The organism is Erythrobacter sp. JB1-4, from assembly GCF_057365025.1.
On the sequence record NZ_CP200292.1, the window covers coordinates 1,173,358 to 1,401,698 of the forward strand.

Below are 228,341 nucleotides of genomic sequence, written 5' to 3' on the forward strand. Positions count from 1 at the left end.
CGGTTTGGCTTTGCTGATCGCGAACAGCCCGCTGGCAGATGCGTATTTTGGAACGCTTTCAACCAAGCTCAATGTGTCCTTTGGCGATTTTGCGATCAACAAATCGCTGCTGCTTTGGATCAACGATGGCCTTATGGCGATTTTCTTCTTCCTCATTGGATTGGAAGTGAAGCGTGAGATCATAAGCGGTCAATTGTCGAGCTGGGACAAAGCGTCCTTGCCTCTTGCAGCGGCGATTGGCGGCATGGCGATCCCGGCGCTCATTTACGTTGGCATCAACCTAAATTCACCCGATAGCATCAGCGGATGGGCTATTCCCGCCGCCACCGATATCGCCTTTGCCCTTGGTATCCTATCGCTTTTGGGACCGCGCGTGCCGGTGGCAATGAAGGCATTGCTGCTCGCGATTGCGGTGATTGACGATATCGGCGCGATCACGGTCATTGCGCTTTTCTATACCAAGGAAATTGATGTCACGATGCTGGCGGCAGGCGGCGCAATGCTGGCGCTGTTGTTCGTTGTGGGACGGCTGAAAATAGCCTCTACCATTCCTTACGTTTTGCTCACCGTCATCATGTGGGTGTTTGTTTTGAAGTCAGGCGTCCACGCGACGCTGGCAGGGGTCACGGCGGCCATGATGGTGCCAATGGTGGCGCGCGATGGCTCGCACATGCTGGAGCATATGGAGCATGGCTTGCACAAATGGGTCGCCTTTGTGATCATCCCCATTTTCGGCTTTGCCAATGCAGGGGTAAGCCTGTTTGGACTGTCTCCTGCTGACCTTCTTGAACCGTTGCCTTTGGGCATCGCTTTGGGTCTGTTGATCGGTAAGCAAGTGGGCATTGTCGGCTTTGCCTGGGTCGCGGTGAAAGCAGGGATTGCAAAGCTTCCCGATGGAGTGGGTTGGCGCAAGATCCACGGGCTGTCGCTGCTCGCTGCGATTGGCTTTACGATGAGCCTGTTTATCGGAAACCTCGCCTTTGCCGATCCGGCGCTCATTGATGCAGTGAAACTGGGTGTGCTTTCCGGCTCACTGGTGGCCGCCTTTGCAGGGTTCTTCATCCTCAAATCGGCGCTTCCCCAAGAGGATCAAAACGGGCAAGACGCCTGACGATATGCCCGAGACCAAAGAACCTATCTTGCACCGCTTCGAGGCGGGCGAGACCACCCTTGCTTATCACGAATGGCCCGCTGGACCGGGCGCGCCCACCCTTCTGATCGCCCATGCAACGGGCTTTCATGGGCGGTGCTATGATGCGATTGCGGCGCAATTTCCTGGCGCCCGCGTGATTGCGGTGGATATGCATGGCCATGGTCAATCCAGCGGCGGGCCACTCGATGAATGGCAGATCATCGTTGATGAGCTTATTGTTCTGATCGATCATCTGGAGCTTACAGATGCGGTTGGTATGGGCCATTCTATGGGCGCGCATGTGACATTGCGCGTTGCTGCAGAGCGGCCGCACGCTTTTCGCTCTCTCGTCTTATTCGACCCGGTTATCCTTGATCCGCGGTTTTATGACAGTGGCCGCTCGTTAACCCCCGAAGGGCAGATGCACCCTGCTGCCAAGCGCAAGCGCGATTTTGCGTCGCCTGAAGAAATGATAGCGCGTTTTCAGGAGCGCGAGCCCTACAGCCTTTTCCGCCGCGATGTGTTTGAAAGCTACTGCCACCATGGCCTCACACCGCTGGCGACAGGTGGCTATGAGCTCGCCTGCGCTCCGGAAGTGGAGGCGAGCCTCTATATGTCGAGCATGTCAGGCGCACCCGCCTTGGAAGCGGCTAAAGCCGTCGAGGTGCCCACCACCATCGTGCGCGCCATGCAAAGCGATATTCGCGACTTTAAGGGCTCTCCCACATGGCCGGGCCTTGCCGCCACCATGCCCAAGGGCATTGATATGGATCGGCCCGATATGACCCATTTCCACCCATTCCAAGACCCCGATGACGCCGCTCGCATTATCCGCGAGGCGATGGAGGCAAGCGGGGCCTAGACCGAGCGCGCAGCTTGGAGGATATCGTTCAAATCATCGCGCGTCCGGGCCAGCTCTAATAGCGAGGCCCGCGTCAGATTGCGGGCGATGGTCGTTGCAACGCCGCCGTAAAACTGGGTGAGAGGGGCGCTCAGCGGATTGTCCGGGGCAACGCTTCTCGCCAGCCAAATCGCAATGCCATGCGCACGTGAAAGCGCCTCGCGCGGGACCTGACCTGGCCTGTGTTCAATCGCAGCCACCGCCTGGCCAAGCGAGGCCACCGCTTCTTCAAGGCATATCCGCGTCAAATCCTCGCCCGAAGACGCCTCGATACGCGCATCAAGATCGACCCGGCGATAGGCGTTGGCGGCGCTTTTCGAAAAGGGCATCATCGGCTCACCCCCTCATCAATTCTGCGAGTTGAAGGCGTCAATCTGCTGCTGAAGGAAGCTCAGCGTGGATTGCGATTGGGTCACATTGCTTTGCGCTGCGATAAAGCTGCGGGTGAGCCGATTGCGCAAAGATTCCTGATTGTCAGCAACGCGTGCAAGGCGCTCGTCATTGCGCTCAATCTGCGCCTCATAGCGCACCACCGACCCCCCAAGCGAGCCCGGATCGGAGAGCAAAGTGTTATCCCTTGCAAGACCATCGATTGTGGCAAAGACACCAAACGCACCCGCCGTAAACATTGCCGCTGCGCCGTCAGGCGAATTGGCGAGCGTTGCATTGAGGCGCTGTGTATCGAGCTGGAACGAGCCATCACGCGTGATCGAAAGCCCCAAATCGCCCAGCGTTGAAGGCTCACCCTCCTCTGCACTGGGCATCACGACTTGGCTTGCAAGCGATGACAAATCTGCTCGAAGCCCGCGCGCACCCGAATCGTTGCCAAGCGTACTGCCCACCCCTGAGGCTTCTTGGTTGAGCAAGCCCACAATATCATTCAAGGCGGCCACGAAATCGGTCATCACCGCGCTGATTGCACCATCATTGGTCTTAAAGCTCAGCGTAGTTGGCTCGCCCGCATTGGTGGCGTTAAGCGTCAGCCCGATCCCCTCTGGAAGGCCGGTCACGGTGTTGCTGGAACTGGTGAGCTCTACTGTATCGAGGCTGAAGATTGCATCCTGCGAGGCCTGGCGCAATTCGCCTGAATTTGTCGCGGGGCTCCATGCAAGGTAGCTCAGATCACCGGGCGTTGCAGTTGGCAACAGGGCAGAACTTGCAGGCTCCAGAACAAAGCCATTTTGCGCGCCATCCTCGCCTTTGATCACCAATTGCGCGCCGTTTGATCCTTCAGCCACATAGGCAAACAGCTTGCCCTCGCTGCCGGTGGAAATTTTCGCAGCTAAGCTTTCAAGCGTATCATCAGCGGTCACATCAATGGCAAGGGCCGATTGCTCGGTATCCTCGGTAAAGCTGGCCCCGCTCACCGTGCCAAAACGAATGTTAAGAGTGCCCTCACCCACCAGATCATCGCCCGAGGAATAGCTTTGAGAGGCCAGCGTTTGGCTCTGGGCAAGCTGTGTCACCTCAAGCGAATAGCTGCCTTGCGGGGTGATCCCGGGAGTGGTCGAGACATCGGCGATGGCCGAATTGCCAAGGCTTGGTTGAGGCGACAAATCGCCATTGCGAACCCGGTCGCCCAAAGCGCTGGCAAGGTCATTGAGCGAGGAACGGATCAATGCTGCTGCCGATATCTGCGCCTCAAGCGCGGCGTTGCGCGATTCAAGGTTTGCGCGCCGAGGCTCAAACGAGGCCTGCGACAAATCATTGGCGAGCTGGATGAAGTCGATACCGCTCCCAGCGCCAAGCGCGGTGATGATCGATGAGCCTTGGTTTTCCATGCCTCCAAGGACGGGCATTTGCCAGATTGCTTAAGCGGTTTTTTCCCTGTTTCCATCTGTATCAAAGCGAAGGTCATCGGGCACGTCGACTTCGGGGGGACGGACCCGCTCACCGCGCTTCAATGAAAGGACGAATGCAACCAATGCGGCAATGGCAACATAGAGCTCTTCGCGCACCATTTGGTTGGCCCTTGTGGTGAAGTAAACCGCGCGCGCAAGTTGCGGATATTCGAGCACGGGTAGCCCCATTTCCCCTGCCATCTCGCGCATGGCAAGCGCCGTTTCCCCGCGCCCTTTGGCAAGCACAACGGGGGCAGGGGCGAGCTCTGGATCGTACGTCATGGCAACAGCAAAATGCATCGGGTTCACCACCACAAACTGCGCCTCTTTCATCGCCTTGGCGACAGAGCCACGCGACAAATCGCGCTGACGCTGACGACGCGCAGCTTTCATCTCGGGCGAGCCTTCTGCCTGTTTGGTCTCGTTTTTGAGGTCCTCAAAGCTCATTTTTAGGCGCTTGTTGCGCTGGAAGGCCTGGATGGGATAATCGATCATCGCGATGATCACGAGACCAGCGGTGAGGAGGAGGATGAGCAGCCCTCCCGCCTCCCAAGCAAACGCGAGCTGCGCCTGTAAAGACCCGCGCCCAAGGCCAAGCAGGCTCTGCATCGTGGTCGAAATCCAATAGGCTGCAATGCTGCCAAGCAGAATGAGCTTCAAGATTGACTTGCCAAGCTCGATCAACCCTTGCGTGCCGAACATGCGCTTAAGGCCGTTCATCGGATTGATCCGATTGCCCTTGGGCTTCAAATTTTGCGGGACAAAACGGCCCTCACCCAGCAGCAGTTGGACCGCCACAGTGATGATCATAACGACGATCCCAATGACGAGAATGGGTGGGAGGACAGCGCTTCCTGCATTAATGGCCAATATGCCGGGGTCGAAATCGGCATTCTTGTCGAGCTCGAACTGAAAACTGGCAAGGGCAACGCCGCGCACGCCTTCAAAAAGCCACGGGCCAAGCGCTGCGAGCATGGAAATGCCGGTAAGCATCGCAACCGCAGTGGCCACCTCCTTGGAGCGCAGGACATCGCCGTTCTTGGCGGCATCTGCTTTGCGCTTGGGAGTGGGATCGAACCGCTTTTCGCCCGGTGTTTCCTCAGCCATCGCTTAGCCCCCCACACCTTCAAGACCGGGCGTAAATATGGCGGCCGATTGTTCGAGCGCGGCTTGAAGCAGGTCGGTGAACTGCTCGATGAATATAGGCATGGCGACAATCATGGCAGCGATCCCCGCAAGAGTGCCAGCGGGAAGGCCAAGCGCAAAAAGGTTCAATGCAGGCGCAGCGCGTGAGATGGTGCCGGTGATGACTTGGACGCAAAGGAGCACAAGGATCACAGGCAAAGCAATCGCCGCAGCGGTCGCGATGCAATAGCCAGCGAACAAAACGATACTCTGCGCCTCGATAGCACCAAAGCCGCCCGAGCCTGCAGGAAGCAATCGGTAGCTCTCCATAATCAGGCGAAACCACAAGAGGTGCCCGCCGATAACGTAGAATAGGAGGGTTAGGATGAGGCCAAAAAAGCTCCCCAATGCGCCCGATTGCTGACCGCTGGCAGGGTCAATTGACGTCGCAATGGCAAGGCCCATAGTGCCTGCAATTTGTTCAGCGGCAATAAGGGGCACGGCAAAGGCGATTTGCAGCACAAAGCCAAGCGCTGCCCCGATGACAACTTCCTGCAAGACCGCAAGGATCGCTGCAAAGCTGAGCATATCGGGGAGCTGCGGCACCGGTATCCACACACCCACGAATATCGCGATAACGAAAGCGGCCATCACCCGCGCGGTTGCAGGCATGACCATGCCGCCCACCATGGGCGCGGCTATCATCGCCGCGCCGCAGCGGATGGACAAAAACATAAGCTGCCACAATTGCTCAAGCAGAGTGTCAAAGCCGAGATCAAGAAAGGTCACCTTGCGCCCCCCTTTATCCGGCAATGCCAGCGACCTGCGCAAAGATCTCTATGGTGAAGTCCCCCAAAAGCGCCATCATCGTGCCGCCAAGGACCACAAACACCACCGCGGTCACCGCAAGTTTTGGCACAAAGGTCAGCGTTTGCTCATTCACCGAGGTTGCCGCCTGGATGATGCCGACCAAAAGGCCCACCGCTAGCGCTGCAAAAAGCACCGGACCCACGATAAGCGCGGTCACCCACAAGGTTTGATCGGCCAATGCCAAAAGCTGTGCGTCTTCTTGCATCGCTTGGCGTCCCCCTATCCAAAGCTCATGGCAAGGCTACCCATCAAAAGCGACCAGCCGTCAACAAGGACGAAAAGAAGCAGCTTAAAGGGTAGAGAGATGATCGTGGGTGAAAGCATCATCATGCCCAAACTCATCAGGACGCTCGCCACAACAAGGTCAATCACAAGGAAGGGCAGGAACAGCATAAAACCGATCTGAAACGCGGTTTCCAATTCGCTGGTGACGAAGGAAGGGAGCAGGATCGAGAAGGGAATATCCTTACCGTTCTCGAACTGACCAACGCCTGCGATATCGGCAAACATGATAAGGTTCGCCTCACGCGTTTGGCGCAGCATAAACTCGTGAAATGCCTCGCCTGCCGCCGCAATGGCGGCATCGGCTTCAAGGGCACCGCTGGCATAAGGTTCAATCGCCACCGTGTTCACCATGTCGAGCGTGGGCGCCATGATGAAGAGCGACAAGAAGAGCGAGAGGCCTACGAGCACCTGAGTTGGCGGAGACCCCTGAAGGCCCAATGCTTGGCGCAGGATCGAGAGGACAATCAGAATGCGAAGGAAGCTCGTCATCATCAGCACGATCGATGGGAGGATCGTGAGAAGGCTCATCAGCAAGAGCAACTGGATTGAGAAGCTTAGCGGCGTGTCCTCGCCTGCCCCTTCCGCGCTCAAGGCTCGCTCAATCGCGCTGCCAATCCCGGCAGCGTCTGGTTCTGCAATGGGGACCGCTGCATGGGCTGCTGTGCCAAGCGAAAACATGGTTAACGCAAGTAAACACAAAAGCCAGCCGAGGCGTTTGAAACCGCTCATGCCTAAAGCTCAGATTTCGTAAGTGTTGCAGGCGCGCGGGCGGCATTGGGCGCGCGTTCGGAAGTCTCCGCCTCGCCAAGACGCACGATCCCAGCACGCGAACAACCCAGCAGGATTTCGCGGCCATGAAAGCGCACAACGGCGAGTTTCAATCCGGGGGCAAGAAGGCTCGTCTCGACAAGCTCAAGCGATCCCGAAGTGGATTGCATCCCGACAAGGCGCGTTTGCAAATAGCGGGTGAGTTTAAGACTGCCCCAGATCATGAGACCCAAGAGCGGCAGCAAAAGCGCCAGCCTTAAGAGATATTCAGCCATCATATCGCGTCATCCGCGCCCGGCGCTTCATCACCGTCCTTGGCAGGTGCATCGGTCAGCTCATCCAAAGCATCGAGCAATGCATCCACCTCTGGTTCTGCGGGCGGTGCCTCCTCATTTGAGGTCTCTTGTGTCGGAGCTTCGCGTGCGGCCTCTTCGCTGACGTTGGGCATCGGTTCCTGCTTGGCCGCTGACGCAGGATCATGGGTGGGTTCAACCGGTGGCTGAGGTCTGGGAGCTTCAGGCCCAGAAACAGATGGAGCGGCAGGCGCCGCGACCGGTGCATCAGGTCGCGGCGCTGGCCTTGGTGGCCGGCTGCTTGGCGTTTCACCGCCTGCAAGGCTCACAATACGAAGCGCAAATCGCCCCTCTTGTGCAATCACTTCGCCATGCGCGATGACTTCCCCATTGGCGGTGATATCAAGCAACTCATCGGTTAGTCTATCGAGCGACACAACGCTCCCTTCCGCCAGAGCGAGCACATCCTTGAGCGCCATATTGGTCGTGCCAAGCTCAACCGAGAGGCGAACTGAAACCGCACCAAGGCGTTGAAGCGCGGGGCTAAGAGTACCACCCAAAGCGTTCATTGACCTGCCTCCCAATGTGCGCGCGCCATGTCGGCGTTTTGGTGAGGCACTTTTGTCAGGCGCAGTGCCATGTGGTTTTCAATCGTCCCTGCAGTGCCATGGGCGAACACATCGCCGCCGATGCGCAAAGGAAGCTCGCGCGGGATCGTGAGCGCAATCTCATCTCCAGGCGCAAGCGCCTCCAGCTTTCCAAGCGACATTTCAAATTCAGTGAGCACCGCCTCCAGCTTGAGCGGCACCCCTTCATAAGGGTCGCGAGATTTCGAAGGCTTCGCATCGCTGGAGGCCTTGCCCCGATTTGAACCTGACTTGGGAAGCAGTTCACCCAACCTGTCTGATGGAAGGGCAATCAACATCTGCCATTCAACAAACGCGCCTTGGGCAAGGGTGACATCAAGAACCGCGATTTGCGCGTCTGCATTAAAGGGTTTGAGGCGCACAACGCTCTCACTGCGCACCAAAACATCGCCGCAAGGAGGTTCGCCTGTTCCCCTCGACATAGCGATCACTTGCGCAATTGAGCTGGCGAATTTCTCAACCAAAAGCCCGGCTGAACGAGGCAGTTGAGAAGGGACGGTTTCAGGCACGGTGCCCTCCCCGCCAAAAGAGCAGTCGGTAAGCGCAATCGCCGTTGCATAATCGAGGCTGAGCAAGACAGTCTGATCGCCTGTGCCAATGCGCAGAAGCGTGTTCACAGCGGTTTCCCCGATCTTGGCAAACACCTGTGTGCCGCTCATCATTTTGGGCTCGCTGATGGTGACTTCCAACTTGTCGCCTTGTAGGATCTGACCAAGTTCATTGGAAAGCTCGCGGGCCAAATCGCGGCGCCATTCGGCAATAACACCGGCGCGTTCATCGGGACGAGGGCCCCGCCAGGTAAGCTCTGAGCAATGCCGCGCAACAGGGCGAGCGCCAGCAAAATCAGATGCAAAGGTGCCAGACATATTCATTGGACGAGCAACCCTTTGAAGTGCACGTTTTCAACCCCGCCAAAGCCCTCATTTTCTTCGAGCACTTCATTGATCGCCTTGGTCAGGCGAGTAGCAAGAGCCTCTTTGCCCTCAATCGAGTAGAGGTCTTGTTCAGGTGTCGCGGCAAGCTGGACGAGGATCGCTGAACGGATCGCGAGCTGGTGGTTGTGGATCCACTGGAGCACGCGCCCGTCACGCTGTGTTGAAGCGGCAAGCTCCACCTGGATTAGGCCGCTGGACTCGGCGAGGTTCGAGGTAAAGCTGTCTTCGAATGTATAATAAGCGGTGCGAAACTCACTGCCACCTTCCCCATAAACGACAGGTCCCTCGTCCTTTCCTCCGCCAGGGATGGGGTAAGGGTCAGAATCGCCTTTGCGCACCAATTCAGGGTGATCGGGACCGCTGCTGCCGTCGTCACCGATTAATCCAGCGGCAAAAGCTCCATAAGCACCGCCCGCGCCCACGCCGAGTGCGACGACGATCCCGATGATCATCTTCATCCCGCCTCCACCTTTTTTGGCGTCGCCGTCTTCTTCCGCTTTTGCATCAGACATCGAAGGTTACTTCCCTGCTTTTGGTGCCACCAGGTTCAGGCGAAGCGTTCGCCATCTCCCGCTGATCCACCGCGCTGACCCGCCGGATTGGCCCGGTCTGAAGCGGTGTCTTCATCTTGAGAGCCGGTTTGCCCTGCGTATGGTTGAGACGTTCCTTGACCTCCCCCTGTGGAAGACCCGTAGTGGGCACCAAATTGCATGCCCTGGCCCTGGCCCTGAGCGCCTGAGTGCGAGCCAGCAGAGGAACCGGATTGAGAATTGGTCTGAGAGTTTGATTGCGAGCCTGATTGATCATTGCCGCGCTGCGTATTGCTGCCGGTGGCCTCGTTGCTCGCCGCAACACTTCTTTCAGCAAGCGCCGTTTGAATGGCGGGCACAAAGCCCGGATCGCGGGCCGAAAGCGTTGTACGAAGGTCATTGCCGCTCGCATCAAGCCGCATGGTGATCGCACCAAAGTCCTGGTGGCGCACGGTCATCTCAGGCTTGTTTGCCTGCGCATCGCTTCGGGTCTGGGTGAGCTGCTCAATGGTGCTTTCAAGCTGTGCGGAGGGCCGGAAAGCTGCTCCTGCATCAGCTAGCGGTGTGGGAGCGGCAGCCTGAGGTGCGATGGGTGCGGCAGCTGCGGTCTGCGGCGCGGCTGATGATGGTTGAGACGATGCTGTATCCAGCGGCGTTTGCGGGGTTGATGGCTGAGATGAGGCGGGCGCCGCTGATGTCGGCAGGCTGGAGGGCAAGGGCCCGCGCGGCGCATCGGGATCGGCCTGTGGGTCGGCCGGTATCGATAGGGCCGATAGGATCGGAGCCATGGCCGACGCATTGGCGTTCGCCTGTCTGCCGGTCGCATTCCTTGCATCATCGCTTGCGGCATCTTTTTCAGGCGGCGTGCCGGCTTTAGTGGTCTCAACTTTTGTCACCCGTCCAAGGCCAAGGGAAGACGTGAGGGTCTGGACCACAGGTTGGGAAACCAGCGCGCTTTGGGTGCCGGTTGATTGTGCTCTCGTTTGCTCGCTTGGGGGCGATATCGTTACCGCGGTGTTGGCAGGGTCAATTGGCGGCGAGCTTTTCAATGCTCTTGACGGATCGGCGGCGGCGGTCGGCTCGCTCAGGGCGCGAAGCGGTTGCTTGGTATCGCTCGGTTCTTGATCGGAAGACGCTGCGATTGCACTCGGGGTTATGTCCGTGGGCTTGGCGGGTGGTGCAGGAGGTTTATCAAGCGGTCTAAGGGAAGGGTCGGCGGGTGTTCGCACGGCGGGCTGCGCCTGCCCATTTGCCACCGGGGCCCGTTCGCTTGGAGTCTGCGCGACTGGAGTCTGCGCGACTGGGCTCTGTGCTACTCGCTCATTGAGCTGGGCTCTCGTCGCAGGGGCCATCACATTAGCCTCGACGACCAAAGCCGGGCGAAGAGGTTCACCGTTCGCATCGGCGCGCTCAGGCGCTGGGCTCTGTGTTTCAAAGGTCTCGCCGGTTTCAGTCAACGCGCGCTGGGGGAAAGGCCCGGCTCACCTTGCAAAGTTGCAAGGGTTAGGTCTTCGGGCGCAGTCTGAGCAGTAATCGCGCGCGCGCCCTCATCACCGCTTTGGGCTGATGGATCGGTTGGCCTTTGCGCTGGCAGATGCACGATAATGGGCTCTGCTGATAGCTGAGTGATTGGGGGGAGGTTGGCTCCAACAGCTCAGGGCTTGTCGGCAAGAGCGTGCCGCTTGGGAGTTGAACGCTGCCGGTTTTTGCCGCTGGGCTTTGGCCTTGAAGAGGCGACGCGCCGAAGGTCTTCGCTGGCGCCAGGCGAGCTGTTGCCTCGACCTCAAATTCGCGCCGCTCACCACCCTGCGCCTTAGGCCCATCAATGGGGGGATTGTCTAATTCCCCCGGCTGTTTTGTCGCAGCCTGAAGACCGCCAAGCAAAGCAGGAAAGGTCGCCTTTCCAATGATTTCCGGCGGCGCAATCGCGGACTTTGGGGCTGTTGGTGCGGCGGTCAGGTCTTGCAGAGAAGGGATCAAGGCTCGTCTTCCATTAGCTCTCACGTGGTCTTCGCGTGAGATGCGCAAAGAGAACGCTTAGGGTTGCGTGGACCCGGTTTTGTAAGCGCCCTTAAACGCGCCCCTGTCACCGGTGTGCTCCTGATTTTGCAACTTGCGTGCCATGCCGGATTTGCCGGTCAGCTGGTCCATCAATTCGCGCTGTTCGCGCTTTTGAAGAAGGGTGCGTTTTTCCTCGCTCACCCGGCTTTCCTGTGCGTCCAAACGGGTCTCGGCCTTGGCCAATGCTTGCACCTGCCATGCCGTCTGATCGCCTGCATCCTTGTGTGCGAGAGCTGCATCTTGAGCCATGGATTGAAGCGAGCGCACAAAGGCAAGATTGCTTTGCAACGTATGGCTTTGCGCGCCTTGGTTCATCGCATGTGCGCGTTTTTCATATTCGCAAAGAAGCGCGCGGGCGCGGTCGTGGATTTGTCCGCTGCGCTCTTCCTCGCCAATCGCATTCGCAAGCGCAAAACGCGCCTCGCGCCGGGCAATCTGCGCCATCATCAATTGCCGCTTAGCGATTTTCAGGCGGCGCTTTTCACTCATTGACCGAGGCGCTGACACTTTGGGTTTGCCGGGTCAGAGCGAGCAAGTGCTCCAAGCTTTCTGGCAAGCCAATGGCGCTGTTCCTGCCTTGCGTCAAAAAGGTGTCAATTGCACCGCTGTGTTGCAGCGCGCGGTCAAGCGATGGGTCAGAGCCAGCGCGGTATGCGCCCATCATCACAAGGTCGCGGTTTTCTTCGCGCGCTGAGATAAGCGAGCGTAGGACGCGCGCTGCCTCCACGATCTCAGGGCTGACGACGCCATCCATGACCCGGCTAAGCGATGATGGCACATCAATCGCAGGATAGTGCCCGCGCTGCGCCAAGTCGCGCGAGAGGAGGATATGCCCGTCAAGGATCGCGCGCGCTGTGTCGACCACGGGATCGTTCATATCATCCCCATCGGCAAGCACGGTGTAGACCCCTGTAATAGACCCGCCCGATGTGGCTGAATTCCCCGCCCGCTCAACCAATCGCGTGATCGCTGCCAATGCGCTTGGCGGATATCCACGCGCTGCTCCCGGTTCGCCCAGAACAAGCGCCAATTCACGCGCTGCATGGGCCACGCGTGTAAGGCTGTCGAGGACCAGAAGCACGCTCTTGCCTTGGGCCCTGAAATACTCAGCGATTGCGCTTGCATATTGCGCGGCGCGAAGGCGCAAGTTGGGTGCGTGGTCCGCTGGCACTGCGACCACAACCATCCGCCCCCGCGTAACATCAGTCATATGGCGCGCGACAAAATCGGAGACTTCCCGCGCGCGCTCTCCGATCATCGCAACCACGGTTATATCGGCCTGTGCCTGCCCGGCAATCGTATCGAGCAGCACCGATTTTCCCACGCCGGAACCTGCCATAACGCCCACCCTTTGGCCCCGGCCCATAGTCGCAAGCGCGTTGATCGCGCGCACTCCGCAGTCGAATGGCTTTGTCACAGGCGCGCGCTCCAACGCGCCTTCGCGTTTGCCGCCAAGGGGCCAAGGGTTCGCAAGATCAAGCGGCGGCCCGCCGTCAATCGGCTCCCCCAAGCCATCAACCGCGCGGCCGAGCAAAGCCTCGCCCACACGCACCATCCCCGGACTGCCGATGGCGCGCACGCGCGATTGAGGGCGAAGCAATTGCGTGTCGCCAAGCAGCATCATCAGCGAATGCCCACCGCGAAAACCAATGACTTCGGCGAGAGCTTCTTCGGACGTTTGATCACCTTCGATGGCCCCAAGTGATCCGATGGGAAGGGCAAGTCCCGACACCTCGATCAATCCCCCATCGCACGACACAACTTTGCCAAAAACAACGGGCCCCGCCTCGACGCGTGCGGCGCGGTGGCGCGCAAGTTCAATCTGGAGTTCGGCAAGCATGGCTGGTTCAGCCTTTGATCGCAGCGGCGATGGCGCGGCGCCAATCTGCGGGACGGTCACTAACCGAGCCATCCGCGGTCTCAAAGCGAAGTCCGCCGCGCTCTGCTGCTGGATCGCCCACAATGCGCCACCCCTCAAGGCCCTCTTGATCGAGCAGCGCCAGATCGTCGGGATGAAGGTAAAGCGTCATAGCGCCCGCGCCCGCGCCCAGCCTTTGTGCAGCTGTAAGACAGCGCTTCTTTAAGGCTTCTGGTGCGGGGATGAAATCGGCCAAAGTCTGAGAGCATAGGGCAATCACGGTCTCAGCCAGATCACTGGCAAGCGCATCCATCGCAGCTTGATCAAGCGCTCGAAACGTCTGTCTCAAACGCGTCTTCTGGTCGCAAAGCGCCTGACCCTCTTCCATGGCCGCCTGCCTTCCTGCCTCCTCTCCCCGAGCAAACGCTTCGGCGATGGGATCGGGTTCGGGGGCGGCCTCTGGAGGTGGTTCAACGGGCTCCACAGAAGGGGTTTCGAGCGCCTCCACAGCGTCTCGATCTATAAGCGCTTTTCGAAGAATATCTTCAAGCGCATCGCTCGCCTCCGCCTCAGGCAGTTCAACTGGTTGCGCCGGAGTTTGGGGTTTAGGTTCAGATACAAACCGCTCAAACGGCAGGCTCTCGACAAAGCTTTCCTCAGACTTCCCAAAATCAGGCAACCAGCTCAGCGGCGATGGACCACCCTCATCCTCCTCTGGACGGTCAAGCAGGGCTGTGATCCAATCAGATGAATTCGCCATCGTCGGCTCCAAGGTTGATTTCGCCTTGTTCGGCCAATTGACGCGCGAGTTGGACGATTTTGCGCTGTGCGTCTTCGACGTCCTTCTTGCTCAGACGCTGACGCATTTCGATCTCGTCCTTGATGCCATCGGCGGCGCGCGAGGACATGCAGCGGAAGAAGACATCGCGCGCCTCTTCCTCGATGCCTTTGAGCGCATCGATAAGCGCATCGTTGTCCACATCGCGCAGGATCCGGCCCATGGTTTTCGCATCGAGATCGAGCAGCATTTCGAAGGTGAATAGCTCCTCTTCGATCTGTTCGGCCAAAGGCGCATTGCGCTGTGCGATGGCGGGCAACACCGTGCCTTTGAGATCGCCTGCGCCTGCATTGATAAGCGCGGCAGCATCCTTCGCCCCACCGATTGCAAGGGCAGCTGGACCAAAGGTCGAACCGATACGCTGCGACAAAAGCTTATCGATCATATCGATAGCGGTTTGGCTCACGGGGCCCATGGTGGCGACCTTCTCGACCACAATGGATTGGATGTTGCCGGGAAGGTTGGAAAGCACTTCGGCGGCAGGCTCTGGCTCAAGCATTAGAAGGAGCGCGGCGATCACCTGTGGGTGTTCATCCTCGACCAATTTAAGCAGCACGGAAGGGGCAAGCCAGCGCGCCATCTCAAGACTGCGCGGACCAGGCTCTGGATCAAGTTTGAGCATCATGCTTTCGGCCTTGGTAGGGCCAAGCGAGCGTTCCATCATCGCGCGCACCTGTGCGTTGCGATCAGGCACGGGCATACGGTCGCTCTCGCTTTCCGAGACGAAATCCTCAAGCGCCTCGTTCATCATCTCGCGCTTGATTTCGCCCACCTCGAGCATGGTCGCTCCGATCAGCTGAAGCTCATCGGGCTCCATGCGAGACATAAGGGCAGCCGCCTCTTCATCTTCAAGAAGCATGAGGAAGATCGCAACGCGCTGTACGCGGGTGAGGATAGGCCTTTGCGCCGCGCTATCCATCGCGCCCTGTGCGCCTTCAAGAAGAGTGTCGTCTTCCATCAAGCCTCCTCCTCGATTTCCTCAAAAACCTCTTCGGGCTCATCGATCATGCGCTTGAGCACTTCGACGGCGCGGTCAGGTTGAGCCAGAGCCAATTGGCGTGCGGTTTCGATACGCTGGCTGAAGATTGCCTCAGGTGTCAGCTGAGCTTCATCATCATCCTCGATGATTTCACCTGCGACGGCTTCGATTTTACCGCCATCCGCGTCTTCGCCGTCAGAAGCAGCGTTGTGTTGCAGCTCATCTTCTCGAAGGCCATCATCATCGTCTGCGCTCTCATCACCATCATCCGACTTGTCCTCAAGCGCCGCAGGATCATCTTTCGCGCTCTTTTCATCCTCGGGCCCTTTGACCGCTTTGATGAGCGGGCGGACCGCCAAGAGTAGGACCAAGAGCACTGCAATAAGCGCTGCAACAATGCGCAAGACCTGGGCAAACCAAGACTGCTCGTAAAAGGCAGGGGGGCGACTTCGGTGTCGTCAAACGCGCCCACCACAACTTGCACCTGATCCCCGCGCGCCTCATCTGCGCCAACTGCAGCACTCACCAGCGTTTGCAATTGCTCAGCGGTCATTGGTGCTGCGGCTTCAAGTGCGGATTGGCTCACCGCAATCGCGACAGAGAGTTTGGTGAGGCCGCCGGGGCGCGCAGACTTTACCTCGACCTCGCGGCCAAGTTCATAATTGCGGCTGACCGCGCTTTCTGTATCGCGCGGTGCTGTCTGGGCTGCTCTTGCGGCGGCTTCGGGATCAGGCGGTCCCTCAACGAGCTCTGGGTCATCAGGAGGCGTATTGGTTTCGGCGCCCGGAATGCCTCCGGGGCCTGCTTGCGCAATACGGCTCGAATTGCGCTCACTCTCAGAGCGGACCGCACCTTCTTGATCATAGGTCTCGCGCGCAGAGGTCACTTCCTCTCGCACCAATTCTGCCTGCACCTGGCTTGAAAAATTCCCTTCGCCAAGCAGCGGGGTGAGGAGGCTTGAGACCTGTTCCTGGAGCTTGGCTTCAAATTCGCGCTGCAACAGCAGAGGTTCAAGCGTGTCTTCCTTGGGTGAGGAAAGAAGCCTGCCGTTTTGATCGACCACACGCACCATGTCCGGCGTCATTCCCGGTACAGAACCTGAGACGAGATTGACGATGGCCTCAACCTGACTTTGGCTAAGCGAACGCCCACTGGTCAGGCGCAGCATAACACTGGCGGTGGGCGGATTGTTCTCGCGCACAAAGACAGAGCGTTCCGGCGTCGCCAAATGGACACGCACATTTTCAACCCCGTCAATCTCGCGGATGGTGAGCATAAGCTCGCGCTCGCGCGCCAACCGCAACCGCTCACCTTCAAGCGTACGACTAGAGCCCAGCGGGATCGCATCGAGCATTTCGCTTGCCCCAAGGGGCGCAGCGATACCGCCCTCGCCTGCCACGAGCATACGCGCGGCTTGAATATCGGTTTCTGCGACCGAGACGATGCCTGTGCCGGGGTCAATGTTGTAGCTGATCCCCCCGCCTTCGAGCATCTGCACAACCTGCGCGCGCTCGCTATCGCTAAGCCCGGAATAAAGGATGCGCTGCGGGGGCGTTGATATCGCCATGTACACGGCCGCAATCGCAGCCACCGCGCCAAGGCCGATAAGGCCGGGAATGGCGCGCCTGAAGGCAGGCTGGCTGGTAAAGGCACTCAATTGCGCCTGCCAGCCGCTGCCATTGGGCGCGCGCGCAGATGCGCCCATGGCGCCGCCGCCAACGGGTATCGCGCCTTGCGACGGGACAGGCATGCCCCCAGGGACGGTCATCTCAGCCACTTAGCTCAGCTCCCCATCCGCAAAATGTCTTGGTAGGCCGAGAGCAATTTGTTGCGCACCTGAATGGTGGCTTCAAACGCAACCCCTGCCTCTTGACGTGCCAGCATGACCTTGGCGACATCGGTGACCTCGCCGCGTTCATAAGCGGCCTGCATATCGGCGGAGCGTTTTTGCACCGCGCTCACATCCTGCATCGCGTTTTGCAGCGTGTCGGCAAAGCCTGCGACTTGGCCGGTCGCGCTGGCTTGGGGCGTCTTAGCCTCATTGCCTGCCTCAACCCCGCCTGCGCGAACCTCTTGTAAGGCTTGGCTGCGCTTCAGGATTTCCTGCCGCAGAGCCATGACATCATGGATGCCGCCTGATGAGCCCCCGATCTTCATGCCTCAGCTCCCGTTTGCAAAAGCCCGTTTTCGCGCATCGAGGCAAGGCGATAGCGCAGTGTGCGCTCTGATATGCCAAGGCTTGCGGCGGTTTTTGCGCGGTGGCCGCCGTGCTGATCGAGCGCGCGCAGGATCGCTTGCGCCTCGGATTGGAAGGCGACGTCGGAAAGTGAAGCGGTGGCAGATGAGGATGGGACAGATGGCAGCGGGGCTGATGGAAGGGGGGCCGATGGAAGGGGGGCCGATGGAAGGGGAGATGGCGCAATAGCGGTCGCCTCCGCGCCCGGTGCGCTTGCCACAAGCGGGCGCGGTGCCTGATCAAAAACGACATGCGCCGCCTCAATCACCGCCCCGTCACCGGCCAAAAGGATTGCGCGGCGAATAACATTTTCAAGCTCGCGCACATTGCCGGGCCAATGATGCGCCTCAAGCGTCTCGATTGCGCCTGCCGAAATCCAGCTGGGCAAAGCGCGCTGTGCACCGTGGCGCAGGACCATGCCAAAGGCGAGAGGCGCAATATCGCGCACCCTTTCCCTTAAAGCGGGCAGGATCAGGGGAAAAACATTGAGCCTGTAATAGAGGTCTTCGCGAAAACGCCCCTGTGTCACCTCATGAGAGAGCGTGCGATTGGTCGCCGCCACAATGCGCACATCGACCTTTACCGGCTTGGTCGCGCCCAGTGGCAGCACCTCGCCTTCCTGAAGGGTGCGCAAAAGCTTTGCCTGTAGCGCCAGTGGCAATTCGCCAATCTCATCAAGCAAAAGCGTGCCCCCATCAGCTGCCCGAAACAGCCCCTCGCGCGCCTCACCTGCACCAGTAAATGCGCCCTTGCGGTGCCCGAAGAGCAACCCTTCAAGCATCGCCTCGGGCATGGCCGCGCAATTTACCGCAACAAACGGCCCTTTGCCGCGAGCGCTCATCCGGTGGACGAAGTTTGCAAACACCTCTTTGCCGGTGCCCGTAGGCCCTTCGAGGAGAACGGGTATCTCGCTTGCCGCAATACGTTCGCTCAAGGTGAGCAGCGCCAGACTTTGCGTATCACGCGCAATCGGCCAACCACCATGCGATGCGCTCGCGATCAGCGCAGCGCGCGCCTCTGGCAGGCTTGCCGCTGAATAATGCAGTGCAATTTTGCCATCGCTGATCCGGGTGAGAGATGGTTGGCGGGCCGAACTTTTGTCGCTTGCGTAAAGATCAATGACGATCCTATCGGCCCGCGCATTAGCACTTCGCGCAGCGGTTTTCTCGAAATTGCCATTGTCACCCAAGACTAAGCGATCCTGTAGCCAGCTTTGCGCAAGCAGGGGAACAGTGGGCTCAATTAGGGCTGAGTGCGCCGCGAGCGAGGCAAAGCGCGCCGCAGGAGCTGCGCTTGCATGCGATGCACCTGCGTTTTGCGAAATGTCAGCAGTAGATGTGTCTGACTGGCTTTGCATTATTCCACCTGCTTAATTTTGCCCCCTAGAAGGCCGGTGGAAAGGATTTGCCGGGTGGGCGGACAAGATAAAGGAAATTTAAGCACCCGTAGCTGCCCTAAGGAATTGCCCGAGTTTTGCCCCTAAACCTCTGAAATTAAACAGCTTGGCCGTTATCAACAAAAGCCGTCAATCTTTACCAATACCGGCAAGACCCGCACGCAGAGGCGGCAATTCCTCTCAGGGGTGCCCTAATATGGACTAGCGCGCGTGTATGAGGATGGATGGGTGAAGCAGCGCAGATCCCTGCGATTATTGGGCTCTCCCACATTCTTGAATATTTTGACTTAAACATTTTCGCCCCCGTCCGGTCTAGGTCTCAACAGCTGCGGCACCAGGCTGCTCTGTTCCAACCACTTGCACTTGGAAAACGGGAGTAACCCCATGTCCGTAATTAACACCAATATCTCAGCCCTGCGCGCATCGAACGCCAGCATGGAAGCCAACGAAATGCTCGGCAAATCCATGGAGCGTCTGTCGACTGGCAACCGTATCAACTCAGCAGCAGACGATGCCGCTGGCCTTTCAATCGCGACCGGCTTCACCAGCGACATCCGCGCACTTAACCAGGGTGTGCGCAACGCAAATGATGGCATCGCGCTTGCTCAAACCGCTGAAGGCGCATTGGAAGAAGTGTCCAACATGCTCCAGCGTGTTCGCGAACTTGCCATTCAGTCACAAAACGGCACGCTTGATGACACCGACCGCGGCTTCCTCGATACCGAGGTCACTGAACTTGCAGCGCAGATCGATGACATTTTGACCAATACCGAATTTAACGGCGTGTCCGTATTCGGCACCGGCTCAGGCTCAGGCAGCGACGTATCTGTTAACATTCAGATTGACGCAGGCCGCTCGATCACTCTCACCAGCACCGCAATCGACAACTCGAACCTTGATGCAGCGGGCCTCGATGTCAGCAGCGCAACAAACGCTGCAACCGCAGTCACCAACGTTGATAATGGCCTTCAGGCTGTAAACACGACGCGTTCATCGCTGGGTGCGGGGCAAAACCGACTTGAGAGCGCGATCAACAATTTGACGACGACCTCGACCAACTTGGCCGATGCACGATCGCGAATACAGGATACCGACTTTAGCCAAGAGACGACCGCTCTCGCCAAGGCTCAGATCCTTGGACAGGCCTCAACCGCGATGCTGGCTCAGGCGAACCAGTCACAGCAGAACGTCCTATCGCTCCTGCGATAAGGCGAGACTGACTAAAGAGCTCCCCACCGGGGTGGCAAGGAAACCCGGAGTTCCAAACAGGAGCTCCGGGTTTTACTTTGGATAAGTGATGTGATGGCTGCGCCGAACCAACCGCCGCAATACGTTAAGACGCGGCGCGGTCCTGCCAATCGACCACTTCGAGCCAATTGCGCAGGCGGTTTTCCTCCAGCCGCGCAATCAAAGGATTGGCGTGGAAAGGCAGAAGAAACTCTGCCACGGCGCCCGACCATTCAGCACTCGCATCAAATATGATGCCAAGGCCAAGCACTGCAGGAACGTGGACATAAAACAAGGGCCGCTTTTCTGTATCGGCTTCTTTGAGGAAATCTTCGACCGCGGTCAGCACACCGTTGCGCTCACCACCCGCTTGCAGAGCAACCGCAAAGGAACCCATTCCGCGAAGGCCTCTGCCTGATAATACTCCATCTTCGCCAAGGCGCACGCCGTGGTCGAAGCTGTGCGGGTGACGCCAGCCCGGTGGCACACGATCCGGCGCGTAATAAAAATCGCGCCGCGCACAGGGCCATGACACATCGTGCATGAAGGCGAGCAGCGGGCGACCTGCTGCACGTTGGATCCGGTCAATCGCGGTGAGTTCATGGTAGACGGTGTAATAGTTGTGATCGCCGTCCACGAACCAGGCATCGACGGCTTCAGCATCCCTCTCCAACGCATCGAGCGAAGGTTTTGCGATGTGGTTCACATTGCCCTGCCGCTGTGCCCAGGGGGCAAAGCCATCGGCAGGCTCAGGGTCAATACAGGTGAGCGAACCACCATTTTCGCCCGAATGCTGTGCGAGCAATTTGGACATGCCCCCAAACTCACTCCCGATCTCAGCGATGTTTTTCACCTTGGCATGATCAAGGCATGGCAAAATCAAGCTGGAAAACTCGGACATGGAATGGATCAAAAGCTCACTCATGCAGCTTTCTCCTTTTGGTGCGGCTGGGTAGCCGGAATGCTGGGTGTTTCAGACGCCGCCTCTGTTTCCTTGCGCCTGATCAAAGGACGCAGGACAAATTCGATGATTTCAGGATTGCTCTCATCAAAGCTTCGCGGCGGTTTGACCAATAGAAATGCCGCCGATCCGGTACATTCGTGGATGCCGGGAGCGTGCATTTTGAGGCCATCGAACTTTGCGCCGATCTCTTCCAGTCGGTCTTTCAGAGTAAATCCGCCTTTCAGCGTTTCGACACTGGTGACAGAGATTGTCGCGAGTTCGAACCATTCAAACACCGCGCCTACGCAAAGCGCGATGTTCTCGATGCCCTTGGGCACCGGCACGCGGGCGCTGTAAAATCCATCATGAGTGGGCTGCGCTTGGATTGTGGTCTGTGCGCTGTCGGTTGCGCCCATAAAGAATGCTGGAATGGCAATCGGTGGCTGGCTGTTATCGCGGTAGGTGAGGCCGAGGCCAAAGCGTTTTTGCACCATCAGGGAGAGGCGCGTGTTGATGTCCTCTGGCTCTAACTCGGCCGGCAGGAACATGCGATCAGACCCTTGCATATAGAATAGGCCCCGGCGGCGGATACCTTCCTTTGCGTGCGCCTGATCGAAGAGTTTGACCATGCGTTCAGAGCCCATGTTGACGTCGTGCTCAAAGTCTTTGAGCACCGCGACTTCCTCTGCATGGGGGAGGAACATGAACCGCGATAAAGCGCCCACCGCCCCTTCGCGCAATGCCCGGGGCTCGTCCACGTTTTCACGCCTGACCGCTGCTCCTTCCTGCGCGGCCTTTACATAGCGAATGACCCCCGCCTGGACGCGGTTTCGCACCTCGCTTTGCGCGCCTTTGACGGTCGCCTCTTCGCGAATGGGTTCACCTTCCGGTGTGAAGTCACGCACGGAGCCCAGCTCACAGGTCGCCAATTGTTCGATCACTGCGACATTGCCGCAAAGCGCTGCGACCATTTCAAAGTCATAGTGCCGCTCATCGATCATGCCCTTCTTGTCGAGCCCGGTTTCAACAAGCTCGCGAAAGATCATGTATCGCCCCGCCACATGGCAATCGAAGGCCTCTGACAGCAGCGCATCGACATAGGTCTGCGCCGAGCCGTTGTAGCCCAGATCCACCAACATCAATGTATCACCCGGCGCTGGGTTGGCTCTGGCGCGCATATGTTCGATCAAGCGCTCGGCTCGTTCGCGCGCGCGTCTGCGCACGGTTTTCTGCCGTTTGCCCGTCATCAGTTCATCGGCAAGCTTATAGCTGCCCTCGACCATTTGCTGCTCGGTGCGGTCATCGCCGATGACGTGGGTAATCTCGTCCTCGGTAAACAGCATTTGGCGGGCGAGAGTGGAGGGTTTGCGGCCAAATTCGGTTGAGAAGAAATTGGTGTAGGCCTCGCGCGAGGTGAGCGAGGCGATGATTGCGACAAAGCGGCTGATCTCAACCTCAGCGCTGTGCGTCGCATCACCAGCGGCCTGATGCACGAGATGCGGCAAATGCCCATCGCGCAGCATAAACAGCCAGTGCACTTTGCCACCGCGTGCCTTTTGCAAGGCGTCGGCCTCCGAACGCAGCCATTGGTCAAAGGCATGGAAGGCGGGGCCTAGCACGCTGAAGCCCAATTTCTCAGCCGGGTCTGCAATTTGCGGTTCATCGCGGGCGATCAAGGGCCGCTGCGGCATCAGTGCACGCACTTTGCCGCGTGCATCCCCAACAAGCTTTTGGCAGGCGCGCTCATACCGCAGGCGCTGAGCCGCCGCCTCGCTAAACTGTACAAGATGCAGAGCAGGCACACCCAGCGCGCGCGACGCTGTGAAATCGGCACCTTTGTTATCGCCAATATGCAGCACCTCGTGAGGCGCCAGTTTCATGGATTTCATGACATTGTGGAGCAGCCCTTGCGACTTCGACAATCCGCCTTCAGCCGATGCAAACACTTTGTCGATGAGCCCAGCAACCTCGTCGCCAGCCGCCTCGGCAATCAGTCGGCGCAATTGCTTGGCGCTGAAATAGGTGTCTGAAACGATGATGATCTTGAGCCCGCGCTCCTTCGCGCGGCGCATCAATTCAACGGTGGGTTCAAAGGCATAGCAATGCTGCGCCTCGGTAGCGATTTCCTCATCCACCGCCTGCGCGCGCTCTTTCGCGTTCGCATTGGGCATGGCTTGGCGGTAGATCGCCTCTATGCTGACCTCGGTGCGCTGGCGAAGGCTTGTTTCCGCTTTGCGCGCCGCTTGCTCCCCTGACATGCGCTGGCCCAGATTGAGCTGCGCAAGGCCCGGAAAGACGTCAGAGGGCGCATAGCAATCGCGCCACAAAAGCGTGTCAAAGCAATCGAGCGAGAGGACCTTTATCCCCTCACCGGCCCGCGACAATGCGCCCGGCAATTCATGCGGAAGGATCGCGCCGGTTTGGGTCGCAGGCTCGGGGTTTGGCATCTCTCATATCTCCGGTTGAGGCGGCAGATATGAGAGGTAAATCCACATGGTTTACGGGGTTGGAGGATTAACCCCCGTGGCTTCACTTAAAGCGCTCTCACTTAAGGAGTTCTGCGTGGCCCCAGATGTGGCCTGCGCAATCGCTTGGGGCCCGCGAGCACCTCTTCGTCGATTGCCCCGTTCTTGTTCGAGTAAAAGCAGCGAAATACGGCGGTTGCGCGGGTCAGCAGGGTTGTCCGCGATTAGCGGCTCGGTTTCTGCAACGCCCTCGATCCTGGCAAAGCGCCCTTCGGGAATTCCGCTGCGGATCAACTGCTGGCGCGTTGCCTCGGCGCGCCCCGCGGACAGCGACCAATTGTTCGCCTGCACCCCATCGCGCCATGGTAAAGAGTCGGTGTGTCCACGAAGGATGAGAGGCTGAGTTTCGGTGGCTACGATTGTGCCGATCACCTCAATGATCCGGCGCGCCTCTGGCGTGAGAATGGTCGTGCCAAGCGCAAACATGGAGAAATCAGCATCATCAACAAGGTCTATGCGAATGCCATCATCAGCGCGCTTTACCTTCACCTGATTTGCATATTTTGAGAGCGTATCGCTGTCCTTGAGCCGCTCAAGGATCTCCTCTTTCAGCTCCTCGATTGTCTTTCCCGCCACATTGTTTGCATCCAGCTGCCCCTCATCGCCGCCCTCTTTGGGGCCACCTCTAGCGGAACGCGGAACGGTGATAGTGCGCGTACCGGTCTGGCCCATGGAGTTGGGATAATTGTCCACGTCCGTCAGCGAGCTGCCGCCCAGCATGCCATTCGAAGAACCGGCAGATTGCTGGCGGGTCTTCACCAGAGTGGGCGAGAAATAGTCCGCAATGCCTTTGCGTTGGTTTTCCTCCGTAGCGCCCAAAAGCCAAAGCAAAAGGAAGAACGCCATCATCGCCGTCACAAAGTCAGCGTATGCGACCTTCCAGGCGCCACCATGATGACCGCCTTCTTCGATCGTGATTTTCTTGACGATGATCGGGGCAAGAGCCTCGCCGCCACCTCCAGCTTCTTCAGCCATGGTTCCACGCCCCCTTACTTACCGCGCATCATATCGAGAAGGTCGGTGAGTTTCGGGCGGTGTGCAGGCGGAAGGCCTGAGCGCGCCGCTTCAAGCACGAGCGGCTGTGGGTGGCCGTGGAGGCTCGCGACGATCACCTGTTTGATCGAGTGATAGATTTGCATGTCATGGGTGATGACTTGCTTGACCCGGCTCGCCATCGGGCCTGCGAGACCATAGGCGAGGAAAATCCCAAGGAACGTCCCGACCAGTGCGCCGCCGATCATTCCGCCCAAAACTTCGGGCGGTTCGTTGATCGAACCCATGGTCTTAATCACACCCAAAACCGCCGCAACAATGCCGAGCGCCGGGAATGCATCAGCAAGGCCTTGAATGGCGTGCTGTGGCTCCTCCAGTTCATGGGCCTGCGTTTTGATGGCGTTGTCGATAATGTCTTCGACCGCATTGGTATCGAGCGTGCCCGAAGAGACCACCATGAGAGTGAGCGGATCGCAAATCAGATTGGCGATTACGGGGTCGTTTTGCAGTTTGGGATATTCGCTGAAAATGCTCGACGTGGAAGGATCGGTCACATGCGCCTCAAGCGCAACCGCCCCTTCCGAACGGAGCAATTTCATCAGCTTTGAGGTTAAGGCGATAACGTCAATATGGTCCTGATCGGAATATTGCGGGCCTTTGAATACCTTAGCAAAACCGCCGCCCAAAAGCTTTAATTCGTGCATCGAATTGCCGATCAAAGTCGCGCCAATCGCTGCACCGCCAATCATCATCATCTCAAGCGGAAGCGCGGCCAGGATCACGCCCATAGAGCCGCCAGCCAGCGTGTAGCCGCCAAACACCATGATCATGAGGACAACAATGCCGATGGCTGCAAACACGTGGGTGGTTTCCTTGCTTAGATTCTGCGTCGCCGCTCAGGACGACCGGTTCAGATCACGTTGAAGAGCGTGAGATTACTGACGCGCGTGAAAGTGCTTTGGCTGGCTTCCAACGCGGTCAGAGTGTTCTGCAGACGGATGATCACATCGGCGATGTTGGTGTCGCCAATATCAGAGCGCTTTTCTGCGATATCGAGAAAGCGAATGGCCTGATCATCTTCAATTGCTTCCACCCAAGCGGCTCTTGTGCCCACAATTGTTTGCCCCCGATTAGCGGCGTTCAAAGCCTCGTCGAGGCCTGCAAGCGCCGTTTGTGCAGCGGCTTGAGGATCGGGCGAGGCACCCCGCAAATCTGCGGCGAGCTGACTGAAGACTTCAAAGCTGCTGGTGGGAGTACCATTCACGTCAAATTCGAATAGGGAAGCGCCAGTGATGCCGCGCTCAATATCAGTTCCGGGAGCCACTGGGACAGTGCCCACTTGCCCGTTGCCTGCATAGGTTACTGTGCCATCAGGGGCCCGCGTGAACGCAGGTGCCCCTGCCGTGCCTGCAAAAAGCGGCGCGCCGGTGATGGAAATCGCATTGGAACGAGTGAAAAGCTCATCGCTCAGTTGCTCAAGCTCATCGGCAATCGCGGCGCGGCCCGTTTCGCCTTGGGTGTCGTTGGCCGCCTGAACCGCCAGTTCGCGGGCCCTCTGAATAAGGTCAACGACCCCGGTGATCTGGTTGGAGGTCTCCTCCAAATCCTGACGCAGGCGCGCTGCATTTTCCTCTTCGGTTTCCCCGCGTACCTCAAGCCGGGTGAGCGAGCGAAGGCGCGAGGCGGCGACCGGGTCATCGGACCCGCGCTGAATACGAACGCCCGTTGCGATCTGGGTTTGAAAGCTCTCTGCGTCTTCTCGCAAAGTCGCCAATTGGCCCAAGGACCGTTCAAAGAACGCGCCGGTGGAGTTGCTGACAAAGCTCATCAACGTAGCCCCAGAATTGTGTCAAAGATATCGTTTGCGACCTGAATTATACGGCTGTTGGCTTCGAACGCCTGTTGCAACCGAATGAGGCTCGCTGCTTCCTGATCAAGGTCAACGCCCGTTTCGGTCAGCAACTCCGCCGCCGCGCTGCCTGCTATGATCGAAAGACCTTCGCGCGTGGTCTCAAGGGATGAGATGCGGCTTGAAAGCGAAAGGAGCATCCGGTCTGTCTCGGCAATCGGCCCGTCGTCTGCGCCTATCGATGCAACGAGATTGGCAAGATTGGTGGTATCCCGGCTGCCCGCAGGCGATCCCAGCGGGGCAAGCGCCAATTGGTCGCCATCGGTAAGCGCGAGTTCGATATCACTGGCATTGGTGCCTGAGAACAAAGGCTGTCCCGGGGTGCCATCAAGCGCTGCCCCATTGGCCTGCGCATTGTTGGCGCGGGTGATGGTGGAAAGGGCGATGGCGTCCAGATTGTCTGCCTGATCACGAAGATTGGCGAGCGCAGAAACCCGGCCCGCCTGTGCACCGCTAACAGGTGTGAAGGTGAGACCATCAAGCGCAAAAGACGCTGTGCCATCTGCGGCAATGTTTGACGTAATGGTATTGGCCGAAGGTCCATCGACAAGCACCGGGCCGACTTCGCCAGCGGGTGCAGGCGTTGTCACCAGGCGCACTGTCGCAGCGCCGATCTCGTTAAATTCAACTTCGAGGTTAAACTCCTCGGAGATATCGCGAAGCGCGGCATCACGCGCGTCAAATAGATTGGCCTGCGAGGCCGTACCGGGACGCACATTGACAAGCTCGCGGTTGATCCGCGCAAGCTCAGTGGCTGCCGCATTGGCCTGCTCTGTGCCCACACCAACCGCGCTTTGCGCAAGCGCACTGGCATCGCTCAGGCCGGTTTGTGCCGATTGAAAGGTCACCGCCAATTGGCGCGCTCTTTCAACAGCGCCTGTGCGAAGCGCTGGATCAGTCGGGTCGCTTTCAAGCAGGGTTAGCGAGGCTTCGAATTCGACTAGCCCGCGAAACAGCCCCGATTGCTCCAGCGCCAGTTCCGCATCGCGAAGCGCGGCGATATCGGTATCGGCACGCTGCACATCAGAGGCGCTGTCTCTTGCCCGTGACTGGAGCAATTGATTGTCCGGGCGAACGATCCCGCCAATCCGCACGCCTGAAAGCGAATCGCTTGTCGAGAAGTCGATGACCGCACTGTCTGCTGCCTCCGTAAGGCTCAGCGTGCGCCGGACGTAATCCGGGTTCGACGCATTGGCGATATTTTGCGCGGTCACCTCTATGCTGGCGCGCGCGGCTGTGGCCCCTGATTGGCCAATCGAGATGAGGTCTATAGGCATTATTCATTGGGTGTAGCGGAGACGAATTGAGCAAGCTGTTCCTCGATACTACGCGCAAACCCTAGGGCGCCTGATTGCGATGCGATTTCGGCGAAATGTTCATCGCGCATGGTCTTAAACTGTTTCATGCCGCCGCCGGTAAGGGGCGCATCCTCGGTGAAAGGCGTCTCGCGCGCGGCCTCAAGGAATTTGCGGATCATGATCGCCTCAAACCCTTGCGCTGCCTCGCGCAGTTCCTGAAGTTCAGGGGAAACCGCCTCCGGCTTTGCAGCGCTCGCAGGTCCAACAGAGCCGATCACAAGATCACCATTTCGGCTTGCAAAGCGCCCGCTTGCTTCATGCTTTCCAGGATCACGACAAGGTCGCTTGCAGCAACGCCAAGCAAATTCAGCGCATCGACAATTTCGTTGAGATTGGCTGCACCGGGGAAAAGCGCGACGCGGCTGTCGGCTTCTTGAATTGTGATCTCGCTGTTTTCCTCTATCGCGGTCTCACCATTGGCGAAGGGTTCGGGTTGGACCACCGTGGGGCTTTCATCAATCCTGATCACCAGCTTGCCGTGGCTGATCGCAGCAGGGGCAAGTTTCACCGCCTCGTTGATCACAACGGTTCCGGTTCGCGAATTGATGATGACCTTGGCAGCCACTGGCGCCGCTCTCACGGGCAGCATTTCAATCGCTGCAAGCGCTTGTGAGCGTTCGTCATTTCCAAAGGGAAGCGTCAATTGCACGCTCACCCCGTCTTCGACTTTGGCCATGCCGGGATACATCGAGTTCACCGCATCGCGCACTCTTGCAGCGGTGAGAAAGTCGGCTTGGTGGAGGTTGAAGCGCAAAGTGCCTTCGCGGTCGAAACCGGTGGCAACGCCTTTCTCGACCGTCGCCCCGTCGGCAATCCGTCCCACGGTTGAGACATTGACCGAAACCTGTGACCCATCGCGCCCGGAAACGCCTAAGCCGCCAACGGCGACGTTGCCCTGTGCCATCGCATAAATCTGCCCATCGGCTCCATAAAGCGGGGCCAGCACAAGCGCGCCCCCCGAAGGGAGCGCGCCTGGCCCAGGGTAGACACAGTGATGTCAATGCGCTGCCCCGGCTTTGAGAAAGCGGGCAATTCAGCGGTGATAATAACAGCAGCAGCGTTGCGCAGGTTCGGGCTTACCCCCGGGGGCAATTGCAGACCCAAGCGGCCCGAAACCCCGCGCATGGCTTCGCGCACATATTCAAGGTTGTCATCGCCTGTCCCCTGAAGGCCAACGACAATGCCATATCCTGTCAATTGGTTGGCACGCAGCCCCTCAAACTGGCCCAGATCGCGGATACGATCGGCCCGCGCATCGGCAGGCATAATCGCCACAAGAGCGGCCAAAAGGGTGAGGCAGATACGGGTGATAAGCATGGTCAAATGGCCTCAATTAGAAGGGGGAATGAAAGGGGGAATTAGAAGGGGGAGATTGTGCTGAAAAAGCGTTGGAGCCAGCCGGGGCGGCTCGCTTGCTGGACGGCGCCCTTGCCGGTGTAGATGATCCGCGCATTGGCAACGCGCGAGGAGGGAAGCGTGTTGTCGCTATCGATATCGACGAGGCGAATGCGCCCTGCAAACTGCACCCATTCATCGCCTTGGCTCAATGCCATCTGTTTCTCGCCCACGACCTCGGCGGTCCCATTGGGATAGATTGCTGCGATGGTGACAGTGACGATACCGTTCATCTGACTTTGCTGCCCCGCGCTGCCATTGCCCGCAAAAGAGCTTTGCCCGTTGCTGGCGATGGAGTTGGGGTTGAGGAAAGCGAGCGGTCCTGAGACCGGCGGGAACAAAGCAATGCTGCCATCGCGGTCGGTTGCGCTGTTGGTGCTTTTGGAGGTGCTGGTGCTCTCCAACAAAGTGATCGTCACCATATCGCCAAGCGTGCGCGCACGGGTGCCAACGACAAGCGGGGAATAGCCTTGCGAGGCCTGATAAATCGCGCCCTTTGTGCCCATATCGCTGCCCGCGACTTGGACCGGTGCCATGGGAGGGGGAGGCGGCGCGTAGAAGCCAGCCTCGCGCTTGGACCCGGCGGTCATGCAAGCGGAAAGAGACAAAGCGCAAGCGCCGACAATAAGAACCCTGGAAACCTGCATGGTAAATGCCATGGTAAATACACCTTTGAGTTAGAGCGTTTGGTTAGCGTTGCGCAGCATCTCGTCGACGGCGCTCACCATGCGGGAATTGATTTCATAGGCGCGTTGGGCCTCGATCATTTCGACAAGCTCCTCGACGACGTTCACGTTCGAGGTCTCCAGCATCCCTTGGCGGATGTTCCCGCGCCCAAATGTGCCAGCAAGGCCCACATCGGCAGGACCGCTGGCCGCCGTCTCAATCAGGAAGTTGTCGCCGATCTTTTGAAGGCCTGCGGGATTGATGAAATTGGCAACTTGCAACTGGCCCAATTGGATGGGCGCTGCCTGCCCGTCTTGGGTTGCGCTGACCGTGCCATCGGGCCCGATCTGAATGCTGCGCGCGCCCTGGGGCACCTGAATGGGCGGGGAGAGCTGAAACCCTTGCGCGGTCACCAAAGTGCCTTGTGCATTGAGGCTGAAATTGCCTGCTCGGGTGAAGCCGATCTGACCGTTTGGCGGGATCTCCACTTGAAAGAAACCCGGCCCATCCATCGCCACATCGAGCGTGTTTCCCGTCTGGTTCAAGGTGCCCTGGCTTTGGATCTTGGAAGTGCCCTGAACTTGCACGCCGGTGCCAAGGTTAAGCCCCACCGCAAAGGCGGTTTGGTTGGTCGATTGCTGACCGGCGACACGCTTTTCCTGATAGGCAAGCGTCGCAAAATCCACACGGTCGCGTTTGAAGCCTGAGGTGCCGATGTTTGCAAGGTTGTTCGCAATCACCCGCATGCGCGCATCTTGCGCTTCGAGCCCGGTTTTGGCGACGTGGAGGGCGGAGGATGGCATGGTCTAATAGTCCTTAAATTCAGCGCATACTAAGCAGGCCGGAGCTTGCTTCATCGAGTTCGCCAGCGGTTTGGATAATGCGCGCGCGCTGTTCAAAAGCGCGCTGGGCATCGATCATGTCGACAAGGGCAGAAGCTGTATTGACGTTGGATTGCTCAAGCGCGCCCGGCGTCACGCCAGCGGTCGGATCAGCAGGAAGCGCGCCGCCATTTGGCACTTTTAGGAAGCTGTCGATCCCCTTGACCAATGGGCTTCCTTCAGCAGACACAAGCTTGATCTTATCAAAGGCTGCAGCAGGTGCGCCGGGCGCGGCAGGGTCAGTGCCAAGCACCGAACCATCCCCAGCAATCCGGATTTGGAAGCCGGCTGGCACAGTGATCGGGACCCCGCTTTCGCCCAGCACGGGGAGCCCTTCGCCATTTTCCAACACGCCAGAGGCCGCGACGCGCATGTCGCCGCGCCGGGAGTAAACTTCGCCGCCATCGGGCCCTTGAAAAGCGATCAGGCCATCGCCTTTGACCGCAATATCCAATGGCTGCCCGGTGGGGTTGACGCTGCCAACGCTCATATCGGCGCTGCGCACAAAGCCGCGCGCCATCGCACGCGCCTCGAGCCCAAGCACTTGGTCGCGCGACTGGTCTTTGACCGTTGCAGGCGTGACTGAAAACAGCTCCTGGCGAAAACCGGGCGTGTTGGCGTTGGCCAAATTGTTGGCGGTCATACGCTGGCGGTTCATCGCTGCGTCCATGCCGGTAAGGGCGGTGTAGATCAGACGGTCCATGGCTTAGCTCCGCGGCGTGTCAATTAGCTCTGAAGGTTGAGGACAACCTGCGAGATGGCAGTGGCGGTATCGAGTGCCCGCGCGTTGGCCTGAAAGTTCCTTTGAGCGGTCAGGAGCGACACGGTTTCCTCAGCCAGATCGACATTCGAGCGCTCAATCGTACCGTTGCGAATTTGACCAAAACTGCCCTCGCCCGGATTGCCATATTGGACCGGCCCAGAATTGGCGGTGGCTTCCCATTTGGTCTGACCGATCGAGCGAAGGCCGCTGGTCGCGGGGAAAGAGGCAAGGGCGATCTGCGCAACCGGCTCGCTTGTCCCGTCTGAATAAGACGCGCTCACCACGCCTTGTGTGTTGATTGATACGTTCGAAAGTCCCGAGCCAGCGCCATTGGCGGTCGGGATGGTAATTGCAGCTGGAACCGCCGATGTGGGTGTGCCGGTCGCATCGACAGGAAAGCCTTGGACCAAGTCGCCGCTTGAATCGACTAGGCCACCTGATGCGATGACTTCAAGCGCACCATTGCGGGTGAAGGTCAGGTCGCCTGTGTTCGGGTTGGAGGTGGTAAGAAAGCCGTCTCCGCTAATAGCCACATCAAGGCCACGGCCGGTTTGAACCAACGAGCCCAGTGCGAAATCCTGAGTGATGCTTTGGACCGAGGAACCGATGCCGGGGGTCAGCCGCGGGTCAGTGCTGCCGCCGGTTGCAACGATATCGGCAAAGGCGGTGTTGCTCTTTTTAAAGCCATTGGTCTCAGCATTGGCGATATTGTGCGAGATGACGGCAAGGTCAGTCTGTGCGTTTTTCATGCCGCTAAGCGAGGTGAAGAAGGACATGGGGGAATTTCCTTTGTCTGTAGGGGAATGGGTTTAGATGAGGGACTGGCCGCCTGCGGGGTTAAGCGCGGCATTGCCGGCCGCCTCCGCCGCCGCTTGCGCCGCCTCAGCAGCCTGTGTTGCCGCCTCGGCAGCGGCCGTTTGCGCGTCGATCAAAGAGTCCAATTTGGCCGCGATGTCATCGAGGGTCGCATTGCCTTCAATGTTCGATTCAAGCGAAGAAAACTGCGCCAATTGCGCGAGCATCTGTTCATTGCTTTGCGGCTCCAGTGGGTCCTGATTGGCCAATTGCGCTGTCATGAGGCGGAGGAAATCGGAAGAGTTAAGCTGCGAGGCGGCGCTTTGCTGAACGATTGAACCGGGCGCATTCAGCCGGTCGAGCGTCTCATTCACGCCTGCTGGTAAGGTGCTGGAAAGACTAGTCATGATCAGTTGCTCCTCAGGGTGTCCATCATCAATTGTTTGGCGGTTTGGAGCGCTTGCACCATGTTCTGGTACTGTCGCGCGCTCTCCATAATCTCGAGCATTTCAGCGCTCTCATCGACGGGCGCATCGTAGACAAAGCCCTCTGCATTCGCCTTGGCATGGGACGGATCGTAGCGTTCCACTGGCGCTGAATTGGTGCGCACAAGCTGGGTCGAGGTGACGGTCGCGATACCGGACACCCGGTCGAGCTCGGTTGCGAACACTGCGCGGATCGGGCGGTAGGCTTCGGCCTCGCTGCTTGCCACGGCATTTGCATTGGCAAGGTTTGAGGTTGCCGCGTTCATCCGCACAAGCTGCGCGGACATTGCGCCTTCTGCGAGATTGAAAAGGGTCGGGGGACGGCTGTCAGACATGGATTACTCCCCCTTCAGTGCTCTGGTGATGGTGTTGACCTTGCCCTGCACGAATTCGAGGGTCGCCGAATACGCCAGCGCGTTTTCAGCAAAGGCGATCTGTTCGCGGCCAAGCTCGACCGTGTTGCCATCAAGCGAAGGCATCGCGGTCTGGCGGTAAAGCAAATCCGGCTCGCGAGAAGATGGCCCTGATCCCATGGGCGCACCTGTCCTCTGGGCAAGTTTGGCCTTTAGCCCTGCGTCAAAATCAACGTCACGCGCCTTGTATCCAGGGGTTGCAGCGTTCGCGATGTTCGAGGCGATCACCCGCATACGCTGCGATCGCACTTCGAGCGCGGCGCCGTGTATTCCGAAGATTGTCTCGCTCATGATTGAGGCCCTTGGATCGAGTTGAAACCTGTGTGAGCCTTAGGTTGCAGCAAGCGTGCCAAACCTTGGATTTGTGCCCCTTTGCCGGGTTTTGATTGGATCTGTCGGGGGAGACGGCAAACGCTTGCAGGCTTTCGGCAAAGCCCTGCCCAAATGCACTGCCCAAAAGAGCTGCCTAAGCTTGCCTGACGGCTTAAAATTCAACCCGCTCACCCGTTCTAGGCTCTGCCACCTTTTCAACCGGGCGCGGGGTCTTGCCGTGTCCTCAAGATCACAATTCTCGAAACCACCCATTCTTGAAACAACGAGGCGGGAGACACGCAAAAGCCATGACCGAGGCAACCAGCCTTTTGGACCCGCTCGCGCTGGCGATTGTGCTGTTTGGAACCATCCTCGCAACCTTTGCGCGCGAGGGTTGGCAAGATGTGGCAAATGCAATCACCGCAGCGATGAAGCTGGGGCGTAAGGGGTTTGACGCGGACGCTGCACGTTCAGCGCTCGCCCGCACGATTGCCGAAATCAACCGGCGCGGCCATCTGGGCGCACAGCCGGTCGATCCGCCAGATGAGGCCACGACTAAGCTGCTCAACACCTACATCCGCAGCGGCTCTATCGATGCGATGATGAAACTTGCGCGCACACAGCGATTGGAGCGCGATATTCGAAGTGTTGCCGCAACCCGCGTTTATGAAACCGCTGGTGAGCTCGCGCCAGTGTTCGGCCTTGTTGGAACTCTCTTTTCCATCACACAGCTGATGCCCGATATGGAAACAAGTTCTGCGGACATTGTCATGGCGAGCGTTGCTGGCGCGGTCTTGTCCTCGCTTTACGGTGTGCTGAGCGCCAACCTTTTGTTTTATCCTCTTGCGCGCGCAATTGAACGGCGCGGCGATAAAGAAGAGGTGGAGCGCAGCCTTCTGCTTGAGTGGTTTGAAGGCGAGCTGAGCGATAGCCGGACACCGCCTGTCCGACGAAACGCAGCGATTGGACCGGGGATCGAACCGGGGATCGAACCGGGGATCGAACCGGGGATTGAAAGCCTCAGAGGTGCTGCGTGATCACGCGCGCTGGTCATCCGCGCGCCGGCCTTGGGGGAGGCAATGGGTGGCAATTGGTGCTCGCCGATTTGGCGCTGATCCTATTCCTTGTGACGCTCACCGCATTGGTGAACTCCAACAGCGAGGACAAAAACGCATCCAGCCCCAGCCCCAACCTGAGCCCCAACCTGAGCCCCAACCTGAGCCCCTTCGTGGCTCCTGCACAGGCGCTCTTTCGTCCGACAGATCGCGGCCCAAGCCTTGCTCAGTGGCTGGCAGAACAGCCCGCTGACCCGCGCCTGACACTAACCATCATCGCCCAGCATAGCGGCGAGGACCAAGAAGCTGTGTGGCAAGAGGTGCAGAATTTGGCAGCCAGTGTCGCAAAGTCTCCCATTGCGCTGCGTGTGATCATCTCACAGGCTGAGGAAAGCGATATCTACGCAAGCCTTGCCTATGATGAGCCGGCGGACAACCAATAAGGCTCACTACACAACATAAAAGGGGCAGAACCTTTTCAAGCCCCACCCCATAAATACCCAAGTTTTAAAGAATTTGCGCGTCGCCGATCAGCCGATAAGAACGCGGTCCCTGCCGCCTTCCTTTGCCTCATAAAGTGCAGCATCAGCGCGGGTGAGCGCCCCGCGCCTGTCATCAAAATTCTGCACCGCGCTAACCCCTGCTGAAAAGGTAACCCGGCCAAAGGATTGCCCGTTGTCGCGGTTCACCATTTGGCGCGAGGAAAGATCGATGCGAATGTCATCGAGCCTGTCGGCTGCATCCTGAGCGGTAAGGCCGGGGAACATCACGACGAATTCCTCTCCGCCGTGGCGTGCTGCGAACAGATGCTTGCCCGCGTGCTTCTTAAGCGTATTGGCAATCGCGATAAGGACCCGGTCCCCTGCATCATGGCCATGCGTATCATTGATCGATTTGAAATGATCGACGTCGCAAAAACCAAGCGACAAGCGCTCGCCCTTTTCCTCTGCACGTTTGGCCGCAAGCTCAAGCTGGCGTTCGAACGCGCGGCGATTGGGAAGGCGGGTCAGGTGATCAACATCAGCCTGCGCGCGCGCCTCGGCAAGGCTCTCTTTGAGCTCGGCAGTCTCAGACTGGCTTTTCTTCATCGCCTCTTCGACCTGGACAATTCGTTCAAGCATGACGCGCGACAGATCCACCAATCGCTCAACCCCATTGCCAGGGCCAACCTCTTCAGCGCTTTTGGCAAGTTCAGAGATTTGTGCATCCAATGCACCGCGATGCTCGCTTGTCTCCGATTGAGCGCTTTGCGTGGTCTGAGCAAACTTGGAAAGCGATGTCTCAACCCGGTCAAGCAACCCTTCAAGCGCATTGGCTCGGTCATCCTCGCGGGTGTGCATCTTGCGAACCTCGTCGAGCCAGTTTTGGGAGATAGGCTCACGCGAAATCTCGCGCGTTGCAAAAATGCGTGCAAGACCTGCATCCGACCCGGAAAGCCCGGCCACAATAGTCGACAAGTTCGCACCCGTCAGAGCCACATCGTGTTTGAGTACGAATTCGCTAACCCGCTCCATCAACTCGCTGCGCCCCTCCCTTGCCCGATCGCGTTTGGGAGCCTCCTTCGCTGATGACGATTGATCAGATGCAACGGAGGAATGCTTCTTCATTGGGGATGCCGCGCTCATTCGGTCTTTCCTTTTAGGCTTAAGGAGTGGCGTTGCATCCGAAATAGCCAAGCGAGCTTAAGGCTGACCTGAAAGCTGCACTGCGACTTCCCCTTAGTGAGGATTTGGCCGGATTGATGGCAAAGAGTGGCGCATCGACCCTTGCAAAAATCAAACACACAATTTGGCACGAGGTTTGCTCGGCAGGTGGTGCTGAGCCGCTGCGTCAAATGGCTTGGTCCGGTGGTTTGGCCCAGTGGTTTCGCCCAGTGGTTTGGCCCGGTGGTTTGGCAGCAATTGCCGACAGGAAGGAAATACGATGAAAACGAAAACCTCCCCCAGCGCTTAGAAGTGCGGCTGATTATGACCGCAATAACGGTTACCAGCCTGCCACTTTTTGCCGCCCTGGCCTCGGCACAAGATCGCACCCAAAGCGCCTATACCGACCCGGCCCAGATCGACGCCGCCGTCGAGGCCTTTACCGGCGCTGGCATTGGCGAGGTCGGCGGTGCCCGGCTTCCTGCTGATCGCCGATTGAAACTTGCCGCGTGTGAGGAGCCGCTCAAAGTGAAATGGCACGGGCGCGCCCAGACCATTGTCCGGGTGGATTGCACAGGCCCCAATTCCTGGCGCATTTTTATGGCCACAAGCTCGGTCAAACCTGCCCCTGACATCCCCAAAGTTGTCGCGCGCGGCGACCCGATCACCGTGCTTGTGAGGGGGCGCGGCTTTAGCGTTCAACAAAGCGCAGAGGCCATGGAAGCTGGCGCTATCGGAGACTGGATCGCGGTGCGCACACAGCGGCGTGCAGATGCCATTCGCGCTCGTATAGAACGCCCCGGCCTTGCGGTTATCCCTGTAGGCTAAAACGCGATCCCATGAAATTTTTGGCACCCCCTCTTAATATGCGGACACACAGCCCGTCTTAAGCCTCGTAGGAGCACCGGGAGAAGCATCATGCCCTCTTTCGAAATGAACAGATTGCAGTCGATAACGGGCGTTAGTCCGACCTCTTCTGCTGACCACGCCAAAGCGAAGCTCGCTGCCGATGGGAGCGTGTCTGGCTCTGGTGCTGGAACAGCGAATGCGCCGTCCTCTGATGGGATCGCAGTGGAGGTGAACGCGCCTGTACAAAGCGGCCCGCCAGTGGACGCAGACCGCGTGGCCGAAATCCGCAGCGCCTTGCGCGACGGAACCTATCCGCTTGTGCCTGCAAAAATCGCAGACGCTATGATCGCGGCGCAATTGAAGTTTGAGATCGAACAATGACCGTGAAGCCAGGCGATGATAGCATTACCGATCTTGCCGGCAAACTGCGGCAAATGATTGCCGTCCTGCAAGAAGAGCGGCAAGCGCTTGCCACGTTGCAACCGGCCGCTTTGATCGAAGTCACATCGGTCAAAGAAGGGCTGTGCCAGGCCTTGGCCGATTATGGCGCTGGGTCGATCGATCCAGAGTCGCGCGCTTTGTTAGAGACAGCAAAGTCACTAAACGACGTCAATCGCCGGGTGCGCAACCTTCTGGCAGCCAATGTAGCAGGCCGCCTAGAGGCGCTGGGAGCAGATCAGCACAAACAACACGCCTATACCGCGAAGGTCGCTGGCTAGCCGCCAACCTGTAAGGGTTCACACTGAAATTACGGGCCGAGCAAATTGGCCGAGAAACTTGGCCGAGAAAATTGGCACGGTGCTTGCTCATCTTTCTGGACGTTAACCATACCAGAAAGTTCAAAAGCGAGCGGCACCTGTGTCACAACCCCCTCTCTTTCCGCCCAATGCGCGCCCCGCGTTTGAGACTGCTCAAAGAACGTTTCAAACGCGCGCGTTTGAGCAGGCGAACATAGATCAAGAGCGCCTCAGGAACGGGGCCTCTCGCCAGATCCCTCAAGCCGCTGCCGCTTCGAGTTCTCGTGCCAACGGCCCCATCACGGTTGAGCGCGCCATTGCCAATGCGTCTCAGCAAACGGGGATCGATTTCGACTATCTCATCGCGCAGGCGCAAGTTGAAAGCGCAATGGACCCCGCCGCGCGGGCCCGCACTTCCTCGGCAACCGGGCTTTATCAGTTTATCGAGAGCACTTGGCTTGAAACCATGCAGCGCCACGGAGACCGCTTTGGTCTTGGCAATGTTTCATCGCAGATACGCAAGGGCGCAAGCGGCGCTGCTTATGTCCCGGATGCTGGAACGCGCCAAGCCATCCTTGACCTTCGCAATGACCCGCAAATTGCCTCCTTGATGGCAGCGGGTCTGGCCGAAGATAACCGCGCGCATTTGGCCCCCATCCTTGGCCGTCAGCCCGATCATTCAGAATTGTATCTGGCGCATTTCCTTGGTGCAGGCGGAGCAGGACGGTTCTTGTCAGCGCTTGATCAGAACCCTGACGCAAACGCATCGGCCCTTTTCCGCCGCCCGGCTGCTGCCAACAAGCCAGTTTTCTATGAACCCAATGGGAGCCCTCGCTCCTTGCAAGGGGTGATGGATTATTTGAGCGGCAAGCTTGAACGCGCGCGCGCCAATTCCGGGGTATCGCCGCAAGACGCATACGCCATTGCTGCTTTAAGCCCGCCCAGTGTTGGGACAGCTCAAGGGTTCGGGCCTACACAAACCGTGCCTAACCAAACAGCCGAGCGCCCGCCCTATCTCATCGCCGATGAGCGCGTCTTCGCACCGCAATCCCCGCCTGTGATCACCGGGCAAGGCCGCCCCACAATAGCGGCGAGCGCGCCCCTGCCGCTGGCACAGCCCGGCTCACGCCAACCGGTTTCCACCATGCTGCGATCCACCTTTGAAGAGGCAGGCGGCGGGGCTTCCAGCAAGGCCACCCAGGACCAGATCGCCCGGGCTTATGAGCAATTGAAAGCGCTTGGATTTTGATTTTAGAACCCATGTCCCGCGTCTCCTGGATGGAGCGCCTTCGTGAAGCGCCTGCTGCTATGGCTTTGCCGGTTGGCATATTCGGCCTGTTTGTGCTGCTCGTGCTGCCGATCCCGCCGCTGCTTCTCGATATGTTTTTCGTGCTCAACATCGCGGTCGCAGTCGCGGTTTTGATGGTGGCCTTGAATGCGCGCGCGCCGCTCGATTTCTCGTCCTTTCCCACCGTTCTGCTTTTCGCAACGCTCCTGAGGCTGGCGTTAAACGTCGCCTCCACACGGATCGTGCTGGTCAATGGGCATGAAGGGGGCGCGGCGGCTGGCGAGATTATTGAGAGCTTTGGGCAGTTTCTTGTCGCGGGCAATTTTGCCGTGGGTCTGTTTGTCTTCATCATCCTTTTGATCATCAATATGATCGTGATCACCAAGGGCGCAGGCCGCGTGTCAGAAGTCTCCGCCCGCTTCGTCCTCGACGCCTTGCCAGGCAAACAAATGGCGATCGACGCCGATATTGCCGCGGGCCTTATCACCGCTGACGAGGCAAGAGACCGCCGCCGCGAAGTTACGATTGAGGCCGATTTCTACGGCTCAATGGATGGTGCCTCCAAGTTTGTGAAAGGCGATGCGATTGCAGCGCTCCTTATCCTTGGCGTGAATATCATCGCAGGTTTCGCGCTTGGTATGATCAGCCACGGACTTTCTGCGGCGCAAGCGGGTGAGCTCTATATCACTTTGGCGGTCGGTGACGCTTTGGTCGCGCAAGTGCCAGCGCTCCTCCTTTCCATCGCTGCTGCGGCCATCGTCACACGGGTTGCCGATAAACGCGACCTTTCAGGCCAAATTGGCGGGCAGTTCGCAGACCCACGAGGGTGGCTTCCGGTTGCCGCCATCCTTGCAGCCATTGGCACAGTGCCCGCCATGCCCCAGCTCATCTTCCTCCCCGCCGCAGCGATTGCCGCAGCGATATGGTGGGCCCTTTATAAGAAGGCCAACGCGCCCATCGTGGAGGAGGAGGAACCCAAAGAAGAACCCTCCCCCGACAAAATCGACATCACCGAAGTCTCTGATCAGACCTTGGTCACACTGGAGCTTGGCTATGGCATTGTCAGTCTGGTCGATGAGAAGAAGGGCGCGCCGCTTCTCACTCGGATCACCGGCATCAGAAAGCAACTCTCACGCGAGCTGGGCTTTGTCCTGCCCCAGTTCCGCATTCGCGACAGTTTAGAGGCGGGCGCAAACGATTACGCAGTGCTGCTTGGCGGGTTGGCGATTGCGCGCGGCACAGTGAAGCCGGGCAAATTGCTCGCCATTGACACAGGCGATGTGCAGGCAAGCCCCCTATCGCGGTCTTGGCATCAGCGGCGAATACACACGCGATCCCAGCTTTGATTGCCCGGCATTGTGGATCGATCCGTCGCAGCGCGACCTTGCCACCGCCGAAGGGTTCATGTGCGTGGACGCCAGCACGGTTGTGGCAACCCACGCCAATCAGGAACTCCTGACCCAAAGCTATCAGCTCCTTGGCCCAAGCGAAGTCAGCGCCATCATCGAAGACCTCAAAACCCGCGCGCCTGCTCTGATCGACGCGGTCCACCCGGAGCCTCTGACTTTGGCCGCGCTTACCCGGATACTGCGCGCGCTTATTGCCGATGGGATCGGGCTCAATCACCCGCAGCCCCTCTTCACCTCGCTCGCCCTTGCTTTGCAAACAACACAGGACTTTGACGCCGTCATAGACAAAGTGCGCGCGGACCTTGGCGCGCGATTGGTGGCACGCGTGGCTCTGCCGCAGGAACGCCTTAAAGTCGTAACCCTTGAAGCAGGGTTGGAAAGCGCGATCCTTGGCGGGATGATCGACCCTTCAACCGGGCAACCGTTGATAGAGCCCGACTTGGCCTCGCTCATCGTTGCGCGGGTCAATGCCGCCATCAAAGAGGCTGGTGGACCTGTTGCCATGATTGTCCAACCGCCCGCCCGACGTGCTGTGGCAAACCTCCTAAAACAACGCGCCGCGCGCGCGCTCGTGCTCTCCATTAACGAGCTTCCCCCGACCCAGCCGGTCGAAGTGGTGAGCGTGATTGGACAGGAAGCGCCTCCCGCTACGGGTCTTCCCGCACCCGGCTCTGAAACCGATGATAGTGCCGCCGTGCCACAAGGCGTATCAGCATGAAGCACGATGTGTCTGGATTTGGCGCTAAAGCCTATGGCGAGGTCGCCTACGCAGCTGTCGCCCGCGAAGAGGTGGAGGACCGCGTGCGCCGGTTTCTGCCCCTCGTCCACCGTGCAGCGTGGCATATCTATGGCTCAGGGCGCGATGGGATGGAGGTCGAGGATCTCGTTCAATCCGGAATTGTCGCGCTCACCGAATGCGCGCGGCGTCACGATGGCCCTACCGAAGATGGCTTTGCCGCTTATGCCAAAATTCGCGTGCGCGGCGCGATGTTCGATCTTATCCGCAAACAGATGCACGACACGCGAACGGCGCGAAAGAAACGCGCCCGCGTTGTGCAGGTGATTGAGGAATACAAAACGCTCACCGGCGAAGAGCCCAGCCGCGATCAGATTGCCAAAGCTTTGAGCATCAGCGATGCAGAGCTCCTTGAGATCGAGGCCTCGGCGGTCACGCTTACCTCAATCAATGACGCTTATGATGAAAGCAATTCTGCTTTCGCGAGCGAAGAGCCCGACCCCTTCGACATCCTATCAGGCCAAGAAGACCGCGAGCGTTTAGTCGCAGCCATGAGCAAGCTGCCCGAGCGGCTTATGCTGGTGTTGCAATTGTTCTTTGTCGAGGAATTGAACCTCACCGAGATCGCGCAGGTGTTGGAGGTTAGCGTTCCAAGGGTGCACCAATTGCGGGCCAAGGCGCTGAAAGATTTGCGCAAGATTCTCGAAGCAGGCTGACGGCCCGCTCGAATGTCGATAGAGGCCTTGCGATAGGGAGGCCCAATTGCTCGCAAAACTCACCAACAACTTTGCCTTGCTCACGGTTTTGGGCGTGGCGCTGGCTTGGGTTTATCCGCCTTCGATGACGTGGATGACCAATGGGAGCATCACTGTCGCGGGCCAGCCGCTTTTGTCGGTGGCGCTTGGGCTGATCATGCTCGCGATGGGGCTGACGCTGAGCTTTGATGACTATCGGCGGCTGACCGAGCTTCCCAAGGCTTTGGTCGCCGGGGTCGCGCTGCAATTTGCGGTGATGCCGCTGGCTGGTTTTGGGATCGCTTGGGGTCTGGGGCTGGAAGAGGGGCTGGCTGTAGGCCTTATCCTTGTTGCTTGTTGTCCGGGCGGGACGGCCTCGAACATTGTGGCGTATCTTGCGCGCGGCAATGTCGCGCTTTCGGTGGCGATGACCATGGTGTCGACCTTTGCAGCCATTGCCCTGACGCCGCTTCTCACTGGAGAGCTTGCGGGCACCTATGTCGAGATCGATCGGTGGAATTTGCTGAGGAACATGGTCGCGATTGTCTTGGTCCCAGTGCTTTTGGGGAGCCTTTTGAACCGGCTTTTCCCAAGCTTTGCTGAACGGGTGAGCACGTTTCTCCCACTGGTGGCGGTGGTCCTGGTGATCTTGATTGTGGGCGGCATTGTTGGCGGGGCCAAGGCGCAGATCGCCGAACATGCGGGCGTGCTTTTGCTGGCGACTTTGCTGCTTCATGCGATTGGATTTGCGTTGGGATATGGCCTTGCGCGCATGCTTGGGCTCGGCGTGCAAGAGGCGCGCACGATCTCTATCGAGGTGGGAATGCAGAATTCGGGGCTTGGGTCAGGGCTGGCCAAAACCCCTGCGTTCCAAGCGCAATTTGCAAGCGCCACTCAGGCCGCCCTTGCGCCAGTGCCCGCCGCAATTTCGGCTGTTTGGCATGTGCTCATCGGGAGTATTCTGGCGAGCTGGTGGCGGCGCAAGGGTGACTAGCTAAACCTATCGAGGCGGCCGGCCGAGTGGTTACAACGCGCCCGCCCCAAAGAGTTATTTGGGGCCGAACGGGCGCGGGCTCATCGCCTTTGACGGTAAGCCGGGTTATATCTGAAGTTCGCGCACATCAGCTTGGTCTATTCCAGTCCACTTTCTTCGCGCCACGGCGAGTGCGGGGTACTTCGGGACATCGGTGCCGAGTTTGTCGAGTGCATCTTGGCGCAGTCCTTTTAAGACTTCGGGGGTAGCCAAAGACGTCTCGCCTCTCAGAAAAGAAGCAGCCTGAGCAGGGTTCTCGTAATGATGGGTGGGCTCAAGCTCGCGAGCAATCATCCCCAATGCATTGCGAGCCACAGCAAGTTGGAACTTGTCATGTCCTGAAACCTGATCCTTTAGGGTAGCGAGCCATTCGGAAACCGCTGCAGCGATTTCTCCACGATCTGCCTCACCTTTGCGCGCACCCATCTTCCAAACCGGGTCCAACGGTCGCGCCCGCTCCTCTTCGGGCGCATCCTCTTCCAGCAGCATCAGAAGGTCCAATTCCTGCTCGCTCGTGCGCCGCGAAATCACCACGCGTTCTAGCATGCGGTCTTCGCCCGAACGCCAGATGCGCGCCATGTTGAGACAGCCCAGCGCCCACCAAACCGTGCGGTGGATCAGCCAATAGCGGAAGCGTTTGCGGTCCACTTGGCGGCCGCTTTCCGCCTCATAAGCGGCGAAGTAGTCCTCCAATGCCCCAAGTCCCAAAGCTGGCCGGTCGTATCGGTGGAAACGCCACACTGCCATGCAGCCGAAGGCCAAATCCTCGTGGCGGTCGCCAAAATGGGCAAGCTCCCAATCGAGCACGCCCGTGAGCTTACCCGGCTCGCACAGCAGATTGCCCATGCGATAATCGCCATGGTTGAGCACCGGCTCAGTCGCCTGTGGCGGACAATTGTCCTCCATCCATTTAAGGCCCAGCGCGATAATCGGGCGATCCCCGCCAGCCTCTTCGAACTGTTCACGCAGCCGTGCAATTTCCGCGCGGTAGTCCATTACCGGCACATCAGCGGGTACGTCATCGCGCCCGAGCGAGTGAATGCGCGCCAGGTCCCTTGCGGCCTGTTTCAAAATCTCGCCCCGGCCTTCAAACTCCAAAATCTCCTTGGGGTTCGGGGTGCCGGGAAGCGCTTGCATGACAAAGCCAGAACCGATGCCATCGGCGGGTTCCAGCTCAGCGACGACGACCGGTGCCGTCACCCCGGCCGCCTTGGCTGCTCGGATTACCGCAGCTTCGGTGTCATGGCCAAAGGGGCGGCCCTCCATAAACTCAAGGCTGGGCGCGCGGCGAAGGACAAAGCCTGCGCCGCCACTCAAGAAATGCCAGCTTTCCATGGTCGCGCCGCCCGTGAGCCGGGCAAGGCCCGTGGGCGCACCAAGTCCTGCGCGGGCACACACCCGCGCAATCCCCTCCAATAGCTGATCTTGCGATGCGTCCCCCACGCCTGGCTAACCCTCCCTAGTCGATTTTCTTGCGAAGACGTTTGGCGCGCGCTTTGGGGCTTGGGTGGGTCGCGGTCCAAGCGGCAATGCCGCCCCCGCCGCTGCCGCCGTTCATCGCCTCCAGCTTCTCAAGCGCGGTCACACACGCCTGAACGTCGTATCCATTGTCCTGCATGAACGCGAGCGCGTAATCGTCGGCCTGCTTTTCGTGCTTCTGGCTGTGCTGAGCGCTGATGACGTTACCAAAGAATTTGCCAATCTCAGAATTTGCAATCGATCCAATCCGACCATCAGCGGTGCCCGCCACACTCAAAGCGGCTTCTTGTTGCAGAGCGCCTTGCATGCGTTTTTTCGTATGCTCGCGCTGAACATGGCCGATTTCGTGACCGATGACATAGCGCACTTCATCATCGGTGAACTCATCCATCAACCCTGCAAAGATGCGGATTGTGCCGTTCGCCATGGCAAATGCGTTCACATCGCTCACAAGGTAGGCTTTGATATCAAGGTCGAGCCCATCGTAATTCTCAAGACCGCGCGAGAGCGCAGCCAAACGCTGACCATAGGGATCATCAGGTCCGGCAACCGGATTTTTGGAGTCCATATCCTCGCTCATCTGATCGAAGAAAACCTTCATCTCCGCATCAGAATAGCTTGCGGCTTCGGCGATCTTTTTCGCGGACCCCATGATGTCGCCAAAGCTCTGCGCGCTGACTGGACCAGCAAGACTGACCCCGCCAAGCAATGCGGCCATCGCCGTGAAATCTCTACGTGACATCGAAGTGTTGGAACGACCCATTATCTCTCTTCCCAAGCAAAAAATTCAAATAAGAATCAAAAGAGACGAGACCTATGTCGCGCTAGGTCCCGTCTCCGGAATTACTCTATACCCTATTTCGGGGTATTACTTAAGCGACGACGTTATCCTTCTTAATCGTAATCACTTGCGGATAGGTGAATTCCTTCATTCCATCGAGCCCATATTCTGCACCAAAGCCCGATTGCTTGTGACCGCCAAAGGGCGCAAACGGCGACAGGTGCATGAACTCATTGACCCAAACGGTGCCCGTTTCGAGCTTCTCAGCAATCTCAACGCCTTTGTCTGTGTCCGCTGTCCAAACAGCGCCCGCAAGGCCGTATTCTGAGTTGTTAGCGCGCTCGATCACCTCGTCCTCGGTTGAGAACTTCATCAAAGGCATGACAGGGCCGAACTGTTCTTCGGCAACAATGCGCGCGTCTTCTGGTGGGTTATCGAGGATGGTGATCGGCACATAATAGCCTGTGCCCGATGGGTCCTTGTCCCCGCCGGTCAGGAATTTGTAGCCGTTGTCCTTAGCATCTTCGATCAGCTCAAGGACGCGGTCATACTGCTTCTTGTTCTGGATCGGGCCGACGCCGGTGCCTTGCTCTGACCCATCGCCCACTTTCACATTGGCAGCATATTCAGCGATAGCAGCGGAGAGCTCATCATAGATGTCTTCGTGGATATAGACACGCTTGGCCGCAATGCAGACCTGGCCTGCGTTCTGGAAAGATGACCAGAAGAGCTGCTCAGCAACCTTCTTAGGATCAGCATCTGGCAGCACGATAGAGGCGTCATTTCCGCCAAGCTCAAGCGTGATGCGCTTAAGATCGGCCGATGCGCCTTCCATAATGCGTTTGCCGGTTTCGGTTGAGCCGGTGAAGGTGATCTTGTCGATGTCCGGGTGACCCGTGATCATCGGGCCAAGCATGTCTTCGCCGGTGATGATGTTGACGGTGCCAGCAGGCACCTTGTCCGCGATCAGCTCTGCCACGCGAAGGGTGGTGAGAGGCGTGAAGGGCGAAGGTTTCAGAACAATCGTACAGCCGCTCATAAGCGCTGGCACAATCTTCTGGATCGCCATCATCAGCGGGAAGTTCCAGGGCACAATGCCGCCCACAACGCCCACGGGCACGCGGCGGGTGCGCGAGAGGCGCTGGTCGCTATCTTCGCTGATCACATCTTCAAGTTTCAGCGTTGATTGCGCTTTGGAAATGCCAGCTGCGCCAAAAATCTCGCCCTGAGCTTGCGCGTGGGGTTTGCCCTGCTCGCTCGTCAGAAGGCGGAAAAGTTCGTCTGAATTGTCTTTGATAGCCGCAGAAATCGCCATGCAGGCCGCTTGGCGCTCCTCATGCGAAGTGTTCTTCCACGTCTTGAAGGCCGCGCGCGCCGCGGCAACCGCGCGGTCGAGTTCGTCTGCGCCGCATGCGGGGACCTGACCGATCACCTCTTCATTGGCAGGATTTACAACATCCAGCCATTCGCCGTTTTCGACCATCTCACCATTGATGAGGTTTTTGTATTGGGTGACCATTTCTCTCTCCGTCAAAAGACTCAAACTTTGCTTTGAAACCACGTTGGACCTTTGAGAGCAAAAATCAATTGCCAATTGCAACGGGTGGAGGCTGAGGGGCGATGAAAAGTGATAGGGCGGCGTTGCGCCCAAACGATGCGCCTCTATTTGTAGCGCACACGCAAGGAGACCAAATCAATGACTGACGCCGCAAACGATCTCGTGATCTATGGCAGCCCCGTTTCGCCTTTTGCGCGCAAAGCCATGGGCGTGTGCATTGAAAAAGGCGTCGCATTTGACTTTGAAGCGGTGAGCATCATGCCGATGCCCGATTGGTTCAAAGACATCTCCCCCATGCGGCGAATTCCGGTCCTGCGCGACCGCTCTGTGTCAGAGGAAGGCGAGGCGGGCACCATCGCCGACAGCTCCGCCATCTGTGCCTATATCGAGCGCAAGCATCCCGAACCTTCGCTGTACGGCACAACCGCTTATGGCCACGGCCGCGCTTTGATGATGGAGGAATATGCCGACACGACCCTCGCCATGGCGGGCGGTCTTGGCATCTTCCGTCCGATCTTCTTCAACCTTGTGCAGGGCAAGGAGCCCGACGTTGAGAAGGCGCGCGAAACATGGGCCAATGAATTTCCGCCGATCCTTGGCTATTTGAACGGCCAGATCGAGGGACAGGAGTTCTTCGTCGATGACACGCTTTCAATCGCCGATATCGCCGTCACAGCGTGCCTTATGCAGCTTGCGATGGTCGCTGAAATGGAGCTTGGCGATTATCCAGCACTTGCCGCGCATTATGAGCACATGACAGCGCGGCACTCTATCGCTGGGCCTTTTGCCAAGGCAGACGGCTTTATTCGCAAGGCCTTGCCCGAGCGTATCCAACTGACCTAAAGGTCACGCTGAAAACGCAAAAAGGGACGCGCCCAAACAACATGGCCAAAAACTGGTGCATCGGGATCATCGGAGGCTCTGGCCTATACGATATTGAGGGGATCGAGGAGGAGCAGTGGCTTCACCTCGACACGCCTTGGGGCGATCCGTCCGATGAAATCCTGTTTGGCCGGATCGGCGATGTGCAAGTGCGGTTCCTACCACGCCATGGAAGGGGTCATCCGACCTCCCCGAGCGAGCTCAATTCACGCGCCAATATCGACGCTCTAAAGCGCGCAGGGTGCACCGATATCCTCGCGATCAGCGCGGTAGGCTCGCTTCGCGAAGAGATTGAACCGGGCCGCTTTGCGATTGCTGAGCAGTTCATCGACAACACCAAAGCGCGCGCCTCAAGTTTCTTCACCAGCGGATGCGTGGCCCACGTTTCAATGGCGGACCCGGTGTGCCCGCGCCTTTCCGAAATGGCGGCCAAAGCGGTCTCTGCGGCCAAAGGCAAAGTCGCCGTGGGCGCGACCTATCTAGCGATGGAAGGCCCGCAATTTTCGACCCGCGCGGAAAGCCACATGTACAGAGCATGGGGCGCAGATATCATCGGCATGACCGCCATGCCCGAGGCGAAATTGGCGCGCGAGGCGGAGCTTCCATACGCGCTGATGGGAATGGCGACCGACTATGATTGCTGGCGTGAGGGCGAAGAGGCGGTCGATGTTGCCAGCGTCATGGAAGTGATGAAGGCTAATGGTGAGCTTGCCAAAAAGACGGTGCTGAATTTTATCGCTGGCTTGCCCAAAACGCGCGAAGCTTCGCCCATCGACACCTGCCTTGATACAGCGATTGTGACGTCGCCGGATGAGCGCGATCCGGCACTTTTGGCAAAGCTTGATGCTGTGGCAGGACGGGCGCTTAAAACCAAATAGGAAGGGGCCACCCATGGCAACTCGGCGAGATGTATTGAAGGCAAGCGCGATTGGCGCTGCGGGCGGCGCTATGGGCATGGCTGCGCCTGCGCTGGCGAGCCCCGGCATTACCATCCCACCACCCATCTCCAATGAGGAACGTGCCATTCGCATTGAGGCTGCACAAAGCCTGATGCAAGCCCAAGGCTTTGGCGGGATCGTCATCGAAGCGGGCACCTCAATGCTCTATTTCTCCGGCCTCACATGGCGACAATCGAGCCGCCTAACAGCGCTGGTGATCCCTGCCGAGGGCGCGCCCGTCGTGATCACTCCGGCCTTTGAAGCAAGCAAACTCGCTGAGCTTATGATCATGCCGATGGAAGTGCGCACGTGGGAGGAGCATGAGAGCCCTACCGCGCTTATTGCCAGCGTGCTCGATGATCGCGGCGCGAAAGGTCCGATCGGATTGGAGCGCACCACGCGGTATTTCGTCGCAGAGGGCCTGCGCAAAGACGCACCTTCTCGCAAAGTGGTATCAGCAACGCCTGTTGTCGCCGCGCTGCGCCAGATAAAATCCCCGCGCGAAATTGGCCTGATGCAGGCGGCATCCGATATCACCATGCAGGCCTACCGCGATATCTATCCGCAAGTCACCAAAGGCATGACGGGCCGCGATATCAGCACTCTAATGACGCAAGCGACACGCAATTACGGCGCAAGGCCAACCTTTGCATTGGCGCTGGTAAGCGAAGCAAGCGCATACCCCCACGGCTCCAAAAAGGTGCACGAGGTCGCGGATGGCGAAGTTATCCTGATGGACTGCGGCTGCGATGTGCATGGGTACAAATCCGATATCTCGCGCACATGGGTCCACGGCGGCGCAAACGCAGAGCAAACCCGCGTCTGGAAAACGGTTCGCAAGGGTCAGGATATCGTGATGGAAATGGCGCAGATCGGCGGCACCTTTGGCGCGGTCGATGATGCGGTGAGGGACTATTACGAGGCGCAAGGTTTTGGCCCGGACTACAAAACCCCCGGCCTCTCCCACCGCACCGGCCACGGCATCGGCATGGATGTGCACGAAAACCAATTCGTCGTGCGCGGCAATGAAACACCAATCGCGGCCGGCATGTGCTTCTCGAATGAGCCGGGCATTTACCTGCCGGGCAAGTTCGGCGTTCGCTCCGAAGACTGTATTTACATGACGCAGGAAGGCCCGCGCCTCTTCACTTCGCGCGCGCCCAGCGTGGACAACCCAATGGGCTAAAGCGCCCTAACGATCCTTCCAGCGGCCCTTCACAGGCTCAAACTTGTCCACCCGTATCGACTGCCACACACCGCCGGTCACGTAAGGGTCATCGTTGACCATCGCGCGCGCAGAGGCCTCGTCATCAGCCTCGATAATCAAGAGCGAGCCCACAAACTCTCCCGCCTTGTTCGTCAGCGGCCCGGCGGCAAGATAGTTTTTTGAGTGCTCTTTCATATGCTTGCGCTGCTCTTTGAGGTGCAACTCGCGCAAGGTTTCACTGTCCTCTCCATCGCGGCAATAAAAACAGAACAGGGCCATGGGTCTCTCCGAAGGGGAATCAGCGTGAGGGTGTTATATAGGCCATATTCGTCCGCAGACAGGCCTTCAAGCAGGGCAAATTTCCACCGGCTGTTTACAGCACTTTAGCGACTTGGCTTGATTGCTAGGCCGTGCCGGTTCACTTGGTGACAAACACGCGACTCAAATAGGGGAGAATTTGACGCTCGTGACAACCAATCTAGTGCCAAAGTCCGCAGCACAAACGCTCGACCTCAAAACTCTTGATCGAGGCGAGCTTCGCCGTGCCTATCGTCAGGAAGAAGAGGCGTGCATCGAAGAACGCCTAAAACAGGCGTCCCCTGCGCGCAAAGTCACGCAGGAAGCCGCTGATCTGTCGGTCAAACTGATTGAGGGCGCACGCGAGCGAAAGGCATCGGGGATCGATGCATTCCTTCAGCAATATGGGCTCGACACCGAAGAAGGCATCGCGCTTATGTGCCTTGCTGAAGCGCTCCTTCGGGTGCCGGACAATGCGACCGCCGATGCTCTTATCCGAGACAAAATCGGTGAGATCGATTGGGGCGAGCATCTGGGCGAAAGCTCCTCAACCTTTGTGAATGCGGCGACGTTTTCACTGATGCTGACAGGTGAGGTTCTGGAACAGCCGGAGGTGCAACAGCGCGGCATGGGATCGACGCTGAAACGCACGATGAACCGCCTTGGCGAACCCGTCATTCGCACTGCCACTTTGCAAGCCATGCGCATTCTTGGTGGGCAGTTTGTGTTCGGCCGCGATATGGATGAGGCGCTGAAACGCGCAGCGCCAGAACGCGCCAAAGGGATTACGCATAGCTTTGATATGCTGGGCGAGGCGGCGATGACCTATGCCGATGCGGAAGCATATCGTGCGTCCTACGAACGCGCGATTGAACGGCTGTCGAAGGAGGCTTCGGGCAGTATCGGCACATCACCGGGCATTTCGGTCAAGCTGTCCGCGCTCCACCCCAAATACACCCATTTCCACAGCGATCAGGCGCGCGCCGATATTGTGCCGATTGTCCGCGATTTGGCGGTCAAAGCGCGCGATGCCAACATCCATTTCACCATCGATGCAGAGGAAGCCGAGCGCCTTGAGCTCAGCCTTGACATCATCGAGGAACTGGTGGGTGATGATACGCTATTCCGCCAAGAGGATGGCAGCAGCTGGGAAGGTTTCGGCCTTGCTATCCAAGCCTATCAGAAGCGCGGCGTGCCTCTATGCGATTGGATTGCGAAATTAGCGCGCCGTCATGGACGAAAGCTGTTCGTGCGCCTTGTCAAAGGGGCCTATTGGGACGCTGAGATTAAGCTCTCTCAGGTTGGCGGATACAGCGATTATCCCGTCTTCACCCGCAAGGTTGCAACCGATGTGTCCTACTTGGCATGTGCGGCGAGGCTCTTTGAGCATGAGGACGTGATTTACCCAGCCTTTGCCACCCACAACGCAAACTCAGTCGCAGTGATCAAGGAACTCTCCAAGGGGCGCGAATTTGAGTTTCAGCGGCTCCACGGGATGGGCGAAGAACTTTATGCAGCCCTCGCCAAGCTGGAGGGCAATTCGCCAACGCCGGTGCGGATCTATGCGCCCGTTGGCGGGCATAAGGAACTGCTCGCATATCTCGTGCGGCGGCTTTTGGAGAACGGTGCAAACACCAGCTTTGTGAACCGCATGGGCGATGCTGAATTTGCCGCTGAGGACCTTGTGCGCGATCCCATTGGCGAGCTTGAACAAAGGACGCCGCGCCGCAATCCCGCCATCCCGCTGCCTGAGGATATTTTGGGCGCAAGGCTCAACAGTGCGGGCGTTGATCTTTCCGATCCGCTGGTACTCGCGCCTTTGCAAACCAAGCTTGAGGAGTTGAGCGCGCTTAACTGGCACGCAGAGCCCACTTTCCCAGCCGAAGAACCCGGAGAAATCGCACCCATCACCATGCCGCATGACCTCTTAGCCGAAGTCGGCACAAGGCGCGATGCGACACAAGAAGAGGTCGATGCCGCCTTTGCAAGAGCGGTGGACATTCAACCCGGATGGGACGCGCTAGGCGGCGACAAACGCGCGCTGCTGCTTGAAGAAGCCGCTGACCTGTTTGAGGCGCACACGCCGGAATTCCTATCGCTGTGTCAGCGCGAGGCGGGCAAGACGCTGCTCGATGGCGTGGCGGAACTGCGCGAGGCGGTGGACTTCCTGCGCTATTACGCAGCCGAAGCGCGGCGGCAGTTTGAGGTACCCGTGCAGCTTCCCGGACCCACCGGCGAGGACAATACCCTGCGCCTCCACGGGCGAGGCGTTTTCGCAACGATTAGCCCATGGAATTTCCCGCTTGCGATCTTCACCGGCATGGCGTCTGCCGCTCTTGCGGCTGGCAATGCGGTTATCGCCAAGCCTGCTGAACAAACGCCGCTTATCGCAGCTCTTGCGGTGAGGCTGTGTCATGAAGCGGGCATTCCGCCAGAGGCTTTGCAACTGCTTCCCGGAGCAGGCGACGTGGGCCAGATGATCACCAGCGATCCGCGCCTTGCAGGCGTTGCGTTCACAGGCTCGACCGAAACCGCCCAAGCGATCAACCGAACGCTCGCTGCTCGCGAGGGGCCGATTGCGACGCTTATCGCCGAAACCGGCGGTCAGAACGCGATGATCGTCGACAGTTCCGCTTTACCAGAACAAGTGGTTCGCGATGTGCTCGCCTCCTCTTTCCAGAGCGCGGGGCAGAGGTGTTCAGCCTTGCGCGTCCTCTACCTTCAAGACGATATCGCCAATGGCATGATCGAGATGATCCGGGGCGGATTTGAGGCGCTCAACATTGGCGATCCTGCTGATATTGCCACCGATGTGGGTCCGGTTATTGATCCTGATGCACAGGCCGCGCTTGAACGCCATATCGCACGCCGGGCGGCTTCTGGGCTCACCGTATGGCGGCGCGAACTGGGCGAGTTTGAAAGCAAGGGATGTTTTGTCGCACCAACGATTATGGAGATCAGCTCCATCCTAGATCTGAAGCGCGAGAACTTTGGCCCCGTGCTTCATATCGTGCGCTACAAGGCGAAGGATTTGGGCCAAGTCATCGCCGATATCAACGCGACCGGTTATGGCCTCACGCTTGGCCTCCACAGCCGGATTGAGGCGACGCATCGCTTTGTGGCGGCCCATGCGCGGGTCGGCAATTTCTATATCAACCGCAATCAAATCGGCGCGATTGTTGAAAGCCAACCGTTTGGCGGCGAGGGCCTTTCGGGCACCGGGCCAAAGGCGGGCGGACCGCATTATCTGGCGCGCTTTGCAACCGAGCGGGTGACCTGCGTGGACACAACGGCGGCGGGCGGTAACGCAAGTTTACTTGCTAGCCTGTGATAGCATATTGCCAGGGTTAAGCATTGGGGCGATAGAAAGCGTCCTATGACGCGTTCACTCTTTCGCCTGCTTTCCCCGATCCTTGCCCTGTTCGCGCTTCTCTCAAGCGGGGCAGCGATGGCGGCTGTGGAGATCCATTTCCACTCGTTCAACGGCTCTGTATTCGGGCGCTATCCGCACACATTTATCGTCCTTGACGGAACGCTTGAGGCTGATGGGCGTGTGATCAAGGAAAACTATGGCTTCTCGGCCAAAAGCTCGACCGCTGCGATTTTAAGCGGTTGGACCGCGCATGAAATCTATATCGAGAAGGATAAGTACATCCGCAAAACCAATCGCCATTTCTCAATCACGCTGACCGATGAACAGTACCATCGGATCATCGCGCAAAAAGAGGCATGGCGCACGGAACCCGGCAAGCGCTACAGTTTGGGCGAGCGCAATTGCATCCATTTCGTGGGCGAGATGGCGAAGATTTTGGGGCTGAAAGTCGAATATCCCAGCAATATGCTGAGGCGTCCGAAAAAGTGGCTCAATCACATTTCCGCGCTGAACCCTGAGCTTGGGGCGAAGGCCGTCAAATAGGCCTGAGCCTAAGCCGCCTTCCAACCCCGCAGCTTTAAGCTGCCTTCCACCCCCGCAGCTTTACGCTGCCTTCCACCCCCGCAGCTTTAAGCTGCCTTCCAGCCCCACGTGAGGTTGTTGGGCGGCATGTTGGCCCACGTCACCTGAGTATCCACGCGGTCAAACACTTCCTGCGTCAAACGGCGCGCGATCAGACGATATTGATAGGTGAGGAACGCCCCGCCCGGTTTCATAACGCGGTAGCTTGCCTCGACAATCGACTTGGCGAGCGGCGCGGGCAGGCTTGAAAACGGAAGTCCGGAGATCACCACATCCGCCTCCCCAAAACCGGCCGCCTTTACAATCGCCTCAACGTCGGCTGCCGAACCCAAAACCGCCTCAAACCGCGGGTCAATGATCGTCTCTTTGAGATGATCGATAAAGTGCGCATTGGTGTCAATCGCGATCAGCTTTGCATCAGCAGGCAAAAGCGCAAGGATAGGCTTCGTGAAGGTGCCGACGCCCGGCCCATATTCAACGACAACTTTGCAAGAGGCCCAATCAACGCGCTTGAGCATCCCTTTGACCGTGGCTTGGGAGGATGGAAAGAGCGCGCCGACCATGCCGGGGTTTTCAATTGCGCCTTGAACAAACACGCCCAAAGGCCCCAACAGTTTACCGCTAAGCCGCGCCGTCCCGCGACGAGCCCCATTGAGGGTCGATTTCGCGCTGATATTTCCAGTCATCTACGTTGTGTCTTTCTTTTTGCCTGAAGGGGGAGCGCCTCGCACAAGAAGAAACGCCCTAACCCTTAGGATCTTTTCATGGACCCGCTTGGCGACGGTGTGAAGAGGGCATCACTCGGATTGTCGCAGCCAATGCACTTATCAGACAATGCACCGATCAGACTCATCGGGATAAGTTTGCCGCTTGTCTTGCCCAGCCCGCTGCCTTCCGGAATCACTCACAGATGGCAATTTTATCAGACAAATGGATTCGCAATGCCGCTCAAACGCAAGGGATGATCGAGCCCTTCGTCGAAGCCCAGCGCCGTGAGGGCGTCATCTCCTATGGCCTATCCTCGTTTGGATATGATGCCCGCGTGGCGCCCGAGTTTAAAATCTTCACCAATGTGAACTCGGCAACAGTCGATCCCAAAAACTTTGACGCTGAAAGCCTTGTCGACCGGGAAACCGATGTTTGCATCATCCCGCCCAACTCTTTTGCGCTGGCAAGGACGGTCGAATATTTCCGCATCCCCGAAGACGTGCTGGTCATCTGCCTTGGCAAAAGCACCTATGCGCGCTGTGGTATCATCGTGAACGTCACCCCGCTTGAGCCGGGATGGGAGGGGCATGTGACGCTCGAATTTTCGAACACCACGCCGCTGCCTGCAAAAATTTACGCCAACGAAGGCGCATGCCAATTCCTGTTCTTGCAGGGCAATGAACGGCCCGAGGTGACATATGCCGATAGGGCAGGCAAATATATGGGCCAGCGCGGCGTGACGCTGCCCCGGCTTTAGCGCCGCTGGTTGAGAGGGGAATTATGTCAGTGACCTCGTTTCCCTTTTGGCGCGTTGTGCCTGCGCAAAGTGGCCGGGAAGGCGCATACACTCTTCCCGTGATGCTGCCCGCGACCGTCGGGCCCGAAGGGGCACCTCACATTATGGGCGGGGTCGCATTGGCAGCGGCAATCGATGCGATGGAGCTTTCCAGCGGCCAGCCGATTTTATCGGCCCATGTGCAATTCTTGAGCCCGACCCAGCACGCCGAGGAGCTCCATATCCAGTGCGAGCAATGCGGCGGCGGGCAATCCATCGGGCAATGGATGGCCGATGCGCATGTGAACGGGCGGCCCACGCACCGCTTCAGCGCATCGCTTGGCGCGCGTGAACCCAGCGAAACCGAAATGCTGATGCCGATGCCCGATCTTCCCGCGCCTGATCAGTGCGAGCCGACCAATGATCCGCGCTGGGGCGTTGTGGGCTCTTTGTTCGATCAGATGGAAGGGCGCACCGCGCATGTCGACTATGACAAAGGGTACAGCGCGCTTTGGATACGCAACACCGCAGGGCTGCCTGTTGATAGCGGGTGGTTGGCGATTATTTCCGACCTCTTCCTTGGCGCGAACCCGCGCAGCGCGGCGGGATCGAGCCTGGATGCGTCTTTGCGCTTTATCGAAGCCGCGCCGCCGGGATGGGTTTTGTGTGTGACCCAAATGGGAGCGGTTGATCGCGGCGTGATTCACGGTCAGGCACGGCATTTTAGCGAAGAGGGAAGGCTGCTTGCGCTTTCAAGCCAAACGGGTGTCGTGCCGCGTATGCCCAGAATCTGACGAGACCGCACATGCCCGTTTCCTACATCGAGGCAAGCCGTTAGCGCTGCCTGAGGCGCTCTATCTGAAACCGTGTAAAGCAGGTTCTCATTAGCAAAGTGTCACTTTATTGGTGAGGTGATTATCGCTTTATATCAATATCTTGCGCCGTTTTGATGTAGGAATAAGGTGACACATGTGTCACTTTATCGAATTCGGGCTGTGCAAGGGAGCAACTTTAAAAAAAGCAAAAGGAAAGCTGGCAAGTCGCCGCCAATGGCTTAGATGGGAGGTCAGTTGATGACAGGTCAGCTTCAAGGAGAAAATTGGCATGAGCGACACCGAATTTGACATCATCGTCTATGGCGCAACCGGATACACAGGCCGCCTGGTCGCTGAGTATCTGGATCAGCATTACGGTGCGCGCGATGATGCGCCCACTTGGGCGATGGCGGGCCGTTCGCAGGAGAAACTCGAAGCGGTGCGCGATGAAATTGGTGCGCCTGCCGATACACCATTGGTTGTTGCCAATGCTGATGACCCCGCTGATCTGGAGGCGATGTGTGCGCGCACCAAGGTTGTCCTGACCACGGTGGGCCCCTATCAGCTTTACGGCGACAAGCTTGTCGCAGCCTGCGTCAAAACGGGCACAGATTATGCCGACCTTTGCGGCGAGCCTGCGTGGATGGCGGAAAAGATCGCTGAACATAATGAAGCGGCCAAGGCATCAGGCGCGCGCATTTGTTTCTCAAGCGGGTTCGATTCCATCCCCTTCGACCTTGGCGTATTGATGACGCAGAAAGCTGCACAAGAAAGGTTTGGAAAAGCCTCTCCCAAGATCCGTGGCCGCGTTCGCGCAATGGCAGGCACGTTTTCAGGCGGCACCGCAGCAAGCCTTGGCGCAACCATGAAAGCCGCCGCCAAAAACCCCAATGTGATCAACGTGCTGCGCAATCCTTTTGCTCTGGCCGAGGGTTTTGAAGGCGCAAGCCAGCCCACCGGCATGGTGCCTTTGTATGAGGCCGATCTCGACAAATGGGCGGCACCCTTTGTGATGGCTCCGATCAACACCAAGAACGTGCACCGCACCAACTTCCTGCTTGGCCACCCTTATGGCGAAGACTTCCAATATGATGAGATGATGCTCACAAGCCCGGGCGAAGCGGGCAAGAAAATGGCCGAGGCTGCCGTTGAAATGGCCAAGAACCCGTTTGGCGCAAAACCACCCAAGCCCGGCGAAGGGCCTAGCAAGGAAGAGCGCGAGAACGGCTTTTACGACGTGTTGTTTGTGGCAGATGGCCCTGACGGCGAGAGCCTGCATCTTGGCGTCAAAGGCAAGTATGATCCGGGCTATGGTTCAACCAGCCGCATGCTGACCGAGACCGGTATTGCGCTGTTGCACAGCGATGCAGCCGGCGGGATCGGGACACCGGGCGCGTTTCTGGGCGAAGCGCTGGTTGAGCGCCTTCAAGAACACGCAGAAATACAGTTCGCCGTCGAAAACTGATCGCACAACGAACAAAAAAAGGGGCCCGCTGATACCTTCAGCGGGCCCCTTTTTTGGTTTTCCTACTCTGGGCTTAGAAGCTAAGCCGCGCACTCACCCGGATGTTGCGACCGGGAAGCGCGACAAAGTCCTTGGTAAAGCTTGAATGGCGACGGCCCGTTGTATCGAACAGGTTTTCGCCTGCAAGTTGCAGCAAAACCTTCGGATTGTTCGCAAGTGGGCGCCAGGAAAGATAGGCGTTCACGAAAGTGAAGCTTTCGGTTTGCGTTTCGTTGACGGCGACCTCGCTCTGACCGCCGAAATGCTGAACTTCGCCGCGAAGGTTGAACGCATCTATGTCAGCATCAAGCGCTGCAAGAACGCTCAACGGCGGGATACGCGGAACAGCGGTCCCGTCACCAAGCTCGGCATCGACATAGGAGACACGAAGATCACCCTTTAAGCTAAAGCTATCGTTTTCGACCAATGGGAAAACGGCGTCCGCTTCAAAGCCGAAGAAGTCTGCGTCTTGTTGGAGGAAATTGAAGACCGGCAGATCGTCTTCCTCAAGCCCTGTGTCGTTCAAATAGATGAAGTTGTCGAAGGCCTGAAAATAGACCGATGCGCCAAATTGCACGTTGCCAATATCGCCGCGCACAAAGCCTTCAAGGCCCAAGGCGCTTTCGGTGTCGAGATCAGGATCGCCAATTTCGAAAATCTGTGTGGCGATATGCGGCCCGTCGGCGAACAATTCTTCGCCAGCAGGAGCGCGCTCAGAACGCGACACGGTTGCACCAACGCGTACACCCTCGCCCGCCTCAAAAGCTCCGGACAGCGCGCCGGAGAAGAGGCTGAAGGTGCGCTCTAGATTGAGAGGATCGGATTCAACTTCAACGCGCTCGGCGCGCGCTGCAGCTTCGATTTGGAAGCCGCCAAGATCAAATTCTTGCACAGTAAAGACCGCGGTTTGCGTGGTCTGATTGGGTGCAACGAACGCCTCTTCGCCGACAGCGGCAAAATCGCGCGAGGTGAATTGAACGCCGATAATGCCGCTCGACTGGATGAGCTCGGCGCGCGCTTCGAAGGTCTCGGTTTCAAAGACGGTGCCAACTTCGGTGCCTTCAAATTCGGTGTGGGTGTAATCAGAAAAGCCAGCCCGAACCTTCAACCGCTCAGCCAATCCACCACCGCCAAGGGCGATGTCACCGCGAAAGTCAAAGCGCCATTGTTCAAGACCGATGGAGACAGTTTCTTCTTCCTCCTCGCCCTCTTCTTCACCTTCTTCGCCTTCCTCACCGTGGTGATGGCCGCCCTCAGGATTGCCGACCAGACCATAGAAAGTGTCGAAATACCCAACCGATGCGCCAAAATTGGATTCGCCAAGGATCACGCCAAAGCCGCCATTGACCGAATATGTTTCGGTCGAACTGTTAGGCAAGAAACCCTCTTGCGCGGCCGCTTCGCGAAGCTCTTCGGCTTCTTCCAGCTCGCCCTCCTCCTCTTCTTCGGCAGCATCCGCGAGAAGATCAGCGCGCAGATCATCCGTCAGCTGAAAACCGGGTATCTCAAGGTCATCGGTCTCGCGGTAAGACCCATCAAGGTGGAACACGAGGTTCTCACTCAGCCCCAGATCAACCGAAGCGCCGCCGCTTACAAGATTGCTTACGGTGTCAAATGCCGTGAGCGCATCTACGCGAATACCATTTTCAGGCGTCTCGGTTGGGATACGGCGGTCAATCACGTTAACAACCCCGCCAATGGCCTGGCTGCCGAACAAAAGCGCGGTGGGGCCACGAAGGACCTCGATGCGGGTGACCGTCAGCGGATCAATCGAGGTCGCATGATCAGCCGAAGTGTTAGCAACGTCAGCTGTGCCAAGGCCATCGATAAGGACCCGAACACGCTCACCATCCTGGCCACGCAAGATCGGACGCGAGGCACCGGGAGAAAAGCTGGTGGCGGAAACACCGGGCACTTTGGCAAGCACTTCGCCGATTTGGCCTGCAAGATTTTCCTGAATGTCCTCTTCTTCAAGCACATCCTGACCAGTGATAAAGTCGAGCTCTTCAAGGCCTTGCGTAGTTACGATGATCTGATTGGCCGCAACAACACTGCCCGTATTGGAGCTGGTATTCGAGCTGGAGCTGGAGCCAGAGCTGTTCGTGCTGCTCTCATTTTCGTTTTCAGCAAGCACAGGATTTGCAGCAAGTGCAAAGCTAAGCGCGGTTGCAACAGCAAGGTGAGAGGTGAATTTATTCATGGAGCGCAAGCCCTTCGCCATTGATGTTATACCATATCATTCACCGCTCAAATGGGACATTCATCAACTCACGTCTAGGGCTAATCGACGCAATTGATCGAAAACCAAGAGCGGTTCGTATTCTGCTGCAAAATTGACACGCAGGCCGCCCACTTGGCTCAACAGCGCATCGTGCGGCCCCGCGCCAACTTCTTCATTGAAGTCGATCGCAGAGCCATCACGAATGCCGCCAAAAGGAGAAAAGAGATACACGCCATTGCCACGATGACTGCGCCGCGCGACGATTCTGCCGTGGGGAAATGAGGTGAGAGGCAGCTAAGACGTGGGATCAGATCACACCGCTCTTGGTGCTTTTTCGGTGCTGCTACGGTCTTCAAAAGAGAACGCTGAACCCGGCCTTGGTTCAGCCTTGGCCTTCTCGCCTTCCATCAACCGCTCACATGCACCGGCAAAAAGATCACCATAAGGCAGGTGGAGCGCAGAGATCGGCGGTCTTTCAAGGCCAAGCGCTTGTGCATCCTCAAGGGCTATGATGGAAAGTTCGCTTGGAACCGACAGTCTGAGTTCGCGGGCGACCTGCATAAAGCCCAAGGCGGCTTGCGCGGTTTCCGTTATGACAGCGGTCGGGCGAATTGTCGGCGTCAGCCAAATCCGCGCCTGCTCTGCAGCAGAGCTGGTCTCATGTGCGGGCTTTGACACGAAGTGGCGCTGAGCCCGGCTACCGGCCTGTGCCAATGTGCGCCTGTACCCTTCGATCCGCCGTGCTGAGCGTGCAGGATTAGTGCCACCTGGCACAAACCCGACCTGACGGTGACCAAGGTCGATCAGCTTGCGGGTCGCCTCTTCTGCAAAAGCGCCATCATCAAGCCCCGGCACGATCCGACCAAATTCCTCGCGCTGGGCAAGGCAAGCAGCGGGGATGTTTCGCTTTTTGAGCGCGCCTAAAAGCGGGGCGCAGTGGTCAAGCGGAGGCATGACGACGATGCCATCAGGTTGGACCGAGCTGATGGTTGGCATGAGGGCTTGCGAAATGGACTTTTGCGCCTCTTCAAATTGGGTGGCGGGTCGAGGTGTGTCGATCTGCTCGAACATGATGTGAAAGCCGCGCGGCGAACACGCATCAAGGCCGGCGGCCAGCATTTCGCCCAAGGGCAAATTCTCAGCGCCGCCCCGCTCAATCAGCACCAGCAGCACAAATGAGCGCGAGCCGCCCATCCGCCGAGCCGCCAGATTGGGGACATATCCCAAATCCTCAATTGCCTTTGTCACCTTTTCGCGGGCACCCGCGCTGACGTTGTGCGCATGGTTGATCACGCGCGAGACCGTCTGGCGAGATACCTCAGCAGCTTTTGCCACATCTTCGATAGTCACACTCTGGTAGGTCATGACAAAAGGCACTCCTTCAAGCAGGCAACCTCGAACAGGCAGTGCACCAAGCGCACGGTCTGTTCGAGCGCAAAGCACTGACAATTCAAAGGCGTATTTCCTTATCGAACGACTCGGTTGGTGAGCGTTCACAGCCAAAGGTTTATCTCATTAACCATACATCGGAAACTCGTGCCCAACCCTAAGGAGCACAGCGGCAAGAGTGGTTAACACTCTATTCGGGTTTGGGGGGTCGCGTTTCGGGTTGGAGGGGGCCGCAGCTCGGGGCACAATGGCCACATCACGCAGAGTTACAAAAGCATGACAGTGTTGCAACAAACTGAATATGACGGTGGTATTATGCCCGTGGGATACCTATAGCATCGACATGGCCTCGCGTATTTTTCAGTTTGCCGCGCTTCCGCAAGAAGCCGCATCAGCCCATGAAAGGGTTGAACCTGGATCTGTGCGCCGCCCGGGCGAAGCACCGCGCGTTGGCGTCATTTACAACCCGCGCAGCCACGGCAACAAAGGCGCAGACTTTGATTGCGGCATGTCTCCGCAAGTCTTCATCGCCAAGCCGGGTGAACGCTCGCAATTGCCCGACGCTCTGGCTGAATTTGCAGCGCAAGGCATTGACCTTCTTGTGATCAATGGCGGCGATGGCACTGTTCGCGATGTGCTGACTAGCGGCGCTGCGATCTTTGGCGAGAAATGGCCTGCTATTGCTGTGCTCCCCAAGGGCAAGACCAATGCGCTTACCCTTGACCTTGGCGTTCCTAAAGGATGGTCACTGCAAGAGGCGATTGACGCCCTTTACGCAGGCACCCGTGTACGCCGTCGCCCGATAGAGATTACGCCCATTGGCGGCAGCCCGACTGCGCGATCACTTGGGTTTTTTCTGGGCGCAGGCGCCTTCACAACTGCGACCACGGCTGGCCAAAGCGCGCACAAGATCGGAGCATTCAATTCAATGGCAGTTGCTGTGGCGACGGCCATGGGTGTCTCGCAATGGCTCTTTGCCTCACGTGAAAATCCTTGGCGCAAAGGTTCCAAGATGGCCATTGGTCTTGGCGTTAAGGATGCTCCGATGGAACATTCCGGTATTGGTGATCCGGAGTGGCGCCAATTGGTCCTTGCCTCAACGCTTGAGACGATGCCTGCGGGGCTAAAACCGTTTGGCAAAATTCGCGAAGGCCTAAAACTCGCCGTTACCGATCAGATTTCGCGCAAATCCGCTTTTACGCTTCTCAAAATGGTACGTGGCCAAACACCCAAGGGCATTCGAGAGAAAGGCTTCCATCAGATCAGCACAACCCAATTCTCGCTGCGGATTGAGGATTCATTCATCCTTGACGGTGAAGCGTTTCCCTCCGGCGAATACCGCATCGGACAGGGGCCTGAACTCGAATTCGTTGCCCCTTGATGCAAGAGCCAGCAATGGCAGACCGTCCTCCTACTCTTTCTGACCGTATCTCAGCGCGCCTTGATGCGAGCGTGGACCCTGCGGTTGCGGGCTTTGCATCGGCCTTAGCAAAAGAGGCAGGCGCGGTAGCCGTTCTGTTCTATGGGTCCAACCTTCGCACTGGCTCACTCGACGGAGTGCTAGACTTCTACATCCTACTGCCTGGAGAACAGCGTGAGCGGATTTGGCCTCGGGTGAGTTATCAGGAGCGACCCGGACCCGATGGCACTGTCCTTCGCGCGAAAATCGCCACCATGGCGCTCTCCACATTTGCAAAAGCTGCATCGGGTGAGCTTCTCGATACCACCATATGGGCGCGTTTTGTGCAGCCCTCAGCACTTGTCTGGCACAAAGATGATGCAGCACGGGCCGAGGTTATCGACGCCATAGGGCAGGCCGCGCAGACAGCATCGCGGCTGGCGGTTACTTTGGGCCCACCCTCGGGGACGGCTGATGATTATTGGCGCGCGCTTTTCCGCGCGACCTACAGGGCCGAGTTTCGTGTCGAGAAAGCGGGCCGTGAGAATGATATTCTCAGCGTCAATGAAGAGCATTTTTCAGGTCTTTTGCCGCTCGCGCTTAAAGCAGCCGGGATATCCCACAAAGTAACTGGTGATCGGATAAAACCCAGCCTAACCGCCCGCGAACGCACAAGCACGCTCGGCTGGTGGAAACGGCGTCAGCGTATGGGAAAACCGCTGAATTTCACGCGGCTTATCAAGGCCAGCACCACCTTCGAGGGCGCTGCGCGCTACGCGGCTTGGAAGATCGAGCGGCACACCGGCATGCCCGTGGAGGTCACGCCGATGCGCGAGAAATACCCGTTATTGGCAGCGCCTAGCGTGCTGTGGGCGCTGCGAAAGCACCGCAAAAACGCTAAACCTTAAGCGAAGTATTTCATTGTGATAGCGATGGATTTGACACCGCGCCCCACGTTGAAACGGGTCTTATCGATCCCGGGCTTGCCAAGATTGAAGATGTTGATTGAAGGATTGTTCGACATCGCTCCGCCGTCTGTGCGAATGTCGGTTTCATTGTTGCCATTGATATCGTGGCGCACAGCAACAGCGTAATTCCCGGACTTTGGCACAGGCATGCACAGCGTCATCCGGCCCCGCCGCGCAGGCACTTCGATCCGGTTAAGCCATTTGCCCTTCTCCAGCCAATCCGCGCTCGTACCATTGTAAACTTGCGCGCGGATTTTGCCGCTTGAGGCTTTGATCCCGCTAATTGTTACACGAACGGCAGGACCACCGCCGGGCGCACATGAGCGCATATTGTTCGAAATTGTGTTGCGATAATCGCTCGCGCTGGAGCTTTGCGCAAAGGCGGGAGCAGATGGGGCAGCCGTGCCCAATCCGGCCAGCAATGCGGCGCCTGCGACAGCAACAATGCCACGAAATTTAAGCATAAAATCATACCCTTCATCTCAGCAATTAGCCGAGGGTTTAGCCCGTGCAGGCCAACCAAATGCCCGCTCAATGTAACACCTCTTTGGCATGGGCGTGCTGAATTGTCGCTGAATTGGCGGTTTTGCCCGGGTTCCAAAGCGTGACGGGGCTTAGAAAAGGGCGGGGAAAAGCCCGATTACCGGTGTTGCTGCCCGATTCGCGCGCAGAGTAAGGCAAGGATTAACCAGTTTTCCGCGCCCGAGCCATTCAACAGCGTGAACTCAGAAAGCGTTACATATGCCAACGCCGCTTATCTCGCCCAGTATTCTCTCCGCAGACTTTGCTCAATTGGGTGAAGAAGTGCGGCGCATTGATGCAGCGGGCGCAGATTGGGTGCACATCGATGTGATGGACGGGCATTACGTCCCCAATATTACAATCGGCCCTGATGTGGTGAAGGCGCTTCGGCCGCACACAAACAAAGTCTTCGATGTGCATCTGATGATTTCGCCGGTCGATCCTTACATTGAAGCATTTGCGAACGCTGGCGCGGATATCATCACGGTTCACCCTGAGGCAGGCCCTCACGTACACCGCACCCTTCAGGCCATTCGCGGTCTTGGCAAGAAAGCGGGCGTTGTGCTCAATCCGGGCACGCCTGTTGAGGTGCTCGACAATCTCATGGACCTTGTCGACCTCGTGCTTGTGATGAGCGTCAACCCCGGCTTTGGCGGGCAGAGCTTTATCCATTCCCAGCTTGAGAAGATTGCCCGCATCCGTGCGATGATCGAGGCAACCGGGCGCGATATTCATTTGGAAGTTGATGGCGGTGTGAACGCGGACACTGCCAAACTTTGCGTTGAGGCGGGCGCTGATGTGCTGGTCGCAGGGTCCGCCACCTTCAGGGGCGGGCCTGACCAATACGCGGCCAATATCGCAGGCCTTAAGGGGGGTAATTGATGGACACGCTGTTTGGCGAACCAAAGCAGCCAAGCCTTGCGGATTTTGATGTATCAGACGGGCGCACCTCGGACGATACGCCCGCGCTCAAACTTGGCAAAGGCGATGAGCCCCACCGAGAGGATATCCCCGAGGCCCTAACTGAGCCGCTGACTGAACCACTTACCGGGTCGCTTGAGGGTGAAGCTTCCGCTTTTCCCGCAGAGCCCATCGACACCTCGCGCGCGCTTGCCTTGTCCGATGTAATCATGCCGCGCACAAAGCCGGGCGAGGCGCTTATCCGCTTGGCTTACCGCATGGGCGTGCCGGGCCACACTATCGCTGCACCTTTACGCAAAGCGCCCGCAAAACGGCTTTTGGCGACAGTCGAAAGCCCGCTTACCGGAAGCCGCGCGTCAGGCATTGCTCTTCGCGCAGGGCACTTCCAGGTTCACGGCGTCAAACAGCCCATCGGCACGCTAGATTTCACCGCGGGCACACGGCTTGCCCCCGGGCTTGAACGCGCGGTGCATTCCTTCTCGTGGTTGGCAGACCTTGCAGCCTGCACTCCGCGAACGGACGGTGCGAGTGTGGCCGAACGGATCACCAAGGGCTGGCTTGATGCACATGAAGCACGCTCAAAAGCGTCTGCAAAAAGTGCCGCGTGGGATGTTGAGAATGCAGGGCTGAGGCTTCTTGCATGGCTGACCCATGCGCCATTGCTGATGAATGGGGAGCTGAGGCTGCGGCTTCTCGATGCGATTGAGGGCACCGCGCATTGGCTTGACCGCAAGGCGCTTCGCTCTGGCGCAGGACTTGGGCAGGTTGCGGGCTGGGCCGGTGTGGTGGCAGCGGGCCTGCTCTTGCCTGAAGGCCGTCCGCGCAGATTGTATGGCGAGGCGGGGCTTATCAAGGCGCTGGGTGAATTGGTCGCAGAAGATGGCGGCGGGCTTGGCCGCTGTCCCCGCGCACAAATGGACGCAATCCGGACTCTCACTGATCTCATCGCGTGTTACGAGGCTGTGCACCGTGATCCGCCAGAGGCATTGGTGGTGATGCGCGAGCTGCTCGTGCCGCCGCTCCTTGCGCTGCGCCATGGCGACGGCGCGCTTGGCAATTGGCAGGGTCAAGGCGCAATTTCAGCTGATGAGGTCTCCTCTCTTATCAGTGCAAGCGGTTTGCGCACTCGCCCTTTAAACGAACCAAAACATTGGGGCTATCAACGCATCAGAGCGGCACAAACGACCGTGCAATTTGACGCAGGGCCCCCGCCGCGCGCGCGACACACACGGTGCGGCTGCGCCTCCACGCTGGCGTTCGAAATGTCAGACGGCCCAGCGCGCATAATCGTTAACTGCGGCGGCGCTGCGCTTGCTGGTGGTTTGGTGCCGGCCCATATCGGCCAAGGCCTTCGCGCAACCGCCGCCCATTCGACCATGGTGTTGGACGATGCAAACTCAACCGCGGTTCTCTTACATGGAAAGCTTGGGCGCGGCGCGGAAACGGTGGAAATCGAGCGCCGCACGATAGGCCGGGGTGTGGGCTCACAACGGCGCGAGGCAACCCGGGTTGAAGCAAGCCACGACGGCTATGCCGCGCGCTTTGGCCTTATCCATGAACGCATTTTGACGATTGCCAATGACGGCAATGAAATCGCAGGCGAGGACATCCTTGTCCCCGCCAGCCGCAAGGGCAAGCGCGGCAAGGTTGGCTTTGCGATCCGTTTCCACCTTGGCAAAGGGGTCGAGGCGCATCTGACCGAGGATGGCATGGGCGCAAGTCTGCTGACGCCAGATGGGAAACTGTGGCAGCTGCGCCTTCGCAGCGAGGCGCACTCGGGGTTGAGCGGCGGCGAAGAGGTCAAACTCACCCGCGATGACAGCCTGTGGGTGGATGGTGACGGACGCCCTCACCCGGCCGAACAATTGGTGATAGAGGGGCTCGCCTCCAGAAGCGGGGCGCAATTCTCCTGGCTCCTTAAGAAAATGGGATAGACCAAAAATGGCATCAACTGTGATCAAACGGGCGCTCCTTTCGGTGTCCGACAAAAGTGGCTTGGCTGAACTGGGCCAGGCCTTGGCTGCGCGCGGGGTGGAACTGGTGAGCACGGGCGGCACTGCGCGCACGTTGCGCGAGGCGGGGCTTGAGGTGAAGGACGTATCGGACCTCACCGGCTTTCCGGAAATGATGGATGGGCGGGTCAAAACCCTCCATCCAACCGTGCATGGGGGGCTGCTTGCGCTGCGTGACAATGATGATCACGTCGCCTCGATGAAAGAGCACGATATCGGCGCGATCGACCTTATGGTGGTCAATCTCTACCCGTTTGAGGCGACCGTGGCCAAAGGGGCTGAGCGCGCGGAGATCATTGAGAATATCGACATTGGTGGGCCGTCGATGGTGCGCTCTGCGGCGAAGAACCACGGCTTTGTGACGATCATGACCGATGCGGCGGATTACGCAGAGCTGCTTGAGGAGCTGGACGCCAATGATGGCGCGACCTCGGACGCTTTCCGCATTCGCATGGCAGGCAAGGCTTATGCCCGCACCGCCGCCTATGATGCAGCGATTGCGAACTGGTTTGCGTTTGGCGATGCCTTTACCAATCCGCTTGGGGCCGAGGCTCTTAAAGCAACGCCATTTACCGATACGATGCCATTGGCCTTCAAGCGTTCGGACACGCTGCGCTATGGCGAAAACCCGCACCAGTCTGCGGCAATCTATGTTCCGCAGGTGGCCGGCACCAATGGCGTCCCTCAAGCCGAGCAATTGCAAGGCAAGGCGCTCTCCTACAACAATTTAAACGATGCCGATGCAGCGCTTGAGCTTGCAGCAGAGTTCGATGGTGGTGACCCCGCGGTGGTCATCGTCAAGCACGCCAACCCTTGCGGCGTGGCGCAATCGAGCACGCTGATTGATGCGTGGAACGGCGCTCTTGAATGCGACAGTGTTTCCGCCTTTGGCGGGATTGTCGCGGTGAATACCGAGCTGGATGGCGCAACCGCTGAAGCCATCGCCAGCATCTTTACCGAAGTCGTCATCGCACCCAAAGTAAGCGCTGAGGCGCGCGAAATCTTCGCTAAGAAGAAGAACCTGCGCCTGCTTGAATGCGGCACGATGCCAGACCCGCGCCGGGGCGGCTTCTTTATGAAGACGATTGCAGGCGGCATGCTGATCCAAGGCCGCGATAATGGCGCGGTTGCGATGGATGACTTGCAGGTCGTCACCAAGCGAGAGCCGACGAGCCAGGAACTCAAAGACTGCCTGTTCGCATGGACCGTTGCGCGTCATGTGAAGTCTAACGCTATTGTTTATGCCAAAGACGGGATCACCGCTGGCATTGGCGCAGGCCAGATGAACCGGCGCGATTCAGCAAGGATTGCTGCGAGCAAAGCGGCAGAGGCGGCGCAGACCTATGACTGGGGAACACCGCGCACAAACGGCAGCGCCGTTGCATCCGATGCCTTCTTCCCATTTGCCGATGGCCTGATTTCAGCGGCCGAGGCAGGCGCGAGCGCGGTCATCCAACCAGGCGGTTCGATCCGCGACGACGAGGTCATCGCCGCAGCGGATGAGGCAGGCCTAGCGATGGTCTTCACCGGAATGCGGCATTTCAGGCATTGATGAGTCTTTGTTTTTCGAGGACGCATCCGCGCCCTCGTCCTCGGCGCTGTTCCCTCCGCTACGCTGCGGGGCACCTGCGGGCGCACGGTCGTGCTTGCGGTTTCTGACGAAACCGTGCTCAGCGTTTCCATCGCAAGATTAAGGCCCAACGACGCCTCGTGCGTCGCAAGGGCGAGCGCCCGCCCGCAGCGGGTCCGGACCCCGGACTTGATCCGGGGGGAGGACGTCTAGCGAGGACGAAAGCGCGGATGCGCTTTCGCAAGACAAATATGTAACCAAATCCTTCCCCGCTGCGTAGATATATACTGAGCGGCCCGTTCATTTCGGTGCAAGCGGATCCGCCTTATGGGAGCAATCCCTTAAGCACTTTTACTTGGGCCAATGCCCCCACGAGACGAGAATGAACCTGTTTACACCTGACCTCTTCCGCAATTTTGCCATCGGTTTTATCGTCGGCGGCGCGATCATCAGTGTGTCGGCATTCGATCTTGTGGGACATACGCTTGATGCACCGGCCAACGCGGCTCAACCATTGCAGGCTGAGCAGCCTAGCGATGAGTTTGTGATCGCGCCGTTGGAGAATTGAGGAATGAAGCGTTTCGATCTTCTTGCCGTGACAGCCGTTGTAGCAAGCGCACTCTATATCACCGTACCCACATCACCCGCTCTCGCGCTTGAAGAGCCGGTCAATGCGCCCGCAGCCAAGCGTATTGCGCGTGAGGGTGCAGGTCTCAAAACCGCGATCTTTGCAGGCGGCTGTTTCTGGGGCGTCGAAGGCGTCTTTAGCCACGTCAAAGGTGTGAAAACGGCTGTCGTTGGTTATCACGGCGGTTCAGCGGCAACAGCCAAATACAACCGCATCATCGCAGGCGGCACAGCCCACGCAGAAGCGGTGAAGATCACCTATGACCCCTATGTCGTGCGCTATGATGAACTGCTGCGCATATTCTTCTCTGTTGTCGCCGACCCAACCTTGAAGAACCGCCAGGGACCAGACGTTGGCTCCCACTACCGTTCTGCCCTTGTCCCAACCAGCGCCGAACAGCGCGCGGTTGCACAGGCCTATTTGCAGCAGATGAGCAATTCAGGCGTCTGGAACAGGCCCATCGTGACCAAAGTGGAGCGTGAGCGGACTTTCTACCGCGCGGAAACCTATCATCAGGACTTTATGGCAAAGAACCCGGGTCATGGTTACATCGTTCGCTGGGACAAACCCAAAGTGGATGCACTCAAGCAAATGTTCCCTAGCGATTTCAAACGAAGCTTCCTGCGCGACAATTGATCACATCTGGCATAGCGCTCGATAAGCGCCTATGTGGTTGGGTATGGGACATGCTCATCATGCCGACTGCTCCAATCCCGCCGGGTTGAGAGAAAAAGCCAAGCAGGCGTTTATTGCAAGCGGGGAACAATGGACCCCTATGCGTGAGGCTGTGTTCTTGCAGTTGGCGCAGCATGAAGGCCCCACCTCAGCGTATCAAATCGCCGATGACCTTTCACAAGCTCGCGGTAAACGCGTGGCGCCAAACAGCATCTATCGGATCTTGGATGTGTTTGTGGAATGCGGCCTTGCGGTGAAAATCGAAAGCGCCAATGCGTTCTTGGCCAATGCCCATCCTGGCGAGCACAATGACTGCGTGTTTCTGGTGTGCAATTCATGCGGCGGGGCATCTCATGTCGACAGTGAGGCGATAGGCGAAAGCTTGCGCTCCATCGCCGCCTCTCAAGAATTTCACTCCGAGCGGCCCGTGCTTGAAATTCGCGGGACTTGCCGCGAATGTCAGGCATAACAGGCAATTGAGCCCGAAAACCCGAGCGATACGGCGCATTCACTGACTTTTTCATGTGACACACCGTGCTGTAATGAAAATTTGTCATCGCAAATCATGAAACACCTGTCGCGACACAAGCTTCACATCGACACAGTTGATTTTACAGTGTAGCGTGAACCCCATGAATCAGCCATTGCAAACACCGCTGCTCGATACAGTTCCAACACCTGACGAGCTTCGCCAACTCAAGCCTGAGCAATTGCGCCAACTCTCTGATGAGCTGCGCGCTGAGATGATCGATGCCGTCAGCGTGTCTGGCGGGCATTTGGGGTCTGGGCTCGGCGTGGTCGAACTGACCGTTGCGATCCATTATGTGTTCAACACCCCTGATGACCGGCTCATCTGGGATGTGGGGCACCAATGCTATCCGCACAAAATCCTAACCGGCAGGCGCGAGCGTATCCGCACCATTCGCCAAGGCGGCGGGCTTTCGGGTTTCACTAAGCGTGCGGAAAGCGAATACGATCCGTTTGGCGCGGCGCACTCATCGACCTCAATATCGGCAGCGCTTGGCTTTGCGGTGGCGAATAAGCTCAACGATAAGCCGGGCCGCGGGATTGCCGTGATTGGCGATGGCGCGATGAGCGCTGGCATGGCCTATGAGGCGATGAACAATGCAGCGCAGGCCGGTAATCGCCTGGTCGTGATCCTGAATGACAACGATATGTCGATTGCGCCACCGGTTGGCGGGCTTTCGGCTTACCTTGCGCGCATGGTGTCCTCGAGTGAGTATCTGGGCCTTCGCAGCCTTGCCTCGCGCGCGGTCAAGAAAATGAGCCGCCGCATGCACGAAGGGCTTCGCAAGGCCGAAGAATATTCGCGCGGTATGGTGACGGGCGGGACCCTGTTTGAAGAGCTTGGCTTTTACTATGTCGGCCCGATTGATGGGCACAATCTCGATCACCTTGTGCCGGTGCTGGAAAATGTGCGCGACACCTCCGAAGGCCCGGTGCTGATCCATGTGGTGACTGAGAAGGGCAAAGGCTACAAACCAGCCGAAGAAAGCGCCGACAAGTATCACGGCGTGCCCAAATTCGACGTTATCACGGGCGAGAAGAAAAAAGGTCCCGCAGGCCCGCCTAACTATCAAAACGTCTTTGGCGATACGCTGGCTGACCTTGCGGACAAAGACAATCGCATTTGCGCAATCACAGCCGCGATGCCGTCTGGTACGGGCGTTGACCGGTTCTCACAACGGCACCCTGATCGCAGCTTTGATGTTGGCATTGCCGAACAACACGGCGTAACCTTTGCAGCAGGGTTAGCTGCCCAAGGCATGCGTCCGTTTGCGGCGATTTACTCAACCTTCCTGCAACGCGCTTATGACCAAGTGGTCCATGACGTTGCGATCCAGAACCTGCCCGTTCGTTTCGCGATTGACCGGGCGGGACTTGTGGGCGCGGATGGTTGCACGCACGCAGGCTCGTTTGACATTACATATCTCGCAACATTGCCCAACATGGTGGTGATGGCAGCGGCCGATGAGGCTGAACTTGCCCATATGACTTACACCGCCGCCGAGTATGACGATGGTCCCATTGCCTTTCGTTATCCGCGTGGAAGCGGCACAGGTGTGCCTATTCCTGAAACGCCGGAAAAGCTTGAAATCGGCAAAGGCCGGGTGGTTCGCGAAGGAACGAAAGTCGCCATCCTTTCGCTGGGTGCACGCCTTGAAGAGGCCAAGAAGGCCGCTGACCAACTGGAGGCCAAAGGGCTCTCCACCACGGTTGCAGATATGCGTTTTGCCAAGCCTTTGGATGAGGACTTGATTGCACGCATGGTGCGCGAGCATGAGGTGGTGATTACGCTTGAAGAAGGCGCGATCGGCGGGCTCGGTGCGCATGTGCTGACCTATGCATCCGATGCTGGCTTTACGGATAACGGTCTCAAAATCCGCACGATGCGTCTGCCCGATGTGTATCAAGATCAGGACTCGCCCGATAAGCAGTACGACGAGGCAGGCCTCAACGCCCCGCATATTGTCGATACGGTTTTAAAGGCGCTGAAGCACAATTCGGCAAACGTTGAGGAAGAAGCCCGCGCTTAATGCTTTTTGCAGCAAGCCTTTTGGCGATGCTTCAGCTTGGGTCCCATTCTGACAATCAGTCTGAGGTCCAATCTCCCTCTGAGCTGTTCGATTCCAATGCCTATTACGAAACTTGGTCGCGCAAAGAGACCCGTGAGAAGGTAAAGGAATGCGGCTTTGAGAAAGTCAAAGTCTACAAGAACAAAGCCAAGGAAACCGTGGTCCAGGTGAAGGACACCAGCGCAAGCGACGACGCATTGCTCTGCGCGGCACAGCGGATCGATAAGACATTTTATGGCCATGAGTTCTCGCCAGAGCTGGCCGAGCGTTTTGAAAGTGTCATCGCTGAAGTCGCTCTTCCAAGGCAGATCGGTCAGGCCAAGGCTCGGTTTGCACGGGAACCGGAAAGGGGGCCTGCGCCCGAACGGCTTGTCCATGAAAGCGACATGCAGCTTGCGGCCCGTATTGAGAATTATTGCGGCCCCATCGCTCAAGGCGCGATGACAGATGAGTTTGGCGGTATTGCGATTTCTCCGACTTGGGCACGAGAGTATACCACGTCGGCTGAGGGTCTTGCGGACCATGGAACGGCCTATAGTTGCATTTTGCAGGCCGCTTTGCTGGCAGGATTAACCACGCGATTGGTCGAGGATGACGCGCAGCATCGGTTGCTAGACCATATTGGAAGCCTCTACGGTCTTTGACCGCGATGCAGGGCCTGTAAGCGGTGACTGGCTAGTCGGGGCTGGCGGGGAGTGCCGGGCTAAGCGGTTTTTCTCAAAACCCAATGTTTTTTTTAAGCCCGCCTGGAAGTTGAGCATTCGCCCGCTTCGGGCTAGGCTTGGCCGTTGACAGCCTGTGGGGGGTAGCGTGGAAGTCTTTTTGCAAAACTGGGTGCTGAGCGTCTGCGTTATCGCATTTACCGCGTGCGTAGGAGGCGGGCTAGCCATCGTTTTTGAGCTTTGGACACCCAAGAATCCCAACACCGTCAAGATTTTAGTGGGCGGCGTACTCGTATCCGCCCTCGGCGCTGTCACACCGCAAGCAGGGGACTTGTTTGGGGTGATGTCGGACATAGAGGAACCCGTGCCCGATCCCACTGAGACGCCAACGGATACACCCACCGATGCACCCGGGCCTACACCGCCTACTTCAACGCCGCCTACTTCAACGCCGCCCCCGGTAGAACCTACGCCCACTGGCACGCCAACCGAGACGGGCACTCCCACACCGGTGCCAACGGACACCGCGACCGCAACTCCTACGCCAACGCCAACGCCAACGCCAACGCCAACGCCAACGCCAGAACCACCCGAACCCGAAGCCTCGGTGACATGCCTCCTCCCCCACCCCAGCGCGATACGGGACAGAGCAGACCGCGTCCTTGGTGAGCGCCCGGATCTTAGCTGCTATAAGAAGAAAACCTATCCCACTTGCGTTGCGGATTTACAGAGCCGTCCCGCCGCCGAAGTCTCTAAGCTGGATGCGCGTGATTGTTCGTTACAGGTCGAGGAATGGCGCAAAATCTATGTCACCCCCGCCGAAGTGGCGCGGGTGAAGTATTTGCCAAGATTGAGCAGCGCTGTGCGCAAGTCAGCAGGAGAGAGCTCTGACTGGCTCGATCACATCAACACTGAAATCAATCGGATGAACGGCACAACTTGGGAAGAGTATAACGCGGTCGTCAAAAGCTCTGAAACCGATATGGACCGCTGTTGGTACAACAAATGCACACCGGAAAATAGCGCTGCACCTTAAGAGCATTACTCCCGGCGCAAGCGAGAGCTATTGTGCACGGCGCGCAGTGATTGCGATTTGTTCAGCGTCAATCGCGCTATCAATCACAGCCTCGCCCATGATTTTTGGCGCATCGCTTGGTTCAATATCAGGCTCGGATTGAGGCGCCTCGCCCGGTTGCAGACCCTCACCCTCCAGCTCTTCTTCCTCATCAAAGTCATCAAGGTCGAGCTCCCCATCCACCTCGCGAACGATTTCGGGTTTGGGTGGGACAGGCTCCCCGCGAAGCAGCGCAATGTCGCGCTCTCTGGTCCACAAATAGCTATCACGGCGCGCGGCGTATGGGTCGATCATGCCATCAATCCGCTCAAGCTCTGCATCCACCTCAAGGCGTGCATCAAGCGAGCTGATGATGAAGAAAGGGATCGTGTATTCAGGCGTATTGAAGGGCTTGCCGACAAGGACGGGGAGCGGGAGTTGGTTAAACCCATTGCCCACAAGATCGCGCAAAGTCGTTGCGCCCGTCACCGGCAGATAGAGATAGGGCCCCGGTTTAATCCCATAAAACCCAAGCGTATTTGCAAAACCATTTCGCCTGTACGGCAGGCCAATTCCAGGTTTTCCTGCGATATCAATCAAGCCGCCAAGACCAAGGGTGGAGTTGATCGCAAACCGGCCAAGGGTCTCAAACGCCTTGCCGACTTTGAATTGGAGCAGATAATTGATGAAATTGGTCGGCTCGCTCAAATTGCGCACCACATTGCCCAAGCCATCGCGCAAAGGACCAGGCAGGCCATCGCGATAGGCATAAGCAACCGGCTCTAGGAATACCTCATCAAGGTCTTGTGTGATGCGATAGCTTGTCTCGTTAAAGACCGCGACAGGGTCACGTTCACGCGGGCCATAATCGCCTTGAACGATGATTGTGTTGGGGTCGCTTTCCTCATCGCCTTCCCCAGTATCAGAGGCATCAGAGGCGTCAGAGGCGTCCTCGCCATCGCGCTCTCCCGGAGGGTTGGCGTTTTCTTGGGCAGGGGCAAGCGTCCAGTTGATCGCGAGCATTTCGGGAGCGTTGGTTTCTAACGCAAGGAGCCTTTCTTGGGATTGAGCAATCTCAATCGGCGCAGCGGCCGCAACTTCAAGAGCTGCACTTACGGGCGCTGGGCCAACCATAAGTGGGCTGGTCAACATTAGAATTGAAGCGCTTGGCAATCCGATACCTCCCATTGCTTGCATGTTATGCTAGCACAGTTAGAGCCAATTCCCATGGCTGCTGTGAACCTGATGTGATTTAGGCAGTCTGCGTTAAAGAAAAAGAGGCAAAGCCAAACTCATGTCCTTATTACAAATTACGCGCGATGGCGCGGTGACGATCCTCACAATTGACCGGGCTGACACGATGAACCCGCTGGGCGCGCCGGGCGATGGGGATGAGTTTCAGGGCGTTTGCAATGAGATAAACCGCGATATGGGCGTGTCTTGCGTCGTGCTGACAGGCGCTGGACGTGCGTTTTCGGCAGGCGGTGATGTGAAAGCCATGCGCGACAGGACAGGCACATTTGGGGGCAGCACCCCTGCCATCTCAGACGGCTATCGCAACAACATCCACATGATGCTGCGCGCGCTGCATTCGATCCGGGTGCCCGTTATCGCTGCGGTCAATGGCCCCGCAATCGGTCTTGGCTGCGATGTGGCGTGCCTTGCTGACATTCGTATCGCAAGCGAAAAGGCGAAATTTGGCGTCACCTTCCTAAAGCTTGGCATTATTCCGGGTGATGGCGGCACATGGATTTTGCCGCGCGTTATCGGGATGAGCCGGGCAGCGGATCTGTTCTACACAGGCGATGTAATCGATGCACCCACGGCCAAGGATTGGGGCCTTGTAAGCGATGTGACGCCGCACGATGGCCTTATGGATGCAGCGATGGCAAAGGCGCAAAAAATTGCGAGCATGCCTCCGCACTCCTTGCGCCAATCGAAGATGCTGCTGCGGCAAGGCCAGCAGGTGAATTATGACACCGCGCTTGAGATGGCAGCGAACACGCAGGCAATGATGCACACAACCGATGATCACGCAGAAGGGGTGGCGGCTCTGATTGAAAAGCGGGCGGCGCAGTTCAAGGGGCAATAAAGCTTCGGGTTCGCGCCCAGGTCGCTAGAGCGAGAACCCCTAGAGAGAAAACCAGCGCCAAATTCCCGCCGGTATGCCGCCGATTGGCAAATGCAGCCAGGTGAAGAAGACAAAGAAAATCAATCCCACCGCCCAAGGCAGCGCGCCCGCTTTGGCGAAACCTGCGATGCGCGGCCAAAAGCTGGTCTTGGCTTCCCATTCGGCCCAAGCCTCGCCCATAAGCGCCTGTTTCTTCCTGTCTTGAAGGTGTGATCCCACTAGCGCAAGAATTCCGACTCCCACCGCTGTAATCGTCGTGCGCCAGCTCCAATGCAGGACGATATGCGACAGCGCCCAGAGTGCAAATCCCCACATCATTGGGTGACGAGTGACCTTGAAAACCCCCGTAGGCTCGGCCCGCGCGCTAGCCTCAGAATTGGGCAGACCTAAGGCGGGATTGGAGGGCGTGATCGAACCTGCAAAGAGCACCATTGCTGGCACGCTCAGTATCGTTGCGATGACCCAGCCCACCTGACCCGTACCGGGAAGGTCTGCAAGCGGCGCTTCAACAAATGCGAAGTACACCCATGCCAAGGTCGCAAAACTGACGAGGGAATAAACCACTTGGAAGAGCATCTCTCCCATCACAGCAACCATAGGCGCGCGCAAAGGGTGCGACATAGCGAAGTGGGTGCCAACAAATGCGATATTCGCAATGATCAATGTAAGGAGCGCTGTGTCCATGGGCGCTGAGGCTAACACCTCCGGGCGAATTTACCTAGGGGCACAGCTTTTGGGATAGAGCGTTAGGGCTGCTGGGATATGCCGGTGGGAATAATGGTCGCTTGGGCCACCGCCACGTGGACGCGCTCTTCCCCTTGTGTTTCAGCAAACACGTCCGCGCGTACGATGGCTTGGCGTTTTCCCGATTTGATGACTTCACCATTTGCCCGCAAGCGCTCTCCCTTTGCAGGGCGCAGGAAGTTGATGGTATAGCCGCCCGTGACCACATCCCCCAACACCGATGCACCCGCCCAAGCGCAGGCATTGTCCGCCATGAGGCCCACAATGCCGCCATGGGCAAAGCCGTGATGCTGCGTCATTTCGGGGCGCAATTCGAGGGTGAGTTCGCTCTTCCCCTGCCACACGATGACAGGCTCAACACAAAGCCAATTGGAAAAGCCAGACTTCGCAACAGCGACCCGCTTCATATATTCGATTGAGGCCTCGGGGCTGTCGAAACGCGATTGGGGCATAGGCTTGGATCCTTTTAGTCTGGAATGCAGACTTTATGCCTCTTGCCATCTGATAGCGCAAGTCTGCTATATAGACCTAAATGAAATCCTATCAGCCCTCCCGTTCCCCGTGTCCCATTGGCCGTGCCTCGCGTGTGCTTGGCGATCGGTGGGTCCTGTTGATTTTGCGTGAGATTTATCTGGGGGCGCAGCGTTTTGAGGACTTCATCGAACCTTTGGGCATTAACCGCGCGGCTCTCACATCAAGGCTCAAAATGATGCAAGAAGCCGGGCTTCTCACGCGCGATCCACCAGACAGTAAGCGCGCGCGGTACGTCATGACGGATAAAGCCAAGGCCTTACTACCGGTCTACCGCGAAATGGCGACCTGGGGCGCGGAGCATTTGTTTGAAGAGGGCGAACCTCGCGGGGAATGGCCCTAAGGGTTGAAAGCTTAAGCTGCCCGATCAGAGGCGAAAAAAGCGTTTTCCTACATGAGGCATGCGCGTCACGATGGCTGCGGCTCTTTCACAACCAAATCCTGTTCTGAAACCTGTGCGAAAAGTGTCACTTTATCGCTCTTCACAACGCGTTGAAATCGCTCGACTTGTAGGGGAATTGTGTTGGAATAAGGTGACACATGTGTCACCTTGCGTTTTTTGCAAGCCCCATTCTGAGGCGCCGTTCTGAGGCCCCGCGAAGACCGCAAGCAAAAGGGCTCAGCGCCCCTCAATACCAAGCAGTTCGACCTTGAAAACCAGCGTTGCGCCCCCCGGAATGGGACCGCGCCCGCGAGGTCCATAAGCAAGAGAGGCAGGCGCAGCGAGCTCAATCGTCTCACCCACACGCATTTGCGGGATGGCCATGCTCCACGCTTTGATCAAACCGGTCAGCGGAAAAGTGGCCGGAGTGCCGCGCTCGTAAGAACTATCAAAACCCGTCCCATCGATGAAAGTGCCTGCGTAATGCACGGTCACAGTATCAGTGGGCTCCGGGCTCGCACCAGTTCCGCGATACTCAATGTAGCGCCAGCGAAGCCCGCCCTCCATCGTATACCAACCATCCTTGGCTTGCAGGCTGGAGAGATAGGCCCCTTGAGCATTGTGATAGGCGCGCTCATCAAGCTCCGCCTTGTTAGAGGGGCCTGTGACAGACGCCTCTTGGGCAAGAGCTGATGATGGCAACACCATCCCAAAAGCGGCAATTCCTAAGCTTACAGCAAAGCCCGGCTTCCAATTGACAAGTTTCATACGGTCTTTCGTTCTTTGCTTGTGGGGCAGGACCAACGTTTGGCCCTGCCCCCGATAGACTTAGCTGAACTCTTTGGCCGGCGTGTCTTCATCATCGGTCAGAGTATCAAGGTGCATAAGCTTCTTGATCAGCGGGCTGATTACACAAACAGCGATACCGATGCCAACGGCATAAAGGCCAACGGTGTTGTAAACATCGATCACGACCTGACGTCCGGCTTCATCGGTCAGGCCGTCTCCGCCCGTGGCTTCGGCGATCTTGCCTGCGGCAAAGTTGCCAAGAGCCGAGGCAAAGAACCAAACGCCCATGATAAGCGAGGCCATATGCGCAGGCGCCAACCGGTTCATGGCCGAAAGACCAACCGGTGAAAGGCAAAGCTCACCTGTGGTGTGCAAAAGATAGATCAAGAAGATAAAGGCGACCGGCACCGCCAATTCCGGTCCAACAGCATTTGAACCCCAAACAAGGACCAAAAAGCCCAATCCCACCTGAATGACGCCCAGGCCAAATTTAAGCGGCGCTGATGGCTCAAGCCCGCGTTGACCAAGCAATTGCCAGACAATCGCAAACACTGGCGCAAGCAGGATGATGTAAATCGCGTTGATCGATTGGAAGACCGAGGCAGGAACGCCGCCACGATCGACGTGCCGATCAGTGAAGAGGTTCAAGCTTGATCCAGCTTGCTCAAACAAAGCCCAGAAAACGATGGACGTGAGGATCAAGAACATGGCTGCGAAGATGCGGTCCCGCTCTTCCGGCTTCAATTTCACGACCGCCGTGAACAGCACGTAAAGCACAAGCGCCCCGCCAAATCCGCCAAGCACATAGCCCACAACGTCCTGATACTGGATAGCAAGCCAGCTGACACCGACCATGCCAAAACCTGCTGCATACATCGACCATTCGGTTGATTTGGCGAGCGGCTTTGGTGGTTCGCCCCGGCCAAGAAGAAGCGGCGTGCCCCAGATAAACACGATCAGTCCTGCAAGCATACCAATCCCAGCGAGGCCAAACCCGTAAGCCCAACCATAGGTCTCACCGATGTAACCACAAAGGAGCGAGCCAGCAGCGGCACCGATGTTAATGCCCATGTAGAAGATCGTGTAGGCGGGATCACGGCGAATATCGGTGCGCGGATACAACTGACCCACAATCACAGAGATGTTCGCTTTGAGGAAGCCTGAACCCACAATGATAAGCGCAAGCGCCAACCAGAAGACATACAGCATCGGGTTGTCATCATGACCAAACGCGGGCTCACCCTCAAACGCCATGAAGAAGTGCCCAAGGGTCAACAACACCGCTCCAAAGAGCACAGCCTTTCGCTGCCCGATGTATTTGTCAGCCAGATAACCACCGATCACCGGCATAATGTAAACGAGCGCGGTGTACGCTCCATAGATTACGCCGGACTCGCCATCAGAAAACAGCCAGTGCTTGGTCAGATAAAAAATCAGAAGGGCGCGCATCCCGTAATAGGAAAAACGCTCCCACATTTCGGCAAAGAAAAGAACAAACAGGCCCTTTGGATGCCCAAGGAACGTGCCCGCACTGTCGCCATGCGGCAAAGCTTGTGATGTCATAGAAGTTTAAATCCCTCTTGTGCGGCCCTGCCAACGCTGGGCTGTCCCCGGCCGCTCTATGAGCGCTACCCTAACGAGCAAATTTGATGTGTGAAGCTTTTGTTTCGGCTCAGTCGCATATTGTTGCGCCGCCTTTTGGAAGGGCCATTCGAGGGCCGACTGATCTTGACGCGCATGGGTGTATTATGGCAGTGGTACGCCTAAGGGGTTAGAACGAGACGAGAGGCAACATAAAAGCGCAATGACCCAATCAAGGCCCGTATATCTCAAACTGCGCGATCAAATCGCTGCGGGGATTATCCAGGGCGACTATCCCGAAGGTGCGATGCTCCCTTCTGTGAGAACTCTTGCCGCTGACGAGGGTGCCAATCCGCTGACGGTTGCCAAGGCCTATCAGCAGTTTCAAAATGATGGCCTCGTCGAAGTGCGGCGCGGGGTTGGCATGTATGTGGTCAAAGGAGCTGCCAAAGCGCTTCGCAGCCGCCAGCGTGAACAGTTTCTTGCCGAGGAATGGCCTGAAATCCGCCAACGCATGGCCCGGCTTGGCATAACGCCCGAGGAATTGGTCGAACACAGCTAAATGCGCTTTGGGGATTTGGATCACAGGTTAGGTCCAATCTGGGCCGTTTTTTTCAGGAGCGCGTTGTCGGCAATCCTTGCAGTCTTCACGTTGATCTGGCATTGTTTCAAGGATATCAAAGCTCTCCGGGTCGGGACAGCGTTCTGGGCTGCGATAGGAACACAAGCTTTAAAAAAGCTTTGCACCAAACCATTGTCGATAAAGCGCTTGTAAAGCTGAGGCGGGGTAGGTGTTAAATGAAATTGCTCGGAGGAAATGATGATACGGTCCGAACTTCTCACTGAACTTCACAAAGACAACCCTGACCTGCGCGCTGACGAAATCGAACAGGTGGTTGACGTATTCTTCGATGAGATCACACAGCGCCTTGCTGAAGGTGGCCGGGTTGAACTGCGCGGCTTTGGGGCGTTCTCCACGCGTGAACGCGAAGCACGCACAGGACGCAATCCCCGCACTGGCGATTCAGTCAGCGTACCAGCCAAACGCGTACCCTATTTCAAAGCTGGAAAAGAAATCAAACAGCGCCTTAACGAGGGTTGAGTTTTAACTCTTGAGACATTGCCCTTGGCCCAATGTCTGCTATCGCGCGCGCTGATGTATGAAGAGCCAAGCTTGCTGCGCTCCTCACACTGACATTAGCGGGTGTGGCGGAATGGTAGACGCCGGGGACTTAAAATCCCCTGATCCTATAGATCGTGTGGGTTCGAGTCCCACCACCCGCACCACAGACCTGTTTGACCGCGTTCAATGCGGACTGCCAAGCCTCACAGATCCCTGCATTCTCCCCGAATACCTGATTAACTTGGGCTAATGCCGTTCAGCCAAAGCCAACCCAATGTGGGGGCATAATTTGGGGGCATCTTGAAATGACCTTCTGAAGTGCCCCCAAAATTGGGGCACTTTGACTGTTTGCCGAGGGAGAAACCAACACTTGGCCCTAACCGATATCCTTATTCGAAAAGCGAAAGCTGGCCCTAAGAACCGCAAGATGTCCGATAGTGGGGGCCTGCATCTGCTCATCACTCCCGCCGGCGGGAAGCTGTGGCGGCTCAAATATCGATTCGCCGGCAAAGAAAAGCAGCTCGCCATTGGGCCTTATCCCGACGTTTCATTGGGCGATGCACGCAAGCGACGCGATGCTGCAAAATCACTTTTGGCGGCTGGTAAGAACCCGTCTCCAGAGAAGCAGAAGGACAAGCTCAGATTGCTTGCCGATAGCGAAATGAGCTTTTCAGTCATCTCTCAGGAGTATTGCGACAAACGTAAGCGCGATGGGAACAATGCTTGGGCCCCATCGACCGCCAAGCGATGCGAGAGGCTACTGCGCGAACTGAGTAAGTCCATTGGCTCGCTTGCCATCAATGAAATTGAGCCAGCCGACGTGCTTGCGGCCCTTCGCAAGATTGAGGTGAAGGGCAATCACGAAAGTGCCCGGCGTACACTTCAATTGGCAAACGCCGTGTTCCGCTATGCCGTTGCCACTGCTCGTCTTAGATCTGATCCTACAAGAGACCTTCGAGATGCCCTAACTTCGCCCACAGTAAAGCACTTAGGGGCGATCACCGATGCGACCAAGGCGGGAGAACTCTTGCGAGCCATAGAAGGCTATAAGGGCCAAGGATTGACCAAGTTGGCCATGCAGTTAGCTCCGCATGTATTTGTGCGTCCAGGCGAACTTAGGCAGGCCAGATGGGAGGAAATCGACTTCGAAGCCAAGGTGTGGACCGTACCAGCTGAAAAGACGAAAATGAGAAAGCCACATTCGGTCCCGCTTTCTCAGCAGTCTTTGGGCATTTTTGAGCTGCTGCACACGGCCACCGGCCCAGAAGGTTATGTCTTTCCTTCCATCCGAACCAGTCGCCGCCCGATGAGTGAGAACACGATCAATGCAGGCCTGAGGCGACTGGGTTATTCTGGCGATGAAATGACCGCCCACGGCTTTAGAGCGATGGCCTCAACCCTTCTCAATGAAAGCGGGAAGTGGAACGCCGATGCGATTGAAAGAGCCCTTGCACACGGCGAAACCGACAAAGTGCGCAAAGCCTATCACCGTGGCGAGCATTGGGATGAGAGGGTCAAGATGGCGCAATGGTGAAGCGACTATCTGGATCAACTTCGGGCGGGTGGCGAGGTGGTGCCATTTCAAAAAGAGGCCATCGGAGTGGCTGATCGGCATTCGATCTATTATTGAATTCGCGAGGAGATAGGCCGGCCAGCCGATAAGCATGCTTCCCACGTGCTTGCCCGCTCTAATCTGGGAACCGCACGGGAGGCGGCATGGATCCTTATGCACAAAGGGATCATTTTGATCCCAAACACTTCATTCCAATGTCAGCGGCAATGGATGTGGTAAAACTGAAGAAACCAAAAGCCAGTGGGATCACTGTGCGAAAGTTTCTCGTCGGAGCCGCGATTCACTGTCCTGACAGTGGTCTCGAAACTTATGCAGAACGGTTTGATGAGTGCTACGAGCGCATCGACGACAAGCGGCTTCCCAATTACCGAAGTCGTCCAGAGACCTTTTCGCCTTTGGATGCCAACTTCTGGCGCATCGGCATGGCCATTGCGCCAGATGCAGAATTACAATTTCAAGATGGAAACATCAGTTGCACCGCGGCTCTGCCCATAAGTGAATTGCCCTACCGGTTGCGCAAGCATGCAGCGACTGAGTTGCAAAACGAGCGGATTCGGCTCACGCAGTCAGCCTGGGAATCCACTTCCCGACTGATAGACTACTTGCGCTCACAGCAGACAAAGAATGGATGAAATGGGGGGAGATCGGTAGGGCCGTCTCTGACAGAGGACTTCGAGGAAGGCCGCCTCGCTGGAAATGGGATGAGGCTAAGGTCGAGTTGACCCTAGAAGCTTCTAGGAACCCGGAAATTTTGCAAAAAGGCTCAGGGCCCATCGTTCAATTTCTGACGGATTACCTCGCGCACTTACACTATGGCGATGCGCCTGATGAGGCGGACATTCGCCGATATGCTCTTCTATTTCAGGGTCGTTTCCTCGACGAAGGCCCTGCGCCAGATTGAGCCCAAGCTGGGAAGTAAGTGCGCTTTTGAGAACTCGGGTCTTTTCCCATGGTCTGAACGCCAAGTACCAAACATGATTGTGCCAGTTCAACCTTTGAAGGAACAAGCACATGCACGGAACGAAACTTTCCTATAGTATTCGGGAGGCCTGCGAAGCGACCTCGCTGGGTCGTACGACGATCTTTAATCACATCCGATCGGGAGTTTTGAGATCAGTTCGCGTGGGCGGGCGAACGCTGATCCCATCCGAGAGCTTGCATGCTCTGATCAATGGGGAGGGGTGAACTATGGCCAAGAAAAGCAAAACCCCGGCGGCAACCGGGACTTTGAGTGAAGGCTTGTGCGGCTCTTCTCTCAGCACTCCTAATCCAAAGCACCGGAAGCGCAAGTATGGGCCGTACTGTACAAAGGGAAGGCGCATCACACCGACAGGCGGGCGGGGACGGTTGCTCGACCTTCTGATTGACGCAGGCCCGAAAGGTGTAAGCCGAAAGGACTGTGTTGATTGGTGCGCGCATCTCTCAGATACTTCGGGAAAATTGCGAAAGGTTTATGGTCTCGATATCGGAACGGTAATTGGGAAGCCAACGCACTATGTGCTTCGATCTCCTGTTTCCCGCGATAGGCGGGAGGTATGACCGTGCACACTAGAACCCTCTCCGGCGGCAGTGTTTATCTCATCGATGCAGCGTCGATTGCTGCCAATCGTGACAGCTGAGAGACGGGTTGGGCAGGCTCCAAGCTTGCCCAATTCCGTTCAATCCAGTTCAGCAATGAAACTTGCGACCAATCACCACGCCGCCGAAGAAGAATTCGCGTCCTATGATGCTGATTTCTATTACTTATCGGCTAAATCCCCGCCGTGCACCGAGGTGCTCTCATATATAGAGAGTACGGGAGATATCTTGTCTGGCCCTTTCAACACAAGGGGAGGAAGCAGATTAAAGGCATCGCGGCAAAGCGAGTATCTTGGCTTTGAAGCGGCTCAGACGTTCCTGAATGCCGCTGCGCTCACTCAGAGCTTAGGTAGACCCTTCACTCGCTTTGTGACCATCAATTGGAGCCTGGCGGGCCTGCACGACCACGAAGCAACAAAGGCGACTGGCCGGTTCATCAAGCTTTTGACCGAGTGGGGGCGCAAAAGAGGGGGGCAGGTATTGTGGGCTTGGGTAAGGGAAAATGGGCCTTCCGAAGGCTCACACGTTCACATTCTAATTGCTTGCCCAGCCGAGCTTCGCATTGCCCGTATGTGGCGGCGATGGATCAAAGGGATAACCGGCAGACCATATGTTGCAGGTACGGTTCTGACTCGAACTATCGGCAGAAACCTACGCGCTCCTATCACATGCCCAACTTCATTCCGGCAGAACCTATTCAGAACAGCCGCGTATTGCTGCAAAGGACTGCATCCAAATCACCAGTTTCTGCTTGGGGGTCAGTCGATCAAATATGGCGGCTGGATAACCGGCAAACGCAGTGCAGTATGTCAGCGGCTTTTGAAAGAACTCACAAAAGATGCACGCGAAATTGCGGGTCCTTTGTAAGGGACTTGTTCGGGCAAAGAGCTATTGGACCGCCGTCTTCGAGAGTTGCCCGCCGAGGCTGGTTGGTTCCCGGTTCACCTTCCCAATGGTTCAACTGGCTAAGGGTCGCGAATGGGCCGATCGCAGTATGCCGGCTTTCCACCCTAATTTCTGCCTCAAGATGGTGGCTCAAAAGGGCCGCTTGCAGACCGTCTGGTTTCAGCCGAGCCAAACTGCAAAGCGGCCGTTCTGCAAACGACCCAAGTGCGGACATAGCTGAACTCGCAGATTTGGCCTCGAGCTCCTCTTGAGATGCAACACCGGCATGGCTCAGGCATGTATTGTTTCACAGCATTTAAGTGAGAAGCTTGTCGCATTAACCTGTTTTGGCTAGCGTTTCCCAGAGCAAAAAGTTGGAAAGCAATCGAGGGCCGTTTGGCAGTCACCGCCATCATTGCAGACGACCATACCTTCATGCGCAAAGCTATTGCAGACATGTTGGAGGACATGCGTGATGTACATGTCGTGGCTGTCGCTAAGGACGGGCTGGAAGCCATTGCTTGTACGCGGCGTCACAAACCTGATTTGTTGATCCTAGATGCAGCGATGCCGATGGCAAACGGGGTCGAAGTGTTCGCCGATATCCGTCGATGGTGCCCTGACACCAGAATTGTGACGTGCACCGGTTTCACCTCGCACACATTGTTAGCGGAGTGGATTGACCTAGAGGTTGATGGGCTGCTTCTGAAGACCAGCGAGGCAGATGAATTTAGTCGTTGCGTAGAAACCGTGTTAGCGGGCTATCGGTTCGTCGCGGAAGACGTCCGGGACATCTTAAAAGCAGCAAGCGCCGTGCCCAGCCTAACGCATCGAGAGCGCGAGGTGCTTTCGCTGATTGCCCTTGGCAACACCAGTCAGGCAATTGCCGACCGATTGCACATTTCGATCAAGACGGTGGAAAAGCACCGCGGCAGCCTGATGGCCAAGCTGGATGTGGGGTCAGTGGCAGAATTGCTGGCCTATGCGCTCAAAGAGGGCTTTCTTGACTCGCACCGCCAGCTTTGAAGAAGTCGCAAAATGGGGACCAGACCCCATCGACTATCGCAAACTGGCGGCGCAAAACGCGTCCATGGCATGGAAACCGATCAGGCTCTGGACAGCGTTGATATGCCTGATAGGCGCCATTGTGCTGGCCGCACCAACAGCTGCCCAGAGCCGGCCACTGCTCCTGCTTAAAGACGATCCGTCTTCCTATCAATCTATCAACCCCCATGTCACCGCCTGGCACGATAAATCGGCACAGCTCAGCGCAAGCGAGATCCTGCAACAACTTGACCAATTCACGCCGTTGACCACGCGCTACCTCGCCTTTGGCCTTACACGGGACCGGGTCTGGCTTCATTGGGAAGCCCGCAACGACAGCGCCAGCCGCCAGACATGGCGGATCGATATGAAACGCCAGTATATGGAGGAGATTGACCTCTACCAGATCGTCGATGGCCAACCGATCCTGTTGTTTTCGCATCGTCAAGGCGATCCGTTTTCCGAACGTGAGATACCGAGCCGGTTCCTTCAGAAAGACGTTATTATAGCGCCGGGTGAGACAGGCGAGTTCTTGTTGGGATACCGCTCCACGACCTCTACCTTCCTTAAGGTCGCGATGGGCACCTCAGATGCAGTGCGCGAGGTGCACTCGGCGGAACGATCAATCGACTTCGCTATGAACGGCGCGCTCGCGGCCATGATCTTCTTCGCATTATTGATGATCCCGGTGATTGGTTGGAAAATTGGCCTATCCTTCGCGCTCTACATTCTTTCAGGCATTTTCTATGTCGCGGTCGCTGATAGCTATGCTTTGCGCTATTTGTGGCCTGATGCGCCCTGGCTGAGTGAGCCAATGAACTTGGCGACAGTGTTGCTGATGGCGATGACAGGTGTGCACTTTCCGCGCGTATTGTTTGGCTTGGAGCGTTCTGCACCGAAACTCTATCGGTTTTTAGGTATCTACGCAGGGCTTGCAGGATTGTGCGCTGTGCTTACGCCGTTCCTTTACACGGATCGTGTTTTCATGGTGGCGGCCTATCTTATCCCACCCATCGCAACACTGGTGATTGTCGGCACAGGCATTTTCGCAATCCAGCGGAAATTGGTGGGCGCGCGCATCTACATTTTTGGCGCAGTGCTGGTGTTCACCTCCTTTGCCTATGCCTTTGTCGCGCATGTCTGGCCCGGCCACTTCGATTTGGACAACACGCTGGATTACGGCCATTTTACGCTCTTCACTGAATGCATCGCCTTTGCGACCGTCATATTGCTGAGGTTGATGGCGCTGCGTGATGAACGTGATGACGCGATGCAGGCAGAGCTGGCGGCTACCCGAGAGAAGCTGGCGCTGAATGACCGTTTGCTCAGCGCGCAACGCGAATATTCTGAGGCGCGGGACTTGGCCGATTTGCGTGGGCAGCGCCTGTCGGAACTGGGCCACGACATCCGCCAGCCTCTGGGCGCGCTTCGCACCGCGATGTTCAAGCTGCGCGGCCTCGACGATCAGCAATCGGGCGAAATCGATGCAGCGCTCGATTACCTCGCGAGTGTTGCAAGCGATCGGCCGCATCCCGCGCAGGCTGCCGGCGAAGGCGCGCGCGAGGACTTTGTGGCGAATGTGGTGCTGCGCAATGTCCACCATGTATTTTCGGAGGAAGCGCGCAAGGCCGGTGTGGAGCTGCGCTTAAGGCCGAGTGATTTGAAAGTGGAGGCAGATCCGGTCGTGCTGATGCGGGCGGTGTCCAATCTCGTCGCGAATGCATTGAAACACGGGCGCAGCGAAGCGCGCGAACCGCGCGTGCTCATTGCGGCGCGATGGCGGGCTGACGGTACGCGGATTGAAGTGCGCGATAACGGCCCTGGAATGAGCACAGCAGAGCTAGAGCGCGCCATGCAACGCGGCGGCAAGGGCAGCGACTCTCAAGGCGAAGGGCTCGGCCTTACGATTGTCCAGGACATCTGTGCCAAATCAGGCTTTCACTTTGCCATCGAGTCCGCCTCCGGCCGGGGATGCAAGGCCTCCATTCATATCCCTGACAGGAAATAGCTCGCGAAATGGGGACAATCCCCACTATCGCGCCGCTCCCGAACTGCCATTCTTGCCATTGCTAATCAGGCCAGACGGCCGAGAAGGGGGCAGGGAATGAACGGACGGCGCAGGGTTCTTGGCGGATTGCTGATCAGCACCATGTGTGTTGCACCCATCGCGCCATCCGCCATTGCCCAGCAAACTGTGCGAGGGTCGATGCCGCAACTGTCTTCTGATCAGCTGTTCCAAGGGTCTGCCCCCCGAACAGGGCGTCCGATCGAAGCATTCAAAGGGTGCAGAGCGCCCGAGCGTTTGCCAGTCAATAACCCCAGCAGCGTCGAACGCGTGCAATCGCGCAATGCAGGGACGCAAGACCCCACCGCCGCACGTGTCTTTGCCTCTTTCGCATTGCCCGAAGGCCCCGCCAGTGATGCAGACCTGGCTGAAGACTGTCGTTACAGGCTGGATGGCATCTGGGTGCAGGACACGGAATTGGGCCTTGATCCAAGCAAAGCGCCAATGGACCTGTTTGCCGGGCTTGGGGGTCAGCAACTCAATGACCGGCTGACGCATTCTAACTTTACAACACCCGACTTGATGTATGTCAGCATGGAGAATGACGGCAGCCGCATCACGATCCGGCCGGCCACACAAGGCCGGGAACCGATTGTCCTGATTGCCGCCGACGACACCCCCATGCGCCAGGTGATGAGGCCATCGGGTGCGAGCAAGAGCTATGTCTATCGCGAGGGGACGGGCCGCTGGCAAAATGCAACGCTGACCGTCTCTGTCTCTCGCACAGGCAAGCCGGAGCTGCGCTGGAACGGATACAGCTACAACAGGCCCGAACCGACCGTTTCGCGAGCGCAGGACATTGATGTCACTGATGTTTTCCTGATTGGCAACAATCTCGACAATTACCGCGCTTCGCTGCGCGGCTATGATGTGATCGGGCAGGACCCATTCGAGCTGAACCGGAACTCAAAAGCCGACATCTTCGCGACCGCTGACCCGCGCGAATTCGCGATTGTCGAAAAGCGTACAGTGCCACTGGGCCTCAAATACATTCCTGATGGCGTGCAGGGCAGCGTTACAGCCAGGGAAATGATCTCCCGGCAGTTTGATTTTCAGCGCACTGCGGCCAGTTCGTTCGGGTTCAATATCGGCTTTACCAAAAAGGACAGGCAGACTGGCGAGAGCAAAGGCTCGCTTGGGGCGGGCGCTGATTTTGCGAAGTCCAGCACGTTGGGCCGCCAATTTGGCATGCAGCGCGCCGTGTCGATGGGCTTTGCGCGCCACAGACTCTACACGCTTGTGCTCGACCGGCCCTTTGCCAAGCTCAGCGACGACTTCATTGATGCGGTCGATTTTGCCTATCGCATGGGCCGCTATGACGACTTGATCGACAAATTTGGCACGCACTATCCCTATGCGGTCACTTACGGCTCGCAGGCGCGGATGTGGGCAAGTTTCGACCAGCAGACGATGCAGGAATGGCAGAGCCAGAGCAAAAACATTAATGCGCAAGCCGGCCTTGCAATTGGCGGCTTCCAGATCGGTGCAAGCGGATCGCGCTTTGTCGAAGAGTCCCGCAATTCTTCCGAGCTGGCCGAAAGCTCTGAGTCTGGTTTTGACGCAGTCGGTGGCACCGGCAGCTTCGATCAGAACGGCTTTTCGACCGGAACTCCGGTGCCGATCCTCGCTGATCTGCGCCCGATCTCTGACCTGCTCAATCCGCTGTATTTTCCCAACGAGCCTGAAATCTGGAACAAGGTCCGTCCGCGTCTTGAGGCTCTCATCGAACAGCGCCTGGAAGAGGCTGCAATTCGAGATGGGTTCGGGTCTGTCATTCCCGAGCGCGCGCCGCCGGGGCTGGTCACTAATATCCCGGTCGTCACCTATCGCGGTGTGCGGGAAAATGTTCGCGTCGCCTACGGACGCGACACGTTCAGACCCGGCTTTGTGCGGGTTTGCCTGAAAAGCCGCATCGAGGGATCGCGCCACATGACCGTTTCCGTGAGCGGTGTCGGCACCCTTACGACCTACGGCTCGAACAAACGGCAAAGCTGCGCAACCATCCCGTCGAACGCGAGGCTCCGGCTTGGCTTCCAAGCCTCTGGCAACCCATCGCGGGTGCTGGGCACGACCACGATTGATCTGGCTGCGTTCGACAACGGCTATCTCGATTTCCTCTACGGAGTTGGACCATGAAGCTTCTGATACACACGGCTGTCCTTCTATGGATCGCGTTGATCGCAGCGCCAGTCAGCGCCCAATACACACCTGACGTGATGGAGTTTGATGGGGCAACCACACTCGGATTCCCCGCCGATGAAAGCCTCGACTTATCAGGAGGCGCAACGATCGAATTCTGGGTCCAACCTGATTGGCAAACCGCTCCAAGCTTTGATCCAGTGGTTCTGTCCTATGCCGGTTCGGAAGGCGCAAGTTATCTCGTTGCCTTGCTGCGTGACCGCGATGGCATTGGGATAATGTCGGGCGACACCTTCATGGTTGCCCCGTTCGACTTTACCGACGGGAAAATGCACTTCGTCGCCATCATCGATTATGGCGACCGCATGGAAGTGATGGTCGACAACACGCTGATTGCCGTGCTCGAAATGACCATCCAGTCGCTACCGGCTGATGGATTGTTCATCGGTTCAGCGGATGGGAACAATGACCCGTTTCTGGGTGCGGTTGCGGCGGTTCGACTGTGGGGGGTACCCCTCTCTCAGGACACTGTGCTCAGTTACGCGATGCGTGACCTGCTTGATGAAGAACAAGCAGAACATCCAGATCTCCGGTTTTTGATCGGCCACAGCGCTTTTGCCAGCGAGGACTTTCTGTTGGCGGACATTGCGCTTCAAGCAACTGAAAAAGGACAGTGATATGATGAAATCAGATCTTGGAAGAGGCATGATTGCCGCTGTTTTTCTTGCATCCAGCAGCGGCCTTGCAATGACAGGCACGGCGGCCCAGGCGGAGAACGGGACCATGTCGGCGGCTGCGAGCAGCTCGGCCACGGCAGCGAATGGTCAAAGAGCGCAAAGGACACGCGACCGTTCGACCAGAGGCAGCGCGACTGCGGACCGGACGCGGCCCAACACGTACCGCAAACGGGCCGGTTACATCTTGAACTCGCGTAAGGTCACTTTCAGGTTGCCCACAAAACAGGAACGCACCGCAGCCAGTGCCCTGCGCCGCGATGGCAGAGGCAATCAGATTACACGGATCGGCAGCGCTACGCGCGATAATCGCTCTGCGGGCCAAAGCCGCGCTCTGGCGGACAAGCAGGCGGAGCGCGGGACACCTCGCATCAATCCAGCCTCTACCGCAGAATTGCGCCGTGCAGCGGCAAACGGGTTTCCCCAAACGGCCGCATCGCGCGGCGCCACGCGGGCGGGGGCAGCGCCCATTGGTAGCGGACAAGTGCAAGATCCAAGCCGCCAATGGAGCACGCTCGCCGCCCAGACCGCTCAGCGAAACGGTCAACAACAAGAACGACCGGGCCTAGTCAGGCGCGTGATTAATTTCTTGGGAAAGCCGTTTAATCCGCTTTTTAGACGCTAGGAGACCTTGAAAAAGACTTGACCAGAAAACTCCGCCGACCGTTTTCATAGCGAGGCGTGCCTATGCCCGCTTTCACCCCCAGAAGCAGCCATCCACATAAGGCGCAAACTGGGCCGATAGCTGACCGTCCGCTTATAGTCAGAGGATACTCGCAAGCGGACCTGCGGCTAAGGCCCAATTCCGGACCAAGCGAAAGCAAAAGCGCAAACGCATCCATTCGCTCTGACACTTGGCGGAGTTACCTTCCTCAAATCAACTCCGCATCTGCCATGACTTCCACGATTGCGGGTCCTTCAACAGACAAAGCTTTGCTCATCGCCTCGGACAAATCTTCGCTCTTGGTTACTTTCTGTCCATGCCCCCCGCATAGCTTGGCGAAAGCGGCAAATGACGGATTGTGAAGCCCGGTTTCCCAGACTGTGAATTCACCTGACTTTTGCTCTTTGGTAATTTTGCCAAGCTCCTTGTTGTGGAGCAGGATGTGCGTGATCTCCATCGAGTGCTTCACTGCTGTGGTAAAGTCCATTGGGTATTGTCCAAAACCGCCATCGCCGGACACAGAAATGATTTTGCGGCCCTTAAACTCGTCAAAGTCCTGTGTTGCAGCCCAGGCGCCCATAGCAGCGGGAAAGCCGAATCCAATCGAGCCCAGATAGCCCGACATCAACACCCGTTGGTTGTGCTTCGTCACAAAATAACGCCCAAAGCTGTAAGTGTTGTTGCCAACATCCACGCATATTATTGCATCATCCGGAGCGACCTCGCTGAGGGCTGCAAAAATAGCTGCGCTGTGCACACCGGTGTCGCCTTCCTCTGTAAGGCGACGAGCTTTCTCTGCGCGCCAGGTATCCCATCGCGAAGCCAGTTCGCCAACCTGCTCTGCCGCATCTGGGTGGCGCTCAGCAGCCTGGCCAATCTCGTTGCAGAATGTGCCAATTTCTGACCAAATCGGCAGAGTAACAGAATGAAACTTGCCCAATTGGGTGCGGTCATAGTCAACCTGAATAATGGGCTTGCTACGATCGATTCCGGTATGGTTGGCAAATGAAGTGCCAAGCGCGAGGATAAGGTCGCATTCGTTCATGAACCAGCTTGCGATAGGGGTGCCCGATCGGCCCAAGACGCCCGCGGCATTGGGGTGGTCATCGCCGATAAGCCCCTTCGCCTTGAAGGTGGTGAGCACAGGAGCGCCAAGCGTTTCAGCAATAGCGATGATCTCATCGCGTGAACCTTGCGCTCCGTGCCCCACAATGATGATCGGTCTCTTCGCGCCGTTCAAGAGCTTGATGGCTTTCGTCTTGGCCTCGACTGAAGGGCGGATGTGTTCTTCGCCAAGCCTGCCTGCGCTGGATTTGGCAGGCTTATCACTCGGTAGGGTCTGAACATCATCAGGGAAGATAAGGTGCGACACATGGCTGGAATCGATGGCTTTCTTGCAGGCCAATGCCATCAGCTCGCCGTGGTCGGATGTCGAAAGCACGGTTTGTGAAAATGGGGCCACCGCATCAAATGCCGCGGCGAGATCGATATCTTGGAATGTGCCAGGGCCAAACACCTGCGTTTGCACTTGACCAGTCAAGGCAAGCACTGGGGCCCGGTCCACATGTGCATCCCACAGACCAGTAAGAAGGTTTGTTGCCCCCGGCCCTGCGATAGTCAAAAGAGCAGCCGGGCGACCAGTCAATTTGCCGTAGGCCGAGGCAGCAAAAGCGCCTGCCCCTTCATGGCGGATGCCAATGTAATCAAGCTCGCCATCCAGCGTGCGTCTGCGCAAGGCATCGGCGAGGCCAAGATTGCTGTGCCCAACCATGCCAAAGACGCGCTTTACACCCCAATTGACCATGGTTTCAGCCATGACATCCATCGTCGTGCGTACATGGGCGGGCTCTGGTTCCAAACCGACAAAGACCTCGCCATTTTCGATTTTGGTTGGATATATCTGCTGCCCGCTATCTTCATGCCCACCTGGCGAAATACCGGTGAGCGGGTCAAAGTCCCAACCATGCCAAGGACAACGGATCCAGCATTTCTCGTCTGTTCCTTCTTCGATAGATCCTTCTCCCAGCGGCCCACCTTGGTGCGGGCAGTGGTTGTCCATCGCAGCAAATTTGCCGTCGAAATGCGAAAGACACAAAGAGACAGTTCTGGCAGTGACGGTCTTCACCCTGCCTTCGGGCAGTTCATCGGCACTGCCGACCTTGATCCATTCAAGTTCGTCTGATCCTGGCATCAGGCAACCCCTCCGAATGATACGCCGGAAAGCTCAGCCATCTCCTTTTTCCAAGTGGTGAGGTCGTCCACAGTAAATTTCGACAGATCATCATGCCCGCAAGCGCGTGCCATAACCTCCATCAGTTCTACGGTCGCGCCAAAATAGCGCGCGAGCTTCTCTGCGCCGTTCTGGATATCGAGCCGCGCCCGCAGTTCTGGCTTTTGCGTTGCGACGCCAACCGGGCAATTGTTCGAATTGCACATCCGCGCAGCGATACAACCAACCGCCTGCATCGCAGAATTAGAGACCGCAATCGCATCGGCACCGAGCGCCAACGCTTTCACAAAGTCCTCTGCCACCCGAAGCCCGCCTGTGATCACCAATGTCACTTCACCGCCGGTTTTGGCGTCAAGATGCTTGCGCGCTCGCGCAAGCGCAGGGATGGTGGGGACGGAGATGTTGTTGCGGAAAATTAGGGGCGCCGCCCCAGTGCCGCCGCCGCGTCCATCAAGGATTATATAGTCCGCGCTTGCCTCAAGCGCGAAGTCGATATCCGCCTCAATATGATTAGCGGAGAGCTTGAATCCGATCGGGATGCCACCCGAACGTTCTCTCACTTCGTCAGCGATCTTCTTGAAGTCTGCTGATGTATGAAGGTCTGGAAAAGTTGCAGGTGAGATCGCCGTTTCGCCTACCTCTAGTCCGCGAACCTCGGCAATTTTTTCGTCGACTTTGGCGCCAGGCAGATGTCCGCCGGTCCCAGTCTTAGCGCCTTGGCCACCCTTGAAGTGGAAAGCTTGAACGTCTTCGACGTTGGCAATGTCCCAGCCAAATTTCGCCGACGCCATCTCATAGAAGTAACGCGAATTTTCTGCGTGTTCCTCAGCCAGCATTCCGCCTTCGCCCGAGCAAATTCCCGTGCCTGCTAATTCGGCTCCACGCGCAAGCGCCACCTTTGCTTCATAGGAGAGCGCGCCAAAACTCATATCAGAGACGAACAGCGGGATCCCCAGCTGCAGCGGCTTCGCCGCGCGCGGACCAATCGTCGTCGCGGTGCCCACTTTGACATCATCAAGCAGCGGCTTGCGCGCCATTTGGGCAGCCAGGATCTGGATGTCGTCCCAGTGCGGCAAGTCCTTTCGAGGAACACCCATCGCGCCCATTTCACCATGATGGCCTAGCTTTGATAGGCCATCGCGGGCAAGCTCATGGATGTGCGCAACGGTTGGTTCCTCAGGAGTAGCCTTGGCGGTTGGAACCTCGCTCTTGATCTCTGGCGCTTCCTCGCCCACGCCAACTTCACTCAAGGTTGCATGTGTGCCATCGCAGAAGGGTTTATTGCCGCTCGCTTTGCACTGACAAAGCGCCGCCTTGCCGGTTTCAGATGCTTTGAAAGGAACTGGATTGATGCCCGTTCCTGCGTGCGAACCGTCGCAAAAGGGCTGGTTTTTGGACCGCCCACATGCGCACCAATAATACTCTTTTCCTTGCTCTAGATCGACCATAGCTGGCGATTTTGCGGCGATAATTGGTTTGTTCTTCAAGGTTATTCCCTTCCCCATTCCAGACACGTCACTTTCGTGCCCATTATTTCGGTTTCGAATGCGACCTTTGCTGGTGTCTGCGAGCTGGCGCTCATCCCGAAACACACGTGTAGCGGAATCAGATGTTCCTCGCGCGGATGACAGAAGCGTGCCGCTGGCGCTTCCTCCCAAGCCGCGAGCGCGGCCGATCGTTGTTCAAACGGCACATCAGGGCTAACCAGTATAGTATCAAGCCAGTCGTGGAACTGCCGGTTTAATTCCTGCGCTCCCGCTGGAGGGGAGGCAATCGCTCGAGGGTTGTGGAAAGACATACCCGAGCCAATCACCATAAGGTTTGGCCAGTCCAAGCTAGCGATCGCCTTGCCCATTTCGATATGCAAACCGGGGTCAAGACCGCGCACGAGTGACAGCTCAACGATCGGGATATTCGCATCTGGATACATCAAAACAAGTGGGACAAACACGCCGTGGTCGAGGCCGCGACTATACTCAAGATGAGGGTCTAGACCGACTTCGGAAAGCTTTTCAAAAATCCGCGATGCGAGATCAGGTTCACCGGGGGCAGGATAGTGAAAATCATAGGCCCGTTGCGGAAAACCGGAGTAATCAAACAGCAGCTCATGCGAGCTCTTTATGTTGATCGTTGGGCGAGATGCTTCCCAATGCGCGCTGATAACCAGAATGGCCGAGGGTGTTTCGTGCGCCTGTGCAAGCTCGCGCAGGCCGCCAACCATGCCATCGTGAGCGGGGTCGCCGAGCAACGGCATTGGCCCGCCACCATGGGGAATATAGATGATCGAACCATTGTTCATTGCCGGCCCCTACGGATTGAACCCCGGTCAGAGCCAACGGGGCGCGCGCTGGCCCGCCCCGTTGGCCTGATTATGAGCCGTGATATGCTTTGGAAACGGCGAAGCTGTCTTCGAACCAATTCCAGCTTTTGACCTTACCGCCCTCAACATGGACGCGCACCGCCCAAGAGAAGACACCGGTCTCGTTATCTGATGGATTGGCTGTCGCGCTCATGGTGCCCATGAAGACTACATCATCGCCGTTGACGAAGGTGTAATCGGTTGACCAGCTGGTCGTGGTCAAGCCAGCGCCGAAAGCAGGCAGGAAGGTGCCAAGAACGGTTTCCTTACCTTCCCAATTCCCGATCCAGGGCAGGGTCCGGTCACCCTCATTGTGCCACACAAAATCATCGGCCATCAGGTTGGAGAGGGTATCCATGTCGCCGCTTCCCGCAGCCTCAAGAAATTGCGTTGCTATTTGCTGAGCTTCTGACACCTCAGCGCTGGCAGCAGGCGCTGCAGCATTTCCATCTGACGCACCAGCATCGTTGCATGCTGACACGGCCAGCAAAAGGGCCGAGGCGGCTGCTGCGTGAATAAGATTCATTCTTCTTCTCTCCATAGTAATATCATGTGCGCACACTACAATCGTGCGCACGTTCGTCCGGTGTTCTTGTCTAAAATTTGCCTGAGTTACCCCAGCTCTCTCGAGGGCCAATTTCTTCTTCATTCATCCAATGCTCGACGATTTTACCACCTGAAACACGATATATGTCGAAGACCGCCACGTCCTTTCCACGCACGTGCCGCTTGCCATAGGTCATGGCAAAATCACCCTGACCAATGAGATTGAAAAGAAACTCGTAAGAGCCGAAATCATCAGAGCCAATCCAATCCGCAAGGCCTGCACGGCCAGCGCCAATCGCAGCGCCGCGTTCAATAAGATCAGCGGCGACAAAGTGATCGAGCTTGGTCACGTCGCCTTCTTGCAAAACCTGTTTGGTGTATTCGAGGACCAGCGCCTTTGTCGTCGCTGTATCAGCGGTTTCATCGACCGTGCTAGGACCGCCAACCATGTCATTACCTGACTTGGTGTCGGTGACCTCGACATAAGCGGCGATCGTATCCCAATGCTCAAGGATCAGTCCGTCGCTTCCGCAATAAAACATGTCGGTTGTAACCCATTTGGCATCGCCACCATTCAGCGATTGATAGGCGCTGCAAAACACCCACGGACCATCTTCGAACAATCGTACGACGCTGATTTCGCGTTCTGGGTTGCGCTCAAGGAAAGGTTCAAAGAACGCCAGAAACCCTTCAGCGCCATCTGGAACGCCAGTGGAATGTTGCGTGTACCGGTGGCCCGTATACTGCTCCACCGCCCGCCGCGCATCACCGCCAGCAATACCTTCAAGATAGATTTTTCGAACGTTTTCGAGACCTTGTCCCATTCGTCTCCCTCCAATTCAAGGGGCCTAAGTAGACGAGTCGGATTGGATCGATAAGGCGTGATTCGTGTAAGAGACTATTACTCGATCCGGAATGCGCCGGGTCTAGGTCTGCCTTGTGCTTAGATGGTCTGCCAAGAAACTGACGAAGATCTGCACCAAACTCTGTCGCCGGGAATTATCATTCCAAATGGCTGAATATCTCACCTGCGGGAGGGTCCATTCCTCGAACAACCGTACCAGTTTTCCTTCTCGAACGCCTCGTTCGACAAGCGCCAATGGCATGACGGCCACTCCTGCGCCGATGCATGCGAAGCTGTACAAGGCCTCTATGTTGTCGACTTGAAGTCGGGCTTGGTCTTCGATCAACAACCTTGTGGTTTTACCCGATCGCGATGTTAACTCGTAAGAGCGTTTGCGGTGGCGGTAATTGATCCAATCGCAGCCGGTCAGGTCTTGCGGATGTGCTAGAGGCGGGTGCTCATCAAGATAGCCTTTGCCAACGCAAATCGCGCGCTCAAACACACCAAGCTCTTGGGACTTGACTTTGCGTTTGTCGAAGTGGCCGGCGCGCACGCACATGTCATAGCCATCTTCGATCGGATCAAAGTGTCGATCGCTCAAATGAGCTTCGATATGGACCTGCGGATTGACCACAACAAACCGGCCTATCGCCTGAGTAATTGGCGTGGATGACAAGTAAGTCGGCAAGGCAATTCGCAGAGATCCTTGCGCCTGTAACTCTGTTCCTTGCAGTGCCTTAATACTGTGCTCTGCCCCATCCATGAGCTCTGCCGTATCGTCATAGAGACGGCGCCCTTCGCTGGTGAGAGCAATCGTGCGCGTGGTGCGATTGATAAGCGTCAAACCGATATGGCTTTCCAGCTTGGCAACCGACTCGCTGACCCTAGAAGGGGCGATACCGAGGCTCTTAGCCGCCTTGGTGAACGAGCCGTGCTCAGCGACTCTTGAGAAGACCGCGATGTGGCGAAGGTAGTCCAGAATTGTTCCGAAATCCGTATAATAGAGATACATTTTTAGCATCTTTCTCGGATAATAGCAGGGTGTTAGCAGCTAAGAAAGGAGCAAAATTGTCCAGCTGATAATTGCGAAATGAGCAGACCGGCCTTGGGCTGGATGTGAGAGGAGCCAATGATGGAAAATGTCGCAGCACCCAGCAAAGACACAATCCCGATATGGATAATCTGGTTTGGGATAATCCTTATGATCGGGGCGCCGTTAGGGAACGCGGTGATGACCCTGGTAGGTCCTGACCTTGGATCGGTTACGCTTGCAGACGGAACCGAAACTGAAACAGGGTTGTTCAAATATGCCGTGCGCAACATCGCCGCCGCTGTGATAACCGCCTTCGCGCTTTATCGGCGTTCGGCTGCGATGCTGGTGGTTGTGCTGATCATGCGGTTCATCACTGAGGCGGGCGATTTGCTCGACGCAATACTGTTTGCGCAAATGGATTCGACCGGGATCACTGGATACACAGCTGCGATGATCTTTCTTGCATTCATTCCTTACACCATCGCCATTCGCCAGCTTTGGCCAATGGCTCGGTAGCACTGCCTGAAGGACTCTGGCTCGGCTTCGCAGTCATGTGAAGCCAAAGAAGCGGCTGAACTCACAAACAAATATAGCCCACATCCGCTTTCACCCCCAGGAGCGGACGCCAGCCTGCTCGAAGCTGGCGCCCAACATCAGTCAGATTTCCGTCTTTTCTGCGAGTGTGAGAGCGTCTTCAATGTCGACGCCTAGATAACGAACCGTGTTCTCGATCTTGGAATGACCAAGCAATATCTGGATTGCCCGGATATTGCCTGTGGCTTTGTAGATGATCGAAGCTTTGGTTCGGCGCAGTGAGTGGGTGCCGTACTCCTCTGGTCGCAGGCCGATGGCCCTAACCCACTCATCGACCAGCCTAGCGTATTGCCGCGTGCTGAGATGCCGTGAATGATCCACTCGGCTAGGAAACACAAAATCCTCGGTTGAGCCACCGCGAAGCTCGAGCCATACGAGCAGGCTAGACCGAGCGTCCGCCGCAATCTCGAACTGAACGGGACGACCAGTCTTCCGTTGTGTAATAGTCGCTCGCGTTCTGATTTCCGGACCACTAACCAAATCGCCGATCTTCAACTCGACGAGATCACAACCTCGCAACTTGCTATCAATCGCCAAGTCGAACAGCGCCCGGTCTCTGATGCGCTCTTCGCGATCAAGAAAGAACCGGATCGCCCAGATCTGCTTTTGATTGAATGGACGCTTGGGACCGATCTTAGCGCCGAAGTTCCAAGGCACTCTGTTTTGAGCAGCAGGATCGAAGTGTGAGTAAGTCATTGTCATTCTCCTTGGCCGGAATGGCCACGAGGAATGTCCGCTTTCAGGATCTAAGATCTCGGGTCGGTACGTCTTGGGTTGGTGCGCAAAGCTGAATCCGGATGGAACTCCGCGTTCAAAGATCAGGAGCAAGCGGTTTTTTTCGCCCGCGTTCTTGCTGTTCGCGGAAGTACATCCGTATGCAACGTTCTACAGTGTGGCCTGAAACAATCTTCCTCGTTGCCTTTCGATTGGTTCCCAGCAGTTCCTTGCGAAGTTCTAGGCGAACGATCTTTGGGGGCAGAATTGGTGGCATCAACATGTGCCTAAAGCATGGTAGCCTTTAAAGAATAATGGTTTATGGGGGCTTTTCGAGTCCTACCACCGCACCATTGGGTTTGTCGGCTTGCCTCTGCATGATTCGGGGTCTGGGCGTCGGGGCACAAATGCCCGATCATTAAAGCGTCGACACCGGGTCTAAGTACCATCGCGTTGATGCAGTTCTTGGCTCCTTAACCCTGCGACGATAGCCCCGAAATGCAAATTCGGGCGCGCTTGATAAAGCGTACAAGACCACTCCTCTCAGGGTCGGCCCAGCAGGCGGCGGGATTATGGATTACGCAGCAAAACACCAGTTTGGAGCACACAGGCATAGCGAAGTTGCCGACACTCCAGTTGCGCCCGCGCCAAGCGTATCCACCACGCCAGCACAATCAATGCCACACAACAGCGGGGCTGACGCTCAATACAATCGTGCGACCCGCTACACGCTGTTCATTCGAGCCGCCAGACTGGTAAGTTCCCAAGGTGAGTTCGTTTGCGTGGTCCGCGATGTGTCTGAAACAGGCGTAAGACTGCGGCTATTTCATGCACCTCCCACAGGAGAGCCGTTCGAACTTCGAATGTCGAACGGCCAGTCATACATCATTCGCCAAGTCTGGCACAAAGGCAATGAGGCAGGTTTTGCGTTCACGCAAAAAATCGACATTGATCAATTCGTTGCAGAGGACACCGCTTTTCCCAAGCGCGGCATCAGGCTTGACCTAATCTTCCCAGTCAAAGTGACGTCACTGGATGGCCAATATGAAGCTATCGTGGAGAATATCTCTCAACAAGGCGCGCGTTTCTCATGCGAGGGGGTCTATGCCATTGATCAAGGTCTGCGCGTTGAATGCCCTGAGGAAGACATCCAGTTTGGCGAGGTTGGTGCAAAGGTGCGTTGGCGGCGCGATGATGCCTATGGGGTCGTGTTTGAGAACACCCTTTCGCTTGAAGAATTTGCCAAGCTTGCCGCGCGACTGCAGTGTCCGAGCCTTTTGACCGAGCCGTGAGGGTGCACAGTGACCTTGTCGGCCGCAAAGGAAAACGGTCAAATTTTACCGGTTTTCGCAAGGATGTTTACTCCTCGCTAACCAATTTCCTTCACTTCCCTGTGTGAGCTGATCGCAAAGGTGCAGATCAGACGCTCAAACGGGGACCAAACATGGCGCAGCGCCGCGTTGATAATTCGGGAACTTTAGACTGCGATGTAGCGATCATCGGCGCGGGGCCAGCGGGGCTTACCGCCGGATATCTGCTCACCAAACAGGGCAAATCGGTCGTCATCATCGAGAAAGATGAGACTTACGTCGGCGGGATAAGCCGCACGGTTGAACACGAGGGTTATCGCTTTGACATTGGCGGGCACCGGTTCTTTTCCAAGAGCCAAGAGGTGGTCGACCTTTGGAATGAGATCCTGCCCGACGACTTTATCCAGCGCCCCCGGATGAGCCGCATTTATTACGAGGGTGTGTTTTACTCCTACCCTCTTCGCGCATTCGAAGCACTTTGGAACCTTGGGATTTTCCGCTCGACGCTGTGCATGGCGAGCTATCTCAAATATAAGCTTTTCCCGATCAAGGATGTCAAAAGCTTTGAGGATTGGACCACCAATCAATTCGGCAAAAAGCTCTATTCGATCTTCTTCAAGACCTACACTGAGAAGGTGTGGGGGATGCCCTGCGATGAGATGAGCGCCGATTGGGCGGCTCAGCGGATCAAGGGCCTATCGCTTTGGGGCGCTGTTACCGATGGGCTTAAGCGCTCACTTGGCCTCAACAAGAAGCCCAACGATGGGCAGGAGGTGAAGACCCTGCTTGAAACCTTCCGTTATCCTCGGCTGGGTCCGGGTATGATGTGGGATGCGGCGCGTGATCACATTCTGGCGACCGGCAAAGGCGAAGTTCTGATGGGACACGGCCTTGATCGGCTTGCCAAAATCGGTCCCAATGATGAGGGCTATGAGTGGTCGATGAGCGCCAAGGGCGCGAATGGCTCGGCCACAATCCGCGCGAAGAACGTGATCAGCTCAGCGCCGATGCGCGAGCTTTCCAAGCGTATTCACCCGCTGCCGCAATCCACGCTCAAAGCGGACAAACTGCGTTACCGCGACTTTTTGACCGTGGCTCTGATGGTGAAGAGCGAGGACCTCTTCCCTGACAATTGGATCTACATCCATGACGAGCGGGTCCAGGTGGGCCGTGTACAGAACTTCCGTTCGTGGTCGCCTGAAATGATCCCGGATGAGAGCATGGCTTGTGTTGGCCTTGAGTACTTCTGCTTTGAAGGCGATGGGCTGTGGTCATCCTCCGATGAAGATTTGATCGCTCAAGCCACCCGCGAGATGGAAATTCTGGGCCTTTGTGATCCGGCGAAGGTCGTCTCTGGCGCGGTTGTGCGTCAGGAGAAGGCGTATCCCGTGTATGACGATGACTATGAAGCCAATGTCGATGCGATGCGCCTCGAATTGGAAGAAAAGCATCCAAGTCTGCACCTTGTGGGTCGCAATGGGATGCACCGCTATAACAACCAAGACCACGCGATGATGACTGCGATGCTCACGGTCGAGAACATCATCGCAGGCAAGCGCGTATACGATACGTGGTGCGTCAACGAAGACGCTGAATATCACGAGGCGGGCGATGAGGGCGCTGAGAAGGCGCTTCCTGCCAGCGAAGAGACCAAGCCTCTCAGCGAAGACCAAGTCGCAGCGCTCACCTCGCTTCGCGGTGTGCCAGAGCGGATTGTCGCGGACGAGCTTTCTCAAGAGACTCGGAAACGCGCTTAATGCGTTATCGCCGCCCCCTCATCTTCAAGATCAGCGATGTCCGCTTTGTGCGGTATCTGATCGCAAGCGTTGGCGCGCTTGCGGTGGATTTTGGGAGCTTCCTTGCGTTCATGGCGCTGGGAGTGATGGCAGCACCTGCTTCGGCTCTTGGCTATTCGCTTGGCATTCTGGCGCATTGGCTTATGTCCAGCCGCGCGGTGTTTCAGGACCGGGTTGCGACGAGCGGCAATGAGCGTTCCAAGCAAAAAGCTCTATTCGTGTTCTCGGCGATTGTGGGCTTGGGACTTACTACCGCGATTGTGGGCGCAGCAGACTGGAGCGGGTTTGACCCGCGCGCAGCGAAACTTGTCGCTATTGCCGTGAGCTTTATTGCCACCTGGGTGATCCGCGCGAAAATCGTGTTCCGCGAGGACAACTCGCCGGTCAAAAGCGCCTAGTGCCATGCTCGAAGAGCGCCGCAGAGCCGCCTTTCCGCTAAGCTTTCTTGCCAAGGCAGGCCTTGGCTGGGTGCTGGTAAGCGCCTTCCTCATCGCGGTGAATTGGAGCGCGATCACAGGTCTCCATTTCTCCGATCCTGACGATGTTTTGCGCCTAATCCAAGTGCGCGATCTTCTGGGCGGTCAGAGCTGGTTTGATGTCAGCCAATACCGCGTGGATAGCGCAAACGGCGGCGTAGCCATGCATTGGTCGCGGCTTGTCGATATCCCGCTCGCGCTCGTCATTATGGCGCTCACCCCGCTTGTCGGCAGTGCCGCCGCTGAAAGTGCCGCGATCGTTATCGTCCCGCTTATCACGCTCGCTTGCGTCATGCTTCTTGCCTCGCGGATTGCGTGGAGGCTTTGGGGCGATGAGGAAGCGATCTTTACGGCGCTGGTAATCGTGATTTCGATCCCCGTCCTATTCCAATTGTCGCCCATGCGGATTGACCACCACGGCTGGCAAATGGTCTGCGCTCTAGCGGCATTGAACGGCTTACTCGCACGATCGCCGCGTATGGGAGGCTGGGTAATTGGAGCGGGCTTTGCCGCTTGGCTTTCGATCTCAATCGAAGGGCTTCCACTCGCAGCCATCGCCTTTGCGGTGCTAGGCCTTCGCTGGCTGCGCGACCCTTCGACAAAGGCCTGGCTGACGAGCGCCATCCAATCCCTCGCGGCAGTAAGCATCGCCCTCTTCGCGCTCACCCGAGGCTTCAATGATCTGGCAAACTACTGCGACGCAGTAGGCCCGGTTCATTTGGCAATGTTCGCATGGGGAGCCGTGATCTTGAGCCTGCTCGCTAAAGCAGCAAGACCAACCCTCGCCATCACTCTGACAGGTTTCGCGGTCGCAGGCGGAGGCGCGCTAATCATGATGCTCAGCGCCGCACCGCAATGCGCGACCGGCGGAGGCTTTTCTCAGGTCGATCCGCTGGTCGCCGAAATCTGGCTCTCCAACGTGCTCGAAGGCCGGCCTTTGTGGGAGCAAGTGCTCGCCATTGCGCTCCAATATCTCGCAGCGCCGCTGATCGGGATCTATGCCGCAATCCAACTCGCACAGCGCTCGCACGATGGCCTTCGCCCGTTTTGGACCGACTATGCGCTGATACTTGGCGGTGCTCTTGCAATTTCCATCTGCGTCGCGCGCACCGGCGCTGTGGCCTGCGTTCTCGCCAGCCCGCTAGTCGCATGGCAAATGCGGCGTTGGCTCAAAGCCATCCGATTGATGGAAAACCCGCTTCCCCGCATGGCCGCCATGGTCGGTGTTGCCTGCGCACTTCTGCCTGCGATCCCTGCGCTTCTCTTGACCAGCGCCATGCCAGTGCGGGCCTCTGTTGGCGGTGCTGAAGATGTGCCTATCCGTGTGGCCGATTGCCGGGTTCAAGACGCGCGCGCCGTTCTCGCAAGGCTTCCCCAAGGCGAAATCTACGCGCTTCTCGATATCGCGCCAGAGCTGCTTCTGGTCAGCAACCACAGCGTTATCGCCACCGGCCACCACCGTGGGCACCACGCGATGAAAGTGCTCATCGAAACCGCGATTGGCACACCCGATGAGGCGCGCAAAACGCTCACGACACGCGGTTCAAGCTATGTGGCCATGTGCCCCGCGCTATACGAGGCGCAGACTTACGCCAGCATCGCAAAGGATGGCTTCGTTCCGCAATTGGCCAGAGGCGACGTGCCCGAATGGCTGGAGCCAATCGAAGTTCCTGACGACAACGGGCTAAAGCTTTGGCGGATTAAGCAGGAATAAAAACCCCTGCGGCCTATGCCGCAATGAAGTCCATCGCCACGCCATTGATGCAGTGACGCTTGCCTGTTGGCTTGGGCCCATCACCAAAGATATGCCCCAAATGCCCGCCGCAATCCGCGCAGTGCACTTCGGTGCGGGCATAGCCGATTTTATAGTCGGTCGATGTGCCCACCGCGCCCTTGTCGATTGGCTGCCAGAAGCTGGGCCAACCGGTGCCGCTGTCATATTTATGGGCGCTTGAATAAAGCCTGTTGCCGCAGCCTGCGCATACGAAAGCGCCGCGACGCTTTTCCTTGTCCAAGGGCGAGGAATAGGCACGCTCGGTGCCTGCCTCGCGCAGCACGTAATACTCATTGCGCGTGAGTTTACGCCGCCATTGTGCTTCGGTTTTCTTGATCCGAAAGTTGCCACTTGCCGTGCGCGCTTTCACCTCAGAACCGCAGGCGCTTAGGAATGGCAGCACCGCGACAATACCGGTAGTCGCAAGAAACGAGCGGCGGTTGGCGGTTGCATTGGGCATATCTGTATCGGTCATATCAGAAGGTCTCATAAACACTGGTTTCACCCAGTGAATACGTACCAATTAGCGAAAAGGTTACACCACAATCTAGAATTCGGTGATTTCGACCTCAAGCTTGCGGAAGCCGTGCACGAAGTTTGCGCGCACCCGCTCCACATCGCCCGCCACATGCACCCGCATCCGGCGCGCATGCATTTCTTCGAGGAGAATGCGCAATTGCAGCTCTGCCAAACGCGCGCCGACACAGCGGTGAATGCCATAACCAAAGGCGATGTGCCGCTTGGCGTTGTCGCGGTTGAGGTTGAGTGTGTGCGGGTCCTCGAACACCTCTTCCTCGTGGTTCGCGGCCAAATACCACAGCACGACTTTTTCGCCCGCTTTGATCGTCTTGCCAAACACCTCAGTGTCCTCGGTGCAGGTCCGGCGCATGTGAGCAAGCGGCGTTTGCATCCGCAGCATCTCCTGAACCGCGTTCGGGATAACGCTGGGGTCTTGTTCGAAGATCTTGCGCTGATCGGGGAATTTGTCGAGCGCATGGACAAAGCCGCTCATCGAATTGCGCGTCGTATCATTGCCGCCAACGATCAGCAGGATGAGATTGCCCATAAACTCCTCAGGGCGCATCTGGTTCATCGCTTCGGAGTGGATCATCATCGAGATGAGATCATCACCCGGCTCTTTATCCTGCGTGCGCTCAATCCAGAGAGATTGGAAATAAGCTGCCATCTCATGCAGAAAACTCCAGCGCATTTCATCAAGCTCGCGGATGGAGGCAAGCTCAGTATCGCCAGACCAGTCCGACCAGAAGGTGAGCAGGCGGCGGTCGTCCCATGGGAAACCAAAAAGGATTGCGAGCATACCAGTGGTAAGCTCAATCGAGACCTTATCGACCCAATCAAACACTTCACCGCGCGGCAGGGAATCAAGGAGCTCGCCGGTGCGCTTGCGAATTTCCGGCTCCATCGCGGTCATGCCAGACGGGGTGAATTTAGGCGCGACAGTGCGGCGTTGGCCCGTATGCTGTGGACGGTCCATTGCGATAAACATCGGCAATTCGCGGCGCTCGGTGCCTGCCTCGGCCAGTTCCTCATCGCTTGGCGCATCGAGGATGGTGATCCCCCCATGCTCCCAGCTTGAAGAGAACGTTTCGGGCAAGGCTTCGATATGCTGGATTGCCTTGTGGCCGACAACCGCCCAATGCGGGCCATAGGGGCTGTCATCAATCCAATGCAGCGGACCTGCCTTTTGCATCTCGGCAACGATGGGCTGCCACTTATCTTCGTAATAGATATCCGAGCGGCTCAAATCCCACTTATGCGGGTGCTCCAAGCGCTTTTCAGGGTGCTCAGCAAGATGCTGCGTGATCGCTTCATAAGCGGTGGGCGAAGTGCGCACTTCTGGTCGCGCCATAGGGCTTTGGGGTGCTACGGTTGCCATGTCTCTCTCCTGTAGGAGGCACGACTTCTTCCACCCGCACTCTCCCCTCAGCTAACATCCTGCCCTAACTGACAGTAATGTCAATATGAGTTGTGATCCGCCACCTATTCAGCTGGCTCCATTTCGGTGCGTTTGCGGGCGAAGAAGGAGCGGCGCTTTTTGGTGCCCGCCCCGCCCGACTTCATGACCTTCTTCCGGAAGAGCATCGAGCCACCTTTGACGAGCAGCACCACCCACATCGCCTGCCATGCAAGCGCTGCGGCGTGGGTCCAAAGCGTCTCATCCAGAGCCGCGCGGGCGAGCATCGCGATGGGTGAGGACAGCGGGAAAGCGACCGCGAGAAGCTCAAGACCCGAACCTGCATCGCCCAAGGTCGCGGCGGCGAGGAAGAAGACCATCAGTTGTAGCATGGTGACAGGCATGGAGAGCGTCTGCACCTCGCGCACCGTGCTCGCCATGGCGCCAATGGTGAGGAAGAGCGAGCCGAGCAGAAGATACGCCATCGAGAAGTAGAAAACGCCGAGAGTGATGAACAACGGCCAGCCCACAGCAGGTCCCGGCAAATTGCGGAAATCGGTCTGGGTGACAGTGGTGATCGCGCCTTCGGCAACCGCCCAAAACGCCCAGCCAACGCTGCCCCACACGGCGATCCCCACAAAGGAGACGCCAAGCATTGCAAACAGCTTGCCCATGAAGACAGCATCCATCGGGATAGCAGCGGCGAGGATTTCGATAACCTTATTGCCCTTTTCCTCCGCGAGGTTCGACAGGACCATCCCGGCAAGCAGCATGGTCAAGAGGAACAGCACCAATTGTGCAGCGGTCGCGGTTTGAATGCGGGTGGAGCGGTCAGAGGCAGCGCTTGAGGCGACCACTTGGGAGGATGACGACGGGATTGTTGTGCGCCCTGCTTGTGTGGCCTCGGCAGCGATGAGTTCAACCGGTCCTTTCCAGCGCTGGATTTGACCTTCGGTGCCGACCAGCTCTGGCTCAGCAGGCGTGCCTGTCACGATCGCTGCGTAGTTGCCACGACGTTCCTCCATGTAGGTGCTGGGATCGAAATTGGGGTCCTCATTCGCCTCGCTAACCTGAGCAAAGACTGGCGCAGCGCGACCCAATTGCGGCACCAAATGATCGCGCGCGGCGATCATGGCGGCATTGTCCTCAGCGCTCATCGCAAGGCCCACTTCGACGGCGGCGGCTTGCTGGGAGTTCTGGCTGCCGATGCTGCCTGCTAGCCCTCCGACGAGGACGGGGAAGAGCGGTCCGATAAGGAAGAAGAGGAAGGCGCGGCTGAAGAGCACAGCGACAAAATCGCGCCGGGCAATGACCCAAGCGGCTTCGAGGCGGGAGAGACGCGGGCTGGTGCCGCTCGATGCGTCGTAGGCGCTCATTTGCCATCCCCCTGTGCATCGGCCTCAAGCTGACGGGCAGCGGCCTCGCCAGCAATCGAGACGAAGGCATCGTGAAGCCCTGCGCGCTCAATGGAGAGTGAAAGAATGCCCGCATCCCCTTCGATGAGCGTTTTCAACAAGGGTTCAATCCCGCTCTCAGGAAGCGGGAAGTAGAAAAAATCGCCTTCGCGCCGTGTCTCTTCGGGAAGCGCTGCGGTCCATCCGCCTTCCCTCGCGCGTGTTTCCAGGCGGACCTGCGCCGGGATACGGTCGCGAGCAGTTTCAACACTGCCCGCATAAGGCACTTTGCCCCCTGCAATGATGGCGACGCCCTCGCACAGACGCTCGGCATGGTGGATGACGTGGGTAGAGAAAATCACCGTCACGCCGTCTTCGGCAAGGCCCCGGATCATGCCCTCAAGCTTGCCCTGGTTGATCGCATCGAGGCCAGAGAATGGCTCGTCGAGAACCACAAGGCGCGGGCGGTGCACCAAGGTGCCGAGCAATTGGACGGTCTGCGCCATACCCTTGGAGAGCTGGCGAATGGTACGGTTCGCTGCATAGCCCAAATCGTGGCGCTCAAGCAGTTCCATGCCCCGCTTGCGGCCCTCTTTCAGGGAAAGCCCGCGAAGCGCGCCCATAAAGGCAATCGCCTCAATCGACTTCATAGCAGGGTAAAGCCCGCGCTCTTCGGGCAGGTAACCGATCAGGCGACCAATATCATGCGGGCGGTCATGACCAAAGATCATGCGCACGCCGTCATCAGGATCAATAATGCCGAGCAGCATACGCAAGGTCGTGGTCTTGCCTGCGCCATTGGGGCCAAGCACGCCATAGATCGCGCCTTCGGGCACTGACAGATCGACGCCATCGACAGCTCTGGTGCCGTCAAAGCTTTTGACAAGGCCGCGCGCTTCGATGGCTAGGGGGCGATCATCAGCTTGAACCGTGGTGAAAAGAGGCGAGCCATTGTCTGGCGTCATGTGATCATTTACCTGCATATGCATGAAAACGGCAGTTAACGCGCGAAACTGAACGGGAGCAACCCCAAGCATGGTTAACGAGGCCGCAACACTTACCTTAAATCAGCGGATCGAGGCGCAGGCTCGAAAGCTCGGGTTTTCCAGTGTTGGCTTCACGACTGCTGAGGAAGATTCACTTCGATCACAACGGCTTGAGGAGTGGCTTGACGAGGGACGTCACGGCACCATGGAGTGGATGGAAACCCGCCTTCACCACCGCCGTTCCCCGCAAGGACTTTGGCCCGAGGCACGCTCAGTCATCGCGCTTGGCATGAGCTATGCGCCAGCGCTTGATCCAATGGCGTTGGACGCAATCGGTGAACGCGCGCGCATCTCCGTCTATGCGCAAGGCAAGGATTATCATGACGTCGTAAAGAAGCGACTTAAGGCGCTTGCACGCTGGCTTGTTGAGGCGGTGCCCGAAACTGAGCTTAAGGTCTTTGTCGATACAGCGCCTGTGATGGAAAAACCTCTGGGTGAGGCGTCAGGGATTGGTTGGCAGGGCAAGCACACCAATCTGGTAAGCCCTGAGCATGGTTCGTGGCTGTTCCTCGGCGCGATTTACACGACGCTTCAGCTTGAGCCCTCGGCTCCCCATCGCGACCAATGTGGCTCGTGCCGTGCATGTCTGGACAGCTGCCCAACCGACGCTTTTCCGACCGCCTACACCCTTGATGCAAGGCGCTGCATTTCTTACCTCACCATCGAACACAAAGGCCCGATTGCTGAGGAATTTCGAGAGGCCCTGGGCAACCGCATCTATGGCTGCGATGATTGCCTCGCCGTGTGCCCCTGGAACAAATTTGCAAGCGAAGCCTATGCGGCAGGGGAATTTCTGCCCCGTGCCGAGCTGACCGCGCCGCGCCTCGCCGAATTGCTCGCCCTCGACGATGCCGGATTTCGCAAGCTTTTCTCCGGCTCAGCCATCAAGCGCATCGGACGCGACCGGTTTGTTAGGAATTGCCTCTATGCAGCGGGCAATAGCGGGGACCTTGCACTGCTCACCCAAATCGAGCCTCTGACCAAAGACCCCGATCCCGTAGTCGCCGACGCCGCAAAGTGGGCCAAGGCGCAGCTTACCTAATCCTCGTTATGCTCTCCAAGACTCGGCGCATGGCCCAGCTCGCCCTGCTGCCAATCGCTAAACCGATTGGGATCGCGCATTTGATAGAGTGCGCCTTCGCTGGGGTGCACAGACTTCTCGAAAAACCCTGTCTCATGCAAATGCGGGTCTTTGATCACCTCGTCCAGGTCCACAGCTGGCATGCAAGGAATGTTCGCGCCGCGTAGGATTTCCACGCATTCAGCCGTAGTCTTCATGGCCGAAAGCTCGCCAATCCGGGTGTAAGTCTCCGCCGCGCCGCGCACCAATTGAGCAGGCTCCTTCCAGCGCTCTTGAGCGGCAAAGTCCGCATCCCCCAAAAGCTTCACCACCAGCGGGAAGTGCGGGAGAATATAGGGCACGATGCTCACCCAGCCGTCTTTTGTCGGGAAAGGCTGACGATTGGGATCAACCTGACGGCCATAGCCCGCGTCATTGTTGGGCGGGTCGAAGGTGTGGCCGTCCAAATGCTCTTTCATCATGAAGCTCGCAAAAGCTTCAAACATGGGCACCTCGACAAACTGCCCTCGCCCTGTGCGCATCCGGTGGGTGATCGCGGCCAGTGTCGCATAGGCGGCATGAAGTCCCGCCACTTTATCAGCGATGAGCGAGGGGATGTATCGAGGCCGCTTATCCCCATCGACGCGCGGCAAGAGTGACGTCGTGCCGGTGGCTGCCTGAATGACGTCATCATAGGCCTGCAGCCCCGCATAAGGCCCGCCCGAACCAAAGCCAACACAGTGTACGTAGATGATATTCGAGTTCAGTTTCTTGACGTCATCATAGCCGAAACCCAGCCGCCCTATCGCCTCTTCGCGCACATTGTGAATGAACACGTCTGCATCGCTGAGGAGGCCGCGCAAACGCTCAACATCGGCGTCTTGCTTGAGGTCGAGCAGAAGGGACTTCTTGCCGCGATTAAGCGCGATAAACCCAGGTCCCATGCCTTGGGTCTTCGCTGGCTTTGCTCCGTAGCGATAGACGTCGCCCCCCGGTGCCTCAATCTTGGTGACTTCGGCTCCGTAATCGGCGAGAATTTGGGTGGCATAAGGGCCAAAGACGACGCTGGTAAGGTCGACCACCTTGAGCCCTTCAAGCATGGGCTTACCGTCCTGCGGGGCTATGCTCATGTCATCTCTTTGATCTGAATATCAGTGTCCGCAAGCACGGAAGGATCAATCTTCGCAGACCCGCTCTCGAGAAGTTTGCGCCCTTGCACATAATCCTTCATCGTCCCCACGCAGTCAAAGGCTATGGGCTGGCCTTCTTTCATATAGACCACCGTGAACTTGCGCGTCTCAGGATCGCCGCGAAGCACCGTGTCATCATATCCGATATTAAGCCCAGCGGTCTGGAGCTTGAGATCATATTGATTGGACCAGAACCACGGGAGCGCATGGTAGGGCTGTTTTTCGCCCATAATCGCCTTTGCCACCGTGTTCGCCATATCGTTGGCGTTCTGGACCGATTCGAGGCGGATAACGGCGTTATCGGCGTATGGATTGGCATGGGACGCGCAGTCTCCAATCGCATAAGTATCATCAAGCGTGGTGCGACAGAATACGTCCACATCGACCCCGTTTGAGCCCGCTGCCCCTGCCGCAATCAGAGGCGCGACAGCGGGGACAATTCCAATGCCAACGATGACCATATCGCAAGGGAGCGTCTCGCCATCGTCGAGGAGGACGCCGGAGACCTGACCATCTTCGCCAAGCACTTCGGAAACGGCTTCCTCGAGGCGGATATCAACCCCTTGGCGTGTGTGCTCATCGGCAAAAAATTGAGAAATCGCCTTGCCAGCAACGCGGGCGAGCAGGCGGTCCTGCATTTCGACCACGGTAACATCACATTTGAGTTTTCGCAGGACGGCTGCCGCCTCAAGCCCGATATAGCCCCCGCCGATCACCACGGCACGTTTGGCTCCTGCTTCAAGCGCGGCCATCATTCCATCAGCGTCGCGCTTATCGCGCACGTAAAATATGCCTTTAAGGTTAGCTCCCGGAATGCCGAGCCGCCGGGGGTCCGCACCGCCTGACCAGATGAGCTTGCGGTAGCCGATTTCTGAGCCATCGGAGAGGGTCAGCAAATGGCGTATCCAATCGATGCTGGCGACCCCGCTGCCAAGGCGAAGCTCCACATTTTTGTCCGCCCAGAATTTCTCAGGCCGGATCATTATCCGCTCAAAGGTCTTGTCGCCTGCGAGATATTCCTTGGACAAAGGGGGCGCTCATAAGGCGGGTTCGCCTCACGCCCGATCATCAGAATCGAGCCTTCATGCCCCTGTTGGCGAAGGGCAATCGCGGCTTGCGCCCCGCCATGGCCCGTGCCGACGATAACGACGTCAGCCGACGTCGAAGAATGTCCCGTGTCACTCATGCGAAGCGGCTTCACCCAAAATCGGTCTTCGCGTCAAGCCAGAAGCGACCAGCTTACCGCTCCAACAGATTGCGCGCTTGGGCAGCGATCTGTGCAAGCGCGGCAGGCGCAACGGGGGTGAGCTTTGCGCGCGGGCAATCATCGAGCGGAATTGTGCAATGGCTGGCGCGTTAGTGTCCGCCCATTTGGCGATTGCGCCTGCGGGATCATCCTTGCCCACTTTGCGGCGGGTAAGACGGCGCAGGAACTCGATCCGCATGTGCTGGAAATCGCGCGCAAGGCCATCGACCAGCAAGCGCTCCCACACATCGGACGGCGACATATGCGCAGCTGTCCCTTGCGCCCAATCGATGCCGATGCACTGACCGATTTCGCCAAAGGCTTGGGTGAGCGTTGCAGGTGCAATACCGGTGCTGAGCGCGAGACTTGCAAGGCCCACAGACCCGTCAAAATCAAACAAATCAGCCACACGGCCCGCCAATGCAGCGGGCGCACCAAGGGCTACAAATTCGCTGCGAAGTGCCTCGGAACGCGCTAGCGCCTCAGCCGATAAGAGCGCCTCGCGCTGTTCGCGAAGAATGGTCACACCGTCCGAAAGCTCTGCGACCATCGCGCTCACTTCAACCCTGCCACCGGTGGTCCGCAAGACGTCGGACATAAGGTTGCCCACTGCCGCCGCGAGCCGATCAAGCAGCGCAATGCGCGCAGGCTCTGGCATTTTGGCCCCGTCAATATCGGCCCACAGCGCTTTCAGGTTGAACAGACGCTCTACCACCACGAAGGCCGCGGCCACATCGCTCAAGCTCACGCCCTCTTCCTCGGGCAATTCGAACGCGTGGATCAGGCCAAGCCGGTTGACGATGCGGTTGGCAAGGTCGGTCGCGACAAGCTCACGGCGCAATTGGTGGCTTTGGATTTGGGGCAGGAATTTCGTCTGCATCGGCTCCGGGAACATCGCGATAAGGTTGCTCTCCAGCTCCGCATCATCGGGCAGCCCGCTCGCCTCAATCGCGTCCTGCAACGCGAGTTTCGTAGAAGAAAGGATCACCGCAAGCTCTGGCCGGCTGAGGCCTTTGCCCTCAGCCGCGCGGCGCATATAGGTCTCGCTATCGGCGAGGCCCTCAGTGCGCCGATCAAGCGCGCCCATCCCTTCCAATTGCTCGATCAGGCGGATGTAAGACGCGTTGGCAGAAGCCCCGCCCGCTTCGGCAATCGACAATGCGAGCGCTTGCAGCCGGTTATCCTCCAGCACGATCTCGCCCACCTCATCGGTCATCTTGGCAAGCAGATTGTTGCGCTTGGTCTCGGTGAGCGAGCCATCGCGGGTGGCGGAGGCCAGTGCGATCTTGATGTTCACCTCATTGTCCGAGCAATCAACGCCTGCCGAGTTGTCGATAAAGTCTGTGTTGCAGCGTCCCCCGGCAAGCGAAAAGGCGATGCGGCCAGCTTGCGTGATGCCAAGGTTTGCGCCCTCACCGATGACTTGTGCGCCAACTTCGCGGGCATCCACCCGCAGCGCGTCATTGGAAGGATCGCCCACTTCGATGTGGTTCTCGCTTTCCGCCTTGATGTAAGTCCCGATGCCGCCGAACCAAAGGAGATCAACCTCGGCCTTCAAGATCGCAGAGATCAGTTCATCAGGCCCGATTTCTGCTGCCTCAAGGCCAAGCATATCGCGCGCTTTTTTGGAAAGCTTGATGCTCTTGGCAGACCGCGAATAGACGCCGCCGCCTTTGGAAATAAGAGCGGGGTCATAATCCTCCCAGCTCGAGCGCGGAAGCTCAAACATGCGCTTTCGCTCTTTCCAGCTGCTCGCGGGATCGGGATCAGGATCGATAAAGATGTGGCGGTGATCAAAGGCTGCAACCAGCTTGATCGCCTTCGACAAGAGCATCCCATTGCCAAACACATCGCCCGACATATCGCCGCAGCCCGCGACGCGCACGGGCTCTTTTTGCACGTCGACGCCCATCTCAGCGAAGTGCCGCTGAACGCTCACCCAGGCCCCTCTGGCCGTGATGCCCATCGCTTTGTGGTCATATCCATTGGAGCCGCCGCTTGCGAACGCATCGTCGAGCCAGAAGCCTGCCTTTTCAGCAATGCCATTGGCGACGTCCGAGAAGGTCGCTGTGCCTTTGTCCGCCGCGACCACGAAATAGGGATCCTCCCCATCATGGACGCGCACAGCATCGGGGTGCACCACTTTGCCATCGACGATATTGTCGGTGACCGACAGAAGCGTGCGGATGAACACCTCATAGCTCGCACGGCCTTCCGCCGCCCACGCATCGCGGTCCACGGCTGGCGAAGGAAGCTGTTTGGGGTAAAACCCGCCCTTTGCGCCCGACGGCACAATCACCGCGTTTTTGACCTTTTGCGCTTTCATCAGGCCCAGCACTTCGGTGCGGAAATCATCGCGCCTGTCAGACCAGCGAAGCCCGCCGCGAGCCACGCTGCCTGAGCGCAAGTGAATGCCCTCAACGCGCCGTGAATAGACAAAAATCTCGCGCCACGGCACTGGCTTTGGAAGGCCGGGGACTTGAGCAGAATCGATCTTGAACGCAAGCGCCTCATCGGCAGCAGACGCAAAGGCATTGGTGCGCAAAATTGCATCGATCACAGCGCGGTAAAGCCGCAAGAGCCGGTCGTCATTGATCGCGCTCACTTTGGCGAGGCCCTTGGCAAAAGCGCTCACCGCCGCCTCGACAGCCGCCTTGCTGTTGCCCTTGAATTCCGGGTCATGGAGCGCAGTAAACAAGTCGATCATAGCCGCCGTTACATCGCGCGCCCGTTCCAGCGCATCGACCACGGGATAAATCGTGAAATTGGCCCCTGTCTGGCGCAGATAGCGATAGATTGCGCGCAGCCACACGGTCTCTTGCGCTGCCAGTCCATTAGAGACGACCAGCCGGTTAAACGGATCGTTTTCCGCCCCGCCATTGAGCACTTCGGCAATCGCGGTCTCGATCTGGCCCGAACGCTCCAGAAGCGCGTCAGCCTTGGTGCCTGCTGGCAAGACGAGCGTGTATTCATGGACAGTGCCAAGGGCGCCTTCATCAAGCCGCGTTGGAATTTCGGACAAGACCCGAAATCCGAAATTCTCAAGTACGGGCACCGCGTCAGAAAGCGCGACGCGCCCGGTCACGTGGTAGATTTTCAGGCGCAGATCACCGCGCGTATCATTGTCGAGCTTATACAGGCGGCAGGCGCGCGCTTCAGGGGCATCGCCGCTCGCAAGCGCATGGATTTGCGCAATATCGAGTGCGGCTTCGGCAGGACCGTAGCGTAGGCGATATCCGGGCGGGAAACTCTCGGCATAACGCTGCGCAATCGCGGGCACACGGGTGCTCTCGTCAATCTTGGCAAGCTGCGTTTCCACCGCCTCGGGCCAGCCTTTGAGAAGGTCGACAAGCTGCTCTTCAATCGCGCTCGCATCGGGCATTTTGGCAATCGTGCGCGAGTCCAACAGGAACTGAAGCATGGCAAGCGAGCCACCATCGACTTCCAAATTCCAGCTGAGCAAATCGAGCCCGGTTGCCTCTGTCAACAGCGCTTGCACCTGATGCCTGATCTGGGTTGAAAGGTTGTCGCGCGGCAACCAGACGAAGGCAAACACATGGCGACCAAGTGGCGATTGCACGAGGATGATGCGCGGGCGCGGACGGTCCACCAGACCCATCATCGCCATCGCGAGCGAGGCGATATCATCCTGCTCAAAGGTGAGCAGATTGTCGCTCGGAAGCACGCTAAACGCGTGAGCCAGCGCTTTGCCGGCATGGCTCTTTGCATCGAACCCAAGGCTGTCCGTCATCGCCCTCAAAGCCTCGCGGATTACCGGCACCTGAGCTGGTGGAGCGAGCAATCCGGCGCTCGTCCAAACGCCCGCATGCACGTTCAGCGCTGTGACCTTTTTGCCCTCTCTCACCGGCACAAGGAACACGTCGAGCGGCACACGGCGGTGCACATTGGAAAGCTGATTGGCTTTGACGGCGAGCATCTGGGTATCCGCCCCGCCATTTTCGCCGCCTTTCTCAAACCACGCAAAAGCGCGCTCGTAAGAGGCATCGGCAAGGATCGCCTTTGCGCTCTTGCGGCAAATGCCCAGCGCTGCGCTCACTTCCCCGCTACGGGCACGCGTGAGCGACCCCAATTGGGTCAGCATTCCGCTATTGAGCCATTGCAAAAGCTTGGCGCTTTCGGTCTCGCCCCCGCCGTGCTCAGCCAATGCTTGCGCATCGCGCGCCATGGTAGCTTGAATACGCGGCCAATCGCTGACTGCGGCGCGCACATCGCCCAAGGTTTCGCGCAAGGCAGTAAGAAGCTCGCGCCGCTGTTTGGCATCGACACGCGGCGTTTCGATATAGATGAAGGATTCGCGCGCACCCGTCGATTTTGCGCCGCCAATCGCGGTGAGAGCGTTCTGGTCATCACGCTCGACGGGGACAATCGGGTGGAGAAGCTGCTCAATACTGAGGCCTGCTGCTGTAATAGTGTTTGCAACCGAATCGACCAGAAACGGCATATCATCATTAATGATCGCAATGCGCAGCCGCCGCTCGCTCGTATCCGACTCGTGCGCAATCGCGCTTCGGGAGGGCAAGCGCTTGGCTCCGGCTTCCAAGAGGAAAGCCGCCGCGCTTTCGATAGCGGATTTTTCCAAAGGCGTTTCGCCGGGAAGAATGGAGGCTGAAAGGTGCTTTACCAGCGCCTTCAAAAGGGACTTGTCGTTAGCACTCATCGCGTGAGAGCTCCTCTCCTGAAACACGAACCCCGGCGCATTGCTATGTAATTATATTATGCCGGTGTGTTCTTATCGTACCCGTTAATACAGGCCCTTGGGGGGCAGTTGCAAGCGCGATTAGTGCCTATTTCGGCAGTTCACGCTGGAACGGTTTCGCAGGCTTCGAGCGTGAGTTGGAGCGAGCGCAGGCGCGCAGCCGGATCATAAGTCGCGCCGCATAGGATGATTTCATCGGCGCGCGTGCGTTTGACGAAGCGCTCGATATCGTCGCGCACCTTGGCGGGCGTGCCGACGGCGGCGGCCTGACCGAGATGGTCGAGCATGGCTCGAGCCGGTGTGGGCAGGGTCGAGGTGTAGTCGGCGATAGGCGGGGGAGCTTGCCCGGAGTGCCGGAACGCAGGGCGACGAAGCTTTGTTGCTGGCTTGAGGCGAGGAGCTGGGCTTCCTGGTCAGTGTCCGCTGCAAAGACGTTCATCGCGACCATGACGTAGGGCTTTTCGAAGGCCTCGGAAGGCTGGAAATCGCGGCGGTAGACCTCAAGCGCGCTATCGAGATGATCGGGCGCAAAGTGCGCGGCAAAGGCGTAGGGCATGCCGAGTTTCGCGGCGAGCTGCGCGCCGAAGAGGCTGGAGCCGAGCATCCAAAACTCGACATTGGAGCCCAGGCCGGGGGTGGCTTTGATCGGCAAGTCGACATCGCCTGTCATAAGCGCGCGCAGTTCGAGCACGTCTTGCGGGAAGTATTCCGACGCTTTGTGAAGGTCCTTGCGAAGCGCGCGTTGCAGCTCCGGCCCTGCTCCGGGCGCGCGGCCCAGCCCCAGGTCGATCCTGCCGGGGAACAGCGCGTCCAGCGTCCCGAATTGTTCGGCGATTTGAAACGGGGTGTGGTTGGGCAGCATTATGCCGCCAGAGCCAATGCGGATGGTGCTGGTCGCATTGCCGATATGGGCGAGGACAACCGAGGTCGCGCCGCCTGCGATCCCGTCCATGGTGTGGTGTTCCGCGACCCAGAAGCGCTTGCACCCGATCAGCTCTGCATGGGCGGCAAGCTCGGCTGCGGTGTTCAGCGCCTCGGCGACGGTCCCACCTAGGCGCACTGGCACCAGATCTAGGACGGAAAATTCGGTCATGAGGCTCTCCCTTAAGAGCCAAGCTGCCCAATATAGCCTTGCGCCGTCAAGGCCTCAGGGCTTTCGGGCGCTGTATCGATGACCGATTGCCAGCTTGTACGAGCCGCATCCTCGCGCCCTGAAAGCACAGCGATTACGCCAGCCTCAAGGCCGATGGGCGCATTTGTTGGGGCGAGCTCGCTGGCGCTCTCAATAGCGAACTGAGCCTCAGCCAACCGGTCAAGACGGCGCAGCAAAGTTGCTTTCAAAAGCCAAGTGTTCGCCTCTTCGGGAAGCAGCTGGGTGGACTGTTCCAATTCTGCCAAGGCCTCTTCAGGCCGCTCCAGCGCTACATAAACCCGCGCAAGATCGCTCGCGATAATCGCTTGCATGGGCGCGGATGCCGAGGTTGTCGCATCCTCTTTGGCGCGCTTCAGGATGGTCTGCGAACGCTCCAAATCCTGCGCTGCAAAAGCGGCATTGCCTGCCATAGCGCCAAACCGCGCTTTGGCCCGCGCCTCATCTGCCGGGGTCTCATCACGCGCAGCGGTAAAGGCGGTGATCGCGTCCTCCCATAGGCCAAGCTCGGTCGCCGCCAGCCCGAGGCAATGGTTGGCGAGAATGCGCTCATCGCCCGACGTTTCATTACGGCGCACTTGCGACAATGTGTGCGCCCTTGCCGCTTGGTCCGGCAGCATCCCAAGGCACTCTGCAAGCCACTGCGCCTTTGGGTCTTGCGGGGCGGCGAGTTCCTGCTCAGTGCGCGGTGGGCGGTCGCGCAGGGCATTGGGATCGCCGATTGTGTTGCCCACAGTGGGGTTGGGGCCAACTTGAAGGGCGATAACGAGGAGAGGCGTGATAAAGTCCAAGGGGCGGGTTTCCGGTCAGTAAAAGCTATCCACCAGCCCCAAAAGCTGCGCGATATCGGCATCGCGCGAAAGGCGGTGGTCGCCGTCCTTTATCAGTGTCACCTGTACATCATCCGAACGAAGCGCGGCGGCGAGCTTGATTGAGATCGCCCAAGGCACATCCTCATCGCGCTGCCCATGGATCAGGCGGATGGGGCAATTGAGCGCAATTTCATCGATCAAGCGCAAGTGATCCTGCGCATCGGCGAAAAAGCTCGGGTGCGTGGGGGTAGGCTCTGGGCCATAGGGGTTTTCTTCGAGCACCACCTCGCCTGCGATAAGTTTCTCGCGCTTGGTCGCACTAAAACCCCAAACGGTGAAATCGGGCGCAGAGGCGATGCCGATGATGCCTGCAAGGCGCTTGCCCAAAGCCTCCCCCACAAGCAGCATCAGCCAGCCACCCATCGAAGACCCTGTGACCAGCACTGGCCCTTCGACATAGGTGTCGATCAGAGCCATCACCTCCTCGCACCAGCGCGACAAAGTGCCATCGGCAAAATCGCCCGAACTCTCCCCGCAGCCGGTGTAATCGAGAAGCAGGCAGCCGCGCCCCTTGGCCACCGCTTCGTCAAAGATAGCGGTCGCCTTGCCGCCCGTCATATCGGACATGTAGCCAGGCAAGAAAACGAGGGTGGGGCCCGTGCCAGCCGTATGCTTAAAGGCAACGCGGCGGCCGTCCGGCATTTCGTGAAATCGTGTATCGGTCATTCGCATTCCATGGCCCTAGGCCCTGTTGATAAAGCCTTTGCGGACCATGGTTTGGAGCAAAATTCGCATCTCACAAGGCGGGAGCGCGCAGGAAGTGCGGCGCACTTTCAAGCGATCGCAACGCGGTGAGGGCGAATTTTGGCCAAATCCCCCAAAAACTAGGGAGGGGACGATGCACAAAAAGGCCAGTTCAGCGTCGCTCATCCTTGAATATGCTTTGCATGTCCATCGTCTTCGCTTCTTGATCTGGCCTTTTTGTGCATCGCCATGGCCTCAAAGGCTTTATCAACAGGGCCTCACCACGCATTTGGTGCAAGAGGTGTCATCAAGCTGACAGGTAAGATCAGCTAAGGGAGGCACCCATGACAAAGACACCCACAAAATCAGTCACCGCCAAAGTCACCCGCCGCGGCGTCTTTGCCCTCGCGGGGGCCTCCGCCGCCGTTGCCGCGACGCCCTCAGCGGCGCATTCCCATGGAAAAGGCTTTACGCACAGCGTCGCAAGCGGCGAACCGCAATCCCAAAGCGTGCTTTTGTGGACGCGCTTTGTCGCTGGCGAGGCAACCACCCTCAAATGGCAGGTAAGCGAGACCCAGGACTTTGCCGAAGTGGTAAGCGAAGGCGACGTCACCGCATCGCCCTCTCGCGATTATTGCGCTAAAGCAACCGCCACCGGTCTTTCTCCAGACCGCTGGTATTTCTACCGCTTTATCGCTCCCTCAGGGACCGCCTCACCCATAGGCCGCACCCGCACTTTGCCAAAAGGCCCCACGTCCCATTTCCGCATGGCGGTCTTCTCCTGCGCGAATTTCGGCTTTGGCTATTTCAACGCCTATGCGCACGCAGCCGAGGTCAATGACGTCGATCTCGCGGTGCACCTTGGCGACTATATTTACGAATATGGCGGCGACACTTACCCATCCGAAGACCAGCGCCACCCTGACCGCAGTGTCGCTCCGGGAAGCGAGATCGTGGCGCTTGCCGATTACCGCCAGCGCTATGCCTCCTACCGCGCCGACCAAGACCTTCAGCGCCTCCATCAAGTCCTCCCCATGATCGCCGTATGGGACGACCATGAAAGCACCAACGATTCGTGGAAAGATGGCGCACAGAACCACCAGAGCGACACCGAAGGCGATTGGGAAACCCGCAAGGAAATCGCCAAGCGCGTCTACCGCGAATGGATGCCCGTCTCAGATGAGCCCTATGCCGCCTATGATGTCGGTGATTTGGCGACACTCTTCCGGCTCGACACACGGCTTGAGGGGCGCGAGGAGCAATTTGATCTCGTCGGTATGATCCGCGATGCGGAAAGCCCCAAGGAAATCCGTCAGATCTACACAGCGCTTCGCGATGGCGCTTGGTCAGATCAAAAACGCCAACTCTTGGGTGAGCGTCAGGAGAAATGGCTGATTGACGGGCTCGCAAGCTCAAAGGCGCGCGGCGCCACCTGGCAAGTGCTTGTGCAGCAAGTGCTGATCGGCAAACTGTCCTCGCCCAAAGGTGTCAGCCGGCTTCTTGGTAACAATGTGCCCGAATTTGCCCGTGCCCGCCTAACCGCGGCCAGCCTAGCTGCTGAGGTGGGCTTGCCGCTTAATATGGATGCATGGGACGGCTATCCCGCCGCGCGCGACCGCGTGTTCAAGGGTGCAAGAGAAGCCAATGCCAACCTCGTTGTGCTTGCTGGCGACACCCACAATGCATGGTCTTTTGAGCTCAAACACAAAGGCGAGCCTGTGGGCGTCGAATTTGCGACCTCTTCTGTCAGTTCGCCCGGTTTTGAAAGCTATCTCTCAGCGCTCCCCCCAGCCGTGCTCGCAGGCGCATTGGTGAACGCCAATGAAGAACTCAAATGGGCCGACACCGCGAACCGGGGCTATATGGTGGTCGAGTTGGCTCCGGAATCGGCGACCAGCGAATGGCGTTTCACCGCAAGCACGAAGACGCGTTCAACGCAGATTGTGGACACTCATTTGGAGATCACACAACCTCGGCCTGATATCGCTATTTAGCCGGGTCTTCTAGCGCCGTGCGCAAGGCTGCTGAAAAAGCCTCGGGCTGGTCGAACATGATGAAGTGATAGCTGTCTTCGACAATCTCTATCTGCACGCCTTCGAGACCTTGATAGGCTCTCTCATAAAGGGCTTTCATACGGGCACGCGGCGCATAGGGATTGGCAGCTACGATCACTGTTGTTGGCGTGTCGATGCCTTCCAATGATCCGCGCAAATCCGTGGTCATCAAGGCATAGATTGCACTCGCGAAAGTGGCACGGTCGCTTGCCGTAGACCAGCTGACCACCTTGTCATGAAACTCGGTGTTCTTAATCAGAGAGCGCACGCCCATTTTCTGGCCCGCTTCAAACGCAGCATCGTCTTGCGCCAATATCTGAGCGCGAAAGCCATCCGCCTGTGGGCGCGCGGCTTCCGCTGTCGCGGCGGGGTTAAAGATCAGAGAATAGAATGGCAGCGCATCTACCACCACAAGCCGCGAAATACGGGCCGGATGCTCGCTTGCCAGTTTGAGACCGAGAAACCCGCCCATCGAGTGTCCGGCATAAAGCGCATTATCAACGCTGTTGCAGTCCAAATGAGCAATCACTTCATCCGCAGCGCGCTGGGCGATAGTGTCAGGATCACCTGCCGCCTCCCGGCCTGCAAATCCGGCGACATGGACCCGGTGAATACGGTAATCGCTGCTCAGCTCTTTCACCGTTTCATCCCAGACTTCCGGGGCTGACCCAAGACCAGGGACCAGCACAAGGTCAGGCCCTTCGCCAACCACCTCATAGGGTGAACATGCGCCGGGAGTATCGCTGGTGGGCATGTCTTGCGCGCTCGCGGGTTCTGGGGCTGCGAAGGCCAAGAGGGTGAGGATGGCAAATGGTAAGGAGGCGGAGAATTTCATCACGCGTCTTTCTGGAAAATATCCTCGATCGCGAGTTCGAAAACTTCCGCGATAGAGAAGGCAAGGGGTAAGGAAGGGTCGTAGCGGCCCTTCTCAATCGCGTTGACGCTCTGGCGGCTGACGCCCAGCCGGTCGGCGAGGTCTTGCTGTGACCAATCACGCATCGCGCGCAGCACTTTGAGGCGGTTGTTCACCCTACAAATCCTCGCAAACGAAACCAGCCATAGCCAAAGGCCCATGACATCATGAGAATCCCGGCCATGTTCACGCTGGTAAGCTGGGGCAGGTCCAAAACATCGCCCAAAAAGACCCAGATCAGATGCAGAAAGACTGTGCTCGAAACTGCAATCAGCGCCGAGTTTGTCATAGTTGCAAAGATAAACTCATCGTGGGTTCTGCGATCCAGTTTTGCAAGGAACGCAAGCACCACCACGACAGCAAGCGCACTCCCGAAGACGATAAGCCATTTCTCAATGGGTTCGCCCACATAAGCGACGCCGGGCGCAGGGTCAGTATCACCGGTCATCAAGGCGGCGGCGACAAAGATGAAGATCATAAGAGCATCAAGGCTCACAGTGTTTCGAAACATTTGAATAAATCCCAGAAAGATGGATGCTAAAGGGTCTGACGGCGCGGATATGCCGGCTTCACGCAGCACCCCAAGTGCCATAAGTGATCCGGTTGACGACAGAGCCCACAGCAAGCCCCGCGAACCAGATTATAGCATACCAATAGGCATCGACATGCGGGACCAGGTCGGCACTCTCCAGCATGCCCCAGACAGAGGCTGCACTCATCGCAAGGGCCGAGGCGACAAGCGTCTGGCGAATGGTGAGCATGCGGATGAATTCATCGGTTTCTTCGACAATCAGACGCCCGATTGCCCAGAAAAACCCGGTGATCGCAAGGCCCGGCAAGATGCCGAGGCCGATGCGCACTGGATCAGGCAAATCGCCAAGCTTGTCGATAAAGGTGAGCACAGCAAAAGACGCCAGATAGAGTGATGTGAAGACCGCCACTCGTTTGATGTAGTCGCGCTGCGCCTGACCTTTCGTGACACAATCGCCGCGCCCGGCCTCATTCTTGTTGAGCATCGCCTTGAAAGCGAAAAACATCGGAATGATGGGCGTGACCATAAGGGTTAGGATTACACCCTTGCTTTCAATCGCTTTGGTCAAAGCAAGGGCGACAATTACAACGGTGCTGACGAAAGTCATGCCGATCCAGAACAGCGGGCCTCGTCCGAGAAAGCCAGCGGCCTTTGCGGTTGGAGTATTCATCAGCCGCACACCTTTGCACAGCGGCCACTCTTGCCTTGGATCGACCCGTAAGCCGCGCCAACCATTCCCATGGTGATTCCGAAACTCGCGCCTGAACTAAGGTCCAGATAATTGGTGTAGAAGGCAGTTCCAATAATGATGCCTGCCCAGATGAGAGATTTTTGAACTGTTGTCATTGGTAAAGTGTCCTTTCAACTATGGAAAGCATACTTGTCATTGATTCGTCGGTTTGTCAAGTGTGCTTTCCATAGTGGAAAACAGATTTGCCTTCTGCGGCCGTGTCTCATCAACTAAAGGGGTGACTTCTTAACCAAGGGCTCTTATCTGGAGCGCATGGCAAAACTGCTGACCACAACAACGACCACAACACCCACGGATTGCCGGGGGCGGTTGCTGTTGGTCTGAGCCAACGACACCGCCGCCCGGTTTGGGGCGGCGCGGTGTCCTCCTCAAAACGGTTAAACACTCAAACACCGCTCTTTGCGCGTGCGACTTCATGTCCTAAAGCGCGCCAAACGATACGGATTGAACAATGACCGAACTGCTTAAGATCAGCCTTCCCGATGGCTCTGTGCGCGAAATGGAACCAGGCTCTACGCCCTACGATGTTGCAGCCGCGATTGGCCCGGGCTTGGCGAAGGCTGCGCTCGCTGCGCGGGTTAACGGCGAAGTGCGCGATATTGGCCGTCCCTTTGAGGGCGATAGCGAGCTTGCGCTGATCACGTCCAAGGATGAGGCAGACGCGCTGGAACTGGTGCGCCATGACTTTGCGCATATCCTCGCTGAAGCCGTTCAGGCCCTGTGGCCCGGCACGCAGATCACCTTTGGCCCTGCGACCGATGATGGCTTCTACTATGACGTGATGGCCCCGGCGAGCCGCGAGCCCTTCGGTCTTGAAGACCTGCCCGCGATCGAAGAGAAAATGCGCGAGATCATCAAGGCCGACAAACCGCTGCGCCGCGAAGTGTGGTCGCGCAATGATCTGATCGCCAAGTGGGAAGCCGAGGGCGAAGCGTTTAAGGCTGAGTGGGCGAAAGAACTGCCTGAAGGCGAGGATTTGACGGTCTATTGGTCGGGTGATGACTGGCTTGATATGTGCCGTGGGCCGCACCTGGCTTCGACCGGCAAGCTTGACCCGCAAGCCTTCAAGCTGATGCGGACCGCCGGCGCATACTGGCGCGGCGATCAGCGTAATGCGCAGCTGACGCGCATCTACGGCACCGCTTGGCTCAATAAGAAGCAGCTCAAACAGCACCTTCACAACCTCGAAGAAGCAGGCAAACGCGATCACCGTAAACTGGGCCGCGAGATGGACCTGTTCCACTTGCAAGAAGAGGCGCACGGCAGCGTGTTCTGGCACCCCAAAGGCTACCGCATTTGGCGCGAGCTTGAAGCCTATATGCGCCGCAAGATGGACGGCGCTGGCTATCGTGAGATCAAGACCCCGCAGGTGATGGACGCGCGCCAATGGGAGCAATCGGGCCACTGGGGCAAATACCGCGAGAACATGTTCGTGATCCCCGACGAGGTGCCAAACACTGAGGATGAGGGCGACATCATCTCCAAGGACGCGGATTGGATGGCGCTAAAGCCAATGAACTGCCCCGCGCACGTCATGGTCTTTAAGCAAGGCATCACCTCCTACCGCGACCTGCCGATCCGCCTGGGTGAGATGGGGTGTTGCCATCGCAACGAGCCGCACGGCGCGCTCCACGGTCTCATGCGCGTGCGCCAATTCACTCAGGACGATGCGCATATCTTCTGCACCGAAGAGCAGGTTGTGGAGGAGGTCCAAGCCTTCATCACGCTTGCCGATGAAGTCTACCGCGACTTTGGATTCGAGTATAAGATCAAGCTCGCTCTACGGCCTGAGCAACGCTTTGGCTCGGACGCGGATTGGGACAAGGCGGAGCAGGAACTGCGCGATGCTCTCACCGCCAATGGCCTCGAATGGGAAGAGCTTCCCGGCGAGGGCGCGTTCTATGCGCCCAAGCTTGAATGGCACCTCACCGATGCGATTGGGCGCACGTGGCAGGTGGGCACGATCCAATCGGACCGCGTGCTGCCGGATCGCTTGGATGCGACTTATATTGGCGAGGATGGTGACAAGCACCGCCCCGTCATGCTCCACCGTGCGATCTTTGGGTCTTACGAGCGCTTTATCGGCATTCTGATCGAACACTTTGCGGGCCGCCTGCCGGTGTGGCTTGCGCCGATGCAGGCGGTGGTTGCGCCGATTGTTTCGGACGTCGATGGTTATGCGAGCAGCGTGCTGGCGAAACTGGAAGCGGCTGGCATTCGCGCCTCGAGCGACCTTCGCAATGAGAAGATCAACTATAAGATCCGCGAGCACAGCCTTGCCAAAGTTCCGCATCTTCTGATCGTAGGCAAGCGCGAGGAAGAGGAAGGCACGGTTGCGATCCGAACCCTGGGCGAGAAGGATCAGAAGGTCCTTCCGCTGGACGAGGCGATTGCGATGCTAACCGGGGCTGCGACAGCTCCAGATTTGGCGGCTTAAGGCCATCGCAACCGTGAAGCTGATGATCCTTTTGTCGCTGGCGCTAAACGTCGTGGTCTTGGTCCCTGTGACATATGGTATCTACACGTCGGCCCCGTGGGCGAGCGATGCATACGGCTTCGACAGCCCAGCACGAGGTATCTTGCTGGCGGTCTATCTGGCAATCCTAATCGCTTCGGTCGGGCTAGCCTTCAAACCCGTCCCGGCCATGGTGGCGACACTTCTAGCCGTGCAGATCGTCTACAAGCTCGTAACGCCCTTCACCCTGGGAACACTCGAAAACCCTGTGGTGATGAGCAATATTGCAATTGCTGCATTTCACTGTGTGACCTTGTGGTTCATCTACGATCAGGCTGGCAAATAAGTGGAATTCGCCCTTACGGAATTCCTGGCCGGGTTCAATGCGGTCCAAATCGCGGTCGCGATTGCGGCCACTTTGGGCGCGGCGTTTATCCGGGGGCTGACTGGCTTTGGCTTTGGCATCCTGCTTGTGCCTATCCTCGCGTTGGCGCTGACCCCGGTTGAGGCGGTGCTCGCGATCAACATTATGGCAGGGCTTTTGGCTCTCACTGAGATCCGGATGATCCTGCGGGAGGCGGAGAAGAGCGCTTTCGTAATCGGCGCGCTGGTGGTTTTGGCAACCGCACCAGGCTTGATGCTGCTCAATGCAACTCCGCAAGGCTTGGCACGGCTACTGATAGCTCTAGTCGCACTATCGGCTTTCTTCGCGATCCTTTTGCCAAAGCGCAGTTCAGCGCAACCAGGCACCCTCACCACTGGGGCCGTAGGCCTATCGGCAGGCGTCCTTACAGGCTTCGCGGCGATGCCGGGGCCGCCTGTGGTGCCTTATTATGTTGGCCGCGATATCCCACGCACCACAGCCAAAGCGTCGATGATCGGCATCTTTGGTATTGCTGCGATGGCAGGTGTTGGATCAGGTGCAGCAATCGGCGTGCTAGAATGGCGCATCGTGGCGCTGGGGGTAGCCCTCTTCCCTTTGGTATTGATGGGAAACTGGCTCGGCAGCTTGGCATTTGGCAAGGTCAGTGACCCTGTTTGGCGGGCTTGCGTTGGCGTCGTCCTTTTTGCCGCTGCTATCGCTGCTCTTGTAAAGCTACTCTAGGACCTTACCGCGTGCTCGGCTTTGCTCCAGAAGCGATTGCAATCGCTGTTCTCACTGCTCTTGCAGCGGGGTTTGTCCGCGGGCTTGCAGGATTTGGGTTATCAGTGGTCTTAGTGCCCGTGCTCCAACTCGCAATACCGCCAACCGCAGCCGTTCTTGTGGGGATTGTCTCGCTCTTCTTAATCGGCCTCACCGACATTGGAAGGATAAAGCGCGATGCTGACAGGTCCGCTGTCCCGCTCATTATGATTGCGCTTGCATCTATGCCGTTGGGGCTTTGGTGCCTCACCACGCTGCCAGCAGACTGGGCGCGCGTTTTGATCGCGAGCGTATCGCTGTGTGCCTTTGTGCTGGTCGTTGTGCCTTTGGGCAAATCCCGCATACCGCAAAAGCCCGCGATGGCATTCTCAGGCTTTGCAACAGGGTTCTTTGGTGGCTTTTCAGGCATGCCCGGTCCTGGAATGGCGCCTTTCTACCTTAGAGGCGCTTTCACCCCAGATGCAGCGCGGGCCTCAATGATGGCGATATTCCTCGTGGTGACACCGCTATCCGCGGTCTTCTTCATCGTTTTGGGAGTGGGTTCATGGTGTGAGGCAGTTTTGGCCGCAGCCCTCTTTCCCTTTGTTCTTATCGGCGATTGGTTTGGCCACCGCGCCTATGGGCGGGTCACCGATGTGCAATGGCAAATCAGCACGGGGCTCGTGCTTGGCGCGGCCGCTTTCGCGGCTTTGGCCAAGCTGCTCTAGTTGCGATTCTCATCAAGCCACCTTGCGGCCAGCACTCGGCCCGCACCGGTTTCGCGAAGAACAAGAGCATAGCGATCCGCACCAGCGATAGTGAGCGCATCCGGCCGCACGACGTGGCTCGCTTCGCCACCTTGCCAAAGTGCGATCCGCCGTTCGCCCTTCAAGACGTTGGTGTAAGCGATCCGGCGTCCGCGGTTTTCGCCCCGCCCAATATCAACTTCCGCTTTGCGGTCCACACCCATAAGCACAAGTTCAGCCGGGAGGTCGGTCTTCCCGGCGATCCCAATACCAAAGCCCTTATTTGCATTACCGCGCACTCGAATAGCAGCCTTCGAATTCGCCGCAGCGCGCGAAACCATGCGGCGCACAGCTGGCTCACGCGAGCCCACTTCGCCAAGCGCACCTGCGACAACAGACTGCGGCGTATAAACCCCATTGTAACCCAGAAGACCGCGCCGTGCGTAATCACGCTGAAGTTTGGTGTTGGCCTCCTGCGCCAAGTTGTCTTTCCAACCCAGATAATCCCAGTAAGTCACAGGCCTCGAGATCACCACGAGCCCCTCTTCTTGATCAAGGCGCTGCGCCAATCGGTCAGCAGGAGGACAAGAAGAACACCCCTGGCTCGTAAAAAGTTCAATCAGCACTGGTTCTGAAGGGGAGCTGGACACCTGCGCATCGCCGCGCTCCGGCAACAGCGCGATGCTGGCTAAAAAAACTGCGCCGATGATGAGTGTGGCATGGACATAAGAACGCACGATCAAATTCCCTTTCGGCTTTGGCCAAGGGGCTATTCGTTCCAATTGCGTTTAAAGTTACAGGCTTTTCGACAAAGCTTTCAGGGCAGTAGCGTTCTTAAAACGCCAATGTCTTCAGAGCGGAAGGGGTTGGCCGGCAAAAATCAAAGCCGCCGCGCTGAAAAGCACAATTACACTGCTTAGCACTTCGGTCTGGCGCGCGTGCGCTGCTTGAATGGTGCTGCGGGATATGGCGATGGCTCGGCTCATGACGGGCCTTTTCGTCGCAAACTCCTAATGATGCGTTAACAAGGCGCGGCCTCGGCAGGCATTTGTTGGCTAGCGCAATGAAACCCGCCTCCACCAGCAAGAACGGCAGTTGCAGGAAGGCCAATGGTGGCGCGATCAGGGAATTGAGCTGCGATAGCTTCAACCCCTGCCTCATCATGATGCGATCCAAAGGTCGGGACAACCACGAGATGTGTGGTGATCGCAAAGTTCACATAACTGGCAGGCTCAACTGCGCCCGAGCGCATAATAAGACCCGGAGAAGGAATGGTGACCACTTCAACCCCGAATTCCTCAGCCCGCGACTTTGCGTCCGAATAGATTTGCGCGTTGGGATCATCTGTCCCTGTCGCCTCTGGCACAACAAGCCTACCCGGTCCGATAAAGCGCGCTAGATTGTCGACATGGCCGTCCGTATGATCGTTGATTAGCCCATCACCAAGCCACAACAGCCGGTCAAATCCAAGCATTTTTGAAAGCTCAGCCTCAATGTCAGCTCTGCTCATATCCGGATTTCGGTTTGGGTTTAGCAAGCACTGCTTGGTGGTAACGGCAAGACCGGTTCCATCACCATCAACCGCGCCGCCCTCAAGGATCATAGGTGATTGTTCGACCCCAAGAGTAGCATCACGCGCCAGCGCCTCGCCGATCGTCTGATCGCCTTCCATCAGATATTTTCCGCCCCAGCCATTAAAGCCAAAGCGAGCAGAGCTGCGGCCTTTAGACCCGGTGACAACCAAAGGCCCCGTATCGCGCAGCCAGATATCGCCGTAAATGCGCCGTTCTAATGTCACCGCCTCGCTCACCAGCGAGCGCGCGCGGGCCTCATTGGCTTCATCGCGCACCAGTAAGCGCACTTCCTGCCCGCTATCAGCCACCGCATTGGCAAACGCTGCAATCTGCTCTTGCGCTGCGCCCAAGAACCCCGGCCACTCGTGCGCCAAGTGCGGAAATCCGATCCAAAGCCAGTCTTGCGGCGCCCATTCTGGTGGCATCAAGGCCTTGTTCTTTGCGCCGCTCATCACCTGTTTCCATAGTATTGTGCGCCAATTCTCTTGCAGATGGTCTTGCGGGGAGCAAGCAGCTTAGCCAAGTGTTGCGCTATGGCAGTGAGCGGCGAGCATGACTGGAAGGGAGCCTTAGAGCGCGCAAGGGCGTATGCACCGTTTTTGGCGCGCGCGCTTGACAGGCAGCCGGAGCTTGCGGATTTATTGTCTTCAGGTGACGGCGATGCCGCGGTTGAATGGACCTTGGTTCGCGGAAACCATGAAGACGCTGGGATTGCTCTGCGCCGCCATCGTTTGGCCCTCGCAACCACGCTTGCCATCGGTGACTTGGCGCGGGCGTATTCGCTTGGAAACGTAATGCGCGAGCTTAGCAGCTTTGCCGATTTCGCATTAGACACGGCAATCCGCACCGCTATGCGCGAACGCACAGATTCGCACGTTTGCGATGGCATGATAGGCTTGGCCCTTGGCAAACAAGGGGCAAGCGAGCTTAACTATTCGTCGGATATCGACCCGATCCTGCTATTCAATCCAGAGACGTTACCCCGCCGCGCCAAGGATGAACCCGGCGAGGCAGCTCAGCGCTATGCTCGTCGCATCGTCAGCCTCCTGTCAGAGAACACTGGCGAGGGCTATGTTGTACGCGTCGACCTGCGCCTGCGCCCAGCAAGCGAGATTAGCCCGCCAGCGGTGCCCCTTTCCTCGGCCATTACCCATTATCAAGGCCATGCATTGGCATGGGAGCGCGCGGCCTTTGTGCGTGCAAGGTCAGCTGCTGGAGATATTGAGGCGGGCGAGGCGTTCTTGTCCGAAATTGCGCCTTTCATTTGGCGCCAGAAACTCGACTTTGGGGCCGTGGAAGAAATCCGCACGCTGACCCAGCGCATTCGCGAGAGCAATGAGGGGCCTGATGCACCCGGCCCCGGATTTGATGTGAAGAAAGGGCGCGGCGGCATTCGCGAGATCGAATTCTTTGCCCAAACCCATCAACTGATTCACGGCGGCCGCGATCCTTCGTTGCGGGTTCGAGGCACTCGTGAAGCGTTGGACGCACTCGCAAAGGCGGGCCGGATCGACACAGACCATGCGCGAATTCTGGGAGAGGGCTATGACCGCCTGCGCATTGTCGAGCACCGGCTTCAAATGGTCGAAGACCGCCAGACGCATACCCTGCCCGGAGGCGACGCATTGGACCGTGTCGCTTGGCTTGATGGATTGGCCGATGGGGCGGCCTTGGTGAAAGAACTGAGCGAGCTCACCCAGGCAACCGGAGCTATCTATGACGAGCTTATCGGACAGGAAGCGCCCGCACCCTATCCTCAACCAAAGCCCGAAAGCCGTGCACGAACGCTGGACGAGATGGGCTTCGCAGATGCCGACGCTCTTGCGGCCCGGATCGATGGTTGGCGTGATGGGCGATATGCGTCAATCCGAAGCCCGCAAGCGCTTGAGGCCTTCGATAGACTTTTACCGCTCCTGCTAGAAGCGATGGTGAAAAGCGATGATCCCCATCACGCGATCATCCGTTTCCAATCGATCATCGAGCACACACAAAGCGCCATTCAACTATTCCGCCTGCTGACCGCGCAGCCTCATTTGATTGAGCGTTTGGTGAACGCCCTTACCCTTTCCCCTAGGATTGCGGGCACGCTGGCGAGGCGACCTGAGACGCTCGATGTGCTGCTTGAGCGCGAACCAATTGACTTTGATCATACCTATACGCGCATTCTTCAACAGCTTCGGGAGGGACCAGAGCGCGACGATTATGAAGCAAAGCTCGATTGCATCCGGCAGGTCATAAGCGAAGCACGCTTTACGCTCGGGATCAGCTTACTCGAAGCAGAGCACAAGCCATCGCGTATCGCAGCGGCGCTCTCTGATGTGGCCGAAGCAGCTATCACGGCGGCGATTGAAGCGGCACAAGATGAGTTTGCGATGACCCATGGCCGGATAAAGAACAGCGAATTGCTAGTACTAGGTCTCGGAAGGCTTGGCGGCGGCGCTTTGTCACCCGCCTCGGATCTCGACATGGTCTATCTGTTCAAAGGTGACTTCGAGGCAGAATCGGACGGCGAACGCCCTCTCAGCGCGACACTCTATTACAACCGCTTGGCCACCCGCGTGAACGCAGCGCTCAGCGTCCCCACCGCTCAAGGAGCGCTTTACGAGGTGGACACAAGGCTGCGGCCTCAGGGCAACCAAGGGCCCTTGGCGGTTTCGATTGAGGCGTTTGCAAAGTATCAAAAGACTGGCGCGTGGACTTGGGAACATATGGCGCTCAACCGGGCTCGGGTGCTGGCGGGCTCAGACAGGGCTCGGGCGCAAGTGGAAAAGGTTATAGCGCAAACGCAGTGCCAGACGCGCGACGAGCCTAGCCTGCGCGCCGATGTGCTTCAGATGCGCAGCGATATGGCACAGCATAAGCACCCCAAAGGCGAGCTGGATGTAAAGCTTCTTCGCGGAGGACTTATTGATGTGGAGTTTCTCGTGCACTTCATTCAGCTGCGCGATGCTTCAAGAGTTGCGCGCACAGATCCTCGGATACTGTTGCCCGATTTTGCAAAGGCTATCCCTGCGCTGATTGATTTGGGCCTATTTCAACGGGAACTTTGGCCCGCTTACGATCTTATGACCGATGTGCTGGTCGCAAGCCGGCTGCTTGCGCCTGATCGTCAAGAGCCACCGCCTGCCGCTGCTAAAGCGCTTGCACGCAGCTGCGGGCGCGCTAGCTACGCTGAGCTTCATGACGACGTGGTTGGAGCGCGCAAATGTGTAGCCCGCCAATGGGCAAAGACTTTTGAAGAGACTTTGGAGATTTGAACAGATGACCGATTTACCTGCCGTTGGTGACACACTCCCCGATATCGCCATGGAAACACCCGATGGTGGCAGCGTTAAGCCGTCCGATTTTGCTGGCAAGAAATTGGTGCTGTTCTTTTATCCCAAGGACAACACACCCGGCTGCACGACAGAGGCAAAGGATTTCACCGCTTTGAAGGATGAGTTTGAGGCAGCAGGCACACAGCTCCTGGGCATTTCTAAAGACAGCGCCAAGAAGCACCAGAACTTCATCGCCAAGCATGATCTCACAACACCGCTTGCAACCGATGCGGAAGAGGGCGGGCTCTCCGATGCGCTGGGCATTTGGACCGAGAAGAAGATGTACGGCAAAACCTTTATGGGCATGGTTCGCACCACATATCTTGTGGGCACCGATGGAAAAATCGCGCAAGTGTGGAACAAGGTGAAGGTCAAGGGCCACGCAGAAGAAGTGCTTGCAGCAGCCAAAGCGCTCTAGCTCAATGCAGTCTGTCGCCTCAGCCATTCGCGACGCGCTCCTTACAGGTGACCCGCGCGCCAAGTGTTTTGCCACGCGCGATGTCGCCCGGCGTTGGCGCAAGGGGGAGTTGGCGTTCGAGTTCGATGAGGCGATGCCCGATCAACCCGCTTGGCCCGAGAAACCAGAATTGCTCGCGCCCAACAAGATGCCCAAACGCGGTAAATTTGGATCAGAGCGCGGGCGGATCGCCTTGTGGCATTCTCTTGCCCACATTGAGTTCGTCGCAATTGATCTAGCGCTTGATATGGCGGGGCGCTTTGGCGAGGAGATGGGCGAAGCATTTGTCTCCGACTTTCTTTATGTCGCGGCAGATGAAGCGATGCACCACGCGCTGCTTTCCCGCAAATTGGAGAGCTTGGGGAGCCATTACGGCGCACTTCCAGCGCATGCAGGACTGTGGGAAGCTGCTCACGACACCCGCAATGATGTAGCGGCGCGCCTGGCAGTGGTCCCGATGGTGCTTGAGGCGCGCGGATTGGACGTCACGCCGGCCACGCTTCAAAGGGTCAAAGCGGTGGGAGACGAGCACGGCGCAAAGATTTTGGCGCGTATTCTTGACGATGAGATTCGTCATGTCGGCTTTGGGACCAAATACTTTCTGAAAGTTTCGCAAGATTCGGGGGAAGAGCCCGCCGAGGCTTGGAAATCCCTCGTTCGCAAGCATTTCAAAGGCCCCGTTAAGCCACCATTCAACGACTCAGCGCGTCTTGCAGCCGGTTTATCGCGGGACTTCTACGAAGATATTGCGGTTTAACGAATCAGCCCGATAACGTTTTCTTACAAATTGATCGTCAGGCCTATGGCGACGAATCATTAACCACGCAGTCTGAGGCAATCAGCCTCTTTCAGAACAAAACACGGGTGTGGTTATAAACTGTGAGTGGCGCGAGAAGCGTCAGATAGGACCGGGTCATTATGAGCACTCTTTGGCGCTCACTCTCGAAAACGATCGGCGTATTATGTGCCGCGTTCACCGTGATAGCGGCGCCTGCTGCTCACGCGAATACGACAGCCAACACTGCCGCAGACATCACCGCACCTGTTCGCGAGGCACAGGCTGAAACGCTCGCCAATGGTGACGAACGCTTCCGCGAATTGTTTGCCAGCTGGACTTCGGTCGAGAACGCTCCGAAGCGGCAACCAAGCGACCCTGTTGCTATATTCGAACGTCCAACAGTTTCTGTTCCTTCGCTTACCCCGGTCAATGGAGCGCGGATCAGCAGCGGCTTCGGCATGCGCATTCACCCTGTACGCGGCGGTCGTCGGATGCACAAAGGGATCGACCTTGCAGCACCTACGGGCACACCTGTCTATGCGACTGCTGATGGCATCGTGGGTCTTGCAAGGTGGGGCCGCGGGTATGGATTGTACATCAAAATCGATCATGGCGCTGAGCTTGAAACCCGCTACGCGCACCTCTCGCGGCTGGCTGTTGCGGCTGGTGACCGCGTCGAAAAAGGCGAGGTTATTGGGTATGTGGGATCGACCGGCTGGTCGACTGGACCGCACCTCCATTATGAAGTTCGCGTCGATGGGGTTGCAGTAAATCCAATTCACTATATGGTGGCCAAGAGAGAGCAGACACAGATTGCTGACGCTAGGAGCGAGATGATCGCTGGGCGTCGCCGGGTCGGTTCAGGCGGAGAGTGATTTCTCGCCAATAACGATTACTTCTGCCTCGGCAGAAAGATATGCCCGCCTGGAAGCGGGTCGGACATTGGAGAGGGTGTCCGAGATTGGGCGGCGGGTTATCCCGTCGCCTATTTTTTTGTCTGCCATTCTTGCTTAGCCAATGCTGACCGCTCATTCTAAGCCGCGCTTGCAAACAAAATGTCTTGAGCACACCGAACCTTGCGTTAGGTTGCTTCGAGAGACTGTTCGCTAGTTTTATTTGCAAAGCCTAGCGACTGGAATGGAGAGAGACATGAGTTTGCACCCGATCGCCCATGCGGCGACGCGCCCGGACCATCCTGCCGTTATTATGGCAGGCAGCGGCGCGCAGATGACCTTCAAAGAAATGGACGAGGCTTCCAATCGGTTTGCTCACCTCCTGCGGGATCGTGGCTTTGGCCCATCGGATGCGTTTGGTGTGCTGCTTGAAAACCGGATGGAGTATTTCACTCTCATTTGGGGTTCACAGCGGTGCGGAGCGATGTTGGTACCAGTGTCGACGCGCCTGACCGCTCCGGAAATTTCTTATATTCTGCGTGATGCCGAGGCGAAGTTGTTAATCACCTCCCCCGCCTACGCCGAGGTGGTCGAGGGTATTCGCGCCGAGCTTCCTGATCTGGAGATACTTGTTGCCGGCAGCGGCGGCGCAGACGATTTCGAAGCCGCTTTAAGCCAGCACTCGCCCGATACGGTAAGTGACCCAACACCGGGTCAGGTGATGCTCTATTCATCGGGCACCACAGGCCGCCCCAAGGGTGTGCGCCCAGCGCCGCCCGCCGAAGAAGACATCCAAGCGCCGGTCCCTCTTATGGGCCTCGCCACCATGGGGGCGGGCATGCCCGCCGATGGCTCGATGGTCTATCTATGCCCCGCTCCGATGTACCACGCCGCGCCAATTGGTTGGGCGTCCACCGCTCAACGTTTGGGCGGCACGGTCGTCGTGATGGAGAAATTCGACCCCGAAGAGGCACTTGCTGCCATTGAGAAGTATAAGGTCACCGATAGCCAATGGGTGCCGACCCACTTTGTCCGCTTCCTCAAACTCGATGAAGAGGCGCGCTCTCGCTATGATCTTTCCAGCCACCAGCGCGCGCTCCACGCGGCTGCCCCATGCCCTGTTCCGATCAAGCATGAGATGATCAATTGGTGGGGGCCGATCATCAATGAATATTACGCCGGCTCAGAAGGCATTGGCATGACGCTTGTTAAGTCGGAAGCATGGCTAGAGCACCCCGGCACAGTTGGCGTGGCAATTCACGGCACGCTTCACATTTGCGGTGCGGATGGGGAAGAGGTGCCAGCAGGCACAGATGGCCTAATCTACTTCGAGAACGACATTCTGCCGACCTATCATAAGGACCCGGAGAAGACCAAAGATGCCATGCATCCCAAAGGCTGGATGACGCTTGGCGATATCGGTCATGTGAACGAGGCAGGCTATCTCTTCCTCACCGACCGCAAGAGCCACATGATCATCTCTGGCGGTGTGAACATCTACCCTCAGGAGATTGAGAACCTGCTTGTCACCCACGACAAGGTTATGGACGCCGCTGTTATCGGCGCGCCTTGCCCTGAGCTGGGAGAGCGCGTGGTTGCGGTGATACAGCCTATGACAATGGACGATGCTGGCGAGGCATTGGAGCAAGAATTGCGCGATTTTCTGGCGCCCAATCTGGCCCGGATAAAATTGCCCAAGCAATTTGATTTCCGCCCCGATCTGCCGCGCGAGGCTAATGGTAAGCTCTATAAGCGCGAGCTGCGCGATGAGTATGAAGCAATGGCCAAAGCGTAAGGGGAAAAGCATCATGAACAAGCCAGCCGTCTTGCCAGAAGACATCGCCCGCGAAGTCATTGCACCGACAAGCTATGGCGAATGGCACAGCCTCCTCGACACCTTTGACCGGCTTCGCAAGGATATGCCCGTCGCCAAAGTTGTGGCCGAGGACGACACGTTTGAGCCCTTCTGGCTGATCACGCGATACGAAGATGTGATGCGGATCTCGAAGGACAACAAGACCTTCCTCAACAATCCCAAGCCCGTAGTCTTTGGAACGCGCGAAGCGACCGCTTTTGCGCAAGCCGCAACAGGATCGAACATGCTGGTCGACAGCCTTGTGGTGTTCGATGCGCCGATCCATCCCAAGTATCGCAAGCTCACCATGGATTGGTTCATGCCGCGCAACCTTGCCAAGATGGAAGGCGAGATCCGCGCGCTTGCTGAAAAGCGGGTCGATGCGATGATTGCTGAGGGCCCTGAGGTGGACTTTGTGAAGTTGGTGGCCGCGCCCATGCCGCTTCATGTGATCATGCAAATCCTCGGCATTCCCGAAGAGGATGAGCCGCGTATGCTCATGCTGACCCAGAAGTTGTTTGGCGGACAAGATGCCGACCTCTCGGGCACCGGCATGGAGAATATGACGCCTGAGCAAGTGCTCCAATTGGTGTCGGGCGCGGTAAAAACGTTTGAGGACTACTTCACCCAGATCGCCGCAGATCGCCGTGCGAACCCGACCGACGACGTCGCCAGTGTTATCGCCAATGCCAAAGTCGACGGCGAGCCGCTGCCTGACCGCGATATGGCGGGCTATTACATCATCGTCGCCACCGCTGGCCACGATACGACTTCGGCCACAATGTCGGGCGCGATGCAGGCGCTTGCCAATGATCCTGAGGAGTTTGCGCGGGTCAAAGCGGACCGTTCGCTCCTTCCCGGATTGGTCGAAGAGGCGATCCGCACCACCACCGCGGTCCAGCACTTTATGCGCACCGCGGCCGAAGATGTGGAGGTGGGCGGTCAGCTGATCAAAAAAGGCGACTGGATGATGCTGAACTATGTGTCCGCCAATTATGATCCAGCCCAGTTTGATAATCCGCGCGATTTTGATGCAAGTCGGACCCCCAATCGCCACACCGCCTTTGGTGCAGGCGCGCACCAATGCCTGGGGCTGCACTTGGCTCGGCTTCAGATCAAAGTGCTGTTTGAGGTGCTGCTGGATAGGCTTGACGCGGTGGAAACAGCGGGAGAGGCCAAGCGGTCAAACACCACTTTTGTTGGCGGGCTAAAAACGCTTCCCCTAAAAATAACACCTGCATCGTAATCGGCGGGACTTAGTTCATGAAACATGGCCGGGAAGCGGTCGTGAACCAATCCACTAACCTCGTAATTTTGGCAGAATGTAGGAAATCGTGACGCTTCTTCGCGCAATCGAGCTTTGGATATGGTGATGCATTCGCAACAATTCAAGATCTCGCGCGAAATATCTTGTCCCATGACGAATTATTGAAACAACAGATCCGATTTTACTGTTCTTTACATGCAACATCTGTTAACACAGCATTCATGGGAGCAACAAGAAAGCGCGCCGCTTTTTGTGAAGCTGGAGGCGTTTTGGTAAAGCTAGACTTCGCCAAAACAACCTCCCTTTATGAAAGGAGGTGAGTTTATGACTTTACTAGAAGCCTACAATCTGCCTTTCGCAGCTGCGGCTATATTACTGGTCTTTATCGCGCTCGCGCAAGCCATCGGCATGGGCGATATGTTTGAAGGCGCCGATGCAGAGATCGATCTGGATGCTGATTTTGAGGCAGCCGATCCCACTGCGCCCAGCGGCTTTCTGGATGCGCTTTTAAGCGTCTTTGGCGTTGGCCGAGTGCCGTTTCTTATCTGGCTATCGGTGCTCCTCTTCACCTTTACGGTGATCGGAGTGGTGGGTCAGCAAGTGCTCGTCAGCGTTCTGGGCACGCCGTTCCCGGCATGGCTCGCATCTATCGCCGCAGGGGCAGCCGCGCTTCCGGTTACGGGCGCGCTAACCCGGCCCTTGGCAAAGCTTCTGCCGCAGGATGAAACCAGCGCCGTGGGGCTGGGAAGCCTTGTGCGCCGCGATGCCGAGATACAGCTGGGCAGCGCCACGGCAGGTTCGCCTGCACGCGCCAAAGTGATCGATGCTCACGGTCAGCCACACTTTGTGATGGTCGAACCCAACGATCCAGAGGCGACGCTCAAACAAGGCGAAACCGTCATGCTGGTGCGCCGCGAAGGGCAAACGTTCTTCGGCGTCCAGTACGAAAATCCGATGCTCTCAATCTAAAAACGGCATCGAACCGGTGGACTCTACCCGAATGCTGAGTCACACATCAATCAAGACTGCGCGCGCGGCCCGCACCCCGAATTGCAGGCCCCAAGCGCGCGCATCACACAAACGGAGGGAAAATGAATATTCTTGATCTCGTAATAATGGTCGGCCTGGGCTTCCTTGTCCTGCTGATCATCTTTGTAGTCCTCACCTCGCTCTACAGGCGCGCATCGAAGGAAATCGCCTTTGTGCGAACCGGTGTCGGGGGCGAAAAAGTCGTGATGAACGGAGGCGCGCTGGTGCTCCCGGTCTTCCACGAAACGATGCCTGTTAACATGAACACTCTGGTGCTGGCGGTCGTCCGCAAGGATGCAGAAGCGCTCATCACTCTCGACCGCTTGCGGATCGATGTGAAAGCGGAATTCTACGTCCGCGTTCGCCCCGATGCTGGCGCGATTGCGATGGCGGCACAAACCCTTGGTCAACGCACCATGCAGCCCGAAATGCTCAAAGACCTCGTCGAAGGTAAGTTTGTCGACGCTCTGCGTTCGGTGGCGGCCGGAATGAGCATGAACGAGCTGCACGAACAACGCGCAGACTTCGTCCAAAAGGTGCAGCAAGTGTCTTCGAACGACTTGGCGATGAACGGTCTGGAGCTGGAATCGGTCTCTCTGACCGGTCTCGACCAAACCAGCATTGAGCACTTCAACGCCAACAACGCGTTCGATGCTGAAGGTCTCACCAAGCTCACCGAGCAGATCGAAGCGCGCAAGAAACTGCGCAACGACATCGAGCAGGACACCCGCGTTCAAATGGAGACGAAGAACCTCGAAGCTGACCAAAAGTCCTTCGAGATCGGCCGTGACACTGAATACGCTCGCCTCCAGCAGGAGCGTGAAGTTGAGGTGCGCCGTGCGTCACAAACCTCGGAAATCGCCCGTGAGCAAGCTGAGCGTCAGCGTGAAGCCGATGCCGCTCGAATTGAGGCGAAGAAGCAGGTCGACGCGCAGCAGATTGAGGCCGACCGTCTTGTTGAAGAGGCCCGGATCGACCAGACGCGCGCTCTCGAAATTGCCCGCCAAGAGCAACAGATCGAGGTCCAGAACAAGTCCCGCGAGGAAAGCCAGGCGAAAGCCGAAGCGGACGCTGCAAGGGCTCTGGCTGTGGCTGCTGAAGAGCAGGTTGTGACCTCTCGTGAAAGTGAAATAGCAGAACGTCAGAAGAAGATCGAGCTAATCGAAGCGGCCAAGCAGGCCGAGCGTGATGCGATTTCGATCAAGGTCGAGGCAGAAGCTGAGAAAGACGCAGCCACCAACCGCGCGGAGGCTTCACGGCTCGAGGCGAAAGGTGAGGCGGATGCTGAAATCCTTCGCGCTGAGGCGGACCGTGTGCGCTTTGAAGTCGAGGCCGCTGGTCAACAGGCGGTCAACGAGGCGGCCAACATCCTCTCGATGGATCAGATCAGCCTGCAAACGAAGCTTGCTCTGCTTAAGGTGCTGCCCGAGGTCATCAAAGAGAGCGCCAAGCCGATGGAAGCTATCGACTCGATCAAGATCGTTCAGGTCGACGGACTTACCCAAAACGGCGGCGGTTCGTCCGGTGCCCCAGCAGGCGGTTCCGGCGGTGGCTCGGGAAACTTGGCAACTGATGCGGTCTCTGCAGCGCTTGCCTATCGCGCTCAGGCCCCTGTGCTTGACGGGCTGATGAAAGAGCTTGGCCTTGATGGGTCATCGCTGGGCTCGCTCGCTCAAGGTGCTGCAGCGGAAGTCGCGCCTGCGAATGATGGGGGAGAGGAAAAATCGCTCACCCAAATCATGACCGACGTCGCAGAGCAGGTTCAGGAAGCCGAAGAGCGTCTGGGCAAGGACGAAGGCGAAGCGGCTGAGTAACACTCAACCGTCACCCCGGCCTCCGAGCCGGGGTCCAGCTTACCCAGCCATCCGCGCAAAAGAAGCTGGACCCCGGATCAAGTCCGGGGTGACGATCATTTCTATGAACTAACTACCCAGCAATCCTTGCGCCATCACTCCGACATCCGCGCAGGTGTCCTCAAACTCTAGAGCCAAACTAAGTCGCCCCTTCAAAGTAAGGCGCTAAGATCGCTGACCTTCTTAGTACTTCCGCGTTGCCTTTTGAAAGACCGACAAGGTCTCTGAACCGTCCAAAAATCTCAGCGGAATTTGGTCTCGCGTGAACAACCCATGTCTCGTCAGAGCCAAATATTGCAATGAACAAGCCATCGCTTTCAAAAATCGCGGTAAGATAGTGTCCCGCATCCACCTCGCTAATGAGAGTTCGAGCGCAAATCTCATTAAGCTGGACAACGTGTTTACGTTCGCCTTCCAACGGCGGTAACACTTCGCAGGTCAAGGGCTGAGCCTCTCTCAGTTCCAAGATTTCAAGGTCGAACGCATCCTCGACAATTGCCAGGACTTCCCCAGGGAACAGCTCTACAAAGGGGAGAGTCTTGTAGCCAGCGGCCAAGGCTGTGTCGGGACTGAAGTAAACCTTCGATCCTTGAACGCGGTAAAACTCGGTCTGAAAAGACATGATACTAGAAGCTTACCGAAGCAGTCTCTCAGCCATCGCCCTTACATCCGCGCCCATATCCTCCCGCTCCAACGCCAGCGCCAAGGTCGCCTCAACAAAGCCAAGCTTGCTGCCGCAGTCGTAGCGGTTGCCGTCGAAGGTCACCGCGTGGAAGGGCTGGTCGCCGATCATTTTGGCCATGGCATCGGTCAGCTGGATCTCGCCGCCTGCGCCTTTGCCTTGTGTCTCAAGAGTGCGCATGACTTCGGGTTGAAGGATATAGCGGCCTGAGACGATTTTGTTCGAGGGCGCTTCGGCCACCGGAGGTTTTTCAACGAGTCCTGTGACCTCGGTGAGAGTACCGTTTGCAGCGCCCGGTTTGATCACGCCGTAGCTGGAAACCTCCTCCATCGGCACTTCGAGAACGCTGATAAGGTTGCCGCCGGTTTGCTCGTAAGCATCGACCATCTGCTTCATGCAGCCCGAGCCTCCCTTGTGGCCAATCATCAGCTCATCGGGAAGGAAAATCGCGAAAGGCTCATCCCCCACAATCGCGCGCGCGCACCAGATCGCGTGGCCAAGCCCCATCGGCACTTGCTGACGCACAGTGATGATATCGCCCGGCGTTGCGCGGGTCGGGTCGAGCACTGACAGGTCCTTGCCGCGCTCGCCCATGGTGGTCTCAAGCTCATAGGCGATATCGAAATGTTCAACGATCGCGCTTTTGCCGCGGCCGGTCACAAAGATCATCTGTTCGATCCCTGCCTCGCGCGCCTCATCCACCGCATATTGGATCAGCGGGCGGTCGACGATTGGAAGCAATTCCTTTGGGATTGCCTTAGTCGCTGGTAGGAAGCGTGTACCAAGCCCTGCGACGGGGAAGACGGCCTTTTTGATCGGTTTTTGGCTCATGTGATGTGCCTTTTGGTCCATTGCATATGTTTTGGGAGCCGTGCCTTGCGCGGCTAAGAAGGTCAATGCTGCGGATGGCGCCCCTTGTTCAGTTGCGTGATAGCGTGGTTTCGTTAAGGCTTCGCTTCATGGACAAACTGATTATCACGGGCGGCAATCGCCTCTCGGGCACTATCCCGGTTTCGGGCGCTAAGAACGCAGCGCTGACGCTTATCCCATGCGCGCTTTTGACCGAAGAGCCGCTGACCTTGCGCAACTTGCCAAGGCTTGCTGACATCGACGGGTTTCAGCACCTTATGGGCCAGTTCGGGGTGACGGTGAGCATTCAGGGCAACAACCGCCCTGAAGATTTTGGCCGCGTTGTGACGTATCAAGCGGCGCGGGTAACTTCGACGGTCGCGCCTTATGATCTCGTGCGCAAAATGCGTGCCTCGATCCTTGTGCTTGGGCCGATGCTGGCGCGGATGGGAGAGGCGACGGTGTCGATGCCGGGTGGCTGTGCGATCGGGAACCGGCCGATTGATCTGCATTTGAAAGCGCTCGAGGCGTTTGGGGCAGAGGTTGAGCTGACCGCAGGCTATGTGAAAGCGACCGCACCCGCGGGCGGCTTGCCAGGTGGCGACTTCGACTTCCCAGTGGTGTCCGTTGGTGCAACCGAAAACGCGCTGATGGCAGCAGTGCTAGCAAATGGCACCAGCCGCCTGACAGGCGCGGCGCGCGAGCCTGAGATTGTGGATTTGTGCAACCTGCTGGTAGCGATGGGCGCTGAGATTGAGGGGATCGGGTCAAGCGATCTCACCATCCACGGGGTCAAACGCCTCAATGGTGCAACGTACAAAGTCATGCCTGACCGGATCGAGGCAGGCTCGTATGCTTGTGCGGCAGCGATCACTGGCGGCGATGTGCGATTGGAGGGGGCGTCTGAGGAGGATATGATCTCCACCCTCTCAGCGCTTCGGACCATTGGCGTTGAGGTTGAGGCGGATAAGAAGAGCGTGACCGTGCGCGCCAATGGCCCGCTGAAACCCGCCGACCTTACCACCGCGCCTTTCCCTGGCCTTGCCACCGATATGCAGGCGCAATTGATGAGCCTCCTTTGCAAGGCGGAAGGCACCTCGGTCCTTAAAGAAACCATCTTCGAAAACCGATTTATGCACGTGCCAGAACTGTCGCGCATGGGCGCCAACATCGCCACCGAAGGCCGCACGGCTATCGTGAAGGGCCCAGCGGAGCTCACCGGCGCAGAGGTGATGGCCACCGACCTTCGTGCCTCAATGAGCCTGATCATCGCAGCGCTAGCCGCAGAAGGTGAGACGACCGTGCGCCGCATCTATCACCTTGACCGCGGCTATGAGCGGCTTGAGGAGAAGTTGCAGCTTTTGGGAGCGAATATCGAGCGGGTCGACGACTAAAGTGTTTTATCACAAGGCGAGGCTTCGCGTTGTGTCAGCCTCCAAATTGCAACCTCGCGCGCTTCCGGTGCTCACGACCCGTAAGGTCGCTGCGCGCCGGGTCACGCTCACTCACAATTTTATGCGAAACCCAAGCCAAAACGTCTGCGTAGCGGGCACCCAATTTGGACGCTTAGTTCCGCGCGACCAACCACACCCGAATAGCGCTCGCCAAACCCGGCGGGGTGTCGGATTGGATGCGCTCTGCATCGATCTTGGCCACTAGCGTGCTCACCGGCACTGCTGCCTCATCCGCTGCTGCTTTTAGCATATCCCAGAACACCGGCTCCAGACTGATGCTGGTCCGGTGCCCTTCGATCGCAATCGAGCGTTTTACCGGCGGGTGATAGGGAGTGCTCACTTGTAATGCTCGCGCCGGTCAGAGAATGTGCGCACACGCTTACGCCAAGCGCGGTAGCTGCCCGTCTTGAGGTTCGAGCGCATAAGCTCCTTCACCTCGCGCTCTTTGAGGCCAAACTCGGCCTCGATCACGCCAAAAGGCATATGATCGCTAAGCGCCATTTCGATGATTGCGCTGATATCGGATTGGGAGAGTTCTTGGGCCATGGTCCACCTTGCGGCTCGGTCTAACCAACGAGCCAGTCTTGGTAAGACACACGATGGACCGTAGAAGTTCCCATACGCCGTTCATCGCCATATTGGCCGCCCCGAACTATCATTTCGTATGCGTCGGTGCGTTGCACAATTAGCCCAGCACTATCGACGATAACGGTGACGCTAATCTCCCCTTCCACCGTCATCGCAGCGGTTTGTTTAAGGGCCTCTTCGAGCGATATTTCATTGCCACTGAAACCGGCGGCGATAACATTGGTCTGTGCGGTCTTGCGCTTGACCGTTTCACTGTCGATTGGCGCGGTCGCGGTAAAAATCCGACCGCGCTCGTCGCTTCCATCCGGTGTAAGAGTGAGCTCAGCGCCATAGTCATCAATCGTGATGCTTGCCCCTGTCTCGATTATCCCTGGGCGCATTCCATACGCTTCGATCTGGGTGATCACCTCTTGCGGATCGCACAGGATTTGGATCGCAGTCCAGGTGAATATCCACTCTCCGCACACCTCTTGTGGCCATTCAGCCTTCTCAAGCCATTGCTTGTTTCGAGCCGCTAGCTCCTCAGCGTTGAGCAAAGTCTTTGCGCCATCGCGCGCGACAAAAACGCGCGCCGGGAACATCCACATGGCGTTGCCGCGAACCTTATCGAAATCACCGGGGATGGAATATTGGACCTCAACACCGTCATCGCGGGCTGCAACTATGCGTTCGGACAGAACACTGCCCCCTGAGCCAGAGCCTTTGTTACCCTCTTCTTCAAGGTCGCTGCTGGTGTACTCATACCGTTGGACGAGAACATAATCTGGCTCGTCAGTTGGCGTCGCTTTCGCAGGCAATGCAAACGCAAGCGCAGCTGCAAGCAAACCGATAGTTCTTCCAAGAAACATGCGCACAGCGTTACCGCACGCAGGCTACCCTGTCACTCCTACGCCGCGCGTGCTTTCGCTAAGAGTTTGGCAAACCGGCTTTTCTTGGCATCGCCAAACGGCTGAAGCGTGGCGGCGCATTGCGCGAGTTCCTCGGTTGAAAGCGGATGCTGGAATTGGAGGCCAAAGTGGTCGCCCTCACTCCAGCGCACGCTTGCCAATTGCGGAGCCATGCCGGGAAGCTCAAAGCTGATTAGACCCTTTGTTCGGATGTCGTCTTCGCTCACGATCTTTGCGCCTTCGCACGAAAGATCAACAAGCCCTGCTGCCATAGCCCCGCGGCCGTCTTGGACCCGCACTGGACCTTCGAGGTTCAATCGAAGAGGACGAATCGGATGTGGGCCGTCTTCGCGCAGAAACTCATCAAGGGTAATGGTGCAGCCAAAGCGGTAACCGGCCTGACGCGACTGTGCCCAGACGCGCTCCACCGGATAGGTCATGCCATTGGCAAGCTGAAGCAAGGTTCGCGGCTCTGGCGGAACATCATGCAAAAAGCCAAGGCCAATGCCTTTTTCCGAAACGTCCCGGATCAGCGTGAGATACTCACCGCTCTGACACACCAGCTTTGCGCGGCGCAGCATGAGCGCAGCGCGATGTGACGCACGGTTTTTAAAACCCGAGGTTGCCTTTGTGGTTTCAGGCCCTGAAGTCTGCGGCGCTGTGTTATTTGAGCTCGACTGTTCCACCCTGCTCACTCCTAAAGAGTTGGCGAAAGTGTGATTGACGCACCGCAGCAAACTGTCCCGCGTCGTTCAAACTTTCGTAACCTGCCTTAAGAGAAGCTAGGCGAACAGAGTTAAGGAAGTGTTTAAGTTACCCCTCAGGCGACCGCGGTACCTTCAAGCTCGATCATGATATCGGGGTGATACAATTCTCTCACGCCCAGCAGCGTTGCGGAAAGCTTCGCGCCGGAGCCTGCATAAATCGGCACAATCTCGTCTGCGGCGTCCATAAAGGCAGGCACATCGAGAACGTAGATGTTCATCCGCACCAGATTTGCCGGTGTCATGTCGGCGGCCTCCAGTGCCTTTATAAGCTCGCCCCAAGCGGCCCTGAATTGCGCCACCAGATCGCCGGCATGTAGCGGCTCGCCCTCTGCATCGGACGACGTTTGCCCCGACAAATAGAGCGTACGCTCACCGCCTCGCACCTCGACTGCATGATTGAGTCCAAAGTGAGTAAGCCACTGCGTCGGATTGTGTGTTTTGATTTCCATTGCTGTCCCCCCAAATTTGCGGCGATTAATACATGTGCTGGCCGCCGTTAATGCTCATCGTAGAGCCGGTGGTGAACGCGCCATTTTCCGAGGTGAAGAAGGTAACTCCCCGTGCGATTTCTTCGGCCTGGCCAAGGCGGCCGACGGGTATTTTGGCCACGATCTTGTCAAGCACCGGCTCTGGCACAGCTGCGACCATGTCCGTGTCGATATAGCCGGGTGCAATCGCATTGACGGTCACACCGAACTTCGCGCCCTCTTGTGCGAGAGCTTTGGTAAAGCCGTGGATGCCGGATTTGGCAGCGGCATAGTTTACTTGGCCATATTGCCCCGCTTGCCCGTTGATTGATCCGATATTGACGATGCGTCCCCATTTGCGCTCGCGCATTGCGGGGAAAGTGGCCTTCGCCATGTTAAAGCACCCACCAAGGTTGACGCGCATCACGTCATTCCAATCCTCAAAGCTCATCTTATGCAGAGTGCCATCGCGGGTGATGCCGGCATTGTTGACCACGATATCGACCGGGCCATGGGCCTCGGCGACTTTAGCGCAACCCTCAAGGCAGGCCTCATGATCGCCTACGTCCCATTTGTAAGAGGGGATACCCGTCGCATCGGTAAATGCGGCAGCGGCCTCATCATTGCCGCCATAGTTGGCGATGACCGTGTGGCCCTGGCGTTTCAGACGCTGGCAAATGGCCTCGCCAATGCCGCGTGTTCCGCCGGTTACGATTGCGACTTTGCTCATGCTGGGTTCCCTCATTGCTGAAGGGTACGAGAGTAACCGTGCCGTAACGTCAGGCAACCGAAACCTTTGCCCGTGACCGACTATGCATACCAATGTCTAACGGGATGAAACGGTTTAGAACCGGATTTGGGTGCCCACATAGACCGCTTGGCTGTCTTTCACAGAGTTCGTAAGCGGGTCGAGCCGATCAAGGCGGTCACGCTCTTGGCTGAGCCGGACACCTGCAGTTACGTCAAGGTTGGGAGAAAGGCGGAAGGAGCCGCCAACATCCACGGTTTGCGCTGACACAGCGTCAAGGGTGTTGCGAGACCGCCCAGCTGTACGTTCGCCTTCAATCTCAATACGCGGCTGAAGACGGCTAGGCTTATCAACGCGGGTAGGCTGTGCAGGCTCAAACTCAGCAAGATCCGGCATACCCAAGTCTTGGCCCATGTTCTGGCTGATGCCGCCAAAGGTTCCCTCGGGGATCGTGCGGCCTGATGGCGCAAGTTCTGCTGCCTGATTGCGGGCAAAGCTTTGATAACCGCGCGCTGTCCCCAGATTAAAGCGGCTTGTTTGCAGACCTGTAATCGGCGCACCTTTGCCAGACGTTGTATCAATCAAAGAGCGACCCGAAATGGCGCGAGCCATATTGCTGTCCACGCGAACCGCAAGCGTCACTGTGCGATCAGTGTTCGCAGCGTTGGCACCAAGCGGGGTGAAACGCACACCGCGTTCCCGCGCTTTTTCTGCAAAGCGCGCGGCTAGCTCAGGATCAACAGACGCCGGTGTGAACAGATCAAACGCGGGCGTTCCTGCGATACGATTATCGTCCGATAGGCTGACCACGGCAAGACCGGCAGACGGCAGCGCAAGAGTGAGCGCCGCAGCCAGACCAAGCAGCGACCAAGAGGCACGCTTACGCTCACCCCTTGTGCCTGCTGTGCTGATCTGATCCTGTTTCACAAATCTTGCCTTATCTTCGCGCTGGTCTTCGACCGACCGGTCTCAAACAAACCTTATTTTGAGCAGGTTTTATCTTAACCTTTGATGACGAGCCATCTCTTATCGCCCTTCTACGTTTAAACAGTGTTAGGATTATGACAAACCACTAGGCAATCATTTCCGTGCGAAGTGAGCCGGTTAACCTTACACCTGTGGCCTACAGCACACATAATGCCCTTCCGACTCGGGCTAGCAGCAGTCCGGCTGCGCACCGATTGACAATTCAGCTCGCGTCAAGCTGCTCTAAGATAGCGCCGATCGCGAGAATATCATTGGGCGCTTTGCGTAAGCGTGCTTGCAGCATGGCCCTTACCCAGTATAGAGCGCCCTTATAAGGCTGGGGCTCGACGTTTAGAGGGACACAAATTCGCTGTGACACGCGCAAAACTCACATTTCCGACCGCTACGAAGCTTCTTATTGGAGCTGCCGCAATAGCAGGGCTTGCCGCTTGTGGAGGCACTGAGCGCCCTCGCACAGAGCTTGCAGCTGCCCAGATCAATACTATCGGCGTTAATGCTTATCTTTGGCGCGGCGCTCTGGAAACGCTAAGCTTTGCCCCGCTAGCATCTGCAGACAGCGACGGCGGCGTGATTGTGACCGATTGGTACGCCAACCCCTCCAATCCAGAAGAGCGGGTGAAGGTTTTTGTGGCCATCCTTGATCAGGATCTTCGCGCAGACGCCTTGCGGGTGACAGCCAACCGTCAGGTTTCGCAAAGCGGAAACTGGGTTGATGCACCTGTTCAAGCAGCAACCGTGCAGAAACTTGAGGACATCATCCTCACCAAAGCGCGCGACCTTCGCCGTAAGGCGCTTTCGGGCAGCTAAGCCGCTGCGGCTCACCCGAGCCCACTAAAGCAGATACAGGAAATTGGGGGGCGGCATTGCTGCGCCCTCTTGCGCTTGTCTTATAGCGCGTTAGCGAGTTGGCCATGACCGACAATCCATCCGATACACGATTCGATCCAGCAAAAGCCGATGCGCGTTGGCAGGCCGCTTGGGAAAAAGCGGGCACGTTCACCGCCGATTCCAATAGCGATAAGCCTAAGTCCTATGTGCTTGAGATGTTTCCCTATCCATCGGGCCGCATCCACATGGGCCACGTGCGCAATTACACCATGGGCGATGTGCTGGCGCGCTATAAGAAGATGCGCGGGTTTGAAGTGCTCCACCCGATGGGTTGGGACGCTTTCGGTATGCCAGCGGAAAACGCGGCGATGGAAAAGAAGGTCCATCCCGGCAAATGGACCTATGCCAATATCGAGGCGATGAAAAAGCAGCTCAAAGGCATTGGCTTTGCGCTCGATTGGACCCGCGAATTTGCGACCTGTGACCCGGAATATTACGGGCATGAGCAAGCGCTCTTCCTCGATATGTATGAAGCAGGTCTGATTGATCGGCGCTCGTCTGAGGTCAATTGGGACCCGGTTGATATGACCGTGCTCGCCAATGAGCAGGTGATCGACGGCAAGGGATGGCGTTCAGGCGCAGAGGTTGAAAAGCGCAAGCTTGATCAGTGGTTCTTGAAGATCACCGATTTTGCCGAGGACCTGCTCGATGGGCTAGGCGATCTCAAAGATTGGCCTGAGAAGGTCAAGCTGATGCAGGAAAACTGGATCGGTAAGTCGTCGGGACTTGAGTTTAGTTTCGAGCTTTCAAGCGGTGAGAAGCTACCCGTTTACACCACGCGCCCCGATACGATTTTCGGCGCAAGCTTTGTCGCAGTGGCGGCCGATCACCCGGTGGCGCAGGCGCTGGCTGGGGATGCGGAAGTCGCGTCGTTTATCGAGGAATGCAAGAAAGGCGGCACGACAGCTGCTGCGCTTGAGACAGCTGAGAAGCTGGGTTTCCGAACAGATATTACGGCCAAGCACCCATTCACGGGTGAGGCTATGCCAGTATTCATCGCCAACTTCGTGCTCATGGATTACGGCACCGGCGCGGTAATGGGCGTGCCTGGGCATGACCAACGCGATTTTGAGTTTGCGACAAAATACGAGCTTCCCATCACCCGCGTGGTGGCCAAAGACGTGTCCGAAGCCGATGCGCCGATGGGCGATGAGGCAGAAGCGGGTGACGGCGTTTGCGTGAACTCCGATTTCCTCGACGGCAAGTCTGTCGAAGACGCCAAGGCCGAAGTCATCACGCGCGCCGAGGACGGCGGTTGGGGCAAGGGCACAACCGTTTGGCGCCTGCGCGATTGGGGCATTTCGCGCCAGCGGTATTGGGGCACCCCCATTCCCATCATTCACTCACCCGATCACGGCCCGGTCCCGGTCCCGCGCGATCAACTGCCGGTTGAGCTGCCAGAGGATGTCGATTTTGATACGCCGGGCAATCCGCTTGAGCGCCATCCGACGTGGAAGTACACAACCTGTCCGATCAGCGGCAAGCCGGCCCTGCGTGAAACCGATACGCTCGACACTTTTGCAAACTCATCCTGGTATTTCCTGCGCTTTGCCTCGCAACCTGAGGACAAGCCGTTCGACGCAGAAGAAATCGCCAAATGGATGCCGGTGGAGCATTACATCGGCGGGATTGAACACGCGATTTTGCACCTGCTCTATGCGCGGTTCTGGACGCGGGCGCTGGCGCATATCGGAAAGTTCGATTGTGTTGAACCCTTCGCCTCGCTGTTTACGCAAGGCATGGTCACGCATGAAACTTACCGTTTGAGTGACCGGGGTTGGCTCTCTCCCGATGAGGTTCGCGTCGAAGGCGAGAAGGCTTTCGTCCTCGACACGAACGAAGAAGTCGAGCGCGGCCGCGTTATCAAAATGTCAAAGTCGAAAAAGAACGTCGTCGATCCGGACAACATCATCCGAGACTACGGCGCGGACGCTGTGCGTTGGTTCATGCTCTCCGATTCGCCGCCAGAGCGCGACTTGCCATGGTCCGAGGCTGGGATTGAGGGCTGCTATCGCTTTGTCCAACGCTTGTGGCGTTTGTTCGATCAGCTCGATGACAGCGCAGTAAGCGAAGACAAGTCGCTCGCCCGCCGCGCACACCAAGCGATCGTTGCCGTTGCTGAAGACATCGAGGCGCTTTCCTTTAACAAGGCGGTTGCGCGCATCTACGAACTCACCGCCGCGACCGAAAAGGCGAAGCCGAGCGACAGCCGCAATTTTGCGATCCGCGCGCTGCTCCATATGGTGAGCCCGATGATGCCGCACCTCGCCGAAGAAGCGCACGCCAAAATGGGCGCAGATGCGCTGATCGCCGACGCGCCATGGCCCAAGCATGACGAGGCCATGCTGGTCGAGGACGAGGTCACCATCGCTATCCAGCACAAGGGCAAATTGCGCGACACTCTCACCGCACCCAAAGGCGCATCCAAAGAGGATTTGGAGGACATGGCGCTCGCCTCTGACAAGGTGCAGCGATCACTTGATGGTGCAGAAATTCGCAAAGTCATTGTCGTGCCCGACCGGCTCGTTAATATCGTCACCTGATGAAGCTACCTGCAACTTTAATGGCAATCGCCCTTGCACTTCCCCTGTCGGGGTGCGGGCTTCAGCCTTTGTATTCAGGCGGTGCGTCGAGCGGTGTGGCGCAAGGGCTGGCGTCAATCGACGTGCCCGCCATACCTGGCCGCGATGGTTGGTTGGTGCGCAACGCCCTGCAAGACCGGCTTGGTGCAGCGGGCGACCAAGGTGGCTACCGCTACCGGCTAGATGTGCGGTTAGACGATGCGCTTGAGGCATTGGGCGTGCTCAACGATGACACGATCAGCCGCGAGCTTCGTATCCTGCGTTCCCGCTATCAGCTCGTCGATCTGTCGACAGGCGAGATCCTGCTGGATGCCACGGCGGGGTCGGATGCGGGTATTGATGTGGTTTCGTCGGAATATGCAACCATCGCAGCCGAGCAACGCGCACTGGAGAACTTGGCGCAAGAGGTCGCGAGCCGGATGGTTACGCGAGTAGCGCTGACTTTGCGCGAACGCGAGCGCGCTGCCACACAATGAAGGCCCAGCGGCCATGAAAGCAAAGCACGGCGAATTCGCTCGGGGGCTGCCCCGATCGGCCTCTCAAGCCTCGATCTTTTTCTTCTGCGGTCCCGATGAAGCTGGCGCATCCGCCGCTGCAGCCAAAGTCATCGCCGCGTTGGCGGACCCCGGCGAGAAGATCGAGCTATCAGGAGGCGACCTCAAGCGCGATCCTGCCTTGCTTGGAGACGAGGCCCGCTCTGGCTCTCTATTTGGAGATAGCCGCCACATCCTTGCCCGCGTTACCGGTGAAGAAGCGCACGACGCGCTAAAGGCGCTGGTCGAAACAAGCGATGCGGGCGCTGGCGAATCGGCCCCGGTGGTGGTCGTTGCGACCTCCGCGACCGACAAATCACGCACCGCGAAACTTCTCGAGAAGCGTTCGGACGCCCTTGTTACCATGTTTTACCCACCCGACCTGCCAAGCGTTGCGGGAGCGGTGAGGGTGATGGCCGATGCAGCAGGCTTGCGACTCGGAGGCGACATGGCTGAGCGAATCGCCCGAGCAAGCGGCCTTGATGTGCGTTTGGCGCAGTCCGAAGTCGACAAATTGGCGCTTTACCTCGACGCCTCCTCGCAAAATCCAAAGTCTGCCACCCCTCAAGATTTTGCCGAGATTGGGGCTCCCACAGAGGATGATGGCTTTGGCCCCATTGTGAATGCAGTGCTTGGCGGTGAACTTGGAAAATTAGCGCCAGAACTCAAACGGATGAAGGAACTTGGGATCAATCCCGTAGGCCTTTTACTGGCGCTGGAAAGGCGCGCGACACAGTTAACGCAGATCACTGCAAAACTGGGTTCGCGCGGTAATTTTGACCAGCTTGGCAGAGGCGAAAAGGCCCAGCTTGGCATCTTCTGGAAAGAAGAACGCGAAATACGCCAACAGCTTAGCCGCTGGCCGCGGGTCAAGCTCGACCGCCTGATCCCGCGCCTCACCGCGCTGCATCAAAGCCTTCTTGCCAACAGTCAGGCCGCCGAACTTTTGCTCGCCCAAGACCTCGCCGAAATCGCTAGATTTGCTGCCAAACGGTAGCATTTTCGGACAAGTGTGACTTTTCGCACCTGCAAAAAATTCCCCTGCTACGTAAAAACCGCTAAGAGATATTAACGGTGCAGCGTTAGGGGTGTTTGCAGGGGCAAACGTTAAGACATGAATGAACAGACCAGCGTGCTGCTTGACGCAGCGCAGTCGGAAAAACTAGCGAGACCAATCGCACCATCGCTGGAAAAGCGCCGTTTGCGCGCCTTTGCAGTCATGATGATCGTCGATGCGACACTACTGCATCTGGCATTCGCGCTGGCTGGCCTCATCTATCTTGGAAGTTGGTGGATCCCCAGCAATATGCTTGCGGTGCAGACACTTTTACCAGTGTTCTTCACCATAGCTCTTTATAATGGCAGTTATGGCGGCACATCGCTGGGCGATTGGTTGTTTGCATCAAAGCGCGTTTTGACCGCTCTTTTGGTCTCAACCGCGCTTGTCAATTTCCTCGCGTTTTACACCAAGTCGAACGCAGAATTTTCCCGCGTTTCGGTGACGATTGGTTTGATCTTATCGGCCATTGCTCTGGTCACCTTCAGGCGCATACTGATCATGTTTATCGACCGCTTTTGGGAAGGGCGCACAACCAACGAGCTCGTGATCGATGACGGCGGATCGAGCTTTTTGGCCACTAAAGGCGAAGTTATCAAAGCCTCTGATTACGCGCTCGATCCGACAAGCCACGATCCCTTCATGTTCGATCGCCTCGGCAAGCTTCTGCAAAACCAGGACAAGGTGGTGGTCAGCTGTCCGCGCGAGCGCCGCGCACAGTGGGCGTTCTTGCTGAAATCTGCCGGTGTTCATGGTGAGATCGTAAGCGAACCAGCACATGAGTTGGGCGCTTTGGGTGTGCAGCACTACGAAAGCCAAGATCGCACCACATTGGTGGTCTCAAACGGGCCATTGAAACTACGCTCGCGCATCTCGAAACGGCTCTTTGATACAGCGATTGTTGGCGGGGCGCTGCTGGTGCTTTCGCCGCTGCTCTTGCTCACCGCGCTGCTTATCAAGCTCGAAGATGGCGGCCCCGTCTTCTTCGTCCAACGCCGCATGGGCCGGGGCAACACCTTCTTTAACATGTTCAAATTCCGCTCGATGAAAGTCGAGAAGAATGATGCCGAAGGCGCTCGTTCGACGGGACGCGAGGATGATCGGATCACGCGCATTGGCGCCTTTATTCGAAAGACCAGTATCGATGAACTGCCACAGCTAATCAATGTGCTCAAAGGTGATATGTCGATTGTGGGCCCTCGCCCGCATGCTCTTGGAAGCCGCGCGAACAACAAGTTTTTCTGGGAAGTCGATGCGCAATATTGGCGTCGTCACTGCTTGAAGCCGGGGCTGACTGGCCTTGCACAAGTGCGCGGGCACCGGGGCGCAACAGAGAAAGAAAGCGATCTTACAGATCGCCTTCAGTCTGACCTGGAATATATCTCGGGCTGGTCGCTTCGCCGTGATGTTGAGATCGTCTTCAAGACCGCCTTGGTCCTCAGCCACGAGAATGCGTATTAGGTTTTAACGCGAGAACGCGCGACCGGGCGAGCGCCCGCCAAGCAACCAATCAATCTTGAGGCACACTAAACGTGCCAGTCACGCGTCCGTTGGAGCCGGTGTCGCTGCTTGATACGCCAGCGCTCGCGCGTCCATCAATGCTCGATAGTCCAGTCGCCAAATTGATCACAAGGCGATCACCGCTAAGCGTGTCACCGCCTCGGCTGAGCGAGACATTACCAGCCATCGTGATAATCCGCTTACCAAAATCATAGACCGCAACGTCACCAGAAGCGCGCTCATTCCCCCGGGTCACGACAACACCGCCATTGGCAGTGATACGCTGCACGTCGAGCGAACCATCATCGGTGTAATTTGCAAGCATCCGGTTAGAACGCACGCTCAACCCCGCTTGATTGACAGTCACCCCGCCGCTTAGGACCACGCGATTGGCGCGGTCGTCAAAGTCGATGCTGCCTGCGTCAAAGGAGACCGGCGCGTGTGTGTTATGGGAGGCGATAGTCTGAGCGTGAAGCGTCATGCCGCCAGCCAGCACTGCGCCCATTGCAAGGCCACCAGCCGCCCAGCTCAATGCGATCTTTCCAAGTTTGCGAGACATAAAGCCTTCCATTACGGCACCCTCAATTCGCCCTGTAACTTCCCAGGCACCATAGTGAGCCGGGCATTACCATCAAGCGAGATCGTGCGCGCATCCAAATCGCCGGTCATTGAATTGGCGGAAAATCTGCCTGCAGGCACCGCGCCCTCGACCCCATCAGAACCGGTCATTGTGCGGGTGTCGAGATCGAACTTCACTCCGCTTGCGCTGATCGCATAACCATCAGCAGTGCGCACCCGCATGGTGCCATCAACGTCTACGACCTCGCTATTGATATCGTAGACACCGCCTTGTGCAGATAACCTTGCGGGGCCATCCTCAAGAAGAAGTTGGGCAAGAAGGTTGTCCATCCGCACTTTGCCTTCAGCGCTCGACCGCTGAACCGCCTCACCCGCCGTGATTGAGAACGGACGCCCGCTATCATCGCGGCCCCGATACATCGCGTTGTCGACGCTAAGGCGCTGTTCGATCACGGAGACCTTATTGCGATCGAGCAGGAAGCTCACCTCCCCGCGCGGTGACAAAGGCGTGATGATCATCAACGCCGCCAGCACGCCCACACCCATCGGCAAAGCGCGTGCTAAGAAGCCAACCAGCTTGTCATGGCTACCACCGGGGGCGGCAAAATTCTGACGTTTGCTGCGTAGCGCTTCGGCGCGCTCGGTTTCGATGCGACGTTTGATGACCATGAGGCCGTCCTAGCGGTAGAAACCTTCATTGTGGCTGAATATGTCCCGCCCGTCCCAACCCGCGATATCGAGCGCAGCACGTGTAGGCAGAAAGTCGAAACACGCTTGTGCAATCTCCATCCGGCCTTCGCGCTCTAGGCGCACCACGAGTTCATCGCGCAGACGGTGCAGAAAGCGCACATCAGAGGCGGCATAGTCGCGCTGTGCATCATTCAGCTCCGGCCCGCCCCAATCAGAGGATTGCTGATGCTTGGAAATACTCTCGCTGAGCAGTTCCTCAGTGAGGTTTTTAAGGCCATGCCGGTCGGTGTAAGTCCGCACCAACTTGCTTGCGATCTTGGTACAGAAGACAGGACCCGCGGTTACGCCCAGATAGTATTGGATCGCAGCCAAATCAAAACGGCCAAAATGGTAAAGCTTAACGCGAGTTTCATCAGCCAAAATACGGCTGAGATTGGGTGCTTCATAATCGCTGCCTGGCGAAAAACGCACCAGATGCTCATCGCCCGAACCATCGGAGATTTGCACCACACACAGGCGATCACGGTGTGTGATGAGACCCATGGTCTCTGTGTCGACGGCAAGATCGCTCGTGCCTTCAAGGACGCCGTCGGGAAGGTCTTCTTCGTGAAAATGAACTGTCATATCGATCACGCCCTTACGCGACATGGGGACAGAGGGAAAGAGGCGTCTGGCACCCCATGCGCAAGCCCGTATATTCGCAAGGCTATGTCAACCGAGCAAATCCCTGAAAGCTGGCGCGCCGCGTTGGAACCCGTGCTCCATACAGATGAAGCCCGAAAGCTTGGCGGGTGGCTCGTTGCTGAGGAGAAAGCGGGTAAGACCATCTATCCCCCGCGCGGCACACGCTTAGCGGCACTCGAAGCAACGCCTTTGCCCAAGGTGCGCGTAGTTATCCTCGGGCAAGACCCCTATCACGGGCCAGGACAAGCGCATGGGCTTAGCTTTTCAGTCCAAGACGGGATCAAACAGCCGCCATCGTTGGTAAATATCTTCAAGGAGTTGGAAAACGACCTCGGGATCGCGCGACCTCAAACTGGCAATCTCATCCCGTGGGCGGGGCAAGGGGTGCTTCTACTGAACAACACCCTGACAGTGGAAGCCGGACAGGCGGGAAGCCATGCAGGGCGCGGCTGGGATAGGATTACCGATGCCTGCGTTGCGGCGGTGGTGGAGACAGCGAACCCTTGCGTTTTCATACTTTGGGGCAGCCATGCTGCGAAAAAGGCAGGCCGCGTGAAGGGACTTGGCAGTGCAAGCCATCATCTTGTCCTGAAATCACCGCACCCCTCACCGTTATCAGCGCACCGAGGGTTTTTTGGCTCGAAGCCATTCAGCCAAACGAATGCATTCTTGGAAAGCAAAGGGCACCAAGGAATTGACTGGGCGTTATAGTTTGAGCGATCTGCCCCAACGGAGAACCACTAGCATGACCCAAGAAACCGGCGATGAAGTGCTGTATGAAGTGAATGGCGGAGTGGCACTCGTCACTCTCAATCGTCCTAATGCGATGAATGCAATCAACCGGCCTTTGCGCAGACGCCTTTACGAGATCATGCGCAAGGCCGATGCCGATGGAGCGGTGAGCGCGGTCGTTTTAACCGGTGCTGGCACACGTGCCTTCACCGCCGGGTTAGACCTAAAAGAACTTGGTAGCGAGGAAGGTGCATTAGGCGCGGCGAATGACACTGATCCAGCCAACAACCCGGTCAAAGCGATAGAAATCTGTAGCAAGCCCGTGATTGGCGCAGTCAATGGTGTTGCAATCACAGGAGGCTTCGAGGTCGCGCTGGCTTGCGACTTTCTCATTGCTGCGACCAATGCCCGCTTTGCCGATACCCATGCGCGGGTGGGTATTGTACCGGGGTGGGGGCTGTCACAAAAGCTCTCTCGCATGATTGGAATTGGCCGTGCCAAGGAGCTCGCCTTTACGGGCAATTTCCTCGATGCGCAGACCGCGCTCAAATGGGGGCTGGTGAACCATGTGGTGGAGCCAGAAGACCTACTCCCCACCGCGCTCAAACTGGCGAGCGATGCAGCTAGCATCGATGTGGAATTTCTCACCGCCTATAAGCAACTTATCGATGATGGTTTTGCAGTGAGTTTTGGCGAAGGGATGGCAATTGAGGCTGAGCGATCATCGGCTGCAAATTCACAGGTGGCTCCGCAGGAGGTCGAGGCGCGCCGCGAGAATGTCCAAAGGCGTGGGCGCTCGCAATAGCGCTATTCAACAGGCGCAGCGACCTTTCGAAGGGTCATCGACCCTAGCGGACTTTCGACCACCAGCTTACCATCTACAAACTGGCCCATTGAGCCGTCAAAATTGGCAACGCCCAGATCATTGCGGTGAAACTCAAAGAGGATGGTCTGGCCCGCCTCTACTTCGCGTTCACCCGTGAGCTGAAAGGGGCCGGAGAGCACCTGATAGCTTCGCAGGTACAGTTCGATCATCTCCGGCTTGTCGCAAGTATCGCCCGGAGACCATTCGCCATCTATCACCGGGGTCACGATAAGCTCGCCATTGGCACAAAGCCCGCGCACATCGGCAAAAGAAAATGGTTTGCCGCTATCGGCCCATTCAATGCGCAGGAACGGCCCGTCTTTAGTGTTTTCTACCGCGCTCCAAGTAAATTCGGGTGCGACCGGCTTAGGGTCACTTTTGAGGAGGATAAATCCATTCGCCTCTTCCCAGGTGCCCTCGGCCCTTAAATCGAGCCCGCCCACGGACAGACCCCATTGGAATGTGCCATCCGGGCGCACCACCATGCCCATCGCGGTCTCAAAGCTGTTGCCGTTGTAGCGGCCGACGAATGGGCTTTGAGTATCGCTCTGTTCTTGCTCGCCTGCTGCCTGATCTGCCGTTTCTTGTGCCAAAACCGGTGTGGATAGAGCCAACGCAAGAGTGCTGAAGAGAAGTCTAATATGCATCCCACAAGGATAGCAGACCTTACGCGAAATCGCGAAACCGACAGCCAAACGCCAAGCAGCCCGGCCTCCCCTAAACGGAAAAACCGGGCTGCAAGCGTTTGAGCTTTGCAAACAGATAGGCTGGTGTTCTCGGGTCGCAGAACCCACCTGCCCGCAATGCTCCCCCGTGGAGCTGCTGTCAGTTTTTGACGCAGTATTTGTTGTTCGAAGTGCTGTAACCTGAGGGACATGAGCCAGATTTGATCATGGCATCGCCGCCGCTTGGGGCTACGCAATAGTCGTTGTTGGAGGTCTGAAAACCCTTGGGACATGATGAACCCACTTTAGGAAGAGCCGTCGCGCGGCCCGTGGCTTTGCAAGACGAGCCCGATGAATTGAAGCCTTTAGGGCAAGAGGTCCCGATCTTGTCGATCACTTGGCCTGCGCTTTGCGCGGTCGCGACCGCTGGCATTGTACCAAGTGCGAGTGCTGCTGAAAGGATGATGAGTGTGTTACGCATTTTTATCTCCAAAGGGTCATGTGTTTGGTCAAAGGCGCGAACCCGTGTGCCTTGACCAGCGTCCTAAGGAGATGTGTTGAGCGAGCGTATATCCCAAATGGGATAAAGGTCCGTGTTAATCGAAAATTTCTGGCAAAAATTCAGAACTGTGAGGTGAGCCTGAGGCCAACTGTCACCCCAACACGGCGCGCGGCAATGGCGCTGTCATCCACCTGTACGTCGAAAGTGAGCCCGTGCTTGTCTGCAAATTGATAAGTGTAGAAGGCTTCGACGCCCTGCTCATCCTCAATCCCCAGCCGAAACGCGATATCATCCACCAGCTCATCGGTGAGCGAATATTGGAAATAGGCAATGCCAAAGCGGTCCTGGGGACGGAAACGAGGATTACCCGCTACGCCGAAATAGCCCGAATAATCGAGGAATGTCGGATCGCCCATGGACGCCTGAAAACGCGCAAGGATGCCCCAACCTTTGCCCGGCGCCTCCGCATAGCGCGCGACATATTGATAAGCAGACAGCTGAACCGCGAGCTCGCCGCTCTCGTTCCCGAATGTACCAATCGGCTGCGCAGGAGGAGTGAGTGCGCTTGGCAACAGATCCCGGGCAAAGTCATCCCGTGTCGAACCAACAAGAGCGAAGGTGTAAAAACCTGGATTGCCGCCGATACTGGTAATTTTCGTCGCTGCAGCAAGGAAGGCAACGCCATTCTCAAACGGGTCTTCAAGACCGCTGCGCGCATATTGACTGTCCACGTCAAACACCCACAACCGGTAGAGCGTTGAGCCCTTGGGTACGGTGAGCATGGCCCCTGTCATTGTGTTGGGCGCAATTCCCGAAGGAGGCAGCGAGACGCCGAGGTTTTGAAAGCCGATATGCCCATTGCTCTCAACCAGCGGTGTCTTAGCCGTCACATCAAGCACATTCATTTTGCCCACTTCCAAGGTGGTGCCGCTGTCCCATTTGTATTCAAGGCTCGCCGACAGATCGAACTTGCCGCGCCCCTCAGGCCGGAAAAGCGCTGTATTGCTGGGCACGAGCCCAATTTCGCCATTGGAGTCCTCACCCCAGCGAAATTCGGGGCGCAGCTTTAGGGTGAGGTTCGTGGACCCGCCAATCGCGCTAGCCTTTGCGGTGATATAACCATCAACACGCCCGCCATATCGCAAGTTTGCTGGAGCATCGCCCACCGCGGGCAGGTCGAGAAACTGCGAGGCAACGAGGCTGATATCAACCGGATTGGATTTAGGCGCAGATGGGGGCACGGATGGCGGCGCGACCTCCTGTGATGCCCTTTCGGAAGATGGCAGTGAGTAAGAAACCAGCTGTGGCCCCTTCATTTCACGCTCTTCTGTTTCGGATACAGCTTGTGCCCAAACGGGTGATGCCGACGCCAGCGCAATCGAACTCAATATGATGCAGCGCGCGCAACGAGCGCGGCCTATGCGCAGTAACATGGCCTTAATGGTCCTCTTCCCAAGAGGCACACTGCACTGCGCCTTCCCTCTCCGCCTTAGAGATGGACAGTTAAGGAAGTAAAAATCAAGGATTTAGGCAAGACAACATGTGAACGGGAGGCCCTTTGTCACCCGCTGTGCCAATATTGCCACCTAAACCGCGTATTTTAGCGGGGTAGCTCTGTTACACCCATAAGCGCTTCATCGACGGCACGCGCGCACTGGCGACCTTCGCGAATGGCCCAAACGACAAGGCTCTGACCTCGGCGCATGTCACCGCAGGCAAAAACGTTCTCGACGCTGGTGGCGTAATTTTCTTCATTCGCTGCAACATTGCCGCGATCGGAAAGCTCAACGCCGGATTGATCGAGGAGACCTGCCTTGACCGGGCCCACAAAGCCCATGGCGAGGAAGATGAGGTCGGCTGGGATGGTAAACTCACTGCCGACGATCTCGCGCATTTGGTGGCGGCCATCATCGTCCTTGACCCACTCAACGCGGGCGCATTCAAGGCCGGTGACTTTTTCGCCATCGCCAACCACGCGCTTGGTGAGCACCGCCCAATCACGGTCCACGCCTTCTTCGTGGCTGGACGAAGTGCGCAGTTTGAGCGGCCAATGCGGCCAGGTCATTGCCTTGTCTTCCTTTTCAGGAGGCTTGGGCATGATCTCAAGCTGGGTGACAGAGGCTGCGCCTTGACGGTTTGAGGTGCCAACACAGTCAGAACCGGTGTCCCCGCCGCCGATCACGACAACGTGCTTGCCGGTCGCTTTGAGGGAGCCGCGAGGGGCTGCGCGCGATTCCTCGTCGCCGGCGTTACGCTTGTTTTGCTGCGTCAGGAATTCCATCGCGAGGCGAACGCCATTGAGTTCAGCGCCTGGAATTTCCAATCGGCGGGCGTTTTCAGAGCCGCCTGAAAGCACGACCGCGTCATAGTTTTCCTGCAAGGACTGGAAGGAGACATCAACGCCCACTTCTTTGCTGGTTTTGAACGTCACACCTTCTGCTTCCATCTGCACACAGCGGCGGTTGATGAGGTGCTTTTCCATCTTGAAGTCTGGAATGCCGTAACGAAGAAGCCCGCCGATGCGGTCGTTCTTCTCAAACAAGGTGACTGAGTGGCCAGCGCGCGCCAATTGCTGTGCGGCGGCCATGCCAGCGGGACCAGAACCCACAACGGCAACCGATTTGCCGGTCTTTTTCGCAGGGATCTGCGGGGTGACCCAACCCTCTTTCCATCCGCGATCGACAATCGCGCATTCGATGGATTTAATCGTGACTGGTTGGTCGACAATGTTGAGGGTGCAAGACGCCTCACACGGAGCAGGGCAGATGCGGCCCGTGAATTCTGGGAAGTTGTTGGTGGAATGCAGCACGTCCAATGCATTCTTCCAATCGTTCTCGTAAACGAGGTGGTTCCAGTCCGGGATCATATTGTTCACCGGACAACCGTTGTGACAATAGGGAATACCGCAATCCATGCAGCGCGATGCTTGGGAGCTCAGCGTCTCATCATCGGGCTGCACCACAAATTCGCGGTAGTTCTCAAGCCGCTTTTCCGGCTCGATATAATCCCGCTCGCGGCGGTCGAGTTCGAGGAAGCCTGTGTCTTTACCCATTGTTCTTGAACCTTATTCCGCTGCTACGCTTGCCGCTTCGAGGCGTTCAGCCTCGATGGCTTCAAGGGCGCGTTTGTAGTCGGTCGGCATGACCTTCACGAATTTGGTCAGCGCATTGTCCCAATCCGCCAAGAGGTCTGATGCGACCCTACTGCCAGTGTGGAGCTGGTGACGTTCCACAAGGATACGCAGGCGTTCTGCATCGTGGCGCAGCATATCGCCCATGCCAAGGTCATTGACCGAGCGCGTACGCTGGCTTGGACGGCCCATGCCTTCTTCTTCGTCGGCATCGGAGCAGATCGCCTCCAACTCGACCTGCGCGTGGTTTACGAGGTCGGAGAAGTCGCCGTCGGCATCATAGACGTAAGCGACACCGCCGCTCATGCCCGCTGCAAAGTTGCGGCCCGTTTTGCCGAGCACAACAACAACGCCGCCGGTCATGTATTCGCAGGTGTGATCGCCCGTGCCCTCGACAACAGCAATCGCGCCCGAGTTGCGAACGGCAAACCGCTCTCCGCCGACGCCAGAGAAATAGGCTTCGCCCGAGATCGCGCCATAGAGCACAGTGTTGCCAACGATGATGTTCTCATTCGCTGCACGCGGAGCATTTTCCGGTGGCCGCACGATGATGCGCCCGCCTGAGATACCCTTGCCGACATAGTCGTTGGCATCGCCGACAAGATCGAGCGTCACGCCGTGGGCAAGCCAAGCGCCAAAGCTCTGACCCGCAACCCCTGTGAGGTTGATGCGGATGGTATCAACCGGCAGGCCTGCGTGGCCGTGTTCTTTGGCGATTGTGCCTGAAAGCATGGTGCCAGCAGTGCGGTTGACGTTGCGGATCTCATAGTTGAGCTCCACCGGCGTCTTATTGGCAATCGCCTCTGAAGCGTCAGCGAGAAACTTATTGTCGAGCGCTGCATCAAGACCGTGGTCCTGCGTCTCCGTGTGGTTGAGAGGGGTGCCCTCCGCCAGCTCTGGCGCGTAAAGGAGGCGATCAAGATTGATGCCTTGCGCTTTCCAGTGACGGTGCATGCGGGTCATGTCGAGACGGTCGACCCGGCCCACCATTTCCTCAACCGTGCGGAAGCCCATTTCGGCCATAATTTGGCGAAGCTCTTCAGCGACGAAGAACATGTAATTGACCACATGCTCAGGCTGACCGGTGAAGCGCGCGCGCAGAACAGGGTCTTGTGTCGCAACGCCTACGGGGCAGGTGTTGAGGTGGCATTTCCTCATCATAATACAGCCCGCCGCGATCAGCGGAGCGGTCGCAAAACCAAACTCATCCGCACCAAGCAGAGCGCCAATCGCGACGTCGCGCCCTGTGCGAAGTCCACCATCAACCTGTACGACGATGCGGCTGCGCAGGTCGTTGAGAAGCAGCGTTTGCTGGGTTTCAGCAAGACCGATTTCCCAAGGGCTACCCGCGTGCGTCAGCGAGGTTAACGGCGATGCACCGGTTCCACCGTCATAGCCTGAGATCGTCAGATGATCGGCCTTGGACTTCGACACACCAGCGGCAACCGTACCCACGCCCACTTCGGACACGAGTTTGACGGAAATCCGCGCCGATGGCTGGACGTTTTTAAGATCGTGGATCAGCTGCGCCAGATCCTCAATCGAGTAAATATCGTGGTGCGGCGGCGGGGAAATGAGGCCCACGCCCGGCGTCGAGTGACGCACCGCGCCGATGCGTTTGTCGACCTTGTGACCCGGCAGCTGACCACCTTCGCCCGGCTTTGCGCCTTGCGCCATCTTGATCTGAATATCGTCCGAGTTGGCAAGATACTCCGCCGTCACACCAAAGCGGCCCGAGGCCACCTGCTTGATTCGGCTGCGCATGGTGTCGCCGTTTTCGAGCGGTGTGAAACGGAAGGGCTCTTCGCCGCCTTCGCCCGTGTTCGAGCGCCCGCCAATGCGGTTCATCGCGATCGCAAGGGTCGAGTGCGCTTCATGGCTGATAGAGCCAAAGCTCATCGCGCCGGTGGAGAAGCGCTTGACGATTTCTGCGGCGGGTTCGACTTCATCAAGCGGGATCGGGTTGTCCGCCTTTTTGAATTCCATGAGGCCGCGGATCGAAAGCAAGCGTTCGTTCTGATCGTTCACGGACTTTGCGAATTCTGCGTAGTTCGCATGGTCATTGCCGCGCACAGCGTGCTGCAATTGCGCGACGTTTTCCGGCGTCCAGGCGTGTTCTTCCCCGCGCAGGCGGTATTGGTAGATGCCGCCCACATCGAGCATTCCGGCATAGATCGGATTGTCACCGTAAGCTTGCGCGTGTCGGCGGATGCTTTCCTCAGCGACCTCAGCAAGGCCGACGCCTTCGATGGTGGTCGCCGTGCCCGTGAAGTAGCTTGCGATAAACTCGCTTGAGAGGCCAACAGCGTCAAAAATCTGCGCGCCGCAATAGGATTGGTAGGTTGAGATGCCCATTTTGGACATCACCTTGCGAATGCCCTTGCCGACCGCCTTGATGTAGTTTTGCTGGACCTCTTCTGGCGTCAGGCTTGAGTGCTTCTTGGCACGGATATCTTCGAGTGTTTCGAACGCCACATATGGGTTGATCGCCTCGGCGCCGTAGCCTGCGAGAACGCAGAAATGGTGCACCTCGCGTGCCTCACCGGTCTCGACAACAAGGCCGGTTTGCATGCGCAGACCCTGACGCACGAGGTGGTGGTGCACTGCCGCCGTCGCCAAAAGCGCAGGCATCGGAATGCGGTCTTCGCTTTGCGCGCGGTCAGAGATCACAAGGATGTTCTGATCTTGCAACACCGCCTCGGTCGCGGCCCAGCACATTTCCTTGATCGCCATCTCAAGGCCCACGGCCCCCGTGCTGGCGTCCCAAGTCATATCGATGGTGGTGCAACGGAACGCGCCATCCAAAACCGCTTCGACCGAGCGAATTTTCGCCAAGTCATCATTGGTGAGGATGGGTTGCTGGACTTCCAAACGCTTGTGCGTCCCCGCATCGTGACCAAGCAGGTTGGGGCGTGGGCCGATCATGGAGAGAAGGCTCATCACCAACTCTTCGCGGATCGGGTCAATCGGAGGGTTGGTGACCTGCGCAAAGTTCTGTTTGAAATAGTCGTAGAGCAGACGCGCTTTATTCGAGAGCACGGCAATCGGTGTATCAGTGCCCATTGAGCCGATAGGATCGTCAGCCTTGGTCGCCATCGGCTCAAGGAACTTGCTTACATCTTCCTGAGTGTAACCAAAGGCTTGCTGGCGCTGGAGGAGCGTCGTTTCGGACACGGGAACTTCGGAAAGCTCTGGCTCAATCTCGACAATGTCGGTGAGCTTATACTGCGCTTGCTCCAACCAATCCGCATATGGCTCGGCGTTAGCGAGGTCTGCCTTGAGCTCTTCGTCTTCAATGATACGGCCTTCTTCAAGGTCGATAAGGAGCATTTTGCCCGGTTGCAGACGCCATTTTCGGGTGATGTCTTCCTCGGCAAAGGGCAGCACGCCGCTTTCCGAGGCCAAGCACACGATGTCATCTTTGGTGACGCAGAAACGCGCTGGGCGAAGGCCATTGCGGTCAAGCGTTGCCCCGATTTGGCGACCATCCGTGAAGCACACGGCAGCCGGGCCATCCCATGGCTCCATAAGCGCTGCGTGATACTCATAAAACGCGCGGCGCTCAGGGCTCATCTGCTCGTTTTTCGCCCAGGCCTCTGGGATAAGCATCATCATCGCGTGCGCAAGCGAATAGCCGCCCGCGAGCAGCAATTCCAAGGCGTTATCGAGGCACGCTGTGTCAGATTGCCCATGCGGGATGATCGGCCACATCTTATCAAGGTCAGGCCCGAGAAGATCGCTCTCCATGGTGCGGCGGCGGGCATTCATCCAGTTCACATTGCCGCGATTGGTGTTGATCTCACCATTGTGCGCAATCAGGCGGAACGGGTGTGCGAGGCGCCAGCTCGGGAACGTGTTGGTCGAAAACCGCTGGTGCACAAGGCCAAGCGCCGACACGCAATCGGGATTACGCAGATCATCATAGAAACTGCGCACCTGCTCACACAGCAAGAGACCTTTGTAGACAATCGTGCGACTAGAGAAGCTCGGCACATAAAGGTCGGTGAGACCCGGCAGATCGTGCTTCTCTTGCAGTTTGGCGAGCGGGTTTTGCACCTGCTTGCGAATCACGAGCAGCTTGCGCTCAAACGCGTCTTGGTCCTCGCAATTGTTGCCTTTGCCGATGATGGCCTGCTGGATCACCGGCATAGAATCGATAACCGCTTTACCAAGCCCATCCATCGTTACCGGGACATCGCGCCAACCAAGGAAGATTTGGCCCTCTTTAGTAGTGAACTTTTCAAACTGCTCGGTCACAAAGGCGCGCGCAGCTGCATCCTGCGGCATAAAGCACATGGCTACGCCATATTCGCCCGCCGAGGGCAGCGCGACACCGTGCTCGCTCGCCCATTTGCGCATGATCGGATCAGGGATTTGCATAAGCAGCCCAGCACCATCACCCAAGAGCGGGTCAGCGCCCACAGCGCCGCGGTGGTCGATCCGCTCAAGAATCTGAAGCGCTTGCTCAATAATGGCATGACTTTTCTCACCCTTGATATGGGCAACCATGCCCACTCCGCAGGCGTCATGTTCATTTACCGGGTCATAGAGACCCTGGGAATCTGGGTATCCCATGGCGAGGTTCCAATCTGTCAGATACCGCTGCTGGGGCGTTGTGCGCCAAAGCGCGCCGCAGCGGCGTTTTTTGCCGGCTAGCCACCAGTTACGCGCAGCTTATCCGTTTGGATCCCTATGGCAGATGGAATATCGATATTGCAACCGCGAAGCATGAAATTTTATTTCACACAGCAGTTAATTTTAATTGTTTTACGCAAGTTGCCTCGCGAAAAACGCGTAAACTCAATCGGAAAATCGATTTTGCCAGCAAATTAGGCAGCGCCGCGAAGTTGTTGCAAACGCTCCAACGCACCGCGCAATTCACCTTCTGTCTGGCCAATCTGACTCTCACTGATCTGCATTTGTCGGCCTTGATCAAAGCCTGCCTCGGTGAACAGCGACAAAGCTTTCAGAGCCTCCGCCAACGCTGTTTCGCGCGCGACTTGGCCTTCGGCGATACGCTTGCGCTCAAGAGCCTGGTGCTCATGCAAAGCGGCGGCAAATCGCTCAACCATTTCGACAAGGCTGAGTTCATCAGGCGAGGCCTGGCGTAATTTAGCAAGAGCACTTGCAGGAGTGTTCCCCGCGGTACTCCCAGGGGCAGGTGACGCCGTAACAGCGGCAAGCGGCGCTTTGTCTCTGTGTTGACGAAGCTCGGCTGGTTGTGAAGCCTCGATTGGTTTTGGAGCCTCGACTGGATCTGGCTCATTTGCTGCGCGAGGCTCTTCAACCCAGACGCCATTGCGACCAGGAAGCGTTGAAAACTCATCCAGGTCCATGGAACGCGGCTTCTTGCCATTAGGCTTCAGCCGCTCGGCGGTGAGCGTTGCATATTCAGACAGCCCATCCACCGCTGGCTCTACGGGGTCAAAGCGCGAGGACATGCGCTCCCACCCCGGCGCCGCTTCGCACGTCGCACCCTCACACGATTCGATCAGGGCCTCTTTGAAATGCTTGCGCGTAAAGGCCCAAGAGCCATCATCGGCGGGCAGATTTTCATCATCATCGGGCGCGCTAAACTCTTCAGGTGCCTCGATATCATATCCGCGTTGTGACAATTCCCCAAGATTGGGCTCACGATGCTCAGCGGTTTCTCCTACAACGCTTTCCTCAAGATCGAAGATTTCTTCAGGCTCGCTGAGCTGAGTTTCATTCGCCTTCTCGAATGGAGCGTCAAAGCTCTCACTGCCCAAGTCCGCCGTGGGATTAATGGGTTTGACGTCGCGCGATTTGAAGGTGGAGACTAGAACACTGTCGCCTTCCTTAACTTGAGCGCGATTGGAAAGGGCGCTTGCGATAATGTAACCGAGCAACGCGCCACCAAGGCCGATCGCCGCTGCCAGGATGAGGCGCGTCACAAGCAACGGGAGATATACACCCGTGAGCGAGGAAGCGCGCGCAATCGCTTGATCAGGCAGAACCGCGGTCACAAGGGCAAGAAGAAGTCCTCCCCAGATCGTAACCATGGGTACGAAGGCACGGTGCTTAGGCACGCTGACAAACGGGCTGCCACCCGACGGTTTCGCTTTACGCTTGCGGCTTTCCGCTTTGCCATTTTCAACAGCGTCTGCGTGCTGTCGGACAATTTTGCCGATGTGGTTATTCGATTGCATTGCGCCTAACTGCCTTCAATTCAGGCCCTTGGCGCCTGCAATCGCCTCGGGCCTAACCCCTGTTCGCGTGGAGTCCTTCGGGGTGAGTTCCCTTAGATGACCCTGCGTTCAAGGATCGGGCTAAAAGGATATGGTAAACATCGAGATAACGCCGCGCGTTCAAATGCCAGTCATGGTTGGTTTTTACGTGGGTTAGGCCGTTTTTGCGGTAACCGTCCCAGTCTGCGCGGTTATCGAAAAGGTCAGCGAGCGTTTCAGCGCAGGCCTTGGGATCATCGGGTTCAAACAGAACACCGGTTTCGCCGTGGGTGATGAGCTCGCGGTGCCCGCCGACATTGGACGCAGCCACCAGGCGCTGCTGCGCCATGGCTTCTAGCGGCTTCAATGGAGTGACAAGGTCTGTAAGGCGCGAGTGTTTTCGCGGATAGGCCAGCACATTGATGAGCGAATAATAACGCTCCACCTGATCGTGCGGCACGCGACCTGTAAAGATAACTGATTCGGGCTCGGTTAAGGCTGCGGCTGCAGACCGCCATTCTTTGTCGAGGTTTCCAGCCCCTACAAGCAGGAGCCGCGCGTCTGGGTGTGATTGGCGCAGTATAGGCATCGCTGCGATCAGATCATCGACGCCTTCATAATCGTAAAAGCTGCCGATGTATCCGACCACAGGCGCATCAGGCGAGAGACCGAGGTCTTTTGCGAGAGCAGTATCGCGGGGCGTTGGTTCTCCAAATAGCGTCAAGTCCACGCCATTAGGCATAACGCCAATCTTGCCGCCCGGAATGCCCCGCTTGATCAAATCATCGCGAAGGCCATTGCAAATTGTGAAGACCGCATCGGCGCTCCCTGCGATTTGGGTCTCGAGACTGCGGGTAAGGCGATATTTGAGCGATCCTTCAGAGCCAGTTAGGTTTCCGACGGCTGCATCTTCCCAGAACGCGCGGATTTCGTAGACGAAGGGTATGCCCAATTTGCGTGCGGCCCTCATTGCGCCGCCACCACACAGCGCAGGGGAATGCGCATGGATCACATCGGGACGCCATTCTTTGGCAAGCTCAAGGATCGCGTCCATAAGCGCTGCCATCTCGCGAAACTCAGAAAGGCCAGCGGGGCCTTTGGGAACGCCTTTGGTGCGGTGGAATGTCAAACCATCAAAGGTCTCACACATATCCGTCCATTCCGCCTCATTGTTGTGGCGCTGAGAGGTGATCCCGCGCACTTCCAACCCTGCCGCCTCTTGCGCCTTCAGGATTGCGCGCGTGCGGAAGGTATAGCCGCTGTGAAGCGGCAGCGAATGGTCGAGAACGTGTAATACCCGTGTCATGAGCCGCGTAATAACCGATTGTGCTTAACGCGCCGTCAACCGCCTTAAGGTAACGCTTGGCACATGATCGATTATTTCGCTCTCGCTTTAGGGCATGGCCTCCTCGTGCTCGCATTTATGCGGTTGGTGATGCGCGACAGCCTCGATATCGATCCAGCTATCACTGAGCTGAAAGAAACAGCGGACAAAAAACAGCCTGATCCACGCGGCAAAAGGCGCAGCGCAGCAGTCCAGTCCAAGGCCGAAGAGAGTTCAGCTCAGCCATGATCGATCTCATCTTCCTCGCCTTTATCGGCTTCGTCTTAGCGCTCGGACTAAAGCGTCCCTATTTCTGGGTGCTGCTCTATATCTACATCGACATTTTGGCGCCTCAGAAAATCGGCTACGGCATCATCCAAAGCGTGCCGGTGTCGCTTATCGCCTTTGGTGCGGCATTTGTGGGATGGATACTTTTTGACCGCAAAGAAGGCGCGCGATTCTCTTTGCGGCAGGGGCTACTCCTCGCCCTACTTGTCTGGTGTTTCATCACCCTGCAATTCGCAGACTTCCCGGTAGAAGCGCGGGCCAAATGGGACTGGGTGTGGAAGGCAATGGTCTTTGCCATTTTCTTGCCATTCACCGTCACCACCCGCCAACGCATCGAAGCCCTTGCGCTTACCTTAGTGCTGGCGGTTGGGATGATCGTGATCTCAACCGGCATGAAAACTGTGTTTGGCGGAGGCGGATATGGCTCTCTTAAATTCTTCGTCAAAGACAACAGCGGGATCTACGAAAGCTCCACGCTCGCGACGGTCGCCATTGGGCTCATCCCAGTCATCATGTGGTTCACCCGCTTTGGCACAATTATAAAGCCGCATTGGACAGTAACCGTTTTTGCCGTCGCGCTGTGTTTCGCGTGCTTGATGATCCCCATCGGCACCGAGGCACGCACGGGGCTTGTGTGTATCGCGGCGCTGGGCGTTTTTCTCCTACGCTACACTGAGAAGCGCCTCATGTTCATTGCAGCTGCACCCGTTCTGGGACTGATGGCTCTGCCGTTCTTGCCGCAAAGCTATTACGACCGCATGGCCACTATTGCAGAACCGGGGGGTGATGAAAGCGCGTCAACCCGGATGCAGGTGTGGATGTGGACGATCGACTATGCGAACCAAAACCCTCTTGGAGGCGGGTTTGATAGCTATCGGTCCAACTCCTTCACTTACACGATGCCAGTAAAAGAAGAGAACGGAAACACCACCACGACGCAATACCGCGAAGTGACCGACGAGGCGCGCGCGTTCCACTCATCCTTCTTCGAGCTCTTAGGTGAGCAGGGCTATCCCGGCCTCATCATGTGGCTTCTGCTCCACGGGCTTGGCGTGCTTCAGATGGAGAAGACTTACCGGCGATGGAAAGGCAAAACAGAGGAAAGCGAGGCGTGGATTTCGCCGCTTGCCGCTGCATTGCAGATAGCGAGCCTCATCTATCTGGTGGGCGCCACGTTTCAGGGAATCGGCTATCAGCCAGTGATGCTGATGATCGTGGGGCTTCAGATAGGGCTTTATTCCTACGTCACCCGGCTTGATTCGGCGAAACGGGCTTTGGGCGTGGATCGGGTAACAAAACGCCCTAATTCTCGCGCTCATCGCCGAGCCGGTGGTCGCAAATCATCGGGTGCCGTAACGGCATAGCCCGTACTGGTCAGAACCCCTCGCTTTATCGTTGCGTTTGGCGCTCTCGCCTGCCATTACAGCGGCAACTTAACGTAAACGTAAACCATGCAAGCGTTGCAAGAGCCCCGCTGCTTTAGACAACGCCGCATAAGGGAAGGGAGCCCAACACATGACACCCCAAGATCTCGCGGCCAAAGTTGGCGAAGTCATCGGCACATCCGACTGGGTCGAGATGAGCCAGGAAAAGATCAACATGTTCGCCGATGCGACCGGCGATCATCAGTTCATCCATATCGATGAAGAAAAAGCCAAGATGACCCCGTTCGGCGGCACCATCGCGCACGGCTTTATGACCTTGTCGATGATGCCTTACCTTGGTGCAAACTCAGATATGCCCAAGCTTGATGGCGTCAAAATGGGCGTGAACTATGGCGGCAACAAATGCCGCTTTCTCGCTCCTGTGCGTGCGGGCAAGCGCATTCGCGGCCACTGGAAGCTTCTCGAAATGAACGAGAAACGCCCGGGCCAATGGCAGCAAACTTGCGAAGTTACGATGGAAATCGAAGGCGAAGATACGCCTGCGCTCATCTGCGAGTGGATCACCCTCTACTTCGTTTAAATTCTGGTGAGTCCCCGTGAAGACGGGGACCTCCCTCGACAATTCACCAAGTTTCATGAGATCCCCGCCTACGCGGGGACACCCTCCTCGACTAAAGGACACCCCCAATATGTCACGTGACGCAGTCATCGTCTCCACCGCCCGCACGCCTATTGGCCGCGCATACAAAGGCGGCTTTAACGCAACCCCGGGCGCAACGCTCGGCTCCTTCTCCTTCGCGGCCGCCGTTGAGCGCGCGGGCATTGACGCTGGCGAGATCGACGACGTCGTATGGGGCGCAGTGCTGACCCAAGGCACGCAGGCTGGCAACATCGGTCGCCAAGTCGCGCTTCGCGGTGGCGCACCTGTTTCGGTCGCTGCCCAAACCATTGACCGTCAGTGTTCCTCAGGCCTGATGGCTATCGCCACAGCCGCCAAGCAAGTCATCGTCGATGGCATGGATGTGGTCGTTGGCGGCGGTCAAGACTCGATCTCAATGGTGCAAACCCCTGAGATGCGCGTCGCCCCCGACCCCTCGCTCATCGCTATGCACAAAGACGTTTACATGCCGATGCTCGGCACCGCTGAGACGGTCGCAGCTCGCTACAAAGTGAGCCGCGAGGCGATGGACGAATACGCGCTTCAGTCCCAACAGCGCACGGCGGCTGGCCAAGAGGCTGGCAAGTTCGACGATGAGATCGTGCCTGTCACCACCACCATGATGGTGAAGGACAAGGCAACCGGCGAAGTCAGCCAGCAAGAAGTCACCATCACGAAGGACGAGGGCAACCGTCCGTCTACAACGCTTGAAGGTCTCCAAGGCCTCCAGCCGGTCATGGGTCCGAACATGACGATCACTGCGGGTAACGCTTCGCAGCTTTCCGACGGTTCCTCGGCAAGCGTCCTGATGGAAGCCAAGGTTGCTGAACAAAAGGGTCTTGAGCCGCTTGGCCGTTATGTCGGCATGGCCGTCGCTGGCACGGAGCCTGATGAAATGGGCATTGGCCCTGTTTTCGCTATTCCGAAGCTGCTCAAAGCCAACGGCCTTACCATGGACGATATCGGTCTTTGGGAACTGAACGAAGCGTTTGCTGTGCAGGTGCTTTACTGCCGCGATAAGCTTGGCATCGACAACGACATCCTCAACGTCAACGGCGGCTCGATCTCCATCGGTCACCCCTACGGCATGACGGGCGCGCGTTGCACCGGTCACGCGCTGATCGAAGGCAAGCGTCGCGGCGCGAAATACGCAGTCGTCACCATGTGTGTCGGCGGCGGCATGGGCGCAGCGGGTCTGTTTGAGATCTTCTAAGCGTTTCGACCAGCGACCGTATTAGTCGACCAAAAGCAGCTTTTTGATAACCCCGTTCGGTATGCGTGTATCGGACGGGGTTTTCTTTTGAGGTGTTTATGAGGCGTCTATTTTCCCTTTTTGCAGCTTGCGTGGCTTTGCCGATCGGCTTCGCCCTTGCCGTGCCAGCTCAGGCGAACCCACAGCTTGCCACCATACCGGGCGCGCGGGCCAATATGGGCGTGCTGGACACGCGATCCATCCAGTCGGAAAAGTTCGACTATCCGCACGCGGTCACGATCGGATTGCCGGCGAGCTACAACGTACAACCAGACCGCCGCTATCCGGTTTTGTGGGTGCTGGACGATCCGCTCATGACGCGCAGCGCGATTGCGACGGTCGATCTGCTCGTGAGCGGCAATATGATACCCGAGATGATCGTGATAGGCGTGGGCAGCGCTTCTGAGGAAGGGCTTGCTGGCGTGGGGAGACGAATTGTCGAGTTCTCTCCGCCGGGAAAAGGTTTTGCTGCACCGGGGCTCAATCGCGAGGCATTTCGCAGTGTTGCACCGCTTCCCGACTACCCGCACCGCGCGCCTGATTTCTTAAGCTTTCTCGCCGACGAGCTGCGCCCTGCGCTCGCGTCCGAATTTCGGTTTGCGGATGATCACACCCTTCATGGCCATTCTCTTGGCGGCCTTTTTGCAGGATACACCCTTTTCACGCGTCCTGACCTGTTCGACCGCATGATTATCGGCTCACCGGCAATGTCGAATGTCGATGATGCGGTGTTCAAACTCGAAGACGAATTCGCTCAATCAAACAGCGCGTTGGACGTCGATCTTTTTGTTGGCGCCGGGGGTGAAGAAGGCAATGAGTGGTTCTTGAACGCAGGAGCAATCCTGAGCGGCACGGCGCGGTTTATTGAGAGAATGAACCTGCGCGATTACGATGGATTGACCCTCAAAAGCCGCTTTTATGAAGGTGAGAACCACTACACGGTCGCGCCGCGTATTATGAGCGATGGATTGCGATACTTCTATCGCGAGGATGCCGAAAAGCTTGGTTCAAGCTGGCCGCAAAAGCCCTGATCGGGTGGCGCTCGCGTCGCGAAGCCATTAAGGCAGTGCCATGGGCATCATCGAAATCATCGGCATTGCAGGGAGCGTAAGCCTGCTTTCGGGCTGGCGGCTGTACCTGTGCATCTTTGCAACCGGCCTTGCGATGCGGTTGGAGGCGCTGCCTGTGCCAGAGCATCTCGCCAGCCTCGGTGTGCTCGAAAACCCTTGGGTGATGGGCATCGCCGCGATTGGCGCATTGGCTGAGTTTTTTGCCGACAAGGTGATGTGGCTCGACAGCATTTGGGACACCATCCACACGCTGGTGCGGCCCGTGGGCGGGGCGTTGTTGGCGCTCGCGATTGTCGATCCTTCCGACCCAGCCACCCAAGTGATCGCCTTCCTGCTCGGCGGCGGAGCAAGCTTCTTGGCGCATGGGGGCAAGGCCAGCGCGCGGGCTGTGGTCAACACCTCACCAGAGCCCGTTAGCAATGTTGCGGTTTCCACCGTCGAAGATGTCGCGACCGTTGGCTTGCTCTGGTTCGCCTATGAATACCCTTTCGCTGCTGCCGGGGTTGCGGCGGTTTTGCTGGTGCTGGTGATCGGCCTTCTTTGGATGGCCAAGCGCGTTATCAGCCGGCTGTTCTTCCGAAGCCCTAAGGAAATCCCCGAGGGTTAAGTCGCAGGGCACAGCGCCGTCTTTCTCTCTTGGACGGGAGAAGACAATGGCGCGTTATGATTTCATCGTTTTGGGTGCAGGGCCAGCGGGGCGGCGGGCAGCCATCCAAGCGGCCAAACTAGGCAAATCAGTGGTGGTGGTTGATGACCGCGCCAAGGTCGGCGGTGTATCGGTGCACACCGGAACTATACCGTCAAAGACCTTGCGCGAAACCGCGCTCAACCTCTCTGGTTGGCGAGAGCGCGCCTTCTATGGGCAAGGCTACCGAACCAGAGCCACCATTTGCTCAGATGACCTAGATCAACGCATCGGCAAGACCTTCGATTATGAAGTTGCCGTGCTTGAACACCAGTTCGCTCGTAACGGTGTGCAGACGATTGCTGGGAGCGGGTACTTCAAAGGGCCGAACCAAATTGGGATCAAACGTGACCTTGGTGGGTCTGAGGTCGAAGAGGTGATCGAGGGCGACAAGATCCTCATTTCGGTGGGAACACGCCCCTATCGCCCCTCGCATATCCCTTTCAATTCGACCAACGTCTTCGATTCAGACAGCTTTATCCTCCAGCCGCAAATGCCATCGAGCCTGACAGTGGTGGGCGGGGGCGTCATTGGCCTTGAGTACGCGACGATCTTCAGCGCGCTTGATATTCCTGTGACGCTGATCGAGCCCAATGAGCAGCTCTTGCCCTTTATGGACAAAGAGATCGTCGACCACCTCATCCAATCTATGCGTGAACGCGGCATGGTGCTGCGCCTTGGATGCTCGCTTTCCTACGTCCACTTCAGCGAAAGTGGCGATCCAATTTGCCAGCTTGCCGATGGCCGCTTGATCGGCTCCAAGATGGTGCTCTTTGCCGCGGGGCGCGAAGGTTCAACGTCGAGCCTCAAGGTCGAAGCAGCAGGGCTCAAGATTAAACCCGAGGCGCGCGGGCGATTGGAAGTGGATCGCAAAACCTTCCAAACAAACGTGCCCCACATCTATGCCGCTGGAGACGTCATCGGTTTCCCAAGCCTTGCCTCCACCTCCATGGAGCAGGGCCGCGCCGTTGCATGCCATGCCTTTGGTGAGCCTATCTCGGCAGACGATCAGGCGCCGCCTTACGGTGTGTACGCTGTGCCGGAACTCTCGTCGGTGGGCATGACAGAAGCCGATGCGCGCGACGCGGATGTGCCCTACGAATGCGGCATTGCCCGGTTCAAAGAGACCTCACGTGGGCACATTATGGGTCTAGAAGCAGGCATCCTCAAGCTCATCTGCCACCGCGAAACACGCAAGCTAATAGGGGTGCATGTCGTGGGCGAAGGGGCATCCGAGCTGGTCCATATCGGTCAAGCCGTGCTCAACCTTGGCGGGACAATCGACTATTTTGTCGAGAACAGCTTCAACTACCCGACGCTAGCAGAAGGTTACAAAGTGGCCGCGCTTGATCTATGGAACCGGTTACAGGTTTGCCCTGCCAGCGAAAAAGAAGAGGCTTCTAACCCTAAGCGAGCAAAGCGCATAAAGAAGGCCGCTTAGGGCCACCAATAGTGCACTGACTTCCTATCGCTGCGCCATTCAACTAAGCTCATGGCATATAGACACCGCCGTGTGGGATACCTCGTGTGACGCTCACGAAATGCTTCTTTGGCTTTTTGAAGCCAGACCCACCTTTATTGGCGAGAACATCGCTAAGTTTCATCGTAACGTGATTGCGTGCTCTTGGAAACATGAGCACCTCATCCCTCAAAAAGCGCTTAGGATCGGCCTGATAGGTGCGGAAAAATGGCTGGACGGTAAAATCGATTATGAGGAACTCAACCGGCTGAATTGGCATGCCGAAGCTCAAGCGTTCATTCTCGACTATGCGAGCGAGCCCGATGAGATTGAAGAGATCCGAAAACTCATCGCCGGGATACCTGCGTTAAAAGGTATGCCATTTGATGATGCGAGAGAATTGCTGAAGAAAGCAGCCTATTTCGCTGAGCGCTCGATGATCTTTTCCGGCCTTCGCCCTCGCCCTAGAGCTTGGAAGAGTTCCCTTTTGAGATCTAAATTCTTGTGCCCTGACCTGTTACGGGAGTGGGTTCAGCCTTGAGGCTCCACTCACCCGCCGGCACTCTCTTCGCTGTTGCTTGAGCCGCCTGACCCGGTCGCCATATTGCCATCAAGGCCTTTTACAACAGCGGCTTGCATAGGGCGATTAAGTTTGCCCTTGTCCTCGCTTGGACCAAACAGGCCGCTCACAAATTCGACCACTTGGCCGACAACGCCTTGTTCCTCGACCCGGTTAATTCGAACGGCCTTGCCAGAGGCGACAACCACAAATTCATCGCCGCGAACCAGCACAGCATTGGCGGCGCCGCTGGTTTTGACCACGTCGCCTACCTGAAGCTGAGTGCCCTGTGCGCCGTAAAGCGATTTGTCGCCGCGAAGCACAGAGACCTGACCATCAGCTTCAGAAATGCTCCAGCCGGAGTTTTCGGCTAATGCCGCGCCGCTCACACACAAGGCGGCTGCAACACATATGGCCTTGGAAATCTGGATCATGATTGCCCCTCTTTACTCAATCTAGCATCTGCAAAAAAGGCAATAGGTTCGAGAGTTTACCTTGTGCTTTGAGCTTATGCTTAACGCCAGGTAACCAGAATTAGCCGAGTAAAACGCGCGCTTCGGTATCAATCTGCGCGATAATCTCGCCAGCTTTGGCTGAGCTGCGAATAAGCCCAGTGCCTTCTCCCACGGTTACATGGGCGCGGGTGTAGTCGCGTGACGCAACGCCTTGTTTATAGTCGGCGATTGCACCATTTGGGCTTGCTGTAAGTTCGTCAATCCGGTCTTCCCACTTGCGATGGATCGCATTGCGCAATGCGCGAAAGTCGAAGTGCCTAGGCCAATTCTTCTCGCGCAGAATGTCAAACACTTTGCTTCGCACACTCCCGTCTCCATCCGCTTCCACCGCCTCGGCGATAGCAGCTTCAGGGGCGAGCGATTCATCGCTTGCCCAAAGCCTCGAGCCGACAAGCGCACCATCCGCGCCCAGCATAAGGGCTGCTGCAAGCCCGCGCCCATCAACAATACCGCCTGCCGCAAGCAGCTGGACCTCCGGCGCATTTGCAGCAAGCCAATCAGCGATCTCGGGGACCAGAGTGAATGTGCTTCGCCCATCAATGGCGTTCATTCCATGACCGCCCGCCTCACCGCCTTGGGCAACAATCACGCTAGCGCCTGCACCTACGGCCTGTGGGACCATGGCGAATGTTTGCACCTGGCAAATAAGCGGGATGCCTGCGTCCACGATACGGTTGCCCAAATGGGTCGGGTTACCAAAAGAGAGCATGATCGCGGCGGGTTTTGCAGGGCGGTCGAGAACCCAGTCAAGCGCCGATGCGTCTTCTTCCAGTCTCCATGTGATGAAACCACAGCCAAGCCGAGCTAAGGCGTCTGCGTCATCGCAAAGAGCCATTTCCGCGTGTGTGTACTCGCGCGAAGTCCATTCAAGGTCACCATAAGCACCGCCGACCAAAGCGAGCGTTCCGGCATGCGCGCATGCGCTCGCAAGACCGCCGCCGCTGGCAAAGGCCATGGGGGCCAAAGCAATGGGGGTTGTGAGACCGAAACGCTCAGCAAACCGATTTTTGTCTAGCTTCTCACTCACGCGTGGGCTGCGACAAACTCTTCCACCACAGGCGCGACTTTGGTGCGCCAGCGGCTGCCGTTGAATATCCCGTAGTGCCCAGCGCCTTCAGCCATGAAATAGCGCTTTTTGTCCTCAGCAAGGCCACGTGCAAGCTTCAGCGCCGCCTTGGTCTGGCCAAGTCCCGAGATATCATCGCGTTCCCCCTCGACCGCGAGAAGCGCTGTATCGGTGATCTGAGAAAGGTCCACCACTTCGCCTTTGTGTTCAAAAGTCCCATTGGGAATGGAGTGTTTCTGGAACACTTCCTCGACCGTCTGGAGGTAGAATTCAGCGGTCATGTCGCACACGGCGCGATATTCGTCGTAGAAATCCTTGGTTGCTTGCGCTGAGGCTTCATCACCTGCGGTAAGGTGTTTGAACATCTCATAGTGGCTCATCATGTGGTTTTGCAGGTTCATACTCATGAACGCGGACAACTGCATAAAGCCGGGATAGACCTTACGCCCTGCCCCGCGATATTGCATCGGCACGCTCGCAATGACGGATTGGCGAAACCACTCGATAGGGCGGTTCATCGCGTGATCGTTGACCGTGGTGGGGCTCTCACGCGTATCGATTGGCCCGCCCATCATCGTGAGGGTGGCAGGTGTTGCTGGCGACTTGTGTTGGTTCATCAAAGCGGTCGCGGCAAATGCAGGCACGGAGGGTTGGCACACGGCGAGCATATGCGGACGCTGACCGGGCGTCACTTGTTCAATGTACTCAAGAAAATCGATCAGGTAATCGATGTAATCGTCGAGATCAAAGGAGCCTTCGTGGAGCGGAACGGTCTTCGCATCGGCCCAATCGGTGATGTAGACCTCATGGCTTTGGAGCATGCGCTCAACCGTGCCGCGAAGGAGCGTCGCGAAGTGTCCGCTCATAGGCGCGACAATCAGCATTTTGGGCCGATCATCATCGACACCGTCCAAGCGGAAACGCTTAAGATCGCCAAAAGGCCTGTTCATGACGGTCGCTTCGATCACAGGGAAGACTTGGCCATCCACATCGACCTCGGTGATGCCAAAAGCTGGCTTTGTGTAAGCGGCGGTAGAATGGGCGAGAACATCGAATGCATTTGCGCTCATCGCGCCAAGCGCCGTCTTGCTCCACGGATTGGAGGGGTTGCTCAAGAGTTCAGAGCTCAATGAGGCAACCGTGCTCACGGAATTGAGCCAGCTGCGCTGGAGTTCATAAGCTTTATAAAGCATCGTTGACCCGTCCAAAGGTTGGGGCGCGTGAGTGGGCGTTCTTGTCCGTCACGCGTCGTTGTTTTTTGATCCCAGCCTCTCATTGGCAGAGAATGCTGCATTGCACAATGACTGAGTTTTTGGGGCCTCGCTCAATAATTGTCGCTTTTGCACGTGTAATTTTCGTCCAGCGCGGTTAGGTGGATGCCTGTATGAGCGTGCAAGAGACTGAAATTCCCACGAACGATGACGAGGCGGATGTGGCGACGGAAGCTGCTTCTGAAGCGCCCAAATCGCGTTCACTTGCGCCGCTCAAGATGGTTTACCGCGAGGCGGCGAAATATCCGCGTGAGGTGATTTTCGCACTTATCGCTCTTGGCGTGACGGCTGCGGGCACGCTGGCCATCCCCGCAGCTGTACAACTCATTGTTGACCGTGGTTTTGGTGAGGGCGGCGAGGGCGTTGAACGCTGGTTCCGTTATCTGGGCATGATCGTCGTGGTCATCGCCTTGGGGACGGCCGCTCGCTTCTATTTCGTGAGCTGGATCGGGGAACGTGTGGTCGCCGACGTGCGCCGTAAGGTTCACCGCAATCTGATGCGCTTGTCGCCTGCTTTCTATGAAGAAAATTCACCCAAAGAAATCTCCAGCCGGATGACGTCCGATACGGCGATTATTGAGACGGTTGTGGGCACCACGGTCTCAGTCGCGCTTCGCAATGTCTTTCTTGGCATCGGCGGCACTATTTACCTGTTCTACCTGCTGCCCAGCTTCACAATCTGGCTTGTGGTCGGCATTCCTGTGATGGTCTTACCCATCGTGATCTTTGGCCGCCGTATCCGGAGCATTTCGCGCGATAGCCAAGATCGTGTGGCCGATGTGGGCGCGATGGTAACTGAAGTGCTCTCCGCCATGAAAGTCGTTCAAAGCTTTGGGCAGGAAAGCCGCGAAGCAGACCGCTTTGGCGATGCAGTAGAGCGCACCTTCGACACGGCTCGCAAACGCATAATTTTGCGCGCGGTTATGACCAGCGTGGTGATTTTCGCGCTGTTTGGCTCGATTGTCTTCCTGCTGTGGCGCGGCGCTGTCGCCGTGTCGGTGGGCGATATAACGTCTGGCACTTTGCTAGCCTTCCTTGTGGGGGCGATGTTGGTCGCAGGGGCGTTTGGTGCGCTCACGGAAGTTTACGGAGACCTCTTACGCGGAGCAGGCGCGGCTAGCCGTTTAGCAGAGTTGCTCGAAACTGAGCCCTTGATCGCCCCGCCTGAGCGCCCGGAGCAATTGCCAAGTCCTGCGCGCGGCTCGCTTTCCTTCCGCAATGTGACCTTCCGATACCCCGCTCGGCCCGAGGACACCGCTCTTGATGATTTCAACCTTGAGATCCAGCCCGGCGAAACAATCGCCATTGTAGGCCCCTCCGGCGCAGGCAAATCGACTATCTTCCAATTGGTCGAACGGTTTTATGACCCGCAAGGCGGCACCATACGCTTGGACGGCGTGCCACTGACCAAGGCCGACCCTGCCGATATCCGCGAGCGGCTCGCCTTCGTCCCGCAAGAAGGTGTGCTGTTCAGCGCAAATGCCCGCGATAACCTTCGCTATAGCAATTGGGGGGCGAGTGATGAGGCCATTTGGGAAGCGGCACGCGCGGCCAATGCGGAGGAGTTCTTGCGGGCGCTTCCTCAAGGCCTCGACACTTATCTTGGCGAGGGCGGCACCCAGCTTTCGGGCGGTCAGCGCCAACGCGTGGCGATTGCCCGTGCGCTCCTTCGCGATGCGCCAATTCTGCTGCTAGATGAGGCAACAAGCGCGCTGGATGCACAATCTGAGCAATTGGTGCAGCAAGCCCTAGATGAGCTGATGAAAGACCGCACAACACTTGTGATCGCCCACCGTCTGGCGACCGTGCGCGCGGCCGATAGGATCATTGTGCTCGACCAAGGCGTTATCGCCGAGCAGGGCACTCACGCTGAGCTTTCTGCGGCTGGCGGGCTTTATGCGCGGCTCGCCAAACTCCAATTTGCAGCGGATCAGGCCGCTTAACCGATTGACTTGCGCGCAGCGGCAAGGCCAAAGCTGGCACCCATGTCTTTTCTGCAATTGCTCATCATCGCTGTGGTCCAGGGGATCACCGAGTTCCTGCCGATTTCGTCGTCAGGGCACCTCATTCTGATCTCGGTCTTCAGCGATTTCGAGGACCAGGGCCCGCTGATCGATGTGGCAGTGCATGTGGGCTCGCTACTGGCGATCATCGTCTACTTTTTTAAAGACGTGCTCGTGCTCGCGCGCGGCGGTTTCGCGAGCATTGGGGTAGGTGCCAAGGCCCCGAACGCCCCGGCTGAGAGGCAATTGTTCTGGTGGATTGTGCTTGGAACGATCCCGGCGGTTGCCTTCGGCCTCTCGATCAAGATGGGCCTGTTCAATGGCATCGCCTCAGGGGTGTTCGGGGTTGAGATTGTCGATGATGACCTCATGGCCTCGATCCGCTTCACCGATCTTATCGCCTTTAACCTTATCTTCTATGGCATCCTTTTGGGCCTCGCCGACAAAATCGGCCAAGAGGTCAAAGAGTTCGAAGATATGAGTTGGCGCGACGGGCTTATTGTCGGGATTGCGCAGGCGCTCGCGATCATCCCGGGCACCTCGCGCTCGGGTGTGACCATGACGGCAGCGCGGTTCTTGGGGTACAAAAGGGTTGAGGCGGCGCGCTTCTCCTTCCTCCTCTCGATCCCAGCCGTCGCGGGGGCTGGCGTCCTGATTGTGCCTGAGATATTCGATGCAGGCATGGCGCTCGCGGTGGATGCGCTGATCGCAGGGGTGCTGACCTTTGTGGCGGCCTTTGCGACCATGTATTTCCTTATGAACTTCCTCAAAAAGGCGTCCATGATGGTTTTTGTCATCTACCGGGTGGCTATGGGCGCCGCCCTGCTGTATTTCTTCTAGCCATGGCACTGATCATTCTCATCAACTTAGGCGCGCTGCTCGGCTGGCTTGGCTCCATCGTCTTGCGATTAGAGATACCCGGCGCTGTGCTGCGGATGATGTTGGTTGGCATTGTCGCCAGCCTAATCGCGGGCCTTATTGCCAATGGCGGAACCTTTTTGGGCTCGCTCAGCTTCCTTGGGTTTGGTGCAGCGGTGGGGCTCACTCTGCCAGCTATCGTTGGCTATTACGCCTTCGCAACTCGCGAAGTTTAGGGCGCGGGGTTTAAACCGGATCAGCCCCAGAGCCATTGCCACCGCGAAGGTGGTATTCCTGGGTCCCTCGGTTCACCACATAATCAACGTCAATCACCGCTGAGTTCGCATATGTGAAACCAGGTGCAAGGTTGCGATAAAGCCGGTCAAAATCGCGCTCCACCGTCTGGCGGAAGAGATCATCAAAGCTTTCAATCACGAAGTACGTCGGCTGGAGGTCGCTAATCACATAGTCGGTGCGCATGACCCGGTCGACATTGAGCATAATGCGATTGGGGCTCTTGGCTTCGACAGCAAACTTCGCCTCGGTCGGTCCCGAAAGGATGCCGGCACCGTAGGCGCGAATGCCCTCGGCCTCTTCGATCAGGCCAAACTCGACCGTGTACCAATAAAGCGCGCCTAGCGATTTCAAGCGATTGTAGCGCATCGCTTTCCATCCAGCGCGGCCATATTCCTGCATGTAATCAGCAAACACCGGGTCGGTGAGCATGGGCACATGGCCGAAGACATCGTGGAAGACATCGGGCTCTTGGATGTAGTCGAAGGTCTCTCGCGTGCGGATGAAATTGCCTGCGGGGAAGCGACGATTGGCGAGGTGCCAGAAGAACACGTGATCGGGGATCAACATTGGCACCGGAATGACGCTCCACCCCGTGAGCTTACCCAGCTCTTCGGAAAGTTCTCCAAATTCCGGAATGCCGCCTTTGGATAGATCGAGTTTATCGAGCCCTGCCATAAAGGCGCTCGCGGCGCGGCCGGGAAGCACTTCCATCTGGCGGGCAAATAGGTCGTTCCAAACACTATGGTCTTCGGATGAGTAATCTGTCTGTGCAGGCTCGATCCAGTCCTCGCCGACATGCGCAGGCCTTGCGAGCGGAGCGGTGAACACGTCCGCGTCTAGCTCTGGAAGTGCAGCGTAATCGGTGTCAGGATGAGCTTGTGTGGCCATATAGTATCACATGATACTAAGCGGGCGCGAAGGCAAGAACAATAAGGGGCATCCCATGGCGCTAAAAGGCAAAGAATACCGGAAACTGCTGGAACCCTTGACCGAAGAGCTGGTCGGTATGGCGCGATGGGCCAAGGCAACAGGTGCGCGTATTGTGGTGATCTTTGAGGGCCGGGATACAGCGGGCAAAGGCGGCGCGATCAGAGCGGTGCGCGACAAACTCAACCCGCGCCAATGCCGCACCGTCGCTCTCTCCAAGCCAAGCGAGGAAGAGCAAACACAGTGGTATTTCCAGCGCTATATATCCCATCTTCCTCATGCAGGCGAGATCGTGCTGTTCGACCGGAGCTGGTACAACCGACCCGGAGTCGAGCGAGTGATGGGCTATTGCTCAGAGGAAGAGGCTAAGGCGTTTTTGCAGGTGGCACCCGTCTTCGAAAAGATGCTTACCGATGATGGTATTCTTCTGTTCAAATATTGGCTGACGACCGATCAGGAGCAGCAAGAGGAGCGCCTTAAGGAACGCGGGGAGGACCCGTTAAAGCGCTGGAAATTGTCGCCGGTCGATCTGGCCGCGCGTGAGAAGTACCAAGCCTACACCGATGCGCGTGAGGCGATGCTGAAAGCAACGCACACGGATAACGCGCCGTGGACGCTGGTGGATTTCAACGATCAGAAACGCGGGCGTTTAACGCTAATCCGCGATCTGCTCGACCGGCTGCCTGATACGCATATCGAGCCGCCTGCGATTGAGTTTCCTGAGCTTGGGCATGAGCCTTTGGAAGAGAGCTACGGTGTGATGGAGCCGCTGGAGGACTACCCGATAGATTGACAAATCGCCCCCTTCGATATGATTATGATATCATATTTATATCGAAGGAGGTTATCTATGTCTGACCCGGCTAAAGCCATGACGTCCAGCCGCGAGCACGCAGGCTCTGCCTATAGTGGCTATGTTATGCTGGCGATTTTTGCCGCAATGTCCGTGTTCATCGCCTATCTGATCATAGCAGCAATCCCGCCTGAGAACGCTTCTGACGCTTTGGTCGGCATATTCGTGGGCACACTGACAGTGGGCGTTTTGGTCGTTCTGTTTGGCCTCATCGGCTTTTTCATGATCCAGCCCAATCAGGCAGCGGTCATCACTCTATTTGGCGAATATCGCGGCACAGTGCGCAAAGAGGGTCTGCAATGGGTTTGGCCTTGGATGATCAAGCAAAAGGTGAGCGTGCGCGCCCACAACATCCATTCCGAAGTCGTCAAGATCAACGACCTACGTGGCAATCCGATTGAGGTTGCGTGTAACGTGGTCTGGCGCGTCTCTGACACTGCGCAGGCCGTGTTTGACGTGGATGAGTACAAGGAATTTGTGAATATCCAGATCGAGGCAGGCCTTCGCACTGTTGGCGCGCGTCACCCCTATGACGATATGTCGGATGAGGATGAAACAACCCTTCGTGGCAGCGCCGATGTGATTGCTAATGAGCTGTGCGAGGAACTCAATGAACGCCTCGACGTGGCTGGGATCGTTGTCGATGAGGCGGGCCTTACCCACCTTGCCTATGCCCCTGAAATTGCAGGCGCCATGCTGCGCCGCCAACAGGCTGATGCTGTGATTGCCGCGCGTAAGAAGGTTGTCATAGGTGCCGTATCCATGGTCGAGGATGCTTTGAGCAAGCTGAGCCAAGACGGCATCATCGAACTCGATGATGAGCGCAAAGCCGCCATGGTCTCCAACCTGATGGTGGTCCTATGCGGCGACCGCGAGGCGCATCCTGTGGTGAACACGGGCACGCTTTATCAATAATCCCAGAAACCTATTAATCTAGGCAACCCAAGGAGGCAGCTATGGCTGCACCTTCAGACAAACCCTCGGCAAAAAAAGCATTTGCATTGCGGCTCGATCCGGCGGTTCACGCCGCGATCGAGCGGCTAGCGGGCGCGGAATTGCGCTCTGCCAATGCTCAGATCGAGATGCTCCTGCGCGAGGCGTTGGCCGCGCGCGGGATCGAGGTGGAGCGGACGAAAACACCACGGCGCGGGAGGCCGCCCAAAACAGGGGCACCTAAATCGGATTAAAGCGCGGCACTCGCCTTAGTGATCTGCCGCCCGTCGCTCGCAAAAGCGCCGAGCTCAAAGCCTTCCTCGGCCTTGCGCATGACGAGGTTCAAAGGCTCCCCAGCGATGGCGGGCGATACGCCCCTGAATGCAAAATGCCGCAGACGGTTTTCACCAAGCTCGCTCGCCGCCAATTGGATGAGCAGCGAAGCGGTCAGCGGCCCATGCACGACAAGCCCGCGATAACGCTCAATAGCCTCGGCATAAGGCGCATCATAGTGGATCCGGTGGGTGTTAAATGTCAGCGCTGAATATCGGAACAGCAGCCGTTCATCGGGAACGATAAGGCGGTGGGTGTCCCATTCGCTTGCATCAAAGACCCCTTCGCCAAGCTCTGGCGGACTTAGAGGGGCATCACTGGGTGCAGCCTCGCGGTAAACCAGCGTCTGCGTCTCGCGCACAGACAGAGTGCCATTCGCTTTGGTTTCATGCTCGACATTGACGAAGGCGAGCTTGCCCGAGCCGCCCTCTTTTTCGCTGATAGAGACAACTTTGCTGGTCCGCTCAACCACGGCGCCAATCGCAACGGGAGCGATAAAGCGCACATCGCTCGACGCCCACATGCGTCGCGGCATGGGGAACGGTGGGAGGAAGCTATCGGGGCTTTCATCGCGAGCCGGGTGGCCATCTTCGCCAAGTGCTGACGTGGGAGCATCGGGCGTACACAGGACGAAGTGAATGCCCTGCGGCATGATCCAGCGTTCAGGCACCGCCAAATCAAATGTCGCGCACCACTGTGTCGCCGTTTGCGGTGTCAGCGTGTCGTGGGCCTTTTGCTCGCGGCCGATCCAATCCTCGTAACTCACGCCTTGCTCCTTATTGGGCACGCTCAAACACCGCGGCGATGCCTTGGCCACCCCCAATGCACATTGTCTCCAATCCGTAGCGAGCGCCGCGTCGGTGCATTTCAGCAGCCATATCGGCAAGGATGCGTCCGCCGGTGGCACCAATCGGGTGGCCAAGGCTGATGCCGGAGCCATTGACGTTGAGGATCTCGCGGCGACTGTCGTCCTCGCTCCAGCCCCAGCCTTTGAGGACTGCGAGCACTTGCGGGGCGAAAGCTTCGTTGACTTCGACAAGGTCGATATCATCCCAAGAGTATCCGCGGCGTTCGAACAGCCTTTCAGTCGCTGGCACCGGCCCGATGCCCATGCGCGAGGGATCGCAGCCTGCCGCTGCCCACCCGCCGAACCAGAGCGATGGGGTGAGGCCGAGTTCTTCGAGCTTGTCCTCAGCGACCACAAGACACGCGGCGGCGGCATCGTTTTGCTGACTGGCATTGCCTGCTGTGACGATGGCTTCGGGATCGCGCTTGCCATCGATTGCGCGAAGCTTGCCGAGCGTTTCCATAGAAGCGTCTGCGCGGTAGCCTTCGTCCTTCGCAAACGTCACAGGATCGCCCCGCCTCTGGGGAACATCGACGCTCACAAGATGATCGTCAAACTTGCCCACTTCCCATGCGGCAGCCGCATTCTGGTGCGAGCGTACAGCATAGGCGTCGGCTTCTTCGCGGGTGATATTGTAGTCTTTGGCGAGGTTTTCGGCGGTTTCAATCATACCAGTGATGACCCCGAAGCGTTCAATCGGCTGGCTCATAAGCCGTCCGCGCGAAAGCCGATCATGCAGCGTGATATCGCCCATACGAGCGCCCCCACGCCCGGCAAGCGTATAGTGCTCCACATTGGACATGCTCTCGCACCCGCCAGCGACCACAACGTCGGCCATGCCGGTTTCCACCATCATTGCAGCGTTTGCGACCGCTTGAAGGCCGGAGCCACATCGGCGATCGAGTTGGTAACCGGGCACTTCAAGCGGTAGGCCAGCCGCAAGCCATGACCAGTGGCCAATCGCTGGGGCTTCAGCGTTGCCGTATCCTTGAGAGAAGACGACATCATCGACGCGTGTCGGATCGACGCCGGAACGCTCAACGAGCGCTTTCAAAATGATCGCGCCAAGCTCGCCTGCGTTAAGGCTCGAGAGGCCACCAAGGAATTTCCCAACCGGTGTGCGCAAAGGTGAAACAATAGCGGCGCGTCTGGTCATTAGCGATTCCTGTAATCGGCGTTTTTATCGGACGGGGCGACAGTGCCAGCGTCGATCAGTTTGGCGATTGTGCCAGAGGAGAGGCCGAGCTTGTCGGCTAGGACCTCTTCAGAATGCTGTCCAAGGAAAGGCGCAGGTGCGGGGTCTCCGACTTCATGGGCAGGCATATTCGCAAAGCTGCGTGTCGCCGGATACTCAAAACCCGACGGGTTCGCAGGTGAAGGTCCGAAGAGCGGGTTGTTATCGACGAGCACCGGATCGAGCGAGGCCTCATGGTGCGAGCGGTACTTCTCAAACGTCGCACCTTCAGCGGCCATACGCCCGGAAAGTGTTTCGTAGTCGAAGCCGTCTGCTGCCGCTTGGAAAAGGTCAAACAGGCGATGCCGGTTTTCAAAGCGCGGGCGGTCCCCTGCATTGAAGTCTACGCCCAACTCGCTCTCAAGCGCCGCAATCCCATCTGCCACATCGAATGCGGCAACCAGCCCGGTCCACTGCTTCGGCGTAAGCGCGGCCACCATAAACCGCGTCCCGCATTTGGTCTGAAAATCGCGCCCGAACGCTCCCCAGATCGCGTTACCGAGACGCTCACGGTCAGAGCCGCGATAGAGCATTTCCGCCATGGTGCCTGAATTCGCCATCGTCCCAATTGCCACATCGCCCAGAGGCACGCGCACCTCAGCGCCTTGGCCTGTAGCGGTGCGATTGTGCAGCGCTGTCATAAGGGCGAAGGCGGAGTATGCGCCTGTGATGAAATCCCAAGCAGGGAGCGGCTGGCTCACAGGCGGTGCCGTCGCAGCATCCCACTCTTCCGGTCCCGTCATCAGCGGATAGCCTGCTGCTGCATTGACGGTGAAATCCATCGCCTGACGACCATCGTGCCAGCCCATGATGCGCACGCTCACCATGTCACCGCGCTTCGCTTCCATCGCAGCGTGGCTGAGGAAACTCTTCTCCGGCAAGTTTGTGATGCACTGTCCGGTCTTAGCCGCAAGTTCAACGCACAGCTCGCGTCCCTCGCCAGAGCGCAGGTCCAAAGCGACAGATTTCTTCGCGCGGTTGAGGTTCTCCCACGAAAGCGAGCGGCCCTCTTCGGTGAGCATATAGCGGTCGTAATCAAGCCCGCCTGCCTTGTGATCGACCCGTATGACCTCAGCGCCCATTTGCGCGCAGTAGAGGCCGGCGGTGGGCGAGGCGACGAAGCTGGAGACTTCGACTATGGATAGGTTGTTGAGTAGTTTATACATATGGTTCTCAGCCTACCCCCAACCCCTCCCGGATGCGGGAGGGGAGCGAGACTTAGCAAGCCGGAGGCGCGCTTAGTCGCAGCGGGGTGGGCATTGTTCTCCCTTACCCGTTCAGCGCCTGCCATTCCCTCAGCATATGCTTAGCGATCTGGAGCTGAAGGATTTGCGTTGTGCCTTCATAGATGCGGTAAATGCGCGCATCGCGGTAGAAGCGTTCCGCGTCATATTCGGCGAGGTATCCCGCGCCGCCATAGACTTGAACCACACGGTCGACGACCCGCCCGCACATTTCCGATGAGAAGACTTTGAAGGCAGCGGCTTTGATCAGGATGTTCTCTCCGCGATCTGCTCGCTCGGTCACATCCTTCATCATCGCTTCAGCCGCATAGATCTCAATCTCGCTGTCAGCGAGCATCTGCTGGATCAGCTGAAAGTTCGCAATCGGCTCACCAAAGGCCTTGCGCTCATTGGCATAACGGATCGCGCTGTCGAGAGCGCGGCGCGCATAGCCAGCCGCCGTTGCGCCTACAGAAATGCGCCCATTGTCCAAGCTCTGCATTGCAAAGCGGAAACCTTTGCCGGTTTCGCCGCCCAATAGTGCCTCACCGGGTACTTCCACATCATCGAGCATAATATCCGAGATATGGCTGCCTGATTGGCCCATCTTCTTGTCTGGCGAGCCAGTTGAAACACCGGGCGCATTCATCGGCACCAAAAACGCACTCACATGAGCATTTTTGGGCAAATTCTCTTTTTCAGTGCGCGCCATGATCAGCGCAACATCGGCATGGGGCGCATTGGTAATGTAGCGCTTTGAGCCATTAAGGACCCAGCCATTGCCATCTGCGCTTGGCCGCGCGGTCGTTTGAAGGCCCGCACTGTCCGAACCCGATCCCGGCTCTGTCAGGCCAAAACACGCAATCTTGCCCTCTGCGAGTTTCGGATACCATTCGGCACGCTGCGCCTCGGTTGCGCCGTTCTTAAGCGCGCTTGCAAACATGCCAACATTGATCGAAAAGATCGATCGGTACGCGGGCGCTGCATAAGCCATGATGTTCACAGTGCGCGCATATTGGCGCATATTGAGGCCAGCACCGCCATATTCTTCGGGCACGGAGAGGCCAAACAGGCCCATCTCGCGCATTTCATCAACGATATCGGCGGGCACAGCATCGTTCGCGATCACGTCCGCTTCGGCAGGGATGAGCCGTTCGCGAACATAGCGCTCAAGCTGCTCGGCGAACTGCTCGAAAATCTCTTCATCCATGCCCGGATTGAAATTAGACTGCGGTGCGTTCATTCGCCCTCTTCCTCTCCCGACGTCGCCTCTTGTGGGGGCGCAGCAGTTGAGACGGCGCCTTCAGGAAGTCGCCGCTCGTCTAGCATCTCGGCGGCCTCATCAAGCGCCTGCGCTTCGTCCACGCTAACCGAGCCCGGAGCGTCCGCCCCGCCTGATCCGCAGGCGGAGAGGAGCAATCCAGTTGTTGCACATACGGCTAAGCCCCAGCGCTTTGCTGCCATAGCTTAGTCGATCTCTTCTGAAATCGCCGCAGCGGCGGCTTCAGCTGCATCGGCAGCATCTGTGGCTTCGGAAGCCGCAGCCTCAGCCGCAGCCACAGCATCGGCGGCAACCGCTTCGGCGGCTGCAGCGGCTTCTTGCGTGGTTTCAAGGCTTGGCGCGGTGTCAGCGGGATCCACATCCTCAAGGGCCTCTGGATCAGCCACTGGCTCCTCAACAATCGGCTCCAGCGCTTCATCCGCTGGCATTTCAACCGTATCGGGCATCGCTTCGGTTGATGCGTCATCAGTGCTGCCACAAGCTGCGAGGCCAAGGCTTCCTAGAGCTACGAAAAGTGCGACTTTCTTCATGGGGGGTCCTCCTCAAATTATCCCAAACGTGTCGAACAAGGGTGTAGCGGGCAGAGCGGCGTTAAGCCAAGCCCCAATTGGTGGACCGAAACGAGACAGTACCGATTTGCTGGCTCCCGCTTGGGCCTTTTGCCCGATATGCCGGGTCTCATGAGAAGCTACCTGACACCGTCCGCCCGTCCTCTCCCGGTCCGCATCGCTAATGCGTTCGACCATGCGTTCTTCTTTGCTGTGCTGCTCTTGGCTGCTTTCCTTTTCGCAGGAACAGCCGCCAATGCGCAGAACGCTGGGGCCTTTACGATCAAAGAGAACGGACGCAGCTTTGCAACGCTTCAAGACGCGGTGAACGCGATTGGTGAGCGACGCGGGACGATTGAGATTTCGCCAGGAACCTATCGCCAATGCGCAGTGCAAACCCAAGGCGTTGTGATCTATGCCGCCCGCGAGGCAGGCACAGTCACATTCGACCGCCGCGCTTGCGAGGGCAAGGCGGCTCTGGTTCTACGAGGACTTGGCGCAGAAGTACGCGGGATCACTTTCACCAATATGGCCGTGGGTGATGGCAATGGCGCCGGCATCCGCCTTGAAAAAGGCGTCCTCAATGTCGCCTACTCGCGCTTTATAAACTCGCAGCAGGGCATTCTTACCGCCGATAACCCTACGGGCCGCATCTACATCTTGCGCTCAACCTTTAGTGGGCTTGGCACCTGCGAGAATTCCGCAGGGTGCGCACATTCGCTTTACATCGGCAATTATGGCTCGCTCACCGTAAAAGAGAGCCGTTTTGAGAAAGGTCGTGGAGGCCACTATGTCAAAGCGCGTACGGCCAATGTCGTGCTCGAAGACAACAGTTTCGACGATTCTCAAGGGACCGGCACGAACTACATGATCGACCTGCCCGCGGGCAGCAAAGGGACCATTGCAAACAATTGGTTCGTCCAAGGCAAAGACAAAGAGAACTACTCCGCCTTTATCGCTCTTGGCGCTGAGAGTGTGCTGCACGACCCCGATGGTTTGGTGGTCAAAGACAACACCGCGCGCTTTGTCCCCGGCCTCAACCGTGCAAGCGTTTTTCTGGCGGATTGGACCAATTCGCGGGTGGTGATGAGCGGGAACAGCTTGGCGCGTGGGTTGACGAAGTACGAGCTGCGATAACTTGCGAAGTCGCCCAATGCTGATAGCCTCGCCCACATGAAATCAGCCTGGGCTACCGTTCTTTCGATCTTTGCGCTTTGCGCGGCTGCAATCGCTTTTGTTGCGCCGGAGCCGTTGTGTGCTGACAGTTGGGCAGAACCAACCCAAAAAACCTACCAATCCGAATGTGGTAACTTTCGCCTGATTGTCGATCCAGCGCCTCAGGCTAAGGTCGATGTGTATTTTGACAGCCTTCGCACCGATTCTTCTTCGGAGCAGCCACACGCAAACGCAAGGCTACAAACTCGCAACCAAAGCGGTGTTTGGGAGAAAATTTGGCAGTCTCATCTGGAAAATGTGATCGCTCCAACCTCAGCCTTGGTTAGCGATGATGGCAAATATGTGGTCACTTTCGACAATTGGTATTCGACCGGGCATGGCGAAAACGTTCTGGTGATTTACCGTCGGGATGGCTCGCTTGTACGATCAATGGAACTCACCGACATTGTGCCGCGCTATTACAAGGACACGCTCCCCCATTCTGTGAGCTCAGTCAACTGGCTCGCAGATGCGCGGTTTACCGATGCCGACGAAGCGATCGTTCTCGAAATATTGGGAACCATTTCTCATTTCGACGCGAGTGACGAGAACACAGCAGCCCTCAAGATTGACCTGGAAAGCGGTCAGATCGTCGCACGACGAGAGCCTCACTGGTCAAGAGCACTCAGCAAGGCGCGAGAACTTGCACTGGAACAAGTGGAATACAGTATTGAGCGTCAGCTCATGCTGCGCAATCCGATCACCGCACCTGAAAGTTGCGAGGTTTGGCGTTGGCGCGATTATCTTCCTGAAGCATCAGCAAGGGTGGACGGAGGCGAAGCAGAATATGTCTCGAAGACCGTGCTTTTGCCATTCGGCGCGGAGGATCACAAACGCACTTTTGTGAATTTTAAGACCTTCACAACCGATCTTAGCGGGTCGAATGACCACAGAGCAGTCGCAGCGCCATGCGCGCCTGGTGTGCTTGTCGCGATGGCGCGCGAAATTGCCGAGAAAGCCGATGGTGAAGCAGTATCTGAGCCTTATTCGAATGTAACTCTCTACATTTCGGCGCAAAAGGGCGTTTATGAGAAAGTTGCCGCCCTCTTGTCAGCCACCGGCATGAAGCTGGTCTGGCTGGACCCCAATCGGCCTATTCCGCAAATCCCGGCAAGAATGCCCGATAATCTGACACGCATTGCGGAGCTGAGGGATTATAAAAGAGAGATAGAGGCGCAGATCAACGCAGCGAAGACGAAATAGCCGCGCTCAGGCATGAAACCCCGGCGCAAAATCCACTTTCCCACTCGGCATCTCTCCATCCATCAGCAAAGCCTGAAAGAACTCAGGTGGCGGGCCGGGATAGGTGAGCTCAGGGAAATGCTCAAAGCCAAAGCGCGGGTAGTAGATATTGCTCCCCAGAAGCACGATGCCCTTGGCGCCGGCCGCGCGCATATCGGCTATGCCGCGCACGATGAGCGCACCGCCGATGCCGCGGTGATGGAGCTCTGGCCAGACGGACACAGGGCCCAAACCATACCAATCTTTCGCGCCGTTGCTGATGGTCACAGGCGAAAAAGCGATGTGACCAACGATGCGTTCCTCGCCTTCTGCGACCAGTGACAGGGTCAAATCGTCGTCTTTGCGCAGGCGGTCGATCACATGCTGCTCGTCGCCCTCGCTAAAGGGCATTTCCCTGAAAGCTGCCTCGGTAAGCGCGTGGATCGTCTCTTCATCACCCGGAGCCTCGGGGCGGATGGTGACCGCTATTTCTGACCCCTTCATGTGAGCAAATGTCCTGATTTATCGCGCTTTGTGGCGAGGTATTTAGCGTTATGCGGATTGTCAGGCAGCTGGTGATGCACCCGCTCGCTCACATTAATACCCGTCGCCTCAAGGCTTTTGACCTTCGCTGGATTGTTGGTCAGGAGCCGGATGGACTTTGCACCAATCAGCTCCAACATCCGCGCCGCCACGGGAAAATCGCGGGCCTCATCGGGAAGGCCAAGACGCTCATTCGCCTCAACCGTATCGAAGCCCTGATCCTGCAAGCGATAGGCGCGCAGTTTGTTGACTAGGCCAATGCCGCGCCCCTCTTGGCGCATGTAAAGGAGCACGCCCCAGCCGCCCTCTTCACGTGCATGTTCAGACATGGCCTCAAGCGCTGCGTCCAATTGCGGACCGCAATCGCATTTGAGGCTGCCCAGAACATCGCCGGTGAGGCATTCGGAATGAAGGCGAACGAGAGGCTCTCGGTCGCCGGATTGCTCGCCGATGATAAGAGCCACATGTTCGCGGGTGTCTGCTGTGGAGCGAAAGGCGATGATTTCCGCGTCCTCGTTGGCTTTCACAGGGAGCCGCGCTCTTGTCACAATATCAAGCCGACCTGCATCGGTATAAGCGGCGAGGTCACTTGCGATCAGCGGGTGCGGCTCGCCGCCTTGGGCAGGGTCCACCATGAAGGCGGGGAGAATGCCTGCGATGCGCGCATATTCCATCGCGGCGACCGCCTCATCCGCCCATTCGATAGGTTCGGCTTTGAACGGCCCCTTAAAGGGGTTGTTTAGATCAAGCGATGGGTCCGCAATCGGTCGCGCTATATCGAGGGTGAGCGGTTCACCTGAACGGATCAGAATGGGCGTATGCGGTAAATCGCCCTGACCTTTCTTGGGCGCTGCTTCGAGCTGATTGATCAGTTTGAGCGTCGCCGCGCGTGCGGCGGAAATCAGCAAATGCCCCGAGGATGCACCGCTCGCGGTCGCGGTCTCCACCGGCAAAAGCACCGGACCGCCTGCAAAATCGAGCGCCCAGCCATGCCGCAAAGCGTCAACCGCCTGCGCCGCGCGGCGCTCTGGCGAGGGGCCTTTTAGGCTGGAGGCGTGCTTGTCACACATGGGGCCTAAAGATCGAACTCTGTCACCAGCGGGATGTGGTCCGACGGTTTCTCCCAATCGCGCGCCTCTTCGAGCAAGGAATGCCCGGTCGCTTTCGCGGCAAGCTCACGCGAGGCCCACATATGGTCTAAGCGCCGCCCGCGATCATTCACGCGCCAGTCTTTGCTGCGGTACGACCACCACGAGAAATAGCGCTCTGGATCGCGGATAAACTCGCGGCCCAAGTCCACCCAGCCGTGCGCGTCTTGGAACGCCCTAAGGGTCTCCACCTCAATCAGCGTGTGGCTGACGACTTTGAGAAGCTGCTTGTGGTTCCACACATCGCTTTCAAGCGGCGCAATATTAAAATCGCCAACGATCATTGTGGGCGCGTCGATCCCCTTGGCCCACTCTATCATGCGTGCGAGAAAATCGAGTTTCTGCCCAAACTTGGGGTTCTTATCGCGATCAGGCTCATCGCCGCCTGCTGGGATATAAACATTGTCGAGGCGCATCCCTCGGCCAACAACCTCAACACCAACGTGGCGCGCTTCGCCATTCGCCTGCCAGTCGTGGCGCGCATATTCGCGGATCGGCACGCGGGAGACGGTGGCGACGCCGTGGTAGCCCTTCTGACCGCAGATCGCTTGATGCTCATAACCCAGCGCCGCCAATTGCTGTGCAGGAAACTGATGCTCCTGACATTTGATCTCTTGCAGACACAAAATATCGGGCCCTTGCATTTCGAGAAATTTCTCGATGATGGGCAGGCGCAGGCGGGCGGAGTTGATGTTCCAAGTGGCAACAGAAAGCATGGTGTGGACTTAGAATGCAGAGCACAAAAACGCCACCTTTCACTTTCGCGTCACACAGCAAAGCGATAGCAAGGCCGCCAAATGGAGACCCAGATATGACACGGACCCTCACCGCTCTTCTTATGACCACTGCGCTTTCGCTTGGCGCCTGTACCACGAGCGGTGACGCGCCTTCGCTCGCCAGTGCCTCTCAGCCAGCAACGGATAACGCAGAGCAACGCGCCAAGAATGTGATCCTGTTCATTGGGGACGGTATGGGCATCTCCACCATTACGGCTGCGCGGATCTATGAGGGGCAAAAGCGCGGAGAAAGCGGGGAGGAAAACGTCCTCTCCTTTGAAACTTTCGACAATGTGGCTCTTGTTAAGACCTACAACACCAATGCGCAGGTTCCCGATAGTGCTGGCACAGCGACTGCGATGCACTCGGGCTCCAAGACTCGCATAGGCGTAGTTGGCATTGGACCGGAGGCGACACGCGGGTCATGCGCTGATGCATTGGCGCATCCGCTTCCTTTGCTTGGCGAAGAGGTGAAAGCCCGCGGCCTTGCGCTTGGGATAGTGTCTACCGCGCGCATTACGCATGCAACCCCGGCCAGCGTGTATGCGAGGAGCGCTGATCGCAATTGGGAATCGGATGCGGCCATCCCGTCGGAAGAAGCTGCTCTGGGATGCAAAGATATTGCCTCTCAGCTGATTGAATCGGACTGGGATGTGGCGCTTGGAGGTGGGCTTGGCGCGTTCTTTGGGTCGGAGATGGGAGGAAGGCGAAGCGAGGCTGATGCCAACCTTCCTGCCGCTTGGGCAAACCGGACAGGCGGTTCTTACGTGACCAATGCTGCCCAGTTGAACGCAGCCCCGATGGACAAACCCGTGCTCGGCCTCTTTTCACCAAGCCACATGACCTACACAGCGCGGCGAAAGGCGGACGGTGCAGAGCCAACGCTCACCGATATGACAGCGCAGGCGATTGCGCGGCTGAAAAGCGATCCGGACGGGTTTTACCTGATGGTCGAATCAGGCCGCATCGATCACGCACACCACGATGGACGTGCTGGAGTGGCTCTTGAAGAAACGGTCGAGTTTGCGCGCGCCATCCAATACGCCATCGACAACACAGACCCTGCCGACACGCTGATCATGGTGACCGCCGATCACAGCCACGTGTTCACAATCGCGGGATACCCAAAGCGAGGGAATGATATATTGGGGTTAGTGGTGCCACCTGCGGGCGATATCACGAATACCGAAGAGCCCCTGCCCGCCAATGACGGTAAGCCCTATACGACGCTGGGCTATGCCAATGGTCCCGGCTCCATTGCAGGTCTTGATCCGCGCCCCGATCCCGAAACGGGCGTCACGGCGCGCCAGCAATCCACGATCCCTTTGGGGAGTGAGACTCACGCTGGTGAAGACGTCGCGCTGTACGCTCAAGGGCCCGGCGCAGAAAAAGCGCGCGGCGTAATCGAGCAGAATGTCATTTACGACATTATCCGCGGAGCGTTTGGCTGGGAATAGATAGGCTTGAAAAAGAAAACCCCAAAAGAAAACCCCAGTGCCGGGGGGCGTTGGCACTGGGGTTCCTTGTTAGCGTTCGTCACGCTTGGTCAAGACGGCTCTAATTCGTGCCAAGGGCAACAGGGGGAAACCCTCTGGCTTGGCCGTCTTGAGAATCGTATTTAGCCTGGACCAGCTTTCAATCGAATGAACGCGTCGGTAGGTTGGTCGCAATATTACAACTTTTTGCAGGTGAGCCGTTTACCGTGGTCGACGAGAGGTGCGGCGCGGGTCCCTGAACCTGAACGTCGAATCAGCTACTGAGACGCCATAGCGATGATTGCTCAGTCGGACGGTCGTCCGGTGGTTCTGAGCATCCACAGCCACCCAATTCATCAACTGCAATCCTCCAGGTGCTCCGGATTTGCGAACAAAGTTCATGATGATGCGGCCGAATTCAGGGCGGCTCGGGTCCTTCACGTCCACGCTCACCACTTCGGAGCCACCGAGCGAGAGAAGCGTACCATATTGCTTCACATCACGGGCAGGATCGAGCAGCGCACCGAGCGGTGATTTCTTAATCGGCCAGCGCTCCACCTGATTAACCTCATAGTCGACCATGTAGAGCGACTTGCCGTTGGAAACGACGAGGAGGTCAGCATCCTTGCCGTAGTCAAAACGGATTTTGCCGGGGCGCTTCAGCGTCATGGTGCCGTTCGCGACATTGCCCGCACGGTCGATCTGATTGAAATCGGCCTTCATCGTGGAGATCGCGCGAAGGGCCGTGACGGCGCGGTCGAGATCAGCGCTGTTGGTCTGAGCTTGCGCCTCAGGGACCAAAGTGGGCGCGCCAGAGGTGTTGCCAAGGGAAAGGCCCAAGGCACACGTGCCCGCAGCGGCAAATGCAATGCAAGCTTCGCGAAAAAGTTTGGTGGTTTTCATAAGTCGACAATTACGCGCGATGCGTTGAACTGTCGATGAATTTGCGCAGCCCGCTTCGTTCAGCAGGCGCGCGAGGCAGAAGCGCGATCTTACTTGATCTTGGCTTCTTTGAACTCGACGTGCTTGCGAACCACGGGATCGTATTTGCGGAACGTCATCTTCTCGGTGATGTTGCGCGGGTTCTTTTTGGTCACATAGAAAAAGCCGGTGTCAGCGGTCGACACGAGACGGATTTTCACGGTTGCTGGCTTCGCCATTGCAAGTTCCTACAGATCAGGTGAGGCCAAAAGGCCGTAAAAACAAAGAGCGGCGCTGGACCCTGTTGGATCACGCCGCCTCACAGACGCGCGCCTCTGAGCGATTCACGGGGAAAAGTCAAGAAGAGTCGGAGCCCGACAGGCCGTCAAATTCGGCTACCAATCCGAGCGCGACACTTTGCCTCGCTTGGCTTTTACCTCACCCCGCACTTTCTTCGCCTTAAGCCGCTGGGTCTTGCCCACTCGGTTCACACGGGTCTTGGCGCGTTTCTTGGGTGCACGGTGCGCGGCTTTGAGCATTTCCTCCAAACGCGTCCGTGCAAGCTGGCGATTCGCCTCTTGGGTGCGGTGTTGCCGCGCAGTGATCAAAAGGTCGCCAGCGGTTGTGAGCTTAGAACCTGCCGCCTCGCGTAGCCGCGCAAAGACGGAAGGGGGCAGGCGCAAGGCATAGATATTGACGCGCAGCTGCACCTCGGTCGCGACCTTGTTGGCGTTCTGACCACCGGGGCCGGAACCTGCGAGGAAGCTCTCCTCAGCAAGAGCATGGGCGCGGTCTAGAAGGGTGTTATCCATCGTCCTTCTCAGGCGGCGTCAATGGAGGCGGTGCGGTGAGGCCAGCGCGCACAAAGTCCTCTGGGAAAGGCGAAAACGCTGTGATCGTATTCTTACCGGGGCGCTCAACTGTAATGGTCTCTGCATGGAGCATAGTGCGCGGTGCGCCCTTATTCTGGCCTCTGACAGGGCCGTAGACAGGATCACCCAAAAGGGGCGCGCCGAGGCCTTGCAGCGCATGGACGCGTAGCTGGTGTGTGCGGCCCGTCTCTGGACGAAAGCGGATAAGAGAGCGCACTTTGTCGCCCTCACCGATGGTCTCAAGCAGCTCCCAATGCGACACGGCAGGCTTGCCCTTCTTAGCCGCGATCATCCGCCAGCCTTTTTCCGCCGAGCTTATTTTAGAAAGGTTCAGGGCAATGGTGCCCGATGTCTCCGCTGGCTTCAGATCAAGCACCGCAAGGTAAGTCTTACCCACCAGCCGATCTTCAAACGCCTTGTTGAAACGCTTCAAAGCCTTGGGATTGCGCGCCAAGAGAAGACACCCAGAGGTATCCGTATCCAGTCGGTGCACAGCCACAGGGCGGCGTTGAAAGCCGAGCTTCAATTCATCGAGATGATCCTCAAGACACGCACCCCCGCGCTTGGGGCGGTCCACGGGGAGCCCTGCGGGTTTGTCGATAACGAGCGCTTCGCCGTCTTCGTAGAGAATGGGGATGGAGGTCATGCGTGCGCCCTAGGGCTTACCCAGCGAATTGTCGAAGCCAGATTTTAAAAGAATGATTGCTCAGATGAGCTTTGCGGCGAACAGCCCGCGCACGGCATTGCCTAGCTGAAAGCCGCCTTCGAGATCATCAAGGGTCAACTCAGCCTCGCGCGCTTGGCCCTTCTCAATCAGATATTCGCGCAAGATGCCTGGCAACAGCCCCAGCGATTGGGGTGGGGTAAGGAGAACGCCATCGCGCTCCACAAACACATTCGTAAAGCTGCCTTCGGTCACCAAGCCGTCTTCGCGCACCAGAATGGCTTCAGCGCCGCCGTGTACCTGAGCAGCCTTCAACGCCTCCTCATAAAAGCCTCGGTCACTTGTTTTATGGGCAAGCCGCCAGTCGGAAGGATCGAGAGGATTTGGCAAAGCCACCACAGGAACAGGCCCCTCGAACGGTGCAGGCAAAGGCCCGGTCTCAATCACGCTGGCCCCGCTTTTCGAAGTGAGAAGTCGCACTTTGGCAGGCTCAGCGAGCTCAAAAACAAGCGCGTGGATTTGATTGCGCAAAGCATGGCGGTCGAACTCAAAACCCAGCATGGCAGCGCTCTTCTTCATGCGCGCCAAGTGCAATTCGAGCATGGCAATGCCCGTCTCGGGGTCAAACGCCATGGTCTCAATAAGGTCTGCACCTCCCGACTCAGGCCCGCGTGCAAAACCGGCCTTCACTTCGCACTCACGGCGCTCGGCAAACGGCTCGCTGTCAGCAACAATCGCCGATCCAACACCCAGAACAGCGGACCCTTGCCCGTTCTCAATCGGAGTGAGCCGCAAGGTCCGAATTGCAACGTTGAACGCCGCTGAGCCATCTGAACCAATGCGTCCAATAGCGCCGCAATAAGCCCCCCGCGCATCGCGCTCGACGTCTTGTATAAGCTCCATCGCGCGGATTTTCGGCGCGCCCGTGATCGACCCGCAAGGGAACATCGCGCGTACAAGGTCGCTCGCGCCCATTCCTTCAGCAAGCTCAGCGCGCACGCTCGAGACCATTTGGTGGACCGTCGGATAGCTCTCAATCGCAAAAGGCGCGTCCACCCGCACACTTCCCGGCACCGCAACCCGCGAAAGATCATTGCGGATAAGGTCCACGATCATAAGGTTCTCGGCCTTGTCCTTGACCGAGGTGCTCAGCTCCTCAGCCAAAGCCGCGTCACTCTCCGGGTCTCCCCCGCGAGGCCGGGTGCCCTTCATCGGCTTGGCTTTGGCTTTGCCTTCTGGGTCCAACGCAACAAACAGCTCAGGCGAGAAACTCAAAAGCCAGTGCGAGCCATCGAAGATGATCCCGCCATATCCGGCATTCGCAGAGCCCCGAAGCTGCGAATACAGCGCCACCGGATCGCCTCGGTACGACCCGGCGAGGGGATAGGTTAGGTTCGCCTGGTAGATATCGCCAGCGTGGATCGCCGCGCGAAGCTGCTCAAACGCCTCAGCATAGCCAGCAGGCGACACTTGCGGCTCCATCGGGCCAAGCCGCGCCTCGCCATCAGCACGCGCAGCAAGCCAAGCGGGCACATCGGCAGCAGCAATGCGTGTTGGCGCGTCGAAAAGCCCGAGCCACACGAGCGGTCCATGCGCGCCCGTCCTCGCATTGGCCAAGGGCACCAGCTTGTCTTCGAGTGCTAGCCCCGCCTCGTAGGCGATCATCCCGGCAAGCTCTGCGCCCGCAGATTTGGCATCGAGGCGCGCAGCTTCCGCTGCTTCAAGGGTCGCCACGACTTCCTCAGGCCGGAAGGCCACAAATACCTCACGCGGTGCCGAATACACAAGCGCATCCGCCGCTGCGCCTACTTCTCGGGCATCGTCTAAAAGTACAAAGCACTCATCTGTTGGAGCTTGACCCATCACACTCAGCTTTAAGGCGCTCCCGGCCCCAAGTCGATAGGGTCCTTTGGCTAAATCGCGCCTCCTGCGGTTGACCAAATCACCGGTGAGCGGCACACGGAAAAACAAGTGTTTCGGGAAGGATTAGGCTGAGCAATGAGCGACATATTTCTAGGACTTGGCGGCAATGGCGAAAATCAGAGCCTCGCTTTGTCGCGTGCGAACCGTCACGGCCTCATCGCAGGGGCAACCGGAACGGGGAAGACGGTGACGCTCCAAGGGCTTGCTGAAAGCTTCTCCGCCGATGGTGTCCCCGTGTTTGTGGCCGATGTGAAGGGGGATTTGTCCGGTATCGGAATGCCCGGAAGCCCCAAGTTCAAACACGCCGATAAGCTGGAAGGCCGGGCCAAAGAGCTTGGCATGGATGACTACGAATATTCCGATAATCCGGTGATCTTCTGGGACCTTTATGGTGAGCAAGGCCACCCAATCCGCACCACAATTACCGAAATGGGTCCGCTGCTTTTGGCGCGGCTTTTGGACCTGAATGATACGCAGGAAGGCGTCTTGCAAATCGTCTTCCGCTATGCCGATGACAACGGGCTCTTGCTCCTCGATTTTGGCGATCTTCAATCGCTCCTCCAATGGGCAAATGAAAACGCCAAGGAGTTATCAGGCGCTGGCTATGGCAATGTGTCGAAACAATCGGTTGGCGCGATCCAGCGGCAGCTTTTGAGCTTTGAAAGCCAGGGCGCGGACTATTTCTTTGGCGAACCCGCGCTTGAGATCGATGACTTCCTGCAAAAAGATGAGAACGGGCGCGGCTATGTGAATGTGCTGGCGGCGGACCAATTGATGCGAAGCCCCAAGCTTTATGCGACTTTCCTTTTGTGGTTGCTCGCCGAATTGTTTGAGAGCCTTCCCGAAGTGGGCGACCCCGAAAAACCGACGCTTGTGTTCTTCTTCGATGAAGCACACCTCCTTTTCGATGACGCACCCAAAGCGTTGCAGGACAAGATTGAGCAAGTCGTGCGCCTCATCCGCTCCAAAGGCGTCGGCGTTTACTTCGTGACCCAAAACCCGATCGATATTCCTGAGGAGGTCGCAGGGCAACTCGGCAACCGCGTTCAACACGCTCTTCGTGCCTTCACCAAACGCGACCAACGCGCGATCAAAGCGGCAGCTGAGACCTTCCGGATCAACCCCGACCTCGATGTGGAAGAGGCAATCACTGAGCTCAAAGTGGGCGAGGCGCTTGTCTCCACCCTCGATGAAGAAGGCGCGCCCACTGTGGTCCAGCGCACCCTCATCAAGCCCCCGCGCTCGCGGCTTGGCCCTGTGACCAAGAAAGAGCGCGCAATCATCCAGTCGATCAGCCCGTTTGACGGCAAATATGACGAGGTGGTGGACCGTCAGAGCGCCGAGGAAGTGCTCGCCCAAAAGGCGTCCGATGCTGTTGAGACTGCCAAAGAGGTCGAAGAGAAGGGCGAGGTTGAAGTCGGCAAACGCAGCCGCAAGAGCAAATCCATCTGGGAAAAGGCCATGTCGCGCGGTGCCAAAGTGGCAGCGGGTAGCGCTGCTGGTATCGCCGCAGCAGCCGTGCTCGGCAAAAAATCACGCGCCAACCCTATGGCGTCTGGGCTTACCTCTGCGGCTGGCTCGATTGCGACAGACCTGGCAGGACCTATAGCGGGCCGTTTTGTGCGCAATTTGATCGGCGGATTGATGCGGTGAAGTGGGCAATTGCCAGCCTTTGCGCCTTCGCCCTCGCATCCTGCTCATACGAGGCGACAGTGGCTGACGATGCCCCCGAACCGGCCACAGTTGTCGTCGCCTTCGACCGCGAGACGACCGACCTTTTGATCACTGAAGGCGTGGCAAACCGCGAAACCGGACGCCGCGTTGCACCCAATGACCCGGTGCGCATCGCCAGCATATCCAAGCTCATTATGGCGCTTGCAACCTTGCGGCTTGCGGAAGAGGGTGTTGTCGACCTGGACGCTGATGTGTCTGAATATTTGGGCTATTCTGTGCGGTCGCCCGGTTTCCCTGATGCGCCGGTGACGCTCGCTCAACTTCTCTCGCACCGCTCCGGGCTTCGTGACGCTGGTGGATATGTGATCCCGCTGGGCGAAAGCTTGCAAGAGCAGCTCTCAAATCCCGAAAGCTGGTATGCTGATGCGCCGCCGGGTGAAGCGCCTTTTGAATATGCCAATATCGGTTCGCCAGTCGTAGCCACCGTTCTCGAGGCGGCGAGCGGAGAGCGGTTTGACGCGCTCCTCAATCGGCTTGTTTTTGAGCCATTGGAGATCAAGGCGTGCACCAATTGGATTGGCTGCTCTGACGATATGGCGGCGCGCGCTGTGACGCTTTACCGCGACACAGGCGAAGTCGCGCGCGACGATGCGGCAGACCTTCCGCCCAATTGCACAATCCCTGTGGCCGACGGGGTGGAATGCACGCTGGAAGGCTATATCCCGGGCACAAATGCCAGTGTCTTCAGCCCGCAAGGCGGCGTGCGGATTGGCATGGTGGACTTGGCCAAGATCGGTCAGGCGCTGGTACGCGAAGGGGATGGACTTTTAACTGAGGCATCCCTCAAAGCGATGTTTGCATCCGCTGACCCAGTCATAGAGGGCCAAGAGTTTTTCTGCGGGTACGGCCTCCATTTACAAGCGCTAGAGACACCGGGTAGCAAATGCACAGACGCGCTCTTTAACGACGGCATAAAGCGCTATGGGCATGCTGGCGAGGCTTATGGCCTGCGCTCTGGCCTATGGTTTGACCCGGTAAGCGGGAAAGGCCTCGCCTATTTCACCACCGCCGTTCCCCCGCGAGCTAGTGCAGAGGATGAAGGTGGCTTTGATAAGCGCGAACTGGCTCTGATTGAGCGCGCGCAAGGATTACTCGCCGAGCGGTGAATGGGTCAGCTTGAAGTCCTCGAAGTTGAGGCGACACGGCATCTCAAAAGCCAAGACCGCTTCGCCTCCAACCGCGCGCAACATGGCGTCTGCGTCCTCGCGCGTATCGCCGGTTAGCGCCTGAAGGTAATCGAGTGCGCGCTGGAACATCCAAAGGCCAAACGGCAAAGCTGCCCTTTGGCCTGTCACGCCCTCAACGGTGAAATCCGTGAAGCCAACGGCGCGCGGCACTTCGGCACCGGGGTTGGCCGCCGCCCAATCGCTCAAAAGCTGTGCGACTTTTGTGAGATAGGGCACTTGCTCACTCATCATCCGGCGCAAAATAGGCAAAAGCGTTTCGGGCACCTCGTCACCGGGTGAAAACTCACCTGACAAGGGTTCAGGCGCAATCATCCGTTCGACCCACCGGGCGACATTCGGCGCAAGGCGCTTCATCATTTCGCCGCTCTTGGGGTCGCGATAATTATGCGCATAAAGCGGGCCGATGAGGCCATAATCGCCAATGCTCGGGCGCGAGCCGAAGAGGAAATCGTGAGCGGCAAAATGGCGATCAAGATCAGCCAGGAGCGCTTCATATGACTTTTCGATGGCAGGAGCGGTCGCTTCATTAATGCCAAGCATGGGCACAAAGCCTTTGAACATGGCGCCACGTTTTTTGCCTGCTTCATATTGCTCCTCAGCGCTCCCATCGGGCAGCGCCGTTTTGCCGAACTCTGAGTAAATCCACTCCTCATTATAATGCCAGCGATAATGCATGGCAGGGATCACCAACCACTCATCACCAAAGCACTCCAACAAAAGTGCCGCCAAGCGCTGGATCGGTGTTTCGGGGTAGACTGAAGGTCCGCTTGAATGCGCCTCAAAGTGGTCAATAATGACGGTCGTGTCTTGAAGAAGGGTGCCATCTTCCAGCTCAACTACAGGGATCACTGGTCTTCCAACCGCAGGCACCACCTTGGAGACGAACACGGGATCAACGGGGAGCTTTTCGGTATATTCTACCCCTTTCCAATCAAGGTAGCTGCGCAGCTTTCCTGAAAACAGCGAAGGGGGGCGCCGTACAGTGTGACACTCATTGAAAGCTCTCCCGGACAGTATGGGCAAAATTACAGTGGCAGTCGCAGTTCGGCGCGAAGACCGCCTTCGTTACGGTTGGCGATCACCAATGCCCCGCCATGCGCCTCAGCGATAGCACGCGCGAGCGTCAGACCAAGACCCGCCCCGCCCGTTGCCCGGTTTCGCGAAGCCTCACCCCTGGTAAACGGCTCCATCATGTCGGCGAGCGCCTCTTCCGGAATGCCGGGGCCATTGTCTTCAACCCGCAAGATGGCGCGGGTTTCGCCGCGCACCATGGAGACTTGCGCTCCACCGCCATAGCGCACAGCGTTGGAAGTAAGGTTGCGCAGCGCTCGCTTGACCCAGGTCACCTGAACCTTGGCGACAAGCCGCTGAGGGTCGATCATAGCGACAGGCTCACCCAAGTCCTCGAACTCTTCGACCACTCCGATGGCAAGGGCGCCAAGGTCCACCGCCTCGGTCTCCAATGTGCCCTTTCGCCCCATACGCGCAAGCATCAGAATGTCGTCTAGCGTTGCAGTGATGTCTTCGATCGATGAGGCCATTTTGGCGCGTTGGTCGTCGTCAGTGACGCTCTCAATCCGGACGCGAAGTGCGGCAAGCGGCGTTTTGAGATCATGCCCTATCGCGCCCAGCATAACGTCTTTTTCATCAAGCAAAGCAGCAACCCTTGCCTCCATCGCGTTGTGCGCAGCGATCAAACGGCGGGTATCGTCGGGGCCGGTCTCAGGAAGCTCCACCACCTGATCAGGGTCGCGCGAAAAGTCGGCAACCCTTGTGGTGAGCATCGCCAAAGGCCGGGTGATGCGCCGGATGACGAAGAAAAGAGCGGCGATAAGCAGGACAAAGGTCACCAGTGTCTGAAACACCACAACGCCAAGTCCGCCCTGGGGCCTTTTGGGGGCAAAGAGTCTTGCTGTTTCCCATTCACTCTCTGAGGTGCGCTGAATGGTCGCGACGATCAGGTCCCGGTCTTGCCATTGCCGATTTGCCGCAAGCCTTGGGCGGCGTGCGGCAATGCGTTGCAACAGCGGATCATCGCCTGCCCGGATAACGGCGACTGAAAGCGACGCGGGTTCAATCCCCTCACCTTCAAGAACTTCGCGCAGCCGTTCGCCAAGGTCTTGGCGCAAGGGGCCATTTTGGGTCGCCAACGGCTCTCGCGGCGTGACCATATATCGCAGCCTTGCAGGCAACCGATCACGCGCGGCCTGTTCTGCCATTGGGCCACCCACATCACGCAACCGGCGACGTTGGTCGCGAAGGCGCTGTCTTTCGACGGGTCGCACCTCATCACCTTGCGCCCTTTTCGCACGCTCAGCGCCATTGATAAGCCGAAACGCTGCGGTGGTCACAGCTGCGCCCTCGCGGCGCTCTTCGCCTGCCCGGAACAGCAACGTCACCGAAATCGCCTGAGAGATAAGCAAGGCAAGCGCGACGCTTACCATGACCTGACCCAAGAGGCTTGAGGGGAGGAGCCGCTTCACGAAGGTTGCACATCCGGGGGTAAGCGCTTGACGCTCGCAGCAAAGCGATAGCCACCACCGCGCACGGTCAGGATAAGTTGAGGATTGCTGGTATCGGCTTCGATTTTGCGGCGCAGGCGGCTCACTTGATTGTCGACTGCGCGGTCAAACAAATTCGCCGTGCGCCCTTGGACAAGGTCAAGCAGCAGATCGCGGTCGAGGACTTGGCGCGGGGAATCGAGAAAGGCGCGCAGCAAGCGGAATTCTGCGGTCGAAATTGGGACCGTCACACCCTCAGGGTCAATGAGTTTGCGTTTGAGCGGATCAAGCAGCCAGCCTTCAAAACTGTAATGCCAATCTTCCATTTCGGTTTGCGGTGGAGCTGAACGGTCTACCCGGCGCAGCACTGTGCGAATGCGGGCAACAAGTTCGCGCGGCTCGAAGGGTTTGACCACATAATCGTCAGCGCCAAGCTCAAGCCCAAGGATGCGGTCCATCGCCTCGCCTTTTGCGGTGAGGAAGATGACCGGCAACCCTTGCGTCTCAACCAAATGGCGGCACAGCGATAAACCGTCCTCACCCGGCATCATGACATCAAGGAGGACAAGATCGGGCCGCATCGCGGTGAGCTCAGAACGCGCGCTGGCTGCGCTATCAGCTTCGACGACACAAAAGCCCTGGCCGATGAGATACTCGGCCAGGGGCTCACGCAAGGTGGCTTCGTCATCGACGAGCAAGATTGTGGGCGCGTCTTGGGTCATTTGGAAAACTGTCATGAAAGGGGTCGGCCCGGTGTGCAAGCCTTTGGGGGAGTGCTTGCATCACCGAGCCGAGCTATTGGCATTTGCGGGAGTAACCGGGGGAGGGGTAAGCACTCTCCCGCTCATGCCAAATTTGTGGGGCTTTGGGTTACCGTGCGCCGCGCTGGCGCTTACGTTCCTGGCGACGCTCCTTGCGCTCGGCTTTGGCCGCTTCGCGTTCGGCTGCGGTGATCGTGCCTGAACCATCGGTATCGACGCGAGCGAAGCGCTTCTCGATAGTAGCATCGAATTCCGCTTTGCTTACGGCAGAATCGCCATTGGTGTCTGCCCGGCGCAGCATCCGCATGGAGCGGTCACCTCGGCGCCCTCCTCGGCGCATCTCACCACGCTCTCCGCGACGTTCAGCGCGCGCCTCGCGGCCAGCGATCATCTCAGCTTGCGACAAGCCGCCGCTGCCATCGGTGTCGAGGCGTTCAAACATGCGGGCTTGACGCTGTGCAGCACGTGTCTCGCGAGCTGCGGTCATTTCAGCAGGGGTCACTTCGCCATCGCCATTGGTATCAGCTTCGGCAAAGCGCGCTAGAGCACGGGCGCCGCGATCTTCCATAGTGAGCCGGCCATCGCCATTGGCGTCCATCCGGGCAAAGCGCTTATCGCCTTGTGCCTTGGCTTCTGCGATCGAGATTTCCCCATCGCCATTGGTATCGGCTTTGGCCATGCGGTCACCTTGTTGGGCGTATGCAAGGCCTGCGCCGCCCATTACGAGGGCTGCAGCGGTCAAAGAGAGGGTTAGTTTGCGCATGGGGCGCTCCTTTCAGGTTTTTATCGTTCTATTCGCTGTGAAGCTGCGATGAGGCTTGCTTACCGGCCTGCTCCCTTCTCACCCCACACGGGTCATCGGGGTTCAAAGGACTTAGAGACCAGCTTGGCTCCTCACCGCAACTCACAGATACCCTTCTAGGCCCGGTATGTCGCAGGAATATGCCGGATCGCACGCAAAGTGTCGCGGTTTGTATCAGGCTCAGCACGCTGTTCAGAAAGCGGCAAGAAAAGCGGTACTTTGCCCCTTATCCCTGGCCCTTATCTTGGCCGGTGTTCAGTTCCCTCGCCAGCTGTAATGAAGATCGCGGTCGCGCTTTCTTCTACATCGGCAATATGCCAGACACCGCGCGGGTTTATCGCAAACTCGCCAGCTTTAAGTGTAACACACTTGCGCGAACCATCGGGGAATTCCTGAGTGAGGTCCATCACGCCTTGTGTGCAGATCACGACTTCCTCGCCGTTAGGATGCATTTCCCAACTGTCCCACCCTTCGGTAAAGGTATGCTGCGAGACCAGTCTGCCCTCAGATCCATCGGACCCGTGCCGTGCGCCATAGCCTGCGTACCATTGCATCCCATCAAAAGGCGGCTGCGGCACAGCTGTTGCCCCAAGACCCAGGTGGAGGAACGTGTCGCTGAGTTTGGGCGCGCTCATTGTGCCGGTGACGTCATGCAGAAAACGTTGAGCTTATTCCCATCAAGATCGCGGAAGTAGCCTGCGTAAAACCCATCATCCCCGCGCGGGCCAGGTTCACCCTCATCGCTTGCGCCATTGGCCATGGCGACATCGTAGACCGCTTTGACCTTGTCAGGGCTGTCCACCATGAGAGCGACCATTGTGCCATTGCCAACACTCGCCGCTTTTCCATCGAAGGGTGCGGTAGCGGCAATGCCGGCGGTGCCGTCTTCGAAGCTGCCCCAGGCGATAAATTCGCCCTCTTCCATCATGCGGCCATAGCCCATGGCTTTGGCTACTTCGTCATAGAAAGCAGCCGCGCGCGGCAAGTCATTGGTGCCCAGGGTTACATAGCCGATCATGTGAGTTCTCCCTTAACCGCAAGCCGCCAATTGCGACTCGGCGTGAGAGGAACATTAGTGGAACATGATGCTCCGCGCAATTGGGTTCAAAGTGGCTGCGTTTCTCGTTCGACCCATACCAAGTCCTCGCCTTGAAGTTGAGGTGCCAAGAGCGCGCGGGTGTTCGCGTGGTAGTCGTCCACCCAAGCGATTTCGCTCTGCGTCAAAAGGTTTTTGTCAATCAAACGCCGATCCAGCGGCACCCATGTGAGGCAATCAAAGCCAAGGTAGCGGCCCTCTTGGCCTTCAATTTCACGTTCAACGGTCAATACAAGGTTTTCAATCCGAATGCCAAACGCATCCTGTTTGTAATAGCCCGGCTCGTTGGAAAAGATCATGCCCGCGTGAATTTCCTGAGACGTGCCAGCCTGCCCGCCCGTGGGCTTGGCGATGCGCTGCGGGCCTTCGTGGACAGAGAGGAAGCTGCCAACGCCGTGACCTGTGCCATGGGCATAATCGACGCCTGCTTCCCACAGATATTGGCGCGCAAGCACGTCGATCTGGCCGCCATTGGTGCCTTGGGGGAAGGTCGCTTGGTCGATCTGGATATGGCCTTTGAGGACGCGGGTGAAGCGGTCACGCATTTCTGCGGTGGGCGCGCTTCCTTCCGGCGTATCGATCCATACGGTGCGGGTGATGTCTGTGGTGCCGTCTTCATACTGGCCGCCGGAATCGACCAGATAAATCGAGCCGGGGGGCACAGGAATATTGCTTTCCTCATCCACCTTATAATGGGGAAGCGCGGCGTGCCCTGCGGCTGCCGAAATCGATGGGAACGACAGGTCGCGCAAAGTGCCCGCCTCGCGCCGGAAGGCCTCCAGCTTCGCAGCCGCAGATAGTTCGTCCACGGTGCCGTCCGGAGCGGTGACTTCCATCCAGCGCAGGAAGCGGGCAACCGCTGCACCATCGCGGGCTTGCGCATCGCGGTGGCCTTGGACTTCAACGGGGTTCTTGATCGCTTTGGGGAGGATTGTGGGATCCTGTGCAAAGGTGAACTTTGCTCCGCCCGCACGAAGCGCCTGCGCAATCCCGACCACACCGTAATTGGGATCAACGCTCACGCGCTTGCCGGAGAATTCACCCAGCGCGGAGGTGAAATCAGAGCGATCACGAATGGTCACCGCATTGCCCAAATGCTGGGTCAGCTCAGGCGTCACCTTCTCAGGCGCGATGAAAAGCTCTGCTGTCCCATCTTTGTGAGCGATCACATAGGAAAGTGCTACCGGCGTGTTGTCGACGTCTTCGCCTCGGATATTGAGAAGCCACGCAATCGAATCGAGCGCGGTGATGACGGTTGCATCGAGCCCTTCATCGCACAGCCAATCGGCAACTTCGGCGCGCTTCTCTGCCGAGCCGCGCCCTGCCAGTGCCTCATCATGGACGATTGCGACAGCATTCGAAGGGGCCGGTTGATCGGACCACACAGCATCGAGCGGGTTGCTGTCTGCGGGCACCATCGCGATACCCTTGGGCTCAAGCGCCTTCTCCTGCGCCGCGACCCATCCCCATGTGTGGAGCCAAGGATCATAGGCGACCTTCGCGCCTTCCCCGCACACATCGCCTAGCCAATCGCTCAACGAATCGCCGGGGACGCTGCGATACTCAAACAGATTACCGTCCACCTGATCGCGCACTTGAACGGTGTAGCGCCCATCAACAAAGATCGCTGCATGGGTGAGCGTCACGGCGGCAAAGCCCGCAGACCCGCCAAACCCGGTGAGCCAATTGAGCCGCTGGGCATAGTCGCCCACGTATTCACTCATGTGCTCATCCGATATCGGAATGACAAAACCATCAAGCTCGCGGCGTTTCAATTCCTCGCGCAAAGCCTTGAGGCGCGCTTCGTGGGTTTGCATCAGCATTATGTTTGATCCTTGCTTGCGCGTGTCGTGTGTCACGTTAGATACCATGACATAAGCTGCAACTCAGCACCTTTCCACCCGAGCGTTCGCCAAAGGGGATTATCACAGTGTCGCAATCACGCTTCACCATCCTTACATGCGCTGCGGTCTTGGCGGTTTTGCCCGCCCATATCGCATCAGCCAACACACAAGAGGAACACGCAAACGTGTCAGCCGTCACCCCGCCAATCGCTGAGAAGCGCGAACACACTTACAGCCATCACGGGATCACGATTTCGGACCCATATGACTGGCTCTATGACAAGTCATACCCCACAATCGATGATGAGGATGTGCTCGATTATGTGAAGGCGGAGAACGCCTATTTCGAGGCGAAGATGGCGGGCCAAGAGGCTCTGACAGAGGCGCTCTTCACCGAGATGCGCGCGCGGATCAAAGAGGACGATTCCACCGTTCCTCAGCGCAATGGCGACTACATGTATTGGTCCGAGTTTGAAGAGGGCTCGCAATACCGCAAACACTATCGCAGGCCCGTTGGCGCTCCCGAGAGCGCTGAGCCGCAGCTGATCCTCGATCAGAATGAGCTGGCTGAGGGCCTTGAATACTTCCGCCTCGGCGCTTTGTCGGTGAGCAAGAGTGGGCGCTATCTTGCCTATTCAACCGACACCAATGGGTCAGAGCGCTACACGGGCCGTATCAAGGATTTGGAGACGGGCGAACTGCTGGCTGATGAGCTGACGCAGCTTCGCGGCGGGCTCACTTGGGTCGCGAATGATACAGCGCTAGTCTACACCCCTTCGACCGAGGAATGGCGCAGACTTGAGATCAAGCTGCACACAATTGGCGAGCCGAATGACACCGATGTGTCGCTCTACTTGGAAGAAGACCAAAGCTTTAGCGTGGGTGCGGGGCTGACCGCGCAGGAAGATTATCTCATCATCGCATCAGGCGACAATGAGACGAGCGAGGTGCGCTTTGTCTCTGCTGACGATCCCACAGGCGAACTGACCTTGGTGAAGCCGCGCCAAAAGGGCGTCGAATACTCAGTCGATATCCGAGAGGGCGAGCTGTGGGTGTGGACCAATGACGATCATATCAACTTCCGCCTCGCCAAGGCAGACCTTGCAACACCGGGCGACTGGCAAACCGTCATTGCGGGGTCGAACGATTTCTACCTCACCGATTTCGACCTGTTCGAAGGTTTCTTCGTCACCGAAGGGCGTTTGAACGGGCTCGATTCTGTGCAAATCCGCCGCTACGACGCGCCGCTGGAAATTGAGCCGATCAGCTTCCCAGAGGCGAGTTATGATGCGGGGCTGACCTATAACCCTGAGTACGACCAAACCGTACTGCGCCTCTCCTATGAAAGCATGGTCACGCCCGATACGGTCTATGACTATGACGTGGCGGCCAAGACGCTGACTACGCTGAAGACACAGGAAATTCCGAGCGGCTATGATGCCTCGCAATATGTGACGCAGCGTGTCGACATCGAAGCGCGCGATGGGACCATGGTTCCGGTTAGCGTAGTGATGCGCAAGGACCGCGCTGAAATCCTCGCCAAGGCTGGCATCGAGGGTCCGGGTCCGCTGCATCTCTATGCTTACGGCGCTTATGGTTATGCCGTGCCGCCGGGCTTTTCGACCACGCGCCTGAGCCTCGTTGATCGCGGCTTTGCCTATGCGATTGCGCACATCCGTGGCGGTGATGACCTCGGGCGGCGCTGGTATCTGCAAGGCAAGATGTTTGAGCGCACCAACACCTTCAACGATTTCGTCGATGCAGGGCGCGGGCTTATCGCCAAGGGCTTTACAGCCGAAGGCATGGTGACCGCATCGGGCGGCTCAGCAGGCGGCGAATTGATGGGCGCGATCATCAATCAAGACCCCGCGCAATATGGCGCAATCGTCAGCCATGTGCCTTTCGTCGACGTGCTCAACACGATGCTCAACGACAAGCTTCCGCTGACGCCCGGTGAATGGCAGGAATGGGGCAATCCTATCACGTCCAAAGAGAGCTTCGCCTATATCCTGTCCTACAGCCCTTACGACCAAGTGAAGGCGCAGGACTATCCGCCCATGCTGGTCACCGCGGGACTTAACGACCCGCGCGTCACCTATTGGGAGCCCGCCAAATGGGTCGCGCGTCTTCGTGATGTGAAGACGGACGACAATCTGCTGCTCCTCAAAACCAATATGGGCGCAGGGCATGGCGGTCAGTCAGGACGTTGGAATAGCCTCAAGGAAACGGCGGAAGAGTTCGCCTTTATCCTGTGGCAAATGGGCATGGCTGCCGAGTGATTGGGGACGCTGAGTGAGCGAGCCTAACTGCTACACCCAAACCTTCACAGCCGAGCCTCATCACATCGATGAGCTCGGCCATGTGAACAATTCGGTCTGGGTGCAATGGGTACAGGACATGGCTACCGCGCATTGGTCTGCGGTCGCTGATCCCGCCCACCAAGAGCAGTTCTTCTGGGTCGTGATCCGGCATGAGATCGACTATCGCGGCAATATAGCGGCGGGTGAAAGCGCGACCGGCACGACCTATATCCCCGGCGATCCCAAGGGTGCTAAATCCATCCGCATGGTTGAGTTTACCGACGCCGATGGAAAGCCACTTGTGACCGCGCAAACCACTTGGGCCATGCTTGACCGGGCCACCGGACGCCTCACTAGGGTGCGCCCAGAGGTGCTTGCGCCCTTTCGCTGATTAAGCAGCAGATTGCAGATCGCGGCGAACAGGTGGCGCATCGTTGAAGACAGTGAGGCGCTCAAAACATGTTCGGTTACGCCCTGACGCTTTGGCATTGTACAAAAGCTGATCAGCGCGCGAATAGAGCTCAGAAAAACTCAAAATCTCAGCCCCGGCGCTCGGCAACTCAATAAGCCCCATGCTGGCTGTTACTTGCCGATCAAGTCCTTCCACTTCGCTTGCCACACACATCGGTAGCGATCGGCGCAAGGCCTCTGCGCGCTCATAGGAATTGTCGCCGCGCAATAGCACTACAAACTCCTCACCACCCAGCCGCATCGCAATACAATCGCGCTCATCGTCCCCGCGTATCGCATTGGCACAAGCGACAAGGACCTGGTCGCCGACTTGATGGCCAAAACGATCATTGATCAATTTGAACTTATCGAGGTCGATGAGCGCGAAAGTATCGAAGCCTTGAGCGCGCAAAGTGACAAATCGATCTTCCACAAGGCGGCGATTAAGCAGCCCTGTCAGCGGGTCACGCTCAGACAATGCTTCTAGGGCTTCAGCCTTTTTGATGGCCGCATCTCTTTGCCTGCGCAGCATGCGAATGCGGTAGGCAAACCCAACACAAGCGATGAGCCCCACGCTAAGCATAGCCGCTACGAGAATATCAGAATTTAAGACAGAAGCCCATTGCATGCGAGCGGTATAAACGGGAACTTATTACTACTCACTTAAGTAAAACTACTCCGAATTCGATGAATTGCAGAGCAATTGAATGAAAATCAGAGAGAAGAAATAATCAATCTCCACACATGCAAGTGGAGCGAGTATCTAAGCGGCCTTGCGGCGTTTCTTCAAAATACCATCAGTACGAGTAAAGTCGCCTGGATTATCAACATCAATCGGCGCGTCGGCAAACGGCATACGCACCACCTGAACACTCACGCCCCAGCGCTTCGCCAAATAATCTGCCATGCCGTCCATTGTGGCGAGGCTGAACTTATACATCAGCATAAAGCGAAAACCGAAGGCTTTGAGAATACGGCGTGGTTGCTTGCCGAACTGTCCGCCGGTCTCGAAGACTTTGGCCGCTTTGATCGCGCGTTCAGAGGTCACAGCATAAAGATTGCAGCTCGACCAACCACCGTCTTTAAGCTCGTGAAAAGCCCGTTTGCCGTCGGGATACGCATCAAGGATCGTCTGGGCGGTTGTCATCGCCACTGCGATTTCTGCGCCTGAGCCAAGCACCTCTGCGCAAAAATGGTCGAACATCTCTGATGTGTGCAAAGCATTGTCGCCGGTGGAGACGACCAAGGGGTAAGCGTTTGGAATGGTGGCGGCTGCGTGTTCGATACTTGCAAAAAGGTTGGCGCCCGCTGAGACGAATTTGAGGCGGCCTTCATCCATCATGTTGGCGAGGTATGGGACGGAACGCATGAGCTCCTCGCTCTCAATCGAGACGTAGATATCGCCTGCGTGGTTACTCTCGGCGATTTCGCGCACCACACGCTGGAGCATCACTTCTCCGTCGATCTCCACCAGGCATTTGTGGCTCACATTCTGGAGCTTGGCGACCGCATCTTGTGGCCCTGCACGGCTGGCGGCGAGAACTAAGGCTGTGACTTTACTCGTGGTGGCCATGGGTCGAACCTATCGGTTAGGATTGAAGCGCATTGGATAATTGAAGAGTAGCGGTCAATTGGCGCGCGGGCTTGGCGGGGTCAAGGTCAGCTAGCTCTTTCAGGAGGGCTTGCCGGTTGAAATCAGGGGCGGCGGCAAGGCAGGTCTCAAGCTTCTGCCACAATTGCGCGTCCGACATGGGGTGGGCTTTGCTGCCCACTGGCATTTTGAGCGCGGTTTGGACCTTGCGCCCATCTTTAAGCGTGATGTGAACTTCTGTGGGAAATTCACTCTCGAGCTTTTCGACATATTGCTTTGTGATGAGCGGCATAAGAGCGCGGACCCGCGGTCGATGAAGCGCATCAGGTTCATAATCGCCAAGGCCAACATCGCCAGCGTTCAGGGCCGCCGCAAGGCTGTATTCGAGGCTGAACTTCGCCTCTGCCGGGGTTTGCGGGTTCTCGTGCATGAGATTGCGCAGGTGTGCGGCCGGGGCGCGGACAAGGACCTTTTCGACCGCGCCCGCTGTGATTGAATGTTCTTCCATTAACGCCAATAACCCATCGAGCGCTCGGTGGAGGCTCCCGCAATTGGGGAAGCGTTTGATCTTAAGGCCATATTCGGTGATGTGGAGCGCAGTGCCTGCGTTTGCGGGGTTAAAGCGCATGGTCTGGCCGTGTTCGGCTTTGCCCTCCATAGAGGTCGCCAGCGCCTCGGCGTCCTGCCCCACCATCAATGTGCGAAGCCCCGTCGGGCCCTCAAGCGTCGCTGCCCCTGCGGTGATCCCGCCTCGTGCCATGAGGGCCGATTGCACGCCGCCACTTGCCGCTAACCCTGCGTGGATCGGTTTTGTATCAGAGCCAAACTGACTCATAAAACCGCCCGCAAGACTGGTCGAAAGCGAGATCGCGTGGGCTGACTGCTCTGCATCAAGGCTAAGCATCCGCGCGCATCCGGCCGCCGCTCCTATAGCGCCCATAGTGCCAGTTGCGTGCCAGCCCCGGCTACGGTGAAACGGGTTTACCGCTTGGCCGACGAGCCCCATGATCTGGAGACCAACGATGTATCCATCGAGCACATCGCCTATGGATGCATCTTCGCTATCGGCCAGAGCAAGCAGTGCGGGGATCAGCACCGCTGAAGCGTGCGCCTTTGCGGGGTCAAAATTGTCGTCGAAATCGAGCGCATGGGCGCAGGTGCCGTTGAAAAGAGCCGCGTTTGGCGCAGAGAGTGTCTGCGTCCTCGCAGTCGCCCTCGCCTCGCCGCTCCCCCAGCCTTCAACCACAGGCCACAGCTTGGATGGGGCGCTATCAGCAGCTCCCGGCACCATGCAGGCGACCGTGTCAATCAGCGACCGGCGTGCGGTGTGCAGTGCTTCCTCGGGCCAATCTCGGGGCGTTTCAGCGACCCAAGCGGCAAACGCTTTAAGAGCAGAGGACGTTACGGTATCGGGCATATTCAAAGCCCTTTAGATAGGATTGCCGTCCTGGTCTCGGAAAATCTCGCGCCGGCCGACATGGTTGGCTGGACCCACAAGGCCTTCGCTCTCCATGCGCTCAATCCATTTGGCAGCGGTGTTGTATCCCACACCCATCTGACGTTGGAGCCATGAGCCCGATGCTTTCTGGTTCTCGATCACAATCTGGCAAGCTTGGCGATATTTGCGCTCTTCGGGATTATCGGACGCGGTCATGTCGTCTTCAAAGTTGAGGCCACCACCATCTTCGGGTTCTTCCGTGACAGCATCGACATATTCAGGCGCGCCTTGCGCTCGCCAAAAGTCAGCCACAGCCTCCACTTCCTCATCGCTGACGAAGGGCCCATGCACGCGCACTGTCGCGCCCGTGTTGGGCTTATACAGCATATCGCCTTTGCCCAGCAGTTGCTCAGAGCCCTGCTCACCAAGAATGGTGCGGCTGTCGATGCGGCTGGTCACCTTAAAGCTGATCCGGGTCGGCAAGTTGGCTTTAATCACACCGGTGATGACATCGACAGACGGGCGCTGCGTCGCCATGATGAGGTGAATACCCGCCGCACGCGATTTTTGGGACAGACGCTGGATCAGGATCTCGATCTCCTTGCCAACGGTCACCATCAAATCGGCAAGCTCGTCCACGATCAGGACAATCTGCGGCAGCGGTTCGTAATCGAGCTGTTCTTCTTCGAACAATTGCTCGCCTGTGTCGGGATCAAACCCCGTCTGTACACGCCTGCCCAACGGCTTACCCTTTGCAATCGCATTGCGAACTTTCTCATTAAAGCCCGAAAGGTTGCGCGAGTTAATCGAACTCATCATCCGATAGCGACGCTCCATCTCCTCAACCGCCCATTTGAGCGCGCGCACAGATTTATGCGGCTCGGTCACCACGGGAGAGAGGAGATGCGGGATGTCGTCATAGGTTTTGAGCTCAAGGACCTTAGGATCGATCAGGATCAGGCGGCATTCCTCCGGCGTAAACCGGTAGAGCAGCGACATAAGGATACAGTTGAGCCCCACCGATTTGCCTGAACCCGTGGTCCCTGCGACCAGCAAGTGAGGCATGGCGGCAAGGTCGGCCACAATCGGTTCGCCTGCGATATCCTTACCAAGGATGATCGGCAAAGCGCCCTTGTGATCGACAAAGTCGGCACACTCGGCAAGCTCCTTTAGAACCACCATCTGGCGGTCCTTATTTGGAAGCTCGATCCCCATCACCGTCTTGCCGGGAATAGGCGAGACCCGCGCGCTGATTGCGCTCATATTGCGGGCGATGTCTTCGGCAAGGCCTACAACGCGGCTCGCCTTGATGCCCGGGGCTGGCTCAAGCTCATACATGGTGACCACAGGACCGGTGCGAACGGCGGTGATTTCGCCTTTGACGTTAAAGTCATCCAACACGTTTTCAAGCAGGCGCGCATTGCGCTCCAAAGCCAGTTTGTCGAGCTTTGGCGCAGTGTCCTCTGGAGGATCAGTGAGCAGCTCAAGGCTCGGCAGATCATAAGTCGCGAACATATCGCGCTGGTTCTTCTTGGTCGCCGGATTGGCGCGTTTGGGCGGCGCTGAGGGGTCGGTGATTTCTGGTGAGCGGCGCGGTGTAGGTTCTTCCTTCACCTCGCTAACATCCGCCTTCTTAGCCCGGCGTGCTTTAGTCGCAGGCGCTGCGGTCTCGTCATCTTCGTCGATAAAGGTGAGCGCCTGCTCTTTGGCGCGCAGAAATGGCAAACGTGCTGCAATAGCGCTGCCAATCGCCGAGCCGCCGACGAAATTGGGCAGGGTCAAAAGCACGCGCCAATCAATCGCAAAGATGCGGGTGAGCAGAGTTGTGCCCCCCGCAAGGCAAACAAGCGCCCCGGCAAGCGTCACCCAGCCCGAGGCGCTTTCACCAAAACGAGACGCGGCCGCCTCAATACCTGTTGCACCAAGAAGGCCGGAAACACCGCCCAATTGTGCAGGAAGTGAGCCTGCAGAGGTGTCGAACGCAAGCGAGAGAACAGTCCCCAAAAGCACCATCGCAATAAGCAAGAGCCCGGTGGGCAACCACCAACGCGTGCGCTCCCCTTCTTCGGTATCGAGCTCCACGCTGCGCCATAAACGCCGTGCAGAAATGTACAGAAGCGGCAACAAAAGCACTCCGGGTAAGCCAAAAGCAAACAGCACACGGTCCGCAGCCCATGCCCCCCATTGGCCCATCCAATTGCTTACCTGTGAAGGATCAGCAGCTGTCGAAGGACTCGGGTCGGTTTGGGTGTAACTTGCCAAAGCGAGCGCCAAAAACGCCATTGCCAGGAAAAGGACCCCTGCACCCGTCATCTGGGCTGCGCGTCGTAAGGATCGGCGAAGGCCAATGCGCCAGTCGGCTGTTGCAGGCTTACGTGTGTTCACGGCTCGGGTCGCCATAGGGCGCTTCCTAGGTTGGAGATAGACGAGAACACACCATGAATCCTCGGACGACTCTGGTCAAGCAAAGAGCGATGAGCCGCAAAGCCAAATGGTGAAATGGATGGTTCAAAAACGGGGACTGACGACACCTTCCAATTCGAGCCGTTCGATGATCGCACGGGCCTTATTGAAGCCAATGCGCAAGGTGCGTTGAAGGTCGCTTGCCGAGCATCTTTTTGTTGCCAATACGTGACGGCGCGCCTCGATATACAACCGGTCCAGTTCATTGTCGTTTGCGGGCATAAGCGTCTCCCTTAGCTCAACCCATCAATCGCGGCCCAGCGCCGCCATTGGAGGGTGCGAGCGCCTGCCTTGGTCATTCCGCCCAGGGCGATCACAGGCGCGCGCGCGTGCTTGGCAAGAACGCGGAAACGCGATGGGCCAAGAGTGCCACTGCCGGGATGCGAGTTGGTCGCGAAGACTGGCGAAAGCAAAATGGCATCTGCTCCCAATCGATTGGCCAGCCCTACCTCTGCCATGTCATGAGCGGTTGCCAAATACAGCAGCCCCGCGCGCCTTGGCGATAAAGAACGCGGCGCCCCGTAAATCCCATATGCGCCCCATTCCTTGGCAGTCATTGCGCTGTCGGCGAGGATCACCATGTGGCCGCAAGCCTTTGCCACCTTGCGTAAGCTCTCAAACCGCTGCCAGCGTTCAGGATCAGCCAAATGATAATGCCGGTAAATAAATCCGCTCCCTCGGGGCAAGCGCTCCAAAGCGTCCTCTAACACCGCATCGTTGCGCGCGTCAGAGATCAGCCAGGCCAAGGGAAGAGTTGAGTTTCTCACCCGCCCGCTATAGCGGCTCTCCCATGGAAAGTGCAGCCGATAAACTTGAGAGCGTCAACGCCAATATCGCCCGTATGTGCAAGCCCTCTCGGCGTAAACCCGAAGATGTGAGGCTCATCGCGGTGAGCAAGACCCACCCGGCTGAGCGTATCACTCCGCTGCTTGAGGCAGGCCAGCGCGTTTTCGGCGAAAACCGGGTTCAAGAAGCGCAAGGCAAATGGCCTTTGCTGCGAGAGGATTATCCCGATGTCGAATTGCACCTGATCGGACAGCTCCAATCCAATAAGGCAGAAGAAGCGGTGGAGCTCTTCGATGTGATCCATTCGCTCGACCGGCCCAGCCTTCTAAAGGCGCTCGCAAAGGCGATGGACAAGTCGGACAAGCGCGTGCCGTGTTTTGTACAAGTCAATATTGGCGATGAAGAGCAAAAGGGTGGCTGCCCGATTGCCCAGGTGCCCGCCTTCCTTGAGAAGGTGCGCGCCGCCGACATCCCCATCGCCGGGCTCATGTGCCTGCCACCCTCTGACATTGAGCCTGCGCCCTTCTTTGCGCTGCTGGCTAAGCTTGCCAGGGATAACGGGGTCGCAGGTCTCTCCATGGGCATGAGCGGTGACTATGAAACCGCGGTGCAATTGGGCGCGACCCATGTGAGGGTGGGCACGGCCCTTTTTGGCGCGCGGGGCTGATGGAGGGGGCGGACACCTTTATCAAGCGCTGGCGACCTGTCTTGGAGAAAGGCGCACTGGTTAAGTTTGCTTACGGTCCACGCGGATCGATTAGCGGCAACCATTGCGAGGTCGCGGACAATATCACGGGCACGCTTGGCCTTAAACAAATCGGCTTTAACTGGGAACTTTTGGATGCTGGCGCGCCGGAGGGCGAAACACGCTCTGGCTTGGGAGAGCTGGTCAAAGCGTTGACCCAAAACCTTGCGAACCCGAGCCAATCATGGCTGCCACGCGAAGACGCAGAAATGTGCGCTAGCGAGTTCCTTGGCCTATTCGACCCGGCCACTCTCACCCTCGTCTCCAACCGCTATGACGGGTTGTGGAACCCGGTTGCCGGCGGCACGACCGAATGGGGCTTTGTGGGCTTTGACGACTATCACGTCTCGATGCTGCTTTTGGCAGATTAGCCTTTGTCGATAGAAAAAGGGCGCCCCTGCGAAAGGAGCGCCCCATTTCGTTTTCAACTTGGGGAAGTGGCTTACAGACCGGCCACAATACCCACAGTGACCAAAGTACCGCGCGGATCGTGGACCCGGCTGTCAAAACCGCCATTGGTCGCAACCGTTGGCGCTGTCACGCCGAACAGGTTACGCACACCAGCGGTCAGTTGCAGCTGATTGTCCATGTCAAACACTTCAGCTAGATCGAGCGAGTACTGCGCATCCACTCGGAAGTCGCTGTCAATCTCGGCTCCTGCATTCTGATCATCAATGTAGCTGTCGATGTAACGGCCAAAGATGTTGAACGCGTGCGCGCCAGCCTCGAGCTGAAGCCCAGCATTGTAGCGCAGCTCGGGCGTTGGTGAACCAAAGTTGGTAAAGTTGCGATTGCCCGCACCCTCGATTACCGGTCCACCAATGGTGGTTTGCAGGTCGTAGGCAAATACATAGTTGCCCTCGATGCTTGGTGTGATCGTAAAATCACCAGCTTCGATGCGATAGCGAACCGAAAAGTCCAAGCCTGATGTCTCGACGCTCGCTGCGTTCACGTAGGAGTTGTTGACTTGGATGATCGTGCCAGCAGGGCTCCGAATGACATTGGCCCCATTGGGATCAGCATCAACGATTGACTGAGGCGCAGTTTGTACAATCGCATCGTCAAACTCAAAGCTGTAGTAGTCCGCGCTAAACTCGAGACCGTCCACTGGCTCAACAGTAAAGCCCAAATTGTAAGCGGTTGAAGTTTCCGGCGTCAGAGCGGTGTTGCCTAATGCTCTAACCGCGACAAAGGCATTCGCCCCGCCATTGTTCGGGTCAGAGACTTGCTGCAGCGTGGTCGACTGACCTTGAAGCTGGAATGTCGACGGAGCGCGGAACGAGGTTGAATAGGACCCACGCAAGGAAACGCCGTCTGTTGGACGCAGAAGAAGGGCGACTTTTGGATCAAGCGTGCTGCCACCTTGCGAACCATAATCCTCATAGCGCAGCGCCAATTGCAATTCGGCCCAGTCGGCGACCGGAACGCTCGCCTCACCAAAGACCGCGTAAACACTTTGCGTGCCCGAGAAGGCTTGTTCACCGATCAAGAACGCAAAACCATCATTGGCCGCGATGTCGTCAAATCTCGCTGAGATACGTTGGCGCCGATATTGCGCACCAAATGCAACGCCGACCGGGCCTGCGGGCAGATCGAACAGCTCGCCTGAAACAAAGCCCTCAAACACAAGCAAATCAGATGCACGCGTCGAAACCAGGGGTTCAATGACGTAATCAAGCAGCGCCGCATTGTCGCCGGGGTTGCCAAGAAGCGCTGATGAAAACGGATTGAAGAACGTCCCATCTGCCGGGATTGATGCGCCATTGGCGGTCAGGAATGGGTTCGAAGCGGTACAATCCAGCCCGGTTGCTGCGTTAAACGCAGGGCTGGCGTTAAAGCCACGAAGCGCACAAGCGAAACGGTCGCGAACCGTGTCTTCGGTCTGGTTGACGAAGTCGTTCTCAGCATAGGTCATGCTGACATTCCACAGACCGTTTTGGAGGAAACCATCGAAATCACCTTCGAAGGTGTTGGCGATCCGCAATGTTTCGGATGAGAAAGGCGCAGGTGACACTTCACCGCCGTTACCGCTTGCACGGCCAAAGAACACCACGTTCGCACCAAATGGGTTGTTCGGGTTGAAATCAGGCACCACGGCCTGTCCGAGTTGCAAGAATGGGAACGTCGGCGAGTTTCCGCGAAGGGCAGAGTTATCGGCATAGCCAACTTCAGCTTTCCAGCGAACAGCGCTTGAGAGGTCAGCACTGGCTTGGGCGAAGACCGTCAGACGCTCTTCTTTAGGTACGAGGTTGAAGAACGTACCAAAGTCAAACCGGCAAAAGCCGACGTCTGGAACGCCCGCTGGAGTTGCCGAGAGAACCAACGGGTTACCGCCTCCTTGCTCACAGCCCGGATCGATTACGGGTGCGCTTGCAGGGAAGCCGGGGACGCCAAAGAATGCGCCTGGGTTACCAAGCGATGAGGTGTCATCGATTGGCTGCGACAGACGGCGCTCTGCCGTTGTGAGCGGGCTCCGGTCGATATAGCTGACCGCTGCCATCAGGTTGAGGTCGCCAAGGTTGATGCCGCCAAGCGCTTGAATGTTGTACTCAGAATAATCGCCTTCACTGGTGTGCTGGGTATACTCACCCGAAACAGTGAAGCCTTCGAAATTCTCGCGGGTGATGAAGTTCACAACGCCTGCAACAGCGTCAGAACCATAAAGCGATGACGCACCGTCTTTTAGGATCTCCACCCGCTCAACCGCGATCAGCGGAATGAGCGAAGAGGTGTCGACGAAGTTGATGCCATCATTGGTTGGCGCAGCCGACAGTGTCTGACGCTTACCGTTCAGGAGGATCAGAGTGGAGGCCACGCCAAGTCCGCGAAGGTTGATGTTCGAAGTACCGGTGGTGCCACCTTGGGTGAAGGCATCAGGGTTGTTCTGAGCGCCTGAGTTGATGGTAAGCGTTTGAGTGATCTCACCAATGTTCTGCGCGCCAATGTCAGAAATGCTCTCACTACCAAGCGTTGCCAAGGGGGAGGCAAGATCGCCTTGAGACTGGCGACGAATGCGCGACCCCGTCACGAGGATGGGTGCATTGTCATCCTCTGCAACAGTGGCGTCATTCTCGTTATCTTGTGCCAAGGCGGCCTGCGGGGCCAAAACCATACCGGCACCCAAAAGCGCCAACGCACGAAGCGAAGTAAAGGAACGCATCAATTCTCTCCCTATTTAGGTTCGTTTTGCGAAACCTATTTCTTGAATCCCACTATTTTACAAGCCCCATGGCGACGAAGAACATTCGAAAAGCGATGAATGTCGTGCCGTCAGGCCTGCTCTAGCTCCAATTGCCGCTCATCACTTGCCGCTTCAAGCAGTGTTGCCTCGATTTCGGCAAGACGCTCTTTGAGTGTGACTTTTCCGCCTGTCAGGTCAGTCACGTAGAACGTATCGGCTGCGCTTTCGCCATAGGCGGTGATATGCGCCGATTGAACGATGAGATTGCATCTGAACAAAGCGTGCGCGAGGCGGTTTAGAAGCGCTGGACGATCCCGCGCATTGACTTCGATCACGGTAAAGCGGTTCGAGGCTTTGTTATCGAAATTGACCGTGGGCGCGACGGAGAATGTCTTGGAACGCGAATGCGGCAGCGGGCGCGCGGCGAGCTTGGGTACGAGCTCAATCTTGGCAAGAAGCGCGTCCTGAATGCCTTTCTTAAGGCGCGCGATCTGAGAGGCCTCGCGAAATGGCTCTTGCTTCATATCCTGCACGAGGAAATTGTCGATCGCATAGCCATTTGTCGCGGTGTGAATGCGCGCATCGATGATGTTGCCGCCCGCCAAGTGAATGCCGCCCGCGATGCGATAGAACAGGCCAGGGTGATCACCTGCAATAACGCTAACGAGGGTAGCACCGCGCTCTTCATCGACCTCGCAATGGATTGAAAGGTTTTCGTCCAACCGTCGCGCTTCTTCATACTGCACCAGGTTTTTGGCGATGATGTCTTCAGGTTCCGCAATCCAATAGGCATCGGAAAGAAGGTCGCCCACCTCCTCGGTAAGCTGCGCCTTGCTCCCTAGGATTTCGCCAACAGCCGCTCTGCGCGCTGCGACACGCTGGGCACGGCCTGTGCGCTTGTGCCCAAGCCGCAAGCGCTCTTGAGCCGCATCATAAAGC

At 57.6% G+C, this 228,341-nt stretch carries 218 protein-coding genes, 1 tRNA gene and 3 pseudogenes (2 of these 222 only partly in view); 98 read left to right on the top strand and 124 right to left on the bottom strand.

Going from position 1 to position 228,341, the window contains the following annotated elements; translation table 11 throughout:
• Together nhaA and AC0V61_RS05180 are read left to right on the top strand one after the other, a co-directional pair.
• Positions 1-1,111: the 3' portion of a Na+/H+ antiporter NhaA gene (nhaA, locus tag AC0V61_RS05175; RefSeq protein WP_486156204.1), read on the top strand. Its footprint begins 80 nt before the window's first position; only the last 1,111 of its 1,191 coding nucleotides appear in the window; its start codon lies off the left edge, out of view; the stop codon is at positions 1,109-1,111.
• 4 nt (positions 1,112-1,115) lie between these two features.
• Positions 1,116-1,994 (top strand): alpha/beta fold hydrolase, encoded by an 879-nt coding sequence (locus tag AC0V61_RS05180; RefSeq protein ID WP_486156205.1) that lies wholly within the window; start codon positions 1,116-1,118, stop codon positions 1,992-1,994.
• Here AC0V61_RS05180 and AC0V61_RS05185 read toward each other — a convergent pair.
• The 19 genes from AC0V61_RS05185 to AC0V61_RS05275 form a co-directional block, all read right to left on the bottom strand.
• Positions 1,991-2,365: a hypothetical protein gene (locus AC0V61_RS05185; RefSeq protein ID WP_486156206.1), complete on the bottom strand. Its 375-nt coding sequence runs from the start codon at positions 2,363-2,365 to the stop codon at positions 1,991-1,993. The genes AC0V61_RS05180 and AC0V61_RS05185 overlap by 4 nt on opposite strands.
• A gap of 15 nt (positions 2,366-2,380) precedes the next feature.
• Positions 2,381-3,832 carry a flagellar filament capping protein FliD gene (gene fliD / locus AC0V61_RS05190; protein WP_486156207.1) on the bottom strand — a complete coding sequence of 484 codons (1,452 nt, stop codon included), beginning with the start codon at positions 3,830-3,832 and terminating at the stop codon, positions 2,381-2,383.
• Positions 3,833-3,844: 12 nt separating this feature from the next.
• Positions 3,845-4,981: an EscU/YscU/HrcU family type III secretion system export apparatus switch protein gene (locus tag AC0V61_RS05195; protein ID WP_486156208.1), complete on the bottom strand. Its 1,137-nt coding sequence runs from the start codon at positions 4,979-4,981 to the stop codon at positions 3,845-3,847.
• 3 nt (positions 4,982-4,984) lie between these two features.
• Positions 4,985-5,788 carry a flagellar biosynthetic protein FliR gene (locus AC0V61_RS05200; protein WP_486156209.1) on the bottom strand — a complete coding sequence of 268 codons (804 nt, stop codon included), beginning with the start codon at positions 5,786-5,788 and terminating at the stop codon, positions 4,985-4,987.
• 13 nt (positions 5,789-5,801) lie between these two features.
• On the bottom strand, positions 5,802-6,074 hold the full coding sequence (locus tag AC0V61_RS05205; RefSeq protein WP_486156210.1) for a flagellar biosynthetic protein FliQ: 273 nt from the start codon (positions 6,072-6,074) through the stop codon (positions 5,802-5,804).
• A 14-nt stretch (positions 6,075-6,088) separates the two neighbouring features.
• On the bottom strand, positions 6,089-6,883 hold the full coding sequence (gene fliP, locus AC0V61_RS05210; RefSeq protein WP_486156211.1) for a flagellar type III secretion system pore protein FliP: 795 nt from the start codon (positions 6,881-6,883) through the stop codon (positions 6,089-6,091).
• Positions 6,884-6,885: 2 nt separating this feature from the next.
• Entirely contained in the window at positions 6,886-7,200 is a 315-nt protein-coding gene (locus AC0V61_RS05215; protein WP_486156212.1) for a flagellar biosynthetic protein FliO, read from the bottom strand.
• Positions 7,197-7,784, bottom strand: a complete 588-nt coding sequence (locus AC0V61_RS05220; RefSeq protein WP_486156213.1) for a FliM/FliN family flagellar motor switch protein — start codon at positions 7,782-7,784, stop codon at positions 7,197-7,199. The genes AC0V61_RS05215 and AC0V61_RS05220 overlap by 4 nt, the downstream gene beginning before the upstream one ends.
• Entirely contained in the window at positions 7,781-8,734 is a 954-nt protein-coding gene (locus AC0V61_RS05225; RefSeq protein ID WP_486156214.1) for a FliM/FliN family flagellar motor switch protein, read from the bottom strand. The genes AC0V61_RS05220 and AC0V61_RS05225 overlap by 4 nt, the downstream gene beginning before the upstream one ends.
• Entirely contained in the window at positions 8,731-9,309 is a 579-nt protein-coding gene (locus AC0V61_RS05230) for a flagellar basal body-associated FliL family protein (protein ID WP_486156215.1), read from the bottom strand. The genes AC0V61_RS05225 and AC0V61_RS05230 overlap by 4 nt, the downstream gene beginning before the upstream one ends.
• A gap of 35 nt (positions 9,310-9,344) precedes the next feature.
• Positions 9,345-10,784 carry a hypothetical protein gene (locus tag AC0V61_RS05235; protein ID WP_486156216.1) on the bottom strand — a complete coding sequence of 480 codons (1,440 nt, stop codon included), beginning with the start codon at positions 10,782-10,784 and terminating at the stop codon, positions 9,345-9,347.
• Between the two features lie 46 nt (positions 10,785-10,830).
• Positions 10,831-11,307: a hypothetical protein gene (locus AC0V61_RS05240; protein ID WP_486156217.1), complete on the bottom strand. Its 477-nt coding sequence runs from the start codon at positions 11,305-11,307 to the stop codon at positions 10,831-10,833.
• Between the two features lie 57 nt (positions 11,308-11,364).
• Positions 11,365-11,877: a hypothetical protein gene (locus AC0V61_RS05245; RefSeq protein WP_486156218.1), complete on the bottom strand. Its 513-nt coding sequence runs from the start codon at positions 11,875-11,877 to the stop codon at positions 11,365-11,367.
• A complete protein-coding gene (locus AC0V61_RS05250; RefSeq protein WP_486159453.1) occupies positions 11,870-13,228 on the bottom strand; it encodes a FliI/YscN family ATPase in 1,359 nt (452 codons plus the stop codon). The genes AC0V61_RS05245 and AC0V61_RS05250 overlap by 8 nt, the downstream gene beginning before the upstream one ends.
• Before the next feature lie 7 nt (positions 13,229-13,235).
• Positions 13,236-14,006, bottom strand: a complete 771-nt coding sequence (locus AC0V61_RS05255) for a FliH/SctL family protein (RefSeq protein WP_486156219.1) — start codon at positions 14,004-14,006, stop codon at positions 13,236-13,238.
• Positions 13,990-15,042 (bottom strand): flagellar motor switch protein FliG, encoded by a 1,053-nt coding sequence (locus AC0V61_RS05260; protein ID WP_486156220.1) that lies wholly within the window; start codon positions 15,040-15,042, stop codon positions 13,990-13,992. The genes AC0V61_RS05255 and AC0V61_RS05260 overlap by 17 nt, the downstream gene beginning before the upstream one ends.
• A gap of 139 nt (positions 15,043-15,181) precedes the next feature.
• Complete coding sequence (gene fliF / locus AC0V61_RS05265; protein WP_486159455.1) at positions 15,182-16,831, bottom strand: flagellar basal-body MS-ring/collar protein FliF; 1,650 nt, start codon at positions 16,829-16,831, stop codon at positions 15,182-15,184.
• 14 nt (positions 16,832-16,845) lie between these two features.
• Positions 16,846-17,220, bottom strand: coding sequence for a flagellar hook-basal body complex protein FliE (gene fliE / locus AC0V61_RS05270; protein ID WP_486156221.1), 375 nt, complete (start codon positions 17,218-17,220; stop codon positions 16,846-16,848).
• Positions 17,217-18,656 carry a sigma-54 interaction domain-containing protein gene (locus tag AC0V61_RS05275; protein ID WP_486156222.1) on the bottom strand — a complete coding sequence of 480 codons (1,440 nt, stop codon included), beginning with the start codon at positions 18,654-18,656 and terminating at the stop codon, positions 17,217-17,219. Before AC0V61_RS05275 ends, fliE begins: the two co-directional genes overlap by 4 nt.
• Positions 18,657-19,079: 423 nt before the next feature.
• Between AC0V61_RS05275 and AC0V61_RS05280 the strand changes: the two genes are divergently transcribed.
• Positions 19,080-19,904, top strand: coding sequence for a flagellin N-terminal helical domain-containing protein (locus tag AC0V61_RS05280; RefSeq protein ID WP_486156223.1), 825 nt, complete (start codon positions 19,080-19,082; stop codon positions 19,902-19,904).
• 124 nt (positions 19,905-20,028) lie between these two features.
• Here the strand turns inward: AC0V61_RS05280 and AC0V61_RS05285 are convergent, their stop codons facing one another.
• From AC0V61_RS05285 to flgB, 15 genes and pseudogenes are all read right to left on the bottom strand, one after another.
• Positions 20,029-20,847, bottom strand: a complete 819-nt coding sequence (locus AC0V61_RS05285) for a class I SAM-dependent methyltransferase (RefSeq protein WP_486156224.1) — start codon at positions 20,845-20,847, stop codon at positions 20,029-20,031.
• Positions 20,844-23,312, bottom strand: a complete 2,469-nt coding sequence (locus tag AC0V61_RS05290; RefSeq protein ID WP_486156225.1) for an HAD family hydrolase — start codon at positions 23,310-23,312, stop codon at positions 20,844-20,846. The genes AC0V61_RS05285 and AC0V61_RS05290 overlap by 4 nt, the downstream gene beginning before the upstream one ends.
• Before the next feature lie 51 nt (positions 23,313-23,363).
• Entirely contained in the window at positions 23,364-24,365 is a 1,002-nt protein-coding gene (locus AC0V61_RS05295) for a flagellar motor protein MotB (RefSeq protein ID WP_486156226.1), read from the bottom strand.
• Between the two features lie 14 nt (positions 24,366-24,379).
• On the bottom strand, positions 24,380-25,243 hold the full coding sequence (motA, locus tag AC0V61_RS05300; protein WP_486156227.1) for a flagellar motor stator protein MotA: 864 nt from the start codon (positions 25,241-25,243) through the stop codon (positions 24,380-24,382).
• A gap of 50 nt (positions 25,244-25,293) precedes the next feature.
• A complete protein-coding gene (locus tag AC0V61_RS05305; RefSeq protein ID WP_486156228.1) occupies positions 25,294-26,211 on the bottom strand; it encodes a flagellin N-terminal helical domain-containing protein in 918 nt (305 codons plus the stop codon).
• Positions 26,211-27,569, bottom strand: a complete 1,359-nt coding sequence (flgK, locus tag AC0V61_RS05310; RefSeq protein ID WP_486156229.1) for a flagellar hook-associated protein FlgK — start codon at positions 27,567-27,569, stop codon at positions 26,211-26,213. The genes AC0V61_RS05305 and flgK overlap by 1 nt, the downstream gene beginning before the upstream one ends.
• The gene (locus tag AC0V61_RS05315; protein WP_486156230.1) at positions 27,569-27,868 is read right to left on the bottom strand and encodes a rod-binding protein; all 300 of its coding nucleotides are present in this window, start codon (positions 27,866-27,868) and stop codon (positions 27,569-27,571) included. The genes flgK and AC0V61_RS05315 overlap by 1 nt, the downstream gene beginning before the upstream one ends.
• A pseudogene (locus AC0V61_RS05320) lies at positions 27,865-28,967 on the bottom strand (flagellar basal body P-ring protein FlgI). Before AC0V61_RS05320 ends, AC0V61_RS05315 begins: the two are co-directional and overlap by 4 nt.
• A 41-nt stretch (positions 28,968-29,008) precedes the next feature.
• Positions 29,009-29,704, bottom strand: a complete 696-nt coding sequence (locus AC0V61_RS05325) for a flagellar basal body L-ring protein FlgH (RefSeq protein WP_486156231.1) — start codon at positions 29,702-29,704, stop codon at positions 29,009-29,011.
• A gap of 18 nt (positions 29,705-29,722) precedes the next feature.
• Entirely contained in the window at positions 29,723-30,514 is a 792-nt protein-coding gene (flgG, locus tag AC0V61_RS05330; protein WP_486156232.1) for a flagellar basal-body rod protein FlgG, read from the bottom strand.
• A 19-nt stretch (positions 30,515-30,533) separates the two neighbouring features.
• Entirely contained in the window at positions 30,534-31,295 is a 762-nt protein-coding gene (locus tag AC0V61_RS05335) for a flagellar basal body rod protein FlgF (protein WP_486156233.1), read from the bottom strand.
• Positions 31,296-31,318: 23 nt separating this feature from the next.
• Positions 31,319-32,131 (bottom strand): flagellar hook-basal body complex protein, encoded by an 813-nt coding sequence (locus tag AC0V61_RS05340; RefSeq protein WP_486156234.1) that lies wholly within the window; start codon positions 32,129-32,131, stop codon positions 31,319-31,321.
• 33 nt (positions 32,132-32,164) lie between these two features.
• Positions 32,165-32,557: a flagellar hook assembly protein FlgD gene (locus AC0V61_RS05345; protein ID WP_486156235.1), complete on the bottom strand. Its 393-nt coding sequence runs from the start codon at positions 32,555-32,557 to the stop codon at positions 32,165-32,167.
• A gap of 2 nt (positions 32,558-32,559) precedes the next feature.
• Positions 32,560-32,970, bottom strand: a complete 411-nt coding sequence (flgC, locus tag AC0V61_RS05350; protein WP_486156236.1) for a flagellar basal body rod protein FlgC — start codon at positions 32,968-32,970, stop codon at positions 32,560-32,562.
• Between the two features lie 3 nt (positions 32,971-32,973).
• Positions 32,974-33,339 (bottom strand): flagellar basal body rod protein FlgB, encoded by a 366-nt coding sequence (gene flgB / locus AC0V61_RS05355; RefSeq protein ID WP_486156237.1) that lies wholly within the window; start codon positions 33,337-33,339, stop codon positions 32,974-32,976.
• A 329-nt stretch (positions 33,340-33,668) separates the two neighbouring features.
• Here flgB and AC0V61_RS05360 point away from each other — a divergent pair, with 329 nt between their 5' ends.
• Both AC0V61_RS05360 and AC0V61_RS05365 read left to right on the top strand, forming a co-directional pair.
• Entirely contained in the window at positions 33,669-34,397 is a 729-nt protein-coding gene (locus AC0V61_RS05360; RefSeq protein ID WP_486156238.1) for a MotA/TolQ/ExbB proton channel family protein, read from the top strand.
• Positions 34,394-34,858 (top strand): hypothetical protein, encoded by a 465-nt coding sequence (locus tag AC0V61_RS05365; protein ID WP_486156239.1) that lies wholly within the window; start codon positions 34,394-34,396, stop codon positions 34,856-34,858. The genes AC0V61_RS05360 and AC0V61_RS05365 overlap by 4 nt, the downstream gene beginning before the upstream one ends.
• An 87-nt stretch (positions 34,859-34,945) precedes the next feature.
• On the opposite strand, the gene AC0V61_RS05370 is transcribed toward AC0V61_RS05365, so the two are convergent.
• The gene (locus AC0V61_RS05370) at positions 34,946-36,040 is read right to left on the bottom strand and encodes a GGDEF domain-containing protein (RefSeq protein WP_486156240.1); all 1,095 of its coding nucleotides are present in this window, start codon (positions 36,038-36,040) and stop codon (positions 34,946-34,948) included.
• A 141-nt stretch (positions 36,041-36,181) separates the two neighbouring features.
• On the opposite strand from AC0V61_RS05370, the gene AC0V61_RS05375 reads away from it, so the two are divergent.
• The 8 genes from AC0V61_RS05375 (at position 36,182) to AC0V61_RS05410 (ending at position 42,805) form a co-directional block, all read left to right on the top strand.
• Entirely contained in the window at positions 36,182-36,886 is a 705-nt protein-coding gene (locus AC0V61_RS05375) for a flagella basal body P-ring formation protein FlgA (RefSeq protein WP_486156241.1), read from the top strand.
• 90 nt (positions 36,887-36,976) lie between these two features.
• A complete protein-coding gene (flgM, locus tag AC0V61_RS05380) occupies positions 36,977-37,288 on the top strand; it encodes a flagellar biosynthesis anti-sigma factor FlgM (RefSeq protein ID WP_486156242.1) in 312 nt (103 codons plus the stop codon).
• Entirely contained in the window at positions 37,285-37,626 is a 342-nt protein-coding gene (locus tag AC0V61_RS05385; protein ID WP_486156243.1) for a flagellar protein FlgN, read from the top strand. Before flgM ends, AC0V61_RS05385 begins: the two co-directional genes overlap by 4 nt.
• A 139-nt stretch (positions 37,627-37,765) precedes the next feature.
• Complete coding sequence (locus AC0V61_RS05390; RefSeq protein WP_486156244.1) at positions 37,766-38,893, top strand: transglycosylase SLT domain-containing protein; 1,128 nt, start codon at positions 37,766-37,768, stop codon at positions 38,891-38,893.
• Between the two features lie 11 nt (positions 38,894-38,904).
• A complete protein-coding gene (locus tag AC0V61_RS05395; protein ID WP_486156245.1) occupies positions 38,905-40,278 on the top strand; it encodes an FHIPEP family type III secretion protein in 1,374 nt (457 codons plus the stop codon).
• The gene (locus AC0V61_RS05400) at positions 40,211-41,059 is read left to right on the top strand and encodes an FHIPEP family type III secretion protein (RefSeq protein ID WP_486156246.1); all 849 of its coding nucleotides are present in this window, start codon (positions 40,211-40,213) and stop codon (positions 41,057-41,059) included. The genes AC0V61_RS05395 and AC0V61_RS05400 overlap by 68 nt, the downstream gene beginning before the upstream one ends.
• Positions 41,056-41,793 carry a sigma-70 family RNA polymerase sigma factor gene (locus AC0V61_RS05405; RefSeq protein WP_486156247.1) on the top strand — a complete coding sequence of 246 codons (738 nt, stop codon included), beginning with the start codon at positions 41,056-41,058 and terminating at the stop codon, positions 41,791-41,793. The genes AC0V61_RS05400 and AC0V61_RS05405 overlap by 4 nt, the downstream gene beginning before the upstream one ends.
• Before the next feature lie 46 nt (positions 41,794-41,839).
• The gene (locus AC0V61_RS05410) at positions 41,840-42,805 is read left to right on the top strand and encodes a bile acid:sodium symporter family protein (RefSeq protein WP_486156248.1); all 966 of its coding nucleotides are present in this window, start codon (positions 41,840-41,842) and stop codon (positions 42,803-42,805) included.
• A gap of 105 nt (positions 42,806-42,910) precedes the next feature.
• Here AC0V61_RS05410 and AC0V61_RS05415 read toward each other — a convergent pair whose 3' ends face one another.
• From AC0V61_RS05415 to AC0V61_RS05425, 3 genes are all read right to left on the bottom strand, one after another.
• Complete coding sequence (locus AC0V61_RS05415; RefSeq protein WP_486156249.1) at positions 42,911-44,287, bottom strand: phosphotransferase; 1,377 nt, start codon at positions 44,285-44,287, stop codon at positions 42,911-42,913.
• Positions 44,288-44,303: 16 nt separating this feature from the next.
• Positions 44,304-45,041, bottom strand: a complete 738-nt coding sequence (locus tag AC0V61_RS05420; RefSeq protein ID WP_486156250.1) for a M48 family metallopeptidase — start codon at positions 45,039-45,041, stop codon at positions 44,304-44,306.
• Positions 45,042-45,195: 154 nt separating this feature from the next.
• Positions 45,196-46,623 carry an aldehyde dehydrogenase family protein gene (locus tag AC0V61_RS05425; protein WP_486156251.1) on the bottom strand — a complete coding sequence of 476 codons (1,428 nt, stop codon included), beginning with the start codon at positions 46,621-46,623 and terminating at the stop codon, positions 45,196-45,198.
• Between the two features lie 177 nt (positions 46,624-46,800).
• Here AC0V61_RS05425 and AC0V61_RS05430 point away from each other — a divergent pair, with 177 nt between their 5' ends.
• From AC0V61_RS05430 to AC0V61_RS05440, 3 genes are read left to right on the top strand one after another with little or no spacing between them, the layout of a single operon-like run.
• Positions 46,801-47,505, top strand: coding sequence for a glutathione S-transferase family protein (locus AC0V61_RS05430; RefSeq protein WP_486156252.1), 705 nt, complete (start codon positions 46,801-46,803; stop codon positions 47,503-47,505).
• A gap of 41 nt (positions 47,506-47,546) precedes the next feature.
• Positions 47,547-48,422 carry an S-methyl-5'-thioadenosine phosphorylase gene (mtnP, locus tag AC0V61_RS05435; RefSeq protein ID WP_486156253.1) on the top strand — a complete coding sequence of 292 codons (876 nt, stop codon included), beginning with the start codon at positions 47,547-47,549 and terminating at the stop codon, positions 48,420-48,422.
• 13 nt (positions 48,423-48,435) lie between these two features.
• Entirely contained in the window at positions 48,436-49,668 is a 1,233-nt protein-coding gene (locus tag AC0V61_RS05440) for a M24 family metallopeptidase (RefSeq protein ID WP_486156254.1), read from the top strand.
• A gap of 6 nt (positions 49,669-49,674) precedes the next feature.
• Here AC0V61_RS05440 and AC0V61_RS05445 read toward each other — a convergent pair whose 3' ends face one another.
• A complete protein-coding gene (locus tag AC0V61_RS05445; protein ID WP_486156255.1) occupies positions 49,675-49,968 on the bottom strand; it encodes a YciI family protein in 294 nt (97 codons plus the stop codon).
• A gap of 187 nt (positions 49,969-50,155) precedes the next feature.
• On the opposite strand from AC0V61_RS05445, the gene putA reads away from it, so the two are divergent.
• Both putA and AC0V61_RS05455 read left to right on the top strand, forming a co-directional pair.
• Positions 50,156-53,317, top strand: a complete 3,162-nt coding sequence (putA, locus tag AC0V61_RS05450; RefSeq protein ID WP_486156256.1) for a bifunctional proline dehydrogenase/L-glutamate gamma-semialdehyde dehydrogenase PutA — start codon at positions 50,156-50,158, stop codon at positions 53,315-53,317.
• 45 nt (positions 53,318-53,362) lie between these two features.
• Positions 53,363-53,902 (top strand): hypothetical protein, encoded by a 540-nt coding sequence (locus AC0V61_RS05455; RefSeq protein ID WP_486156257.1) that lies wholly within the window; start codon positions 53,363-53,365, stop codon positions 53,900-53,902.
• 86 nt (positions 53,903-53,988) lie between these two features.
• Here AC0V61_RS05455 and AC0V61_RS05460 read toward each other — a convergent pair whose 3' ends face one another.
• The gene (locus tag AC0V61_RS05460; RefSeq protein WP_486156258.1) at positions 53,989-54,627 is read right to left on the bottom strand and encodes a class I SAM-dependent methyltransferase; all 639 of its coding nucleotides are present in this window, start codon (positions 54,625-54,627) and stop codon (positions 53,989-53,991) included.
• Between the two features lie 224 nt (positions 54,628-54,851).
• On the opposite strand from AC0V61_RS05460, the gene dcd reads away from it, so the two are divergent.
• The 3 genes from dcd to AC0V61_RS05475 all read left to right on the top strand — a co-directional run bounded on the left by dcd (position 54,852) and on the right by AC0V61_RS05475 (position 57,704).
• On the top strand, positions 54,852-55,406 hold the full coding sequence (gene dcd, locus AC0V61_RS05465) for a dCTP deaminase (protein WP_486156259.1): 555 nt from the start codon (positions 54,852-54,854) through the stop codon (positions 55,404-55,406).
• A gap of 23 nt (positions 55,407-55,429) precedes the next feature.
• On the top strand, positions 55,430-56,218 hold the full coding sequence (locus AC0V61_RS05470) for a thioesterase family protein (protein ID WP_486156260.1): 789 nt from the start codon (positions 55,430-55,432) through the stop codon (positions 56,216-56,218).
• A gap of 310 nt (positions 56,219-56,528) precedes the next feature.
• Positions 56,529-57,704, top strand: a complete 1,176-nt coding sequence (locus tag AC0V61_RS05475; protein WP_486156261.1) for a saccharopine dehydrogenase family protein — start codon at positions 56,529-56,531, stop codon at positions 57,702-57,704.
• A gap of 73 nt (positions 57,705-57,777) precedes the next feature.
• On the opposite strand, the gene AC0V61_RS05480 is transcribed toward AC0V61_RS05475, so the two are convergent.
• Positions 57,778-59,943 (bottom strand): TonB-dependent receptor, encoded by a 2,166-nt coding sequence (locus AC0V61_RS05480; RefSeq protein ID WP_486156262.1) that lies wholly within the window; start codon positions 59,941-59,943, stop codon positions 57,778-57,780.
• Between the two features lie 93 nt (positions 59,944-60,036).
• On the opposite strand from AC0V61_RS05480, the gene AC0V61_RS05485 reads away from it, so the two are divergent.
• Positions 60,037-60,246, top strand: coding sequence for a hypothetical protein (locus AC0V61_RS05485; protein ID WP_486156263.1), 210 nt, complete (start codon positions 60,037-60,039; stop codon positions 60,244-60,246).
• A 30-nt stretch (positions 60,247-60,276) separates the two neighbouring features.
• Here AC0V61_RS05485 and AC0V61_RS05490 read toward each other — a convergent pair whose 3' ends face one another.
• Positions 60,277-61,329 carry a LacI family DNA-binding transcriptional regulator gene (locus tag AC0V61_RS05490; protein ID WP_486156264.1) on the bottom strand — a complete coding sequence of 351 codons (1,053 nt, stop codon included), beginning with the start codon at positions 61,327-61,329 and terminating at the stop codon, positions 60,277-60,279.
• A gap of 367 nt (positions 61,330-61,696) precedes the next feature.
• On the opposite strand from AC0V61_RS05490, the gene AC0V61_RS05495 reads away from it, so the two are divergent.
• On the top strand, positions 61,697-62,734 hold the full coding sequence (locus AC0V61_RS05495) for a diacylglycerol/lipid kinase family protein (RefSeq protein WP_486156265.1): 1,038 nt from the start codon (positions 61,697-61,699) through the stop codon (positions 62,732-62,734).
• A 14-nt stretch (positions 62,735-62,748) separates the two neighbouring features.
• Positions 62,749-63,660 carry a hypothetical protein gene (locus AC0V61_RS05500; protein ID WP_486156266.1) on the top strand — a complete coding sequence of 304 codons (912 nt, stop codon included), beginning with the start codon at positions 62,749-62,751 and terminating at the stop codon, positions 63,658-63,660.
• Here AC0V61_RS05500 and AC0V61_RS05505 read toward each other — a convergent pair.
• Positions 63,657-64,184 (bottom strand): DUF2141 domain-containing protein, encoded by a 528-nt coding sequence (locus AC0V61_RS05505; protein WP_486156267.1) that lies wholly within the window; start codon positions 64,182-64,184, stop codon positions 63,657-63,659. The two genes, AC0V61_RS05500 and AC0V61_RS05505, sit on opposite strands and share 4 nt — an antisense overlap.
• A gap of 277 nt (positions 64,185-64,461) precedes the next feature.
• Here AC0V61_RS05505 and rpe point away from each other — a divergent pair, with 277 nt between their 5' ends.
• The 9 genes from rpe to AC0V61_RS05550 all read left to right on the top strand — a co-directional run bounded on the left by rpe (position 64,462) and on the right by AC0V61_RS05550 (position 74,343).
• Complete coding sequence (gene rpe, locus AC0V61_RS05510; RefSeq protein ID WP_486156268.1) at positions 64,462-65,124, top strand: ribulose-phosphate 3-epimerase; 663 nt, start codon at positions 64,462-64,464, stop codon at positions 65,122-65,124.
• Entirely contained in the window at positions 65,124-67,097 is a 1,974-nt protein-coding gene (locus AC0V61_RS05515) for a heparinase II/III family protein (protein ID WP_486156269.1), read from the top strand. Before rpe ends, AC0V61_RS05515 begins: the two co-directional genes overlap by 1 nt.
• Positions 67,098-67,104: 7 nt before the next feature.
• A complete protein-coding gene (gene purH / locus AC0V61_RS05520; RefSeq protein ID WP_486156270.1) occupies positions 67,105-68,727 on the top strand; it encodes a bifunctional phosphoribosylaminoimidazolecarboxamide formyltransferase/IMP cyclohydrolase in 1,623 nt (540 codons plus the stop codon).
• Positions 68,728-69,127: 400 nt separating this feature from the next.
• Positions 69,128-69,313, top strand: coding sequence for a hypothetical protein (locus AC0V61_RS05525; RefSeq protein WP_486156271.1), 186 nt, complete (start codon positions 69,128-69,130; stop codon positions 69,311-69,313).
• A 3-nt stretch (positions 69,314-69,316) separates the two neighbouring features.
• Complete coding sequence (msrA, locus tag AC0V61_RS05530; RefSeq protein ID WP_486156272.1) at positions 69,317-70,009, top strand: peptide-methionine (S)-S-oxide reductase MsrA; 693 nt, start codon at positions 69,317-69,319, stop codon at positions 70,007-70,009.
• 43 nt (positions 70,010-70,052) lie between these two features.
• Entirely contained in the window at positions 70,053-70,517 is a 465-nt protein-coding gene (locus tag AC0V61_RS05535) for a Fur family transcriptional regulator (RefSeq protein ID WP_486156273.1), read from the top strand.
• A gap of 163 nt (positions 70,518-70,680) precedes the next feature.
• Positions 70,681-72,606 (top strand): 1-deoxy-D-xylulose-5-phosphate synthase, encoded by a 1,926-nt coding sequence (dxs, locus tag AC0V61_RS05540; protein WP_486156274.1) that lies wholly within the window; start codon positions 70,681-70,683, stop codon positions 72,604-72,606.
• Positions 72,606-73,289, top strand: coding sequence for a hypothetical protein (locus tag AC0V61_RS05545; RefSeq protein ID WP_486156275.1), 684 nt, complete (start codon positions 72,606-72,608; stop codon positions 73,287-73,289). The genes dxs and AC0V61_RS05545 overlap by 1 nt, the downstream gene beginning before the upstream one ends.
• A 166-nt stretch (positions 73,290-73,455) precedes the next feature.
• Positions 73,456-74,343 (top strand): hypothetical protein, encoded by an 888-nt coding sequence (locus AC0V61_RS05550; RefSeq protein ID WP_486156276.1) that lies wholly within the window; start codon positions 73,456-73,458, stop codon positions 74,341-74,343.
• A 27-nt stretch (positions 74,344-74,370) separates the two neighbouring features.
• On the opposite strand, the gene AC0V61_RS05555 is transcribed toward AC0V61_RS05550, so the two are convergent.
• Positions 74,371-75,513 (bottom strand): MlaA family lipoprotein, encoded by a 1,143-nt coding sequence (locus tag AC0V61_RS05555; RefSeq protein ID WP_486156277.1) that lies wholly within the window; start codon positions 75,511-75,513, stop codon positions 74,371-74,373.
• Positions 75,514-75,655: 142 nt separating this feature from the next.
• Between AC0V61_RS05555 and AC0V61_RS05560 the strand changes: the two genes are divergently transcribed.
• The gene (locus AC0V61_RS05560; protein WP_486156278.1) at positions 75,656-76,453 is read left to right on the top strand and encodes a crotonase/enoyl-CoA hydratase family protein; all 798 of its coding nucleotides are present in this window, start codon (positions 75,656-75,658) and stop codon (positions 76,451-76,453) included.
• A 39-nt stretch (positions 76,454-76,492) separates the two neighbouring features.
• Here the strand turns inward: AC0V61_RS05560 and AC0V61_RS05565 are convergent, their stop codons facing one another.
• Both AC0V61_RS05565 and AC0V61_RS05570 read right to left on the bottom strand, forming a co-directional pair.
• Positions 76,493-77,176, bottom strand: a complete 684-nt coding sequence (locus AC0V61_RS05565; protein WP_486156279.1) for an NnrU family protein — start codon at positions 77,174-77,176, stop codon at positions 76,493-76,495.
• A 62-nt stretch (positions 77,177-77,238) separates the two neighbouring features.
• Entirely contained in the window at positions 77,239-77,688 is a 450-nt protein-coding gene (locus AC0V61_RS05570) for a PaaI family thioesterase (protein WP_486156280.1), read from the bottom strand.
• An 80-nt stretch (positions 77,689-77,768) separates the two neighbouring features.
• Here AC0V61_RS05570 and AC0V61_RS05575 point away from each other — a divergent pair, with 80 nt between their 5' ends.
• Positions 77,769-78,110 (top strand): winged helix-turn-helix transcriptional regulator, encoded by a 342-nt coding sequence (locus tag AC0V61_RS05575; protein ID WP_486156281.1) that lies wholly within the window; start codon positions 77,769-77,771, stop codon positions 78,108-78,110.
• 276 nt (positions 78,111-78,386) lie between these two features.
• Here AC0V61_RS05575 and AC0V61_RS05580 read toward each other — a convergent pair whose 3' ends face one another.
• A complete protein-coding gene (locus AC0V61_RS05580; protein ID WP_486156282.1) occupies positions 78,387-78,917 on the bottom strand; it encodes an FKBP-type peptidyl-prolyl cis-trans isomerase in 531 nt (176 codons plus the stop codon).
• A gap of 60 nt (positions 78,918-78,977) precedes the next feature.
• The gene (locus AC0V61_RS05585; RefSeq protein WP_486156283.1) at positions 78,978-80,501 is read right to left on the bottom strand and encodes a peptide MFS transporter; all 1,524 of its coding nucleotides are present in this window, start codon (positions 80,499-80,501) and stop codon (positions 78,978-78,980) included.
• A 241-nt stretch (positions 80,502-80,742) separates the two neighbouring features.
• Here AC0V61_RS05585 and AC0V61_RS05590 point away from each other — a divergent pair, with 241 nt between their 5' ends.
• The 13 genes from AC0V61_RS05590 (at position 80,743) to AC0V61_RS05650 (ending at position 92,285) form a co-directional block, all read left to right on the top strand.
• A complete protein-coding gene (locus tag AC0V61_RS05590) occupies positions 80,743-81,081 on the top strand; it encodes a GntR family transcriptional regulator (protein WP_486156284.1) in 339 nt (112 codons plus the stop codon).
• A 258-nt stretch (positions 81,082-81,339) separates the two neighbouring features.
• Complete coding sequence (locus AC0V61_RS05595; protein ID WP_486159457.1) at positions 81,340-81,621, top strand: integration host factor subunit beta; 282 nt, start codon at positions 81,340-81,342, stop codon at positions 81,619-81,621.
• A gap of 98 nt (positions 81,622-81,719) precedes the next feature.
• A tRNA-Leu gene (locus AC0V61_RS05600) sits at positions 81,720-81,806 on the top strand.
• Between the two features lie 206 nt (positions 81,807-82,012).
• Positions 82,013-83,176, top strand: coding sequence for a tyrosine-type recombinase/integrase (locus AC0V61_RS05605; protein ID WP_486156285.1), 1,164 nt, complete (start codon positions 82,013-82,015; stop codon positions 83,174-83,176).
• Between the two features lie 182 nt (positions 83,177-83,358).
• On the top strand, positions 83,359-83,847 hold the full coding sequence (locus tag AC0V61_RS05610) for a hypothetical protein (RefSeq protein WP_486156286.1): 489 nt from the start codon (positions 83,359-83,361) through the stop codon (positions 83,845-83,847).
• A 119-nt stretch (positions 83,848-83,966) separates the two neighbouring features.
• On the top strand, positions 83,967-84,116 hold the full coding sequence (locus AC0V61_RS05615; RefSeq protein WP_486156287.1) for a hypothetical protein: 150 nt from the start codon (positions 83,967-83,969) through the stop codon (positions 84,114-84,116).
• 110 nt (positions 84,117-84,226) lie between these two features.
• On the top strand, positions 84,227-84,400 hold the full coding sequence (locus AC0V61_RS05620; protein WP_486156288.1) for a helix-turn-helix domain-containing protein: 174 nt from the start codon (positions 84,227-84,229) through the stop codon (positions 84,398-84,400).
• A gap of 459 nt (positions 84,401-84,859) precedes the next feature.
• The gene (locus AC0V61_RS05625; protein ID WP_486156289.1) at positions 84,860-85,660 is read left to right on the top strand and encodes a hypothetical protein; all 801 of its coding nucleotides are present in this window, start codon (positions 84,860-84,862) and stop codon (positions 85,658-85,660) included.
• A 414-nt stretch (positions 85,661-86,074) separates the two neighbouring features.
• On the top strand, positions 86,075-86,704 hold the full coding sequence (locus AC0V61_RS05630) for a response regulator (RefSeq protein WP_486156290.1): 630 nt from the start codon (positions 86,075-86,077) through the stop codon (positions 86,702-86,704).
• A complete protein-coding gene (locus AC0V61_RS05635) occupies positions 86,682-88,730 on the top strand; it encodes a sensor histidine kinase (RefSeq protein WP_486156291.1) in 2,049 nt (682 codons plus the stop codon). Before AC0V61_RS05630 ends, AC0V61_RS05635 begins: the two co-directional genes overlap by 23 nt.
• A gap of 96 nt (positions 88,731-88,826) precedes the next feature.
• On the top strand, positions 88,827-90,923 hold the full coding sequence (locus AC0V61_RS05640; RefSeq protein ID WP_486156292.1) for an MAC/perforin domain-containing protein: 2,097 nt from the start codon (positions 88,827-88,829) through the stop codon (positions 90,921-90,923).
• Positions 90,920-91,603 (top strand): LamG-like jellyroll fold domain-containing protein, encoded by a 684-nt coding sequence (locus tag AC0V61_RS05645; protein ID WP_486156293.1) that lies wholly within the window; start codon positions 90,920-90,922, stop codon positions 91,601-91,603. The genes AC0V61_RS05640 and AC0V61_RS05645 overlap by 4 nt, the downstream gene beginning before the upstream one ends.
• Position 91,604: 1 nt before the next feature.
• Positions 91,605-92,285, top strand: a complete 681-nt coding sequence (locus AC0V61_RS05650; protein WP_486156294.1) for a hypothetical protein — start codon at positions 91,605-91,607, stop codon at positions 92,283-92,285.
• Between the two features lie 247 nt (positions 92,286-92,532).
• On the opposite strand, the gene AC0V61_RS05655 is transcribed toward AC0V61_RS05650, so the two are convergent.
• The 6 genes from AC0V61_RS05655 to AC0V61_RS05680 form a co-directional block, all read right to left on the bottom strand.
• Positions 92,533-94,515 (bottom strand): thiamine pyrophosphate-binding protein, encoded by a 1,983-nt coding sequence (locus AC0V61_RS05655; protein ID WP_486156295.1) that lies wholly within the window; start codon positions 94,513-94,515, stop codon positions 92,533-92,535.
• Positions 94,515-96,041, bottom strand: coding sequence for a glutamate synthase-related protein (locus AC0V61_RS05660; protein ID WP_486156296.1), 1,527 nt, complete (start codon positions 96,039-96,041; stop codon positions 94,515-94,517). The genes AC0V61_RS05655 and AC0V61_RS05660 overlap by 1 nt, the downstream gene beginning before the upstream one ends.
• Positions 96,042-96,043: 2 nt before the next feature.
• On the bottom strand, positions 96,044-96,853 hold the full coding sequence (locus AC0V61_RS05665) for a DODA-type extradiol aromatic ring-opening family dioxygenase (RefSeq protein WP_486156297.1): 810 nt from the start codon (positions 96,851-96,853) through the stop codon (positions 96,044-96,046).
• Between the two features lie 70 nt (positions 96,854-96,923).
• A complete protein-coding gene (locus tag AC0V61_RS05670; RefSeq protein WP_486156298.1) occupies positions 96,924-97,439 on the bottom strand; it encodes a nuclear transport factor 2 family protein in 516 nt (171 codons plus the stop codon).
• A 70-nt stretch (positions 97,440-97,509) separates the two neighbouring features.
• Positions 97,510-98,283: a nuclear transport factor 2 family protein gene (locus AC0V61_RS05675; protein WP_486156299.1), complete on the bottom strand. Its 774-nt coding sequence runs from the start codon at positions 98,281-98,283 to the stop codon at positions 97,510-97,512.
• A 102-nt stretch (positions 98,284-98,385) separates the two neighbouring features.
• Positions 98,386-99,315, bottom strand: a complete 930-nt coding sequence (locus tag AC0V61_RS05680) for a LysR family transcriptional regulator (protein ID WP_486156300.1) — start codon at positions 99,313-99,315, stop codon at positions 98,386-98,388.
• 219 nt (positions 99,316-99,534) lie between these two features.
• On the opposite strand from AC0V61_RS05680, the gene AC0V61_RS05685 reads away from it, so the two are divergent.
• The gene (locus AC0V61_RS05685) at positions 99,535-99,852 is read left to right on the top strand and encodes a hypothetical protein (RefSeq protein ID WP_486156301.1); all 318 of its coding nucleotides are present in this window, start codon (positions 99,535-99,537) and stop codon (positions 99,850-99,852) included.
• A gap of 141 nt (positions 99,853-99,993) precedes the next feature.
• On the opposite strand, the gene AC0V61_RS05690 is transcribed toward AC0V61_RS05685, so the two are convergent.
• Positions 99,994-100,626, bottom strand: coding sequence for a tyrosine-type recombinase/integrase (locus AC0V61_RS05690; protein ID WP_486156302.1), 633 nt, complete (start codon positions 100,624-100,626; stop codon positions 99,994-99,996).
• A 590-nt stretch (positions 100,627-101,216) separates the two neighbouring features.
• On the opposite strand from AC0V61_RS05690, the gene AC0V61_RS05695 reads away from it, so the two are divergent.
• From AC0V61_RS05695 to AC0V61_RS05710, 4 genes are all read left to right on the top strand, one after another.
• Positions 101,217-101,936, top strand: coding sequence for a PilZ domain-containing protein (locus AC0V61_RS05695; protein ID WP_486156303.1), 720 nt, complete (start codon positions 101,217-101,219; stop codon positions 101,934-101,936).
• A 152-nt stretch (positions 101,937-102,088) separates the two neighbouring features.
• Entirely contained in the window at positions 102,089-103,711 is a 1,623-nt protein-coding gene (locus AC0V61_RS05700; RefSeq protein WP_486156304.1) for an NAD(P)/FAD-dependent oxidoreductase, read from the top strand.
• The gene (locus tag AC0V61_RS05705) at positions 103,711-104,148 is read left to right on the top strand and encodes a GtrA family protein (protein ID WP_486156305.1); all 438 of its coding nucleotides are present in this window, start codon (positions 103,711-103,713) and stop codon (positions 104,146-104,148) included. Before AC0V61_RS05700 ends, AC0V61_RS05705 begins: the two co-directional genes overlap by 1 nt.
• A gap of 4 nt (positions 104,149-104,152) precedes the next feature.
• On the top strand, positions 104,153-105,940 hold the full coding sequence (locus AC0V61_RS05710; RefSeq protein WP_486156306.1) for a hypothetical protein: 1,788 nt from the start codon (positions 104,153-104,155) through the stop codon (positions 105,938-105,940).
• Between the two features lie 13 nt (positions 105,941-105,953).
• On the opposite strand, the gene msrB is transcribed toward AC0V61_RS05710, so the two are convergent.
• The 4 genes from msrB to AC0V61_RS05730 form a co-directional block, all read right to left on the bottom strand.
• A complete protein-coding gene (gene msrB, locus AC0V61_RS05715; RefSeq protein WP_486159459.1) occupies positions 105,954-106,460 on the bottom strand; it encodes a peptide-methionine (R)-S-oxide reductase MsrB in 507 nt (168 codons plus the stop codon).
• A gap of 87 nt (positions 106,461-106,547) precedes the next feature.
• On the bottom strand, positions 106,548-107,897 hold the full coding sequence (locus AC0V61_RS05720) for a cytochrome P450 (protein ID WP_486156307.1): 1,350 nt from the start codon (positions 107,895-107,897) through the stop codon (positions 106,548-106,550).
• A gap of 104 nt (positions 107,898-108,001) precedes the next feature.
• Complete coding sequence (locus tag AC0V61_RS05725) at positions 108,002-109,291, bottom strand: ABC transporter permease (protein ID WP_486156308.1); 1,290 nt, start codon at positions 109,289-109,291, stop codon at positions 108,002-108,004.
• Positions 109,288-110,274: an ABC transporter ATP-binding protein gene (locus AC0V61_RS05730; protein ID WP_486156309.1), complete on the bottom strand. Its 987-nt coding sequence runs from the start codon at positions 110,272-110,274 to the stop codon at positions 109,288-109,290. Before AC0V61_RS05730 ends, AC0V61_RS05725 begins: the two co-directional genes overlap by 4 nt.
• A 70-nt stretch (positions 110,275-110,344) precedes the next feature.
• Here AC0V61_RS05730 and queG point away from each other — a divergent pair, with 70 nt between their 5' ends.
• A complete protein-coding gene (queG, locus tag AC0V61_RS05735) occupies positions 110,345-111,397 on the top strand; it encodes a tRNA epoxyqueuosine(34) reductase QueG (protein WP_486156310.1) in 1,053 nt (350 codons plus the stop codon).
• On the opposite strand, the gene AC0V61_RS05740 is transcribed toward queG, so the two are convergent.
• The 6 genes and pseudogenes from AC0V61_RS05740 to AC0V61_RS05765 all read right to left on the bottom strand — a co-directional run bounded on the left by AC0V61_RS05740 (position 111,394) and on the right by AC0V61_RS05765 (position 121,256).
• Positions 111,394-112,545 carry a CaiB/BaiF CoA transferase family protein gene (locus tag AC0V61_RS05740; protein WP_486156311.1) on the bottom strand — a complete coding sequence of 384 codons (1,152 nt, stop codon included), beginning with the start codon at positions 112,543-112,545 and terminating at the stop codon, positions 111,394-111,396. The two genes, queG and AC0V61_RS05740, sit on opposite strands and share 4 nt — an antisense overlap.
• A pseudogene (locus tag AC0V61_RS05745) lies at positions 112,542-113,791 on the bottom strand (NAD(P)/FAD-dependent oxidoreductase). The gene AC0V61_RS05740 and the pseudogene AC0V61_RS05745 overlap by 4 nt, the downstream one beginning before the upstream one ends.
• Positions 113,784-118,529 carry an NAD-glutamate dehydrogenase gene (locus AC0V61_RS05750; protein WP_486156312.1) on the bottom strand — a complete coding sequence of 1,582 codons (4,746 nt, stop codon included), beginning with the start codon at positions 118,527-118,529 and terminating at the stop codon, positions 113,784-113,786. The pseudogene AC0V61_RS05745 and the gene AC0V61_RS05750 overlap by 8 nt, the downstream one beginning before the upstream one ends.
• 140 nt (positions 118,530-118,669) lie before the next feature.
• A pseudogene (locus AC0V61_RS05755) lies at positions 118,670-119,661 on the bottom strand (LLM class flavin-dependent oxidoreductase).
• 11 nt (positions 119,662-119,672) lie between these two features.
• A complete protein-coding gene (locus AC0V61_RS05760) occupies positions 119,673-120,509 on the bottom strand; it encodes a tetratricopeptide repeat protein (RefSeq protein WP_486156313.1) in 837 nt (278 codons plus the stop codon).
• A 15-nt stretch (positions 120,510-120,524) separates the two neighbouring features.
• Positions 120,525-121,256: an alpha/beta fold hydrolase gene (locus AC0V61_RS05765; RefSeq protein ID WP_486156314.1), complete on the bottom strand. Its 732-nt coding sequence runs from the start codon at positions 121,254-121,256 to the stop codon at positions 120,525-120,527.
• A gap of 362 nt (positions 121,257-121,618) precedes the next feature.
• Between AC0V61_RS05765 and AC0V61_RS05770 the strand changes: the two genes are divergently transcribed.
• The gene (locus AC0V61_RS05770; RefSeq protein WP_486156315.1) at positions 121,619-123,268 is read left to right on the top strand and encodes an alkaline phosphatase D family protein; all 1,650 of its coding nucleotides are present in this window, start codon (positions 121,619-121,621) and stop codon (positions 123,266-123,268) included.
• Here the strand turns inward: AC0V61_RS05770 and AC0V61_RS05775 are convergent.
• From AC0V61_RS05775 to AC0V61_RS05795, 5 genes are read right to left on the bottom strand one after another with little or no spacing between them, the layout of a single operon-like run.
• Positions 123,261-124,163: an alpha/beta fold hydrolase gene (locus AC0V61_RS05775; protein ID WP_486156316.1), complete on the bottom strand. Its 903-nt coding sequence runs from the start codon at positions 124,161-124,163 to the stop codon at positions 123,261-123,263. The genes AC0V61_RS05770 and AC0V61_RS05775 overlap by 8 nt on opposite strands.
• Positions 124,163-124,357 carry a helix-turn-helix transcriptional regulator gene (locus AC0V61_RS05780; RefSeq protein ID WP_486156317.1) on the bottom strand — a complete coding sequence of 65 codons (195 nt, stop codon included), beginning with the start codon at positions 124,355-124,357 and terminating at the stop codon, positions 124,163-124,165. The genes AC0V61_RS05775 and AC0V61_RS05780 overlap by 1 nt, the downstream gene beginning before the upstream one ends.
• On the bottom strand, positions 124,354-124,752 hold the full coding sequence (locus AC0V61_RS05785; RefSeq protein WP_486156318.1) for a hypothetical protein: 399 nt from the start codon (positions 124,750-124,752) through the stop codon (positions 124,354-124,356). The genes AC0V61_RS05780 and AC0V61_RS05785 overlap by 4 nt, the downstream gene beginning before the upstream one ends.
• A gap of 58 nt (positions 124,753-124,810) precedes the next feature.
• Positions 124,811-125,443, bottom strand: a complete 633-nt coding sequence (locus AC0V61_RS05790) for a hypothetical protein (protein ID WP_486156319.1) — start codon at positions 125,441-125,443, stop codon at positions 124,811-124,813.
• A complete protein-coding gene (locus tag AC0V61_RS05795) occupies positions 125,443-125,619 on the bottom strand; it encodes a hypothetical protein (RefSeq protein WP_486156320.1) in 177 nt (58 codons plus the stop codon). Before AC0V61_RS05795 ends, AC0V61_RS05790 begins: the two co-directional genes overlap by 1 nt.
• A 356-nt stretch (positions 125,620-125,975) precedes the next feature.
• Between AC0V61_RS05795 and thrS the strand changes: the two genes are divergently transcribed.
• Genes thrS through AC0V61_RS05815 form a run of 4 tightly spaced genes read left to right on the top strand, consistent with a single transcriptional unit; the run spans position 125,976 to position 129,830 of the window.
• On the top strand, positions 125,976-127,961 hold the full coding sequence (thrS, locus tag AC0V61_RS05800; protein WP_486156321.1) for a threonine--tRNA ligase: 1,986 nt from the start codon (positions 125,976-125,978) through the stop codon (positions 127,959-127,961).
• 22 nt (positions 127,962-127,983) lie between these two features.
• On the top strand, positions 127,984-128,325 hold the full coding sequence (locus AC0V61_RS05805) for a hypothetical protein (RefSeq protein ID WP_486159461.1): 342 nt from the start codon (positions 127,984-127,986) through the stop codon (positions 128,323-128,325).
• Entirely contained in the window at positions 128,326-129,084 is a 759-nt protein-coding gene (locus tag AC0V61_RS05810) for a sulfite exporter TauE/SafE family protein (protein ID WP_486156322.1), read from the top strand. It begins immediately after the preceding gene.
• Between the two features lie 11 nt (positions 129,085-129,095).
• Positions 129,096-129,830 (top strand): TSUP family transporter, encoded by a 735-nt coding sequence (locus AC0V61_RS05815; protein WP_486156323.1) that lies wholly within the window; start codon positions 129,096-129,098, stop codon positions 129,828-129,830.
• On the opposite strand, the gene AC0V61_RS05820 is transcribed toward AC0V61_RS05815, so the two are convergent.
• The gene (locus tag AC0V61_RS05820; protein ID WP_486156324.1) at positions 129,827-130,585 is read right to left on the bottom strand and encodes a DUF1223 domain-containing protein; all 759 of its coding nucleotides are present in this window, start codon (positions 130,583-130,585) and stop codon (positions 129,827-129,829) included. The genes AC0V61_RS05815 and AC0V61_RS05820 overlap by 4 nt on opposite strands.
• A 284-nt stretch (positions 130,586-130,869) precedes the next feature.
• Positions 130,870-131,874 carry an agmatine deiminase family protein gene (locus AC0V61_RS05825; RefSeq protein ID WP_486156325.1) on the bottom strand — a complete coding sequence of 335 codons (1,005 nt, stop codon included), beginning with the start codon at positions 131,872-131,874 and terminating at the stop codon, positions 130,870-130,872.
• A gap of 81 nt (positions 131,875-131,955) precedes the next feature.
• Here AC0V61_RS05825 and glnE point away from each other — a divergent pair, with 81 nt between their 5' ends.
• The 8 genes from glnE to AC0V61_RS05865 all read left to right on the top strand — a co-directional run bounded on the left by glnE (position 131,956) and on the right by AC0V61_RS05865 (position 142,832).
• Complete coding sequence (gene glnE, locus AC0V61_RS05830; RefSeq protein WP_486156326.1) at positions 131,956-134,679, top strand: bifunctional [glutamate--ammonia ligase]-adenylyl-L-tyrosine phosphorylase/[glutamate--ammonia-ligase] adenylyltransferase; 2,724 nt, start codon at positions 131,956-131,958, stop codon at positions 134,677-134,679.
• Positions 134,680-134,683: 4 nt separating this feature from the next.
• Complete coding sequence (locus AC0V61_RS05835) at positions 134,684-135,157, top strand: peroxiredoxin (protein WP_486156327.1); 474 nt, start codon at positions 134,684-134,686, stop codon at positions 135,155-135,157.
• A gap of 4 nt (positions 135,158-135,161) precedes the next feature.
• Positions 135,162-135,953: a ferritin-like domain-containing protein gene (locus AC0V61_RS05840; protein WP_486156328.1), complete on the top strand. Its 792-nt coding sequence runs from the start codon at positions 135,162-135,164 to the stop codon at positions 135,951-135,953.
• Between the two features lie 161 nt (positions 135,954-136,114).
• Positions 136,115-136,849, top strand: a complete 735-nt coding sequence (locus AC0V61_RS05845; RefSeq protein ID WP_486156329.1) for a M23 family metallopeptidase — start codon at positions 136,115-136,117, stop codon at positions 136,847-136,849.
• A gap of 274 nt (positions 136,850-137,123) precedes the next feature.
• Positions 137,124-138,662 (top strand): acyl-CoA synthetase, encoded by a 1,539-nt coding sequence (locus AC0V61_RS05850; protein ID WP_486156330.1) that lies wholly within the window; start codon positions 137,124-137,126, stop codon positions 138,660-138,662.
• 13 nt (positions 138,663-138,675) lie between these two features.
• Positions 138,676-139,968 (top strand): cytochrome P450, encoded by a 1,293-nt coding sequence (locus tag AC0V61_RS05855; protein ID WP_486156331.1) that lies wholly within the window; start codon positions 138,676-138,678, stop codon positions 139,966-139,968.
• 345 nt (positions 139,969-140,313) lie between these two features.
• Positions 140,314-140,958, top strand: a complete 645-nt coding sequence (locus AC0V61_RS05860) for a YqiJ family protein (protein ID WP_486156332.1) — start codon at positions 140,314-140,316, stop codon at positions 140,956-140,958.
• A gap of 146 nt (positions 140,959-141,104) precedes the next feature.
• Entirely contained in the window at positions 141,105-142,832 is a 1,728-nt protein-coding gene (locus AC0V61_RS05865; RefSeq protein ID WP_486159463.1) for a flotillin family protein, read from the top strand.
• A gap of 178 nt (positions 142,833-143,010) precedes the next feature.
• On the opposite strand, the gene AC0V61_RS05870 is transcribed toward AC0V61_RS05865, so the two are convergent.
• Both AC0V61_RS05870 and AC0V61_RS05875 read right to left on the bottom strand, forming a co-directional pair.
• Positions 143,011-143,493 (bottom strand): hypothetical protein, encoded by a 483-nt coding sequence (locus AC0V61_RS05870; protein WP_486156333.1) that lies wholly within the window; start codon positions 143,491-143,493, stop codon positions 143,011-143,013.
• 12 nt (positions 143,494-143,505) lie between these two features.
• On the bottom strand, positions 143,506-144,384 hold the full coding sequence (locus AC0V61_RS05875; protein WP_486156334.1) for a UTP--glucose-1-phosphate uridylyltransferase: 879 nt from the start codon (positions 144,382-144,384) through the stop codon (positions 143,506-143,508).
• Between the two features lie 128 nt (positions 144,385-144,512).
• Between AC0V61_RS05875 and murA the strand changes: the two genes are divergently transcribed.
• Positions 144,513-145,796: a UDP-N-acetylglucosamine 1-carboxyvinyltransferase gene (gene murA / locus AC0V61_RS05880; protein WP_486156335.1), complete on the top strand. Its 1,284-nt coding sequence runs from the start codon at positions 144,513-144,515 to the stop codon at positions 145,794-145,796.
• 172 nt (positions 145,797-145,968) lie between these two features.
• On the opposite strand, the gene AC0V61_RS05885 is transcribed toward murA, so the two are convergent.
• The 7 genes from AC0V61_RS05885 to AC0V61_RS05915 form a co-directional block, all read right to left on the bottom strand.
• Positions 145,969-146,196 carry a ribbon-helix-helix domain-containing protein gene (locus AC0V61_RS05885; RefSeq protein ID WP_486156336.1) on the bottom strand — a complete coding sequence of 76 codons (228 nt, stop codon included), beginning with the start codon at positions 146,194-146,196 and terminating at the stop codon, positions 145,969-145,971.
• Positions 146,193-146,402 carry a TIGR03643 family protein gene (locus tag AC0V61_RS05890; protein ID WP_486156337.1) on the bottom strand — a complete coding sequence of 70 codons (210 nt, stop codon included), beginning with the start codon at positions 146,400-146,402 and terminating at the stop codon, positions 146,193-146,195. The genes AC0V61_RS05885 and AC0V61_RS05890 overlap by 4 nt, the downstream gene beginning before the upstream one ends.
• 20 nt (positions 146,403-146,422) lie before the next feature.
• On the bottom strand, positions 146,423-147,292 hold the full coding sequence (locus tag AC0V61_RS05895; RefSeq protein ID WP_486156338.1) for a hypothetical protein: 870 nt from the start codon (positions 147,290-147,292) through the stop codon (positions 146,423-146,425).
• Positions 147,293-147,330: 38 nt separating this feature from the next.
• Positions 147,331-147,912 (bottom strand): PilZ domain-containing protein, encoded by a 582-nt coding sequence (locus tag AC0V61_RS05900; RefSeq protein ID WP_486156339.1) that lies wholly within the window; start codon positions 147,910-147,912, stop codon positions 147,331-147,333.
• Positions 147,913-148,151: 239 nt separating this feature from the next.
• Positions 148,152-148,547, bottom strand: coding sequence for a RidA family protein (locus AC0V61_RS05905; protein ID WP_486156340.1), 396 nt, complete (start codon positions 148,545-148,547; stop codon positions 148,152-148,154).
• Between the two features lie 25 nt (positions 148,548-148,572).
• Positions 148,573-149,295, bottom strand: a complete 723-nt coding sequence (gene phbB, locus AC0V61_RS05910; RefSeq protein WP_486156341.1) for an acetoacetyl-CoA reductase — start codon at positions 149,293-149,295, stop codon at positions 148,573-148,575.
• Positions 149,296-149,409: 114 nt separating this feature from the next.
• Positions 149,410-150,240 carry a hypothetical protein gene (locus tag AC0V61_RS05915; RefSeq protein ID WP_486156342.1) on the bottom strand — a complete coding sequence of 277 codons (831 nt, stop codon included), beginning with the start codon at positions 150,238-150,240 and terminating at the stop codon, positions 149,410-149,412.
• 411 nt (positions 150,241-150,651) lie between these two features.
• Here AC0V61_RS05915 and AC0V61_RS05920 point away from each other — a divergent pair, with 411 nt between their 5' ends.
• From AC0V61_RS05920 to AC0V61_RS05940, 5 genes are all read left to right on the top strand, one after another.
• The gene (locus AC0V61_RS05920; protein ID WP_486156343.1) at positions 150,652-151,107 is read left to right on the top strand and encodes a DUF3576 domain-containing protein; all 456 of its coding nucleotides are present in this window, start codon (positions 150,652-150,654) and stop codon (positions 151,105-151,107) included.
• Between the two features lie 104 nt (positions 151,108-151,211).
• Positions 151,212-153,731 (top strand): leucine--tRNA ligase, encoded by a 2,520-nt coding sequence (leuS, locus tag AC0V61_RS05925; protein ID WP_486156344.1) that lies wholly within the window; start codon positions 151,212-151,214, stop codon positions 153,729-153,731.
• Positions 153,731-154,246: an LPS assembly lipoprotein LptE gene (gene lptE, locus AC0V61_RS05930; RefSeq protein ID WP_486156345.1), complete on the top strand. Its 516-nt coding sequence runs from the start codon at positions 153,731-153,733 to the stop codon at positions 154,244-154,246. The genes leuS and lptE overlap by 1 nt, the downstream gene beginning before the upstream one ends.
• A 13-nt stretch (positions 154,247-154,259) precedes the next feature.
• Entirely contained in the window at positions 154,260-155,300 is a 1,041-nt protein-coding gene (gene holA / locus AC0V61_RS05935; RefSeq protein WP_486156346.1) for a DNA polymerase III subunit delta, read from the top strand.
• A gap of 117 nt (positions 155,301-155,417) precedes the next feature.
• The gene (locus tag AC0V61_RS05940) at positions 155,418-156,821 is read left to right on the top strand and encodes an exopolysaccharide biosynthesis polyprenyl glycosylphosphotransferase (protein WP_486156347.1); all 1,404 of its coding nucleotides are present in this window, start codon (positions 155,418-155,420) and stop codon (positions 156,819-156,821) included.
• Positions 156,822-156,870: 49 nt separating this feature from the next.
• Here the strand turns inward: AC0V61_RS05940 and AC0V61_RS05945 are convergent, their stop codons facing one another.
• From AC0V61_RS05945 to AC0V61_RS05955, 3 genes are read right to left on the bottom strand one after another with little or no spacing between them, the layout of a single operon-like run.
• Positions 156,871-157,419, bottom strand: coding sequence for an LptA/OstA family protein (locus AC0V61_RS05945; RefSeq protein WP_486156348.1), 549 nt, complete (start codon positions 157,417-157,419; stop codon positions 156,871-156,873).
• A gap of 11 nt (positions 157,420-157,430) precedes the next feature.
• The gene (gene lptC / locus AC0V61_RS05950; protein ID WP_486156349.1) at positions 157,431-158,108 is read right to left on the bottom strand and encodes an LPS export ABC transporter periplasmic protein LptC; all 678 of its coding nucleotides are present in this window, start codon (positions 158,106-158,108) and stop codon (positions 157,431-157,433) included.
• 9 nt (positions 158,109-158,117) lie between these two features.
• Positions 158,118-158,753: a ribonuclease D gene (locus AC0V61_RS05955; RefSeq protein WP_486156350.1), complete on the bottom strand. Its 636-nt coding sequence runs from the start codon at positions 158,751-158,753 to the stop codon at positions 158,118-158,120.
• Between the two features lie 84 nt (positions 158,754-158,837).
• On the opposite strand from AC0V61_RS05955, the gene ung reads away from it, so the two are divergent.
• Positions 158,838-159,524, top strand: coding sequence for a uracil-DNA glycosylase (ung, locus tag AC0V61_RS05960; protein ID WP_486156351.1), 687 nt, complete (start codon positions 158,838-158,840; stop codon positions 159,522-159,524).
• Between the two features lie 34 nt (positions 159,525-159,558).
• Positions 159,559-160,350 (top strand): enoyl-CoA hydratase, encoded by a 792-nt coding sequence (locus AC0V61_RS05965; protein ID WP_486156352.1) that lies wholly within the window; start codon positions 159,559-159,561, stop codon positions 160,348-160,350.
• Positions 160,351-160,352: 2 nt separating this feature from the next.
• Here AC0V61_RS05965 and AC0V61_RS05970 read toward each other — a convergent pair whose 3' ends face one another.
• From AC0V61_RS05970 to AC0V61_RS06000, 7 genes are all read right to left on the bottom strand, one after another.
• Positions 160,353-161,024 (bottom strand): hypothetical protein, encoded by a 672-nt coding sequence (locus tag AC0V61_RS05970; protein WP_486156353.1) that lies wholly within the window; start codon positions 161,022-161,024, stop codon positions 160,353-160,355.
• Between the two features lie 211 nt (positions 161,025-161,235).
• Positions 161,236-161,556 (bottom strand): hypothetical protein, encoded by a 321-nt coding sequence (locus tag AC0V61_RS05975; RefSeq protein ID WP_486156354.1) that lies wholly within the window; start codon positions 161,554-161,556, stop codon positions 161,236-161,238.
• A gap of 140 nt (positions 161,557-161,696) precedes the next feature.
• Entirely contained in the window at positions 161,697-162,893 is a 1,197-nt protein-coding gene (locus AC0V61_RS05980) for a carbohydrate porin (RefSeq protein ID WP_486156355.1), read from the bottom strand.
• 284 nt (positions 162,894-163,177) lie between these two features.
• Entirely contained in the window at positions 163,178-164,629 is a 1,452-nt protein-coding gene (locus AC0V61_RS05985) for a glutamate synthase subunit beta (protein ID WP_486156356.1), read from the bottom strand.
• Positions 164,630-164,641: 12 nt separating this feature from the next.
• Entirely contained in the window at positions 164,642-169,282 is a 4,641-nt protein-coding gene (gene gltB, locus AC0V61_RS05990) for a glutamate synthase large subunit (RefSeq protein ID WP_486156357.1), read from the bottom strand.
• A gap of 254 nt (positions 169,283-169,536) precedes the next feature.
• The gene (locus AC0V61_RS05995) at positions 169,537-170,877 is read right to left on the bottom strand and encodes a hypothetical protein (protein ID WP_486156358.1); all 1,341 of its coding nucleotides are present in this window, start codon (positions 170,875-170,877) and stop codon (positions 169,537-169,539) included.
• A gap of 52 nt (positions 170,878-170,929) precedes the next feature.
• The gene (locus AC0V61_RS06000) at positions 170,930-172,201 is read right to left on the bottom strand and encodes a TIGR04063 family PEP-CTERM/XrtA system glycosyltransferase (protein ID WP_486156359.1); all 1,272 of its coding nucleotides are present in this window, start codon (positions 172,199-172,201) and stop codon (positions 170,930-170,932) included.
• A 63-nt stretch (positions 172,202-172,264) separates the two neighbouring features.
• Between AC0V61_RS06000 and AC0V61_RS06005 the strand changes: the two genes are divergently transcribed.
• From AC0V61_RS06005 to AC0V61_RS06040, 8 genes are all read left to right on the top strand, one after another.
• Complete coding sequence (locus AC0V61_RS06005; RefSeq protein WP_486156360.1) at positions 172,265-172,468, top strand: hypothetical protein; 204 nt, start codon at positions 172,265-172,267, stop codon at positions 172,466-172,468.
• Positions 172,465-173,871, top strand: coding sequence for a DUF5935 domain-containing protein (locus AC0V61_RS06010; RefSeq protein WP_486156361.1), 1,407 nt, complete (start codon positions 172,465-172,467; stop codon positions 173,869-173,871). Before AC0V61_RS06005 ends, AC0V61_RS06010 begins: the two co-directional genes overlap by 4 nt.
• 151 nt (positions 173,872-174,022) lie before the next feature.
• A complete protein-coding gene (locus tag AC0V61_RS06015) occupies positions 174,023-174,472 on the top strand; it encodes a MaoC family dehydratase (protein ID WP_486156362.1) in 450 nt (149 codons plus the stop codon).
• Positions 174,473-174,581: 109 nt separating this feature from the next.
• Positions 174,582-175,763 carry an acetyl-CoA C-acyltransferase gene (locus AC0V61_RS06020; RefSeq protein ID WP_486156363.1) on the top strand — a complete coding sequence of 394 codons (1,182 nt, stop codon included), beginning with the start codon at positions 174,582-174,584 and terminating at the stop codon, positions 175,761-175,763.
• 131 nt (positions 175,764-175,894) lie between these two features.
• A complete protein-coding gene (locus AC0V61_RS06025; RefSeq protein ID WP_486156364.1) occupies positions 175,895-176,833 on the top strand; it encodes an alpha/beta hydrolase in 939 nt (312 codons plus the stop codon).
• 40 nt (positions 176,834-176,873) lie between these two features.
• On the top strand, positions 176,874-177,479 hold the full coding sequence (locus AC0V61_RS06030; RefSeq protein ID WP_486156365.1) for a DUF4126 domain-containing protein: 606 nt from the start codon (positions 176,874-176,876) through the stop codon (positions 177,477-177,479).
• A 46-nt stretch (positions 177,480-177,525) separates the two neighbouring features.
• Entirely contained in the window at positions 177,526-178,998 is a 1,473-nt protein-coding gene (sthA, locus tag AC0V61_RS06035; RefSeq protein ID WP_486156366.1) for a Si-specific NAD(P)(+) transhydrogenase, read from the top strand.
• 100 nt (positions 178,999-179,098) lie between these two features.
• Positions 179,099-179,557, top strand: a complete 459-nt coding sequence (locus AC0V61_RS06040) for a hypothetical protein (protein WP_486156367.1) — start codon at positions 179,099-179,101, stop codon at positions 179,555-179,557.
• An 8-nt stretch (positions 179,558-179,565) separates the two neighbouring features.
• Here AC0V61_RS06040 and AC0V61_RS06045 read toward each other — a convergent pair whose 3' ends face one another.
• The 3 genes from AC0V61_RS06045 to AC0V61_RS06055 all read right to left on the bottom strand — a co-directional run bounded on the left by AC0V61_RS06045 (position 179,566) and on the right by AC0V61_RS06055 (position 182,349).
• Positions 179,566-180,009, bottom strand: a complete 444-nt coding sequence (locus AC0V61_RS06045) for a hypothetical protein (protein WP_486156368.1) — start codon at positions 180,007-180,009, stop codon at positions 179,566-179,568.
• 100 nt (positions 180,010-180,109) lie between these two features.
• Positions 180,110-181,117, bottom strand: a complete 1,008-nt coding sequence (locus AC0V61_RS06050) for an NAD(P)H-dependent flavin oxidoreductase (protein ID WP_486156369.1) — start codon at positions 181,115-181,117, stop codon at positions 180,110-180,112.
• Positions 181,114-182,349 carry a polyhydroxyalkanoate depolymerase gene (locus tag AC0V61_RS06055; protein ID WP_486156370.1) on the bottom strand — a complete coding sequence of 412 codons (1,236 nt, stop codon included), beginning with the start codon at positions 182,347-182,349 and terminating at the stop codon, positions 181,114-181,116. The genes AC0V61_RS06050 and AC0V61_RS06055 overlap by 4 nt, the downstream gene beginning before the upstream one ends.
• 191 nt (positions 182,350-182,540) lie before the next feature.
• Here AC0V61_RS06055 and AC0V61_RS06060 point away from each other — a divergent pair, with 191 nt between their 5' ends.
• From AC0V61_RS06060 to AC0V61_RS06070, 3 genes are read left to right on the top strand one after another with little or no spacing between them, the layout of a single operon-like run.
• Positions 182,541-184,370: an ABC transporter transmembrane domain-containing protein gene (locus AC0V61_RS06060; protein WP_486156371.1), complete on the top strand. Its 1,830-nt coding sequence runs from the start codon at positions 182,541-182,543 to the stop codon at positions 184,368-184,370.
• Between the two features lie 42 nt (positions 184,371-184,412).
• Complete coding sequence (locus AC0V61_RS06065; protein ID WP_486156372.1) at positions 184,413-185,270, top strand: undecaprenyl-diphosphate phosphatase; 858 nt, start codon at positions 184,413-184,415, stop codon at positions 185,268-185,270.
• A 2-nt stretch (positions 185,271-185,272) separates the two neighbouring features.
• Positions 185,273-185,524, top strand: a complete 252-nt coding sequence (locus tag AC0V61_RS06070; protein ID WP_486156373.1) for a hypothetical protein — start codon at positions 185,273-185,275, stop codon at positions 185,522-185,524.
• Positions 185,525-185,534: 10 nt separating this feature from the next.
• Here AC0V61_RS06070 and phhA read toward each other — a convergent pair whose 3' ends face one another.
• Positions 185,535-186,473, bottom strand: a complete 939-nt coding sequence (gene phhA, locus AC0V61_RS06075) for a phenylalanine 4-monooxygenase (protein WP_486156374.1) — start codon at positions 186,471-186,473, stop codon at positions 185,535-185,537.
• Positions 186,474-186,528: 55 nt separating this feature from the next.
• Here phhA and ppk2 point away from each other — a divergent pair, with 55 nt between their 5' ends.
• From ppk2 to AC0V61_RS06090, 3 genes are read left to right on the top strand one after another with little or no spacing between them, the layout of a single operon-like run.
• The gene (gene ppk2, locus AC0V61_RS06080) at positions 186,529-187,305 is read left to right on the top strand and encodes a polyphosphate kinase 2 (protein ID WP_486156375.1); all 777 of its coding nucleotides are present in this window, start codon (positions 186,529-186,531) and stop codon (positions 187,303-187,305) included.
• A gap of 57 nt (positions 187,306-187,362) precedes the next feature.
• Positions 187,363-188,280 carry an SPFH domain-containing protein gene (locus tag AC0V61_RS06085; RefSeq protein WP_486156376.1) on the top strand — a complete coding sequence of 306 codons (918 nt, stop codon included), beginning with the start codon at positions 187,363-187,365 and terminating at the stop codon, positions 188,278-188,280.
• A gap of 41 nt (positions 188,281-188,321) precedes the next feature.
• On the top strand, positions 188,322-188,552 hold the full coding sequence (locus tag AC0V61_RS06090; RefSeq protein ID WP_486156377.1) for a type II toxin-antitoxin system antitoxin: 231 nt from the start codon (positions 188,322-188,324) through the stop codon (positions 188,550-188,552).
• Here the strand turns inward: AC0V61_RS06090 and AC0V61_RS06095 are convergent.
• The 6 genes from AC0V61_RS06095 to AC0V61_RS06120 all read right to left on the bottom strand — a co-directional run bounded on the left by AC0V61_RS06095 (position 188,549) and on the right by AC0V61_RS06120 (position 193,747).
• The gene (locus AC0V61_RS06095; protein WP_486156378.1) at positions 188,549-189,397 is read right to left on the bottom strand and encodes an HTD2 family dehydratase; all 849 of its coding nucleotides are present in this window, start codon (positions 189,395-189,397) and stop codon (positions 188,549-188,551) included. The two genes, AC0V61_RS06090 and AC0V61_RS06095, sit on opposite strands and share 4 nt — an antisense overlap.
• 10 nt (positions 189,398-189,407) lie before the next feature.
• Positions 189,408-190,634 (bottom strand): acetyl-CoA C-acetyltransferase, encoded by a 1,227-nt coding sequence (locus AC0V61_RS06100; protein ID WP_486156379.1) that lies wholly within the window; start codon positions 190,632-190,634, stop codon positions 189,408-189,410.
• The gene (locus AC0V61_RS06105) at positions 190,634-191,878 is read right to left on the bottom strand and encodes a CoA transferase (protein WP_486156380.1); all 1,245 of its coding nucleotides are present in this window, start codon (positions 191,876-191,878) and stop codon (positions 190,634-190,636) included. Before AC0V61_RS06105 ends, AC0V61_RS06100 begins: the two co-directional genes overlap by 1 nt.
• A gap of 103 nt (positions 191,879-191,981) precedes the next feature.
• Positions 191,982-193,178 carry an acyl-CoA dehydrogenase family protein gene (locus tag AC0V61_RS06110; protein WP_486156381.1) on the bottom strand — a complete coding sequence of 399 codons (1,197 nt, stop codon included), beginning with the start codon at positions 193,176-193,178 and terminating at the stop codon, positions 191,982-191,984.
• Positions 193,175-193,399 carry a hypothetical protein gene (locus AC0V61_RS06115; RefSeq protein ID WP_486156382.1) on the bottom strand — a complete coding sequence of 75 codons (225 nt, stop codon included), beginning with the start codon at positions 193,397-193,399 and terminating at the stop codon, positions 193,175-193,177. Before AC0V61_RS06115 ends, AC0V61_RS06110 begins: the two co-directional genes overlap by 4 nt.
• A 3-nt stretch (positions 193,400-193,402) precedes the next feature.
• Positions 193,403-193,747, bottom strand: a complete 345-nt coding sequence (locus AC0V61_RS06120; RefSeq protein WP_486156383.1) for a hypothetical protein — start codon at positions 193,745-193,747, stop codon at positions 193,403-193,405.
• 150 nt (positions 193,748-193,897) lie between these two features.
• Between AC0V61_RS06120 and AC0V61_RS06125 the strand changes: the two genes are divergently transcribed.
• The gene (locus AC0V61_RS06125; protein ID WP_486156384.1) at positions 193,898-194,902 is read left to right on the top strand and encodes a right-handed parallel beta-helix repeat-containing protein; all 1,005 of its coding nucleotides are present in this window, start codon (positions 193,898-193,900) and stop codon (positions 194,900-194,902) included.
• Positions 194,903-194,938: 36 nt separating this feature from the next.
• On the top strand, positions 194,939-196,183 hold the full coding sequence (locus AC0V61_RS06130) for a hypothetical protein (protein ID WP_486156385.1): 1,245 nt from the start codon (positions 194,939-194,941) through the stop codon (positions 196,181-196,183).
• A 6-nt stretch (positions 196,184-196,189) separates the two neighbouring features.
• Here AC0V61_RS06130 and AC0V61_RS06135 read toward each other — a convergent pair whose 3' ends face one another.
• The 3 genes from AC0V61_RS06135 to AC0V61_RS06145 are packed head-to-tail and all read right to left on the bottom strand — an operon-like array spanning position 196,190 to position 198,608.
• Positions 196,190-196,705 carry a GNAT family N-acetyltransferase gene (locus AC0V61_RS06135; protein WP_486156386.1) on the bottom strand — a complete coding sequence of 172 codons (516 nt, stop codon included), beginning with the start codon at positions 196,703-196,705 and terminating at the stop codon, positions 196,190-196,192.
• A complete protein-coding gene (gene ribA, locus AC0V61_RS06140; protein WP_486156387.1) occupies positions 196,702-197,814 on the bottom strand; it encodes a GTP cyclohydrolase II in 1,113 nt (370 codons plus the stop codon). Before ribA ends, AC0V61_RS06135 begins: the two co-directional genes overlap by 4 nt.
• A 5-nt stretch (positions 197,815-197,819) precedes the next feature.
• Positions 197,820-198,608, bottom strand: coding sequence for an exodeoxyribonuclease III (locus AC0V61_RS06145; protein WP_486156388.1), 789 nt, complete (start codon positions 198,606-198,608; stop codon positions 197,820-197,822).
• 95 nt (positions 198,609-198,703) lie between these two features.
• Here AC0V61_RS06145 and AC0V61_RS06150 point away from each other — a divergent pair, with 95 nt between their 5' ends.
• Complete coding sequence (locus tag AC0V61_RS06150) at positions 198,704-200,125, top strand: alkaline phosphatase (RefSeq protein WP_486156389.1); 1,422 nt, start codon at positions 198,704-198,706, stop codon at positions 200,123-200,125.
• A gap of 240 nt (positions 200,126-200,365) precedes the next feature.
• Here the strand turns inward: AC0V61_RS06150 and AC0V61_RS06155 are convergent, their stop codons facing one another.
• The 5 genes from AC0V61_RS06155 to pabB all read right to left on the bottom strand — a co-directional run bounded on the left by AC0V61_RS06155 (position 200,366) and on the right by pabB (position 204,463).
• Positions 200,366-201,046, bottom strand: a complete 681-nt coding sequence (locus tag AC0V61_RS06155; protein WP_486156390.1) for a LolA family protein — start codon at positions 201,044-201,046, stop codon at positions 200,366-200,368.
• An 89-nt stretch (positions 201,047-201,135) separates the two neighbouring features.
• On the bottom strand, positions 201,136-201,303 hold the full coding sequence (gene rpmG / locus AC0V61_RS06160) for a 50S ribosomal protein L33 (RefSeq protein WP_034961594.1): 168 nt from the start codon (positions 201,301-201,303) through the stop codon (positions 201,136-201,138).
• Between the two features lie 156 nt (positions 201,304-201,459).
• Entirely contained in the window at positions 201,460-201,876 is a 417-nt protein-coding gene (gene arfB / locus AC0V61_RS06165) for an alternative ribosome rescue aminoacyl-tRNA hydrolase ArfB (protein ID WP_486156391.1), read from the bottom strand.
• Entirely contained in the window at positions 201,869-202,582 is a 714-nt protein-coding gene (locus tag AC0V61_RS06170) for an RluA family pseudouridine synthase (RefSeq protein ID WP_486156392.1), read from the bottom strand. Before AC0V61_RS06170 ends, arfB begins: the two co-directional genes overlap by 8 nt.
• A 60-nt stretch (positions 202,583-202,642) precedes the next feature.
• Positions 202,643-204,463 (bottom strand): aminodeoxychorismate synthase component I, encoded by a 1,821-nt coding sequence (gene pabB / locus AC0V61_RS06175; protein WP_486156393.1) that lies wholly within the window; start codon positions 204,461-204,463, stop codon positions 202,643-202,645.
• A 135-nt stretch (positions 204,464-204,598) separates the two neighbouring features.
• Here pabB and AC0V61_RS06180 point away from each other — a divergent pair, with 135 nt between their 5' ends.
• Together AC0V61_RS06180 and AC0V61_RS06185 are read left to right on the top strand one after the other, a co-directional pair.
• Complete coding sequence (locus AC0V61_RS06180; RefSeq protein WP_486156394.1) at positions 204,599-206,176, top strand: helicase HerA-like domain-containing protein; 1,578 nt, start codon at positions 204,599-204,601, stop codon at positions 206,174-206,176.
• Between the two features lie 59 nt (positions 206,177-206,235).
• Entirely contained in the window at positions 206,236-207,363 is a 1,128-nt protein-coding gene (locus AC0V61_RS06185; RefSeq protein WP_486156395.1) for a serine hydrolase domain-containing protein, read from the top strand.
• Here AC0V61_RS06185 and AC0V61_RS06190 read toward each other — a convergent pair.
• The 7 genes from AC0V61_RS06190 to AC0V61_RS06220 all read right to left on the bottom strand — a co-directional run bounded on the left by AC0V61_RS06190 (position 207,346) and on the right by AC0V61_RS06220 (position 214,427).
• Entirely contained in the window at positions 207,346-208,467 is a 1,122-nt protein-coding gene (locus AC0V61_RS06190) for a glutathione S-transferase family protein (protein WP_486156396.1), read from the bottom strand. The two genes, AC0V61_RS06185 and AC0V61_RS06190, sit on opposite strands and share 18 nt — an antisense overlap.
• Before the next feature lie 2 nt (positions 208,468-208,469).
• Entirely contained in the window at positions 208,470-209,927 is a 1,458-nt protein-coding gene (locus AC0V61_RS06195) for a sensor histidine kinase (protein WP_486156397.1), read from the bottom strand.
• The gene (locus AC0V61_RS06200; protein WP_486156398.1) at positions 209,924-210,682 is read right to left on the bottom strand and encodes a response regulator; all 759 of its coding nucleotides are present in this window, start codon (positions 210,680-210,682) and stop codon (positions 209,924-209,926) included. Before AC0V61_RS06200 ends, AC0V61_RS06195 begins: the two co-directional genes overlap by 4 nt.
• Positions 210,683-210,815: 133 nt before the next feature.
• On the bottom strand, positions 210,816-211,469 hold the full coding sequence (locus AC0V61_RS06205; RefSeq protein ID WP_486156399.1) for an EF-hand domain-containing protein: 654 nt from the start codon (positions 211,467-211,469) through the stop codon (positions 210,816-210,818).
• A 278-nt stretch (positions 211,470-211,747) separates the two neighbouring features.
• Positions 211,748-212,143, bottom strand: a complete 396-nt coding sequence (locus AC0V61_RS06210; protein WP_486156400.1) for a cupin domain-containing protein — start codon at positions 212,141-212,143, stop codon at positions 211,748-211,750.
• Complete coding sequence (locus AC0V61_RS06215; RefSeq protein WP_486156401.1) at positions 212,140-212,526, bottom strand: VOC family protein; 387 nt, start codon at positions 212,524-212,526, stop codon at positions 212,140-212,142. The genes AC0V61_RS06210 and AC0V61_RS06215 overlap by 4 nt, the downstream gene beginning before the upstream one ends.
• An 86-nt stretch (positions 212,527-212,612) precedes the next feature.
• Positions 212,613-214,427, bottom strand: coding sequence for an aminopeptidase P family protein (locus AC0V61_RS06220; protein ID WP_486156402.1), 1,815 nt, complete (start codon positions 214,425-214,427; stop codon positions 212,613-212,615).
• A gap of 170 nt (positions 214,428-214,597) precedes the next feature.
• Between AC0V61_RS06220 and AC0V61_RS06225 the strand changes: the two genes are divergently transcribed.
• Positions 214,598-216,727: a S9 family peptidase gene (locus AC0V61_RS06225; protein WP_486159465.1), complete on the top strand. Its 2,130-nt coding sequence runs from the start codon at positions 214,598-214,600 to the stop codon at positions 216,725-216,727.
• 13 nt (positions 216,728-216,740) lie between these two features.
• Entirely contained in the window at positions 216,741-217,139 is a 399-nt protein-coding gene (locus AC0V61_RS06230) for an acyl-CoA thioesterase (RefSeq protein ID WP_486156403.1), read from the top strand.
• On the opposite strand, the gene AC0V61_RS06235 is transcribed toward AC0V61_RS06230, so the two are convergent.
• From AC0V61_RS06235 to AC0V61_RS06260, 6 genes are all read right to left on the bottom strand, one after another.
• Positions 217,140-217,826, bottom strand: coding sequence for a GGDEF domain-containing protein (locus AC0V61_RS06235; protein WP_486156404.1), 687 nt, complete (start codon positions 217,824-217,826; stop codon positions 217,140-217,142).
• 135 nt (positions 217,827-217,961) lie between these two features.
• On the bottom strand, positions 217,962-218,771 hold the full coding sequence (locus AC0V61_RS06240; RefSeq protein ID WP_486156405.1) for a nucleotidyltransferase family protein: 810 nt from the start codon (positions 218,769-218,771) through the stop codon (positions 217,962-217,964).
• Between the two features lie 16 nt (positions 218,772-218,787).
• Positions 218,788-220,206 carry an MmgE/PrpD family protein gene (locus AC0V61_RS06245; protein ID WP_486156406.1) on the bottom strand — a complete coding sequence of 473 codons (1,419 nt, stop codon included), beginning with the start codon at positions 220,204-220,206 and terminating at the stop codon, positions 218,788-218,790.
• Between the two features lie 12 nt (positions 220,207-220,218).
• Positions 220,219-222,627, bottom strand: coding sequence for an FtsK/SpoIIIE family DNA translocase (locus AC0V61_RS06250; protein ID WP_486156407.1), 2,409 nt, complete (start codon positions 222,625-222,627; stop codon positions 220,219-220,221).
• A gap of 108 nt (positions 222,628-222,735) precedes the next feature.
• Entirely contained in the window at positions 222,736-222,912 is a 177-nt protein-coding gene (locus AC0V61_RS06255) for a DNA translocase FtsK (RefSeq protein ID WP_486156408.1), read from the bottom strand.
• 11 nt (positions 222,913-222,923) lie between these two features.
• Entirely contained in the window at positions 222,924-223,457 is a 534-nt protein-coding gene (locus AC0V61_RS06260) for a thiamine phosphate synthase (RefSeq protein WP_486156409.1), read from the bottom strand.
• Positions 223,458-223,480: 23 nt separating this feature from the next.
• On the opposite strand from AC0V61_RS06260, the gene AC0V61_RS06265 reads away from it, so the two are divergent.
• Together AC0V61_RS06265 and AC0V61_RS06270 are read left to right on the top strand one after the other, a co-directional pair.
• On the top strand, positions 223,481-224,143 hold the full coding sequence (locus tag AC0V61_RS06265) for a YggS family pyridoxal phosphate-dependent enzyme (protein ID WP_486156410.1): 663 nt from the start codon (positions 223,481-223,483) through the stop codon (positions 224,141-224,143).
• Positions 224,143-224,592, top strand: coding sequence for a hypothetical protein (locus tag AC0V61_RS06270; protein ID WP_486156411.1), 450 nt, complete (start codon positions 224,143-224,145; stop codon positions 224,590-224,592). Before AC0V61_RS06265 ends, AC0V61_RS06270 begins: the two co-directional genes overlap by 1 nt.
• A 71-nt stretch (positions 224,593-224,663) precedes the next feature.
• On the opposite strand, the gene AC0V61_RS06275 is transcribed toward AC0V61_RS06270, so the two are convergent.
• Positions 224,664-227,381 (bottom strand): TonB-dependent receptor domain-containing protein, encoded by a 2,718-nt coding sequence (locus tag AC0V61_RS06275; RefSeq protein ID WP_486156412.1) that lies wholly within the window; start codon positions 227,379-227,381, stop codon positions 224,664-224,666.
• Between the two features lie 110 nt (positions 227,382-227,491).
• Positions 227,492-228,341: the 3' portion of a [protein-PII] uridylyltransferase gene (locus tag AC0V61_RS06280; protein ID WP_486156413.1), read on the bottom strand. Its footprint extends 1,922 nt past the window's final position; 850 of the gene's 2,772 nt are visible here — the last part of the coding sequence; the start codon falls outside the window, past its right edge — the gene reads right to left on this strand; the stop codon is at positions 227,492-227,494.

Excerpts from the sequence above, each read along its gene's own strand:
- AC0V61_RS05695 (WP_486156303.1), top strand. The coding sequence starts at position 101,217 with ATGGATTACGCAGCAAAACACCAGTTTGGAGCACACAGGCATAGCGAA.
- AC0V61_RS05955 (WP_486156350.1), bottom strand. The coding sequence starts at position 158,753 with ATGACAGTTCATTTTCACGAAGAAGACCTTCCCGACGGCGTCCTTGAA.
- AC0V61_RS05905 (WP_486156340.1), bottom strand. The coding sequence starts at position 148,547 with ATGGAAATCAAAACACACAATCCGACGCAGTGGCTTACTCACTTTGGA.
- dcd (WP_486156259.1), top strand. The coding sequence starts at position 54,852 with ATGGCAATTTTATCAGACAAATGGATTCGCAATGCCGCTCAAACGCAA.
- phbB (WP_486156341.1), bottom strand. The coding sequence starts at position 149,295 with ATGAGCAAAGTCGCAATCGTAACCGGCGGAACACGCGGCATTGGCGAG.
- AC0V61_RS05985 (WP_486156356.1), bottom strand. The coding sequence starts at position 164,629 with ATGGGTAAAGACACAGGCTTCCTCGAACTCGACCGCCGCGAGCGGGAT.
- AC0V61_RS06210 (WP_486156400.1), bottom strand. The coding sequence starts at position 212,143 with ATGAGCGCGCCCAAACTCAGCGACACGTTCCTCCACCTGGGTCTTGGG.
- AC0V61_RS05975 (WP_486156354.1), bottom strand. The coding sequence starts at position 161,556 with ATGCGTAACACACTCATCATCCTTTCAGCAGCACTCGCACTTGGTACA.
- AC0V61_RS06170 (WP_486156392.1), bottom strand. The coding sequence starts at position 202,582 with ATGACCTCCATCCCCATTCTCTACGAAGACGGCGAAGCGCTCGTTATC.
- AC0V61_RS05285 (WP_486156224.1), bottom strand. The coding sequence starts at position 20,847 with ATGAGTGAGCTTTTGATCCATTCCATGTCCGAGTTTTCCAGCTTGATT.
- AC0V61_RS05995 (WP_486156358.1), bottom strand. The coding sequence starts at position 170,877 with ATGCAATCGAATAACCACATCGGCAAAATTGTCCGACAGCACGCAGAC.
- AC0V61_RS06220 (WP_486156402.1), bottom strand. The coding sequence starts at position 214,427 with ATGCTGATGCAAACCCACGAAGCGCGCCTCAAGGCTTTGCGCGAGGAA.
- AC0V61_RS05560 (WP_486156278.1), top strand. The coding sequence starts at position 75,656 with ATGTCCTTATTACAAATTACGCGCGATGGCGCGGTGACGATCCTCACA.
- fliE (WP_486156221.1), bottom strand. The coding sequence starts at position 17,220 with ATGAAGATCGGGGGCTCATCAGGCGGCATCCATGATGTCATGGCTCTG.
- AC0V61_RS06135 (WP_486156386.1), bottom strand. The coding sequence starts at position 196,705 with ATGAAGGGGTCAGAAATAGCGGTCACCATCCGCCCCGAGGCTCCGGGT.
- AC0V61_RS05445 (WP_486156255.1), bottom strand. The coding sequence starts at position 49,968 with ATGGCCCTGTTCTGTTTTTATTGCCGCGATGGAGAGGACAGTGAAACC.
- flgB (WP_486156237.1), bottom strand. The coding sequence starts at position 33,339 with ATGAGCGAGACAATCTTCGGAATACACGGCGCCGCGCTCGAAGTGCGA.
- rpe (WP_486156268.1), top strand. The coding sequence starts at position 64,462 with ATGCCAACGCCGCTTATCTCGCCCAGTATTCTCTCCGCAGACTTTGCT.
- AC0V61_RS05965 (WP_486156352.1), top strand. The coding sequence starts at position 159,559 with ATGACCCAAGAAACCGGCGATGAAGTGCTGTATGAAGTGAATGGCGGA.
- AC0V61_RS05610 (WP_486156286.1), top strand. The coding sequence starts at position 83,359 with ATGGATCCTTATGCACAAAGGGATCATTTTGATCCCAAACACTTCATT.
- AC0V61_RS05180 (WP_486156205.1), top strand. The coding sequence starts at position 1,116 with ATGCCCGAGACCAAAGAACCTATCTTGCACCGCTTCGAGGCGGGCGAG.
- AC0V61_RS06100 (WP_486156379.1), bottom strand. The coding sequence starts at position 190,634 with ATGACCAGACGCGCCGCTATTGTTTCACCTTTGCGCACACCGGTTGGG.
- AC0V61_RS06215 (WP_486156401.1), bottom strand. The coding sequence starts at position 212,526 with ATGATCGGCTATGTAACCCTGGGCACCAATGACTTGCCGCGCGCGGCT.
- AC0V61_RS05740 (WP_486156311.1), bottom strand. The coding sequence starts at position 112,545 with ATGAGCATAGCCCCGCAGGACGGTAAGCCCATGCTTGAAGGGCTCAAG.
- arfB (WP_486156391.1), bottom strand. The coding sequence starts at position 201,876 with ATGGATAACACCCTTCTAGACCGCGCCCATGCTCTTGCTGAGGAGAGC.
- AC0V61_RS05585 (WP_486156283.1), bottom strand. The coding sequence starts at position 80,501 with ATGACATCACAAGCTTTGCCGCATGGCGACAGTGCGGGCACGTTCCTT.
- glnE (WP_486156326.1), top strand. The coding sequence starts at position 131,956 with ATGGCAGTGAGCGGCGAGCATGACTGGAAGGGAGCCTTAGAGCGCGCA.
- AC0V61_RS06275 (WP_486156412.1), bottom strand. The coding sequence starts at position 227,381 with ATGCGTTCCTTTACTTCGCTTCGTGCGTTGGCGCTTTTGGGTGCCGGT.
- AC0V61_RS05440 (WP_486156254.1), top strand. The coding sequence starts at position 48,436 with ATGGCAACTCGGCGAGATGTATTGAAGGCAAGCGCGATTGGCGCTGCG.
- AC0V61_RS06030 (WP_486156365.1), top strand. The coding sequence starts at position 176,874 with ATGGGCATCATCGAAATCATCGGCATTGCAGGGAGCGTAAGCCTGCTT.
- AC0V61_RS05720 (WP_486156307.1), bottom strand. The coding sequence starts at position 107,897 with ATGGCAACCGTAGCACCCCAAAGCCCTATGGCGCGACCAGAAGTGCGC.
- AC0V61_RS05855 (WP_486156331.1), top strand. The coding sequence starts at position 138,676 with ATGAACAAGCCAGCCGTCTTGCCAGAAGACATCGCCCGCGAAGTCATT.
- AC0V61_RS05845 (WP_486156329.1), top strand. The coding sequence starts at position 136,115 with ATGAGCACTCTTTGGCGCTCACTCTCGAAAACGATCGGCGTATTATGT.
- AC0V61_RS06090 (WP_486156377.1), top strand. The coding sequence starts at position 188,322 with ATGGCTGCACCTTCAGACAAACCCTCGGCAAAAAAAGCATTTGCATTG.
- phhA (WP_486156374.1), bottom strand. The coding sequence starts at position 186,473 with ATGGCCACACAAGCTCATCCTGACACCGATTACGCTGCACTTCCAGAG.
- AC0V61_RS05750 (WP_486156312.1), bottom strand. The coding sequence starts at position 118,529 with ATGAGTGCTAACGACAAGTCCCTTTTGAAGGCGCTGGTAAAGCACCTT.
- AC0V61_RS05470 (WP_486156260.1), top strand. The coding sequence starts at position 55,430 with ATGTCAGTGACCTCGTTTCCCTTTTGGCGCGTTGTGCCTGCGCAAAGT.
- murA (WP_486156335.1), top strand. The coding sequence starts at position 144,513 with ATGGACAAACTGATTATCACGGGCGGCAATCGCCTCTCGGGCACTATC.
- AC0V61_RS05710 (WP_486156306.1), top strand. The coding sequence starts at position 104,153 with ATGCTCGAAGAGCGCCGCAGAGCCGCCTTTCCGCTAAGCTTTCTTGCC.
- lptC (WP_486156349.1), bottom strand. The coding sequence starts at position 158,108 with ATGGTCATCAAACGTCGCATCGAAACCGAGCGCGCCGAAGCGCTACGC.
- AC0V61_RS05565 (WP_486156279.1), bottom strand. The coding sequence starts at position 77,176 with ATGGACACAGCGCTCCTTACATTGATCATTGCGAATATCGCATTTGTT.
- AC0V61_RS05245 (WP_486156218.1), bottom strand. The coding sequence starts at position 11,877 with ATGAGTGAAAAGCGCCGCCTGAAAATCGCTAAGCGGCAATTGATGATG.
- AC0V61_RS05230 (WP_486156215.1), bottom strand. The coding sequence starts at position 9,309 with ATGTCTGATGCAAAAGCGGAAGAAGACGGCGACGCCAAAAAAGGTGGA.
- AC0V61_RS05895 (WP_486156338.1), bottom strand. The coding sequence starts at position 147,292 with ATGTTTCTTGGAAGAACTATCGGTTTGCTTGCAGCTGCGCTTGCGTTT.
- ppk2 (WP_486156375.1), top strand. The coding sequence starts at position 186,529 with ATGGCGCTAAAAGGCAAAGAATACCGGAAACTGCTGGAACCCTTGACC.
- flgK (WP_486156229.1), bottom strand. The coding sequence starts at position 27,569 with ATGCCTATAGACCTCATCTCGATTGGCCAATCAGGGGCCACAGCCGCG.
- flgM (WP_486156242.1), top strand. The coding sequence starts at position 36,977 with ATGCCCTCTTTCGAAATGAACAGATTGCAGTCGATAACGGGCGTTAGT.
- AC0V61_RS05545 (WP_486156275.1), top strand. The coding sequence starts at position 72,606 with ATGCTTTTTGCAGCAAGCCTTTTGGCGATGCTTCAGCTTGGGTCCCAT.
- dxs (WP_486156274.1), top strand. The coding sequence starts at position 70,681 with ATGAATCAGCCATTGCAAACACCGCTGCTCGATACAGTTCCAACACCT.
- AC0V61_RS05195 (WP_486156208.1), bottom strand. The coding sequence starts at position 4,981 with ATGGCTGAGGAAACACCGGGCGAAAAGCGGTTCGATCCCACTCCCAAG.
- AC0V61_RS05495 (WP_486156265.1), top strand. The coding sequence starts at position 61,697 with ATGGCCTCGCGTATTTTTCAGTTTGCCGCGCTTCCGCAAGAAGCCGCA.
- AC0V61_RS05795 (WP_486156320.1), bottom strand. The coding sequence starts at position 125,619 with ATGACAACAGTTCAAAAATCTCTCATCTGGGCAGGCATCATTATTGGA.
- AC0V61_RS05575 (WP_486156281.1), top strand. The coding sequence starts at position 77,769 with ATGAAATCCTATCAGCCCTCCCGTTCCCCGTGTCCCATTGGCCGTGCC.
- AC0V61_RS05580 (WP_486156282.1), bottom strand. The coding sequence starts at position 78,917 with ATGAAACTTGTCAATTGGAAGCCGGGCTTTGCTGTAAGCTTAGGAATT.
- AC0V61_RS06130 (WP_486156385.1), top strand. The coding sequence starts at position 194,939 with ATGAAATCAGCCTGGGCTACCGTTCTTTCGATCTTTGCGCTTTGCGCG.
- AC0V61_RS05430 (WP_486156252.1), top strand. The coding sequence starts at position 46,801 with ATGACTGACGCCGCAAACGATCTCGTGATCTATGGCAGCCCCGTTTCG.
- AC0V61_RS06125 (WP_486156384.1), top strand. The coding sequence starts at position 193,898 with ATGAGAAGCTACCTGACACCGTCCGCCCGTCCTCTCCCGGTCCGCATC.
- AC0V61_RS05860 (WP_486156332.1), top strand. The coding sequence starts at position 140,314 with ATGACTTTACTAGAAGCCTACAATCTGCCTTTCGCAGCTGCGGCTATA.
- AC0V61_RS05405 (WP_486156247.1), top strand. The coding sequence starts at position 41,056 with ATGAAGCACGATGTGTCTGGATTTGGCGCTAAAGCCTATGGCGAGGTC.
- AC0V61_RS06270 (WP_486156411.1), top strand. The coding sequence starts at position 224,143 with ATGGAGGGGGCGGACACCTTTATCAAGCGCTGGCGACCTGTCTTGGAG.
- AC0V61_RS05385 (WP_486156243.1), top strand. The coding sequence starts at position 37,285 with ATGACCGTGAAGCCAGGCGATGATAGCATTACCGATCTTGCCGGCAAA.
- AC0V61_RS05255 (WP_486156219.1), bottom strand. The coding sequence starts at position 14,006 with ATGGCGAATTCATCTGATTGGATCACAGCCCTGCTTGACCGTCCAGAG.
- AC0V61_RS05215 (WP_486156212.1), bottom strand. The coding sequence starts at position 7,200 with ATGATGGCTGAATATCTCTTAAGGCTGGCGCTTTTGCTGCCGCTCTTG.
- AC0V61_RS06070 (WP_486156373.1), top strand. The coding sequence starts at position 185,273 with ATGGCACTGATCATTCTCATCAACTTAGGCGCGCTGCTCGGCTGGCTT.
- AC0V61_RS05730 (WP_486156309.1), bottom strand. The coding sequence starts at position 110,274 with ATGACGCCAGACAATGGCTCGCCTCTTTTCACCACGGTTCAAGCTGAT.
- AC0V61_RS05835 (WP_486156327.1), top strand. The coding sequence starts at position 134,684 with ATGACCGATTTACCTGCCGTTGGTGACACACTCCCCGATATCGCCATG.
- AC0V61_RS06060 (WP_486156371.1), top strand. The coding sequence starts at position 182,541 with ATGAGCGTGCAAGAGACTGAAATTCCCACGAACGATGACGAGGCGGAT.
- AC0V61_RS06145 (WP_486156388.1), bottom strand. The coding sequence starts at position 198,608 with ATGCTTTCTGTTGCCACTTGGAACATCAACTCCGCCCGCCTGCGCCTG.
- AC0V61_RS05590 (WP_486156284.1), top strand. The coding sequence starts at position 80,743 with ATGACCCAATCAAGGCCCGTATATCTCAAACTGCGCGATCAAATCGCT.
- queG (WP_486156310.1), top strand. The coding sequence starts at position 110,345 with ATGGTTAACGAGGCCGCAACACTTACCTTAAATCAGCGGATCGAGGCG.
- AC0V61_RS05850 (WP_486156330.1), top strand. The coding sequence starts at position 137,124 with ATGAGTTTGCACCCGATCGCCCATGCGGCGACGCGCCCGGACCATCCT.
- purH (WP_486156270.1), top strand. The coding sequence starts at position 67,105 with ATGGCATCAACTGTGATCAAACGGGCGCTCCTTTCGGTGTCCGACAAA.
- msrB (WP_486159459.1), bottom strand. The coding sequence starts at position 106,460 with ATGCCCAATGCAACCGCCAACCGCCGCTCGTTTCTTGCGACTACCGGT.
- AC0V61_RS05425 (WP_486156251.1), bottom strand. The coding sequence starts at position 46,623 with ATGGTCACCCAATACAAAAACCTCATCAATGGTGAGATGGTCGAAAAC.
- AC0V61_RS05475 (WP_486156261.1), top strand. The coding sequence starts at position 56,529 with ATGAGCGACACCGAATTTGACATCATCGTCTATGGCGCAACCGGATAC.
- AC0V61_RS05340 (WP_486156234.1), bottom strand. The coding sequence starts at position 32,131 with ATGTCCTTCTTCACCTCGCTTAGCGGCATGAAAAACGCACAGACTGAC.
- AC0V61_RS06265 (WP_486156410.1), top strand. The coding sequence starts at position 223,481 with ATGGAAAGTGCAGCCGATAAACTTGAGAGCGTCAACGCCAATATCGCC.
- AC0V61_RS06255 (WP_486156408.1), bottom strand. The coding sequence starts at position 222,912 with ATGCCCGCAAACGACAATGAACTGGACCGGTTGTATATCGAGGCGCGC.
- AC0V61_RS05360 (WP_486156238.1), top strand. The coding sequence starts at position 33,669 with ATGACCGAGGCAACCAGCCTTTTGGACCCGCTCGCGCTGGCGATTGTG.
- AC0V61_RS05655 (WP_486156295.1), bottom strand. The coding sequence starts at position 94,515 with ATGCCAGGATCAGACGAACTTGAATGGATCAAGGTCGGCAGTGCCGAT.
- holA (WP_486156346.1), top strand. The coding sequence starts at position 154,260 with ATGAAAGCAAAGCACGGCGAATTCGCTCGGGGGCTGCCCCGATCGGCC.
- flgG (WP_486156232.1), bottom strand. The coding sequence starts at position 30,514 with ATGCCATCCTCCGCCCTCCACGTCGCCAAAACCGGGCTCGAAGCGCAA.
- AC0V61_RS05345 (WP_486156235.1), bottom strand. The coding sequence starts at position 32,557 with ATGACTAGTCTTTCCAGCACCTTACCAGCAGGCGTGAATGAGACGCTC.
- AC0V61_RS06120 (WP_486156383.1), bottom strand. The coding sequence starts at position 193,747 with ATGAAGAAAGTCGCACTTTTCGTAGCTCTAGGAAGCCTTGGCCTCGCA.
- pabB (WP_486156393.1), bottom strand. The coding sequence starts at position 204,463 with ATGGGTCAAGCTCCAACAGATGAGTGCTTTGTACTTTTAGACGATGCC.
- AC0V61_RS05290 (WP_486156225.1), bottom strand. The coding sequence starts at position 23,312 with ATGCCAAACCCCGAGCCTGCGACCCAAACCGGCGCGATCCTTCCGCAT.
- AC0V61_RS05775 (WP_486156316.1), bottom strand. The coding sequence starts at position 124,163 with ATGAAATTCTCCGCCTCCTTACCATTTGCCATCCTCACCCTCTTGGCC.
- AC0V61_RS05980 (WP_486156355.1), bottom strand. The coding sequence starts at position 162,893 with ATGAAGGGGCCACAGCTGGTTTCTTACTCACTGCCATCTTCCGAAAGG.
- AC0V61_RS05455 (WP_486156257.1), top strand. The coding sequence starts at position 53,363 with ATGACGCGTTCACTCTTTCGCCTGCTTTCCCCGATCCTTGCCCTGTTC.
- AC0V61_RS06040 (WP_486156367.1), top strand. The coding sequence starts at position 179,099 with ATGCTTCTTTGGCTTTTTGAAGCCAGACCCACCTTTATTGGCGAGAAC.
- AC0V61_RS06245 (WP_486156406.1), bottom strand. The coding sequence starts at position 220,206 with ATGCCCGATACCGTAACGTCCTCTGCTCTTAAAGCGTTTGCCGCTTGG.
- AC0V61_RS05670 (WP_486156298.1), bottom strand. The coding sequence starts at position 97,439 with ATGAATCTTATTCACGCAGCAGCCGCCTCGGCCCTTTTGCTGGCCGTG.
- AC0V61_RS05460 (WP_486156258.1), bottom strand. The coding sequence starts at position 54,627 with ATGACTGGAAATATCAGCGCGAAATCGACCCTCAATGGGGCTCGTCGC.
- AC0V61_RS05400 (WP_486156246.1), top strand. The coding sequence starts at position 40,211 with ATGTGCAGGCAAGCCCCCTATCGCGGTCTTGGCATCAGCGGCGAATAC.
- AC0V61_RS05805 (WP_486159461.1), top strand. The coding sequence starts at position 127,984 with ATGATCCTTTTGTCGCTGGCGCTAAACGTCGTGGTCTTGGTCCCTGTG.
- AC0V61_RS05645 (WP_486156293.1), top strand. The coding sequence starts at position 90,920 with ATGAAGCTTCTGATACACACGGCTGTCCTTCTATGGATCGCGTTGATC.
- AC0V61_RS06235 (WP_486156404.1), bottom strand. The coding sequence starts at position 217,826 with ATGCAATGGGCTTCTGTCTTAAATTCTGATATTCTCGTAGCGGCTATG.
- AC0V61_RS05395 (WP_486156245.1), top strand. The coding sequence starts at position 38,905 with ATGTCCCGCGTCTCCTGGATGGAGCGCCTTCGTGAAGCGCCTGCTGCT.
- ribA (WP_486156387.1), bottom strand. The coding sequence starts at position 197,814 with ATGTGTGACAAGCACGCCTCCAGCCTAAAAGGCCCCTCGCCAGAGCGC.
- AC0V61_RS06045 (WP_486156368.1), bottom strand. The coding sequence starts at position 180,009 with ATGATCCAGATTTCCAAGGCCATATGTGTTGCAGCCGCCTTGTGTGTG.
- fliD (WP_486156207.1), bottom strand. The coding sequence starts at position 3,832 with ATGCCCGTCCTTGGAGGCATGGAAAACCAAGGCTCATCGATCATCACC.
- mtnP (WP_486156253.1), top strand. The coding sequence starts at position 47,547 with ATGGCCAAAAACTGGTGCATCGGGATCATCGGAGGCTCTGGCCTATAC.
- fliP (WP_486156211.1), bottom strand. The coding sequence starts at position 6,883 with ATGAGCGGTTTCAAACGCCTCGGCTGGCTTTTGTGTTTACTTGCGTTA.
- AC0V61_RS05865 (WP_486159463.1), top strand. The coding sequence starts at position 141,105 with ATGGTCGGCCTGGGCTTCCTTGTCCTGCTGATCATCTTTGTAGTCCTC.
- AC0V61_RS05690 (WP_486156302.1), bottom strand. The coding sequence starts at position 100,626 with ATGACTTACTCACACTTCGATCCTGCTGCTCAAAACAGAGTGCCTTGG.
- AC0V61_RS06200 (WP_486156398.1), bottom strand. The coding sequence starts at position 210,682 with ATGACAGTTTTCCAAATGACCCAAGACGCGCCCACAATCTTGCTCGTC.
- AC0V61_RS05250 (WP_486159453.1), bottom strand. The coding sequence starts at position 13,228 with ATGCTTGCCGAACTCCAGATTGAACTTGCGCGCCACCGCGCCGCACGC.
- AC0V61_RS06250 (WP_486156407.1), bottom strand. The coding sequence starts at position 222,627 with ATGGCGACCCGAGCCGTGAACACACGTAAGCCTGCAACAGCCGACTGG.
- AC0V61_RS06240 (WP_486156405.1), bottom strand. The coding sequence starts at position 218,771 with ATGGCCACCACGAGTAAAGTCACAGCCTTAGTTCTCGCCGCCAGCCGT.
- AC0V61_RS05570 (WP_486156280.1), bottom strand. The coding sequence starts at position 77,688 with ATGCCCCAATCGCGTTTCGACAGCCCCGAGGCCTCAATCGAATATATG.
- AC0V61_RS05525 (WP_486156271.1), top strand. The coding sequence starts at position 69,128 with ATGAACCTGTTTACACCTGACCTCTTCCGCAATTTTGCCATCGGTTTT.
- AC0V61_RS05535 (WP_486156273.1), top strand. The coding sequence starts at position 70,053 with ATGGGACATGCTCATCATGCCGACTGCTCCAATCCCGCCGGGTTGAGA.
- AC0V61_RS06065 (WP_486156372.1), top strand. The coding sequence starts at position 184,413 with ATGTCTTTTCTGCAATTGCTCATCATCGCTGTGGTCCAGGGGATCACC.
- msrA (WP_486156272.1), top strand. The coding sequence starts at position 69,317 with ATGAAGCGTTTCGATCTTCTTGCCGTGACAGCCGTTGTAGCAAGCGCA.
- AC0V61_RS05890 (WP_486156337.1), bottom strand. The coding sequence starts at position 146,402 with ATGGCCCAAGAACTCTCCCAATCCGATATCAGCGCAATCATCGAAATG.
- flgC (WP_486156236.1), bottom strand. The coding sequence starts at position 32,970 with ATGTCTGACAGCCGTCCCCCGACCCTTTTCAATCTCGCAGAAGGCGCA.
- AC0V61_RS05680 (WP_486156300.1), bottom strand. The coding sequence starts at position 99,315 with ATGTATCTCTATTATACGGATTTCGGAACAATTCTGGACTACCTTCGC.
- AC0V61_RS05940 (WP_486156347.1), top strand. The coding sequence starts at position 155,418 with ATGAATGAACAGACCAGCGTGCTGCTTGACGCAGCGCAGTCGGAAAAA.
- AC0V61_RS06205 (WP_486156399.1), bottom strand. The coding sequence starts at position 211,469 with ATGCGCAAACTAACCCTCTCTTTGACCGCTGCAGCCCTCGTAATGGGC.
- AC0V61_RS05870 (WP_486156333.1), bottom strand. The coding sequence starts at position 143,493 with ATGTCTTTTCAGACCGAGTTTTACCGCGTTCAAGGATCGAAGGTTTAC.
- leuS (WP_486156344.1), top strand. The coding sequence starts at position 151,212 with ATGACCGACAATCCATCCGATACACGATTCGATCCAGCAAAAGCCGAT.
- AC0V61_RS06055 (WP_486156370.1), bottom strand. The coding sequence starts at position 182,349 with ATGCTTTATAAAGCTTATGAACTCCAGCGCAGCTGGCTCAATTCCGTG.
- AC0V61_RS05500 (WP_486156266.1), top strand. The coding sequence starts at position 62,749 with ATGGCAGACCGTCCTCCTACTCTTTCTGACCGTATCTCAGCGCGCCTT.
- AC0V61_RS05650 (WP_486156294.1), top strand. The coding sequence starts at position 91,605 with ATGATGAAATCAGATCTTGGAAGAGGCATGATTGCCGCTGTTTTTCTT.
- AC0V61_RS05260 (WP_486156220.1), bottom strand. The coding sequence starts at position 15,042 with ATGGAAGACGACACTCTTCTTGAAGGCGCACAGGGCGCGATGGATAGC.
- AC0V61_RS05490 (WP_486156264.1), bottom strand. The coding sequence starts at position 61,329 with ATGACCTACCAGAGTGTGACTATCGAAGATGTGGCAAAAGCTGCTGAG.
- AC0V61_RS05705 (WP_486156305.1), top strand. The coding sequence starts at position 103,711 with ATGCGTTATCGCCGCCCCCTCATCTTCAAGATCAGCGATGTCCGCTTT.
- AC0V61_RS05770 (WP_486156315.1), top strand. The coding sequence starts at position 121,619 with ATGACAAAGACACCCACAAAATCAGTCACCGCCAAAGTCACCCGCCGC.
- AC0V61_RS05700 (WP_486156304.1), top strand. The coding sequence starts at position 102,089 with ATGGCGCAGCGCCGCGTTGATAATTCGGGAACTTTAGACTGCGATGTA.
- AC0V61_RS06150 (WP_486156389.1), top strand. The coding sequence starts at position 198,704 with ATGACACGGACCCTCACCGCTCTTCTTATGACCACTGCGCTTTCGCTT.
- AC0V61_RS06180 (WP_486156394.1), top strand. The coding sequence starts at position 204,599 with ATGAGCGACATATTTCTAGGACTTGGCGGCAATGGCGAAAATCAGAGC.
- AC0V61_RS05480 (WP_486156262.1), bottom strand. The coding sequence starts at position 59,943 with ATGAATAAATTCACCTCTCACCTTGCTGTTGCAACCGCGCTTAGCTTT.
- AC0V61_RS06005 (WP_486156360.1), top strand. The coding sequence starts at position 172,265 with ATGATCGATTATTTCGCTCTCGCTTTAGGGCATGGCCTCCTCGTGCTC.
- AC0V61_RS05825 (WP_486156325.1), bottom strand. The coding sequence starts at position 131,874 with ATGAGCGGCGCAAAGAACAAGGCCTTGATGCCACCAGAATGGGCGCCG.
- AC0V61_RS05555 (WP_486156277.1), bottom strand. The coding sequence starts at position 75,513 with ATGTTGACCAGCCCACTTATGGTTGGCCCAGCGCCCGTAAGTGCAGCT.
- fliF (WP_486159455.1), bottom strand. The coding sequence starts at position 16,831 with ATGACCGTCCCTGGGGGCATGCCTGTCCCGTCGCAAGGCGCGATACCC.
- AC0V61_RS05185 (WP_486156206.1), bottom strand. The coding sequence starts at position 2,365 with ATGATGCCCTTTTCGAAAAGCGCCGCCAACGCCTATCGCCGGGTCGAT.
- AC0V61_RS05875 (WP_486156334.1), bottom strand. The coding sequence starts at position 144,384 with ATGAGCCAAAAACCGATCAAAAAGGCCGTCTTCCCCGTCGCAGGGCTT.
- AC0V61_RS05420 (WP_486156250.1), bottom strand. The coding sequence starts at position 45,041 with ATGGCCGCATTGCTTGGCGGGGTCAGTCTTGCTGGTCCAGTCAGCGCG.
- rpmG (WP_034961594.1), bottom strand. The coding sequence starts at position 201,303 with ATGGCGAAGCCAGCAACCGTGAAAATCCGTCTCGTGTCGACCGCTGAC.
- ung (WP_486156351.1), top strand. The coding sequence starts at position 158,838 with ATGTCAACCGAGCAAATCCCTGAAAGCTGGCGCGCCGCGTTGGAACCC.
- AC0V61_RS05505 (WP_486156267.1), bottom strand. The coding sequence starts at position 64,184 with ATGCTTAAATTTCGTGGCATTGTTGCTGTCGCAGGCGCCGCATTGCTG.
- AC0V61_RS05665 (WP_486156297.1), bottom strand. The coding sequence starts at position 96,853 with ATGAACAATGGTTCGATCATCTATATTCCCCATGGTGGCGGGCCAATG.
- AC0V61_RS05675 (WP_486156299.1), bottom strand. The coding sequence starts at position 98,283 with ATGGGACAAGGTCTCGAAAACGTTCGAAAAATCTATCTTGAAGGTATT.
- AC0V61_RS05335 (WP_486156233.1), bottom strand. The coding sequence starts at position 31,295 with ATGGACCGTCTGATCTACACCGCCCTTACCGGCATGGACGCAGCGATG.
- AC0V61_RS05515 (WP_486156269.1), top strand. The coding sequence starts at position 65,124 with ATGGACACGCTGTTTGGCGAACCAAAGCAGCCAAGCCTTGCGGATTTT.
- sthA (WP_486156366.1), top strand. The coding sequence starts at position 177,526 with ATGGCGCGTTATGATTTCATCGTTTTGGGTGCAGGGCCAGCGGGGCGG.
- AC0V61_RS06015 (WP_486156362.1), top strand. The coding sequence starts at position 174,023 with ATGACACCCCAAGATCTCGCGGCCAAAGTTGGCGAAGTCATCGGCACA.
- AC0V61_RS05595 (WP_486159457.1), top strand. The coding sequence starts at position 81,340 with ATGATACGGTCCGAACTTCTCACTGAACTTCACAAAGACAACCCTGAC.
- AC0V61_RS05205 (WP_486156210.1), bottom strand. The coding sequence starts at position 6,074 with ATGCAAGAAGACGCACAGCTTTTGGCATTGGCCGATCAAACCTTGTGG.
- AC0V61_RS05945 (WP_486156348.1), bottom strand. The coding sequence starts at position 157,419 with ATGTCTCGCAAACTTGGAAAGATCGCATTGAGCTGGGCGGCTGGTGGC.
- AC0V61_RS05840 (WP_486156328.1), top strand. The coding sequence starts at position 135,162 with ATGCAGTCTGTCGCCTCAGCCATTCGCGACGCGCTCCTTACAGGTGAC.
- AC0V61_RS06020 (WP_486156363.1), top strand. The coding sequence starts at position 174,582 with ATGTCACGTGACGCAGTCATCGTCTCCACCGCCCGCACGCCTATTGGC.
- AC0V61_RS05220 (WP_486156213.1), bottom strand. The coding sequence starts at position 7,784 with ATGAACGCTTTGGGTGGTACTCTTAGCCCCGCGCTTCAACGCCTTGGT.
- AC0V61_RS06085 (WP_486156376.1), top strand. The coding sequence starts at position 187,363 with ATGTCTGACCCGGCTAAAGCCATGACGTCCAGCCGCGAGCACGCAGGC.
- AC0V61_RS05765 (WP_486156314.1), bottom strand. The coding sequence starts at position 121,256 with ATGACCGATACACGATTTCACGAAATGCCGGACGGCCGCCGCGTTGCC.
- AC0V61_RS05275 (WP_486156222.1), bottom strand. The coding sequence starts at position 18,656 with ATGCAAAGCCAGTCAGACACATCTACTGCTGACATTTCGCAAAACGCA.
- AC0V61_RS06105 (WP_486156380.1), bottom strand. The coding sequence starts at position 191,878 with ATGTATAAACTACTCAACAACCTATCCATAGTCGAAGTCTCCAGCTTC.
- AC0V61_RS05225 (WP_486156214.1), bottom strand. The coding sequence starts at position 8,734 with ATGAATATGTCTGGCACCTTTGCATCTGATTTTGCTGGCGCTCGCCCT.
- AC0V61_RS06110 (WP_486156381.1), bottom strand. The coding sequence starts at position 193,178 with ATGAACGCACCGCAGTCTAATTTCAATCCGGGCATGGATGAAGAGATT.
- thrS (WP_486156321.1), top strand. The coding sequence starts at position 125,976 with ATGACCGAACTGCTTAAGATCAGCCTTCCCGATGGCTCTGTGCGCGAA.
- AC0V61_RS06000 (WP_486156359.1), bottom strand. The coding sequence starts at position 172,201 with ATGACACGGGTATTACACGTTCTCGACCATTCGCTGCCGCTTCACAGC.
- AC0V61_RS05305 (WP_486156228.1), bottom strand. The coding sequence starts at position 26,211 with ATGAGCTTTGTCAGCAACTCCACCGGCGCGTTCTTTGAACGGTCCTTG.
- AC0V61_RS05325 (WP_486156231.1), bottom strand. The coding sequence starts at position 29,704 with ATGGCATTTACCATGCAGGTTTCCAGGGTTCTTATTGTCGGCGCTTGC.
- AC0V61_RS05295 (WP_486156226.1), bottom strand. The coding sequence starts at position 24,365 with ATGGCTGAAGAAGCTGGAGGTGGCGGCGAGGCTCTTGCCCCGATCATC.
- AC0V61_RS05785 (WP_486156318.1), bottom strand. The coding sequence starts at position 124,752 with ATGTTTCGAAACACTGTGAGCCTTGATGCTCTTATGATCTTCATCTTT.
- AC0V61_RS06115 (WP_486156382.1), bottom strand. The coding sequence starts at position 193,399 with ATGGCAGCAAAGCGCTGGGGCTTAGCCGTATGTGCAACAACTGGATTG.
- AC0V61_RS05790 (WP_486156319.1), bottom strand. The coding sequence starts at position 125,443 with ATGAATACTCCAACCGCAAAGGCCGCTGGCTTTCTCGGACGAGGCCCG.
- gltB (WP_486156357.1), bottom strand. The coding sequence starts at position 169,282 with ATGGGATACCCAGATTCCCAGGGTCTCTATGACCCGGTAAATGAACAT.
- AC0V61_RS06010 (WP_486156361.1), top strand. The coding sequence starts at position 172,465 with ATGATCGATCTCATCTTCCTCGCCTTTATCGGCTTCGTCTTAGCGCTC.
- AC0V61_RS05900 (WP_486156339.1), bottom strand. The coding sequence starts at position 147,912 with ATGCTGCGCCGCGCAAAGCTGGTGTGTCAGAGCGGTGAGTATCTCACG.
- AC0V61_RS05620 (WP_486156288.1), top strand. The coding sequence starts at position 84,227 with ATGCACGGAACGAAACTTTCCTATAGTATTCGGGAGGCCTGCGAAGCG.
- AC0V61_RS05640 (WP_486156292.1), top strand. The coding sequence starts at position 88,827 with ATGAACGGACGGCGCAGGGTTCTTGGCGGATTGCTGATCAGCACCATG.
- AC0V61_RS05280 (WP_486156223.1), top strand. The coding sequence starts at position 19,080 with ATGTCCGTAATTAACACCAATATCTCAGCCCTGCGCGCATCGAACGCC.
- AC0V61_RS05370 (WP_486156240.1), bottom strand. The coding sequence starts at position 36,040 with ATGAGCGCGGCATCCCCAATGAAGAAGCATTCCTCCGTTGCATCTGAT.
- AC0V61_RS06155 (WP_486156390.1), bottom strand. The coding sequence starts at position 201,046 with ATGAAAACCACCAAACTTTTTCGCGAAGCTTGCATTGCATTTGCCGCT.
- AC0V61_RS05685 (WP_486156301.1), top strand. The coding sequence starts at position 99,535 with ATGACCCTGGTAGGTCCTGACCTTGGATCGGTTACGCTTGCAGACGGA.
- lptE (WP_486156345.1), top strand. The coding sequence starts at position 153,731 with ATGAAGCTACCTGCAACTTTAATGGCAATCGCCCTTGCACTTCCCCTG.
- AC0V61_RS05725 (WP_486156308.1), bottom strand. The coding sequence starts at position 109,291 with ATGAGCGCCTACGACGCATCGAGCGGCACCAGCCCGCGTCTCTCCCGC.